This window comes from Pasteurella skyensis, from assembly GCF_013377295.1.
Taxonomy (GTDB): Bacteria; Pseudomonadota; Gammaproteobacteria; order Enterobacterales; family Pasteurellaceae; genus Phocoenobacter; species Phocoenobacter skyensis.
The window spans coordinates 1,730,147-1,960,832 of the sequence record NZ_CP016180.1 but is presented as its reverse complement, the minus strand read 5'-3'; the positions used below and the strand labels follow the sequence as shown (position 1 = coordinate 1,960,832).

Here is a 230,686-nt window from a genome sequence, read left to right as displayed (position 1 = left end):
TACTTCTTTGCAACAGTTGATCAATTATATTGAAGATCCGTATTTTACTGTTACTGTTGCGATAGGTCGTTATGTAGAGCAACACAATGCCATCCCTGATATTGCTACTTCTTACCAAACAGCTAAAGTAACATTACAGGTAGGAAAAATGCGATATCCAGATAAAAAAACACATATTTATCAAGATTTTATTCTTCCTATTTTATTTGAGAAATTAAAACAGAGCTGGGAGAAAGAAGAATTAGATTGTATTATGCAAAAATTACAAGAGGCAGATGAAAACGGCATACTAAGAAACACGTTGTTTACGTGGTTTGAAAATAATATGCAGTCGGTGAGTACAGCGAATATGTTAAATATTCATCGTAACTCTTTGGAATACAGATTAAACAAAATTGTTCAGATTACAGGGCTCAATTTATCAAATACAGCAGATAAAGTATTGCTTTATATTGCATTGTATTCGGTCTATTAGGTTAATATAAGCGGTATGATTGTGATAAAAATTTGCAAAAAATCATAAAAAAGTGACTGCTTACAAAAAATGTTTTTAATAATTATTTGAATATAAGGAGAATGTTATGCGAATTGGGATTGATTTAGGTGGTACAAAAATTGAAGTGATTGCTCTATCCGATCAAGGTGAGGAATTATTTAGAAAAAGAGTGGCAACGCCACAAGGTTCTTATCCAGATACTTTAAAAGCTATTAAAGGTCTAGTTGATGATGCTGAAGTAGCAACAGGGCAAACAGGTACAGTGGGAATGGGTATTCCGGGTACGATTTCGCCTTTTACGGGTAAAGTAAAAAATGCTAATTCTACGTGGTTAAATGGACAATATTTAGATAAAGATTTAGAGAATTTATTAGGACGTGAAATTCGTATCGCCAATGATGCTAACTGTATGGCAGTCTCAGAAGCAACGGATGGCGCTGGGGCAGGAAAAGATATTGTTCTCGCTTTAATTTTAGGTACAGGTTGTGGTTCTGGTATTGTAATCAATGGTAAACCTCACAATGGTGCAAACGGTATTGGGGGAGAGTGGGGGCATAATCCATTGCCTTGGGCAGATGAAGAAGAAAAAGCAGTGATGGAAAGTAGAGCTTGTCATTGTGGTAGAGCAGGGTGTATTGAGCAATTTATTTCAGGGACAGGTTTATGTGCAGATTATGAAGGACGCTCAGGAAATCTCTTGAAAGGTCATGAAATTGTTAAACTTTCTGAACAAGGTGATCCGATTGCGGAACAATCTCTACAAGCCTATGAAAGACGTTTAGCAAAATCATTGGCAGAATATATTAACGTATTAGATCCTGATGTTATCGTCTTTGCGGGTGGTGTGTGCAATATTGAACGTTTATATACCAACGTACCACGTTTAATGAATGATTATATCTTTGGTCGTGAATTTCAAACACCGATTAAAAAAGCAATACACGGTGACTCTAGCGGTGTGCGTGGTGCTGCTTGGTTATGGCCTTTAGAAAAATAGTGATTATTTAGCATAATAAAGTACCCCCAAAATTCTGTCCAACTTTGGGGGCACTTTTAAAATTTGCAAATTTTTAATGGAATCATACCGCTTATTTGAGTTCGTAATTAGTATAGTACTCGAGCTTTAATTGTACCATCAATTAACTTTAATTTAGCCAGTGTTTTTGAAACATCATTGGTTTCAACATCAATAACAACATAACCTGTTTGAGCATCTGTTTGGAGATATTGAGCGGCGATGTTCATATTTTCTTCAACAAATATTTTGTTGATCTCATTCATTATTCCAGGTTTATTTTCGTGAATATGTAGTAGTCGTTTTGTACCACTATGTTCAGGCAGAGAAACCTCAGGGAAGTTTACGGCAGAAAGTGTGGAACCATTATCTGAGTATTTAACAAATTTACTGGCAACTTCTGTTCCTATGTTTTGCTGAGCTTCTGCTGTAGAACCACCAATATGAGGTGTTAAAATGACGTTGTCAAACTGGCATAACGGTGATGTAAAGGGTTCATCTTTAGAGGCTGGTTCAATAGGGAAAACATCAATAGCTGCGCCTCGTAATTTACCACTAGCTAAAGCCTCTGTGAGGGCATCAATATCAACCACTGTACCACGTGCTGCATTAATGAGTATGGCATTTTGTTTAAACTGAGCAATGCGTCGAGCATTAATCATATTTTTGGTAGAGGCATTTTCAGGTACGTGAAGAGAAATAATATCACAGAATGAGAGTAATTCTTCTAAGCTACCCATTTGTTTTGCATTGCCTAGTGGCAATTTATTTTCAATATCATAAAAATAAACCTGCATACCAATAGATTCTGCAATAATGCTTAATTGTGAACCGATATGCCCATAACCGATAATGCCTAATTTTTTATTACGTACTTCGTTAGAACCTTCGGCTGATTTATTCCATAATCCACGATGTACTTCCATATTGGCTTGTGCGGCTTTACGTAGTAATAAAATAATTTCAGCCAATACTAACTCTGCTACAGAGCGAGTGTTTGAAAAAGGCGCATTAAAAATAGGAATACCCAATAATTTTGCAGCATTCATATCTACTTGATTTGTTCCAATACAAAAACAGCCGATGGCGACTAATTTAGTTGCTTTGGATAATACTTCTGCTGTTAATTGCGTTCGAGAGCGGATGCCTACAAAATGAGCATCTTTAATGACTTCAATTAATTCATCACCATCGAGCGCTTCTTTATAGTAGTGAATATTTTGATAGCCAGATGATGTTAATACATCAACAGCATTTTGGTGAACACCTTCAAGGAGTACAAATTTAATTTTTGATTTATCAAGAGAAGTAGTGGTTTGCATTATTTATATCCTGTTATTATTTTTTGAACTTCTGACCTTACCTTTTTCCTGTGTATGGAGAAAGGTAAGGAAAACAATTAATTATTCGACTATTTTAGCACCTTCTGGCGTACCCACAATAGTGATATTCGCAAATCGTTGAGCAAAAATACCATTGGTGACAACGCCTGCAATATTATTGATGGTGTGTTCCATTTTTAGTGGTTCAATAATGTTAAAATTATACACATCTAAAATGACATTTCCATTATCTGTTATGACACCTTCACGATATTCAGGTGAACCACCTAATGCAACTAATTGACGAGCTACATAAGAGCGAGCCATTGGAATTACTTCGACAGGTAAAGCAAAGGTTGAGCCTAATACATCAACCTGTTTTGATTTATCCACAATACAGATAAACCTTTTTGCTAATGAACTGACAATTTTTTCACGCGTCAATGCTGCTCCGCCACCTTTAATCATATAACCTTGAGGCGTAATTTCATCAGCACCATCAATATAAATATCGAGAGCTGACACTTGGTTAGCGTCAAACACTTCGATACCTAATGCTTGTAAGCGTTTTTCGGACTCTTTTGAAGCAGCCACTGCTCCTTCAATAGGAAAGTCGAGAGTACCTAGTGCTTCAATAAAGCAGTTTACGGTTGAACCGCTACCGACACCAATAATAGTATCTGGTTTGACATATTTTAATGCCGCCTCTGCGGCTTTTCTTTTCATTGAAAGTTGATCCATTTTATTTTTTAACCTCTAAAATAAAAAAGAAAAACGCTAAGAGTAGTCTTAGCGTTAGATGAGTTATTTAATTACGTTTTACTGCCTCTGCAATTTCTGTTGCACATTGGTGTGCTAAGTTTGCATCGATACATTCTACCATTACTCGAATTAATGGTTCAGTACCTGATTTTCGCAGTAATACTCGACCTTTACCTTCAAGGCGTTTTGTGACATCTTGAGTAATACTTTGTACTTCAGCCGTTTCCAATGGATTATGTTGACCACTGAATTTCACATTAATAAGTTCTTGTGGATACAGTGGAACTGCTTCTGCAAGGTCATTTAAGCTTAATTTGTGTGATACCATTGCTGCTAATACTTCCAGAGAGGCAACAATACCATCACCAGTTGTGTTTTTATCTAAAAGAATAATATGCCCTGAATTTTCCGCTCCAAGTTTCCAACCTTTTTCTTTTAGTTGTTCTAATACGTAGCGATCGCCCACATTAGCTCGTACAAAAGGGATAGAAAGTGTACGCAATGCGTTTTCTAGGCTCATATTACTCATTAATGTGCCAACGACTCCACCTTTTAATTTACCTGCACGTAAGGCTTCACGAGCAATAATAAAAATAATTTGGTCGCCATCAACTTTGTTTCCGAGGTGATCGACCATAATTAAACGATCCCCATCACCATCATAAGCTAAACCTACATCAGCATTGGTTTCAAGTACTGTCTGCTGGAGCTTTCTAATATCAGTAGCACCAACTTCTTTATTGATATTCATACCATTAGGTTTTGTACCAATTTCAATTACTTCAGCACCAAGTTCACGTATCACATTTGGGGCAATATGGTAGGTCGCTCCGTTAGCACAATCTACAACAATTTTATAACCAGTTAAACTTAATTCTGATGGAAAGGTACTCTTACAATATTCAATATAGCGTCCTGCGGCATCAGTAATTCTGCTTGCAATCCCCAGTTTTGATGATTCGACACAATCCATTGGTTCATCAAGCATTGCTTCAATGGCCTCTTCAACTTCATCAGGTAATTTTTCCCCATTTGATGAGAAAAATTTAATACCATTATCCTCATAAGGGTTATGAGAAGCAGAAATTACGACTCCTGCTTCTGCTCGGAAAGTACGGGTTAAATAAGCAATAGCGGGTGTTGGCATTGGCCCTGTAAATGCAACAGAAAGCCCTGCTGCAGATAACCCTGCTTCTAACGCCGCTTCAATCATATAGCCAGAAATACGAGTATCTTTACCAATTAATATTTTTCGAGAACCTTGTGTTGCAAGTACTTTACCAGCAGCCCAACCTAGTTTTAAAATAAATTTTGGCGTAATAGGTGATTGCCCCACTGTTCCTCGTATACCATCGGTACCGAAATATTTACGTTCAGCCATTATTACCTCTAATGTTTACAGCCGCAACCACAGCTACCCTTTTTACCTTTTTGTTTTTCTTTTTTATGATCACCACAACATTTGTGATCATCATCGTGATCGTGACCGCAACATTCGTGATCATCATCGTGATTATGTCCACAACAACCACCTTCTTGTTGATGGATGTGACCATGAGCAATTTCTTCATCTGTTGCAACACGTACTGCAACAACTTCAACACTGAATAATAACTCTTGACCTGCTAGCATATGGTTACCATCAACCACAACTTCTGTTTCATCTACTTCTGTGATCACAACAGGTAAAGGGCCAATATCAGTATCTGCAATAAAACGCATACCTACTTCTAATTCATCAACACCTTGAAACACTTCTTTAGGTACACGTTGTACCATATTTTCATTATATTCACCGTAGCCTTCTTCTGGTTTTACTCGAACTTCGAAAGTATCTCCCACAGCTTTACCTTGCAGTGCATTTTCTAAACCAACTACAAGGTTTTGATGACCATGTAAATAGTCTAAAGGCTGATTAGTTGGTGCTTCATCAACTAACACCCCTTCTTGAGTACGAACTTGATAGGCAATACTTGGTACAGAATTTTTAGTAATTTTCATTGAGAATCCTTTATATTAAATTTAAAAATCCGCCTATTGTAACGCTTTAAACAGCATTAGAGAATGGAAAAATATAAAAATATTGCTTTTTAAGCGGTCACTTCATATGAAAAATTTGCAAAATATTGAGGAAATGCGATTATTTTTTTGTTAAAGTGATGATTATTTTTTTATTAAGAATTAAGCAAATGAAAGAGTCTAATCAATATTTATCACAGCAAAGTCACAGCGATACATCGGAAACCACACACTTTGGGTTTAAAACTGTTGCAAAAGAAGAAAAACAGCAATTGGTCGCTAACGTTTTTCATAGTGTTGCAGGAAAGTATGATTTAATGAATGATCTACTTTCTTTTGGGATTCATCGAGTATGGAAACGCTTTACTATTGATTGTAGTGGTGTAAGAAGAGGGCAAAAAGTTCTTGATCTTGCTGGCGGAACAGGGGATTTTAGTGCTAAATTTTCTCGTTTGGTTGGAGAGTCAGGTGAAGTTGTATTGGCGGATATTAACAGCTCAATGTTAGAAGTTGGACGTGAGAAGCTACGCAATTTAGGTATTGTAGGTAACGTAAGTTATGTACAAGCTAATGCAGAAATGTTACCTTTTGCAGATAATACGTTTGACTGTATTGTTATTAGTTTTGGATTACGCAATGTCACAGATAAAGATAAAGCACTGCGTTCAATGTATCGAGTACTTAAACCTGGTGGGCGTTTATTAGTATTGGAGTTTTCAAAACCTATTTTTGACCCTCTTGGTCAAGCCTATAATTTCTATTCTTTTAATATTTTACCTCAAATTGGTGAGACGGTAGTGAATGATGGTGAAAGCTATCGCTACTTGGCTGAATCTATCCGAATGCATCCAAAACAGCAAGAATTAAAAGAGATGATGGAGCAAGCTGGCTTTGAGAGCGTTAACTATTATAACCTCAGTGCAGGTATTGTTGCTTTACACCGAGGTTATAAGTTTTAATTTATTGCTTTTAAATAAGAAAATTGCCATTTATTTTCTATAAATTAGAGGCCTCAATCAAATGTTGAGTATAGTGGTGCTGAGGATTATGGAAGATTTGTTGTGTGTCCCCACTTTCTACTACTTCACCTTGTTGCATTACCATTACGTGATTACTTAATGCTTTAACAACAGATAGATCGTGACTAATAAACAAATAGCTTAAGTCATATTTTTTCTGCAAGCTGTTTAATAACTCAATAACGGTTAATTGCGTTGAGCGATCGAGTGCTGAAGTTGGTTCATCAAGTAATACAAATTTTGGCTCTAAAATCATTGCACGTGCAATGGCAATACGCTGACGTTGTCCACCTGAGAATTCGTGTGGATAGCGATTAATCATCGAAGGAGATAAATTTACTTCTTCTAACATTTTCATCACTCGTTCACGGCGTTCTTGTTTACTCATTTTAGGAAAATGTACTAATAGACCTTCACCAATAATTTCACCTATAGTTAAACGAGGTGAAAGTGAATTAAAGGGGTCTTGGAAGACCATTTGCATATCTTTTTTCAACGCTTGACGATCTTCTTTTGAAAGGAGGGGAATGTCACGTTTATCAAAATAAATATCACCTGTATAATCTAAAATTTGCATAACCGCACGTCCCAGCGTTGATTTTCCTGAGCCTGATTCACCCACAATACCGAGTGTTTCACCTTTTTTTAAGTTAAGTGAAATATTTTTAACGGCATTAAATACTTTTTTAGGTTTTCCAAGCCACGAACGTGTTACTACATAATTCACATCAACATTTTCTAGTACAATGAGATCCTTTGCATCTTCATCTGGTGCTGGTTTTAAAGTGTCTGGAATAGGATTTAATAATTCTTGTGTATAAGAATGTTGAGGATGGTTAAATACGTCATCAGTATTACCTTTTTCAATAATTTTACCGTTTTGCATAACACAAACATCATTACTGTATTTATGTATAAGACGTAGATCGTGTGAAATTAAGATAATCGCCATCCCCATTTCTTTCTGAATGTCTAACATCAAATCTAAAATTTCAGCCTGAGTCGTCACATCAAGTGCTGTAGTAGGTTCATCTGCGATTAACAAATCAGGTTTATTGATAATCGCCATTGCAATCATAATTCTTTGAAGTTGACCACCTGAAAATTCGTGTGGATAGCAGGCCATTTTTTTTTCTGCATCTGGAATTTTTACAATATTTAAGGTATCTAGTGTTAATTGTTTTGCTTCTTTTTTAGATAAGTGAGGTTGGTGAGTGATGACTGACTCTATAATTTGAGTGCCAATTCGCATAAAAGGATTTAGTGAGGTCATTGGTTCTTGGAAAATCATACCAATACGCCCACCACGCAAATCTCGCATTTCTTTTTCTGAAAGCGTTAAAATAGATTGTTCTTCGAAAATAATTTCAGAATTATCTCCATAAGAGACGATATTTTCTGGAAGTAATTGCATAATGGACATTGAAGTAACAGATTTTCCTGAGCCAGATTCTCCTACAATGCCTAATGTTTGTCCCTTCTCTACATCAAAGGATATTCCTTGCACGGCATGTACAAGTGCATCGTCCGTTTTGAGGTAAACATTCAAATCTTTTACTTCGAGTAATTTCATTTTTATATCCTGTAAATTGGTAAAAAACTGCGTTTTCTTATTTGCTTTGACTGTAACATATGTTGCAACAGTTACTTTAAGATAACATTTCTACTACAAAATAATCACTTTGTAAATAATTAAATCAGAAGTAGGTTGATTTTTTTCTTGATGATATAGAAATAAGGTTATGCTGTGTTGATAATTATTTTTTAAGAAATTATTCTAGAGAAAAAACAAAAATATGGTCTTTATGAGAATATAAATGATAAAAGTATGATCTCGCTCATAAATTTAACTGGAAAAATAAGAGGTACTGACTTGTTTTTTATAATAAATTAAGATAATTTATGCGAATTTATAACTATATAATTATTTAGGAGGTTTAAATTATGTCGGAAGTGACTATTGACAATAAGATTAATCCTAAGGTGTTAAATCACCCAGCAGGATTGTTTGTTTTATTTTTCACTGAAATGTGGGAACGTTTTAGTTACTATGGAATGCGTGCGTTATTAGTACTTTTCCTAGTTTCTGCATTAGATGAAGGTGGTTGGGCTTGGTCTCGTGAAGATGCAGGTGTGTTATATGCGTGGTACAGTTCACTGGTTTATTTTACTCCGTTGATTGGGGGGTATATTGCTGACCGTTTAACAGGGGCGAGAGTTGCCATTGTTGCAGGTGCATTGTTAATGACAATGGGGCATTTATCTCTTGCAATAGAAATTGGTGAGTGGACATTCTATCTTGGATTAACTTTACTTGTATTGGGTAATGGGCTATTTAAGCCAAATATCTCTACAATGGTGGGTGATCTTTATAAAAAAGAATCGAAAAAAGACAGTGCTTATACCATTTTCTATATGGGGATTAACGCTGGTGCATTTTTAGGTATTATGCTTTGTGGTTATGTAGGTGAAACTGTGGGTTGGTCTTATGGCTTCGGTTTAGCGGGTATCTTTATGTTATTCGGTTTACTACAATTCTACTTCTCTAAAGCATTATTTGGAAAAATTGGTGCTCTACACAAAAAAGTTGAGGTTAAAGATACAGAAACGACAGAAGTAACAAAAGAAACCCTTACATTAAAAGAAAAAGATCGCTTAATTGCGGTGGGTGTCTTTGCTTTATTTACTATTGTTTTCTGGTGGGCATTTGAACAAGCGGGTTCATCAATGACTATCTTTGCAAAAGACTATACCCAACGTGTTTTAGTTGGTGAATGGGCTACACTTTTCGTATGGGTAAACTTCTTCTTAACAGTAGTGCCAGTTATTATTGTTACTTGGGTTCTAGGATTACTCGTAAAACAAACTTTCTCAAAAATTCCAGTATCTAACAGCTTCTTAATGGTAAGCTTTGTGATTATTTGGGGAATTGTTATTTGGAAATTATATGGTGAGTTCAGTTCAACAGATCAGATTGAAGTACCTTCGTCTTGGTTTGGTATCTTAAACTCATTCTTTATCATTGCTTGTGCACCGTTGGTATCTAAGATTTGGGAAACAAAATTTAATCCATCAGGTCCAGTAAAATTTGCGATTGCAATGGTATTATTAGGCGCAGGATTTGGTTTCTTATCTTATGGTTCAATGAGTATTAAATCAGGTGTTGATGCTGCATCAGTATCAATGTTCTGGCTAATTGCTGCTTACTTCTTACATACAATGGGTGAGTTGTGTTTATCACCAATTGGTTTATCTTATGTAAGTAAATTATCACCAAAACGTTTTGTTGGTTTAATGTTTGGTGTTTGGTTATTTGCAGCATTTATCGGTAATCTATTATCTGGTTATACAGCAAGTGCTATCGATTCACTTAATGAGTCAATGGGATTATCAGGCTTCTTCCTACTCTTTACTATTATTCCAGTAGGAGCAGCAGTGGTTATTCTAGCAATGTCTAAATTCTTGAAAAAACGTATGCACGGTGTACATTAATTAAAGCATTTGTAAAGCTAGTATAAAAGATATAAAAAACGGTTAAAAATATAATTATTTTAACCGTTTTTTTTCGTTTTAACGGTTTAAATTTCCTCCAATTTATTCAGGTATTTTGTAGATTTAATTTAGAATACTTTAATTAAAAATTTGCAAATTTTTTATCACATCTACCCGCTTTTTCAGAGCGAGATAGAGTTTAAAATTTAATAAAATCAATAAGTTGCTTTAACTTGATATTTATTAATATTCCCTTGCATTACGCAGAAAACCCTTCGACAAGCTCAGGGAGCAAAAGACAGCGGTTGCTGAGCCTGTCGAAGCATAAGCTTTTCTTAATAGTATCTATAATTAGTACAAATCAACACTTCTATTACATAATTACTATTAATTTATAAAAATCAATGGCTACACATTTATGGTTGTTCTACCCGCTTGTTAAGCAAAGTATGTATTGTTTTCATTCAAAGGTTGATTGAACCTTTTAATTGTTGGATAATGCTCCATTAATTTTAAATTTAGTGGGGTTTCTTATGAGCGAGATTAATGTTCCTCTTATCTTTACTGATGCAGCGGCGAATAAAGTAAAGAGTCTAATTGAGGGTGAGGACAATCCAAACCTCCGCTTGCGAGTTTATATTACAGGTGGAGGTTGTAGTGGCTTCCAGTATGGTTTTACTTTTGATGAAGCTGTCAACGATGGAGATTTAACCATTGAAAATCAAAATGTTGGGCTTGTTGTGGATCCAATGAGTTTACAATATTTAATTGGTGGAACAGTTGATTATATTGAAGGGTTAGAGGGTTCTCGCTTTGTGGTAAATAATCCTAATGCGAGTTCAACTTGTGGTTGTGGCTCCTCATTTACTATCTAATTACTACTGAATATAAAAAAACCGTATTGATATTTTGATATCATACGGTTTTTTATTGTAATGCTATAATTTAATAAGCTACGTAGGGACTACATTTTTTCAACTGTTTTAATACCTAACAGATCTAATCCTTGTTTCAAGGTTTTAGCCGTTAAATAAGCCAGTTTCAAACGACTTTGTTTTACATTTTCTTCAGCATTTAAAATTGGGCAAGCTTCATAAAATGTAGAGAAAGTACCTGCTAACTCATAAAGATATTGACAAAGAACGTGAGGAGTCCCTTCTTTTGTAACGATTGTGACTGACTCTTCAAATTGTAATAATTTTAATACCAGTGAACGCTCTTTATCTTCCAATAAAGCTAACGTTCCTTCAAGACTATCAGGATTAATATTTGCTTTGTTAAAAATTGAGCGAACTCGTGTATAGGCATATTGTATGTAAGGTGCTGTATTACCCTCAAAACTTAACATATTATCCCAGTCGAAAATATAGTCAGTTGTGCGGTTTTTCGATAAATCTGCATATTTCACAGAACCTACAGCAATTGCTTCTACTACTGCTTTTTTCTCATCTGATGTTAAATTCGGATTTTTTTCTGAAATAAGTTTATCTGCTCGTGTTTCTGCTTCATCAAGAAGATCCGCTAATCTAATTGTACCACCCGCACGTGTTTTAAATGGTTTACCATCTTTACCTAACATCATTCCAAAATAATGATGTTCAAGACTGAAACTATCTGGTACATAGCCTGCTTTACGTGTAATTAACCAAGCCTGTTGCATATGTTGAGCTTGACGAGAATCAGAAAAAACTAATGCTCTATCTGCTTTCAATGTGTGGCAACGATATTTTGCGGCAGCAATATCTGTTGTAGTATAGAGAAATCCGCCATCACGCTTTTGGACAATCACACCTAGTGGATCGCCATCTTTATTTTTAAATTCATCGAGGAAAACAACATAAGCACCTTTATCTTCTACCGCTAATCCTTGTGCTTTTAAATCTTCCATAATTTCAGGTAACATAGGATTATATAAACTTTCACCCATTACATCTTTTTCCGTAAGGGTAACGTTTAAACGATTATAATTTTGCTGATTGTGGAACATTGTAATATCAACCAGTTTACGCCACATCGTATGGCAGTATTCATCACCACGTTGTAGTTTCACCACATAGTTACGTGCTTTTTCTGCAAAAACTTCATCTTCATCATAATGTTTTTTTGCATCACGATAAAAGGCTTCTAAATCGCTTAATTCCATCGCTGTGGCATTCTCATTTTCCATTTTTTCAAGATAAGCGATCAGCATACCAAATTGTGTTCCCCAATCACCTACGTGATTAGCTCGAATAACATTATTACCTAAAAATTCTAATGAACGAACGACAGCATCACCAATAATCGTTGAACGCAAATGTCCTACGTGCATTTCTTTTGCTACATTTGGCGATGAATAATCCACCACAACTGTTTGTTGTTGATTTAACTCAATACCTAATTTTTTACTACTTAATGCTTTTTCAGCATTTTTTTCTAACCACTCTTTTTTCAAGAAAATATTGATAAATCCAGGACCTGCAATCTCCAATTTTTCAGCAATACCCTCTAAATTTACTTGTTCTAATACTTTTTGAGCAAAATCACGAGGGTTTAAACCTAATTTTTTTGCTGCCCCCATAATTCCATTGGCTTGATAATCACCAAATTGTGGTTTTCCAGATTGACGGATGACAGCTTTACAATCTTGTTCCGCACCAGCTAGAACCATTGCGGATTGAATTTTTTTTGATAAAATTTGTTGAATATTCATTGTTATAACCTATTAATTTTTAACTTGTCCAAATCGGATGATATGATACTAAAATTTGCAAATATTTTCGACAATCTTACCGCTTGTTTTGCAATAAAAAACTCAAATGAGTGATTATTGTCTTAATTAATGCAATAATGCACTGTTTATTACTAAAAGTGTATTTTAGTATTCATTTTAGGAGAAAATTAAATGAAAAAATTAGGTTTAACTTTTGCACTCATTACAAGTGTTGGTATCGTGGGCTGTGCAAATCAAGATGTGTACGGTGGTAATGTTTATACTGGCTCTCAAGCAAAAGAAGCACGTTCAATTAGTTATGGAAAAATTGTTGCTGTTCGTGATGTTTTAATTCAAGCTCGCAGTGAAGGAGTTGTTGGAGGCATTGGCGGTGGTGCATTAGGTGGCGTGCTTGGTTCGACTATTGGCGGTGGAAAAGGACGTGATGTTGCAGCCGCTGTAGGTGCTATTGCAGGAGCGGTTATTGGTACTAAAGCAGAACAAAAAATGAATCAAGTTGACTCTATGGAACTGGTTATCCGTAAAGATAATGGTAAAGAAATCGTTGTTGTTCAGAAAAAAGAAGCGGGTTTTGTAGCGGGTAAACGTGTAAGAATAGTGGGTTCATCATCCGATCTTAATGTTTCATTGCTTTAAACGTTTTTATTGTATTACCACTGGCTCTAAGCTTATTCTTATTGAGCCAGTGAGTTTTTGACTTAAGATTGTTACTTTTTAATAAAATAGAGATCCCACACATTATGACCTAAATTTTTACCTCGCTCTTCAAACTTGGTTAAAGGACGAAAATCAGGTCGAGGAATATAGTCATTGGTAGGAGATTGATTCACTAGCTTTGTTTGAAATTGTTGTAAAACCTCTAACATCCATTCCGCATAGTTTTCCCAATCAGTTGCAAAATGAATAAAACCAGAATCTGTTAGTTTTTCCAAAATTTGAGTAATAAATTCAGGTTGTACAATACGGCGTTTATGGTGTTTAGATTTATGCCAAGGATCAGGAAAATAAAGTTGTAGACCCTGTAATGAGGAGTTGGCAATACTATCACGTAGAATTTCGGTGGCATCGTGGCAAATAACTCGCAGATTTTTGACATTTTTCTCAACGGCATAAGCAATACACGCTCCGACTCCTGGTGTATGAACCTCTATCCCAATATAGTTTTTATCAGGATTTTGTTCTGCCATCTCTACCAGAGATTTTCCCATCCCAAAACCAATCTCTAAAATAACAGGATTATCATTACCAAAAATAGCATTAAAATCAAAAGGGGTCTGTTGATAATCCAATCCAAAGATTTTCCAATTATCATTCATCATTTTACGTTGTCGTTCACTTAAACGCCCTGTACGTAATACAAAACTGCGTACCTTACGTTTATAACGGCCATCTTCTGTAAATTCTGCTTGTTCAACGGTTTTACGCTTTTTATCTGCAAATGTTTTTTGTGTTGTCATTGTTTTAATTTGTTCTATTTAAAAACGAATCAGTGCTGATCCCCAAGTTAAACCGCCACCAAAGGCTTCTAATAATAAGATTTGTCCTCGCTGAATACGACCATCTCGAACAGCTTCATCCAAAGCAGCTGGAATAGAAGCGGCTGAAGTATTACCGTGACGCTCAAGAGTCAATACAACCTGATCCATTGCCATTTTTAATTTTTTAGCGGTAGCGGTAATAATACGTAAATTTGCTTGATGAGGTACAAGCCAATCAATCTCACTACGATCTAATTGATTATGAACTAACGCTTCCTCTACAACATTTGCTAATTCTCGCACCGCAATTTTAAATGTTTCATTACCTAGCATTTCTAAATAAGCAGGATCACAATGTGGTAAACGTGATGGGCATTCTAGCGTAAGCACATCGGCATTTTTTCCTGTTGCGTGTAAGTGAGTAGATAAAATACCTGTCTCTTCCGAGGTTTCTAAAATTACTGCTCCTGCACCATCACCGAACAAAATAACGGTAGTACGATCATTAGGGTCTAATACTTGTGAAAATATATCAGCACCAATCACTAAGGCTTTTTTTACCTGTCCTGTTTTAATAAACTGATCTGCAACACTTAATCCATACACAAAGCCAGAACAAGCTGCTGCTACATCAAACGAAATGGCATTTTCAATACCTAACATTTTTTGTACTTGGCAAGCAGAGCTAGGAAAAGAGTGACTTGATGTAGTGGTAGCAACAATGATTAAATCGATCTCATTAGGATCAATAGATGACATTTCAACACATTTCTTTGCGGCTTCATAACCCATTGTTGCAACGGTTTCATCACTCGCTGCAATCCTACGTTCTTTGATTCCTGTTCGCTGTGTAATCCACTCGTCTGATGTATCAACCATTTGTTCAAGATCGGCATTAGTACGAACTTGACTAGGTAAGTAACTACCTGTTGATAAAATTCTGCTATACATATTTTTCTCGAAATTTAAGAATATTAATTTTGTCTAATTCTAACAAGAATTAAATGCTGTTTCAGCAAATTTTAACTATTGTTTTTTAATTGTGTGCTTACTAAAACTAAAAACGAGGACATCTGTCCTCGTTTTTTCTCATTCTTATAAAGTGGATAAATTAATTACTTAATTTTACGACCTTTATAGAAACCATCTGCACTTACGTGATGACGTAAATGAGTTTCACCACGATCATCTACAGATACTGCAGCAGTTGTTAAAGCATCGTGTGAACGACGCATACCACGTTTTGAACGAGTCTTACGGTTTTGTTGAACAGCCATTGGCCATACTCCTATAATCTAGATTATTTTTTTAAGTTAGCTAATACAGCGAACGGGTTTGGTTTTTTTTCTTCCTCGTCAGGAATTTCTCCAAACACCATATCCGCCACGGACACTTCACAGTGTTCATCACTATGTTTCGGGACTAGAGGGATATTGAGTATCAATTCATCTACAATAGTATCTAGTAAATTTATTTCACCAAATTTATTTAATTCCACTGGTTCATAAATTTCGGGTAAATTGTCCGCCTGATCCATATTTGATACTGGACTGAAACTAAATGTACAGTCTAGTGTTTGTGAAAATGGATTACTACAACGCTGGCATTCTAATTCAACATCAACTTTTGCTGTACCTTTAAGTACAGTCAATCCTTGAGGATCTATGCTTAGCGAGAGTTTTATTTGTGCATCACTTAGCACATTACTAACAAGTTCACCCAATCGATTTAAGGAGGATTTTATAAAAATGCCTTCATAATCTAATCGATGCTGAGCATCTTTTTTAGGATTAATTGTTAAGGGTAGTTTTACCGTTTTCATAGGGTGCGAATATTACAGATAGAAAGCCAAATAGTCAAAGGGAAAATAATATTTTTTAGAACTTACTTGCAAAAGTTGTTATATCATAGACAATAATAGCAAATTTTATAACGAAAATTATAATGGAACGAGATTTTAATTACTTACAACGCTGTAAAGAATGTCATACGATGGTGAAAATGGTAAAAACCACTCACAATGATACCGCTTGTTGCCCAAATTGTAATGAAGTTCTTAAGCAAGGACAATATTGGAAGCTAAATCGCTGTGCTATTTTAGCTATTACAATCCTTATTTTACTTCCTTTTGCACTTATTTTCCCTTTAATGCATATTGATCTTCTCGGAATGCCTATTTACGCTTCTGTTTGGGGCGGGATTTGGAAAATGGCAACGTCTGGCTATTCTATTACTGCTTTTATGGTGTTGTTATGCTCAGTGATTATGCCTTGTTCCTTTGCTTTACTCGTTATAATTGTTGCCCTGCAACGTTTATTCAAACAACGTCCACGCTATACATTATTACTGCTGTCTAAAATTCAACAGTGGGTAATGTTAGACGTTTACTTAGTTGCTTTAGCGGTTGCTGCGTTTAAAGTGAGAGAATATGCTGATCTTTATTTTGATATTTATCTTTCTTCTTTTGTCATTACAACAATTTTAACTACGTTATTGTTTATCAAAATTAATCCTCATCAACTCTGGAAGGATTTTTACCCTGAATACCACGTTTTGCACTCAGAACAATGTGGTTCTATAACACTCTGTCCTGAGTGTGAATACACATTTGATGAAAATATTGTTGATTTAAAAGGACGATTACGTTGCCCTCGCTGTGAAAGTAACTTAACTATTTCTGATAGTATAAAATTACAACGAGTATGGGCAACGTTGATCGCAGGAATCATTATGCTTATCCCTGCCAATATTCTTCCTATATCCAGTGCTGCCTTTGCAGGTTCTACATCCTCTGATTCGCTTATATCGGGCGTTATCACTTTTATGGATATGGGAAGCTATACTGTAGCAGCCATAGTGTTTATTGCGAGTATCGCAGTTCCTTTTAGTAAAGTGGCGATTATTTTGTATCTATTATTAGCGATTCATTATCGTTGGGCTCACAATATTAATATTCAAATGAAATTATTACACTATGTGCATTTTGTGGGACGTTGGTCAATGTTGGATTTATTTGTATTAGCACTAATGATGTCACTAGTAGAGAGGGGACAAATTATTAGCTTTTCCGTAGGAAGTGCTGCGGTATTCTTTGGTGCAGCCGTCTTTTTGACTATGGTATCTTCATCAAATTTAGATGCCAGAATGCTATGGAAAATTCATCAAGATAAAAAAAGCAGTACGAATAATACAAACTAAAATTTGCAAATTTTTGTATTCATCGTACCGCTTAGTATGGTTAATTATTCAACCAATTATTTATTACTCAACGGTTACCGCTTTCGCTAAGTTACGAGGCTGATCGACATCTGTCCCTTTAATTAAGGCGATATGATAAGAAAGTAGCTGTAACGGTACGGTGTAAAAAATAGGAGCGGTAACTTTATCTACTTTTGGCATAACCACTGTTTTAAAGTTATCTACATTCACAAAACCTGCATCTTTATCAGCAAAAATATAAAGTTGTCCACCTCTGGCGCTGACTTCTTCAATATTAGATTTTACTTTTTCTAATAAATCATTTTCAGGCGCAACCACCACCACTGGCATATCGCTATCAATTAACGCTAATGGGCCGTGTTTTAGTTCGCCTGCTGCGTAAGCTTCTGCGTGAATATAAGAAATCTCTTTTAATTTTAATGCTGATTCCATTGCGATTGGGTAAAACTCGCCACGCCCTAAGAATAAGGTATGATGTTTTTCTGCGAAATCTTGTGATAATTTTTCAATTTCTTTATCAAAGACTAAGGCACTTTCAATTTGTGCAGGTAATCGTTGTAAAGATTGCACAATTTGTTTTTCTTGTTCTTCGCTTACAGTACCTTTTAAACGCCCGATTGCTGCCGTTAATAGTAATAAACAAGTTAATTGTGTAGTAAAAGCTTTGGTTGACGCAACACCAATTTCTATGCCTGCTTTTGTCATAAAGGCAAAGTCAGATTCACGCACTAATGATGAACTTGCTACGTTACAAATGGCCATTGAAGACATAAAACCTGATTGTTGCGCTAAACGTAATGCAGCTAAGGTATCTGCGGTTTCTCCTGATTGTGATAAAGTAATCAATAAACTATTTGGACGAGTCACAAATTTGCGATAACGGAATTCAGACGCAATTTCCACATCACAACTTACTCCCGCAATCGATTCAAACCAATAACGAGCCACCATTCCAGCGTTGTAAGAGGTACCACAAGCTACAATTTGAATATGTTCTACTTTTTCCAAGATTTTATCGACATTTTTCCCCATTGCGTCAATATTTACTTTACCATTGGTAATACGCCCTTCGAGGGTATTGATAATCGCAACAGGCTGCTCAAAAATTTCCTTCTGCATATAGTGGCGATATTGCCCCTTATCTGCTGCATCCTGTTCAAAATGAGATTCGTGAATTTCACGTACTACAGGATTATTTTCACTATCAAAAATATCCACTGTTTTACGTGTAATTTCAGCCACATCGCCTTCTTCTAAATAGATAAAACGGTGGGTAACGCTCAATAGTGCCAAAGGATCTGAACCAATAAAGTTTTCACCTACACCTAAACCAATGACTAATGGGCTACCTGAACGAGCAACAATCAAATGCTCTGGTTCATCTTGATTCATTACTACCGCACCATAAGCACCACGTAGCTGTTTAACTGTTTTCTTTACTGCCTCTAGTAAGGTTTCTGAAGAGCGTAATTCCCATTCTACTAAGTGAGCGATTACTTCGGTATCCGTTTGTGATAAAAACTCATAGCCTTTCGCTTTTAATGCTACACGTAGTTCTTCATAATTTTCAATAATACCATTATGTACCACAGTAATTTTACCGCTTTGATGTGGGTGAGCATTCATTTCACTTGGTTCACCGTGTGTTGCCCAACGAGTATGAGCAATTCCAGTTCCACCTGTTACCTCACTTTCAGCTACAGCATTTTCCAATTCTTTTACTTTACCGACTCGACGAACAACTTTTATTTCTTTAGTTGTTGCATTAAGTACGGCTACGCCTGCTGAATCATAACCACGATATTCTAAACGGTGTAACCCATCAACTAAAATATCTGCCACATCACGTTGTGCTACTGCACCGACTATTCCACACATAGTTTTACTTTTCCTTTATTTGTTATATTTAAAATTATTAAACTTGAGCAACCAAGACTTCAATCCCTTTTTGCTCAAGCTCTTTTTTTACTTGTACGTCAATTTGATTATCGGTAATGACACGATCAATCTGATCCCACACTAATTCTACATTTGGCATTTTTCTATCCATTTTCTGTGATTCAATCATCACATTGACTTCACGAGAAACCTCCGCCATTACCTGACTAAGTCCAACTAACTCATTAAAAGTTGTGGTGCCTCTTGTTAAATCTAAACCATCAGCACCAATAAAAAGTTGGTCAAAATCATAAGATCGCAACGCAGTTTCAGCGACTTTTCCTTGAAAAGATTCTGAGCGAGCATCCCATGTTCCGCCCGTCATCAATACAGTCGGTTCAATTTCTAATGCGGTTAATTCAGAAGCGAGAGTTAGGGAATTTGTCATCACAACTAGCCCCGCTTGATTCAAATAAGGAATTAACGCCCCAGTCGTACTACCGCTATCAATAATGATACGATTATGCTCACGAATACAACCTGCCGCCAATTTTGCAATTGCTTTCTTTTGTTTCGAAATATATTCAATATGTTGATCATCAATAAATTCAGAAGGGATTCTAATGGCACCACCATAACGACGCAACAATACACCACTTTCTTCAAGTGTCGTTAAATCCTTACGAATTGTGACTTCAGAGGTTTCAAACAGTTCCGATAATTGCTCAACACTTACTTCCCCTTGTTCTTGAACAAGAGTAGCAATTAAATGACGACGCTGTTGCGTATTTCGTTTTGACATAAAAAGTTTTATTTTGGTTTAATTAAGTTTTGTTTCGTAATTATATAATAAAAAAAGAATAAGCGGTAAGATTTTTTAGGAATGTGCAAAATGATATAAGTGTGAAAAATGTGTTTTTATTATATTTTCATCTTTAAGATTTTAAAGGGCTAATCTATATCAGCCTTTTATAAATGCCACTAAGCAGTAAGCTTTTTCTCAATTTTCGTAAAAAGTGAGTAATAACTTACCGCTATTATAAAGGGTTAGAGTGACTCATATAACCTAAAAGCCTGTCGATCAGACATACTGGCTAAATAATCACAAATAATACGAGGGCGTTTTGATTCTTCGGTATTTTTCCATTGTTGGCGGATATAGTAAGGTAGTAAACGTAATGGTTCACTACTGAGTATGTCAAATATATCCATTAAAATACGCTGTCCTTTATATTCTACTCGTTGCGTTTTTTCATCCATAATGACAAATTTCAATACAAATGTTTTTAGCACTTGTAATACTTCAAGAACATCACTCGGTAAAATAGCATTAAAGCGAAGTAAAGGCTCTTCAAATTCATCATTTAGATGCCATTGTACATTGGTAATAAAATAATTGACCAGTGAGCCGATCACATCTTTACGCTCATAGCGATGGTAGGAGAACAATTTTTCTCTCATTTGTGGAAGAAAGTCTTTAATCCATAGTGATTGGCATTGTTGAAATTTCTGCTCTGCATATTCCCAAAAACGGGGAGTGACCATACCGACTACTATGGCATCTTCTAAATCGTGAACAGCATAAGCAATATCATCAGCAAGCTCCATAATGCTACAATCTAATGATTTGTAAATGGGTTTACTCGGTTTAAAAGGATCTGCACTATAGTTAATTGAGCGAAAACGTTGTTTATCTGTTTCAGAAAGCGGTTGTAAGACCCAGTCAAACATCTTTTCATCATCTCGATAAACCCCTTTACTGGTTTTAAAATGATGTGCATTAATAAAACGGCTATCATTCACTTTGGTATATTGTTGTGGTTGAGTTTCATCTAAAAAAGCAGGATATTTTAGTACGCCTAATAATGCTCTGCGTGTTAAGTTCATTCCTGTATCTGGAGTGTAAGACTCTAAGTGAGTGACGATACGAAAGGTTTGAGCATTGCCTTCAAAACCGCCGTGGTTTCGCATTTTGTAATTTAATGCGGTTTCACCACCGTGTCCAAAGGGAGGGTGTCCAATATCATGCATATAGCAAATCGATTCGATTAGGCTACGAGAAGGCAATAAAGCGGTAAGATTATGTTGAAAATTTGCAAATTCTTGCGGTGATGTGACCGCTTGAAAGCTGTCTAAATCATTGAGTAGCTTTGCTCTTAGGCTATTGCCAATTTGTGCGACTTCTAAAGAGTGAGTCAGGCGAGTACGATAAAATTCATTTTCTCCTACTGCGTGAATTTGTGTTTTTGCTTGTAAACAACGAAATGCTTCTGAATGTAAGATTCTCCCACGATCACGCTGGTAAGGAGAGCGGTGATCTTTTTCACGTTTTTGACCTTCTAAAAACCGTTGGATCCAAATTTCTGAAATCATATTATACCCTTTTAAACTACTGCATTAATGAAATAATACATTATTTAAACGATGAAAGCGAAATATTGTGGAATGAAAAATGAGGGAGGAGTCAAAATAAAAAAACCTTGCTTTTAAGGCAAGGTTTTTGATGTTTTATTGGTAATAATGGCTAAAATTAACCCATACCATATTTTTTTAATTTTTTACGTAATGTTCCACGGTTAATACCGAGAATTGTTGCCGCTCTGGTTTGATTTCCACGTGTGAACTGCATTACCATATCTAACATAGGATGTTCAATTTCAGATAATACTAATTCATATAATTCTGTTGGATCTTGACCATCTAATTGAGAAAGGTAATTTTTTAGTGCTTGTTTTACATTGTCACGTAACGGTTTATTTACTTGTTGCGATTGAGCATTCAGCATTGCAACCGTTAAAGGATTTTGTTGTGGTTGTTGTTCTAGCATTATTTCTTATCCAAAATTAAATTTTTAATAAAACTTTCTAATGCATTAAGTTGTTCTTTTGTTGAACTTAATGTATTAAAAGTACGTTTAAAGCTAGAGTTAGGGCAAAGTTGTTCAACATACCAACCAACGTGCTTTCTGGCAATTCGATAACCTTTTTGTTCACCATAAAACTGATGAAGGCTTTCAATATGCTTTAGCATTGTTTGGTTTTTCTCATCTAATGAGAGTGTTGTAACTTGACCAAACTCTACAAAATCGGCTATTTCTTTAAATAACCAAGGACGACCAAAACTGCCCCTTCCAATCATTACTGCATCAGCACCTGTATAATCTAAAACAGATTTTGCTTGCTGTGCAGAGGTAATGTCTCCATTTGCAATAATAGGAATGGACACAGTTTGTTTCACTTTCTTTATATTGTCGTATTCTGCGTTTCCTTTAAAGAGACAGCTACGAGTTCTTCCATGAATTGTTAATGCAGATATATTCATTTGTTCAGCAATTTTAGCAATTTCTAAACAATTTTGATTCTCTAAATCCCACCCTGTTCTAATTTTCAATGTAACAGGGACATTCACTGCACTCACTACTGCCTCTAGAATACGAGCAACCTGACCAGGATCACGCAAAAGAGCAGAGCCTGCCATTTTTTTGTTTACCTTTTTTGCAGGACAACCCATATTAATGTCTATAATCTCAGCACCATACTCTACATTTATTTTTGCTGCTTGTGCCATTTCTGTTGCATCATACCCTGCAATTTGTACCGCATTTACGCCAATATCATTATGATGAGCAAGGCGTAGTTTAGATTTCTCTGTATGCCATACATCAGGATTGGTAGACATCATTTCTGAAAATGTCAAACCAGCACCAAATTGACTACATAATCGGCGAAATGGAAGGTCTGTAATTCCAGCCATCGGAGCGAGGAAAATACGATTTTTAAGTTCATATTGTCCAATTCGCATCACTAATTATCCTCAATTGAATGATATTTAAACAAATGTAGTTTTAATGTACTAAAAACAAAAAATACGGCATAAACCGTACTTTTATATAATTGTCTGTTATTTAGACACTCCTGATCTAGGAGGCGAATAATACACACTTTTTTATAATTTGGGAAGTATATTTTTTGCCCAAATCGTAAAAAATATGAAAATAATTTTATTTAAGATAAATTTCTATCAAAATTGCACATAAAAAACTCACACCAACATAGTTATTATTAAGAAAAGCACTGAAACAGGCTTCTCTTTTTCTTTTTTTTGTTAATTTACATTGATAGATGAATAAAAGTGTAGGAATAATAAGAATACTGTAATACATAATAGAGAATGATTTCAGTATTCCAAGTGCTATAAAGAGTAATAATGTAATCATTTGTAATGATGCAATGATTTTATTATCGTATTGAGCAAAGAGAATGGCAGTGGATTTTACACCTATACGTAAATCATCATCACGATCAACCATTGCATATTGGGTATCATAAGCGATTGTCCAAACTAAATTAGCGAAAAACAGAATCCAACATTCTAATGGTAATGTATGATTAACAGCACTGAATGCCATTGGAATTGACCATCCAAATGCGATTCCTAATATTAATTGAGGGAGATGGGTGTAACGTTTCATAAAGGGATAAATGATTGCGAGTCCAGCGGCAATAAAAGAAAGCAGTATCGTATAGCTATTAAGTAATAATACTAATGAAAACGCCAGTGTAAGAAGCGTGATAAATAATCCTTTGGCTTCTTGCTCTGTCACTAACCCCGTAATAAGGGGTCTTTGATGAGTTCTTTTAACGTTGCCATCAATATGGCGATCGGCATAATCATTAATAACACAGCCTGCCGCTCGCATTAGAATAACGCCTAGTACAAAAATAACTAAAATAGGGAAAGAGATAGCCCCATTTGAGGCTAAAAATAACGCCCATAATGTTGGATACAGAAGTAACAAAGTGCCAATAGGTCTATCTAATCGCATTAGTTGATAATAGCCTAAGCACTTATCTTGTGAAAAATGTGTTTTAAACCAATTACTCATAACAGAAATGAACTTTAACATTATTATTTTTTAGATGAGAGGTTGATTCATCCAAGTCTCGACGAATCGTTTGAGGACTCACTTTTAGTTTTGCAACTAACTCTTCAGTACTGATATAGCCTTGTTGATTGATAAGATCAATAATTTTATTATGACGGATAGATTGTTTCATTTCATTCTCCCGTAAGCATTCGAATTTTCCATTTTTTGTAAAAAGTAGTAATAATCTGACCGCTTATTTTAATGTGTAACGTTATTGCTGTGTATTTTCAACTTTTATCTATGATATTTCAACCAGTTTTCTTTTATTTTATGTTATAATAATGCTAATTTTTCGTATTATGTAATACGATATTTTTTATAAATTAGGATTAGGAAATTTCAATGAGCGAATTAGCCAAAGATACCATTCCCATTAGTATTGAAGATGAATTAAAAACATCTTATCTTGATTATGCAATGTCTGTGATTGTCGGACGTGCATTGCCTGATGTACGAGATGGTTTAAAGCCAGTACATCGTCGAGTACTATTTTCGATGGATCAGAGTGGTAATACATCAAATAAATCGTATGTAAAATCAGCCCGTGTGGTTGGGGATGTAATCGGTAAATATCACCCTCATGGTGACACTGCTGTTTATGACACTATTGTGCGTATGGCTCAGCCATTCTCATTACGCTATATGTTAGTGGATGGACAAGGTAACTTTGGTTCGATTGATGGCGACTCGCCTGCTGCAATGCGTTATACCGAAGTACGTATGCAGAAAATCACCCAACAATTATTAACGGATTTAGATAAAGAGACTGTGGACTTTTCGCCAAACTATGACGGCAAAGAGATGATCCCTGACGTTCTTCCAACCAAAATCCCTGCACTGTTAGTCAACGGTTCATCGGGTATTGCGGTCGGTATGGCAACCAATATTCCGCCACACAACTTAAATGAAGTGTTAGACGGCTGTTTAGCTTATATGGATAATGAAGAAATTACCATTGATGAGCTAATGCAACATATTCCAGGTCCTGACTTTCCTACTGCGGCAATTATTAACGGTCGAAAAGGGATTGAAGATGCTTATCGAACAGGGCGTGGTAAAGTTTATGTTCGAGCTAAAGCCGAAGTAGAAACCAATGCCAAAGGGCGTGAAATTATTGCGGTCACTGAATTACCTTATCAAGTAAACAAAGCCCGTTTAATTGAAAAAATTGCCGAATTAGTGCGTGATAAAAGGTTAGAGGGTATTAGTGGCGTCACGGATTTATCCAATAAAGACGGATTACGTGTTGAAATTGACGTAAAACGTGATTCTGTGGGCGAAATCGTATTAAACAACCTTTACGCTTTAACTCAAATGCAAGTCACATTTGGGATCAATATGGTTGCCCTTGATCACGGTCAGCCAAAATTATTTAACTTAAAACAAATTATTGAAGCCTTTGTTAAACATCGCCGTGAAGTGGTCACTCGTCGTACTATTTTTGAATTGCGTAAAGCACGTAGTAGAGCCCATATATTAGAAGGTTTAGCAATTGCTTTAGCCAATATCGAACCTGTGATTGAGTTAATTAGAGCGTCAAAAAGTAAAGCAGAAGCTCAAGCCGCCTTACTTTCTCGTTCGTGGGAATTGGGTAATGTAGCAGGAATGTTAGAGGCTGCAGGTGTTGATGCTTCTCGTCCTGAAGACTTACCAGAAGAATTTGGGGTGCGTGAAGGACAATACTATTTATCAGATACCCAAGCTCAAGCAATCTTAGAGCTTCAACTACACCGTTTAACAGGTTTAGAACATAATAAAATTGTTGATGAATATAGAGCTATTTTAGTTGAAATTGGTGAGTTATTATATATTTTAAATAGCCCAGAGCGTTTAATGGAAGTGATCCGTGAAGAATTAGAAGCGGTTAAAGAGCAATTTGGTGATGAACGCCGTACAGAAATTACCGCAAGTACAGCAGATATTAATTTAGAAGATTTAATTACGCCAGAAGATGTAGTTGTTACCCTTTCTCATACGGGTTATGTGAAATATCAACCGCTTTCAGACTACGAAGCACAACGTCGTGGTGGTAAAGGTAAATCAGCGACCAAAACCAAAGATGATGACTTCGTAGAACGTCTGTTAGTTGCAAATACCCACGATACGATTTTATGTTTTTCAAGTCGTGGACGTTTATATCAATTAAAAGTGTACCAATTACCACAAGCCAGTCGTGGAGCAAGAGGAACACCGATTGTGAATATCTTACCATTAGATAAAGAACAAAATGAGCGTATTACTGCAATTCTACCAATCCAAAACGGCGACTTCTCTGCAGAGAAATTTGTGGTGATGGCAACCGCAAGCGGAACAGTGAAAAAAGTCACCCTTGATGCGTTTAGTAAAGTCCGTTCAAACGGTTTAATTGCCTTAAACTTACGTGAAGGTGACGAGCTAATCGGTGTGGATATTACCGAAGGCGACAGCGAAATTATGTTGTTCTCAGCACAAGGTAAAGTGGTTCGCTTTGCAGAAACTGCCGTGCGTGCAATGGGACGTACTGCAACAGGTGTTCGTGGTATGAAGCTGGCATTATCTAATATAGAATTACCAGAGGACGATAATGAAACAGATGTTGAAGATGAAACATCAACGGTTGATTTAAAAGCAGATAAGATTGTTTCTTTAGTGATACCAAAAGAAGAAGGTGATATTTTAACTATCACTGAAAATGGTTATGGTAAACGTACTGTCTTAACAGAATATCCAATTAAATCACGTAATACTAAAGGTGTGTTATCCATTAAAGTAAATGAACGTAATGGTAAAGTGGTTTCTGCTGTTCAAGTAGAAGAAACCGATCAAATTATGTTGATTACTGATGCGGGTACACTGGTTCGTACACGTGTTCACGAAGTGAGTCTTGTGGGACGTAATACGCAAGGGGTTCGTATTATTCGAACTACAACCGATGAACGAGTAGTTGGACTAGAGAAAGTCTGTGAAATTGAAGAGGATGAAGCGGATACTGTCGAAACGGTTGAAGCAACAGAAGTTGAAGTAACAGAAACTACTCAAGAATAATACAGTTAAAACGGACGTATCAAAGCGTCCGTTTCATTCCCGATCCCTGAGCTTGTCGAAGGGCGAGGGAGTGAATAAAATTAGTTTAGTGCAAATAATCCGTTACTTCGACAAGCTCAGTAACCTAAAAATCTTACCGCTTATTTTCTTTCTAATCCTTTAAAAAGGAATATATAAAATGAATACTCAAAATCCAACCATTGCCCTTGTTGCTGGCGAAATTTCTGGCGATATTTTAGGGGCGGGTTTAATTAATGCGTTATGTTTACACTATCCTGATGCTAAATTTATTGGGGTCGCTGGTGAAAAAATGCAGCAGGCAGGTTGTGAAACCTTGTTTGATATGCAGGAGCTTTCTGTGATGGGGCTTACTGAAGTGATTAAACATTTACCTCGTTTATTAAAACGTCGTAAGCAAGTGATTAATACAATGCTGGAACTTAAACCTGATATTTTTATCGGTATTGACGCCCCTGATTTTAATTTATATGTTGAAAATAAATTAAAACAAAAAGGCATTAAAACCGTGCATTATGTTAGTCCTTCGGTTTGGGCGTGGCGACAAGGTCGAGTGCATAAAATTGCCAAAGCGACAAATCTCGTTTTAGCTTTATTGCCTTTTGAAAAGGCTTTTTACGATCGCTTTAACGTGCCTTGTAAATTTATCGGACACACAATGGCAGATGCAATTCCATTAAAACCCAATCGCAGTGAAGCTTGTGAAAAACTAGGCATTGATGAAAAAGGGCGTTATATGGCGATTTTAGCAGGTAGCCGTTGCAGTGAAATTGAATTTTTAGCAGAGCCTTTTTTAAAAACTGCTCAAATACTTAAAGAAAAACACCCTGATTTACAGTTTTTAGTTCCTTTAGTGAACGAAAAAACGCAGCAGTTATTTGAGCAAATCAAAGCAAAAGTTGCGCCTGAATTAGATCTTATTCCTTTAAAAGGTAATGCTCGCCAAGCAATGATTTGTGCAGAGGCGACATTATTAGCCTCTGGAACAGCTGCTCTTGAAGCAATGCTATGTAAATCACCAATGGTTGTTGGGTATAAAATGAAATCTCTTACTCATATGATTGCCAAAAAACTAGTGAAAACAGAGTATTACTCTTTACCTAATTTACTCGCAAATGCACCATTAGTACCAGAGCTTATTCAAAGCGAATGCAATCCTGAAAATTTAGTATGGCACTTGAATAATTATTTACTTCAAGATCCAGAAAGCTTGAAAGAGAAAAATGAATTAAAACAAATGTTTACTAAAATTCACAAAGATATTCAATGTGACGCAGATATGCAGGCTGCTTTGGCAGTAGGTGAGTTATTAGAGAGAGAAGAGCATTAATGTTGAGAGACGTTGTCCATTCAACGTCTCAAATAGCGTACTAGTTTTTAAGCCACTCTTTAACTAATTCTTCTGTAATTTCTTTGTGTCGCCACATTGTTTCAGGGTGAGGCTCTGGGAATTTGTTGTGGTTATATCCAACTAAGCCACAAAAATCGAAGCAGGCATGAGGATAATCATTCACTAATAAATATGCTTCATAGCCAGTCTCATCCCAACAGATTTGTAATTTTCGAGGTTGTGCTCTTTCTTGTGTTGCATCGACATTGTAGATATGTAATGCATCGACAACAGGTTGTGTGACATTGTTTAAATTCAATGCATAAAAATAACCTGTTTCGCCATCATCTTCAAAAATAACGACTAAATTTTCGTGTTGCGTTGAATGCACACCTACTTGTTTGGTTTGACCAACCAATAATTCATCTTCAAGTGCTAAATGTAACATTATTCTTCCTTTATTTACTTTGCATTGGGCGAGATTTTATCATACCCAAAGATAAGCGGTAACATTTATTTAAAAATTTGCAAAAATCTAAAATTATATTCGTTCCAGTTTTGCTACTCTTGCAATTAACCACTTAATCCCATTTTGCACAAAGGCGATTTGTAAGCGTGTTTGTTCACCAGAACCTTCTACATTAATAATGGTTCCTTGTCCAAATTTACTATGTTGAACTTTTTGACCCATTTGCCAACCGGTATCTTGCGATATTGGAGAGGTGGAAGCGGTTCGATGTTGTGAACTTTTTACAAAATTAGCAGGGCGATTAATTGTTCCTCGTAAACGAACAACCTGAATATGTTGTTCTGGTAATTCAGAAATAAAACGTGATGGGATATGACGTTCTTCTTTACCGTATAAACGGCGATTTTCAGCATAGCTTAAAGTGAGTTTTTTCTTGGCTCGAGTAATGCCCACATAAGCCAAACGGCGTTCTTCTTGCAAGCGATCTTCTTCAAAACTTCGTCCACTTGGGAAAATACCTTCTTCTACTCCTACAATAAATACACGAGGAAACTCAAGCCCTTTGGCGGAGTGTAACGTCATTAACTCAACGTAATCTTGATGAGGTGAGGCTTGAGATTCACCTGCTTCTAAAGAAGCGTGAGTAAGGAATGCGGTTAAATCCGTCATATCTTCTGCTTCATCGGGCTTAGTAAACTGACGTGTTGCTGTCACTAATTCCCCTAAGTTTTCTATACGAACCTCACCCTTCTCACCTTTCTCTTTTTGATACATATCTAATAAACCTGAGCGGTTGATGACAAATTCGGTTTGTTCAAAAAGAGGCATTTCCGTAGTTTCATTGTCTAAAGCATTAATTAATTCTATAAAACGTAATAGAGCATTAGCGGCACGCCCTGAAAGTTGCTCTTCTTGAATGGCGACTTGTACTGCCTGCCACAGTGTAATTTGACGAGTACGAGTCAGTTGTCGCAAAATATCTAGGGTACGATCCCCAATCCCTCTTGTCGGTGTATTAACGACACGTTCAAAAGCCGCATCATCTTGTCGATTGGAGATTAAACGTAAATAGGCTAGTGCATCTTTAATTTCTTGGCGTTCAAAAAATCGCATTCCACCATAAATACGATAAGGAATATCCGCTTGAATTAAGGCTTCTTCCATCACACGAGATTGGCTATTACTGCGATAAAGGATGGCACATTCATTTAATTCACCGTCATTTTTACACCATTGTTTTATTTGTGAAGCAACATAACGGGCTTCATCTAACTCATTAAAGGCTTCATAAACTTCAACAGGATCACCATTACCACTATCCGTCCATAAATCTTTTCCTAGTCGGTTTTTATTATTGGAAATCAAGGCATTCGCACTATTCAAAATATGTCCTGTGGAACGGTAATTCTGCTCAAGACGAATAGTTTGTGCATTAGGATAATCCTCTAAAAAGCGTTGAATATTTTCAACTTCAGCACCACGCCAGCCATAGATGGATTGATCATCATCACCAACCACAATGACATTGCCAGATTGTCCTGCTAATAGACGAATCCAAAGGTATTGGATTTGGTTAGTATCTTGAAACTCATCAATTAAAATATGTGGAAAGCGTTCTTGATAACGTTTTAAAATCAGTGGCTTGTCCTTAAATAATTCATACGCTCGAATTAATAATTCAGCAAAATCTAATAAACCTGCACGGTTACAGGCATCTTGATAAATTTGATAAATTTCGACCAGTTTTTTTTCATTGCTATCATTTTGATGATCGATTTGATATGGACGTAATCCTTTATCTTTTTTGCCATTGATATACCACATCACTTGTTTTGGAGGAAAGTTTTTCTCATCAATATGATGTAATTTGAGTAAACGTTTAATTAAGCGATGTTGATCTTCTGAATCCATAATCTGAAAATCTTGCGGAAGATTGGCATCAAGATAATGAGAACGTAATAAACGGTTTGCAATACTGTGAAATGTACCGACCCACATTCCAAATAAACGATGATTAGAGGATGAAAGCGTATGCTCAATACGATGACGCATTTCTGTGGCCGCCTTATTGGTAAAGGTCACTGCAAGAATATTGGATTCTGGAATATTTTCAACACCAATCAGCCACGCAATACGATGGGTTAAAACACGGGTTTTACCACTGCCTGCACCAGCAAGTACTAAATAGTTACCTACAGGAGCGGCAACTGCTTCACGTTGCTTTTCATTCAGCCCGTCTAATAATAATGAAAAATCCATCCTTTACCTCAAATTTTTTATATTTGTTATTTGATATCTGTTTTTTTATACAGTAATTGTTTGGCATTATAGATCAAAGCGGTAAGATGTTGCAAAAAATTTGCAATTATTTTTTTACTGAATTTTCATTATTTCTACTTTTTTTCCCTTTTTTTAGGCGTATAATATCCGTTCATTTTGTGATTAAATTTGTATTTTTTCAACCCTTTATAATTACTTGATAACGTTACTATTATGACTTCTTCATCTAAAAGCAATTTTTCAATTTCTAATTTATATACCAATATAATGGCAGCATTAGTTGTGAGTTTTGTTGCCTTGAGTTTAGGCGCCTCTTTTGGTTTATTATCGGGACGTGGCGCATTATCAGGTATGATCGCCGCTGGCGTCATTGCATTTGTAACTTCGTTATTTGGCGGAACAAGAATTCAATGTTCAGGGCCTACAGCACCAATGTCAGCAGTGGCAATCGCCGTATTAGTTTCAGCACAACAGTTAAGTGCTGATAGTCTTGCTGGAATGACAGTTAATCAGTTATTTAATTTTACGGTTATTTTAAGCGGTTTGATTTTGGGCTTTGCAGCGTTATTTCGAGCGGGGAATTTAATTAAGTGGATTCCAAACAGTGTTATTTCAGGTTTTATGTCAGGGATTGCATTATTAATTTGGATTGGACAAATTGAGCAACTATTTTTAGTCGATAATCAGTGGGTTTTTAATAAAACTGCTTGGCTTAATACTTTTGTTGCTCTATTTACTTTGGCAATGATCCTATTATTACCTAAAATTAAAAATGCTTTTTTACGTCGTATTTTAAGCTTTTTCCCAGCCACTTTAGTTGCAATTGTTACTAGTACATTATTGGTTCATTTATTAAACATTCCAATTGCTACGATTAATATTGATAGTAGTGTGCTTTCTGTGTCTATTGGTGAATGGATACAGGCTCAAATTCCAACACATATGTCTTTTGAGTTGTTTATATTTGCTCTCCCTTGGGCTTTTCAGTTAGCATTATTATGTTATTTAGATACCTTAATGACTGCTTTAGTGATGGATAAAATTAGCGGTGAAGATACTAAACGTAATAGAGAATTAGTGGCTCAAGGTCTTGCTAATAGTTTTGCAGCTCTACTTGGTGGATTACCTGGGGCCCAAGCAACGATTCGTTCAGTATTGATTCTTAAAGAGGGAGCAACTTCAAGATTGGCAGGGGTTTTAGTTGGTGTTTTTGTGATTGTGGAAATTTTTGTTTTCCTTGATTGGATCAGCTTGATTCCAAAAGCAGTATTTATTGGTGTGCTATTTAAAGTTGGCTATGATGTGTTAGACAGAGTCGTGATCAGAGAAATGGCTAAATTATTTATAGGCAGAAGAGGTTTATTAAATAGAAGAGATGTCCCAATTATCTTATTAACGATCATTGTTACTCTGTTTGTAAATTTGAGTGTTGCAGCCATTGGAGCGACTATTTTATTCTACATTATTCAAAAATTAACAAACAATAGATTGCCTGACTTAAATAGATTGTTAGTAAAACACGATTAATTAATAAGGCTCTAGACTGTTATTGTAGATAACATTAAATATTTACAAATTTTTGATTTAATGTTACCGCTATATTTAGTGTCTACAATAATACTAGACGCGGACTAGAGCCTTAATAGTAATTCCTTTTAAAACCCATTATTTTTTGCAACTTCAGCAAACCATTGTCCTGATTTTTTAATGGTTCTTTTACCAGTAGTGTAATCAAGTGCAATCAAACCATAGCGGTTTTTGTAGGTATTTAACCAAGACCAGCAATCAATACTTGTCCAAACTAAATAGCCTTGACAATTGGCTCCTCGCTCAATCGCTTTATGCAACCATTGTAAATGTTCACTAAAAAATTCAATACGATAGTCATCACAAATTTGACCATTTGTATCACAAAACTGCATTTCATTTGCTACACCCATTCCATTTTCTGCCACAATCCATTCAATATTACCGTAGTTCTTGCGTAAATTTTCAGCAATATCAAATAAACCTTTAGGGTAAATCTCCCAGCCTCGATGTGGGTTCACTCTTCGTGCAGGCATTGCATAGTGATCATAATAATAAGATGGCATAAAAGGAGCATTTGGATTTGGCATTTTAGCAGGTGCAGACACTCGCAAGGGTTGATAGTAGTTAATACCTAAAAAATCGACAGTATTCTCTTTGATAATGATGAGATCATCATCTGTGTAATCAGGGAGTAAATCGTGTTTTTTGATTAATTCTACTAATTCTGCTGGATAGCACCCTTTTACCGCAGGATCTAAAAATGATTGTGTTGCAAAAAGTTCTGCAATACGAGCAGCCTCAAGATCAGCTGGGTGTTGAGATCTTGGATAAGCAGGTGTTAAATTTAAAATAATTCCTATTTTCCCTCCCTGTGCCAATTCGTGATAGACTTTAACCACTTTCGCACTTGCTAGAGCCATATTAAAAGCAACCTGTACTGCTTTTTTAGGATCAACCTCTAGTGGATAATGATATTGTAGTAAGTAACCACATTCTACAGAGACAATAGGTTCATTGAATGAAAACCAATATTTGACAATATCGCCAAAAAGTTCAAAACAGGTTTGAGCGTATCGTACAAAAGCATCAACGGTTTCACGTCCTGCAAAGCCATCATATTTTTCTTGGATAACCAAAGGAATATCAAAATGTGATAAATTAACCATTGGTTCAATATCCGCTTCTTTAAGGGCAGTAAAATAAGTGCTGTAGAATGTTACGGCTTGTTCATTTATCTTTCCTTCGCCATCAGGGAACAGCCTTGCCCACGAAATACTGGTACGAAAGGCGTTGTGTCCTGTTTGTTTTAAAAGCGTAATATCATCTTTAAAATAGCGTAACACTTGAGAGGTATGTTCTGTACCAATACCATCAAAAAATTTATAAGGTTCTGTTTGAAAAAAATAATCCCAAGTTGTTTTGCTTTTGCCATCATTGGGAAGTCGTCCTTCACTTTGTTCAGCAGAAGTTGATGATCCCCAAAAAAAATTGGGTGGAAAGTGTATCATTTTTGCTCCTGTAAAATATATTGTTCAATTTGTTTAAATAAGCGACGTTTCTTACGTAAGAAGAACCATTGCCATAGCGAGCCAACAAGCCAATAATTCGTTTTATAGAGAAATTTATCAGTGTGATATTCTTCACTATAATGTACATTTACGCCATTTTGCTGAGGGGTAATATGATAATCTACGATATTTATACCTAAATTCGTATGATATTCTAATGTAAAGCGGTCATATTGTTGGCAATTTTTCACAATGACTCGATAAGACTGTTGCTCTTTTTTACCTATTTTTTGTGTAAATTCTTGTCCTGAAGTCACCGCTTGCACACCCATTTCTTTACAAAAATTTTGAATTAAAAAATGATGTAATTGTTGAGGTGAAACGGATAAATAGTAATCTGCTTGCATTATTTTTTCCTTAAAAAGAAGGCTATTGTTCCAATTCCTATTAGCCCACCACCAAAATATAGATTTCCCATAGAATGGGTTGCTGGGTAGGCGATAATAAGAATTGTACCAAGTGTTACAATAAATAAACTCCAAGATTTCATTTTTTGTCCTAATGTTGAATAAAAGGGGCTTGCACCCCTTTTAAATTATTCACTCTTAATTTTGTTTGCAATTAATACAAATGGTGTCCAAATGATGAAGGCAACAAATACATTAAATAAGCTGACTAAAGCTGCTGCAAATGAGCCTCCAGTAGCAAAAAATGCAAAGATTCCCGGTGGTAATACCCAAGGCACTTGTACAAAAACAGGTGGAACAATACCCATTACTGTTGCTGTATAACCAATAATTGCAGCTGCCATTGGTGCTAGAATAAATGGGATCACATAGAGTGGATTTAATACAATCGGCATTCCAAAAATAATAGGTTCATTGATATTAAACACCCCCATCGGAATACCTAATTTTACAACTGTACGACTATCTTCACGTTTGGAGAAAAGTAAAATAGAGATAATTAAACCAATAGTAATACCACTTCCTCCCATTTGTAAATACGCATCAAATGAGCCTCGAGTCCATAAGTAAGGTAGTGTGTCTACTGTTCCTCCCAATGCCATATGCTCAACATTAGCAAGAAGAGCTGGTTGATAAATACCATCAAAAATTGGAGCAAGGACATTATGTCCGTGTAAACCAAAGAACCAAAATAGTTGTGTTAAAAACGCAAGTACTAATACAGAGAATAATCCTTGTGATAAACCAAGAAGTGGCATTGCAATATAGGTGTTGATCACATCGTGTAATGATTGACCTGTATATTGTGTTACTCCATATGACACAATAGCACTAGCGTAAATAGCAATCGTTCCCGGAATAATCGCAGAGAAGGCTTTACTCACTGAAGGAGGGACAGAGTCAGGTAATTTAATCGTAATATTACGTAACATCAATTTACTATAAATAATAGTAGAAAAGAAGCCAATAACCATTGCTGGGAAAATCCCTTTTGCTCCCAAGTAATTTACCGCTAAGTAACCCCATTCGGAGATATTGTGTGCTGTTCCATCAATAGTAGTCGTAAAATTGGCACTTTGTGGTAAAAACATAATAAAAGATGCAAAGGCAACTAATCCACCTGCAATGGCATTCGTTTTGTAACTATTGGCTAAATTATAGCCTAATGCGAATACAAATACTAAACTTAGAATTGCAATAGATCCAAACCAAACAATGCCGTTGATGTTAATAAGTGGTGTCATTGCATCAGCAAATTCAGGGTAACCATAATTACGAGGTAAGTCACGGAAAAATACATTTAAAAGTACTGCGATTGAACCTACCATCGTAATAGGTAAAATATCAATAAAGCTATCACGAATGACAACTAAATGGCGTTGAGTAGAAATTTTGATTGCAAAAGGAACAAAATAACGCTCCATAAAATTAATGAATTTATTCATTTGAAACTCCTTAATTACATTATCGGTTAATTGAAGTAGCCATCATTTTTAGACTATGACGATTACCTCGAATAGTATCAGATAGAACCTGAATATTTTCAGGTGGTGCAATTCCTCCTACACCTGCATCACCAATATGGTATAAATCAAAACCAGCACTTTTAGAAGCCAGTGCAATCTGAGCAATAGTCGCTTGGTTTGCTGTTTCTTGGCTTGTACCAATAGTTGCCATTGCCATTTTTCCTTTTTTATGAATAAGACTAACTGCTTCTCTTGCACACTCAGGCGTTGAGGCTGGTACAGTGTAAGGTGCAGGTAACATTACAACATCTGTTCCTGCATCAAGTAGTTGTTCAATTCCTGAAGTATCATACAGATCTTCTATTTCCCCAGCTCCGTGCATTTTGCCTGCAAAAACCAGTCCTTGAAAATGTTGTTTGGCTACTTTCACTGCCTGAATAATACCTTCAAGACTGACACCTGTAGCAGGGTTTCCTGTGATGGATACAAAATCAAAACCTAATTGTTGAGCCAGCATAAAATTTTGAGAACTCGCCATTCTTCCTGCTTCAACCAATTCTGATGGTTCTAAATTCACACCAAAAGGACGTGGACAAAGTTTTTTTAAATCCGAAATAGGTGATGAAGATAAGGGTAAATTTTTCACCTTAGGATTTGTGACATCAAGTAAATTAAGTAACATTAGATCTGCTGCAAAAGCACGTGCAATTTCAGCATTAGTACAATCAGGAATCAAAGCGTGAGTGGCTAACATTTCACTCACCACAATACGTCCTTCACTTAACTTTAAAGATGTAAAAAGATCCTCTGGTGATAAATATGCCATTTGTTGAGGATCAAGACTTAAAAAACGTTTCATTTTTCCTCCAGTAGTGCTAATGCACTATCTAATACTTTTTCACCATTCATCATTCCATAATCAACCATATTGATAGGTGAAACAGGGGTTGGGTTAAACATTTCAGTCATTTTGGGTACAAGATATTTAATTTGTGGACCCAGCAATACAACATCAGCTTTTCCTACAAAGTCTTCAGCGGTTGATTCAGCAATCGCCTGAATTTGGATATCTAAATTACGAACCGTTACAGCTTTTTTCATTTTTTCAACCAATGCTGAAGTAGACATCCCAGCGGTACAAATTAGTAAAATATTAGTCATTTTTTTCCTCCAGTTTGTGATATAAATCTATCAATTCACGTGCAAAATCTTGTGTCATTAATGCCATTGTTAAATGATCTTGAGCGTGAACCATCATTAAAGGTACAATTAATTGCTTATTTTTTTCAGCCTGTTGAGCTTCAAGACGAATCAGTGCAGTTTGTGCTTTATGTGCTTCACAATAAAATTGACTTGCTGATTTTAAATGCTCGTTAGCAGTAGTAAAATTTTCTTGTTTTGCTGCCTGAATGGCTTCCATTGCACTGGATTTTGCTGCACCTGCATTAACAATAATTTCCATTGCTAATTCTGATAATTCTTCATATTGCATTGTTACTCCTAAATATTTTCAAAAGTTTCTAATAAATGAATGACATCTTCATAGTTATGTGTGGAACAGATTGCATCAATCATTGCTCGATCGTTGGTCAATTCCCCAAAAATCTTAAAAATTGGTTCGTTACTATTTTCTTCATTGTTTAACAATAGGAAAAAAATAATGCGTACCGCATTGTCATTCCATACGACAGGCTCTTTTAGCTGAACTAATGCTAATAAATTAACACCAGATAGAGGTTTCATTAAATGAGGAATGGCAATATCAGGGCAGAGTTCAGTCATTCCTAACTGTTCTCGTTCTAAAAACTTCTCTTTGATATTTTGTGGTACACCACAGTATTGACTCATTACTTGGCTCACACTCTCTATAATTTGTTCTTTTTTAATGGGCTTATCAAATGAAAAAAAGAGTTGCGGAGGTAAAATTTCACGCCAATTTATATTGCCGTAAACCCAAGAACGAATTTTCTCAATTTCTTTATTATCTAAAAAATAATTAATTTTATGCACCTTTTTACTTAAAGGTTGCTCTATTTCTACCAAAGAAAATACAGTATCTATTTCCGTTAAATCTCTTGTCAAAAGTTCCGCTACAGAGCAATGCTCAATAATGGCATTATCAAAAATATTATTAAATTGATGAGCTAAAAACTTGGAGAGAGAGCGTCCAGCAGGGCAAGCAATCAGTAAGCGTTTTGTAGTGACTTCTTGATGTGCCATTGATAAAATTACCGCTAGATAACCAATCTCCTCTTCACTTAACTTTTTACCATAATGACGCTCAATAATATTTGCACCCAAACGAGCAGCACCAAATTCTAGAGGTCTTTTTTGCTTAATTTCACCCAAGAATGGGTTATCTAATGGTAAATCAAAGCGTAAACGAATAATTAGACTAGATAAATGAACATATAAATTTTGATAAAGTTTCTCTTTATTACTTAATTTCAAAGGATAAGCGGTTTGTAAATAGTGTAGAATTTCCTCAATAAGCCATTCTATTTGTGGATTCTTTTCTAAATGAGCAAAGGACATTTCTTCCAAACTTAAAAAGTTTAAGGTGATAAAATCTAAATCTGCATCACTTAAATAAGCAGGAAAAAACTTTTCACACATTTTGACCATCAGCGTACGTTTTTGAGTAAAGAATGCAGACTTTTCTACTTCTATGGAATCTAAAGTGAAACCCGCAACACTACGTTTTAGACAGACTAAGATACTGGTAATCAGTTTAGAAAAACACCAATCAGAAATTTTAATACCTTGCTCTCTCATAAATTGAAAAATAGGTACAAGATCTGATTCAGGAAATAAAAAATCATCAAAACGCCGTAGAGGTAAATCACGTACCACCAAATCAATCATTAAATTACGGCGATCAAATTCTTTTCCTTGAATTTGAATACCGTGATGTGGACGGCGAACAAGTTTAAGATGATGTTGGTTAATTTGTTGCTCAATACTAGGGAGATAGCGAGAAAGTGTTTTTTCACTGACAAAAATTTGAGTTGCAAAATCCTCTAGTTTATAAAACCCTTCTGCACTTAATAGTAGAGCCAATAATTTAGCACGGCGATTTTCATTGATATTGAGTGATGAATTTAGTGTAGAAAACAGTAGAGATGGTTTAACCAAGTTTCCGTTTAAGCAATATCCTTTACGTGGTTTTGCAATAATTTCTAATGGATAGTTTTCTAAAATAGAGGCGAGATCTGCCATTTTATTACGAACACTACGATCACAAATGCCCAATTGAACTCCAATTTCCTTCGCACTGTGGTAATTTTTATCACTTAATATTTGATAAATTTCTTGTAAATATGCCATCGTCCACCTCTTATTCATGCTTTTATTATTAACAATAAAATAATAATTTCCACCACCTTTTTTTCCGCATTATTGTGATAAAAAGATTCCCTCAAATATCTAAATTTGAAAGATGCTTTTGTGTCGGATGAAAAGTGAGCCAGTACTAAGTATTTTTTATTTTATATCAAATAATTACAGCTTTATCTAATAAAGCTCACATAAGTCAGTTTGATTGTTTGAAAAACAGACTGCTTTGATAAATAAAGTACCACTAAAAACTTGAAAAAAAATTTAGACTTGTTAGAATTTCGACGCTTTTTATTTTTAAGATAAAAAGATGTTCGGTTGAAGGTAGCTGGAGAATGGTGAGAACACCATACCGAAGAGGAAAAATCTTTCAGGTGCTGTGCAAATGTTTAATAATATAATTGAATAAAAATTAGACCGCATAGTGAGGACAGCTATTGGACGAACCCTTGGAGAGATCCAATCTGCTAAATGCAGAAAATGGACGCCGAAGGCGAAAATATGACATTAAAAAATGTTATGTGAAACGCTCAGGCAAAAGGACAGGGGAGAAAAGTAACTCTTTCTATAGAGTGGTTTGTGGTCTTTATGTATTTTTGCAAATTTTTATAAAGATCATACCGCTTGCATTTCTACTTTTCTTTCCTTGTAAACTATTTTTTTACGAGGAATTTTCAATGTTAGATACAATTTTAAAAGCGATTGATAGTTTTATTTGGGGGCCTCCCCTGCTTATTTTATTAGCAGGCGTTGGGATTTACTTTACGTTCAAATTACAACTTATTCAGATTTTCCGCTTGCCACGAGCATTAAAATATATTTTTAAACCTGAAAAAGGTGAAAATCAAAAAGGAGATATTTCTGCTTTTGCATCTTTAGCAACCGCTTTAGCCGCTACTATTGGAACAGGGAATATTGTGGGCGTAGCCACCGCTATTCAAGCAGGTGGTCCAGGTGCTTTATTTTGGATGTGGATCATTGCTATTTTTGGAATGGCGACCAAATATGCAGAAGGGTTACTTGCAATTAAATTTCGTGGACGAGATAAAGATGGCTTTATTTCTGGTGGTCCAATGTATTACATTGAAATGGGAATGGGGCAAAAGTGGAAATGGCTTGCAAAGTTATTTGCATTATTTGGTGTAATGGTAGCCTTTTTTGGAATAGGTACGTTCCCTCAAATTAACGGTATTACCCACGCATTGCACGATACATTTAGTGTTCCTATTTTTATAAGTGGAATTATCTTAACGGCTTGTGTGGCTGCCATTATTTTAGGGGGTGTAAAACGAATCTCTAAAATTGCGAGTATTGTAGTACCTTTTATGGCATTCGCTTATATTTTAGTATCTGTTGTGATCTTGGTACTAAATGCTGATAAATTACCTGAAACTATTGTATTTATAGTGAAAATGGCATTTAATCCTGAATCAGCAGTAAGTGGAGCTTTAGGTTTTACTGTTATGCAAGCCATTCAGTCTGGAGTGGCTCGTGGTATTTTCTCAAATGAATCTGGTTTAGGATCTGCTCCGATTGCGGCAGCGGCAGCTCAAACCAATGAACCTGTTCGTCAAGGTTTAATCTCAATGACAGGGACATTTTTAGACACTATTATTGTGTGTACAATGACTGGTTTAGTGATTGTATTAACAGGCACTTGGCAGGGTGATGTAGAAGGTGCTGCTTTAACTAATCTTGCATTTTCAACAGGTTTATCAAATTCATTTGGATCAATTGTAGTGACCGTTGGATTAGTTTTCTTTGCTTTCACCACTATTTTAGGGTGGTGCTATTATGGAGAGCGCTGTTTTGTATATCTAACAGGAGGGCGTACTAAAGGCATTAAGTTTTATCGAATTGTCTTTATTGTATTGATTGCTGTCGCACCAATGATTAAATTACAAACTATTTGGACGATTGCAGATATCGTAAATGGGCTAATGGCATTCCCTAATCTAATTGCACTAATTGCACTACGTCACATTATTATTGATGAAACTAAAGGTTATTTTGAGCGAATGAAGCAACAGAATGGATAACTAAGTTAATTAAGCGGTAAGATGTTGATAAAAATTTGCAAATTTTTGTTCTCATCATACCGCTATGAACATTAATCTAATGTAATAGCCTGTTTAATTTTTTTCAGTGCGGCGGCTTCTAATTGACGTACTCTTTCCGCAGAAATACTATATTTATTAGCTAAGTCTTGTAATGTGGCTTTATTATCATCTAACCAGCGAGTTTTAATGATTTCTTGGCTTCTTTCATCTAAAGTCGCTAACGCATAGGCAAGTTTTGCGGTTGCTTGTCCACTATATTGTTCATCTTCAATATCATCGGCAAAGTTAGATTCATCATCTTCTAAATACATTGAAGGAACATAAGCATCATCACTGTCTTCGTTAGTAGGTAAATCAAATCCAAGATCTTGTCCTGTCATTCTGGATTCCATCTCCTTGACATCAGAAGGTAAAACGCCTAATTCATTAGCAACGTGATTGACTTCTTCTTCATTAAACCACGCTAAACGATGTTTATTTTTGCGAAGATTAAAAAACAATTTACGTTGTGCTTTTGTAGTGGCTACTTTTACAATTCGCCAGTTTTTCAGCACATATTCGTGAATTTCAGCCTTAACCCAATGCACGGCAAAAGAAACAAGACGAACACCCACTTCAGGATTAAAACGCTTTACTGCTTTCATTAACCCAATATTGCCTTCCTGAATTAAATCGGCTAAGGGTAAGCCATATCCCATATAACCACGAGCAATATGTACCACAAAGCGTAGATGAGAAAGAATTAACTGTTTCGCCGCCTCAATATCTTCATCATAATATAAACGCTCTGCTAATTCCTTTTCCTCTTCTGCGGTTAAAACGGGATATTGATTAGCCATACGAATATAGCTATCTAAATCACCTTGAGGAATTAGCATATTAGTTGCAAAATCATCACGTTTTGCAGGTAAATGTTTTTCTTTTGCTTCAAGTAATTTAGTTTCTTGGGTATCACTCATTCTATTTCCTTAATTTGCAATTAGGTTGCTATAGTAACATAGAAAACAAAATTGCAAAAAAGTTTACAGATCTTACCTCTTCTGATAGAATCTTTCTTCTTAGATTTTTTTAAGAATGGGGCTGATTCAGGATTCGACGGGATTAGCGAAGCCCAAAGTGCATGTCGAGGTGCGGTAGGCCTCGTAAACAAACCGCAAAAAAATAGTCGCAAACGACGAAAACTACGCACTAGCAGCTTAATAACCTGCATAGAGCCTTCTCTCCCTAGCTTTAGCTTGTAAGACGGGGATCAAGAGGAGTCAAAACCAAACAAGATCGTGTGGAAGCCGCAACTTGAGGATCGAAGCATTAAATTAAACCAAGTTCGCTTACTTATCGCGTGTCTATCCGCAGTGAGTAAGTTAAATTAAAGATTAGACTAAACATGTAGTACTGACGGTAGAGAAATTTCGGACGGGGGTTCAACTCCCCCCAGCTCCACCAATTTTCATACAACAGCGATACAACTAAGCGTTGCAAATCAAGCATTTATTTAAAATCACTCAATTTTAATACAACACAGATACAACTTAAAATGATCCGTCGGTGATCCGTGAGGTTTAGTTTTTTAAAGCTTCGTATTCTTTGAGAAATGAGCCATACACTCGAAGCAACATCTCAGGACCTTTATGTCCCATTTGTTTTGATAACCAGAAAAGGTTTGCTCCTAAACTGATATGACGTGTCGCAAAAGTGTGACGGGTTTGATAGGGGTTTCTATATCGAACTTCTGATTTTTTAAGAGTTGGTACCCACGCTTTTTTGCGTATTGCATCTGCGTTTTGCCAACCTTTTTTAGTTTTTGGATCATTAAATACAAAATCACTATCTTTAGTAAAACTAAGTTGATCTTTAACTGCGGATATTGCTACATCATCTAATTCTACTATTCGATTTCCTGATTTTGTTTTTGTACCTTTTACAACGCCTTTCGTTACTTTTGCTGTTTGTACGTGAGCCGTTTTATCTTCAAAATCTATATCAATCCAACGCAAAGCACATAATTCAGAACTGCGTAATCCAGTCCTAAACGCAAATTGAAATAAATTACGCCACTGTTCGTATTTACAACTTTCAAGAATAGCATTTATTTCGGTCGGTGAAAAAGGATCGACAATATAATCTTTTTTATTACTGTCTGTTTCTGTTGATTTATATCGAGCAACAGTTACAAGCGACACTGGATTTATTGTTATAACGCCATCGGTTACTGCTTCATCCAGTGCAGACTTTAAAAAAGACAATCGATTACGTATTGTCTTTGTTTTTGTTTCTTGTTGCTTAATCCAATTTTTAATCATCGCAGGTGTAAGTTGAGATACGGCAACATTATGAAAATGTTTTAATTGCCCCTTGATTTTTAAGTACCCGTCGATTGTGGATGGCGATAATTTCCTAGATTTACAGGTTTCTAGGTATTCATCTAAGTAAACAATTACAGTTACTCCCTCTACCATCTTGCCAAAAAGTTTTAATTTTCTGGAATTTGGAAAGTAATCGGCGTAGTTAAATGTATTTCTTTCGATTTTATTTAAAATTTCGCCGACTAAACGACCTGCATACTTAATGTTAGATTGGTTGACTGGAATGTTTAAAGGTTCTCTACAACGAATACCTTTATATGAAAAGCTGATATTGATAGTTTCGGTGGTCTTATGTTTCCTTATCGTTACACCACTTGGCATTTGTTTTGTCTTGCCCATTTGTCCACCTCTTCCAAGTCTATAATCCGCTCTTTACAACCCTCAACTTTTAAAACGTGAATGTTCTCTTGCCAAATACCTCGTTCCAATCTCCGATTGATTTGTGGTAAAGTCAAACCGAAAGTTTCACAGTATTTTGAAATCGGCATTGTTTTAGCTGGAATAATTACTATTGTTTCCATTTTCTACTCCTTCTCCTGCGATAGAATCAACGACAAGCGTTGCGTATCCTGCGATATCTAGCCAATTATCTTCATAATTAGGGTTGCCTATTGCAATGCGTGCGAGTTTTACGCAAATCATCTCTAGAGCCTCACGTTGTACATCTGTAAGCTTACCTCGGTTCCCTGCGTGTATTACTACGCTTTTTAGATCTTGCGATGTTTGTGCAACATCTTCAAAATTGCCATAGGTTTCACCACGCTTTTCTAGGGTTTCTTGTACAGTGTTATTTTTCATTTTGTTTTCCTCTACTTTTCAGATATAAAAAAAACCGCTCGTATAAGCGATTGTTTTTTTTTGTTTCACGGATTTGAATTATCTAAATATTTCAGGGTTCTCGTTGATATTACCGATAATTTTTGATTCGTAAGCTACATCCTCATTTAAACTAACAGCGTTATTAGTATCATAACCTTTGCCCGTAGTTAGTCTAAATTCACAGTCAATAAACACAACGTAGTAAATTTTATCGCGATAACGAATAATATCCCCTTTATAAATTTCTTTGCCGTTGCAATCTTCTACCCCAGTTGAAAACTCTAATAAGACCTCATCACTAGTTCGCCAAATGCTCTCTTTGTTGATAATAAAGTCTACTTTTTGGGGCGAAAAATCTATACTAGATATTGGAATGTATTGTTTATCAACCTTTGACCAACACCTAGTTTTTGTTATGTCTAACATTTTATTTTCCTCTTTGACTTGATTTATATTTTAATTGAGCCATTAAATAAACAGTCTCTTTGAGTTTGTTTGGATACTTTGAAAAATATCGATTAGCGATACATAATGCCCCTCGATTAATCTTCATTAGATTTTCTATATCGCAGTTGCTTTTGTCACCGTCTTTAAAAACAATTACTTCATTGTTCGCTATTTCTCCATAATGATTAGTCCAAATTTCCCTGTGCATTAAAGCCCACTTATTCGGCTCTGAGATTTTAATTTCATAATAGCCTTGAACAGACAATCTTGTTGAACCTACAGGAAGTGTCTTAGGCGGGATTTCACCTTTTTTAAAAGAAGTTCTATTTGGACCCGTTAAACCTTTCTTTCCTTTATTCCAGGAAACAGCACCTTTAACAAATTGTCCAGACAATCCATTTTTCCAGTTTCTCCGCTTACAAAGAGCGGAAAGATGAGCAACAGATAGCTTCCGATTAAACTTGCTGTTAAATTCTAGAGTTAAGTCTTTACGACTTTTACCTTTTTGATTTAACTCAATCCAAATTAACTCAGCTTTTGAATAATGAATTTTTTTCCCTTTCATTTTTTTTTACTTACTTAACAATTTAGGTATTTTTGCATTTTCAGTAAGCTGTCCATACTCGAGAACAATCTGTGCGTGTTGCAAAGAAGTATTAGCACTTTCAATAAGCTTTCCTGCAACACCAGTAATTGCTTTCGTCCTCTCAATTTCTGTTTTTAATTGCTCATCAGTCAAATCTTCATCACCAAGTCTTTCTAGTTGTGCAAACAAGTGATTGTTTAAATCTTCAATGTTATTTTTCATTTTTGATTTCTCCAATTAAAATTTTAATAAATTAAATGTGGGTTTTTCGGTGGCTTTTAAAGTTCTAAAATCTTGCTTCTCTAAATAGCCGTTATTTTGTAAAAACCGTATGCCAACTCTAACCAGTGGATACGATATAAAAAGCCGTTCCATTATTTCTGAATAGCTTAACTTAACGGTAGAATGCTTGGCTTTTTCTTTTATGAAGAATAAAAGAAGGCGAGCCGCACTTTTATTCTGTAAAACAACTTTTTCTACCATTTCAAACTGTTCAATTGTTAATTGGATGTTGGTATCCTTTTCCATTTTTTTTAATTTACGCATAGATTACCTCATAAAGAAAAAGCCTTTTTTAATTAAAAAAGGCTTATGTGACTTAAAAATAGTGGTTTTGTTAATTGAAAACTCTTATTATTTCGCGATAAATATCTCGAATAAGAGCAAGGGGGATATTAGACCTTGCATTGTATGTTTTTAAAACATTGCTTAATTTTACCCCTGAATAATAGTTCTCATATTTAAGAGAAAGAGGAATATTACTTTTAAATTTTGTTGGTTTTTTAACTGGATAATTGTAATTTCCGTAGTATGTTGGGTTGTCATACTCTATATGAAATCCCAAAACTTTTTCAATATAGTCCCACATTCTACTAGCATAAGGATTTTCAATAATGTAAATTTTAGGTTGATAACGTTTAATAATTTCAATTGTATTGAAAATACATAATTCGCCGTTCACTCTGTTTAAAAATGATTTTTCGTAGCGAAAGTGTACTCGTGGAACCTGTGGTATTTCATAATCTCTTCTATTGCGAATCACAAAGCGAGACCCATTTTTATCTTCTTGTTTCCAACAAGCATTTCCTCCCCGCATAGCGCTTGCTACGCTAAAACTTTCGCACGGTGGGCTTGCGATAATAACATCAGGTTTTGGTAATCTATCCAGTTTTTTAAATAGCTTATTTACTCCAAATAATCTTGAGTAGTCAGCTAAATTCAGCTTGATAAAATGCTTATTTTTATTTTCAATATCAATACCAATTGGATATATTTTAATATTCGAAAACGTTTTAGCGGCTTGTGAGTAGCACCCGTTTCCGCTGTCAAACAATGCCCAAATTACTATTTTCTTTTTTGCCATAATTTTTCCTCAGGTAATTATGGCGCTCTGGTATTCTGGATACTCAGACACTCAATTCTGTTAATTAAAAGTATTAATTTTCTTGCAACGTACACATTTAATTTCTAAGTACTGTACTTTTTTATATTTCGCAAGAAGTTTTCTACACTTTTTACAACGGATCTCTTTAATTTTTTGCATATTTTTTCCATATTACCAAAATTTTCTGTTAAAATCCGCCTACCCGATCGGGGGGATGGCGTATGGCTATATGCAGAAAATCCCTGCATAGCTGGCACTAGTAGTGTGGGTGCATTACTAGTGTCGCTATCCTTTACGGCTTTCTCTCTTAATATGTCGCTTTTTTACCTCCTATTCAGGTTTCATTGATTCTAATAAAATTTCTTGTACAGTTTTTTTACTATCTCGCCTTTCTATAACTGCTTGGTCTAATGTTCCCTTAGCGACAATGTGATATATAAATACAGGACGATTATGTCCTGCTTGTGCTTGTCTTGTAGGACCTATACGTTCCAAGATTTGTTGGTACTGTTCCAAATCCCACCAGTGAGAAAAGAAAGCGAGAATATTCCCACCATCTTGTAGGTTTAATCCGTGTCCCGCACTCGCTGGATGCGCGAATAAGATTGGGATTTTTCCTTTGTTCCAATCTCTTATTGTTTTTGGGTTTGCGTCTAACTCTTTTCCCTGGGGAAAATGTTTTTTTAATCGAGCTAAATCACTTTTAAAGTGATATGCGACTAGAACTGGCGTACCCGCAGCTTCTTCTACAATACTTTCTAATGCTTGTAGTTTTGCTTTGTGTACTTCAATCCATTCTCCGCTTTCGGTATAGACAGCCCCACTTGCAAGTTGTAAACACTTTTGTGTTTTAGCCGCAGCACTCATCGCCTCTATTTCTTCATTCGCTATTTCGATAAACATTTCTCTTTCAAAATCTTTGTAGAGCTTCATTACTTTTGGCGGTAAATCTACGTCTATTCGTGTTTGTATAGGTTTCTTTATATCAAAATAGTCTTCTGCTTGAATTGATAAGCAACAATCTTGGAGTGCGTTTTGGATTTCATCTTGTGCAAAGGGGTATGGCTCGGTTTTAAAAAATCCAGTTGTACCAATGGGGATAGACCTGAACCAACGATCTTTAAATCCAGTAAAGGTTACGCCTAATCGTTTTCCTTTATCTGTGAACCATTGCTGACCCCATAGGTCAATTAAGCCGTTTGGTGATGGGGTGCCTGTTAAATTTACCCATCTTGTAACTTTGCTGTGTGCTACTCTTGCAAGATATTTAGCTCTCTTTCCGCCTTTTCTCGCTCTGTAGTTTTTTAGTTTAGTACTTTCATCTGCGATTACAGTAGAGAATTGCCAATCATCTCCTAAAGTTTCTACTAACCAGGGGATGTTTTCATAGTTAATGGTGTAAATATCTGCGTTAGTCTGCAGCTTTAATAAACGCTCTTGAGGTTTGCCAACAAGCGCAACAACTCTCATATCTGATAAGTGCTGCCATTTTTCTACTTCATCAACCCACGTTGAGCTTGCTACCCTGAGCGGAGCAATAACAAGTACTGGGGGAGTAATAATACCGCTTAAAAAAAGTAAATCTATCGCTGTTAATGTTGATGATGTTTTACCGGTTCCCATCCCTGCCCAGATACTGCAACGGGGGTTATTGATGATATAATCAATGATTAAATGTTGATATGGGCGAGGTTTAAACTCTAATCTTGCCATAAATGATCTACCTCATAACTATCTATGATTTCAACTCGGTGACCTAACGCTCGCAATCGTTCAATCTCTCTGATTTGCCCTGCACGTGGTTTTTGCTTCGGTGCTTTACATTCAACGAAAATCAAACGACTATTTGGAAGTACGACTATTCTATCCGGAACATTCGCTCGCCCAGGGCTAACGAACTTATACGCAATCCCACCGCGGTTTTTAACTTCATCCACGAGATTTTTTTCAATGTCTCTTTCTCGAAGCATAAATCACCCAAACATTGAAATTTGGGGAACTTCTGGAATATTTTTTCCAAAAGTATCATTGTGATAACGAATAAATTTATTTAATGCCGTAATAGCGAGCTCTTTTGCACAAAAATTCGAGGTTTTATATATCTCTCTATTCTTTTCATTTTTTATTCGCCCAACCCACCCGCGATTATCAGGTAGTTCTTCAATTTCTGTTGTATATGCCATTGTTAATCCTTTTTATATCGATATGCTTCAAACCCACCGGCATTAAGTGGCAAGTCTGTTGCCCATTTTGGTTGAGTTGAAAGCAATTCGCTTAAATGTTGATGTGAATATTCAGTAGTATCTGGAGCTTCAGTAATCACTTCATCGTGAACCGTTAAAATAATAGAGTAGCCGTATTGATCTATCAATTGCATATTGACAGCCATTACATCCCGAGCCGTTGCTTGTGTTATGTTTTCAACCAGTTTTCCAGAGTACGTTGTTAAACGCTTCCATTTACGCGTATAAGTATCTATCCCCATATAAGTAATGCGATTGAGTTCGTCAATTTTAATCCCGGGATAACATAAATATCTCCCGGAGGGTAACTCAATCCTTAGCCAAGCCCCCTGGCGGAGAACTCTTAAACGTCCAACTGTATATATAGAATGTGGCTTTTGTATCGCACTGCGAACCGCATTATCTACCCCTTTCCAAAGACTACATATATTTGGATGTGCCTCTCGCCACATTCGTTTTATTGAGTCACATACAATAAAAATTTCTTTTGTTAAATCGTATGTTCGTTTTTGTTTAACAGCCCAATCCCACGCTCGAGTAGAGGCTTCTCTGATGTGTGGCGGAATCTTTGCTGATTTAGCGAGGTCATTTAAGTCTAAGCGATATGCACTCGCGAACGTTAAGAACGCACCTACTCCACCCTCATAACCTAATCCCAGTTCTTGCACTTTTCCGATTTGTCTTTGGTCTTTAGTGACTTTTTCAGGCTTTATACCGAAAGATTTTGCATAAGCGAGATTATAAAGGTCGTGGCCTTGCCCCCTATCAAAATCTGCAAAGGCTTGGATTTTCCAATCTTCACCTGCTAACCAAGCAAGCACTCTTCCCTCGATATTGGATAAGTCCGAAACTACAAGTTTTTTGCCCTTTGGCGCAACAATACAGCCCCGAAGTGCGGCACTTGCTAACTCGGTAACACTGTCATATACCAACTCCGCAACATCACTTTTTAACGCCTCAATACCTAAGTCAATATCGTGTTGTTTAAGTGTAGGGCGAGGCAAGTTTTGAGGTTGGAATGTTCGCCCTGCCCATCGACCTGTGCGTGTCGCACCACAGAATTGCAAGGTGCCTCGTAACCGACTGTCAGAGCTTACCGCTCCTAATAATTTTTTATATTTACTTGAACTCGTTGCGTTGGCAATTAATCTCGTAGATAACAATTCTTTTACTGCTTCTGGCAACTCTGGGTCTGATAAACGCCTTTCAATTGTACTCGCCGTTAAATCAGGAAGTGTTACGCCATAAGTTGATAGAAGATGGGATAGTAACGCATCCCTTTGTGTTGTTGATGACACCTCACCATCTGTTAGTGCTAACGTTCGTTTTGCTAACCCCTTTTTCTGCTTATCTATTGCTTTAATAGCAGATTGGGTTAGTTCAATATCAACTTCAAACCCTCTATCATTAATTTTTTGGTCTAAATACCAAAGTTGCTTTTCTTCCTGCGTAGCATTCCACATCGGCATTTTTGAGTGAAGCACTCGCATTGCTTTAATATCTAGTGTCGCGTATTGTTTAAAGCGTTCCCATTCCGCAGGGTGTGTTTCTCTGGTTGCTCGTCTTAGCTTGCTATTTTTAGGTCTTGGTTTGCAAAAAAGTTGAATAAGCTGTTTACCTGCTTTATCTTTTGCATCCCCTATATCCAAATTAAAAATTTCACTTAATTCACCCAAGCTACCCGGTAAACTATGCCAGTATGCTTGAACCATAGTATCAAACCATCTTTCTATGCCACCCGCTATAGCATTTGGCATAGTATGACTCAAAATAGTGCGGTCAAAGTGCGAGTTATGAAAGCATAAAGTAATAGTTGGGTCGGCTAAATACTCTTTTAAATCTTCTGGCATATCTTCCGCTGTACAATCCCATACTTGTACATCTTCACTTTCTAACGCATAAGCAAAAAGTAAGATTTCTGCTTGCTCTGCGTAAGCGTGAACACCATTTTTTATGGGTGTTGAGGAGTAAGTTTCTAAATCTGCATAAAGAGTTGTCATAGTTAAAGTGCCTCTGCTAAATTTTGAATAAGGGTGATGAATAATAAAAATAGCGTTGTGTAAAGGATATCTCTCGGGTCAATCACAATAGCCCCCTTTTCCTGTTTCGTGCCAAGTGCCTTGTTGCAGTTGGCAAGTATTTATGGCATTCGCCGTTTCATCATCTATATTCGTCGTGATACTTAATAAAAAGAAAGCAGATAAGATAATGCCAAAAAGGATTTGGTTAGTTCTGTCTAATAAGATGTCCATTTTTTCCACCTTTTTATTAAAAACCTAATGCGTAAGTTTCTTGCCATACATCACGGTGATAACTTTTAACCGTGCCATAATTGGCATCAAAAACATCTATAGGCGGTAAATTCATTTCGTTTGAGGTAGATTTTAATTCTCGCCAATTAAATTTTTGTCCGTGATAAAGCATTTCCATACGTTTTACTGTGGCGTATTCTTTTGATTTATCTAATTCAACTTGTAGCTTTTCAGCACGGCGTTTCTCTGTACTTGCCGTTGCCATTGCTGTCGCCTCTCTTCTTGAACCTATTTCAGCTTTGGTATGTTTAAGTTCTTCTACTTTTTCTACTTGGTCAGCGTAAGCCCGTAATGCTTGAGCATAATTTTTTGGAAGTATTACATTTTGTTTTGCCTGTTTTTCGCACTCAATAAAATACTGTCTAGCTTGTTTGCCTTTTTTACTGCGTTCAACCATTGAAAGCTCTTTTGCCATATCTAGACTGATATTGTATTCCATTAGGTATTTACTCCCTGAAACCTGCTCCATTTTTTTGTGGAGCAGGATATAATCTACATTTTCAGAAAAGTCATATTGTTTAATACGGTTTTTAATCCACGTTGAGAAATCTTGTTTACTTTCCAAAAACTGGTGTAATTCTCTGGCATTTATTGTTTGTACAATTTCATTATTTAAAATTTGATGTTCAATTGAGATAAGTGTTGTCATTGTCATTTTTTTCCACCTTTTCCTGAAATTTGGGTGCAACAATCCGCCGCTTATATTTCTACAAGCGGTCAGATTGTGTTAAGTTTTTGCAAATTTTGGGTTAAGAAAGCAAGCTAGTAATAAAGGTTTTACTTACTACCTTTATCGCTTCAAAAGAAATATCTATTCCTTTATTTTTTAATGTTGCTTTAATCTTATTCCACGCAGTATCGTGCCGAATTTGATTTAAAAACTCGTGTCCCTGCCACGTTAATTGTTTGGCGGAGAAATCTTCTTCAGATACCGTTGAGTTATCTATAATTTCAATTAGCCCTGCTTGGGATAAAAGTTTATAGTGATACGCTACAACGTCTGATGGATACTTTTTAAAGCAATCAGAATCCAAGTCTGAATCATCAACTTTCTCCTCGAGTTTTATCAGAATTTTACGAACTAATTCCCAGTCCCTTTTCATAATTACTCCTTACCTACAGGTTTTTAGGTTGTAATAGTGGTATGTCGAAGCGAGATGGACTGCATTCGCCACTTGCAATTTTCATTCTTTCCGCTAGCTCTTGCATTAATTTTGCCATCATTCGAGTTTCGCCTTTGAGTTGGTCGTAGAGTTCTGCCTCAACAATACTTTTTCCTTCTAGGTTCATAAGGGTAGTAATATTGCAATTGTCGTCGACATTCACAAACCAACGACCCGGATTTAATCCTATCGGCTTTTCTATTACCGTTGGGGATATTTGCACAGGTAAATCAGGTCGTTGGATAGGTAAATTTAGTTGCGGATTTTCTAAGGCTCTTTCCAGTCTTGCTAAGCCAAGTCTAAAGGTATTTCTTCTTGCTTTAGGGTTCATTTGAGCTTCAATTAATCGTAGGGCTTCAATACTAAAGGCATAACTTAAGGTTAGCGTTCGTTTGCCGACAAGATTGGTAACGTAGTGTTGAGCTGTTTGAACCATTCCCTCTTTAAATAGCCTTTTATACTCTCGGTATTTTCGTAATATTGCATCTGATTTTGTATATCCAAATGCACAAGCTAATTCTCTTGCAGTAAAATAGGCTTGCCCGTTAATTTTTATCGGGTGAACGATCACCCCTCCTACATTTAATTTTTTTGGAATATTAATCGGTTTTGTTTGGGTATGGGATTTTGGTTGTTGTATTGAATAGTTTCCCGTTTTTCTAATTGTTGGTAATACTTCTTCAAATACCCAATCTTGAAACTCTACAGCTTCTTTTTTGTTAGATCTGAAAATTACTCGGTATAAGTTTGCTTCGTTAATAAAAGTAATTTCATTCTTTCTATTAAGAGAATCGACACTATACATTTTATGTATACCGTCTTCTTTCATATTGAAACGACTAGGGTTTGCGTTACGTATTTCTAAAATATTAGCCACATCGGTTAAACAAAATAATGGTTGATTATTTTTAGTTTCTACACGAACTTGATTAGATTTGAAATTGAATTGAGTTAAATTTGACATTTTTTAATACCTTGCGTTTTAGTTAGTAATTCGATCACTTTAGTAGGGTGATCGGGCTTCAACTACCAACGCAAGCTGGCGGAACTTATTCCCCAAAGGGTATTTTATTAGGTTCTCTAAACCCGATCATAGATCGTTACTATGCTAAATTTTAGGCATAAAAAAACCGCTATGCTGTCGGGTGCGGATAACCGCTTGCGTTAAATAGTGCGGTTATAATAATCCGAAAGGGAGCGGTTTGTCAAATAAAAAAGCTCACTGAATTGTGAGCTTTTGTTTTAGGTATTACTTGCCAATAAAATCTAGAATTTGTGTTTCTAAAAGTCCTGTAGAGTTACACTCAACTGGGTAAGTCGCTCCATCACTCATACGAGCCTTTTTACTAAACTTGGCATTTACGGTAACCGTAATTGGCTGTGTTTTCTCAACAAAAGTATTTAATTTCCCCACTGAGGATGCATCAAGTGCAAAAGGGATCACCTTACACGAGGCTATGGTATGGTCAAAAGTACCCACATCCGCGACGATGATACCACTAGCTTTCTCAATACTTTTAATATCAATATTATTAAGTGCATAAAACTTTGTGATCTTAGTCCACACTTCATTAAATGACTGAGTATATTGTCTAGATTTATCAAACTGATATTCTTTAGGAGGTACTATACATCCTACCAATCCAAGACTTAATAAACCAACTGCTAATAATTTCTTCATAAAAAAACTCCTTTGGTAAAATAAAGCTCTATTCTACCGAGAAAATAGATTATTTTCTGTGATCTGTTTCACGGTTTTAGAGGTCAGTACGCTTAGATAATTCACTTAATCCCTTGTCTATTCTCTTTCCTACTCCGTCAATAATAGTTTCTAGTGGCGTGCTATTGATTTCTTTATCAAATACTTTTGTTGGTTTTGAACCTAAATTATCGACAGCGATTTGTAATAGTTCGTGTTGTAACTCAGGATCTTGTTCTTGGATTTGCTTTTTATACCCTTCAAATGCCATTGCTGATGAATATTTGTAGGCATAATCTTCACGCAATCTGAATAGGTAAGAGTATTCTTTTGCTTTTAGCCACGCAAGTACTAAAAGTGGTAATGATATCGCTGATTTTGCAAAAAAATGTATCCAGTTAAATGTATTTTCCGTTGGGTTGAAACTTGTTTCAAATCCCCAGCAGGAGATTCCCGCAGTAAGTAGTAGAGAACCTATTAAAACACCATTCGCCCATTGCATTTTTGCGTTAATATTGTCGGCTTGCTTTTTAAAAGAACCAGCCATACTTGCTCGATTTGCATCTTCAATAATTTCTTGAATATCATCTTTTTGTTTTTTAAATAGAGTAATCATTTCTTCGATCTCCTTTTTGTATTTTTCTATTTTAGGCTTGTCAGCTTCGGCTGATGATGCCATTGTTGCAATTAAGGATAATTTATGTTTTGCCGTTTGGTCATATTCTATAAAATCTTTATAGATAGGCTGTAATTCATCAAACCATTCTTGGATTGTTTCTGCTTGCTCTTCACTTTCTTCGTAGTTAGTTTGAAGTGTTTTAAGTGATTTTTTTAGGCTTTCAAAGGTTTCTTGATCTTGTTTTAATCGAGTTTCTAGCTTGGTATGTTGTTGAAGATTTTCCTTTATTTTTTCAAGGTCACTAGATAACGCACTCAATTCTTCTTCGCTTCTTAATTCTCCTTTAACTTCTAATAAATAGATTTGTTTTATTATTGCTTTTAGTTCAACAAGATAACGAATAAATCTAAGTTCAATAAAATCATTCCATTCACGTTGCTTAGCAAGTCTATTGAGCTTTTTAAGTAAATTCAATGATGTTCTCTTGGTATAAATAATTTCAAGAGTATTTTTACTTAATTCAATTTTTGCGAGTAGTGGATATAGTTCATTGATTTCTTTTTCAATCGCATTGAGAGAAAATGTTTCAAGGAAAAGATGATTATCTTGAAATTCGTTTTTAATATGATTTTTTAATTTGGTAAGTTCTGCTTTTACAGTTTTCATAATGATTTCCCATAATTTTGTGGATATATTATGATCTTAATTTTTAGCAAGGTATTGTCAATAATTAATTTTATTTTCATAAAAAGCCCTCGCGAGAGGGCATATACTATTTTAAATACTAATACTTCCAATATTAACTTTTATACCAGTTTCTTTTAACGCTTCTGTTAATTTATCGGCAAACTCTTGTGCAATAGCTTCGTTGATTTGCTCTTCTTTAGCTAAGCGAACCACGAGTGTTGGGCTATCGCCACCTGTTAATACAGACAAACGCAATACAAAATCACGAGCGTTTAAACTATTGTATGGGGTAGTGTGGAATACAAAGTATTTAGGAAGCTCCAATTTGCTTTTTGCTTCAACGCTTTCCATTGCTGATTTTTTCGCTGCGAAATCACTGACTTCGTGCTCTTCATTACGAGCATAATCTAACGTCATTTTTCGAATTGCTTGAACTGCTTTTGTAACCCCCATTGGCTTATCGTCTTCTGAGTATGCCTCCAAGTGTTCACTCCAGTCTTCCAGCCATTCTGAAAAATCCTTTTGGTTGTGCTTCACACCTGTGAAGTTACATATGGCTTGATATGCAGCTGTTTTTTGCATCACCAAAACCGCTCGGTTTTTAGCGTGTAATGGGTTAGCTGTATCACCAAAATCGAAAACAATCTCAGCACCTAAACGTTCCGCGTTAATAAAGCATTGTGCGTTTGCTGATGGCATTTGTTTAGCATAATTAATGCAGCTATGAAAATTCTCTGTTACAAATCTGGCACGGAATTGATTGCGGTGTAGGTTATGTTTTTCAAGCGAATGGATTTCCATATTGTTAGGTAAAATTGCGATAGGAAAATCGCTGTTTTCTACTTTAACACTTGATAAGGCTAAATCTTTAATTTGTTGAATACTTGTTTTTTCCATTTTTAATGCTCCTATTAATTTACTTTATAAACAACTGTTGGGTTTTCACTATCGCGTTGATATAGTGCATTATCCACTTTTTCAGGTGTAACGCTGAGCTTACCGCCTTTATGTACGTACATCGGTGTAGCCGTTGTATCTTCTTCTGAAGATTTACCGCGTTTGGTTGGTTTGGCGTACGTGAGTTTGTGTGAGATTTGAACCTGTGGGTTATCACTGTCCATTTTCTTCACTTTAAATTCAAGGGTGACCTTACCCTCTTTATTATGATTAACTACACCAAGTGCTACGTCAGAAAGAGCCGCTGCTATCTTTTGTTCAAAAATACCCGCATCAAGCTCCCCCATAAAATCGTAAATATTTGTTTTATCCATTTTTATTTCCTCTTAATTAGTTACACTAAATCAGTGTCGTTTTCATCGACACCTAAGTCCTCGAAATCATCTTCGCTAGCAACACCGCCACCGGCAAACGCATCGCCATCACGGAAGAATTGAACACCCATTAATGACGCATTAATACGTTTACCGTATTTATTATCTTGAGCCCAGATGTCGATAACGGCATTTACATAGCAACCGCCGTATGGCTTACCGTCTGCTTGGATAAGCTCTGTTTTGTCTCTATCCAAAATTTTAGGTTTTGCGGAGTTACTCGCCGAAACATACATCTTGCCATCGAAACCGTCGTACTCAGCTTTTTCAGCACCATCGTGCAAACAAACAGCGTTTCGCGTGCGAATACCTTTTAGTATCGCTTCCGCTTTATCAGCCCATTTGTCTTTTGCGACTTGATTAATAGCGTTTTCAATGGCTTTAGCATTAGCGCTATTTTTTTCTAATAGAAACGTAGCACTAAAACGTGGGTCTCCCTCGCCATTAATTGTTTTCGCTTGAAACAATGCAGGGAATGCTAAACGTACATCTTTTAATTTTACTTTCATTGGTTTTTCCTTTTATGGTTGGTTTAAATTGTCGAAGTCATCAGCGACTTCATTGATAACTAATGCAGGTCTTTTATCCGTTTCAGGAACAACTGAAGGAGAACCTTCGGCTTGCGTGATAAAGTCCTGTAGTCTTGCGATTTTTTTTGGTGCATTTTTAAAGAGTTTGTTTGCGACGGTTGGTGTGATAAGTTTTTTCGTGTAAATATCGCTAACTTTTGCAAGTTTTCGCAATTCTTGTTCAACACGTTCTTCGTCAGTCCACTTTCTTGCACCCTTACGTCCTGCAACGAGTTTGTACCCCGGTATATCGTTTCCACTTAATAATTCGGATGTTGCTCGAGTTCTTACCGCTTTTGTAAAACCGTCGATTAAATCTAACTGGGGGAGTAGTTTTGCAATGTGTGAGTTATCACAGGTTGCAAGCTTATTGATACCTGCACTTAAATCTATCTCTTCATCAAGATTAACAAAATCATCTGCAACTAAATCCGCTACGTGTTGTGCTAATGCTTTGCAATGTGCTTTAGCTTTGCAGAATTTGCAGGTTTTATCTTTTGGGTTGAAATCTTGCTCTTTTAATTCTCCTGAATCGTAAATAGCAATGACTTGCGCGGCTTTCTGTTTTGCTTTTTCTCCAAATTTAAGCAACTCTTCAATTGAGATAACCCATTCTGATATTGAATTAAGTCGTACCTGGTGTGTTACCATTCGAACTTGTTTAATATCAAAACCGAATTGATAGAGTGCATACGCTCCCAATGCGTACATTTGTAATTGCTCATTGTCTTTAGCATCTACTTTTACACCCATTCCGTATTTTAGGTCGTGGACTTGTATTTCATCATTTGAAATAATTAAAGCATCCACGGTTCCGAATACGTCTTTTTGCTCAATATAAGGCGAAATATCTACCTTTTCTTCTATATGTAAAATCGCCCCTTGTGCTGCAGACCTGATTTCTTGAATATAGGTTGAAATGTAATCCACCATATCCTGGTCTACTTCAACAAAGCCCTCTTCTATAATTTTCCCTAGAAAATCCGCAGGTGCTTTGTTTTCTGTTAAACATATTTCAGCTAACGCGTGGGCGGTTGTTCCCTCAACCGCAGCATCCGATGTGGTATTTTCAAATTGAGACTCAAGAAGTAACGAACCTTGGCAATTTAACCATCTATGCGCACCACTTGGAGAAAGTAGTGCGTGTTTAGTCGGCATTGGTTACCTCTTCTTTTAACTTCAGCAATTTATTAAAATACTGTTCAATATCAGAATCCGATACATCCGTTAGTTTTTTTACATTGAACTCCGCCAACAATGAAACAACGCTTTCTCGATTTATTTTAGCCACGCTAACAGTTAGCTCGGCGGCTTTTTGGCGGAGAGAAACTAAATCCACTTTATCGGTAGCTTGTGCCTTAGCTTCCTCCTTAGCTTGTGCCTTAACTTGTGCCTTAGCTTCTTTTTTTACTTTTTTCGGTATCTCAATACCTTTTTCAAATAGACTCTGCAGTATTTCACTCAGCTTATTTACTGCTGCAGTATTTTCTTGTAATGTTTGCTCCAACGACATTATTATTCTCCTGTTTTTTAGGTATAAAAAAGCCCGCGATTAAGCGGGCGGTGATTATGATGATTAAATTAAATCTCTATGACCACAACAACGTTTTTGTTTCGCAGTTGCGGTTGGAATATGTGCCTGTTTGTAGCTTTTCTTGGGTAGCGCTACGTCTCTGATAGCTTTTTTAGCGGATACCATCGAAAGTACACTATCCACTTTACTTGGTTTTTCTACCGCTTTTTGCCATACGTTTTCTATCTTACGAGATTTTTGGAACATTCTCGCTTTGCGACCCGCTTTACCTTTTAAGCGTATATCTTTTTTATTAGAAAACTTAGTAGCACTTCTTTTTATGATAACTTTTGCCATAGGTTTTTCTCCTAGTTAACTATTACCTTTATTCACTTATAAAAAATAAATAAGGGTAATAGCTTGATACGTGCTTGCCTCAGCCTCTCTCGTACACGTTTACGAACCTAACACGTAGGCTATAGAGAGTTATTCAGGTTTTTAAAGAGCAATTTGTTTTATGTGACAAATGATATCTTAAAGATATTATTTATGTCAATATCTTTTTGATATCTTTTTGAGCCTAAAATACTATTTTTTAGATACCATATTGATTTATAAAGAAATCTTTTTTTGCGAATTTTTGAAAATGTGAGTTAGATCACGTTTTTTAGATATATAAGCGGTAGCTTTGGGTGAGAAATTTGCAAAAAAAATAGCTACTAAGGGAATGTTAGTAGCTAATAATGAGATTTTTTAGTATCTTTAAGTTCTTGCAAAAAATATTATATTAAGCCTTTTTAGAGTCATTAAAAGTGTTAATAGCATCTGTAGTAGGAAGAAAATAATTACTGGAGTATAAAAGTATCTTACAAGATCAATACCATTACCGTTTATAGTTATTTTATAAGTAAACTGCTGTAATTCATTAACCTGTAAAAAATTCAGTATTAAGCAAAAAACAACCAAAATAATACCTGAAAGTATTGTATATGATATATTGCTAAATAATTCAGCAAGTACCTTTCTTTTGAGATTACTTATATTATCTTCATTCTTCTCTATATTGTCGTAAGTGCTATAAACAAGTATTAAAACACTGACAAGAAGTGAAACTATAATAGATGAAAAACTGATAATTAATGATGTAATATCTTTTGTCATTCCTATTTCATAAAAAGAAAAAGTTACTGATATGAATATTGGAAGTACAAAAAAAGTAAGAATATCTATTTTAGATAGCTTTCCCTTATTATCCGTCAAAGTACAAAAATGCTCTTTGATGATATATAGAATATTTATTTTTGCACTCATTTTTAATCTCCACTATTCCATAAGGAATATAAAATCTTTAATTAATTGTTTTGCTAATATTTGCATAGATTCGAATGTAGGCATATTCTTTTCCATTTCAATGTCATTGTCAATCTCTATTTCATAAGAGCGTCTTCCAGTTCCTTTTGGATGGTAAACTGAAAAAGTTCTATAATTCCCATTCATTTCTACTTCAACTTTAATCCCTTTTGTTTCTGGAGCAACTTCCTGAATTAAAGAATATTTTTGACTCTTCTTATCAAACAATTCTTTAAACTTACCCAAAGAACCGTTTCTCTGTGGTTTTATTGATAATTCAACCTCATTCCCTTCAGAAAGTGCTTTCAACGCATCCGCTGAATCAGAAAACTTTGATACTTGTTCATATCCTATTACTTTTAAATCCTTTACATTTGCATCTTGCCAAGCGTCTACCGCCTTTTTATGAGCAAATGGGAATATTTGGAGTGTCAGTTTCGTTCTATCTTTGAAAAATTTTTTAAATTCTGAATCAAATAGTGTTTTAGCTCCACCATAACGATAGTTATGAATAAACATTAATGCAGTCGTGGTATCTTTTGGAATATGAAAATGAATATAAAATTTATTAATTAAGGCATTTTGTTGTGTTTTTTGAAAACTAATTTTACCTGTATCAATGTCTATTATATCGTTTTCTGTACCATAATCACCAATCTCAATCCAACAGTACACGTCCGTTTCAGGCTCAGAGTTGATATTAGAAAACCTGTATACTTGTTTAGATTCTTTATATTTTTCGAAGTTTTGAGATCTACTATTAATAAATTCAATCAGAATATTATATAGACTATCATCTTTAATATTAGTTAATTTATGATACCCACCTGTTTTCTTCCTCTTTATTTGTTGTATATTTTTATCAAAACAACGTAATGCGTATGGTGAAATCGAATGCATATATTTTCCTTCTTTTCTAAATTACATTAAGCGGTACGATGTATCACTTTTTTTACAAATAACTTCTATGTTCAACGGCTACGCCGATGATTCTTATATCTTGTTTTAGTGAGCTCAACGTTGGAAAAACACTATTTAAAGGTACTAACTCAAAATGTGGATTACCACTTTCTGATAATTCCCCGAGTTGCTTATACATTTTGAATGTAGCTTCACCAGAACCGTTAACTGCGGCAACATAGTTACCTGGCTGAGGCACTCTTCCAGTATCAATTAATACTAAATCACCCTCGCTAAATTTAGTCTCCATAGAACGCCCTGAAATACGTAAGAAAAAGGACTCTCCTTTAGTAGCCGTTTCACTATCAAGCATTTCATAGCCCTCACTGTCTTGTAAATCGTAAGTACTTGTAAAAGCTCCTGCTTGAACTGCACTTATTAATGGGTAAGAAAATGATTTTTTAACACAATGTGCTTTTGCATTTACGTCATAGTCAGAGTGATCTTGATCTAACCAACCCTTTGGTTTATTCATTCCTTTTTCAAGTTTTGAGGCAATTTTATCTCCAATTCCCTTAGGTTTACCATTTTGAATTATATTTTTATTTTTTATCTGTCTTAAATAATTTGCAGTAACATTAGTTCGTTTTTCTAGCGTTGGCATTCCCCCCGCTTCTTCTATTAATAATAAAAGATTGTTGTAACGAATCTCTTTTATAGTTTTCATACCTTTTCTCCTCTACATTAAGCATTTTATTATCAAAATGATATCGAATAAAGAACATAAAAGATATTGATTTTTGATACTTAAAATGCTATCTTTTTGATATCAAAAAACAATTAAATAGGTATTTTTATGACTTTAAAAGATTATTTAAACAATAAAGGAAGAGGAAGTTTAGCGGGTTTCGCTAAAGCATTAAATGTTAAATCTTCTAATTTATCATTTTGGGTAAGCAATACTAGACAAGTCCCAGCTGAGTATTGCCCTGAAATCGAAAAATTAACAAAGGGTCAAGTGCGATGTGAAGAGCTTCGTCCTGATATTGATTGGTCTGTACTTCGTAATAGTAAATAAGGATTAATCTATGGCTGATAAAATTTATGGGGCATCATCTGAAGAATGGCAGCATTTTGTCGATCTCGGTTTAGGTCAAGATTTATTACCTGTCGTTTCTGATCCAAATATAAAAATATCTCCTAGAAGCAGAATTACTTCAAAGGGAAAATTACCTTCTACTATTAATAACAATGGTTTTATGGTGGGACTTACTAATTGGACGAATAGAACTATTACAGATTCAGATATCAAAGGGTGGAAAACAGATCATCGCTTAGGGATTTGTATTCGTTTAGGCAATGAATACTGTATAAATAAACATATTCGCGTAAGTGATGAAAAAACAAACGAAACAAGTTTAAAAAACGATCCTACCATAATATGTGAACAGCCACTCACATATTATGGTAATAGTTCAAATAATCCACTATTTGACAAAAGTACACAAAGATACCTCGTTGCATTAGATGTCGATAGTGAAAACCTAAAAGATGTTGAAAATGTAGCAAATACTTTACAATCTTATTTTGGCATTATCCCGCCAAAGCGTTTTCGTTCAAACTCTAATAAGTGCTTATTTATGTTTGCGATTGAAGATGAGCAATTACCGAAACGTATTATGCGATTAGCTGATGGCGGTATGATTGAGTTCTTAGCAAAAGGTCAGCAATTTGTTGCCGTAGGTACGCATCCAAGTGGTGTGCGATATGAATGGGAGGGAGGATTACCAACGAATATTCCTACCATTTCATTAAACGAATTCAATAACTTCTGGGAAACGCTACCCTTGATTCTTGATGTCGTTGATGAATCTTCACAATCACTTTCTAAAAACCGTGATTTGTCTCAAGGCGATAGCTTATCTTCTGATGAAGTCGCCGAGTTCTTAGACAATAACTGCGAAGTATTCGGTATTGGCAATCGCGGTGAGCGTTTTATTCGTTGTCCGTTTGAGAGTGAGCATTCTAGCGATAGCGGTAATGAAACCTCTACAGCTTACTTTCCTGCGGAAACGGGTGGTTTTGAAATGGGGCATTTCAAATGCCAACACGCGCATTGTGCTAGTCGTTCTGATAATGATTTTTTAGATGCAATAGGTTTCTATGATGATATGTTTGACGAAATCCCGGCAGATACAGAAAACCCCGCCAATGATTGGGTGGCGGAGTTCGTTCGGCGTTATGTTTATGTCGCAGAAAATGACCGTGTACTTGATTTAGAGCATCCGCACCATTCATATATGCCTAAGCTTTCTGAGTTCAAAAACTATACTGCTAATATAACAATTATGAAAGCGGTAAGCAAGAATAAGTTAGAGCCTGTTCCAGTCTGGAAAGAGTGGCTTTCAAACCATAAACGCCAATCGGTTATTAGTACTGTTTATCTTCCTGGCCAAGATATGTTTATTGAAGAACAAGGCGGTGCAAGATATTTCAATACATTCCATTTTCCAAAATTGAATAAAGTAAGTTCTAAAGATAAATTGCATTTCTTTTTAGAGCATATTGAGTATTTAATCCCTAACGCAGATGAACGTAAACATTTCTTACAATGGATGGCATCTCTTAGACAACATCCTGAACGCCGCAATAAAGTCACTAATATGTTGGTTTCAGTTCCCCACGGAACGGGGCGTGGTTGGGTTGTCGAGTTATTACAAATAGTATTGGGTAAATGGAATTGTACGAAATGCAAAATGGGTGATTTGGTCGATGGCCAATTCAACGGTTTTATGTATCGCTCTATTTTATGTTGTGTTGAAGAAGTAAAAGAGCGTAACGATCGCTTTGCGATTAGCGATAAAGTACGAGATACACTGACGGAGAAAGATTTGGAAGTAAATATAAAATACGGTGCAAAGAAAACCATTCCTGTTTATACAAATTTCTTTTTTATGACAAATCACAGGGATGCGTTAGTGCTTCGAGAAGAAGACAGGCGTATCAATGCCTTTGATGGACCCGATAAAGCTAAATCAAAGGACTATTATGATAATTTATATAACTTACTGGAAGATAGTACATTTATTGACGAGGTGTATTCTTACTTAATTACACTCGATTTATCAGACTATCGTTGGACACATTCCTTTGATACCCCGGCACGTCGCAATATGATTGAGTTCAATCGCTCTGATATCGAAGTCGCTTTTTTAGATTTCTTAGAAAAGCCTCCTGTTGGTGTGATGACTCTTAAGCAAATCACAGACTTTTTAAATAATTCTAATGATGATTTGTTTATTGATGAATCACAGTTAGTGAAGTTATTACAGCACCACGTGGGCGACCAAAGACGTTTAAAGTATAAGGGTAAAATGCTTCGTCCTTGGGTTTTGTGTGATGAGCTTAAAAATGTAGAAAATGATATTTATCGTTTACATATAGAAAAAGCGGAACACTTATTAGAAGGCGACAGCAACCTGTAACAACCATAAATCTCGTGTCGCCATTAATTTATATAAAAATCAACAAGTTATATGGTGCGAGGAGACACCAAGTAAAAACAAGTGTCGCCTTGTTAACTTTAATAAAATCAATATGTTATATGTATTTTAGTACTAAAGGAGACAGGAGACACTAAAAAAAGATTTATAAAAATATAGATTAGTTAAATAAATGAGTATTTATGTATTTTTATATTTTTCTATTTATATAGAAAGTTTTTAATGAAGGTGTCGCCGTCGCAAAATTTCATAAAAGCATTGCAAATACTGGGTTTAATGAGGAGACACGTAGGTGTCTCCCTGTCATAAGGATAAAAAATGAAAAAAGATGAATTGAAAGCCAGATTGATTAATTGGGGAAGATGGTCCAGAGAAGTAGAGATACACACTGGATATCCCAGTTTATCCGCTTTTTTGAATACTTCGGATATGTGCATACCCTCTAGTGTAACGGGTACCGAAAAAGAAATACTCGAAGTGGAAAAAGCCGTGTGCAAGCTGAAACAATTTGATGAACTAGGTTATGAAGTGATTAAAACTTATTACATAAATAATATCTCCTTGAATAAAATTTCTAAGGATATTAAACGCTCTAAAGGGTATGTTCATACTGTGTTTAGAGGTGCTGAGATGTTTATTCACGGTTTTTTATCATAAAAAAATTTGACAATGGGTAGCCCAGTAAGGTATATTTATCCCATAAGATGTCGAAAACACATCTTAAAGAAAAGTTAAAGAATTTTATAACCTCGAATGTAGCGATACATTTGAGGTTTTTTTGTATCTAAAATTTATGGGCTCACTTTTTAAGTGGGCTTTTTTTATGGAGAGATTATGGGATGTATAAAAACGTAGTGAAAGATATTCCAATCACATCTCAATTGTCTGCTTGGGCTACTGCCATATTTGGATATTTTACTCTCGGCGAATGGGCGGTTTTAATTGGGATGATTATAACCGTTGCTGGATATTTTAGAGAATCAAGATATAAAAAAAGAATGTTATATCTTGAAGAAATAAGAACGGGAGTAAGAGACAAACACGGGAGACTGATTAATGAAGATGAGAAGCCATAAGTTAGCTGCGGGGTGTAGTGTTCTTGCCGTTATTGGGATACTTGTATCTAAATATCCGGATGAGATCCGAACTACACAGCAAGGTCTTGAAATTATAGGACAAGCAGAGGGTTGTAGAAAATACCCTTATAAATGTCCTGCGGGAGTGCTTACTGTTGGGATTGGTTCAACAGAAGCCGGCGGAGATTTAATTAAACGTAAAGTTTACACACACGAAGAGATAGCGGACAGATGGGTAAAAGACATTCACAAAGCCGAAGAGTGTGTAAATAGATTTGCTAATGGTGATAATTTACCGCAGGGTGCTTTTGAAGCTGCGACATCAATCACGTTTAATGTTGGTTGTGGCACGATGAAGAAATCTACTCTATTTAAGTATGCTCGAGCTGGAAAAATCAAAGCTATGTGCAATGAGTTTACGAAATGGAAGTACAGCAATGGTCGAGTATTAAATGGCTTGGTTATTCGTCGAGAGAAAGAGAAACAACTATGTTTAGCAGGATACAGTTCACAATCAGGGCAGTAATCGCAGTGCTAGTTTTGGGATTGTGTAGTGGGTTATGGGTTCAATATCAGATGAATTTGAAATTAAGTGCCAAAGTCCAAGCTCAATCCCAGCTTATCATTAAGCAAGAAGAAGCAAATCAAGAGTTAGTTAGAAACTTAAAACTAGAAAGAGATGCTGTTACTAGCTATCAACAAGCTGTTACATCGTTAAGAGAAAAAGCAAATGAAACAAAAAAAAATATTAAGCAAACTCTTCAAAATGAAAAGTGTGCTAATACCTTTTTGCCTAGCGATATTTCTAAGCAGTTGCAGTCAATCAGTAGTAACTAAAGTAGAGAAAGTAAGAGTACCGATTGCTTATCTAGTTGAGTGTAAGCAAACAGTGTTTAATGGCAAGACTTATGGTGATGTTATTAGGTTTTTAATCACAGTGATTGAAGAGCGTGACATCTGTGCTAAACAGATTAATTTAATTAAAGAGTGGCAAGGAGAATCAGAATGATTGATTTAGAAATTGGAAAAACAGTAAAACTACGTAATGGTAAGTATGCTCAAGTTATTTTTCAAAGTAAATTTGGAAAGTGGTTATTGGCAGAAACAGGTGAAAATGCAGAAGAGCCTCCAGTTACTCACTGGCACAATAATGATGGTTCTTTTTACGCAGACATTGAGAGCGAATTAGATGTAACTGGAGTATAAGTTATGGCAAGACCTAAAAAAAAATTAGATGAAAAGCAAATAGCACAAGTAGAAGCTCTTGCTAGTGTTTTAACTTTAGAGCAAATAGCAGATTACTTCGGTATAGCTAGAAACACTTTTACTGCGATTTGCGAAAGACAGCCAGAAGTTTTTGAACATTATAAAAAAGGGAAAAATAAGGCTATTGCAAGTGTGGCTCATAATTTAATAAGACAAGCACAAGATGGCAATACTACTGCTGCAATATTTTATTTAAAAACACAAGCAGGCTGGAAAGAAAGTCAAGTTATCGATCACACTTCTAGCGATAATTCAATACGTAATCCAACAGTTATTAAATTAGTTGCTCCTGATTTTGAGGAAAAGAATGAATGATGAAACACTTATTAGACTTCCACCAAAATTAATACCTGTATTTGCCACGCCAAGCAGATATAAAGGGGCTTATGGCGGACGAGGTTCTGCTAAAACAAGATCGTTCGCAAAAATGACCGCTGTTTATGCTTATATGAGAGTACAAAGTGGCGATAGTGGTGTAATTCTCTGCGGTCGTGAGTTTATGAATTCACTAGAGGAAAGTTCATTAGAAGAGGTTAAAGAAGCGATAAGGTCAGAGCCTTTTTTAAATAACTTTTTTGAAATTGGCGATAAATACATCAAAACAAAGTGTGGTTCTGTTCGTTATGTGTTTGCAGGATTACGTCATAATTTAGACAGTATTAAGTCTAAAGCTAAAATACTACTTGCTTGGGTTGATGAAGCTGAGTCAGTAAGCGAGGTGGCTTGGTCTAAATTAATTCCGACAGTTCGTGAAAACAATTCTGAAATTTGGGTAACGTGGAATCCTGAGCAAAGAGAGTCTGCTACTGATAATAGATTTAGAGTTAATCCTCCTGATGACGCTCTAATCGTTGAAATGAATTACACAGATAACCCTTGGTTCCCTGATGTGTTAGAACAAGAGCGATTGTCTGATAAGAAACGTTTAGACGATGCTACATACAGATGGATTTGGGAAGGTGCTTATAGAGAGCATTCGGATGCTCAAATATTCAATGGCAAGTACCAAGAATTAGAGTTCACAGCAAAAGAAGATTTTGCTGGACCTTACCACGGTCTTGACTTTGGGTTTTCTCAAGATCCAACGGCTGGTATTAAGTGTTGGGTGTTTAATAATAATCTTTATATTGAATACGAGGGCGGAAAAGTGGGCTTAGAGCTGGACGATACGCCTAAATATCTAGTAGATAGAATACCTGATATTGAAAGGCATATCATTCGAGCTGATTCGGCACGTCCTGAAAGCATTAGTCATTTAAAACGCAAAGGATTAGCGAGAATTATAGGTGCTAAAAAATGGAAAGGTAGCGTTGAAGATGGTATTGAACATATCAAGTCATATAACAAAGTTTATATACACCCACGTTGTGTAGAGACATTAAAAGAATTTCGTTTATACAGTTATAAGACAGACCGTTTAACTGGTGATGTGCTACCGATAATAATTGATAAGCATAATCACTATATAGATGCTCTTCGTTACGCTCTAAATCCTTTAATTAAGAGAAAAGGAGGATTAACACAAGTTGAGTCTCCAATTTAAAATGAGGAATAAAAATGACTTCATCAGTTGCAAAAAAGACAAAAGAAATAACGTTGTTGCACGAACAAATTCAGATTATAGATGATTTGCTCGGCGGAACTCGAACAATGCGAGCGAAAGGCGAAACACATTTGCCGAAATTTAAGCGCGAAGAAGATGATGATTATAAAAAACGATTACAGAAAGCAACATTATATCCAACATTAGCTGAGACTATTAAACAAATGACAGGACGAGTATTTTTCGATCCTATTTCTACTGAAAACGTACAAGAAAAAATAAAAAGCGAGATATTGCCGAATATTGATTTGTTAGGCAATGATCTGAATGTATTTGCAATGGAATGGTTTAAATCAGCACTATCTTATGGCATTAGCTTTGTGTTGGTTGATTATCCTGTTAATGACAACGTTAAAACACGCTCGGACGAAAAGAAAAATGGGGTTAGACCTTATCTCGTACATATTCCACCTCACAATGTACTTGGCTTCAAAACAGCGGTTATAAACGGCGTTCTATCGCTTTCTCAGTTTAGATACAAAGAAATCTCAACTGTTGATAGTGATGAGTTTTCATCAGAAACAAAAGAACTGATTGTTGTTTATGAAATTGGAAGAGTTAGAAAATACGAAGATGTTGATGGTGAATATAAATTAGTTGACGAAATAACGCCAAAAGCAAGCGGCAAGTCATTAAATGCAATTCCTATAGTTCCTTTGATTACTAATAAAAAAGGTTTTATGAATGCAGAGCCACCATTGATGGAATTAGCTTATTTAAACATCAAGCACTGGCAATCACAATCAGATCAAGACAATATATTAAATACTGCTAGAGTTCCACTGTTGTGGGCTTCAGGTGTTACTGTTTCTGACGATGTCGAGATTGGGAAAAGTCTAATACTACTTCCTGAAAATGGAAAAATTGGTTACATAGAGCATTCTGGTGCAGCGATTTCATCAGGACAAGGAAGTCTAAAAGAGCTTGAAGAGCAGATGAAAGTTGCAGGTGCTAAGTTACTGACTAAAACAGCTTTAGCAATGACAGATAGTCAAGCTAAAGACGAGCAAGGAAAGGAAATTAGTCAGTTAAAAGCAATGGCTAACACTTTAGAAGATAGTTTAGACCAAGCATTAGATTTTGTCTCAATGTGGCTCAATATTCCGCAAGATAACGCTGTAGAAATAACGGGTAATATTGATGATGATTTAGATCCAAACGCTTCAATGGATACTGTAATTAAGTTACAAACAAGCGGTTCACTTTCAACACGCACGACTTTTGAAGAAGCCAAAAGACGTGGCTTGATTAGTGAAGAAAGAACTTGGGAAGATGAGCAAGAAAGGCTGAATAGCGAGGGTTTAAGTGATGGCTTCACAGAAGAGAACAATCGAGCAGAAGATAATTGAAGATCTTGTTGACCATCAAATTCTCCACTTCAGATATGATGCTCATCTTAGAAAAATGGCTCGTAAAAATTTAAACATTCTCCAAGACAATATCATTAAAAGATTGTTGCTCGCTGATGTTAAAAATCTGCGAAAAAGGGAGCTAAACAAGTTTATAAATGAAGTTAAAAAATTAATTAATGATAAATATCAAGAAATTAGAATAGAGCAAGAAACAGAGCTTTTAGAGTTCTTGCGTGTTGAACACAATAATCTTGTAGAAGTTTACAATAATTACATTGATGATGACTTATTAAAGCCAATGAGCGATGATAAGTTAAATTCGTTAGATGAGGCTCTCTTAATAAGTGGTGTTGCAATAGGCGATTGGTGGGTCAAACAAAGCAATGATTATTTTCGTAGATTTCAAGGGACACTAAGACAAGGAGCTTTTAACAACAGTGATATTGAAAGCATCATCAGTGATTTCAAATCATTAGCTAAGTCACAGCTTAGAAACGCAGAAACATTGATAGTCACATCTGTTGGCAAGGTGTCTGATGCAGCTCATTACGCACTAAAAGAAGTTGGTAAGAAAATATTTCTTGGTGAAGAACACGTGTCTGTATTAGATGGCAGAACATCAACATCTTGTCAGGTGAGAGATGGTAAACGTTGGGACTTGGATAAGAAACCAATAGGACATTCAGTGCCTTATGCTCGTCCTCCTCTTCATCCTCGTTGTCGCTCTAGATTGCGTTTAATATTTAAATGCAAATTGTTAAATGGTAACTCTAAAAGAATAACGTATGAGGATTGGCTAGAAGGTAAAACCAAATCTCAACAAGATGAGATTTTAGGCAAAGGAAAAGCTGATTTATGGCGTAGAAACGTCATTACTTTTAGTGATATGTTAGATCAGACAGGGCGACCTTTGACACTAACAGAATTAAAGCGTAAATTTAATCCGCATTTTATAGAGCCTGTTGTTGATACTAAAGCATTAAAAGGAGCAAGGTTTCAAAGTAGTCAATTAAAGCGCAAGTTTAATAAACACGCAAAACATTTGGGAATTGATACAACAAGAAATAATTCAGTAACACAAAAAGAGTTTCAGAATAAAATCGTTGATTTTATGAATAGTCCTAATATAATTCAGAAAGGAGTGTATAAAAACAGCAATAACAAAGTTTGGTATGATCCAAAAACAAAGGTAGTTGTTGTTTTTGGTAAAGATAATAGTTTTCTAACTGTGTTGCAGTTAGTAGAGGGAGAAACACAATATACCAAATATCTTAAAGAGGATTTTATATGGTAGTAACACCATTAATACAATTTGCGATTGATTTTGATAAAGGCAAAGTATCTGCATTTGATTTTTCTGATAAGTACCTTGATATGTGGGATAGCGATGATAGAGGGCTTGGTCAAAATGACAAAGATACGTGGGAAACTGCTGCCAAAATCAGAACAGCGTGCGATGATTATTATCCAGGTGATGATTATGAAATTAACGAAGATGAATTTAGACAGCTAGTTAGAGAATATCTAGCAGAAATCAATCATTAGAATTTAAACAATTTAAAATTAACCGACCGTTTACATAGAGATATGTAAGCGGTTTTTTTATGTCTGAAATCAGAAGGTTTTAGGCGAATGTTTGGAAAAACCAAAAGGAAACTAAAGTATGTGGAAATTAAAATTAGACGAAAACGGCAACGTAGTATTAGAAGACGGAAAGCCAGTTTATTTAAAAGAAGATGGAAGCGAGATTGCTTTCGATGCGTTTCGAGCCTCAGCAAAAATTGCTCAGTTGAATGGTGAAGCAAAAGGACATCGTGAGGCAAAAGATGCGTTAGAAAAACAACTCAAAGCGTTTGAAGGGATTACAGACCCTGAAAAGGCAAAAGAAGCGCTGCAGAAGTTAGGTGATTTAGATGCCAAAAAATTAATTGATTCAGGTGAGGTTGAAAAAGTTAAGGCTGAAATGGCTAAAACATATCAAACACAACTTGACGAAGCGAATGCAGAAGCAGAAAAACTTAAACAACAACTTTATGATGAGAAGATTGGCGGTTCGTTTGCTAGAAGTAAGTTTATTGCAGAAAACCTAGCAATTCCTACTGATGTAGCACAAGCATTCTTTGGTCGTCATTTTCAAATTAAAGATGGCAAAGTGGTTGCAACAGATGGTCAAGGTAATGAACTGTATTCACGCAAGCCTGAAACAGCAGGTAGCTTAGCCGACTTTGAAGAGTCACTGGCTATTTTAGTTGATAGCTATCCAAACAAAGACAGTATTTTAAAAAGCTCTGGAATGAGCGGTGCAGGTGCTAACCCTTCTGTTAGTGGTAATGGTGGAAGCCAAACGAATTTAAAACGTTCAAAAATGAGTGCAGAAGAAAAGCATAAGTTTGTTGAAGAAAACGGACACGCAGCTTTTCTAAAACTTGATAAATAATTTAAGGAGCTATAAATGGCAACAACAGTAAATAGTGATGTAATCATCTATAACCAAGATGTTCAAACTGGATATCTTGAGCAAATGCAAGATAATCTTGCAACTTTCAACAAAGCAAGTAATGGCGCGTTAGTCCTCGAAGATAAAAATATTCTAGGCGATTTTTCTCACGATGCTTTTTACAAAATTGGTGGTTCAATCAAACATCGTGACGTCAACTCTAATGCAGCAGCAGAAGGCAACAAGATTGATATGGGCGAAAAGGTAGGGGTTAAAGTGCCTTTTATGTATGGTCCATACGAAATGACCAAAGAAGCGATGAAGCGTCGCGGACGCAGCCCTGAAGAGTTTTCTCAGGTAGTTGGTCGTGATTATGCTGACGCTTTAATAGAAGGGTACTTTAACTACGCTACAGCCTCATTAGATGGTGCAATCGGGTCTAATAGCCAAATGCAAACTAGCGGTTCAATCAGTGTAGATGGTAAAAAAGTGATGACTAAAGGCTTTCGTGCTTTTGGTGATAAATTTAACCGAGTAGGTTTGTGGTTAATGGATAGTGAAACGTGGTTTGATTTTATTGATCAAGCTATTGCTGAAAAAATCTATGAAGAGGCAGGTGTGGTCATCTATGGCGGAATGCCAGGTACTTTAAACGTTCCTGTTTTAGTTACCGACCAAGCAAAACAAAGAACAATCTATGGCTTACAGCCTGGTGCAGTGAAAATCACCAATTCTCAACTGCCAGAAGTTGCTGCATACAACATCAACGACAGAACAAACTTATCTATTGGTGTTCGTGCTGAGGGGACATTCAACATTGATGTTCTTGGGTACTCTTACAATGACAAAGAAGCAGGTTCTAACCCTGATATAGAAACATTAGGAGCAACTGCATCTTGGAAGAAATATGCATCAAGCAATAAGAACACTGCTGGTGTAATTATCACATTAACTTAGGAGGAATGAATGCATTTAATTTATTCAAGTAATGGTCGCAAGATTGATGGTTTAGATGGGCACTATCGCAGTGCCTCTCACTTTGAGGAAGCTAGAAAAAATGCGAAAAAAGTCACGATTTATGGTGATTATCCTTTAATAGTTGAGGCTTATAAAAATCTTGGCATTGAAGCGGTCGTCATCAATAATTCTGAAACCAATGTTTTTAGCAAAATGAAAGTTGCAGAACTGAAAGCTCTCTTAGGTGAAAAAGGTATTGCATATGGCTCTGATGCTAAAAAAGATGAGTTAATTGCTTTGCTAGAAAATGCGGAGAACAACAATGACGGATCTAACGACTAGTTATTTTTGTTGTGTTAGTTGATTAATTGCCACCCCAAAAGACTTGGCGCTAAGGGGTGGTGTTATTAAATGTAGCTTAAAGAGGGGTTAAATGGATAATCTCAGTTTAATAGAATTGCTTGATTTATTATGCCCAGCAGTATCTAGTGTCGAAACTGATAAAAAGGAGCAAGCTCTTACTTTCGCTGTTAAAAAAGTGAAAGTCAATTTGTCGGAAGACGAAAAAAGAGAAGCGCAAGTTTATTATGCTGGGTATCTTCTAACTAATCAGAAGCGAACGCAATCAATAGATAGTATTCCTATTGGCGTTACAAGAGAAGAAGAGGGGGACTTATCTAGAAGTTATGGCGACAATGGCGTAGGAATCGATCTTTATGGATATTTAGCTGCTTATCAGAATATCATTGATTCAGCTAAACAAACCATCACAATGGTGCCTATGTCACGGAGCTAAACGAAATGAATAAGTTGAAGCAGATAGAGCGACAAATGCGGAATTTGTCTAAAGTTAAGATAAAGGTTGGTATTCTTCCAGAGTCTGGCGAGTACAGCAGTGGTATTAGTGTTGCTCAAGTTGCTATTTTTAATGAATTTGGCACATCAAAAGCGCCTCCTCGTCCCTTTATGCGACAAACCTTAGGAACATCTAAAGATAAATTAACAAAGTATCAGAGAAAAATGTTAAAACAACTTCAAAATGAAAGTTTAGACATTAACTCTATTACAGAAAACATTGGGCGAACATATGTTAGGTATGTGAAAAATGAGATTTCAGAAGGAAATTTTGTTGAAAACGCACCTGCAACAATACGTAAGAAAGGACACGGTAGACCTTTAATCGACACAAGAAAAATGTATCGTTCTATTAACTGGAGTAAGTTATGACTTTTAGAAAAAAGTATGTAGTTAAAAAGGCTAAAAAGAACGGCTCTTTTGTTGATGGCGTTTGGCAAGATATCGCTTCTGAAGAAAAAATTGAGGTAATGGCAAGCGTTCAGCCTGCAACGCAAAGCGATTACGATGCTATGGAGTTGCGTAGTGATGGTGCAGTTGTTGAGCGAGCGATCCGCATTTACACCAGAGAGAATTTAAAGCAAGCAGGAAATGATGGTTCTAACTCTGCTGATGGTGATGTGCTGATATATGATGATTGTGAATTTTTAATTCGTGATAAATCTAGTTGGCAGTCAGGCATTATTCCACATTATCGTTATTTGGCGGTTAAGATATGAAAAAATCACTTTATAAAGTATTAGAGGCAGCGACAAGCAAGCCTCTTTTTTTTGCGTATCAATCAGGAGTTAAACTCCCTCCTAAGCCTTATATAACTATTCACATTTTAAGTGCTGATACAAGTTTGCCAAGTCACAAGCAAGTATTAGGCGAAAATGGAGAGCGTTTAATTGAGTCGCATCGACAAGCAATTGTACAGATAGATTGTTATGGAAATGACAGCTATCAAATACTTGATGAATTTGTACAGCAATTACAAACAGAAGAAGTTCTTTCTATTTGTGAATCTTTAAACGTATCAATAAGTAATTTTGGTGGCATTCAGCAGATGCCAGAGACTATCAACAGCGTTGATTGGGAAAGCCGATCAACTTTAACAATTCACTTTAATTATGTGACAAGTGTGATGGAGACACTTCATATTATTGAGAAAGTGGAAATTAATCAGGAGTATAAAAATGGCTAATTTAGACCGTTTAGTAAGTGTTCAGATTAGTTTGAACACAACAGGAATTAGCGTTCCTAGTTTTAGTGACATAATTATTGTTGCGCCTCATTCGCTATCTAACACTCGTATGATGGCAATTACAGGAGCTGATCAGCTTTTAGATTTAGGATTGTCGTCTGACACTAAATTATATAAAGCAGCGGCATCTACATTCTCACAAATTCCTCACGTTGACAAAGTTTATATTGGTCGCCAAGCGGCAAATGAAACAGAAATCAAAGTGACTAGAGCAGTTACAGGTGATTATACAGTTACTGTTGGCGATGAATCAGTAACGCAGAACGCAACATCATCAAGCACGCTTAATTCAATTTCTACAGGATTAGCTACTAAATTAGCTGCACTTTCAAATGTTACAAGTGCTACAGCTAGCGATGGTGTAATAACTGTTCAGTGCGATAGCAAGATTGGAGTTAAAGGCAAGCTGTCGATTGGTGAAAGTACAAGCACAGAAAATTGGGCTGAGTGCTTAACTGCAATTAAAGATGAAGGCGGCTCTTGGTATGGTGTGGCAATCACTTCTCGTGAAAAATCAGATGTTATTGCAGTAGCTGAATGGGTTGAGGCTAATGGTAAGTTATTCGTAACAGCATCTAGCGACAAACATATTGTAGATGGTGGCAAGACGGATGATATCGGCTCTATTCTTAAAGATCGACAATTTTTCCGAACAGCCGTTCATTATGATCCGCAAGCAGATAGTGAATTTACTGATATTGCAGCAATGGCTAAATTATTTACATATTATCCAGGCTCTGCAACGTGGGCAAATAAGCGTTTGGCTGGAGTTACCGCAGACTATCTGAAAGAGGGTGAGGCGATTGTTGCGCACGGTAAAAATGTGAATACATTTGAAATGTTTAACGGTCAATTTGCCCTAACGCAATTAGGAAAAGTAGCAGCTGGTGAATGGATTGATATTATCCGCTTCCGTGATTGGTTAGAGGCGACAATGCAATCTGATGTGGCGTTTACGATTATTAATGCTGATGGAAAAGTCCCATACACAGATGCAGGGATTGAAATGATAGCTGCCTCAATGCAACAGTCATTAGACTTAGGTATAAGACGTGGTGGAATTGCTCCAGATGAGTTAGATGAAGAAGGCAAAGTTATTCCGTCTTATATCATTAACAAGCCACTTGCTTCATCAATTAGTTCTAACCGTAAAGCTAGTCGTTTCTTACAAAATATGACTTGGATTGCACGTTTAGCAGGTGCTATCCACTTAACTGAAATCAAAGGCTCGTTAGCATACGAACTATAAGGAGTAAAAAATGGGATTAAAAACATACGATCCAAGTAAGGTCATTATTACTTTTGGCGCTCACTCAGTAAAAGGTTACGCAGATGGCACTTTTGTGAACGTTGAGCAAATGTCAGATGGTGTTTCTTCTGAAGCAGGGGCTGACGGTGAAGTAGCTCGTGCTATGAGTACGGATAAGCGAATGAAAGTCACTTTGACTTTGCAACAAACATCTGAAAGTAATGCTGTTTTGTCAGATGCTTACGACCGAGACCAAATCTCTGGTGGCTCTTACATTATGCCAATTTCTATTACTGATAAGCGAGGTAAATCATTATTTGCATCCGCTCAGGCGTGGATTGTTAAAAAACCAAACAGTGAGTTTGGAAAAGAGTTATCTACTCGAGAATGGGAAATTCATACAGCAAATGCAATTTATACAGTAGGGGGTAACTAATGGCAAAAATTAAAGAAGTTAAGATAGGCGAAAAGTCTTTTTATATTCAAAGAATGAATGCTTTTGATGCTTTAAAAACGTTTGGTGATTTGCAGAAAGAAATATTGCCTGCGTTAAGTGGTGTTATGACTACTGACAGTCAGGTCGATATTAAAAGCGCTATAACAGCGTTATCAACTGCATTAGATGGAGCGAGTTTAGAGCATTGGTCATCTCGATTATTGTGTAATGGCTTAGTCACATTTGATGATGCAAATGATGATAATGTGGTACTTAAAAAAGCAAATTTTGATGAGGCTTTTGAGGACTTCACTGGCATTTTAGAGTTAATTGTTGAAGTTGCTATTGAGAACTTTAAAGACCCTTTAGTGCGTTTGCTCAACCGTTCTGGGTGGGACGGCTTGAGCAAGGGCAGTCTGTCGGAACTTATCGACAAGAACTCTTAGATGAGATGTTGATATGGCGACCAATAATTGCAAAAGTGACGACTCTTGCAGAAGTAAAAAACGGTACTTGTTCATTGCTTGACTTACTTAAGTTAAATGCTTTGCTAGATGGGCAAGCAGCCGCTGAAGCTGAAGCATATAAAAAATAAGATAGCCCTGTGTTTACAGGGCTTTTTAATTTAATTAAGTGGAGAAAATATGATAGCAAATGAATTAGTTACTGTGCTTGAGTACAGACTTAAAAATAACAAAGATATGCAGAAGTTTATCAAGTCTGTAGAAATAGCAAAAAAGAAAGTAGAGATTTTAAATAAGTCATTAAACAAAGCAGCAAAAACCTCAGGTTTGTCTGATTCTCTTAAAAAAACTCAAAAAGTAGTAGATGAGTTACAGAAAAAAGTAGACAAAGGAGCAGAAGCGTACAATAAAGCGAATAATGGAGCAACAAGGCTACACAATACACAGCGAAGAGTAACACGCTCAGCTAATAAAATGGCAAAGGCTTACTCTCGTTTAGGTGGTTACATTAGAATGGCTCTAGTTGCAATGGGCGGACTTAGTGTAACTAGATTAATGGACGAGTCAGCAAGTATAAAAGGACGTCTAGCGATTTCTGCTGATGAGGGTAATGCGGATTATGTTCGTAAGCAGGTTTATGAAAATTCGATTAACTCAGGTACAGATTTTGAAAGTAACATTGATTTATTTGGCTCTGTTGCGAGAAATAAGCAAGCATTAGGAATTTCAGATCAGGATGCTGTTAGACTTGCTGATATTGTTGGTAAGTCTGTTGCGATGACTGGAGGTAAAAATCCAGGAACAGATGCAGCGGCTATACAGCAGTTCTCACAATCATTATCAGCAGGAACGCTTAGAGGTGATGAGTTACGATCAATCTTAGAAAACTCAAACGGTTTAGCTAAAGCTATTGCAGATAGTTTTGGAATATCAGTAGGTGAGTTGAAAGAGATGGGAGAAAAAGGACTTTTATCATCTAAAAAAATGGTTAAAGGGCTACTTGCTCAAGGCGATAAAATAGATAAAAAGTTCTCACTAATACCCAAAAGATTTGGACAAGGATGGACGAACCTACACACCATTTTAGTTGAGAAAATAGCTAAGCCACTCAATGAAATGACACAATGGGGGCAGAAATTCTACGAACTAACAACATATATTTCTGATAACTTTCAAGAAATTGCAGCGAAAGTAGGCTCTGCTGGAATTCTTGGTTCGTTCTTAATGCTCAACTCAATGTTGAAAAGAACCAATAATAAAATTATCAAAATGTATAGACGTGTTGCCAAAATGAAAGGTCCAATTATAGCGATAGCAACCGCTTTTAAGAAAATGTTATTACCAATGCTAAAAGGATTTTTAAAAGCTTCATTGTTGATGTACGGAATGTACCTCATAGGTGAGGATATACTTGTATGGATGCAAGGTGGCAATAGCTTAATAGGTGACTGGGTTGGTAGTTTTGAGGAAGTTAGAAAATCTCTTGAGTGGATATTAGATCCGCTTTCTGAGTTTTTTGAGTATTTGGGAGGAGCAGGTCCAGCTATCGCCAACATTATAGCCATTGCATCTGTTCTTTCTGTTGTGCTTAGGGTTGTCTCATTATTAAAAACAGCTTTCGCACTGTTAGCTCCTCTTTTAGCGGGGCTTTCTCTTCCTGTTTTAGCTGTTTTAGCAGTTATTGCAGCTCTTGCTTATGCTGGATATTTAATATATGACAATTGGGAGGGTATTACAAAATGGTTTAAAGATATGTGGAGTTTGCTGAAAACCTATACGGTTGCTGGAATTTTAAAAATAGGCGCTGCAATTTTGGACTACTTTACTCCAATGTGGTGGTTTTACAAAATATTTGCTAAGGTGTTAAGTTGGTTTGGTGTTGATCTTCCTGACAATTTATCTGATGCGTTTAAAAACGCCCTTAATAATATAAAAAATATTATACTTTCTTTCAGTCCAATTAAATGGTTTAAGGATGTATTCTCTGGTGCGTTTGATTGGATTAGCAAAAAGATAGACAAAATTGTTGATAGTTTTAAACTTTTTGATTTCAGTGAAAGTAGTAAAAATATGCCTAGTGGTCTCAAAAACGCTTTAAAAGCAAACCAGAAAATAATGCAGACAGGAAAGGCAGGAATGTTCTCTATAGGAAATGTGAGTGTTCAGCCTCCTGGAGCGCAACACAATAAAAAAGTAATAACAACTAACCAAACAAACCATCAAACGGTAAATGTCACAACAGCAGCGACTGCAAAGGAAGTAGTTAATGTTATTACTAACGAGGGAAGAAATATGGTAAGCAAGACATTTTCTCCTAGTGTTGAAGTAAACTAGAAAACAAAGGAATTATAAACAGCCTCAACTAGAAATAGTTGGGGTTTTTTATTATCTAAATTCTTAAACTAGTTTAAAAGAAATATTGCATTTGTAGTGTGAAAATAATAATCACAAAATGAGAGTGCTGAACAGCTTCTTCTCTTAATAGATAATAAATATTGTGATAATTAAGTAACACAGTTAGTAGAAAAAAAGAAACCCTAGTAACTGGTAATTACTAGGGTTTTTATTTCCAAATAGTACAAGTATAAGGAAACAAATAATATATGAATGATAAACGATTTAAACTCAAAATTCTAGGAGTATTTATTATGGAGACCTTAAATTTTAATGGTAAAGAATTACGTAAAACAATATGGTCTGTTATTTTTGGAATTGCATTGATTAAGATTATTTCAATGCTTCCTGAGTTGATAGTTTTACTTATGCACTAAAGAGGTTCGTAAAATGTTAGAACTAATGGATAAATCAGAACAGGAGCATTAGTTATTTCTCAGGGCGTTGAAACATTTGATGAAGAAGTGGTTGTTGAATAAATATAAAGTTTATTTTATAAATACACTTTGTTATAATTTATCACGTAAAAGCAGTAAAGATTAGTGACAGTAATCTTTTTTAATTCAATTAAAAAGGAGCATACTATGAAAAGATTTATTGAGGGTTGGGACGGTAACGACTAGAAAAGAAATAACCTAAGCCTGCATAATGCAGGTTTTTTATTACCCTAAAAATTCACTAAGCCATAGTATTAAAGTTTCTGTTTCTTCTTCATTAGCATTAATGATATTAAATTCGTCATCAATCTTAGAAAGAATAGAATCAAGGTTATCGTTGATGAAAGTATCATTCTGATTAATTAGCCATTGTCTGAATTGTTGTTTCATAGTTTTCCTGTTTGCTCGCCAAATTTGTTGAGCAAAGATTACTACAAAATCACAAGTTAGAAAGCTGAATGATTAATTTTTTCGATCTAGATCGCAAAAATAGGAAATAAGTCTTGCTAAGAGTTAAATTAGTAATAACCTTCTTATAATATCATTAACTTAAGGAGGTTATTATGTGGGGCTGGATTGTCTTTGGTGTAGTTTTTTTTGTGTTTTATAAGTATGGAAAAAAAGGGGACAAGAAGGAATATGATAATAGAAAACAACAAGAACATTTGCCCACTACCACTTCTACTCAGTCATATTCGTCACACGATAAACTAAATAGAGACTTATCTGAGGTTGATAGAAAGATAAGGTTAGCGATTAATAAAAATGAAATGGATGCCGCTTGGGGGCTTTTAGACAACAAATCTAGAATTTTAGCAGAGGCTTTAAGCTCTAGAGCTATTTCATATAAAGAGTTTTTAAGCCTTGATGCAGAGAACTATTATCATAGTGCGATATTTCTTTCTTACGAAGGTAGAGACGAGGGCGCATTTCAATATATGTGTTGGTATGCTTTTTTGTCAGGAAAAGTTTTAGAGGATAAAACAGTGCTTCTATTAAAGAAATACTTCGACAAAGCAAACTTTGTAAATTTATACTTTGAACAAGTAATGAGTTTCCTTGCAAAACTACCAAGAACTCACAATAGCTTCTCAGATGTAAGTAATTTCTTAAGGAATTATATTCCTGAGTATTGGGCTGATGAAATCAAACAATATAAAAATGAACCACTTAAAAGACTCGGGTTAGCATATCAAAACTTACCTTTATCAGTAGCTTTTAAGGAAGCTAAAATTGCAGTTAGAGCATTAATAAGAGAAAAAAGAAAATATAAAACAGATTATGAAGCTGAACTAGAGATTCTTTATGGGCTAGCTGTCTTTGAATCAATGGCGATTCCTTATTCTACATATGCTGATACACCGGGGTATAATATAATGAATTTAGTATGGAAAAATACAAATGAATTCACAGATTTAACCTATGACTATCAACAAGTTGGATATAAAAAATTACGTTTAGGTGTTACAGATATCAAATGGATTGTAGCAAAATGGGGGGAACCTCAAACTCATAGTACATTAAATAAAGTTCATCACGATATTTGGTGTTATTATGAAAGAGAATTTGTTAAAAGAAGAAATGATTTTTGTGCTAATTTTGGAGTAGTAAAATACTAAATTTATCTAATAATGTGTTATTTTCTCGATCTAACTTGATAATTTAGTAAAAATATTTTACAAAACTTGAACTTGGTCACAGAGATTGATTGTAGTTTTGGATATAATTTGTTGAAATTAAATTAATTTTAACAATGGAGAAAATTATGGCATTTGCATCAATTATGTTTGAGAATAAAAATACAGACTCTGTTAAAGAAGCGCCTGTGGGTTTTTCTTGGACAACATTGTTTTTTTGGTTTTTCCCTGCTTTATTTAGAGGGGACTTTAAATATACAATAATTATGTTTGTTTTAGCTATTTTCACTGCTGGCATATCTATTTTAATATTCCCATTCATCTACAATAAGCTGTATATAAAAGATTTAATGGCCGCAGGATATAAAGCGATCTCAGTTGCAAAAGCTGAATTAGAATTTATAGAGTCAAAACTAGGCTTTGAGATACCAAAAAAAGATAAACAAAATGATCAATTAGAGAGCTTTTCGGTATCATCTGTAGCAAAAACAAATAATATTTGTGAAACATTTAATAACCAAAACATTAAAAAACACGCGAAAGGCGGTAAAAAAACAGCTAAACCAACAGCTAAAGATTGGATAGTTTCAATTATTTTTTTAATAATAGTGGGTGTTACTATTAGATCTTGTGCGTCAAGTAAAGATGATAAAGCTGTAAGTGAATCAGCCAAGCAAAAACAAGAAATAAACTTAGAAGATAAAATCAAAAAAGTTAATTTATCTCCTTATGATAAAAAGAGTTATCCTAAACTATTCAAAAAATATAAAAAACGAATAAAAGATATTGAAATTCATCGTAAAAAAGCAGCATTAAAAGCCGCTATGAGTGAAAAATGTGACAATGTTGTTATTTCAGAATTGAGTTCTAAGAGTACATTAAAAAATCTACGCTATTTTGTTGATTGTGAGAATGGTGAGCGTTTTGAACTGACAGAAAAAGATCTAAAAGATGTTAGTGATGATGGAATTGTCAAAACAGCACCAAAAGCAAATAGTGAAACAGAATACGACACGCTAGAAACGTGGAGGGCGTGTAAAGAGATGATTCAAGCAGAAGCATCACCATCTGAGGTTTTAACTTTCCACGAGGTGTTAGGAACAGCAACGAGGGTAAACAAGAATACTGGGAATTATGAAATTTATACTGATTTTGAATCTAAAAATGCGTTTGGTGTAGAATATGGATTCTCTGCTCGTTGTATTTTTGGAAAGGATGGAAGTGGTAGAATGAATTTTTGGAGACGAAATGACTAATAGATATTTATTTAACTTTTATTAGATTTTGATTTTCGACAAAAACCAGTCAAAAAGGCTGGTTTTTCTTTACATATTAAAAATAAAATTATATTATTCATCACAAGATGTGAAAACGTCTAAGGTGTCGAAACCTTTAAAAGAAGCGGCAAGTCCGCAGCCGAAACCCTATGCGGTTTTTTTGTATCAAAAATTCACTAAAAGTAGTGTCTATCAAATTTTTATGCAAAAAGGTGTATTTACAATCTATGATCGAGTGGGCGACTAATACAATACCCGAAAGGGGAATACGTCCAATCTGTTACTTCTCAGATTTTCGAACCACTCGATCACCTACTATGGTGATATGACCATAGTTAAAATTTCGAAAACTAAAAGAAGGAGACAGTTATGTCTAATCAAATCTCAACCCAAACAATTACATTCAACAATCAATCTTTAATTACTTTTGAAAAAGACGGTACACAATACACTGCAATGAAACCTATTTGTGAAAATATCGGCTTAGCGTGGGAAGCACAATTAGCTAGAATTAAACGTGATACAGTACTTTCACAAGGTATGATCGTTATGATCACACCTTCAAATGGTGGTGATCAACAAATGATTTGCTTACCCATAAACTATTCGATATATGGTACAAGAAAACAAATGTGATGAAGATACATTACAATTAGTAGCTAAACTGTATCATTTCTGCAATCAAGCACAAGAAATGAGAGCTGAAGCCATTAATAAAGGAATGTATAATAAAATCAGTGATGAATTAGGCGGTCATTACTTACATAATTTTGGAATGCCATTAAAATGTGTAATGAAAAAAGCAAAAGCCTATTTTGATAATGAAGTAAAGAAATTAGACCAAAATGAAACGGTTACAATAGACAGAGAAACGGCAAAAGTTATACTAAAATATATTGATATGTCTCAACAATTTGCTAAAAATATGGAGCAAACGCACCGAGATTTGTTTGAGGCACTAGGAATAACACGTCTTTCAGGTATTAGCAATAATATTGCTGCGACAGCTTATGACTTAAGCCACGAGTTTAATTTTTGGCTTGATGATTTTGCAGAGCAAGTTAGACCAAGATTGCTTTATGATTTTTAACTTGTAAAAACTTAATTAAATCATACCGCTTGTAGAAATACAGGCGGTTTTTTTATGGGAGAAATATATGGGTCTTATCAATTTGGTTTTCTCACCAAGACAAAAAACAACCATTGGTAGTTTAACTCTCGATGCGTTATTAACTGAGATAAACACTTACAACAGTGATGTTACAGAATATACAGTTGAAGAGGGTGCGCCAATTACTGATAACATCGGTCAAAAGTCCAGAACTCTATCAATAAAGGGTGTTGTAACAGGGGCTGGTGTTAGCTTGTTTGAGGGTGGAGGCAAAGTGAAAATGATTGCGGCTAAAGAAGTTATTAAACAAATACACGAGCAACAATTACCAGTAACTATAGTCACAGGAATGGAAATATATCGCAATTTTGGTATGGAAACCTGTACTGTAACTCGTTCAGATTCATTAGAAAAGTTAAATATTGAAGCAACATTTAAAAAGATCAAGCTAGCCACACCAAAAGAAACTGATTTACCTCCTGAAAAAGTTCGCAAAAAACCATCAAAAGCAGGTGGCAAGTCAGCACAAGGAAAAGCAGGTAAAACAAAGCAAAATGCAGGCACTTTGCAAAAAGAACAAAAACCTACTTCTACGATGAACACTACAAAAAGTGGGATTTCTGAGAGTGTTACAAAAATTTTAAGTAATGTAGATTTGGACGGTGTAGGACTATGGTAACAGTAATTACAGTACCAGACTTAAATGATAGTGTTGGTGAAATAGATATAAATGGAAGAACTTACTATCTCTCTTTTTCGTGGAACTCGGAAGGTGAATTTTGGGTTCTTGGTGTTCAAGACAGTGAGCAAGAAACTATTATTTCTGGCATAAAAATGGTTAGTAATATCGATTTATTTGCTAAATATCGCTATTTAGATATTCCAAAAGTAAGAATGATAGTGTCTATGTCTAATGGTCAAGGTAAACCTGATAGAGATAGCTTTAATAAAAGAGAGGCTGAGTTGATTTATGAAAGCGAAATTTAAAAGAGTTTACAAACTTAAAGTAGGAAAAGCGAACGGTAAGGGAATAGAAATCGCTCCACCTTTTCATATTGAGTTTGATGTAAGTAAGGATACAGACGAGAAACCAAATGTTCATTCTGTGAGAATTTATAACTTAAAGAAAGAAACAATGGATCAACTTTCTAAACCTGATCAATTTTGTGTTTTATATGCAGGTTATGAATTTGAAGATGGAGCTATCTTATTAGCAGCAGGAAATATTGAAGAAACATATATTAAGCGGACAGAAAAAGATGTTATTTTTAATATTGATTTTTTAGATGGTTGGGTAGCAATAAGAGACACGGCAGTTTCTTTAGGTTATGCAAACGGCATATCAGCTAAAGCGATCATTAAAGAAATAGCCAATCAAATGGGTCTATCATTAATGATGAATGAAAATTTGCCTGATAGAGTGTGGCGACACGGTTTTAGCTTTTATGGAGCCGCACATCAAGCACTACATAAAGTAGTGCGAGGAGCAGGTTTAGAATGGTCAATCCAAAATAACACTCTACAAATAATTAAAGAGGGTAGTACAACATCACGTAAAGCCGTTGTTTTTAACTCTGAGTCAGGAATGTTGGGTTCACCTGAAAGAATAAGAATATCAGCCAAAGAAAAGAAAAACAAAAACCAAAAAAAGGGTGGACGACAAGAAAAGAATGGTTGGAAAATACGCTCTTTGTTAACTCCTCAAGTAAATGCTGGAGATAGAATTAAAATAGAGTCCAAAGATGTGAGTGGCTTTTTTAGAGTTGATAACGTCAAACACTCAGGTAACTTTTCAGGCAATAGATGGGAAACAATTATGGAGGTAAGAGATGTTTGATATCCACACTAGTTTGCCTGGAAAAATAATTAGTTGGGATGGAAAGCTAGCAGTAGTTAAACCGTCATTACCAAAAAAATTAACAGATGGCAGCGAGCTTACTCCACCTCAAATAGTGAGCGTTCCTGTTCATTTTCCTGTTGGAATGGGTGGAAATGCAGTAATAAGCGTGCCGCTAAAAAAAGGCGATGCAGTAACTCTACATTTTTGTGAACGGTCATTAGAAAATTGGCTAAGTGGTAATGATGTTGCTCCAGACGACCCAAGAAGATTTGATTTATCGGACTGTTTTGCTACTCCTGTGTGTCGTCCTACACAAGCAAGTTGTGATACTGAAAATTTATCTCTTAGTTATGGAGGAGGGAGTTTTAAAATCGCTAAAAACGGCGAAATTACAATAAAAACACCAAAGTTTACTGTTAATGGAAAGACTATTCTTAACGGCGATACGGCAACAACAGGAAAACTTACCAACAATAAGAAAGACGTTGGTAGTGGTCACAAACATAATGGGATTGCCAAAGGCGTATCAAATACTGGAGAGCCAATATGAGTGTAGATATAGCATTAAGCAAAGGACACGATTTAGTTTTAGATGGTGATTTCAAATTTATATCAGGTGCTGAAAAAATAGCACAGCAAATCAAGGTTACATTACTAACATTTAAAGGCGAGTGGTTTTTAGATAATGAACACGGCGTGCCTTATTTTGATTATGTATTAGTTAAAAATCCAGCACGTGAGCAAGTTGAGGCTATATTGCGAAAAGCGATTAAAGATGTTCCTGATGTTTTGGGCGTGCAAAACTTGAAGCTATTTATTAATCACCCTGCAAGAAAACTAAAGGTTGAAGTGCAAGCAGAAACTAACGAGGGTATAGAAAAAATAGAGGTAATAGTATGACTTATGGAGTAACACTACAGGGATTTATTAAAAAAAGATTGCCAGATATTCGACAAGAGATTATTGGTGACCTTAAAAGCAAATTGTCAAAAGTAGGTATCACTGATGATATTGACACACGACCTGATAGTATTATCGGATTGCTTATAGATACATTCGCAGAGCGAGAGGCAGCAGTGTGGGAATTGCAAGAGGGTGTTTATTATGCAATGTATCCTGATTCAGCAAACGGAATTTCACTAGATAAAAGTGTTGGAACTGTTGGAATGGAGCGCTTTACTAATGAGAAAGCTAAAGGGTATGCTGTATTCTATGGCAGTGGAAATATCTCTAAAGGAACATTGATTAAAAATAAAAACACTGGTGATAAATGGCAAACTGCTAAAAATGGCGTTATTTCTCGTGATAATGTTGCAGATGTATTAATCAGACCTGAAGTTATTAATAATCACACATACACTATAACAATTGACGATACTGATTATAGTTACACTTCGACTTCTAACACTAAATTAAGTTTAATTTTGGCTGGTTTAGTTGCTGAATTGCCACAGCAAAGCGTTAGTGTATCAAGCAATGGCGCAGTTGTTCGTGTCACTGCACAAGAGAAATTAAATATTAATTTATCGCTGTCTGATAGGTTGCATATTGAAAAAATGGGAACACGAATAGCGGTAGAAAGCGTTGATTATATTGAACGAGGCGCTGAGGTTGGTGAGTTAAGTGAAATAGTGACACGTGTTGATGGATTAATTCAAGTTGATAATTTAGAAGTCGCAATTGCTGGAAGAAAAGCTGAAACAGATTCAGAATTAAGGTTGCGACATCAAGAAAAACAATTTGGCAATGGAAAATCAATTTTGCCAGCGTTTGATGTGGCTCTTAAAAGCGTGTTTGGCGTAGTTGAGTCTAGAACGTTCCAAAATAACACAAATGATGTTGATGATGTGGGTAGACCTCCTCATTGCGTACATTGTGTTGTTGATGGAGGGCTTCCTGAACAGATAGCAACAACTATCTATAATACTGTTGCAGGTGGCATTGGGACATATGGAAATATTAGTAGAGTGATTAATACTAGTGAAGGCGATCAATTAATTAGATTTGATAGACCAACATATAAGTATATTCACGCAAAAGCAGTTGTGACTAAACTACCGAGTGTAGAGGAAATGTTCACATCTGATGGTTTTAGTCACATTAAGCAAGCCATATTAAACACAGGAAATCTATTTAGTATCGGTGCTGATGTTGTCACTCAAAAATTCTATGGTGATATATATAAAACACAAGGAATTGCTAGTGTGGATTTAAAATTTGCAGTTACTGATAGTCCTAATGACATACCAATTAACTTTTCAGCAAATAACATAACTATCGCTGACTTTGAAAAAGCGGTATTTGATCTAAGTAGAATTGAGGTGATGTGATGGATTTAGCACAAAATCACGCAGAAATAGCGTGGAGTAATAATCTAGGTCAATTCGATAAGGCTCGCACAATGCGAGCTTTTTTTATGGCAATCCATAAGCCGTTTGAAGATATACAGAAATCAACTAAAGCTTTATTTGATGAAAGATGGCTTGATACTGCAAAAGGCAAGCAGTTAGATGGCATAGGTCAGATTCTACGGCAACCTCGTTTAGTCGATTTTCCTATTGCTATTCATTATTTCGGATTTAAAGGACAACCAAATATTGGTGGGTTTGGGATGTTTAAGTTTAAAAAACAAGATTATGGGTTGTTTGCTAGAAATATTGAGCGGCTTGATGATGATAATTACAGACGAGTTTTATATTGGAGAATTGCTGTAATTACTGGCTCAGGAACAATACCTGACATTCATAAAGCAATGAACCATATTTTTAATCTTCGTAATTTCAGTGCGAGAACGACAGAAAATGCGAATATTGATATTTCAATAACATTAAAAGACAGCAGAAATAAATTACTGCTAAATAAAATAGAACGATGGATTCCAGTAGCAGCTGGTGTTGGTGTTAATTTAACTATTAATGAATCTTAAAAGGATAATCGATTATGAGTGAAGAAAATAAATTTGAAAGAAAATGGGCTGAGGATAGCGATATTCAAACGCTTACAGATGAGCAGTATAAAGCTGGATGGGATTTTATTGGTGATGAACCGCCGACTGTTGAGCAATTTAATGCTGTTTTGAATGAGATTGATGACAAAGCACATATTGCTTATAACAAAGCAATTACTGCACAAGAAACTGTAGATACAAAGATTGATAACTCTCATAAATCAAGTTCTGTTACTTCAGATAGTGAAGACACAGTTGCAACTTCAAAAGCAGTTAAAACGGCTAATAGTGAAGCAGTGGAAGCAAAAGAATTAGCTGATAGCAAAGTGTCGAAAAACGGCGACACATTTTATGGAAACCTTATTTCAGTTCCTAAAAACAAATCGTTGTGCGGTTCTTATGACCCCACCAAAATAGACCAAATCTGGTCAATGGGAATAGATTATACGGTCTCTGGTGACGGCTCTAACTTCGGTAACTTATATGGGTTGGCATATAAATATAGTTCAACAGAAATGGCAATAGGACATCAGATCATCCTATGTCACGACGGTTCGCCAAGAGTTGCACTGGGTAAAAATATCTGGGCTAAAAACGGAGTCGACATAGAGGGAAACATAAAAAACAGCAAATTTGCAGGCTGGGGTGTATCAATCAATCTATCTGCGCCGACATCTCTCATCAGTAATGGAAAGGTAGGATTGGGGATTCATCAAAATGGAAATATGTATTTTGTTGATGAGAAAAACAAAAAATATTTAGGTTATTTTGATCAAGATGGCTTGACTATAACAGAGAAAATTAAAGCATCAGGCGGCACAATAACAGGTGATTTAACAATATCAAAAGCAAACCCAACAATTAATTTTAATCATAATTCTGATAATGCCGTTGATGTAAGTATTGGTTGCGAGGGTGAGCACTTTTATATTCGTGAACCAGAAGAGGGAGGGAAAGAGTGGTTTAGAATTATTGATGATCAAGGTGCTTACTTGTTCAATCATAAATTGCTAACAGAAAATGATTTCAATATTAAATATATCACAACTGAAAACTTAGACAATATTAAAGTAGCGGGGATATATGCACAAAGAGCAGACTCTCGTGCTACTAGCAGTGGAAACTATCCTGAACAGCAGGCTGGGACTCTTTTCGTAATGCCATCGGCTTACGGTTTTAGACAAGAATACAGAACTTATTCAAGCGGAAGGATATATTCAAGAAACAATAATGCAAGTGGAGGTTGGAAACCGTGGGACTTAATTTTAGGCGATGATTCGTCTAAAAAATCATTACAAAATAACGGTTGGTGCAAACTCGAAAACGGCTTAATTATGCAATGGGGTAAGGCTTTAAATAATAAAGAACACACTAGTGAAACGGTGCAATTTCCAATTCCTTTTAGAAGTGTGTTCTCTGTTACTTCATCAGCACAATTTCCAAACGGTTCTTGGTGGGGGAATATGTCAGCAGGTACGACAATACAAAATATAACTAATGAAAATTTTACTTTTCAAATGCACAGTGACTACGAAGGAAGCGGTGGAACACCCGCATATATAAATTGGATAGCAATAGGAAAATAAGGAAGCATTATGACAAAAGAAAAACAAACAGAACAGTATTATTTTGACAGTGTAAAGAGATTATTTTACCCACTTTCAATGTCTTCAAATTATGGAGATGAGGTTTTTTTTAAAGGAATGAAAATTATAAGTGAAGCAGATTATGTAGCTTTAATTAATAGTGATGGTTTTATCTCATCAGATGAAAACGGTTATCCGATTTTAATTCCTAAAAGACCATCGGAGTATCACGAGTTAATTGATAACAAGTGGATTTTAAATCAAGAAGCAAAAGCAAAAAAACTTAAGAAAGAGCAAAAACAAGCGTGGGAGAATATTAAAAAACACAGAGACAAGTTAAGTCAATCTGGTGTTAAAGTCGGTGATAAATGGTTTCATTCTGATGAAATCTCACATCTACGATTAATGACATTAAAACAGTTGCCCGCACTTCCTGAAAATCTACAGTGGAAAACGATGGACGGCTCTTTTGTGATAATGACGGAAGAACTACTATCTAATGTAATTAATGCTCGTCTCTTGACGGAAATTGCAAACTTCAAAAATGGAGAGCGACATAAAATGCTAATGTTGCAATCAGAAAATCCGCTCGAGTATGACTTTAGTAGTGGGTGGTGCGAAATTTATGAAGAGGTGGACGATGAATAAAATCTATATCGCATTCTACAAGGGTAAAGGAAACCTTATCGATCGCATTGTTCGACTTTTTACGAAAGGCAAATACTCGCACTGCGAACTTGTTGTTAAAAAAACCGAGTTTACAGGCGGTTCACATTATGAAAATGAAACTGTTTACGAATGTTATTCGTCTAGTCCCCGTGACAACGGTGTGCGACGTAAAAATATTAATATCAATTCTGAAAATTGGGATTTAGTACAGTTAGAAAACGTTACAGAACAACAAGTCATAAGTTACTTCCAACAAACGAAAGGTAAAAAATATGACTTACTAGGAGCAATAGGAGTTTGTCTTGGAATTAAAGATGAACGAGAAAAGTACTTTTGTTCTGAATGGTGTTTCAATGTAATTTTTGGAAGTGACGAGGGCTGGCGATTTAGTCCTAATCAACTTTCAGCGCTAGTTTAAGTGTTAAATTACATTGAAGATTGTGAAGCAAATAATCCGCATTTGTCACGTGGTGAAGCTGGAAAGTTTGAAAGCTAATATAAATCAACGTGTTAGTTACACGTTAGACTAGGGTTCAACTCCCCCCAGCTCCACCAGAATATCATTTTTTAACGTTCGCCAACGTTTCATAAAGTATCACAAAGCCAGTTATAACAAGGCTTTGTGCATTTCATAGAGTTTTATAGCGTTTCATTAAATTTCATTACAATCTGCCTTTAATGATCCCTCAAGTGATCCCTCACTTAGAAAAGGGAAAAAACGAGGGATCAATGTTATTTAGTAATAGTATCTAAGTGATTTGTTATTAGTATATTTTGCAAAAAAAGTGTGGAATGTGACCGCTTCAATTTAAGTTAGTATTGAGGATAAAAAATAATGGCCAAAATAGATTATCTTGACCATTATTTTATGTAGGTAAGTGATTATTTCAATAAGAAATTTGGTAAATCTTCTACTTTTTCACAGTTTAGCTGTTCCATTACTTGTTGGAATTCACGTTTTAAGATCCAAGCCGCTTGATCACCACCTTTTGTACCTAATGCACCTGTTCCATACATAAATGGACGACCTAAGAAACAGAAATCTGCACCACTTGCAAGAACACGAGCCATATCTGGGCCATTACGCATACCGCCGTCCATCATAATGGTAATTTTACCTTTGAATTTCTCAACGATAGGACCTAAGGTTGAGATTGAACTTGGACCTGCATCTAGTTGGCGACCACCGTGATTAGACACGATTACACCGTCTAAGCCTAAATCTACACAGGTTTGTACATCTTCAATACTTGCAACACCTTTAATCACGATTTTACCTGGCCAGATTTTTTGGATATCTTTAATACGTTCAACCGTTAATTTACCATCAAAGAAATCGTCCATAAAAATACCTAATTGGCCTAAATCCATACCACTTGGCATATATTTTTCGAGAGTTTTGAAACTTGGCATTCCACGATTTTCAATGCCATTTACTCTTAATGATTCTAACGCCCAAGTTGGGTGTAATGCCGCATTAATGATATTACGTAGCATCATTTTTGGTGGCATACCGAAACCATTGTAAATGTCTTTTGGACGATAGCCGAATGTTGGTACATCTGATAATAAGCAAAGTACACGACAGCCGTTATCCCAAGCACGTTTTAAAATATCTTCACGATATTCTTTGTTTTTTGGATAATAAAGTTGGAACCAGAAGTTACCATTTGTAATTTCAGCACATTCTTCAATAGACATTGTGGTTACTGTTGAAAGCATAAATGGAATATTAAAATCAACAGAAGTTTTCGCAAGAATTTGTGCTGTGTTTGGCCACATTAAAGATTGTAAACCAACAGCAGTAATACCAAATGGCACATCATAAGTTTGACCAAAAAGCTCTTTTTTCAAAGATACTTCTTTTAAATCAGTTAAGTAAGTTGGCATTAACTCGATATCACGAATTTCTTTGGTATTTTTATATACATTTAGATCTTCGTTACAACCTTCTGTTAAATATTCGTAGGCAAATTTTGGCATACGTTTTTTTGATTTAACACGAAGGTGTTCGATACTTGGATAATCTGGATTCATTTGAAAGCTCATAATATTTTCTCTCTTATAAATGAAGGTTGCTTACAATTTGTAAGCAAACCTTTTGTTTTAGTAAATAAAATTTGTAAATTTTTATGTAAATCTAACCGCTTGTTTATATGTTAAAGAGCTATTTATACGTTAAAGAACAGCGGAATAACAAACGAAGCACATAATGCGGCGATAATACCATAAACAACCATTGGAACGATGGTTTTCTTGATAATCACACCTTCTTGTTTATCAATATTCAATACTGAACTTACAGCGATGATGTTGTTAATACAAACCATATTACCCATTGCACCACCAACTGATTGTAATGCAAGCACTAAGGTTGCAGATAATCCAGTAATTTCAGCAGTTGATAATTGTACGCTACCGAAAGTTAAGTTAGATACGGTATTAGAGCCTGAGAAGAATGCACCCACAGCACCTAAATATGATGCGAATAATGTCCAGTATTCACCCGTTGCCGCAGCAAAGCTTTTACCGATAATTTTTACCATTGAACCATCGCCACCAACAAGCATTAATTTAACCATAATTAATGCACCCACTAGGGCTAAGAATGGGTTGCGAGTTTGTTTGAAGCTATCAACAAACACTGTTTTAGTTTTGCTGAAAGACATTGCAAACAGTGGTGCAACTAGTAATACAGTAATAATAAATGGAATAAATGATGGAACATAAAGTGCTTTGTAACCTGCACTAATTGAAGATCCAAAGATATTTTTTAAGCTAAGAATTAAACTTTGGCTAACTTCAAAGTGACCTAATGAGCCTAATTGTACACTAAACCATTCCGTAGAGCTTGTTAGCATTCCTTTGAATGGTAACTGTTTGATACGAGTAATAATTAAGATGAAAATCAACATTCCAGTTGGTAGTAACGCTTTCATTACTTCTGCTCTGGTTACCGCTTTATCATCTAAATTATCTTCTACTTTTTCAAGTCCGAACCCTTTGTGTGCCACGAATACAGAAACTAATAAACCAATTGCACCACCGACTAATGATGGGAACTCATAGTTTACTTGAGCAATTAAGAAGTAAGGGACGACACAAGCAAAAATACTGATATAGACAAATGCAATATTTTTACGGATTTCTTGCCAGCTAACAATCATACGCAATGCCATAATTGGGATAACCATCGCTGCGATTGCGTGAACAATAGACGTCATTGAACCAATTTCTAAGATTTGAGTATCACTTAAATTCATTGGGCCAAAACCAAACCAAGTTGGTGTACCTACTGCACCAAATGATACAGGTACAGAGTTCATCACTAATGCAAGCATTGCTACACGTAATGGAGGGAAACCTAAACCTACTAAGATAGGTGCTGCAATCGCTGCAGGTGTACCAAATCCACTTGCTCCTTCAATCATAAAGGCAAATGCCCAACCGATAATCATAAGTTGAGCAACTGGATTTGGGCTAATATTACCTAGCCATTTACGTAATGTATTGGTTACACCTGATTTTTCAGAGAAACGGTTAAATAAGATTGCTCCAAAAATAACGGTAATTGGTGTTTGAACAGAAATAAGTGCTGAAACAATATTTGCACTAATTGTTGTAATATCTGTTTCAAAGAAAATAAGTTGAATTATCAACACAACAGCAGCAATCCAAGGAAGTGCCACATATGAAGGTAGAGCATTGCGTTTTACCATAAGATAAATTAACAATACGATCGGAAAAATACTAAAGAAAAGAGCCATAAGCTACTCCATTAAAAATTAAGGACTAAATAAACGGTGGTTATTGTAGATTCTTTTGTAAAAAAAATGTAATGAAAAAGTTGGAATTGTGAGGTTGTTCACAAAAAAATAAACTGTTTGAGTAGAAATAGCACAAAGTAAATAAATTTTAAGCGGTAACATTATTGTGAAAATTTGTAAATAATCTTTTATTATTATTACAATTTGGTATATAGTAACCAGAAGTTTATGCAGATAGTGGTAAACAGCAAGATAACACTTCCAATTTTAAATAGGCAGATCAATCATATTTTTGATCATCGCTGTATCATTTTATATCTACAATAATCAATAATATTTCAATTATTCATATGTTGCTATGAGTAACTTAAAATTCCTATGTATAGTAAATTTTTATTATTTATTTTAAGTTATTTGTAAACAAAATATGTTTACTATTACTAAAAGGAACACCTATGCAAGACCCAAATTATCAACAAGAATCTGAAAAATACGATAATCCCGTACCCAGCCGAGAATTTATTTTAGACACCATTCGTCAATACGATGCTCCAATGAGCCGTGAAGAATTGCTTAATGCTTTTAATATCGATGATGAAGAACGAACGGAAGGTGTGCGTCGTCGCTTACGAGCAATGGAAAATTCAGGGCAACTGATTTTTACCAAACGTAAGCGTTATGCGTTACCTGAAAAAATGGATTTACTCAAAGGTACGGTAGTTGGACATCGAGATGGCTACGGTTTTTTAAACGTAGAAGGCGAAGACGATGACTGGTTTATTCCAAATGGACAAATGAGCCGAGTGCTGCACGGTGATTATGTATTAGCTCAACCGAATGGCAGAGATCGTCGTGGGCGTAAAGAAATTCGTATTGTGCGAGTGATTGAAGCACGTAAGAAACAGCTTGTAGGACGCTTTTTCCTAGAATCAGGTGTGGGCTTTGTCGTACCTGATGATAGCCGTATTACCCAAGATATTTTAATCCCAGATGAACACCGCTTAGGGGCGAGAATGGGGCAGATTGTGGTGGTGGAATTAAAAGAACGCACTGCCAGTTTTAAACGCCCAATCGGTGTGATTACTGAAATTTTAGGCGAAAACCTAGCACCGGGAATGGAAATTGAGATCGCCTTGCGAAATCACGATATTCCTTATGAATGGTCAAAAGAAGTTGAAAAACAGGTCGAAAAACTCAAAGAAGACGTGCCAGAAGAAGCAAAATTAGGGCGTGTTGATTTGCGAGAATTACCACTGGTTACTATTGATGGCGAAAGTGCCAGAGATTTTGATGATGCGGTATTCTGTCAAAAAGAAGGCAGCGGCTGGCGTTTGTGGGTGGCGATTGCCGACGTAAGTTATTATGTTCGTCCTAAAACTGCTCTTGATTTAGAGGCAATTCAGCGTGGTAACTCGGTTTACTTCCCAAATCGTGTTGTGCCAATGTTGCCAGAAGTGCTTTCAAATGGACTTTGTTCATTAAATCCACAGGTAGATCGTCTCTGTTTAGTGGCGGAAATGACGGTATCAGAAAAAGGGAAATTAACGGGTTATGAGTTTTATGAAGCCGTAATGAATTCTCACGCACGTTTAACCTATACCAAAGTATGGAAAATGCTACAAGGCGACGAAGACTTACGTGAACGCTACGCACCGCTAGTGCCACATTTAGAAGAATTAAATAATATGTTCAAAGTGCTAACAAAAGCACGTCAAAATCGTGGTGCAATAGAGTTTGATACCATAGAAAGTCAATTTATTTTTAACCCAGAAGGGCGTATTGAACGTATTGAACCGTTAATTCGCAATGACGCCCATAAAATTATCGAAGAGTGTATGATTTTAGCCAATGTTGCGTCGGCAAAATTTATCGAAAAAGCCAATGAACCGTCGTTATACCGTGTTCACGCGTTGCCAAGTGAAGAAAAACTGACAAGTTTTAGAACTTTCTTAAAAGAACACGGGTTATTATTAGATGGGGGTTTAAAGCCAACACCAAAACATTATGCCAAATTATTGGAAAAAGTGCGTAAACGTCCTGATGCTGAGTTAATTCAAACAATGCTGTTACGTTCTTTAAAACAAGCGGTTTATTCTGCGGATAACGTGGGGCATTTTGGATTAGCCTTAACGGAATACGCTCACTTTACTTCGCCAATTCGTCGTTACCCTGACTTATTATTACACCGTGCGATTAAATATTTGGTGGAAAAAGAGAAAGGTAATAAACGTTATTATACTGACGGTGGCGGTTATCATTATAAAATTGATGATATCGATCAATTCGGCGAAAAATGTTCAGCAACGGAACGTCGTGCTGATGATGCAACCCGTGAAGTGGCGGATTGGCTGAAATGCGAATATATGCAGGATCACATCGGTGAAGAGTTTGAAGGCGTGATTACTAGCGTAACTGGTTTTGGGTTATTCGTAAAAATTACCGAATTGATGATCGATGGTTTAGTACATATTTCCACCTTAGATAATGATTATTACCGTTATGATGCTGATCGTCAGCGTCTAGTTGGCGGAAGCGGAATTATTTATCGTTTAGGGGATCAAGTGAAAATCAAGGTCGCTGGTGTAAATTTGGATGATAAAAAAATTGATTTTGTCCTACTTGATTCAAAAGGTCGTTCATTGGGGGATGGCAAAGCTAAAAAGCCGACCAAGAAGAAACCAAAAAGTAAAACTAAAAAAGCTGTTTTCAAAGAAACTTCAACGGTAAAAACGAAGAAGAAAAAAACAAAGAAAATTGCAAAAAGTCGTAAGAAAAAGACCGCTTAAAAATAAGCTGTAGTCAAAAAAAGAGCAACTTAAGTTTGCTCTTTTTTATAGCGGTAGGGTTCTGATAAAAATTTACCAAATGTAGCCACTTAATAATGTTTTTTATTAATACGGTACTTGAAATTATGTCATTATTTAATTTTTTCTAGTCTTTCAATCAATTCATTTTCAGGGATTTGGTGAATTTTATATACTTGATAAAAAAGCAATATAGCAACCACTACAAGAGAAATACAAAATATAAACCAAAAGCCTTTTGCTGCCATTGGTTCAACAATCCAATCTGTACGAGAGAGAATATACCCAAAGGGTATGCCTATCCCCCAGTAACAAAACATTGTTATAAAAGTAATAGGTTTAGTGTATTTATAGCCTCTTAAAATACCATTACATACTGCTTGTACTGCATCAGGTAATTGAAAAATCGCTACAAAAATTAATAATGATGATGCTATCGTAATGGACACTTCATTTTGTGTAAAAATATGTGGAATAAAATGTCTAAACAAGATAAGAACAATCGCTGTAATAATCGCAAAAAATAGCACTGTACCGATGGCATAATAACTTAAATATTTTGCTTCTTTAACGTTTTTTTGTCCTAATGCTTGACCAATCATAATGCTTATGCCAATTCCCAAAGAAAGGGGAATCATAAATAGAAATGAACTTGTTTGCATAGCAACCTGATGGCTTGCAACAACTTGAGAGCCTAGTGGAGAAAGTAAAAGAGCTGAGATTGAGAAAAGCATTACTTCGATAAATGTTGCAAAACCAATAGGTAAGCCTAACCGAGTAATTTTACACAAAGTTTCTTTTTTGGGGCGTTCAAATACAGGATTGAAAAGCTCAATATCTTTTTGAGTTGTTGTCGTTTTACAATAAGATAGTAGCATTAAAAACATTGACCAGTTTATAATTGCCGTTGCGACACCACAACCTACGGCACCTAATTCAGGTAAACCAAATTTACCAAAAATAAAAATATAATTTAGAACAATATTTAGTAGTAGTCCAATGAACGTAATAAACATTGCTGGTTTGGTGGTGGATAACCCATCATTTAAACAACGTAAATTTACCATCAACAATGCAGGAATAATTCCCATCGCCATTATAGTTAAATATTGCTGGGATTTAAGTGAAAATTCAGCAGGTGCTTCCATAAAATCTAAAATCCAATGGCTATTGGTAAAAATTATGATTAGAGGGATACTTAATGTAAACACAATCCAATGACCTTGACGAACTTGATGTGCGATGAGTTCACGTTGTCCTGAGCCGTTCAGATATGAAACAATAGGTGTGATTGCATAAATTACGCCAATCACAAAAAGAAAAAGAGGGAAGTAGATGGAGTTACTCACCGCCAGTGCGGAAACATCATTATCACTCACTAATCCTGCCATAATAATATCAGACAATCCCATTCCAGACATTGAAAGCTGGGCGATAAAAATAGGGGTGGATAGTTTAAATAGTTTTTGGATATTTTCTAAATAATGTTGGCGATTAAAATTCATATTTGTCCTAATGTATTTGATTACTAGATTATACTCGACAAGCGGTCAGATATACTAAATTTTTTGCAAAATTTTAGATTTTAAAAATGGTAAATTAATTTGAAATACATTTTTGTGGTAATTTTTTAATTCTGATATAGTTATATTTAAAGATGAGGTTAGTTTAAGCGGTCACTTAGTGGAATAAATTTGCAAATTTTGATTACAATGTTACCGCTTAAAATGAGCGAAGGAGTAAATATGTTTGGAATTCAAGATATGATTGCAATAATAGTTTGTGGTATTTTAATTGCGATGTTATTAAGTTATTTTATAAAATATAAAATATAAAATATAAAATATAAAATATAAAAACAAATTAAAAAGTCTTAGTAACCCTGTTCGTACTCTTAATGAACAAGAGAAGAAACATATTACACCACAGTTAAAAGGTTATAGTTTATTCCTAGTTTCAGATAAGGTTTATCAGCTTAATGAAGATGAAGTGATTTTGACTATATTTAGTTCCTCAGAAGTAAAAGCAAGAACAATTAATGGATTAAATGTTATGTTTCCTGCTTCTATAGAGGATATTATCTTAAAAGAGGGAAATACTTTTGAATATATAGTGGCTCGTTTGGGATTTGTACTTTATGCCATTGTCATTACTGTTAATGGTCATTGTTTATTAAAACCTAATATGACCTTATGGGATTCTAAACCAGAAACCAAGATATGAAGGTACTCACAATAAAAGTAAGAGAAAAAAGGATAAATAAAAATGTATGAAATCCAAGCTGTTATTGCCATAGTTATCTGCTTTATTGCCCTTTCGGTGATTTTGTATTATTTCTTGGAAAATTTAAAAAGTCGTAACAGATTAAAAAATCTGAGTAATCCTATCCGTACGCTCAGTGATCAAGAGAAAAAATACCTTGCCCCTCATTTGAATATCAACAAGTTATCCTTAGTTTCCGATAACGTTTATCAGCTTGATAATGCAAAAGTAGCGTTCAGTGTATTAAAAATTCGAGGTGTTCCCTATATAACCTTAAAAGCAGATGATTTAACTATTGCTTTTCCTTATCCTTTGGAAGAGCTTTTAGAAGATGAAAATACTATCGAATTTGTTGTAACTAAGATCGGTTTTTCACTAAGTGCAATGGCAATTTCTGTTAATGAGGAAAGCTTTTTAGAACCCAATATGACCTTGTGGGATTCTCATCCTGAAGCCAAAATACAAGGTAGTCGTAATGAAAGCAAAACAGAATATCGTTATAGACATAGCGAAGTCTTTTATGGTTGGGGAGCAAGCTACTTTCTATTAGCATTGATCTTTTGTTTTGTGGCGACTTTTATGGAAGCTCCATTATGGTTTGCTCTTTTTATGTCGTTAAGTGGCATTGCAACACTATTAATGCTTTTTAAAGTAATGCAGCAAAAAATTAAACTATCATCAGTACGAGAAGTAAAAAGAATACGTGGGAAATTTATTTCATTACCTGCTCGAAGTCTTGCAAATGCAGGTATTTTTATTTTTGGCTTTTTTGTAGGAATAAATTATCCCATTACTATTATTAAAGAAAAATTAGCAGCCAAAAAGGATGATGAGTCTGATGAACTATCTGAAATATTTGGTGAAACCGTAGAGGCAGAAGTTATATTTAATGAGCAAAAGAAACGCTACACTGCTGTGACATTAGCAGATAAGGTTTCTATTGATGAAATCTATCAAGATCATACACCACGTCCCAAAGTTCGTTTGGTTTTATATAGTGTGATTGCGATCATTTTTGCCATCGCTTTAAATGTTCACACCTCTTCGTTATCTGAAAATATCGCTTATGTCGATCATCATTTTCTTAAGTTTAATCATAAAACAATTACTCAACCTGAAGAATTATTAAAAGAGCCAGTTCAAATGGGAAACATTATTCAATTTAAAGATGTGGATAACTTAGATGTGGAGTTAGAAAAAGTCGGTGAGTATGGTAGAGATAGAGTAAATGATGATGTTATTCGTTTACTTGCAAATGAGCGCTTACAATTACCAAAAGAATCTGAAGTGTTGAATACCTTAGCAAAAGAATATTTTTTCAAAACAGATCAGCGACGTCATTTTTTACGTAGTATTTATTTGGCAAGTAGAGAAGCTGCCGTTAATGATATAGAAAAGCAGAAAAAGAATAGAGAAGAAGATCGGGCGATACTTTTAAATTACACAGGTTCACCACTAGTGGTGAAAATTTTAAATGCAAATGAGTTTGTGTCATTACTTGATAAAGCGTGCCAAGAGTCAGTATCTATTTCTTGTGATAGGTTATACCGAGAATTAACTGAAATTTACGCCACTCCACAAAATCTCTTTTTTGCAGGGCTCTATCAACAATATAAAGATAAAAAGTTGCCTGTTGCAGAATTTAAAAAACAGCTACAGAGTGAGCGATTTTTAATAATGAAAGAGAGTGCGGCACGTTTAATTTCAAGAGTAAGAAACTGGGCTGAGTCGAATATTTCTAATAAACAAAGAGTGGATAATATTGAAAATTTACATAAAAATCGTGGTGGTGTGATTATTCAAAAGGTGGATATTTTAGATAAAATCGTACCACATAATTTTTACAACAGTGTTTTTGAAAATATTCAAAAAGCACAATCTGCCAAAGGTACTATTTCAGGGGTTGTGAGTAGTGTTTCTTCAACGGCAAAGGGTACATTAAAGATTAATCTTATTGAACCAAATGAAACGCAAAGCCGTATATCTTTGGCGGTTTTATTTGGTGATATATTGATTTTACTGGTCTTTTTAATGGTATTGATAAGTTATATTTTCCCAGTGAGATACCCAAAATCAAAACAAACAAGCGGTCAGTTAGTGAGTTAAATTTGCAAATTTTTTACTTGTGAAAAAAGAAATAATCCGTATAATATCGCCTTCAGTCACACTTTTATTTTTTTATCCTTGCTTTCGAAAGCGTTGTGACTGGGCTATCTCGAAGGCTGATTAACCCGTAAGGATCAATATGCGTCACTACGAAATCGTTTTTATGGTTCATCCGGACCAAAGCGAACAAGTACCAGGTATGATCGAACGTTATACTACTTCTATTAAAGAAGCAAATGGTCAAGTTCATCGCTTAGAAGATTGGGGTCGTCGTCAATTAGCGTACCCGATTAATAAACTACACAAAGCACACTACGTGTTAATGAATGTAGAAGCGCCTCAAACAGTAATCGACGAGCTAGAAACAAACTTCCGTTTTAATGATGCCGTTCTTCGTAACGTTGTCATTCGTACTAAGCACGCCGTAACAGAAGTATCTCCAATGGCTAAAGCGAAAGATGAGCGTAAGGCTCCTGATGCTAAAGCAGAAGAAGGTGCAGGCGAGTAAGTTGTTTATTGAGAATTGTTTAGTGCTCACTGGCAATGTTGCTACAGCAGTGAAACAAAACTTAAGTCCAGCAAAAATTCCGACTTACAGTTTTTATTTAGAACATCGTTCTAATCGAACAGAAGTTAATTTACAACGCCAAGTGTGGTGTAAAATAAAGGTGGTATTAGCTGGCGAACAATTTAGTACACAAACAAAACATATTACGGTCGGTTGTAAAGTGAGAATTAAAGGTTTTGTCCATACTCACAAAGACTATAACGGTTTAAACCAGTTAGTTTTACATACCGAGCAAATTGAATTTATAGATTAGGAGAAGCCAAAATGGCACGTTATTTCCGTCGTCGTAAGTTCTGCCGTTTTACAGCGGAAAATGTTGTTGAAATCGATTACAAAGATATCGCTACATTAAAGAACTACATTTCAGAAAGCGGCAAAATTGTACCAAGCCGCATCACTGGTACTCGTGCGAAGTATCAACGTCAACTAGCACGTGCAATCAAACGCGCACGTTACCTTGCGTTGTTACCATACACTGACAATCATCAGTAAGAAGAGGAATCAGTAAATGCAAGTTATTTTATTAGACAAAATTGCTCACCTCGGTGGCGTGGGCGATCAAGTAAATGTTAAATCAGGTTTTGCTCGTAACTACTTAATCCCTCAAGGTAAAGCAGTTATGGCAACCAAAGCAAACATTGAATATTTTGAAGCTCGTCGTGCAGAATTAGAAGCTAAAGCAGCTGCAGTATTAGCAGCAGCACAAGCTCGAGCAGATCAAATGAATGCATTAGAAGCAATTACAATTGCATCTAACGCTGGTGAAGATGGTCGTTTATTCGGTTCAATCGGTGCTCGTGATATTGCAGATGCAGTATCTAAAGCAGGTGTTGAATTAGCGAAAAGTGAAGTGCGTTTAGGCGCAGGTCCTCTTCGTGCTTTAGGCGAATACACTGTTAAAGTTCAACTTCACGCAGAAGTTGCTTCACAAGTCACTATCGTGGTTGTTGCAGAGTAAAATCATAATCTTTAACGATTAAATAAAACCGCTTAGCAAGAGTTAAGCGGTTTTTTGTTTTTATGTATTTCTTTGAGATAAAGGAAATGCTTTATATTTTATTTAATTCCATCATTGCCCAGCGTGGTTTAACCGTAATGCTTAAATCGCTTTGTTCTCCATTTTTAAGACGTAAAAATCCCGCATAAGCAATCATTGCTCCATTATCGGTACAAAAAGCAGGACGAGGATAAAAAACGTCACCTCTTTGTTTTTTCATCAATTCTGCAAGGTTATGACGAAGTTGCTTATTTGCACTCACTCCACCAGCAACCACCAAACGTTTATAACCAGTTTGTTTTAATGCTCGACGACACTTTATCATTAAAGTATCGACAACAGCATCTTGAAACGCATAAGCAATATCACAACGAGTTTGTTTATCTAATGTGTCTTGTTGAGCTATTTGTTTATTGATTTCATTAGCCGTAGCTGTTTTTAAGCCTGAAAAACTAAAATCTAATCCTGGTCTGTCGGTCATTGGGCGAGGAAATTTAAAGCGTTCAGGATTACCTTGTTCAGCTAATTTGGATAATGCCACACCAGCAGGGTAGTCTAACCCTAATAATTTTCCTGTTTTGTCAAAGGCTTCACCCGCAGCATCATCAATAGATTCTCCAAGTAACTCATAACTTCCCACATTCTCAACCTTGATCAGTTGAGTATGTCCACCAGAGACCAAGAGCGCAATAAATGGAAATTCAGGAGGAGTTTCTTCTAGCATTGGTGCAAGTAAATGCCCTTCCATATGGTGTACACCTAGAGCAGGGATATTCCATGCATAAGCGAGAGAACGAGCAATAGTTGAACCTACTAGCAATGCACCCACTAATCCTGGCCCTGCGGTATAAGCAATACCATCAATATCTTTTGCCGTCAGATGTGCTTCATTAAGAGCGGCTTGAATTAAGGGAAGTGTTTTACGAATATGATCTCGAGAAGCAAGCTCAGGTACAACACCACCATAATCTGCGTGCATCTCAATTTGGCTATAAAGTTGATTAGCAATTAAGCCGTTGTGTTCATCATAAATTGCGATGCCCGTTTCATCACAAGACGTTTCAATTCCTAAAATTCGCATTATTCTATTTATTCCTAAAAAATAAATCCCTTCCCTATATAAAAGGGAAGGGGAGAAGGGGAAAAATTTTTGTAAAAAAATGTAATGATCTTACCGCTTAAAATTGCTCACCATATTCTGGTTTTTTAACATTATCAAATTTTTGTTGCTGGGTTGCTCTGATCAAGTCTGCGGTTTTTTGAGCTGAATCGTGAATTCCCATTTTTTCAAAGGCTTTTTGTAAATAAGGTAACGCTTCTGACGTTGCTTTGCAATTTGGATAATAGCGAATCATTTCTTCAACTCTATTAACGATTGCAACGTAAGCATCTCTTTGGTCATAATATTTTACAATTTCAAATTCATGTTCTGCTAAGCGATTTTTTAAATATAGCATCCACTGTCTTGATTTTGCTACATATTTACTTTGAGGGAAGTTATCTGAAATAACTTTAAAGTTGCCATAGGCATTACGAATATTTTTTACTGCACGAGAGGCTCGATTTACTTTGAAGAAATCTTGAATAAAATTATCTCCTAAGCGTACATTCGATAAACCAACAAGATAATATACATAATCCATATTTACACTTTGTGGATTATTACGTACAAAACGTTCTGCAACAGCGATCACCTTATAGTATTCGCTTGTTTTATAATAAGAGTACATTAAATTTAATTGTATCTGCTCACTTTGAGAGCTGTGTTTGAAACGACCATCGATGGCTTCTAAATAACGAATGGCAGAGCTATAATCCTCTTCTTGCACATAAGTTTGTGCTTTGTTATAAAGATTTTGATAAGGAAGGGTTTCAATATCCTTTTTGGAACTAGAACAAGCAGTCAGTAGAATGGCTGCTAAGATAACAGAAACAAATGATTTTAATTGATGCATAATAAATTTTACCTAAAGTTTTAATGTATAATGTCGATTAGACTTGCTATTATTGGCTAAGTTCATTAGCCTATTTTATAGAACATCACTGAATAAGAAAACCATAAATTGGAAATTAATACTTAAATGGCTCAAGAAATTACCTTAAAAACAGAAATTTCAGCAGAACTTATCGGTTCTCGCTTAGATCAAGCACTTGCTCAAAGCTTTCCTGATTATTCACGCTCTCGTTTGAAAGTGTGGATTGATAATGATCGTGTGAAAGTAAACGGTAAAGTTGTCAATAAAGCACGTGAAAAAGTGTTGGGTGGTGAGGAAATAGAAATTCTTGCGGAACTCGAAGATGAAGTACGCTTTGAAGCACAAAATATTGCACTGGATATTGTTTATGAAGATGATGATATTTTAGTTATCAATAAACCTAAAGGTTTTGTTGTTCACCCAGGTGCAGGTAACCCAGATGGGACAGTTCTAAATGCGTTATTACATCATTATCCTGCCATTATTGAAGTGCCTCGTGCAGGTATTGTACATCGTTTAGATAAAGATACAACAGGGTTAATGGTGGTTGCGAAAACCATTCCTGCACAAACACATTTAGTCGCAGCATTACAGAAACGTCGAATTACACGTGAATATGAGGCAATTGCCAGTGGAGTAATGACTCAAGGGGGAAAAGTAGACGAACCAATGGCACGTCATCCAACCAAACGCATTGCAATGGCAGTCCATCCAATGGGAAAACCTGCTGTTACTCATTATCGGATTATGCAAAAATTCCGCAATCATACACGTTTACGTTTACGTTTAGAAACTGGTCGTACTCACCAAATTCGTGTGCATATGGCACATATTGCTCATCCATTACTGGGTGATCAAGTATATGGAGGTCGTCCACGTCCACCTAAAGGGGCAAGTGAAAAATTTTTGAATGTGCTACGTAATTTTCATCGACAAGCACTTCACGCTACTATGCTTCGGCTAGAGCACCCAATCACAAAAGAAATAATGGAGTGGCATGCTCCGTTGCCTGATGACTTTGTTGAATTGGTGGAGGTGTTAAAAGAGGATTATGAATTGTATAAAGAGGATTTGAATTATTAATTTTTCTCATTCCAGCCTACTGTTATAACGATAAAACAACGAACAGATAAAAACTCGTTAGATCTTTGAAATAAAGAATTAACGAGTTTTTTTATGCTTTATTTATGATGGAGCGGTACGATATTGACCAAAATTTGCAAATTTTATTTATACAATGATTGAAAAACAGTTTGACTTTTATAATCTGTCATTCTATGATTCATTAGATTGATAGAATAATTTAGCTTAAAATTAGGTAGTATATGACTAAAAGTAACATTACAAAACAGCCTGACTCACTCACGCTCGAACGAGCGGCAATGATGTTTAATGCTTTAGGCGATCCTGCTCGTCTTAATTTATTACTCCATTTAAGACAGGGAGAACGTTGTGTTAATGAACTTGCTGAGTTAGAAAACGCAAAAGTGGGTAGCATTTCCGCACGCTTGAAAACTTTATATCAATCTCATCTTGTTCAAAAGCGACGAGATGCAAAATATGTTTATTATTCACTTGCTGATCGTCATATTGCAGAGTTGTTAGACAATATGCTAAGTCATGCAAATGAATGTATTTATGCCACTATTCATCAATCCAAATAAGGGGAAGAGAATGAATACTCTTACACATTTTATACAAAATTTCTTTATGTTAGTTTTTGAATCTGCTCCGTGGTTATTGATGGGTTTTTTACTTTCAGGATTAATTAAAGTAATGGTTCCCTCTGATTTTTTACATAAACATTTAGGTAAAAAAACGACGGGATCAGTAGTGAAAGGAGCGTTAATTGGAGCACCGCTACCATTATGTTCTTGTAGTGTTATTCCTGTTGCACTTGGTATACGCCGAGCAGGAGCATCTAAAGCTTCAACTACTTCTTTTTTAATTGCAAGCCCAGAGACAGGGTTAGACTCTATTGCAATTACTTATGCTCTATTGGGACCTTTGATGACGGTTATACGTCCTATTGCTACGGTAACTACAGCTATCTTAACAGGTTTGATGGTTATGTTTGTAGAAAAGAAAGAGTCTGAAACAGAAAAAAGGGTAGCGGAGGAGCATCAGGATTCACACCAACACAGTGAGTCTCCTTGCTGTAGTCATAAAAAAGTCGAGACAACGGATTGTTGTAGTCATCAAGAAGCAGAGCAGCAAAAAAGTTGTTGCTCTTCTGAACATAAACAATCAGCGGTTTCACCGTCATTTTTATCCAAAGTATCTCGCTGGTTTCAGTTTAGTTTTATCGATTTAATCAATGATACTGCACTCTGGTTACTTGTAGGACTCATTATTTCTGCGGGAATTATCACGTGGATTCCAGCCGAATTTTTAGAAACTTGGGGATCTAGTTCTTATGCTTATCTTATTATGGCACTAATAGGTGTGCCAATGTATATCTGTGCTACATCCAGTACGCCGCTAGCTGTTGGATTATTATTTGCAGGCGTTTCTCCTGGCGCAATTTTAGTGTTCTTATTAGCGGGTCCTGCAACCAATATTGCGACACTGGCGATTGTAAAAAAAGAGTTAGGTAAAAAAGTCCTTGCTGTTTATTTAAGTTGCTTAATCTCACTTAGCTTTGTATTTGGCTGGATTACAGATTATTTAGCTGACTTTTTCCACGTAGGTTTAGAAAAACAAGGAATGCAAGCCCATTCAATGCAAATGACACCTCTATCTGTTGTGTGTGGTTTGGTTTTACTTCTTTTGATGTCCTATGTGCTATATTTTAGAAAATATTTAAAGAAAAAATCTTAATGACAGAGTGGATACCATAAGAAAATTTTAGCTATTATTTCTAATGGTATCTATAATATCTCAAGTAGAGATTGACATAATAAGTTGCTTTATTAGAGTTGTTAGAGTTAGTGTTAAGCTTGCTAAGTTGTAAATAATTAAATTTAAAAGAATATTAAACATGGGCGGACTAATAATATTCATCATGATGATGGTTACAAGAGCGCTATTTGATCTAGTTGCATTTCCTTTTCGTGCATTACAACGTTTTGCATATGAAAATCCTCTTCGTACGGCAAGAGTGGTGATAGGAATGATAGTGTCAGCTTTATTGGTGTTTTTATTTGAACTTCCATACTCAATTGAACTCACTTTGGGTAGTGGTTTTTTGTCACTATTACTGGGCGAGGTGATTTAAATTGGAAGTGATTTTACTTATATTTTTCATATACTTATTGATAACTACTGGAGCAACAGTGCTGCGTGTTACAGGGTATGTAATCTCCAACAATCCTCGCTTTGCTTTGAAAGCTGGAGGTAGCTCGTTAATAGCATCATTAGTTGGATATATTTTCAAGGGGTATGTTCCAATAGAAATTACTTTATTTGGAGTAACTGGCTTTCTAATTTATGTTCTGTACTTACTTCTTATTGAAAACTAAACAAGTTACATCAATGCCTAGCAAAACTGTTGAACTTAATACCACTTTGATAGTATTTTATTCGGACTCAAGAAACAAAATAGTAGATATAAGTAAAACTAATAAAATTTATCTGAAAACCATATAACTAGAATAATTATTGACTTTTTAACAAAATACTTCCAAAATTAGCATATATTTAATCTTCAGGGCAGGGTGAAATTCCCGATCGGTGGTGATAGTCCACGAGCGGAAGCGAAAGCGGATGCAGGAATAAGTGAAATTCTTATACCGACAGTTAAAGTCTGGATGGAAGAAGAAAAACAAATAGAAATTAATACACTTGAGTTCTCTCAAGTGTTTTTCTGTATGCTTTCTAATGCCTTGAGATCTTAGGATTTCAGGGCATTTTTATTTTTCTTAACTTTGTATCAATTGTTTTTAAAGCAATGGGTAAAAGCGAAGAAGAATAGTATCTGCTATCCCTAGCCCATAAACCGATTAAATTAAAAACTGACATTTTTAGGTTATGGTAAAAACCATAAAAAATTTATATCTTCATATAAGGAATAATTATGAAAAGCAGTAATTCTTTACTCGGCGGGCTATTTATGGTTCTAGCGGGTCTTCTTTTTGCTATCACAAATACCAGTGTGCAATATTTAAGCTCAACTATTGATCCCTCTGCCATCGCGTTTTTCCAATATGCGTTAGCCTTTATTTTTATTATTCCTTTTCTGGGAATAAGAGGAAGTAAAAAAGCCATAAACTCCAAGCACCGACTATTGCATTTTGTCCGAGTAGCATTTTCTGTCTTTGGGGTGCAACTTTGGACTTATGGACTGGCTTATGTACCAATTTGGCAAGCTATTGCGTTAGTAATGCTTTCACCTCTTTTTACTACTATTGGTTCTGGTTTATTCCTAAAAGAAGATGTAAGTAAAATCCGCTATATTGCAACGTTAATTGGTTTATTAGGTGGCTTTATTATTCTTTCACCTTGGTCTGATGATTTTAATATTTATGCGTTCTTACCTATTGCAGCAGCAGTATTCTGGTCATTTGCTTCACTTATTACTAAATATACCTCAAAAGATGATAACCCTATTACTATTGTTGCTTATTTATTGGTGTTATTACTACCAGTAAATTACCTATTTGGTTATTCTCATATTTTAATGCCGAGTGATTTATCAACTTGGGGTATTTTGATTTTATTAGGTGCTGTAACTGCAATGGCTCAATTTGCTATTGCGAAATCCTATAATCTTGCCGATGCTTCTTTTGTACAACCTTTTGATCATTTAAAACTGCCATTTAATGTATTAGCTGGTTGGTTAGTGTTTGGCTATCTTCCACCGGGAGAATTATGGATTGGTGCAGCATTAATTATCTTTGCTGTTACAATGGTTTCTCGTGTTGAAAAGTATAAAAAAGAGATAGATATATCAAACTAAGCGGTTAGATGTGCGTTAAAATTTGCAAAATCCCTCTTAAGGTAATCATTAAGAGGGATTTTGAATATTAAGGTCTATAAATAATTTCTACACCTTCATCATCTTCTTCTGTCCAATCGTCATCCCAATCATCTTCAGTAATTGGATTTTGAATGGCTTGGTTATGGTATTCTTCCCATTTGAACTCCACTTCCTCTTTGGCTTTTTCCTCTTCTTCAACTTCTCGAGGATTAGCTTCAATAAAGTCCATAATGCTGTTGGTTAATGTAGATACATTGTGACCTGTTGCTGCAGAGATAATGTAATAATCTCCTTCCCAACCAATTTGTTCAATAATCTCTTTCGCTCTTTGCTGTGCGTCTTCTTCGCCAATAACATCACATTTATTAAACACTAACCATTGAGGTTTATCTGCAACTTTTTCACTATATTGAAAAAGTTCTGATTCAATAATGGTAATATTATCTGCAGGATTTGTTTCATCAATTGGCACAATATCTACTAAATGAAGTAATATACGACAACGTTCTAAGTGCTTTAAGAAACGAATACCTAAGCCTGACCCTTCTGCAGCACCTTCGATCAATCCAGGAATATCTGCAACCACAAAACTACGATCACCGCTAACACGAGCCACACCTAAACTTGGAACAAGTGTTGTAAATGGATAATCGGCTACTTTAGGTTTGGCTGCTGAAATGGCACGAATAAAGGTTGATTTGCCCGCATTGGGTAAACCTAACATTCCAACATCAGCAAGTAACATCAATTCGAGCATTAAATCTCGTTTTTCACCCTCTGTACCATTAGTTTTTTGACGAGGAGCACGATTAACCGAAGATTTAAAACGTGCATTACCTAAACCGTGAAAACCACCTTTGGCAATCAATAATTTCATTCCGTGTTTGGTTAAGTCTCCAATCACTTCTTTAGTATCATTATCTATTGCACGAGTTCCAACAGGTACACGTAATGTAATATCTTTACCTCTTGCCCCCGTACAATTTGAGCTACGTCCATTCTCACCACGTTCTGCAGCAAAGCGTTTAGTAAAGCGGTAATCAACTAATGTATTTAAATTATCATCTGCAATCAAGTAAACATCACCACCATCACCACCATCACCACCATCAGGACCACCTTTTGGGATGTATTTTTCACGGCGGAAACTGACACAACCATTTCCACCATCTCCAGCTTCAATTCTTACTAGAGCTTCATCAATAAATTTCATTTTTACTCCTAAAATTATTTTATTCTATTCTTTTTGATTAACTTATGTCCAAGTACTGAGATAATTGTACCTGAAACTACAATAAATGCACCGATATAACTTAAAAAACTCATTTCAGGATTGGCAAATATGTCAGGAAAAGAATAATAACCTATATTTGAAAAAAACATTGTAAAAATTGGAATGAGTACCGTAATTGCACTGACTTTTGATGCATCCCAATTATTAAGTGCTTCCGCATAAGCACCATAACCAATTAAGGTATTTAAGCAACAAAAAATAAAACAACCTAATGTAAATCCACTTAACTCACTAAATTGGTTAGGTGTGGCAAAACCACTGAAGACAATTGCACACCCCATATAAATGATGAACAAAATTTGTTGCGAACTAAATCGTGCTAACAATAATTTTTGTGAGATTGCATATAATACCCAGATAGAAGATGCACCCACACCAAATAATATGCCTAATGCATAGTCGCCAAGTTGTAATATTTCTTCAAACTGTTGATGAAAAAAAGTAATTAATCCAATAATTAATAATATTGAACCAATTTTTTGGTGTAAACCAAAACTTTCTCGGAAAAGTAATACACTAACAATCATCATTATAAAGGGAGATAATTGACTTAAAACTTGTGTGGTTGTTGGGGAAATATATTGTAATGCTGAACTAAATAAGAAAAAATTGGCGGAAAGCCCAATAATACCAAATAAAATCCACTTATATTGCCTAAAAGATAAACTTGTTAATTTGGGTAATTTTTTAGTCAATCCCAATATAATAAATAAACCTAAGCCTGCAACTAAGAAACGATACCAAACTATAGTAGTAGGTGTCATTACAGCTAATACTTTTTGTACCGCAATAGGTACAGCTCCCCACATTGAGGTAGCAAGTAATGCCAATAAAAATCCAATTATGGGTCTTTGTTTCATATACTCTCTTTTCTTAAATCCTATAAAAAAACCCCGCATAAAGTGCGGGGTCATTTATTCTTTACTTTGAAAACTACTCAGCGTCAATGCTCACAAATTTGCGATTTTTGTCACCTTTCACTTCAAATTTAACTTTACCATCTGCTGTTGCAAATAATGTATGGTCACGTCCCATACCTACGTTTGTTCCAGCGTGGAATTTAGTACCACGTTGACGAACAATAATACTTCCCGCTAATACAGATTCACCACCGAAACGTTTAACACCAAGGCGTTTAGATTCAGAATCACGACCGTTACGAGTTGAACCACCTGCTTTTTTAGTTGCCATCTACTTGATCTCCTCTGAAATTATGCTGTAATCCCAGTGATTTTCACTTCTGTGAACCACTGACGATGACCTTGTTGTTTACGGCTATGTTTACGACGACGGAACTTAACGATTTTAATTTTATCGCCACGACCGTGTGAAACAACTTCTGCTACTACTTTGCTACCAGCAACTACTGGTGCACCAATTTGGATATCTTCACCATTAACGACCATTAACACTTTGTCAAACTCAACTGTTTCACCAGTTGCAACTTCAAGTTTTTCTAAACGAATTACTTGACCTTCGCTTACTCGGTGTTGTTTGCCGCCACTTTGGAAAACTGCGTACATATATACTCCGCTAAATTATGCGTTCGCATTCTGTTTCTAATTAACTTGCTACTAACATTTTTAAATCATTAAAATAGGTCGCCAATTCTACGCAAAAAAAGAGTTAAGAGCAAGATCGTTTTTAGATTATTTTGATAATTTATGAAAAATAATAGCTAAGCGGTCACTTACTCTTAATTTTTTGCAAATTCTTGCCTGTAAGTTACCGCTTACTTTTGAGAAGTTTAATTTTTTAACGTTAAATTTTGACGTACAATTTCAAAAAGACAAATCCCTGTCGCAACAGACACATTTAATGAAGAAACTGAGCCCGCCATTGGAATGCTGATCAGTTGATCGCAATGTTCTCGAGTTAAACGGCGCATTCCTTCCCCTTCTGCACCCATCACTAAAGCAACAGCACCCGTTAATTTGGCTTGATAAAGATTTTCAGTGGCTTCACCGGCTGTGCCAACGACCCAAATATGCTTTTCTTTAAGCTCTCTGAGTGTACGAGCCAAGTTGGTCACTCGAATTAATGGAACAGTTTCTGCCGCCCCACAAGCAACTTTACGAGCAACAGAAGTCAGCTGTGCTGATTTGTCTTTTGGTACAATCACCGCATCAACGCCAGTGGCATCAGCTGTTCGTAAACACGCACCAAGATTATGAGGGTCTGTGATACCATCAAGCACCAATAAAAAAGGTGGTGCTTTTTGTTCTAATAAATTTGCTAAATCTTGTTCATTAAGTTCTTTTGTTGGCACGACTCGAGCGATAATACCTTGATGTACTTCGCCTTGTGCTTTTTTGTCTAAGGTATTACGATTTAACCATTGAATCGAAATACCGTAATTATTTAATTGTTGCAATAATGGTTGTAGGCGTTTATCTTCACGCCCTTTTAAAACAAAGACCTCAATTAAACGCTCTGGGGTATTTTTTAAAAAGGATTCAACAGAATGAATGCCATAAATATGTTCGCTCACTATTTTTTATCATCCTCTTTTGGTAAGTTTTCTTCGCTATTTTTAGCTTCTTCTTTTTTATTAGGAGAAAAATATTCGTTATACATTTCTTCAATATGGTGTTTATAACGCTCTAAAATCACTTTACGACGTAATTTTAAGGTTGGCGTAATTTCTTCCATTTTGGCACTAAACTCTTCTGAAAGTAAGGTGAATTTTTTGACCTGTTCAAAATGGGCTAACTCTTTTTGTAATTCATTAATACGCGTTTCAAAAAATTGAATAATTTCAGAGTTTTTAATAAGTTCTAAACGATCTTGGTATTTAATATTAAGCTGTTCAGCTAAATCTTCTAATGCCTCAAAACTTGGTACTACTAAGGCGGATACATATTTTTTAGCATCAGCAACTACGGCTATTTGCTCAATAAATTTATCTTTTCCAATTTTGCCTTCAATATATTGAGGTGCAATATATTTACCATTTGAAGTTTTCATTAGTTCTTTAAGGCGATCGGTAATGTATAAATTGCCGTATTCATCAATTTCACCTGCATCACCTGTTTTTAAGAAGCCATCTTCAGTAAAACTTGCTGCTGTTTCTTCAGGTTTCTTGTAATAACCTTTCATTACAATACCACCTCGTACCAAAATTTCATTTTCCTCACCAATTTTGATCTCTACATTTGGCATTACTTTACCGATAGAGTTACTTTTAAACCCTTTTTGTTCCCAACAAGAAATCGTGGCAGTCGTTTCTGTCATTCCATAACCCGTAATGATATTAATTCCAATAGAATGAAAAAATTCCGCAATGGAAGGTTCTAATTTTGCACCACCACAAGGTAACATACGAACTCGCCCACCCAGTAACGATCTGAGTTTAGATAATACCAGTTTATCGGCTAATTTATAACGTACTTTTAACCATTTAGAATGGTGCTTACGTTGTAAACTTTTTTCTCCGATATTGATTGCCCAATTAAATAATTTTTTACGGTATTTTGGTGCTTTATCTACTTTATCCCAAATTGCTGAGTACATTTTTTCATATAAACGAGGAACCGCACACATTAAGGTTGGCTGTGTTTCAGCTAAAGCAGAACGTACTTCATTAGTATCTTCTAAATAACAAATGATGGCTCCTCTATGTAGCATATAGGCCGACCAAGCACGTTCATAAACGTGAGAGAATGGCAAGAAAGCCAAAGAAACATCATTATGATCAATAGGAAGTAACGCAAGATCGTGACTTTGAAATTGATGAGCCAAATTTGAATGCGTCAGCATTACACCTTTCGGTTCACCAGTGGTGCCAGAGGTATAAATCAGGGTAAACAGATCGTCTAAGTTTTTAGTTGCAATACGTTGTTCAAAGTCTTGTTTATTGGCATTTTCACCTAATGCAATAAAATCATTCCATTCTATAATTAAATCATTGGCTTGGTATTGTAATCCCTCTTTCATTAACACAATTTTTGTTAATGTCGTACAATTTTCCGCAACACTTAAAATCGCATCCAGTTGAGGTTGATCACCCACAAACAAGATTTCTACATCTGCATTATTGATAATATATTCTGCTTGCTTAGGCGTATTTGTTGCATAAATAGGTACCGTAATTGCACGTAATTGCAAGGTGGCAATATCAACAATTGTCCAATTTGGCATATTTTGTGCAAAAATCCCCACTTTATCCTGAATGCCAATATTTTGGCTCAGTAAGGCTAAAGAGAGTTGATCTAATTTTTGCTGAAACTCACCCCAAGAAATATCTTGCCAAGTTTCATTTTGTTTAAAACGTAGCACACTGCGTTCAGGGTGTTCTAAGGCTTGTTGACGGACACGGTTGATGATATGGAGATCTTGTAAGTTCATAGTATTATCTGTATTAAAAATCTAGCTTAAAAAACGTATGCAATATAACGTTTTCTTACAAAAAAAGCGAGTAAATGTTAACTTTAAATAAGATAATTTGCTGTTTTATGCTTTTTCATAAAATAGAATAACGGTTTTTATTATGAAAATTTGCAAATTTTTCAGTTAATGTACCCGCTTTGTATTTATATCAATCACAGAACAGTCCAAACACTGATCACTGAGCCTGTCGAAGTGTTAGGTGTTTTAGTTTTGCACTAAATTAGTTTATTGAGTGTTATTTTTCAATACTTCATCAGCAAAATAATTTCAAATTTCTGATAAAACTAAATACAAAAAACTTGCCAAATCGTTTTTTTTTTGTACATTTAGGTTGTCTTTTAACCTAAAAATAAGTGAGTATTATTATGAATATTAAAAAATTATCTGTTATTGGTATTTTAGCTTTTTTAAGTTTGAATGTTAGTTATGCTAGTAAAAGTGCAAATGTATGTATTGTTAGTGCTAAATTTGCTCAAATAGCAATGGCTGGCAGACAAGAGGGGGCTTCTAGAAAAGAAATCCAAAAAGAGATGGATAGAATTCTTAAAATAGTTAAACAATCAGGTTTAAGCAAAGAAGAAATAGGATTTTTAATAGAAATGGCGCCTGTTTATCCATTAGATGTATCACAAGTTAAAATTGGAAAAACAAAAAAAGAAAAAAGAAAAATAGTTGCAGATTATATGAAGCTAAGAGAGAAAGACTGTAATACTGCATTGAAAGAGATGTCTAAGTAATGAAATATATTGCTTCCATTATTATCGTTCCCCTTTTATCTCAAGTTGCTTTAGCAGAAGATGAATGTAAGTTGTTGGGTGAGGCTGCTGACAATGTTTTATATGAACGATTGTTTTATAAAAAAACACTAAAACAGCAAAAGAAACGTTTTCGTCAATTTTTCTCTGAAAGTAAAAAAGGTGAATACGATAGATTTTTTTCAAAACAAATTGAAAAAATGCTTGCTGATGCCTATCACATAAAAGGTAATGTTGATCTAAGTGAAATGGTTGATGTAATAGATAATTTTCGTCAAACTCAAGAAGCTCATTGTAGAAAAGCTAGAAAAGTATTTATCCAAAAACAAAATGAGAGAATAAAGTCTCAACCTGCGTATGTTGTTGATTGGGGTTATGATTTCTCAGGTGATAATCGACTTTGGGGAAGAAATTCAGTAAAACTCAATAATGGTAGGAGTGTTTATATGTGGCTAGAAAAACAATCCTATGGTATGAAATGCTATACCTTAAATATACAAGGTTCATTTTATGGTAGTGCTTCATTATGTGAAAATGAAATCAAGCCTTATAGTCATTGGTCTGCTTCTTGTGGTAATGGACAATTCTGGCTGAAAGGTAACCACGTTGATGTTGTTAAGCAAATTATTCGTAAATGTGGGAATAACTAAGAGAGTAACCGCTTATTTATCATAGATACGATAAGTAAGCGGTCACATATATAATAAAATTTGCAAATTTTTATTTTCTAATTAACCAAACACCACTTTCAATATGATCCGTATAAGGGAATTGATCGAACAGTGCACATCGCTCAATGCGATGGGTTGTGCAAAGTTGCTGTAAATTATCTACAAGAGTATGAGGGTTACAAGAGATATATAAAATACGCTCATAATTTTGTACTAAATTTAAGGTATCTTGATCTAATCCTGCTCGAGGTGGGTCAACTAAAATTGTATTACAGTTGTAATCTGAAAGTTGCACGTCTTTCAAGCGGTAAAAACCACGTACACCATTCAACGCTTGCGTAAATTCTTCCGCTGACATTCTGATAATTTGTAAGTTATCAATTTGATTTTGTTCAATATTATACTGTGCGGAGGCAACCGATGATTTAGAAATTTCCGTTGCTAATACTTTTCTAAATTGGCTGGCAAGTGCTATGGAGAAGTTGCCATTTCCACAATAAAGCTCTAATAAATCCCCTTCGCTATTTGCGGTACAACTTCTTGCCCACTCTAACATTTTTATATTTATTTTTGCATTAGGCTGAGTAAAACTATTTTCTACTTGGCGATAAATATATTCCTTATTATCAATGGTTAATTTTTCTTCGACATAATCACGATCAACCACAATTTTTTGCTTTGTGGCACGTCCCACCAATTGAACATCAAAACCCTGTTGAATTAAATTTTGTTTAAGTAATTTGGCTTGTGCTGTCCACTCATCATCTAATTTTTTATGGTACAACATTGATACCACAATTTGTCCACTTAATGACGTAAGGTAATCCACTTGAAATAAACGATGTCTTAATACGTCATTGGTGCGAATTTCATCTAATAATGCTGTCATCATTTGATTAATTAGCTGACTACCAATCGGAAATTGATCGACTCGATAGCGTTGTTTGGTTTGTTGATCAAACATTATGTGATAAAGATCGTCATCATTATGCCAAATGCGAAATTCTGCACGTAGACGGAAATGGCGTGTTTCAGATTCAAAAGCTTCGATACAAGGAGGATTAAAAGGAGCAAGTAAAGCGGTCAGATTTGCCACTTTTTTTGCAAATAATTGAGGATATTGTTCAATGGGTAATGTCATAAAATGTCTATCTCAGGCGGTTAATTATGTATAAAAAAGCGAAACATCCTTTTAGCTAATTTTAGGTTAGTCAGATAAATCTTCCGTATCACTGCCAAGATTATCTGCAAGTGTATATAAACGCTTCGAGAGGTTTATTTTGGTACGGTATTTTATCCATACTTTTTCTAAAGGCGTTTCTGCTTCACGTTCTTTTTTTATTACGGATACAAACTGTTTTTCCTCTGTTGTTTTTGCTTCTCGCTCGCCTAATTCTAAGGCTAAGCAGGCTTGACCGAATTGTTCTAAAAGTTGAGACTCAAAAATAGTATAATCACCTTGACGTGAAAAGCCTCTTGGATAATTTTTATCGTCAAAAAAACGACGAGTAACTTTAAAACTTTCTGCCATAACATTCCTCCTGATTGTATAATTTAACAAAAACAGGAGAATTAAAACAACTTTAGAAAATAAGTCAATTGTTTTCATACTTAGATCTGTTGTGTATGGCGATTATTTGAGTAATTTTTAGCTTTTTTTATAAAAACGAGACTTTCATCAAAAATCAACTATGGATCAACACAATACATAATGGTAGAATTACTGTGCTTTTTCGTTCAAACCGTGGGGCGAATTATTTTTATTAAACGGTGCGAGGAAAAGCGTAGCTGATTGGACTTCCTATGAAAAAAGTTGCAATCAGTTAAATTTTCTTTACACTATACATTTTCGCAGTTAGGCGAATTCATACATAGGAAACAAAAAATGAGCATTGAAGAACGCGTAAAAAATATCATTGTTGAACAACTTGGCGTTAAAGAAGAAGACGCAAAACCAGAAGCATCATTTATTGATGATTTAGGTGCAGATTCTTTAGATACTGTTGAGTTAGTAATGGCTTTAGAAGAAGAATTTGATATTGAAATTCCAGATGAAGAAGCTGAAAAAATTACTACTGTTCAATCTGCGATTGATTACGTTCAAAACAATCAATAAGATTACAACAAGGCGGTCAAATTGGCCGCCTTTGTTTTATTTAATTTACTTAAAAATTTTCCATTCTCATAAATTTGAATCAATCTTATCAGTGATTTAATTTTTCTCTTTAAATACCTTTTTTTATCCAATATTGATATGGCAGTGTTTCGGTTTGAGCCTCTAGCAATTGATGTTGCATAAATTCACAGAAACTAGGAATATCACGAGTTGTGGCAGGATCGTCGGCATCCACCAGTAAAATTTGCCCTTTTTGCATATTTCTAATGGTTTTGCGTACTAGCATAATAGGTTCTGGGCATCGCAGACCTAAGGTATTTAATGTTTGGTTACAAGTCAGTGTTTTCAATTTTTCTCTCTGTATAATTAATAGTGTGATAAAAATATGTTATCAATTTTTAAGTCAATAAGCGGTGCGATTGATCAAAAAATTTGTAAAAAATAATAAGGATTTTCATCATATTTTGAGGTATCATATGAGATCTTTTTAGATCGATTTTTATTATTTTTTTGGAGTAACTCGTGTCTTCTCTTTGGCGTGACAGTTTAGAACATTTGCAAACAAAAGTATCCTCATCGGAATTTAACACTTGGTTGCGCCCATTACAAGCAACATTAGAGAACAATGAACTGACATTATATGCTCAGAATCCATTTGTTGCCAATTGGGTGCAGGAAAAATTTATGTCTGACATTACAGAGTTAGTTCGTTTTTTATCTAAAAATGAGCAGCTTAATGTGGTGATTAAAATGGGGCTGAAACCAAAAGAGACGGAGATTATTAAGCAGAGCAATATACCCTCATCAGAAATGAAAGAGGGTAACCATTATTCGACCATAAAAACGGGGTTACAGGAAGGTTTAACCTTTGATAACTTTGTGCAGGGTAAATCAAATCAGATGGCAAAATCTATTGCTGAACTTGTGGTTGATAATGTTGGGGAAAGTCATTGTAATCCATTTTCGCTTTATGGTGGCACTGGTTTGGGTAAAACCCATCTTTTACACGCCATTGGTAATGAAATTCTTAAAAAGAATCCTAAAGCAAAAATTGTGTATATCCACTCTGAACGTTTTGTTCAGGAGATGGTGAAAGCATTAAAAAGTAATTCGATTGAGAAATTTAAGAATTTTTACCGTTCTCTTGATGTGTTGATGATTGATGATATTCAATTTTTTGCCAATAAAGAGGCTTCTCAAGAAGAGTTTTTTCATACGTTTAATACGTTATTTGAACGCAGTAAACAGATTATTGTTGCCTCAGATGTATTCCCTAAAAATATTCAAAATATTGAAGAGCGCATTCGTTCTCGTTTAAGTTGGGGAGTGAATGCCGCTATTGAACCACCTGAACTTGAAACCCGAGTCGCCATTTTAATGAAAAAAGCGGAAGAGCGAGGGGCGTCTTTAAGTGAAGATGTGGCTTTTTTCCTTGCTCAAAAGTTGCGTACTAATGTAAGGGAATTAGAAGGCGCATTAAATAGAGTGATTGCGTGGCGAAAATTTACTAAGCGTCCAATTACTATTGATGCAGTCCGTGAAGCATTAAAAGACTTAATTTCATCTTACGAGCATTTAGTGACTATTGAGAATATTCAAAAAATCGTCGCAGAACGTTATAATATAAAAATTTCAGATTTAAAATCTAAAAGTCGTAAGCAGATGTTTGCTCGACCTCGTCAAATAGCAATGGCATTGGCGAAAGAATTAACCAATCACAGCTTACCTGAGATTGGGCGTGAGTTTGGTGGTAAAGATCATACTACTGTGATGCACGCAATAAAAAGAGTTAATGAGTTAATGGATTCTGATAGCAGTCTTCGAGAAGATTACACTAATTTAACGCGGAAATTATCATCCTAAGGAATTGTTATGCAATTTACTATTACACGTGAAAAATTATTAAAACCATTACAACAGGTTTGTAGTGTTTTAAATAGTCGTCCAACTTTGCCTATAATTGGCAATGTTTTACTGGAAATTAAAGGTAATCAACTTTTTCTTACCTGTACAGATTTGGAGGTTGAATTAACAACCCAAGCTGAATTAACGGAGAGTTTACCTTCTGAGGCAAAATTCACTATTCCAGCAAGAAAATTTTTAGATATATGTAAAAGTTTACCAGAGGATAGTGTAATTGCTATTAAATTTGAAGAGGGGCGAGCGTTAATACAGGCCTCTCGTAGTAAGTTTAATTTAGCTACTTTACCTGCGAGTGATTATCCAAGTTTAATGGATTGGAATCCTGAGGTTGATTTTAATATAGCGCAAGCTACTTTAACTCGTTTAATTGAAGCAACGCAGTTTTCTATGGCAAACCAAGATGCACGTTATTTTTTAAATGGAATGAAGTTTGAAACGGAAGGAAATCTACTACGTACTGTTGCAACGGATGGACATCGTTTAGCGGTTTGTACAATGCCTTTAGAGCAGGAGTTACCAAGTCATTCCGTGATAGTACCTCGTAAGGCAGTGATTGAGCTTTCTCGTTTATTAATTTCAAGTGATGAGGCTGTGCGTCTTGAAATCGGTTCAAATCATATTCGTATTTCTATGAATAACATTGTATTTACGTCCAAATTGATTGATGGTCGTTTCCCTGATTATCGCCGAGTATTACCTCGTAATGCAGATCGCATTTTAGAATCGGATACAGAGGTGTTGAAACGTGCATTGGTTCGTGCTGCCATTCTTTCTAATGAGCGTTTCAGAGGTGTTCGTTTGGTATTGACTAATAATTTACTTAAAATTACAGCAAATAACCCAGAACAAGAAGAAGCAGAAGAAATTATTGACGTTGCTTACCAAAATATAGAAATGGAAGTAGGTTTTAATGTGAGTTATTTATTAGATGTACTGAATGCCTTGAAGTGTGAGCGTGTTCGTATTAATTTGGTGGATTCTGCATCAAGTTGCTTAATTGAAGATTGTGATAATAATACGGCAGAATATGTCATTATGCCAATGCGTTTGTAATCTTTAAACAATGTCTTTAAGTCGTCTTATTGTTCAGAACTTTAGAAATCTTAATACCGTGGATCTTGAATTGAGCCACGGTTTTAACTTTTTGGTGGGAGAAAATGGCAGTGGCAAAACAAGTTTGCTAGAGGCCATTTTTTATTTAGGACATGGGCGCTCATTTAAAAGTAATGTTAGTAATCGTATTATTAATTATGCGAGTGAGGATTTTGTTTTACACGGTAAGATAGAAGAAGCTAAGCACAGTTGGAGTGTTGGATTACAAAAAAAACGACAGGGTGACACTCTGCTGAAAATAAATGGTGAAGATGGTAATAAAATTGCTGATTTGGCTCATTTGTTACCAATGCAGATTATTATGCCTGAGGGTTTAACGTTATTAAATGGTGGGCCTAGCTACCGTCGGGCTTTTCTTGATTGGGGATTATTTCATTTATATGCTAACTTTTATTCTTATTGGACAAATTTAAAACGCTTGTTAAAGCAGCGAAATGCGTTGTTGGGGCAAGTTCACCACTATCAAGAACTTCATCATTGGGATACAGAATTAGTTAAACTTGCACAAATTGTGAGTGAAATGCGAGCAGACTATGCGGAAATGCTACGTCCTGAAATTGAAAAGACTTGTCACTTTTTTTTACCAGAGTTAGACATTTCAGTGGCTTTTTATCAAGGTTGGAATAAAGAGCAACAGTATGCAGATATTTTAGCACAAGGTTTTGAGCGAGATAAAGCCATTGGTTATACAATGATTGGACCTCAAAAAGCCGATTTTCGCTTTCGAGCCAATGGGTTACCTGTAGAAGATGTCCTTTCAAGAGGGCAGTTAAAATTATTGATGTGCGCATTACGTTTAGCTCAAGGGGAGCATTTAGTCAGACAAAAAGAGCGTCAATGTTTATTTTTAATTGATGATTTTGCTTCAGAATTAGATCCTAATAAAAGAGAATTGCTTACTCACCGCTTAAGAGAGAGCCAATCACAGGTTTTTATTACCGCAATTACGAAAGAACAGTTGCAATATATGGATTGGCATAACAATAGTGCTGATAAGTTATTTGCAGTTAAAGAGGGAAATCTTACTCTTTTAGATTCTCTTGGTTAATCGGTTTAAGCGGTCACTTGTTACTAAAAATTTGCAAATAATATTGAATTGATTAGAATTATCGTAACAATTAGATTTTATTTGGAAGAATCATTATGAGTATTCAGCATTCTCATCGTAAAAAACACTATTTTTTCTTATTTGGTGGTGTTTTTATTGAGCCAACAGCCATTGAAATACAAGCTTGTATTCGAGCAAAATTATTTAAAAAATATCTTAATATTACTCCCACTTTTATTACCCATGGTTACCATCCTGCATTGAAACAGAATCAAATGGAAGTAATGGAGCGTTTGCAAATTGAGGAAGATATCCCCATTTTTAGTTTATTTGATTTTTATTGTGATAAACAGCAACCTGCTGAAAAAGTTCGTCAATTTGTACTCTATGAAGATTCCAATTTACGCTATGAAAAAGATAAAAATGATGTAAATGCAAGTTGGGCATTTTTAGGCGAACAGTTGCAAATGTATATAGAGAATTATCCAAATACTCAGCAAATTCATTATATTAATTATGTGAATCATATATCTAATGATATTGAAGTAATGAAACGTGATACTTATGATCCACAGGGATATTTAGCTTCAACAGGTGTAGTAGAGCCAACCACAAAAGAAGAGATTGTGACTTATTTTTTAGATAGAGACGGGAATCAGCGAGTTACTCTCTATTTTACATTATCAGGTGTAGAGAAAAAAATTGTTAAAATATACATTTCAAATAAACAAGGAAGAGTAACACATATTTTTAATTCAAAAGAAGATCTGGTGGTGGATTTTATACAGAAATTAGCAGATTTATATCCTGATGATGAATTGTGTTTTGTTACAGAGCATCCTATTTATTATAAAGCCTTGAAAGTGCTACAACATCCAAATGTCAAAATTATTTCTGTTTTACACCTTACTCATACGATTGAACCCACAGTAGAGGATTCTCCTTTTAATAGGTATTTTTCTCCTCTTGTGGAAGAGCTTCATAATCCAAAATTTCAAACGGTGGTTTTGACGGAAGCACAGAAGCAAGATATTGAGGCAAGGGTGGGACGTTCAGAGAATCTACACTGCATACCTAATACGTTAAACTATCAGGTAAAACCTCAAGATTTTTCGCAACGAGATCGTTTTTTATTAACCGCATTTGCTCGATTGGAACCTCAAAAGCGACTTGATAAAATGATTGATATGTTTGCTTTAGTACATCAATCGATACCTCAAGCAAAATTAGAGATATATGGTGTTGGACGGCTACAGGAGCAGTTACAGGCACAGATTGATCGTTTATCGTTACAAAATGTGGTACACCTTAAAGGGTTTATCAATAATCCGTATTCGGTATTTGAACGAGCGGGTTTAGCATTGCTGACTAGTCATTATGAAGCATTACCCCTTGTGATTATGGAAAGCTTATCAGCAGGTTGTCCATTTATTAGCTTTGATATTAAATATGGCCCTTCAGAAATGATCATAGAAGGTGAAAATGGCTATTTAGTTCCAGAAAATGATATACAAATGATGGCAGAGAGAGTTATTCATTTATTAAGAGATCCTCAGTTACATCAACAGATGAGCGAAAATGCGTGTAAAGCAAATAAAGGGTTTTTAATGGAGGCTGTAGCAGAGCAATGGCGAAAACTATTAGCCACATAGCCACATCGTCTACTTTCATCGATAAAAAAACCTCTTTTTTTGAAAGAGGTTTCTGTTTTTATATCTGTGTTTTTATTATTTCAGTAAGACGTATAGCTCCCGAGCCAACAATAACTTGTAAACCATTGTGTCCCTCTTTTATATTACCTTTTGAGCCTAACTGAGTAAGTTTTGCTTTATTGACGAGGGATCTATCTTTCAGTATTACACGTAATCGAGTAAGACAGGCATCAATGGTTTCAATATTAGCGACTCCACCTAAGGCATCTATCAACTGTGAGGCTTTCTCTTCTTGAGTGAGTTGTACATTATTGTCTATTTTTGATTTTTTACTAAAAGGACATTTTAGATAGTTAAGAATACTCATATTTACTCCTTGTATTGGATTTTATTAAAAATGGGGAAATTTTGAACACAGTATTCTGCCACTTAATCATAGAAAAGGATAGTTAAGAACAGGAGAATAAAATTATTTTTTGATCTGGATCACAAAATAATTTTCATTCTCCATTTTGTTATTTTAGAGTAAAACCATCAACTTTTGCTGTATTTATAATTTATCTTTTAATTTATACAGAGCATCCAACGCTTGTCGTGGTGTAAGTTCATCAGGATTAATATTTTGTAGCATTTCTAATGCAGGAGGAGTATCCATAATGATGTTATTTGGTATTTCAAACAAACTTTCTTGTGGATTTTTATCTAAATCAACGGTTTGATGTGAAATTTGTTCTAAAGTTGCTAATTTTTGTTTAGCTAACTTAACCACTTGTTTAGGTACACCAGCCAAAGAAGCCACTGCTAAGCCGTAACTTTTACTCGCCGCCCCCTCTTGTACTGTGTGCATAAACACAATATTATCATTATGTTCACGGGCATCTAAATGCACATTTGCCACCCCTTTTAATTGTTCAGGTAAACTGGTCAATTCAAAATAATGGGTTGCAAATAAGGTTAAAGAACGTGTTTTTTGAGCCAACCATTCAGCACACGCCCACGCCAATGATAAACCGTCATAAGTAGATGTTCCTCGCCCTATTTCATCAATCAATACTAAGCTATTAGCGGTGGCTTGATGGAGAATATTTGCCATTTCTGTCATTTCCACCATAAAGGTTGAGCGACCAGAGGCAAGATCATCAGAGGCACCAATACGCGTAAAAATACGATCAATAGTGCCAATTTCGGCACTTTCTGCAGGTACAAAACTTCCGATATGAGCCATTAAAGTAATCAGAGCGATTTGTCGCATATAGGTACTTTTACCGCCCATATTGGGACCTGTTACCACTAACAAATGACGTTGTTCATTTAAGAAAACGGGATTGGCAATAAAAGGGGCTTTTAGTACATTTTCAACCACTGGGTGGCGACCTTGTTTAATGTTAATGGTGCGATTGGCGGTAAAAGTTGGTGCCACATAATCCAAACTTTCTGCTCGTTCGGCAAGATTAGTTAGCACGTCTAATTCACTTAAAATCATACTCGCTAACTGTAATTCACCTAAACGTGGTAGAAGCTGATCAAACAGTTCTTCATAAAGACGTTTTTCTAATGCGAGCGATGCCCCTTTTGCTTTCAATACTTTATCTTCATAGGTTTTTAATTCAGGGATAATATAACGCTCGGCATTTTTTAAGGTTTGACGACGTACATAATGAATTGGGGCATTATGGCTTTGTGCTTTACTGATTTGAATATAATAGCCGTGTACGGCATTAAAACCAATTTTTAAGGTATCAATACCCGTTGTTTCTCGTTCACGAATTTCTAAATCGTCAAGATATTGTGTTGCTCCATCAGCAAGGGAACGCCATTCGTCTAATTCGGCATTATAGCCTGTGGCAATTACACCCCCATCTCGCACTAATTGTGGCGGAACCTCAATAATCGCCCTTTCCAATAAAGAATGTAGATCGCTAAAATCAGCAATTTGATTGATATTGAGGGTTAAACTAGCGGTTAGATTTTGGGTAAAATTTACAATTTGTGGAATTTGAGCCAACGCAGTGCGTAAGCGAGTTAAATCTCGAGGACGTGCTGAACGCAGGGCAACACGTGCCAAAATTCGTTCCATATCACCCACTTGTTGTAGCAAGGGTTGTAATGTGTCGATTAAATGATGATCGAGCAAGGTTTGAATATTTTGCTGACGGTTTTTTAATTTTTCGACATCACGAATAGGTTGATGAATCCAGCGTTTTAATAAACGACTTCCCATTGAGGTAACACAATGATCCAATACGTGAGCAAGGGTGTTTTCTGTTCCCCCTGCTAAATTTTGGGTTAATTCTAAATTACGGCGAGTGGCGGCATCTAATAAAATTGTATCGCTATTTTGAATTAGATGAATGCTGTTAATATGAGGTAGTGCAGTGCGTTGTGTTTCTTTGGCATATTGTAATACACAGCCAGCAGCACACAGTGCAACAAGAGATTTTTCAACGCCAAAGCCTTTTAAATCTTGCGTACCAAATTGACGATTAAGTAAATTAATTGCGGTGACTAATTCAAATTCCCAAATCGGACGACGACGTAACCCTTTATAATGCTCAATCAAATCCATTTCAGAAAAGGTTTCAGGGTATAAAATTTCAGCAGGTTGAGCTCTCTGTAACTCCGCACTTAAGCTTTCACGATTAGGTAATTCATTGATTAAAAAACGCCCTGATGTCATATCCAATAACGCCAGTGCATAAATACCATTTTCTACATAAACACTCGCCACAAGGTTATCTTGGCGCTCTGGTAACAAGGCTTCATCACTTACTGTTCCCGGTGTGACAATTCGCACCACTTTACGCTCAACAGGCCCTTTACTTGTTGCAGGATCGCCCACTTGCTCACAAATCGCAACCGACTCACCAAGATGTACTAATTTTGCTAAATAGCCCTCAATCGCATGATAAGGTACGCCAGCCATAGGAATTGGTTCACCAGCTGATTTCCCTCTTTTCGTTAAAGAAATGTCCAGTAATCTTGCCGCTTTTTTCGCATCATCATAGAACAATTCATAAAAATCTCCCATACGATAAAACAACAAAACATCAGAATGCTCTGCTTTTAAAGTGAGATATTGCTTCATCATAGGGGTGTGATTTGTGAATTCTGTCATACTGTTTTACTCTGATTTTAATAAGTTTATGAATGAGATATATGTTTAAATATTCGTTAACTGTTGACGAATTTCATCAATTACAGCTTTATAATCAGGTTGATCAAAAATTGCTGAACCTGCGACAAACATATCTGCACCTGCTTTTGCGATTTCAGCAATATTATTAACTTTGACACCACCGTCTACTTCCAAACGAATATCGAAACCACTTTCATCAATCATTCTACGAGCTTGCTTTAATTTTTCCAAAGTCGCTGGAATAAAAGATTGTCCACCAAAACCTGGATTGACTGACATTAATAGAATTACATCCACTTTATCCATCACATAATCTAAATAGCTTAATGGTGTTGCAGGGTTAAAGACTAAGCCTGATTTACAGCCATTATCTCGAATCAGTTGTAGAGTACGATCAATGTGTATCGCAGCTTCTGGATGAAAAGTAATATAATCTGCTCCTGCGTGTGCAAATTCAGGAATTAAACGATCCACAGGGCTTGCCATTAAATGCACATCGATTGGAGCGGTTATGCCGTAATCTCTCAATGCTTTACAAATCGCAGGACCAAAAGTTAAGTTTGGTACAAAATGATTATCCATTACATCAAAGTGGATCACATCAGCCCCTGCATTTAATACATTTTTTACATCATCACCTAATCGAGCAAGATCAGCCGACAGAATGGAAGGGGCAATTAAAAAGGGTTTGTGGTTCATTTTTTTCTCCAAAATAATTAAACTGGGATTATAGATAAAAGAGTATTGTTCAATACTTACTTATACCAAATTTTATTTACATAAAGGGTAACTTTGCCAGATGGTGTTTCCACTTTTACTTCATCATCAACTTGTTTACCAATTAAGGCTCTTGCAACAGGAGAATCAATAGAAATCCAATGCTTAGCAGGATCAAATTCATCACAACCTACAATGCGGTATTGATTGATTTCACCTTCTTCATTTTCAAGTTCAACCCAAGCACCAAAAAAGATTTTACCTTCTTGAGAAGGAGAATAATCAACAATTTTTAAGACATCTAAGCGTTTACTTAAAAACCTTACTCGACGATCAATTTCACGTAAGCGACGTTTTCCATAAATATATTCCGCATTCTCACTACGATCTCCCAATGCCGCCGCATCAGATACAGCTTGAGTGACTTGAGGGCGCTCTATTTTCCATAAAAATTTCAGCTCTTTCTCTAAAGTATGCCATCCTTCACGAGTAATATAAGGAGATTTTGCCATTATAGATAGCCTTCCTCAATTTTTGTTTTTGGCTTTTGCTCTGGTTGTTTATCTGTTTCAAGTTGGTCTAAAAACTCTCCCAATTTATCCATATGTTTTTTTAATGGTTCAGTTACTTTATTGACATCAATTTCATTGATTTTATCGGCTAACTGCTCAGTCACTTGCTCCATTTTTGTTCCCATTACATCTGCTAACTTATTTGCCGCATCAAGGGTGGCAATTTTTGCTTCTTCCACTTTTTGATCATAGTTTTGAGTTTTGTTTTTATTAGTGGATTGATGTTCAGTGTTTTCGGCTTCATTTTTTGCAAATTTTTGATCAGATGTAACCGCTTGTTTTTCAAACTCTTCTTGAGTTTTCTCAATGTGTGGTTGTTCGATTTTTGTTATGGTTTTCTGTTCATCTTTACATCCAGTTAAAGCAAAACCTGAAAGTATTAGTACCATTAATATTTTTTTCATTATCTATTTCTCTTGTTGAAAGATACAGGATGCACTCTGTTTCTATGGTGTTGTATAAATTTTATTCATCATCACAATTAAAATCTTGATTCATTTCAAATGCAGGTTTTTGAGATTGTGAGTGACTAATTACTTTTGCAGGAACACCTGCTACAGTGGTATTTTCAGGCACTGCTCTTAATACTACAGAATTAGCGCCAATTTTAGCATATTTTCCAATTTCTATATTACCTAAAATTTTTGCCCCTGCTCCAATCATCACACCTTCTCGTATTTTAGGATGACGATCGCCTGTTTCCTTACCTGTTCCTCCTAGTGTCACACCTTGTAAAATAGAGACATCATTTTCTATTACAGAGGTTTCTCCCACAACAATTGCTGTGGCGTGATCGAGCATTATACCGTAACCAATTTGGGCAGCAGGGTGAATATCCACATCAAAGGCGACAGAGATTTCATTTTGTAAATAAATGGCTAAGGCATAGCGACCTTGTTGCCATAAATAATGGGTAACTCGATAACTTTGTAAGGCGTGAAAACCTTTTAAATAAAGTAATGGCGTACTTAATAATTTAACCGCAGGATCTCGTGTTTTTACCGCTAATAAATCTTGTGTTGCACTATCAGTAATTTGAGGATCGGCTTGATAAGCCTCTTCAATAATCTCTTTTAATGCAATAGCAGGCATAATTGAATTAGATAATTTATTGGCTAAAATATAACTTAATGCGTCACCTAAATTATTATGCTTTAAAATAGTAGAATGAAAAAAACTGGCGAGCATTGGCTCTTGCTCAGCAAGTGATTTCACTTCTTGGTGAATATTATTCCACAATTTTTCTGGTTGTTGTTTCATTACCATTTCACTTTTTTATTTGTTTAAATGATTCTACTTTACGTTCACGTCCAAGTAGCATTGCCACACCTTTTCTGATGTGTGCTTTGGTATCTTGACCACAAAATAGCATTTGATAAAGTTGCTCTACAATTGGCATTTCAATATTGTGTTTTTGTGCTAATAAATAGGCCTCTTTGGTATTATAGTATCCTTCCACCACTTGTCCTATTTCATTCATTGCTGCATCAACACTTTTTCCTTGTCCAACCATTAAACCAAAGCGACGATTACGAGACTGGTTATCGGTACAGGTAAGCATTAAATCACCAATCCCTGCCATTCCCATTAGACTGGTAGGATTGCCTCCTAATGCTACACATAATTGACTAATTTCTGCAATACCTCGTGTAATTAATGCTGTTCTTGCATTTGCTCCAAAACCTAAACCGTCAGAAAGACCTGCGCCAATAGCAATGACATTTTTAATGGCGCCGCCTAGTTGCACTGCGACCATATCATCATTGAGATAAACACGGAAGGCTTTCGAACAGTGAATACGTTGTTGCATTTCTTCTGCAAATTGGATATCCGTTGAGGCAAGGGAAATAGCGGTTGGTAAGCCTGCGGCTAATTCTTTTGCAAAAGTTGGACCAGATAGTACCGCTAGTGCGTGATCTTCACCTAAAATTTCATTTACGACACAATGCAATAATCGTCCTGTATTATGTTCTAAGCCTTTAGTTGCCCACATAATACGATGATCATCTTGAATAAAAGGCTTAATTTGTAAGAGCACATCATTAAATACGTGACTTGGCACAACAATCAAAATATCTTTTACGTTGTTTAATACTTTTTCTAAATTACTCTCTAATATTAAGTTATCAGGAAAAGGAATATCAGGTAAAAACTCTTGATTTTTTCTTTCGTGCTGCATTTTTTGTATTTTGTGTGGTGAATGTCCCCACAAATACGTTTTCTCACCTTGTTGAGAGAGGGCAATAGCTAATGATGTTCCATAAGAGCCAGCTCCTAAAACAGCAATAGGAGCAGTATAAAGTGATTTTTTCATTTGTTTGTCCATTATATGTCTAAAATATTGCTAAGTTTTGTACATTGAAAATTTGAATTGTGATATGTTACCATTAACGCGTTAAAATAAAAGTGGAGAATATTTATGATTTACCTGAATAATGATCTTTTTATTGCTCAAGGAAGTCGTCGTAAGTGCTATCAACACCCAGAAGATCCCAATATATGTATAAAAATTGAGTTAGAAGACAAAATACGTTGTGAAAATAGAAGAGAAAGTAGATACATAAATAAGTGGAGTGATCTTGATCTCATTCCAATCAGCCCTCCAATAAGATGGATAGAAACTAATTTAGGTAGAGGATTAGCCTTTCAACTGATTAGAGATTATTCTGGAGAAATTTCTAAAGGTATAATATCTTATTATAATCAATCAACTATCAACCACCAAGTATTAAATAATGATCTTAATATTTTTAAAGAAAAAATATTAAAGATGCCAATTCCTGTAAGAGATTTAGCACTAAGTAATGTAGTTTATCAAAGATTAACCCCAAATACTGGACGATTTATTATTATAGATGGTATCGGTAAACCTACATTTATTACTATAAAAAGTCATACCAGAAAGAAACTCTTAGAAAGTTTTAATAATCATTTCCCTGATTTTACTTAACCCATTTATCTTCATCTTGTTTACGCTCAAAATCAGCTTCAAAAGTGTCTGATTGTGAAAAACTTTGCGAATATTGGGTATTAAATTTTACTCGTGTTGAAAAATAGTTTAACAGATAAGTGGTAATTATAGTTCTAGTGAAAGGTAAAAGTAACAAAATAGCTAAAATATCACTTAAAAAACCAGGAATAACTAACAAAATACCTGCAATTGCATATTGAATAGAGGAAATAACGGCATCTTGTGGAATTTTCCCCTGTGCTAATTGTTGGCGAATTGAAAATAGTGTTGCAAGCCCTCTTAAACGAATTAACCATAAACCTGCCGCTGAAATAAAAATCATTAATAAAATTAAGAACAAGACACTTGTATTTGAGCCAATCGCTACTAATAATGAAATTTCGCAATAAATATATAAAAATAAAATAATGAGAAAGCGTAATCCAAACATAATTGATCCTTATTTGATAAACTTAATTACATAGATAGTGACATAAAATGGCTTTTCAAGGGCAATTATTTTTTTAGATTTAATATAAAAAATAACTTGACTAAAAATTTTTTATCTATACTATTTGCGTGATTTTTGATAAAGGAGGGTATAAATAATGAACATTTGTTTTTGGGTAGAGAAACTAATGTTTGATGATATACCATTAACTGCTCTTTTTTTAAAAATTAATTATTATTTCTTTTAAACCACCTATTTAAGGTGGTTTTTTTGTATTTATTCAATGAACTTTTTCAGCATTGTAAAGATAGAATTGAGTAAATGATATAACGTGCTTATAAGAACCGACAACATTATTTAATTATGAAGCTTATACTCTCATTAGATACTGGCGATGCTCAAAGAGCCTCTCTGGTTTTAGACCAAACAAAATCAATGATTTCTCACGTTAAACTTGGACATATTCCTTTTTCAATGGAACCAGATACTATTAAAGAAATGATTCAAGATATACCATTATTTTTAGATTTTAAACTACACGATATTCCAAGTACAATGGCTCGTGCCATTACAGGATATCGCAATACGTTTGAGAATCTTAAAATGATTACAGTATGGGGAACATCAAGTAGTGATGGGCTAAAAGCGGTGGTAGAAAGTTGTGATAATCAATGCCAACCCCTTTCTGTTATTTCGCTAACAAGCGATATTGGTGATGTAAATACATTCTTAAAAACAGTCGAACTTAACTTAAATTGTGGGATTAATGGCTTTATTACCCCAAGTTTTATGTTAAAGGAAATGCGGAAATATTTTGGACAAGATATAACCTTAGTCACACCTGGTGTTCGCTTTGAGAATAAAGATGATCATCAAAATTGTATTACGCCACAGCAAGCATTAAAACAAGGCTGTGATTATATGGTGGTGGGACGTCCGATTATGAATGCCCAAAATATTAAACAACAAACACAACTTTTTCATCAATTTTGTAAACCATAATTCAACTTATTACGAGGTAAACAATGACAAATCTTTTTATTCAGCAACGTTTTCAAATGCATTCAGGTGGTTTTTCTGATTTTAAAATTGAGTGTGATGCGTTAAGTCAATCAGATTTAGATACACTTGCTTTTTTAATTTCACGTAAATTCACCTTTGGTGGCGTTTATGGTATTCCACGTGGCGGTGTTGCATTACAAAAAGCCTTAGAAAAATATATCACACCTGAAAGTAAAACATTCTTACTTGTAGATGATGTGTTCACAACGGGTGGCTCAATGTTTGAGGCAAGAGATAAAATTTTAGATGACATTACTCAACAAGGTTTTAGTAAATTACAAGGGGTCGTACTTTTTGCAAGAGGCGAAACACCAGATTGGATTCAACCAGTATTACATTTAGAACCATTATTTTGGCAAAATGACTAAACCATAATCACAGGGGTTAATTTTAAGCAAAATTCTATTTATGGAGGTGTGTTTTCAGATGGTCTATATGTATCAATTAATATTTTATTTCTCACTTTACTGCATACACAGTAATAAAAAGTATTTATTTTTTAAATCAAAAAAGAGTTGAATGGCTTAGTCTTTCAACTCTTTTTTTTGAACATTCAAAACAAGGTTATGGAAACAAAACCTTTTCTTTTTAGATAATAACTTGAAGGAGTTTAAAAATGACAAAAAATAACGCATACGGTTGGAAGGCGGTTTTAGGTTCTGCCGTTGGATATGCTATGGATGGCTTTGATTTATTAATTCTAGGTTTTATGCTCTCAGCTATCTCACTTGATTTAGGTCTATCACCTACTCAGGCTGGCTCATTATTAACTTGGACATTAGCAGGTGCGGTTTTTGGTGGTTTCTTCTTTGGGGCATTAAGTGATCGTTTTGGGCGAGTTAGGGTGTTAAGTTGGACAATTATTCTTTTTGCGGTATTTACAGGATTCTGTGCTTTTGCTCAGGGATACTCGGATTTACTAGTATATCGTACTATTGCAGGCATTGGACTTGGTGGTGAGTTTGGAATAGGTATGGCATTAGCCGCAGAAAGTTGGCCAGCGAAACATCGTGCTAAAGCAACTTCTTATGTTGCTTTAGGTTGGCAAGTGGGTGTGTTGATGGCTGTTTTACTGACTCCGTTATTATTACCACATATTGGGTGGCGTGGAATGTTTTTAGTGGGTATTTTGCCTGCTTTTGTTGCGTGGTTTTTACGTCTTCGTTTACACGAACCAGAAATTTTTGTTCAAAACTCTTCTAAAGAAGTGAAGAAACTAGATGCATTTCGTTTATTGATAAAAGATAGATCAACAACAAAAATGAGTCTAGGTATTATTGTACTTACTTCTGTTCAAAATTTTGGTTATTACGGTATTATGATATGGCTACCTAATTTTCTCGCAAATAAATTAGGTTTTTCTTTAACAAAATCAGGTGTTTGGACAGCATTTACTGTAGGTGGGATGATGTTAGGAATTTGGATTTTTGGCTATTTTGCTGATAAAATTGGACGAAAACCAACCTTCTTATTTTTTCAACTAGGTGCTGCAATTACGGTGGTAACTTATTCACAATTAAATGACCCAAATATGATGCTTATTGCTGGTGTTTTCTTAGGAATGTTTGTTAATGGAATGATGGGGGGCTACGGTGCTTTAATGGCTGAGGCTTATCCAACAGCGGCAAGAGCAACTGCTCAAAATGTACTGTTCAATATTGGGCGTGCTGTTGGTGGATTAGGTCCTGTTGTAGTTGGTGCAATTATATCTACTTACTCTTTTTCAATTGCGATCGGTTTTCTTGCAACAATTTATATTATTGATATGATAGCAACATTATGGCTTATTCCTGAATTAAAAGGAAAAATATTAGAATAGAGTTATGATGATAATGACAGGAATTATAAACGGAAATACCTATTTGTGAAATTGATCACAAAATACGATCCATTTTTTGATAGATTGCTGTATTATATACAGGTTACGTTACATTTATATTCACAGGAGAATTTAAGAATGAGTCAATTAGACAATTTAAGAGAGATGACAGTTGTTGTTGCGGATACTGGCGATATCGAAGCAATTAAAACATATCAACCAGAAGATGCGACAACAAATCCATCATTAATTTTAAGTGCATCAGCACTCCCTCAATATGCATCATTAATTGATGAAGCAATAGCTTACGCAAAATCAAAAAGTAGTGATAAGAAACAGCAACTAATTGATGCTGAAGATAAATTAGCTGTAAATATTGGCTTAGAAATTTTAAAAGTGGTTAAAGGGCGTATTTCAACAGAAGTAGATGCTCGTCTTTCTTATGATACGGAAAAAACGATTGAAAAAGCACGTAAATTAATTCGTTTATACAATGAAGCTGGTATCAGTAATGATCGTATTTTAATTAAAGTTGCTTCAACTTGGCAAGGTATTAAAGCGGCAGAAGTCCTAGAAAAAGAAGGGATTAACTGTAATTTAACGTTACTTTTCTCACAAGCTCAGGCTCGTGCGTGTGCAGAAGCAGGTGCTTACTTAATCTCACCTTTCGTTGGTCGTATCTTAGATTGGTACAAAGCAAATTCAGATAAACAAGAATATGCACCAGCTGAAGATCCTGGCGTCATTTCAGTGACTTCAATCTACAATTATTATAAAGAACACGGCTATAACACTATTGTTATGGGCGCAAGTTTCCGTAATATCGGTGAAATTACAGAATTAGCGGGTTGTGATCGTTTAACTATCGCGCCTCCTCTATTAAAAGAGTTAAGCGAATCGAATGCAGAATTACCACGTAAATTGGCATTCACGGGTGAAGTGAAAGCTCGCCCAGAACCAATGACAGAAGCTGAATTCTATTGGGAGCATAATCAAGATCCAATGGCAGTTGAAAAATTGGCAGAAGGGATTCGTAAATTTGCGATAGATATTGAAAAATTAGAAGCAATGCTAGTTGAAAAACTTTAATTTGGAATTTGTTTAATTGAGAAAATGCGAACTTTAAAGGTTCGCATTTTTTATTTATAAAGAATTATATTAATCAATGAGATAGCGGATAGATATTAAGAAAAATTTGCAAAAAATAATTAAAATCTTACCGCTTATTTTAATAAATCTTTTAGATTTTGTTTCATTTTTGAAATTTGCTCAGTATAAATTTTCTTATTATCAGCTTCTTCAATTAAGTGTTCAATCGTTTGTGAGAGTGTCATTTCTAATTCTTTTGATTTTTTTGAAAGACGTAGCCAACTTGAAAACTCAAGATCGATAGATTTCTTTTTTGTTGTTTGTTTTTCTGAATTAAAAAAACGTTTTCTTTTCGCTCGAACGGATTGACGCATTTTTTTCCGTTGTTCAGGTGTCATTTCAGCTTTAATCCACTGCTCAATTTCTTCAGGGGAGTTTTGTAATGTAGTGAGAAGCTGGATTTTTAATTCAATTAGGCTGTGTTCCTGATGTTTTGTAATTGGTTCACCTAATTGATGTTTTTTTAGTAAATATTGCCATTTCCAGTTAGCTTCTTGGATCTCTAATCTTTGGTATCTCATTCATTTAATCCTTTATTGATAATTTATACGGCAGTATAGCGAAAATAACGTTATAATAAATCAAATTTTTATATTGAGGCAAATCTGTGAAAATTATACCACTTTCTTCAAAGTTACTCTCTTGTGAGCATCATTTTTCATTAAATAATGAAAAGGTAACTTTTTTGGATTTTCAACCTAATTTACAGCGAAGTTTATCCTTATTTCAACAGCAAAAATCAGGGGCTTTACTCGTGTTAAAAACCGATGTGTTACCTGAAATTACTGATGAGATTACTTTTTATTTTACACAAAAAAACCAGAAGCTAAAAGTGTGTAATGAACTAAACCGTAATCAACTATTTGGTTATCTTCATTACGTAGGTAAAGAGCAGAAGTTAGAAACCATTGAGAGTATATTATCTCAAGTCGAAAAGGGTGTTTTATTTTTAAATATACATTCATTACTGAAAGATTTATCTATTTGGGATAAATTAAAGCAGGCATTACTTTTTGGTTATTATTATTTGGAATCGGATAAACATATTCCTAGTATTCCCTCATTTAAGGCGGATTTTAAGCTTATTTTGGCAGGTTCTCGTCAAGATATTAGTGAACTAGTAAATTATGATGAAAGTTTACACCAATTTGCTAATTATGCAGAAGTTGAAACAACATTATCCTTAAATCAAAAATCATTAACGCTGTGGGGAAATTATGTTCAACATTTGGCTCAAAATTTAACAGCTAAGACGTTTTCAAATAGAGGGTTACAGCAATTATTGAATAGTTATATTCGAGAAAGTGAAAATCAACAGCTTATTTCAGTCTTCCCAACTCAAATCAAAAAAGATATTTTAGGTATTGCTCAGTTTTATGCTGATGAAAGTCAGTTTGACGATATCAGTCGTTATTTTGAATTTTTAGAACAACAGGCTTCGATATTAAGTGATTATACGCAATTAGAAATATTAAGTAATCAGGTTCATATTGAAACAGAAAAAGAAAAAATAGGACAGATAAACGGACTTTCTATTGTCGAATTTGAAGGCGTTCCTTATGCTTTTGGAGAGCCATTACGTATCAGTTGTAATACTCGTTTAGGTGATGGAGAAATTGTAGATATTGAACATAAAGTTGAATTAGGGGGAAATATACACGCTAAAGGCATTATGATTGCAGAATCTTGTTTATCTCAGTTATTAGAATTACCTACTCAATTACCCTTCTCTGCGTCTTTGGTATTTGAGCAGTCTTATGGTCATATTGATGGGGACAGTTCATCTTTAGCCATTTTTTGTGTGTTAGTGAGTAGCTTAGCTAAGTTGCCTTTACCACAATCAATAGCAGTAACAGGGGCAATTGATCAATCAGGGCGTATTTTGAGTGTAGGAGGCGTAAATCAAAAGATAGAAGGATTCTTTTCGTTATGTCAGAAAAGAGGCTTGACGGGACATCAGGGAGTTGTGATTCCTAAAAGTTGTGTGTCTCATTTAAGTTTAAAATCAGATGTTATTAGTGCAGTGGAGGAAGAAAACTTTTCTATTTGGGCTGTTTCAGATATTTATGAAGTAGTGGAATTATTATTTAATAAGTCTTTTTATAATGAACAAGAGCCAGAGCAGGCAATTTTTTCTATGATTAAAAATAATTTAGAACAGGAAGCAGAACAGGGTTTAAGCGGTACGATGTTTAGCAAAATTTGCAAAAAATGGATAAAATAGTTTAATGGTCAGACCATAAATGTATCTATCTTGAATGATGTTAAAATTTGGTATTATGTGTATTAGTTTAGAATACGCATTATAGTAGTTTATAAGGAATGAGAAATGAATATGGCATCAAATATTAAATCGAGCTATTGTTATGAGGATTTATTAGCTTCTGGACGTGGTGAGCTTTTTGGTAGAGAAGGTCCTCAACTGCCAGCGCCAACAATGTTAATGATAGATCGTATTAGCAAGATAACAGATCAAGGTGGTCTTTTTGGAAAAGGATATATTGAGGCAGAACTAGATGTTCAAGCGGATTTACCTTTTTTTAAATGTCATTTTATTGGCGATCCAGTGATGCCTGGTTGTTTAGGCTTAGATGCAATGTGGCAACTTGTTGGCTTTTTCTTAGGTTGGATTGGCGGCAAAGGAAAAGGGCGTGCTTTAGGTGTTGGAGAAGTGAAATTTACAGGGCAAATATTACCCACTGCAAAAAAAGTGATTTATCGTATTAATATAAAAAAGGTTATTAACCGAAAATTAGTGATGGGCGTTGCTGACGGTGAAGTAGAGGCTGATGGTAAGATTATTTATACTGCAACAGATTTAAAAGTTGGTTTATTTCAAGATACATCGTCATTTTAATATTGCGATTTGAACCCGATTTATATAAAAAGGCATAGTAGACAAAATAGTTGGTAAAAAATGGGTTAAAGCTTTATATTACTGTGCTTTAGCCCACTTTTTTGAAAATGAATAAAAAACTTGTCCTTTTTGTCATAAAACGAATATTCACAAATATGGTACCCAAAATAATGTTCAACGTTATAAATGCTCTATTTGTAATAAAACTTTTACCTTCAAAAAATCCTTAAATTCAAGCCAAATTTGGCTAGATTACACAGAAGGTAAACAAACCTATAAGCAACTAGCAATTAAATATAATTGCTCTGTTAGAACTATTCAAAGATATGTTTTAAAAGCCCCTAAAACGCCATTAAATATCCCACAAAATAATAAATTGAACTTAATGATGGATACCACTTTCTTTGGTCGAAATTTTGGTGTTCTCGTTTTTATGGACACTTTATCAAAGAAGGTAATTTATCATCAAATTGTGACAACAGAAAAAAATCTTTATTATCTATTAGCAATGAATAAATTAAGAGAAAAAGGCTATATTATTCAATCTATTACTTGTGATGGAAGACGAGGATTATTAAGAGATTTTTTAAATACGCCTGCACAACTTTGCCAATTTCATCAAATAGCAAATGTAATAAGGAAATTAACAAGGAACCCTAAATCTGAAGCGGGAAAAGAGCTAAAAATATTAGTTAAAACATTAAAAAATAGCTCTAAAAACGAGTTCTATATTAATTTACATTATTGGTATTTAAAACATAAAGAATATTTAAATGAACGCTCCGATAAAATAAATGAAAAGGGTAAATATCCTTTTAAACATCGTAATATAAGAAGTGCTTACAGGAGCTTAAAATATAATATGGATTATTTATTTACTTTTGAAAAATATCCTGAATTAAATATAGAAAAAACAACAAATAGGCTTGAAAGTTTATTTGGAGAACTTAAACGAAAACTATCTAATCATAATGGTTTAACCAAATACCATAAGATTATGTTTATAAAAGATTTTCTAAATAAAAGGAGTTGGTAATTATTTATAAAATAATAAAAACCAACTCATTTATCTACTATGGGCATAGCTCCTCAAAATTACCAACTATTTTGTCTACTATGCCTATAAAAAACGCCCTAAATATTAGGGCGTTTTTCAGTATTTCACTGTAAATATTATTCATCTAAGAAACTACGTAAAGTTTCAGAACGGCTTGGATGGCGAAGTTTACGCAGTGCTTTTGCTTCAATTTGACGGATACGCTCACGTGTTACATCAAATTGTTTTCCTACTTCTTCTAAAGTATGGTCGGTATTCATATCAATACCAAAACGCATACGTAATACTTTCGCTTCACGAGGCGTTAAGCCTTCTAATACTCCACCAGTAGCTAAACGTAAGCTTTCAGATGTTGCCGAGTCAAGAGGCTGAGCCAGTGCAGTATCTTCTATGAAATCGCCTAAATGTGAATCATCGTCATCACCTACAGGTGTTTCCATTGAAATTGGTTCTTTAGAGATTTTTAATACTTTACGTATTTTATCTTCAGGCATCCCCATTTTTTCAGCTAATTCTTCTGGTGTTGCATCACGTCCCATTTCTTGTAAGCACTGACGAGAGATTCGATTTAATTTATTAATGGTCTCAATCATATGTACAGGGATACGGATCGTACGAGCTTGATCGGCAATTGAGCGAGTAATAGCCTGACGAATCCACCAAGTTGCATAAGTTGAGAATTTATACCCACGACGATATTCAAACTTATCTACTGCTTTCATCAAACCAATATTACCTTCTTGAATTAAATCTAAGAATTGTAACCCTCGATTGGTGTATTTTTTAGCGATAGAAATAACAAGACGTAGGTTTGCTTCAATCATTTCTGTTTTTGCTCGACGAGCTTTTAACTCACCCTCAGAAATACGTCCACCAATAACTCGAATTTGTTTAATGGTTAATCCAGTTTGTTCTTCAATTTGTTTTAAATTCTCAATATTAACACGAATTTTATCCGCATAATTGGCAAGTTTTTCTGAATAATGTTTTTCTGCATTAATCGCTTTGACTAACCAAGCATCTGTGGTTTCATGTCCTTGAAATGCTTTTAAAAAGGCACCTTTAGGCATTTTTGAATATTCAACCACTAAACGTTGAATTTGACGTTCTTCTTTACGTACCTGTTTCATAATGGTACGCATTTGAGCAACAAGCAAATCAAATTGTTTTGGTACTAAGCGGAATTCACGGAAAATATCAGAAAGTATTTTTAATTGTTCTTTTGATTTTTTATTGGTTCTACCGTATTTTTGAACAGTTAAAATTGCTTTTTGATGCTGATCACGTAATGCATAGAATTTTTGACGTGCTAATTCAGGATCAATACCACCTTCATCATCAGCGCTATCATCATCCTCTTCTTCTTCTTCTTCATCGTCACTCTCATCAACATCAATATCATCAGGTGTTTCATCATCCTCTATTTCTAGAAAGACCTTATCTTCTTCACTTTCTTCAATATCAGGCTCAATAAATGCGGTAATAATATCCGTAATTCGCATTGTACCTTCTTCGACTTGCTCATAGCAGGCGATTAAGTTAGTTAATGCTTCAGGATATTCGGCAATTGCACATTGAACCTCATTGATACCTTCTTCAATACGTTTTGCGATATCAATTTCACCCTCACGAGTAAGTAGCTCAACAGTTCCCATTTCTCGCATATACATACGAACAGGATCTGTAGTACGTCCCAGTTCAGATTCAACAGTTGACAGTACTTTGGTTGCTTCTTCTACAATATCTTCATCGGTGATATTTTCAGATAGCATTAGATCATCTGTATCAGGCGCACTTTCAAGTACTTTTATCCCCATATCATTGATCATTTGGATAATATCTTCTATTTGCTCAGCATCTACCAAATCTTCAGGTAGGTGATCGTGCACTTCTGATAACGTTAAGTAACCTTGTTCACGACCTTGAGTAATAAGGAGTTCAAGTTGAGATTGTTTTTCCATTCTGATATCCACATTTACACTAGAAAAGAGTAGGTTATTATACCACTACTTTTAAAGCTATTGTTAATTCTAAATTATTGTTGATTAATTAATAACGCCAGTTCTTGTTTTTCTGCCGTATTTAATCCTGTTGTACGATCTTTTGCGATCAGCATTTCTATTTGTTTTTCAACAAGTTTACTATAAAAAAAGTCTAATGTTTCTAAAAAAGCATTTTCTACATTTTCCAACGCTATTAGATGGTTCCAATTTGCAAGAATTTCAAGGGTTCGAAATGATTTTTTATCACGGTAATATTCCAACACGCCTCCCATACTGATTCCTTGATGTGTTTTACACAACTCAACCAGTTCTTCAAAGAGATCTAATCCTGCAATATTGAGTATTCTAAGTGGTTGTAAATCAGGCACTAATTGTACTAAATGGGTATTTTGTAATAATAGTGCAACGAGCAAGCGCATTGGTGTTTGTTCCACTTTCATAGCAGATTCTTTTGCTGAAATATGCTGCTGTGTTGTAGGCAACATAGATTCTAATTGTGTTGGATCTAAAATACCTAATTTTTGTCCTAATATATTACGTAAATAAACACGTAATGTTTCTCCAGGAATCTGCTTAAGTATTGGTAACGCCAAGGACGCTAATTTTGATTTTCCTTCTTTAGTGGAAAGATCAACTTTTATTAGCAGTGAGTTAAATAAAAAATCACTCAAAGGTTGTGCATTAGCAATGTATTGTTCAAAGCCCTCTTTTCCTTGTTTTCTGACAAATGAATCTGGATCTTCACCATCAGGTAAGAAAATAAATTTTAACTGACGTCCATCTTCTAAATAGGGTAAAGCATTTTCTAATGCTCGCCATGCAGCATCTCTCCCTGCACGATCACCATCATAGCAACAAATCACTTGCTCCGTATGACGGAACATTAGCTGAATTTGCTCTCCTGTTGTCGCTGTACCAAGTGAAGCAACGGTATTTCTGACATCAAATTGTGCTAACGCTACGACGTCCATATAGCCTTCAACCACAACTAAAGATTGTGGTTTTTCATCGATTTGTAAGGCTTGGTATAAACCATAAAGCTCATTACCTTTATGATAAATAGTTGATTCTGGAGAGTTCAAATATTTGGGTTTTTCATCACCTAAAACACGTCCACCAAAAGCAATAACTCGTCCTCTGCGATCTCTAATGGGAAACATTATACGATTACGAAAACGATCGTAAACTCGACCTTGTTCACTTTGAGATAGCATTCCTGCATCAAGTAGTTTTTGGATATCTTCTTTGGTGCGACCAAATTTACCCAGTACACTGTCCATCGCATTTAATGAAAATCCAAGTTCAAACTGTTCAATCACTGTTTTAGAAAGTCCTCTGTTTTCAAGATAAGCGAGGCTATGAGGATTTGAAGCGGTGAGATCTTGATAAAATTTTGCAATTTCTTCCATTAATTGATAGAGATCACGCTTGGTTTTATAATTGGTAGAAGGAAACTGGCTAGCTGTGGCGTTTTCTCTTGGCACTTCTAAACCATATAATTGAGCAAGTTCTTCGATAGCTTCCACAAATTCCAATTTATCATATTCCATCAAAAAAGTGATGACATTACCACTTACGCCACAACCAAAGCAGTGATAAAATTGTTTGGATGGACTGACGGAAAAAGAAGGTGTTTTTTCATGATGAAAAGGACAACAGGCTTGATAGTTTCGTCCTGCTTTTTTTAGTTTTACACGAGAATCAATTAACTGCACAATATCTGTGCGAGCAATCAGATCATCAATAAATGAACGAGGGATAAGACCTTTCATTGATTCTCCTTATGGTAAAATTTGAATAGCAGTTAGAAACGCTAAAACCGTGAGCCTTAAAAGGATTCACGGTTTTAAAAACTTCGTTTGATTAATGAATCTAATTAATATAAACGATTGTTACGAGCATTTTCTCGCGCATTGCGTTTAGCGTGACGTTTAGCTAAAGATGCTTTTTCACGTTTACGAATACTTGTTGGTTTGTCGTAGAATTCACGAGCACGAGCTTCCGCTAAAATACCTGCTTTTTCGCAAGAGCGTTTAAAACGACGTAATGCAACGTCAAATGATTCATTTTCACGAACTTTAATTACTGGCATAAGCCATCACCTCAGAAAAATAATATGTTAAATAAAATGTCGCTTACTAAATGGCGACAATAGACTAAAAAAGGTGAGTTATTTTAGCCTAGGGGCAGGCAGATGTAAAGTAAGATTTTAAACTAATTTATCTAGCCTCTTCGACTTTTTTTACACATAAATGCAAAATCTCATCATACCCTTGAGAAATATAGTTGTTGTGTTTTACTTTATTGTTTTTTAGATCGTACATTGCATCATAAATTCCCTGAGTGATACTTTTAGGTTCAATCAGATTCCAACACTGATCATTTAAGTAGTTAAAATTTTGTTTTAATGAGGCTGCAAAAAGTATTCCACTATAATAAGCATAGATATTATGATCTAACATTTTATTTAAAGTATTTTCTCTTACTTGTTGAATAGATTGTGTGATTTTATTGCTATATAGATGATCTACACCACGAATAAAAGAGTCAATATCATAGGTTTCATTCACTCTATCTTTATAAGTTTGAGCGGCTGAACCATAGCCTGTAGCGTATGATTTTTGATCCAATTTATTTTTACTTAGGCGCTGAAAAGGTGACGAATTATTACACGCCGTGATGGTAAATAATAAAATAAAGGATAAGAATAGTTGGATAAATTGTTTCATTATTTTTCTCTTTTCTTGAAAATCTGCTACTATTCTATCTAAATAATGTTGTGAAGGAAATAATAAAATGAAACAGTATTTAGACTTATGCCAACGAATTGTTGATCAAGGAAAATGGGTTGAAAATAAAAGAACAGGAAAACGTTGTTTAACGGTAATCAACGCTGATTTAACCTATGATGTTGCTCAAGGAGAATTTCCATTAGTGACAACGCGTAAAAGTTTTTGGAAAGCAGCTATTGCTGAATTACTTGGTTATATTCGAGGCTACGATAGTGCGGCTGATTTTCGTCAGATAGGTTCAAAATCGTGGGATGCTAATGCTAACCAAAACGAGGAGTGGCTTGCTAATCCGCATCGTAAAGGTGAAGATGATATGGGATTAGTTTATGGTGCTGTTGGTCGCAACTTTCCTAAACCAGATGGTGGAAGTGTTGATTTGCTACGTCAAATTGTTGATGACTTGAAACAAGGTATTGATAATAGAGGCGAAATTTATACTTTTTATCATCCTGGTGCATTTCATTTAGGTTGTTTACGTCCTTGCTTACATAGTCATCATTTTTCATTACTTGATGGCACATTATATTTAAACAGTACTCAGCGCTCAGCAGATGTACCACTAGGTTTAAACTGGAATATGGTGCAATGCTACACTTTTCTTGCCTTGATGGCACAAATCACAGGACATAAAGCTGGGCAGGCTTATCACAAAATTGTAAATGCTCATATTTATGAAGATCAGCTTGAATTAATGCGAGATGTTCAATTAAAACGTACTCCATTAAAAGCACCTAAATTAAACATAAATCCTAATATTAAAACATTAGAAGATTTAGAAACGTGGGTGACTTTAGATGATTTTGAAGTTGAAGGATATGAAAGTTATGAACCGATTAAATATCCTTTTTCAGTTTAATTTATTGTAAGTCAATAAATACAAGCGGTCACATTAGATTAAAAATTTGCAAATTTTTGCTCTTATCGTACCGCTTGTTATATTAATTTGAGGTATCTAATTCAGGAAAAGATTTCACTAAATCATCAATTGCTTTCATTTGAGCAACAAAGGCTTCTAAAGCAGAGAGAGGTAATGCAGAAGGTCCATCACATTTTGCTTCATTTGGATTTGGATGGGCTTCTAAAAATAAACCCGCTAAGCCAATTGCCATTCCTGAACGTGCTAGTTCTGTAACTTGATCTCGACGACCGCCAGAAGCTGCACCAAAAGGATCACGACATTGTAATGAGTGGGTTACATCAAAAATCACAGGGCTACCTTGAGAGGCTTTTTTCATTACACCAAATCCAAGCATATCCACCACTAAATTATCATATCCAAAATTTGCGCCACGATCACATAAAATGACTTTATCATTTCCACATTCTGCAATTTTTTCAACAATATTTCCCATTTGCCCTGGACTTAAAAATTGAGGTTTTTTCACGTTGATAATTGCTCCAGTACGAGCCATCGCTTCGACTAAATCGGTTTGACGAGCAAGGAATGCAGGTAATTGAATAATATCAACGACATCAGCAACAGGTTGGCATTGGTAAATTTCGTGTACATCGGTAATGATTTTTACCCCAAAGGTCTCTTTTAGCTCTTGAAAAATTTTTAATCCGTCTTCCATACCAGGACCACGATAAGAGTGAATAGAAGAGCGATTTGCTTTATCAAAAGAGGCTTTAAACACATAAGGTACGTTGAGTTTATTGGTGACTTCAACATACTTTTCACAGACTGCCATTGCCATATCACGGCTTTCTAATACATTCATTCCACCAAAGAGGACAAAAGGTTTGTCATTAGCGATTTGAATATGATCGAGTTGAACTATTTTGTTTTTCATAAAAATTCCTTATAAATGTATTTTAAGGTTAATGCACCCTATGTATTTCTGTCTGTTTTAATAATGTTGGCATCTCAAGTTTTAACATTAATGCAGAAGGGTCATCTGGGCATTGTTCGATAAAATAATTGAGATCATCTACCGCTGCTTGATAGCAATCTAAACTGGCTAACACCATTCCTCTATCTCGGATTTCATAGGGGTCGTTAGGGGTAATAAAAAGGCGATATTCGATGAGTCTTAGTGCCTCTTCGTATTTACCTTCACGAGTTAAAGCCATTTTGGCAACGGTTTCTAAACGTTCTAACAACTCGTCACAATCGGCGATTTTGGTAAACTCCATTGACATTTCCGCTTCAAAGCCAATTTCACCTTCTAACCATTTTTCAAGTTGTTGGAAAGAGAGATCCTGTCCACTCCACGGATTGATAAAACGTGTAGTTTGACGATTTGCATCATTAATATAATCTGCTCGAATAATTAATTGCGTCGGAAAATTAACGGGGTAGAGAGGTAAATTTATAGCGGCTGCAAGGTATAGCACCACTGCACCTAATGACACTGGCATACCACGTCTTTGGCGTAGCACTTTATGTATCAATAAGTTTTCTGTATGAAAATATTCTTGATGGTGACAATGAAATCCCCATTCGTTGTAAACTAAGTCTAGCAATTGGTTGATTTTTAGCTCTGTTGTTTCACCGTTGACTTGATAACGTGCTTTTTTGACCAATGCTGACATTTGCCCAAATATTTGAGGTTCTGTTATTGTTCCATCAACCATCAAACTAATTCTTATTAATTCTTTATATAAAAATTGTTGAAGTTGTTTATTTAATTTTATTTGTTTGTCCATAATTACTTACTTTAAAATTGCCCAAGTAACACGATCGTTATGATTATAATCTTTTTCTGTTTGAGGTGCATACCATAACGATGTTGAAAATAATTGTTGTACCTGTTTTGCTTGTTGCCACCCATGTTCAAGGAATAACGCTCCTTGAGGTTTTAAATATAGTGGTGCGTGAGTAATGATTTTTTGTAAATCACTTAATCCTTGTTGTTCAGCAATAAGGGCTGAACGTGGTTCAAAACGAACGTCTCCCTGTTGCAAATTGACATCTTGTTTATCAATATAAGGCGGATTGCTCACAATAAGGTCAAATCTTTGCATATCTAAAGCCTCATACCAATCACTTTGCAAAAATCTCACTTGATTAAGTTTCAAGTTTTGACGATTCTGTTCTGCTAATTGTACTGCATTTAATGATTTATCAATACCTATAATTTGTACTTTTTTTCCTAATTCAGTAGCAAGAGCGAGTGCAATAGCCCCCGTTCCTGTTCCTAAATCTAAAATTTGCAAATTTTCCTTTTGATCTAACCGCTTCAACGCAAATTCAAGTGCAATTTCAACCAATCTTTCCGTATCAGGACGAGGAATTAAAGTTGAAGTGGCAACTTTCAAAGGAAGTGACCAAAATTCTTTTTCTCCCATAATATATGCCATTGGCTCACCTGTTAAACGGCGAGAGAGTAGTGCTGACAGTTGTTGTAATTCAGTTTCTGACAGTTCTGTTTCTGTAAAAGCAAACAGACTTGATTTAGATCGTCCTGTTACAACTTGTAATAACAAGTTTGCATCAGATTTAGGATTTAAGTAAGGATCTGTTGCTTTATTTTTTGATAATTGTATTGTGGCGTATTTCATCCATTGAGCATAGTTCATTATGATTTTACTGCTATATCTGGGATATTTTATTATAATTTAACCGTTGAAATAAGAAAGGAGAAAATTTAGTTTCCTAAATTTTCTCCTGTTTACTTAAGTTTTTTTGTTTTGATAGGTTGAAATTACCTAAGCTTTTATTTTACTTATAGCAAAACCAATCACACAACCAATAATAGCAACAGGAAGCCATTCCATTGAATAGGCTTTCAGTGGCAGGCTCGCAACAATTTCTGAACCCATTACAGACAGAATTGACACGATGGTTACTAATATAATTGGAACACCTTTGGCTAATTTTGATAAGGGCATCATTAAATTAACCAGCAGTAGTAACATTGCTGTCATAGAAATTGGATAAAGCACTAATAATACAGGAATCGACTTACTGATAACGGCATTTAGTCCTTGATTGGCTAAACCAAAACCAATTAACGTAAATAAGATAGTATAATTACGATAAGAGATTTTTGAAAAGATGCTATTAAAGTAAGAAGAGGTTGCGACTACCAAGCCAATTGATGTTGTTAAACAGGCTAAAGTTACAATTAAACCCAGTACACTTCTGCCTAATACACCAAAAGATTGTGTGGCAGCATCATTTAAGATAAAGACACCTAAGTTTTGACCTCTTTCAGCAACTTCTGACAATGTTTGTTGGGTTAAAAGCATATTATTACCAATCCAACCAATGGAAATATAAATAAATCCAAGTGCAACGGCTGCGATAACACTGGCAATCATTGCTTGTTTTGCCAAGCTGGTCTCTTTTGTATTTTTACTACGAATCGCATTCATCACGACTACAGAGAAAGCGAATGAAGCAAGGGCATCCATTGTTTGATAACCTTCTAAAAAGCCGTCAACTAAAGGCATTTTCATTGTAGTTGTGGTGTGAATATTTTCACTTCCGATTAAAATACCCGTCATTCGAAGTACTAATGCAATAATGGCAATTAAAAGTATAGGGGTAAGGATTGCACCAATACGATCAACCATTTTAGTTGGGTTTAAACTGACCCATAGGGTGATGCCAAAATAAATAGCAGTAAAGATAAATAGAGAAATAGGATCTGTTTCACCAATAAATGGAATGACCGCCATATCAAATGATGTTGCTGCAGTACGAGGAATGGCAAAGAATGGTCCAATGGTTAAATAGATAGCACCTAAAAGTAATAACGAAATCCAAGGATGAATATTTTCTAATGCTTTTTTATATCCCCCTTCATATTGTGTTGCAACGATAATACCTAAAAGAGGTAAACCAACGCCAGTAACCACAAAACCAATAATTGCAGGCCAAAACTCCACACCACTATCAAACCCTAATTTAGGTGGAAAAATTAAATTTCCTGCACCGAAAAAAATAGCAAACAGCATAAAGCCAACGACAAAGGTGTTTTTATTCATATAAAGCCCCAAATAAGATAAATGTTCAAATTAATAAAGTTGCGTACTTTCGCATAAAAAAGTAGCATTGTCTAGGGTTAAGGTCTTATTATTTGGTTACTATTCTTTGATATTATAAGTTTATACCTAAGCTAAATATGATATTCGTTATTAGCGCTAATCCTGCCATTTTACCGAGTTGTGGACGAAGCTGTTTTGGCTCTTTATACTGATAAACCGTTATGGCGTGTTTTAGCAATAAAGGCGTTGTTCCTAAAAAAAGGAAACTTTGCCAAGTGTGCTGCGTAAAAATTGCAAAAAGTAAGTAAGATGTGACCGCTAGAGTAAGCAAAATAAAATGATAAATACGTCCATTTTCTGCTCCAATTCTCACTACCACCGTGTTTTTACCTGCGCTTCTATCTTGCTCAATATCTCGTAGATTATTAATATTGAGTACAGCGACAGAAAGTAAACCACAGCCAAATGCAGGGAGTAATAACGTCAGGGAGAGATAATGGGTTTGTAAATAAAAGGTGCCTAATACGGCAAGGAAACCAAAGAACAGTAATACAGACATATCACCTAATCCTAAGTAACCATAAGGTTTATTACCGACGGTATAAGTAATTGCACTAATAATCGCTAAAAAACCGAGCAAAGAAAAAACAAACAGATCTTGCCACGATTGATAGGCGTAAATAAGTAATGTAAATCCACTGATTAATACTAAACTGATAAGAATATATATCGCTTTTTTCAGTTGTTCTTTTGTAATTTCACCTTGTTGAATAGCTCTTAATGGGCCAATACGCTCAGCGGTGTCAGAGCCTTGAATATGATCACCATAATCATTTGCAAAGTTAGAGAGAATTTGCAATAACAGGGTGGTTAAAAAAGCCAAAAATGTTGTAATACCATTAAATGCACCGACCGATGACGCTAATGCCGCTCCTACTAAAATAGAGGCTAAAGCTAAAGGCAAGGTTTTTGGACGTGCCGTTGTTATCCAAATTGAAAATGTTGATGGTTTATTCATAGTAGTATCGTTTATCATTATAGATCCTTATGATAAGCTATTTTATTATAAAATGACGTATTATTTTTTAATTTTTGATAGGAAATTGACGATATGATGGAACTTCAACCAATTACGTGCTATCCAGTGGGAATTATTCATACGCCTTACGGTGAAAAATTTTCTGTGCCACGTCAGCCAAATTTAGTGGCTGAGGGTAAGGGAATATTGCGTTTACTCCCTCCTTACAATACAGAAGAGAGTGTTCGAGGGCTAAGTGAATTTAGCCATTTATGGTTATTATTTCAATTTCATCATATTCCACAAGGTAAAGTACAAACCACAGTGCGACCTCCTCGTTTAGGGGGTAATCAACGTGTAGGAGTGTTTGCAAGTCGCTCTACTCATCGTCCTAATCCCATTGGCTTATCAAAAGTGGCATTAGAAAAAATCGAATATAACAATGGAGAAGTATTGCTCTATTTAGGCAGTGTGGATTTAGTTGACGGTACGCCAATTTTAGATATTAAACCTTATCTCGCCTATGCTGATAGCGAAGTCAATGCAAAATCTGGTTTTGCACAACATAAACCTACCCCAAAATTAACCGTCACCTTTACGCAAGAGGCGAAACAAGCGGTCACATCTTGTCAAAAATTTGCAAAATATCAGATCGATGATCCGATTGCATTTATCCGAGACGTTATCGCACAAGATCCACGCCCTGCTTATCAACAAGGTAAACTGACTGATCGAGTATATGGAATGTTACTGGCTGAGTGTAATATCCGTTGGAAAATCGATACAGAAAATCCTTATCAGGCAATAGTGGTTGAAATTAAAAACACCCAAAATTTCAAAAAATAACAGTAAAATAACAAAAAGAAACATATTTTTTATTAAATAATGGTATTTTTTTGTAGAAAAAGTGTGACATTGATCACATAATTACTAATGGGAAAATTCCGATCTATAATCAGTCAATCTTTTTATTTATTCTTTATAATCGAATAGGGAGAGACTATGCCTATCTTACTCACTCGTATAGACAATCGTTTAATTCACGGACAAGTTGGAATGACTTGGGTAATGACCCTTCAATCTAATCTTGTTGTAGTCGTTGATGACGATGTCGCAGAAGATCCACTTCAACAGCAACTTATGGCAAGTGTTTTGCAAACCTCAGGTGCTGGCGTGCGTTTTTTCAGTATTGAAAAAATGATTAACGTTATTCATAAAGCTTCAGATCGACAGAAAATTTTTATTGTTGTTCCAACTCCAGAAGTTGCTTGGAAGCTGATTGAAGGGGGTGTACCGATTGAAGAAGTGAATATTGGTAATATGCACTTTTCAAAAGGAAAAACACAATTAAGTAAAAAAGTCTATGTTGATGAAACAGACTTAGACTATTTACACAAAATCCGAGATTATGGCGTTGAGCTGTATATACAGGATGTTCCCGGAGATAGTAAGGAATTTATTAAATAATTTTAACTCATCAGATTAAGGAGAAAATTATGGAAATTACTTTGTTACAAGGAATTGGAATTGCCATAATGGCTTTAATTGTTGGTATTGATTTTTGGTTTGAGGCACTTTTTATTTTTAGACCAATTATCGTTGCCACTTTAACAGGTGCCATTTTAGGTGATTTACAAACAGGTTTAATGGTTGGTGGTTTAACTGAACTTGCTTTTGCAGGTTTAACACCAGCAGGAGGTGTGCAACCACCAAATCCTATTTTGGCAGGTGTAATGGGAACGGTACTCGCTTATACCACAGGATCAACCCCACAGGCTTCTATGGCTTTGGCTTTACCATTTAGCTTTTTAATGCAATATATCATTTTATTCTGCTACTCGGCATTTACTATTTTTATGGTTAAAGCTGATGAAGCGGCTGATAACGCAGATGTACAAAGTATTGCAAAAATAAATATAACCACTACTGCAATTATTGGATGTATTTATGCCATTGTTGTGTTCTTATGTGTTTATATTGCTCAAGAACCAATGAAAGTGTTTGTGAATAGTTTACCTCAATGGCTTACTCACGGATTTGAAGTAACAGGAGGAATTTTACCAGCAGTTGGTTTTGGTATGTTATTAAAAGTATTACTCAAACTGGAATATGTTCCTTACCTCATTATTGGATTTGTAATGGCGAGTTTCTTAACCTTCTCAAACTTACTTCCAGTAGCAGCAGTAGGGTTTGCTCTTGCAATGTTAATGTATAACATTGGTAAAGAGCGTAGTCAGATATTATCCAGTATTAGTACAATCACACGAAAAGTGGAGGACGAAGAAGATGGAATCTAATAAAGTTATTACCAAATCAGATATTACCAAACTTGCTATTCGTTCATCATTTTTGCAAGCAAGTTTTAACTATGAAAGAATGCAATCTTGTGGTTTTCTATACTCACAATTACCTTTGTTAAAGAAAATTCATAAAGATAAAAAAGATCTTTCTGATGCAATGAATGATAATTTGGAATTTATCAATACCCATCCAAACCTTGTTGGCTTTTTAATGGGATTACTTGTTTCATTAGAAGAAGCAAAAGAAAAACGAGCGACAATCAAAGGGCTGAAACTGGCATTATTTGCTCCTTTAGCAGGGATTGGTGATGCGATATTTTGGTTCACCTTGTTACCAATTATGGCAGGGGTATGTGCTTCTTTGGCAATGTCAGGTAGCGTACTTGGACCCATTTTATTTTTTGCGGTTTACCTTGCCATTTGGCTATTACGCATTCCTTTAACCCATCTTGGGTATAATTTAGGAATAAATGCTGTTGAACGCATTAAGAAAGAGTCCGATATTATCGCAAAAGGGGCAACTATTTTAGGGGTCACTGTAATCGGTGGTTTAATTGCGTCCTATGTCCATATTAATGTTATCAGTGAGATAGTGGTCAATGCTCAAAAAACCGTTTCTGTTCAAACAGACTTTTTTGATAAGATTTTTCCAAATATTTTAGGATTAGGCTATGTATTAAGTATGTATTATCTGCTTACTAAAAAACGTTTTAATCCTATTATGTTGATTGCCATTACATTTGGGCTTTCTATTCTATTATCCTTCTTGGGTATTTTATAATTAAGTTAAAGTAAGTTAGTAATTAACTTTCATCAAAGCAAATCCGATTTATAGGACAGTCTCCCCTATAAATCGGATTTTTATTTTTACTTGGGAGGTGAGCAATACAACTCTTTACTTTGTAACAGTAATTGAACTAATAACACAATAATTACTCTAACCGTTGTTATATTTACTTTTTAAGGAAAACAAATGAAATTGCAAAAATATTGGGTCATCTTACCGCTTATCACAGCGACATTCACAGCTTTGGCGGAAGAAAAAACGGATCAGAAGTATCAATCTACTTTCCATTTTTCAACTGAAGTGCGCCGTACAGTAGATAAAGATTTGATGTTTGCGTCTGTGTATAGTCGTAAAACAGGGGAGTCTTTGGCGAAGTTAAGAACCTTTGTCTCTAAAAATTTAAACGAAGTACTTGAGTTGGCAAAACAATATCCAACGATTGAAGTAGAAGCGACAGGGATTCAAAATTATCCACACTACAAAAAAGAAAAAGTGAAAGGGTGGGAAGCACAAGGGGATATTCGTTTTAAAAGTAAAGATTTTGAAGCGATGGAAAAATTACTTAATGGGCTAGGTGATGAGATTGCATTAAACTCCATTGATTTTAGTGTTTCTCCAGAGAAGATGGCCGTGTTAGAAGATGAAATGACGGCTGAAATGATTCAAAAATTACAACATAAAGCGGATATCATTAAAAAAGGGTTGAATGCAAAAAGTTATATTTTATCTAATATTCAATTAGATAGTGTTAATAATAGACCTAGACAACTTTATCGTGGTCAAATGGCACAAATGACTTATGCTTCAAAATCCAGTTTTCAAGATGAAGATAGCTTACCATTAGAAGCGGGTAAAGAGACGATTGTTACTCGAGCATCGGGTACGGTCAAATTTAAGCAATAATTCAAAATAAGTACTGTTGGAATGAAATAAACAAATCAATAGTGGTGTTTCGGTTGCTCCAAAAATAAAAGTATGAAACAATCTATACCATTCAAGATTATTTAAAATAAGGCGGTCAAATTGATCGATTCTGATGGATACCGCCCAAATGTTGGCATAGTTATTTGTAATAAAAGTGGACAAGTTCTATGGGCAAAACGGTTTGGACAAAACTCTTGGCAATTTCCTCAAGGGGGAGTGAAAGAGGGCGAAAGCATAGAAACAGCAATGTACCGTGAGCTTTATGAAGAAGTTGGTTTAACAAAGAATGATGTACGGTTAATTTGGGCATCTAAATATTGGTTAAAATATAAATTACCTAAACGTTTAATTCGCAATGAAGGCACTCGTCCCGTTTGTATTGGACAAAAACAGCGATGGTTTTTGTTGCAATTAGTCGCTGGTGAAAATGCGATAAAGCTTGATGCAATAAACAATCCCGAATTTGATGGTTGGCGTTGGGTCAGTTTTTGGTATCCCGTTCGTCAGGTTGTCTCTTTCAAACGAGATGTTTATCGTAAGGCAATGAAAGAGTTTGCTCAAGTGCTAAGTCAAAACAATCATCGATACTTTGATAATACAGAGCATTCCAAAGGCGAAAAAAGTCCTCGATCAAAGCATCATCGCAAATCATCGTGGAGAAAGCGTTAATGACAATAACGATTTTTATTGTTTTTTTGTGCTTAGGCGCGATTTCAGGGTTATTAGCAGGGCTATTTGGAATTGGCGGTGGAATGGTTATAGTGCCTGCATTGGTCTATTTATTTGCTCATATTGGTGTGCCCGATGAGTTGATAATGTCAATGGCATTGGGGACGTCGTTTTCTACCATTGTTGTAAATACCTTTTCTGCGGCTCAACATCATCATAAATTAGGTAATATAGAATTTTCAGTCATCAAATTTTTTGTGCCACCACTGATGATAATGGGGTTTGTAACAGCGGCTGTTGTAACAGGGCTACCTAAACATATTATTACAAAAGTGTTTGCGGTGTTGATGCTCTACCTATCACTCAAAATGTTTTTATCCATAAAAACACCTAAAAGACAGCTGAAGCAATTAACCACAAAATCTATGGTGATTGCAGGTGGTACAATTGGTGTATTGGCAAGTTTAGCAGGTATCGCAGGTGGTGGTTTTATTGTACCTTTCCTAGAAAGTCGAGGACTACCACTGAAACGAGCCATTGGCACATCTTCCTTGTGTGGCTGTTTACTAGGAATAACAGGGATGTGTAGCTTCGTTTTTTATGGTTATGATGCGCCTCACTTACCAGCTTACTCTTTAGGCTATGTCTATTTACCTGCATTATTGGGTATTGTATCGGTGTCTTTTTTTACCTCAAAGCTAGGCGCAAAATTAGCCACTATTTTATCGGTGGGTAGTTTAAAAAGAGCATTCTCATTATTATTGGTTGTGATTGCAATCAATATGTTTTTTAAATATTAGATTTCAAGTAAAAGAGTAAAAATGTACGACAATTATTTAATTTATCCAAATATCGATCCAATTATCTTTCAAATCGGCCCTGTTGCGTTACGATGGTATGGCTTAATGTATCTTATTGGTTTTGCCTTTGCTTATTGGTTGGGTACACGCAGAGCAAAAAAATCTAATGGCTTATGGACAGTTGAACAAGTCGATCAATTGCTTTATAACGGATTTTTCGGCGTTATATTAGGTGGTCGCATTGGGGATGTATTCTTCTATAGCTTTGATAAACTCCTTCAAGATCCTCTTTATCTGTTCCGTATTTGGGAAGGAGGAATGTCGTTTCACGGAGGTTTAATTGGGGTCATCATTGCAATGCTTTGGACAGCTCGTCGTCAAAAACATACATTTTGGGAAACCGCTGATTTTGCTGCACCACTGATCCCTTTTGGTTTAGGAATGGGACGATTAGGGAACTTTATTAATGGTGAACTATGGGGAAGAACTACTGATGTACCTTGGGCAATGATCTTCCCTCACGTTGATTATCAACCACGCCATCCATCGCAAATTTATGAATTTCTACTAGAAGGCGTGCTGTTATTTATCATTTTAAATGTATTTATTCGCAAACCTCGCCCACTTGGTGCTGTATCAGGGCTATTCTTACTGTGCTATGGTATTTTCCGCTTTATCGTTGAAAATTTCAGAGAACCAGATATGAGCCTTACTCTTGATTTAGGGATTATCACACGTGGACAAACATTGTCACTACCGATGATTGTTTTGGGAGTGTTAATTATGGTTATTGCTTATAAAAAGCGTAAAAGTTAATAATTGAAGCGGTCACATTTAATTAAAAATTTGCAAAATTAGAAATACAATTGGATGAGCGATATAATGAGTGATAAATTTTTATTTGAATTAGGGTGATAAATGAACAAGCCGCCTTTTGAAATAACCAATAAATCTCTGAATTTAATGGTACAAATATCAGAAAAAATTGGGCGTTTACAAGCGGATTATGAAAAGCAGCTACATTTGCGAAAAAATAACCGTTTACGTTCTATTCAGGCATCATTAGCGATTGAAAATAACTCAATGAGTCTTGAGCAGGTCACTGATATTATCAATGGAAAGCGGGTATTGGGTTCGCCAAAAGAAATTCAAGAAGTGAAAAATGCTTATGATGCCTATGAAAAAATACATCATTTTTCACCTTATTCTGTTAAAGATTTTTTAATGGCTCATCGTTTAATGATGCAAGGATTGACCAATGATGCAGGATCTTTTCGTACTGGTGATGTTGGGATTTTTAATCATCAAGGTGAAGTCATTCATATGGGGGCAAGACCTGAGTTTGTCCCTAAATTAGTAAAAGATTTATTTGATTGGGCAAAAAATGATGATACACCTGCTTTAATTAAAAGTTGTGTAATACATTATGAATTAGAGCTTATTCACCCTTTTGCTGATGGTAATGGACGAATGGGACGTTTATGGCAAAGTGTTTTATTAAGCAAAGAAAATCCAGTTTTTGAATGGTTACCGATTGAAACAATGGTATATGAACATCAGAATGAGTATTATGCAACATTAAGACAAGCGGATAAGACAAGTTCTGCGACAGTATTTATTGAATTTATTCTAGCTACTATTTTAGAAACAATTCAAACATATCCAGAAAAACAGATGAGCGATATAATGAGCGATATGGTGAGCGATAAATTTTCAACACTTGAAAAAGAAGCTTATTCTAAAATAAAGTATTATTTAGACAATCACGCTCAAATTAGTAACCAACAAGCTCAGCAATTATTGGCAAAATCAGCTCCAACGGTAAGGCGTTATTTGAATAAGTTTGTGGCTTATGGTCTATTGCAAGCAAGTGGTAAGAATAAAGCCAGAATTTATTTTAAATAAACAATAAGAAAACAAGCGGTAAGATCTTAACAAAAATTTACAAATTTTATATAAGGAAAGTAAATGAAAATTTTAATAAGTAATGATGATGGTATCCACGCAAAGGGTATCAATGTATTGGCTTCGACGTTACGTGAGGCAGGACATAATGTAACGATAGTTGCGCCAGATAGAAATAGAAGTGCGGCATCAAGTTGTTTAACTTTGGTTGACCCATTAAGAGTGAAAAAGCTATCAGAACAAAATTATACTGTTGTCGCAGGTACACCTGCAGACTGCGTACATTTAGCATTAAATGGCTTTCTTGAAGAAGAGTTTGATTTAGTTGTTTCTGGGATTAATCACGGAGCAAATTTGGGTGATGATGTGATTTATTCAGGAACCGTCGCTGCAGCAATTGAAGGTCGTCATTTACCATTACCTTCTATTGCAGTCTCTTTGGTTGAAAAAAATGACTCTACTTATCTTGTATCAGGTGAACATCATTTTGAAACAGCGGCTAAAGTTGTTCTCGATTTACTTCAAAAAATAGAAATAGATCTTCTGCCAAATAAACAAATTCTGAATGTAAATGTGCCAAATGTCCCTTATTCAAAGTTAGCTGGTATTGAAATTACTCGCTGTGGGAATCGTCTTGCAGATGCAAAAATCATTAAAGAGAAAGATCCAAGAGATGCGACTGTTTATTGGATTGGACCAAGTGGTACACCTATTGATGAGGGCGAAGGCACAGACTTTTTTGCAGTTAAACAAAATAAAGTGTCCATTACACCGATTCAAGCAGATATGACTGCTCATCAATCTATTGCAGGTTTAAAAGAAAAATTTTAAATGAAATTATTTGGCACGGTTTATGACAAGGTAATGGAGTGGTCATCACACCGCTTAGCGTGGTTATGGTTAAGTTTTATCAGCTTTATTGAGGCGATATTTTTCCCTATTCCACCTGATGTAATGCTTATTCCAATGTCGATGAGTAAGCCGAAATTGGCGACTCGTTATGCTATTTATACGACTATCGCATCAGTACTAGGTGGTGCAATAGGATATAGCATTGGTTATTTTGCTTTTGATTGGGTAAAAGACATTATTATAACTTGGGGCTATCAAACTAAATTTGAACAAACCATTACTTGGTTTGAACAATGGGGTGTTTTTGTGGTCTTTCTAGCAGGGTTCTCGCCAATTCCCTACAAAATATTTACGATTTGTGCTGGCGTAATGCAAATGTTATTCTTACCTTTTGTATTAACTGCCACAATATCTCGTTTCCTGCGTTTTTTGCTTGTAGCAAAATTATCTGCTTGGGGAGGAGAAAAATATGCAAATAAAATCCGTAAATCGATTGAAATTATTGGCTGGTCAGTTGTATTATTAGCAGTGATAGCTTATTTTCTCTATCAATTTTTTAAATAAATAGCAAGGAGAGACATAATGAAAAAATTATTTTTACTATTTCCAATGACGGCATTAACTTTAGCTGGCTGTTCAACATATAGCCCAGCAATGGAAGATGAAGATGTATTGCCACCGCCACCACCAGCAATTGAAACGACCAATGTGGGTTGGCAAAATACTGAAACTACAGTGTATACTCCTACTCAAGTTGAGAGTCCAATCTATCAAGAGGAAACAACACCAGCGACCTCAGTATCACAAAACACTCAAACTATTACCATTCCTAGAGATGCAGAAGGTCGTCCTGATTATAGTCAAATGACGAAAGGTTCTTATACTGGTAGTACTTATACAGTACAAAAAGGTGATACTCTATTTTTGATTTCTTATTTATCAGGACAAGATGTGAATACACTTGCACGTTTAAACAATTTAAATCAAACATATAGTTTAACAATTGGACAAGTGCTAAAACTTCGATAGTAAGTTTATTTAATAGAGATTGATATGATGAAAAAAACATTTTTACTGCTTCCTCTAGGGGCGGTGGTCTTAGCTTCTTGTAGCTCTCAGCGAGCGGCACCTGTTGGGTATGCTTCTAATGCAGATCTTTTTCCAGGCACTACTCGTCCTGTGAATCGTGCTGGAAAAGCAGGTTACCAGCATAATGCAAATATTCAAAAAACAAGAATGCCAACTTCAATGAATACCGCACCAAGAGCAGGGGCAAGTTCAGTGGTACCAGCAGTTCAACCAAAAGGAAATTCTGTTGTAAATACCAATGTTGCGCCTACAGTGACACAGCAACAGGTAGTTACAAATGTAACGCCAAAGACAATGGAAAAGCCAACTGTCGCAGAGGGAGCGATAAATATTCCTCGGGATGATGCGACTCATAAACCTATTTACAGTGAAATTGATAAAGGATTTTATGACAAAAACGTTTATACGGTTCGTCAAGGCGATACAATGTTCTTGATTGCCTATATTGCAGGTAAAGATGTCAGAGAGATTGCTGCGTTAAATGGTTTGGAAGAACCTTATCCATTAAAAATTGGACAAAAAATAAAACTAACAGGTAGTTATCCTAAAAAAGTTGTGAAGCAACAAGTGGTGAAACAGAAAATTGTTAAACCAAAAGTGATAACTAAAACTGTTGTTACAAAACCTAAACAAGTAGTCGTTAAGGCACAAGGAGAAATTGCAGATAAAGCGATTTCTACTGCAAAAACGGTTTCTAAAGTCACCTACAAAGCGACTAGAAATGGAACAGCATATGGTTCAGATGGTACGGTCAGAGGCCCTGTAAAAGCCACAACCAGCACAGAAAGAATGACAACTAAAGCAGTGAGAATGGCTGATTCGTCGTTAAAATGGAACTGGCCAACAGCAGGGCGTGTTGTATCTCGTTTTTCATCAGCAGATGGTGGAAACAAAGGTATTGATATTAAAGGTTCTAAGGGACAAGCTGTAAAAGCGACAGCGAGCGGTCGAATTGTATATGCAGGTAATGCTCTGCAAGGCTATGGTAATTTAATTATTATTAAGCACAATGATAATTATCTCAGTGCTTATGCTCACAATGATGAAATTTTAGTTGAAGAGCAAGACACCGTAAAAATTGGACAGCGTATTGCAACAATGGGTAATACAGGTACTAACACTACCAAATTACACTTTGAAATTCGTTATAAAGGTAAATCGGTTAATCCAATGGATTACTTACCTAGACGTTAATTTGCAAATTTTTGATAAGATCTTACCGCTTGCACTTTCTAGTGTTAGCGGTATTTTCATATTAGCGAATCATAAAAACTTAAGGATTAAAAAATGAATTTAGCCTATCTAAATGGTGAACCCAAACAAGCGGGTCGATTAAAAGCAGAATTTGCAGATTTTATTGTGAGAGAAGAATTGGGTTACGATCTTGCTAATGAAGGAGAATTTGTTGCGGTTAAAGTGCGTAAAACCAATGCCAACACCTTATTTGTAGGGGAAAAATTAGCAAAGTTTGCGGGTATTTCTGCAAAAAATATGAGTTATGCTGGCTTAAAAGATCGCAATGCCATCACAGAACAATGGTTTTGTTTACACTTAGCAGGTAAGGAAACACCAGATTTTAGCCAGTTTTCAGAAGAAGGTGTCGAGATTTTAGAGGTGACTCGCCATAATCGTAAAATTCGAGTAGGGGCGTTAGTGGGTAACCATTTTAAGCTTTTATTAAGAGATGTAAAACAAACGGATGATTTAGAACAACGCTTAACACAAATTCAAGCGGTTGGATTTCCTAACTATTTTACCGAACAACGCTTCGGACGAGATGGCAATAATTTAATTCAAGCTCAACGTTGGGCGAATGGTGAAATTAAGGTGAAAGATCGTAAAAAACGCAGTTTTTATCTTTCAGCCGCACGTAGTGATATATTCAATCAAGTGGTTTCAGCCCGTATTCAAGAAAACCTTATATCACGAGTTGTAAATAATGATTTACTACAACTTGCAGGCTCAAATAGTTTCTTTCAAGCGACAGAAAACGAGTTAACAGAATTACAACAACGTTTAACGGATAATGATTTATTGCTGACTGCTCCACTGTTCGGGGAAGATTCCTTAGACAAATCAGCCCCACAACCTGAGCAACAAATTATTGCACAACACCAATCTTTTATTGAATTGATGAAAGAGGTAAGAATGAAAGCTTCTCGCCGAGCAATGTTGTGTAAACCACAAAATTTTGAATGGCTATTTATTGATGAAGGACTAAAATTAAACTTCTTTTTAGAATCAGGGAGTTATGCAACTGCGTTAGTGAGAGAGTTGGTAGTGGTTGAGTAACAAATAATATTAAAGGAAGGATAGCAATGGATTCTTTTTTAATTATGATTAAAGATACTTTATTAAATGCACCATTTTGTCTTAATCATAGAAATGTAATCAATAAAATACCTGCATTAAAAAACTATGCTTGTTTTGCTATTCAAGCATATAGATGGTTTTTTCGTTGCGGTTTTTCTCTTTATTTAATGGTAATGTTCATTGATACGTCAAGTGATGATTTTGGTGGTTTAGTTAACACCTTATTTTCTTTTGTATTAGCCTTTTATATTTTTGCGATTGTTTTTGCCCAAGCAAGTATATTTATTATTTTAAATTTCTTGATTGGGTTAGTGGTAGGATTTAGGACAAAAGCAGTTTATTTATTGGCGTTGATTGTATCAGTTATCAGTGTTGTGATTTGGTGGCAGTGTTATCGTTGCGATGAATATGGCTGTTCATTATTAAGACGAGACATTGGCTGGACGTTATCTCTATTTTTTATTCCTTTAATTTCTGCTACGCTATATCATCTTGTATTCAAAATAGAAGAAACAGATTGGCAACCAAAGTACAGACGCTTTTTTATTATTGAAAGTTGTATTATTTTTATTGTACCTTTGAGTGGCGTTGATAATTTGGATATGCTGCCATTTTTTGTATTTTTTAGTATGCTTACGGCAGGGAGCAGAACCCTAACTTTTTACTGTGTCTATCGTAGTTTTTGTAGAGCAAAACAATATTTACCTTTGATTTTAATTATTTGTGCAATGGTAAATGCGAGTGCGATTGCAGGTAATATATTTAATTTTGAAATTTTTAATATTTTTTACATTTTGGGTGTTATTTTATTTTCATTATTTGAGATACTGATTGTATCTGTTGATGATAAAAAAATACGTTTTATAAACAAAAGAGGATAAAATGAACAATAAATTTAAACTTATCGGATTTGATTTAGATGGCACATTAGTGAATAGTCTGCCAGATTTAACCTTATCATTAAATTCTGTTTTTGCAGAAGTTGGATTACCACCAGCACCAGAGGAAACTGTGCTTACGTGGATCGGTAAAGGGGCAGATGTTTTATTTCAAAAAGGCTTAGAATGGTCAGGCAAGGCGGAGCAATTTAATGCTGAACAAATCGCACAACTTAAACAACGTTTTGATTATTTTTATGGTGAAAATGTGTGTAATAAAAGCGTATTATTTCCAAATGTAAAATCCACCTTAGAGACATTGCACCAAAAAGGCTATATTTTAGCAGTAGTAACCAATAAACCAACTAAGCACGTACAACCTGTATTAAAGGCGTTTGGAATAGATCATCTATTTTCAGAAACCTTAGGTGGGCAATCGCTACCTTTGGTTAAACCACATCCAGCACCATTATTTTATTTATTCGGTAAATTTGGATGCTATCCAAATGAAGTGTTATTTGTGGGGGATTCTAAAAATGATATTTTGGCGGCAAAAGTTGCTGGGTGTAAAAGTGTTGGTTTAACCTATGGTTACAATTACAATATCCCTATCAGTGAATCAGAACCTGATTTTGTGTGTGAAGACTTTGCAGAAATCTTAAAAATTGCATAAAATGATCTTGTAGGGGCATATTCTATAAGTCCAAATAATATAAAATACAGGAAGAAATAGGAAATTCAAATGACAACAAAAAAACCAATCGTATTTAGTGGTGTTCAACCATCAGGTGAGCTTACATTAGGAAATTATTTGGGGGCGTTACGTCAGTGGGTAAAAATGCAAGATGACTATGATTGTTTATATTGTATTGTGGATCTACACGCGATTACAGTTCGCCAAGATCCAGAAGCGTTACGTAAAGCCACTTTAGATGTTTTAGCCCTTTATCTTGCTTGTGGTATTGATCCTGAAAAAAGCACCATTTTTATTCAATCTCAGGTGCCTGAACATACCCAATTAGCGTGGACGTTAAATTGTTACACCTATTTTGGTGAAATGAACCGAATGACCCAATTTAAAGATAAATCAGCACGTTATGAAGAAAACGTGAATGTGGGGTTATTTACTTATCCTATTTTAATGGCATCAGATATTCTGTTATATCAAACCAACCAAGTGCCAGTGGGCGACGATCAACGTCAGCATTTAGAAATTACACGAGATATTGCCGATCGATTTAATGCCATTTATGGTGAAAAAGATACAGAGGGCAATGTCACTAAAGGGATTTTTGAAGTGCCAGAAGTCTTTATTGCAAAGCAAGGTGCAAGGGTAATGTCATTACTTGAACCAACCAAAAAAATGTCGAAATCGGATGATAACCGTAAAAATGTGATTGGCTTATTAGAAGATCCAAAAGCCGTAGCCAAAAAAATCAAACGTGCAATGACAGATGGTGATGAGCCACCAGTAGTGCGTTATGACGTGAAAAATAAAGCAGGGGTGTCTAACTTATTAGATATTTTATCGGCAATTACAGGTAAAACTATTGCACAGCTGGAAGAAGAGTTTGAAGGCAAAATGTATGGTCATTTAAAAACAGCGGTGGCTGATGAGGTTTCTACATTGCTGACTGATTTACAAGAGCGTTTCCATCATTTCCGTAATAATGAAGCATTATTAGAGCAAATCTATCGTGATGGTGCAAAAAAAGCGAGAGCAAAAGCACAACAAACCTTAAAAGAGGTGTATCAAGCGGTAGGATTTGTTGCATAATTTGCAAATTTTTATAAGTAAGTGACCGCTTATTAACCTATAACTTGGAATCATGAATGACAGAAAAAATAATCAGTGCCAAAGTGCAATTTGTAACCATTAGTGACGATGAAAGTGGGCAACGAATTGATAATTTCTTACTCGCAAAACTTAAAGGTGTACCGAAAAGTTTAATTTATCGTATTGTTCGCAAAGGCGAAGTGCGAGTAAATAAGGGACGAGTAAAACCTGAATATAAGCTACAGGCTGATGATGTGGTTCGCATTCCACCTGTGCGAGTATCTGAAAAAAACACTGCACCGATTTCAACAAAACTCAATAAAGTGGCGGAATTAGAAAGCCATATTTTATATGAAGATGAAGTACTAATCGTGGTTAATAAACCGTCAGGCATTGCGGTTCACGGTGGCAGTGGATTAAGTTTTGGGCTGATTGAAGCATTGCGAGCATTACGTCCACAAGCTCGTTTTTTGGAATTAGTCCACCGTATTGATCGTGATACATCAGGGATTTTATTAGTTGCCAAAAAACGCTCTGCGTTACGTAACTTACACGAACAGTTACGCGTTAAAACCGTGAAAAAAGACTATCTCGCCTTAGTGCGTGGGCAGTGGCAATCCCACGTAAAAGCCGTTAAAGCATCGTTAAAAAAGAATGAATTAGCCAGTGGCGAACGTATTGTGCGAGTCAGTGAAGAGGGTAAGCCATCGGATACTCGTTTTAGTATTGAAGAGCGTTATCAAAATGCAACTTTAGTGAAAGCCTCGCCAGTCACAGGACGCACTCATCAAATTCGAGTACATACTCAATATGCAGGACATCCTATTGCGTTAGACAGTAAATATGGCGACGCAGAATTTGATCAAAAAATGAAAAGTTTTGGGCTAAATCGTCTGTTTTTACACGCCTATTCAATTCGCTTTACCCACCCAAGAACCGAAGAAGAAATGGTGATTACCGCTCCACTTGATAGCAACTTAAAAGCAATTTTAAAAAGGCTTAGAGATGAAAATTAGTTACAAAAATTATCAAAAATGTGACCGCTTATTAGATTTAACTAATCCGAATATTATGGGGATTTTAAATTTTACCCCTGATTCATTCTCGGATAGCGGACGTTTTTTCTCGTTAGACAAAGCCCTTTTTCAAGTGGAAAAAATGCTTAATGAAGGAGCTGACATTATTGATATTGGCGGAGAGTCTACTCGCCCTAATGCTGAAATTATTAGCGAACAACAAGAGCTAGAACGTGTCGTTCCCTTAGTAGAAGCGGTTCGATCACGCTTTGATTGTTTAATTTCAGTGGATACCTCAAAAGCGGAAGTAATGAAAGAGTCGGCAAAAATGGGAATGGATATTATCAATGATATTCGTGCTTTAACCTTGCCTAATGCGTTGGACACCGCCGCTGAGGTAGGTTTGCCTGTTTGCCTAATGCATATGCAAGGCACACCTCAAACAATGCAACAAGCCCCTGAATATGATGATGTTATTGAAGAAGTAGCGACTTTTTTGAATCAACGAGCCTTTGCTTGTGTAACAGCAGGTATTCCTCCACAGCATATTATTTTAGATGTTGGTTTTGGTTTTGGTAAAACTGTTGAGCATAATTATCAATTATTAAAACATCTGCACATTTTTGCTGAATCTGGTTATCCAATTCTGGCAGGGCTTTCTCGTAAATCTATGATTGGGGCAGTGCTGGATAAACCTGTTGAAGAGCGTTTGGTTGGTAGTGTTGCAGGGGCATTATTGTGTGTACAAAATGGTGCTAAAATTGTACGTGTTCACGATGTAAAAGAAACAGCGGATGCGTTAAAGATTTGGAATGTGATGCAGGAAGTTGATTAAAGCAACAAAAATAAAATAGAGACAGGATGATTTTCCTGTCTCTATAATGAAGCGGTTACATTGCATTAAAAATTTGCAATTTTGCTTTGTCTCTAAATTTATAGCCAGAATAGATAAGCAACACTGGCAATAATAAAGATACACATAATATTTAACCAGAAACCAATTTTCAGCATTTCACGCTGTTTGATAACTCCTGTTCCAAATACAATGGCATTTGGCGGAGTGGCGACTGGCAACATAAATGCACAAGACGCACCTAAACCGATAATTAATGATAGCCCTACAACTGGCATATTTAATGCCTGTGCAATAGAAATAAAGAGCGGTACTAATAATGCGGCACTGGCGGTATTGGAAGCTACCTCAGTTAAGAAAATAATGAAAGCAGCAACAAGTAATCCAACTAAGAAGAAATGCCCGCCTTCCATCATAAATACCACACCATCAGCCAATACTTTACTTGCCCCAGTTTTACCTAAAACAGAACTTAATGTGATACCACCCCCAAAGAGCATTAATACGCCCCACTCGGTATTTTTTTGAATCTGCTCCCAAGTTGTGACTCGAGTAATACAAACCAATACTGCGGCAAAAAGTGCCACCATTCCATCAAATTTAGCAATTTTTCCTTCAATACCCAATAATCCTGAAAGTAATGGATTAAGATAACGACCAAATACCCAACATAGTGCAATCGCAACAAAAATAACTAAAATGGTAATACGTTGACGGTTTAATTTGATTTCTTCAAATTGGTGTTCAAAGGTCTTATTTAAATTTGGTTTTAATAACACATAAAGCACGCCCACCATTAATGGAAGTAACATTACTACCATTGGTAAGCCGTAGCCCATCCACTCAGAGAAAGACATTTTTAATTGAGAAACCACGATTGCATTTGGAGGACTACCCACAGGTGTTCCCATTCCTCCAATACTGGCACTATAGGCGATACCAAGCAATACAAAAACATAAGTACTATGATTTTGCTCTTTATCCATTTGGCTTAAAATACCCATTGCAAGAGGTAACATCATTGCCGTTGTTGCAGTATTACTGATCCACATTGAAAGAAAAGCCGTTACACCAAATAAGTATAAAACCGCAATCAATAAATTACCTCGTGCTAAGGTCATAATTTTATTGGCAATTAAGCGATCCAATTTTTGAATATGTAACGCAGTGGCCAATGCAAAACCCCCAAAGAAGAGGAAAATGGTTGGAGATGCAAAGCTTGCTAATGCTGCTTTTGACTGGACAACACCTAAGCCCACTGCCATTATAGGCACGAGTAAGGCTGTTACTGTTACGTGTAACGCTTCTGTTAGCCATAACACCGCAATAAAAGCCAATAGTGCTAACCCTTTATTCTCTGCTGCAGAAAATGGTAAAAAATTTAAAAGTGCAAAAAATAGTACAATATCTACTAATAAAATAATCGTATTTCGCCAAGACCTTGTAGTCTCAAAATGTAATTGTGTTTTAGGCATATAATTCCCCCCTTAAGATAAAAATGCATTACCAATATTAGTAAAAATTAGTTTAAATTAAAATGAGTTTGTTGCAAAAATGTGACGTCTGTCTAATTATTGTTTTATTTTTATTCCTAAATTATTAAATTTATTAAAATATTGCAAAATACAATCTATCATATTTTGATAAAATTTATAAAAAAACCCTTGAAACAATGACTATAATCCCCATTTACTTAATACCCAAGCGGTCACATTATTTTAATTTTTTGCAAAATTTTTCAAATATCAATTTAAGAGGATAACAATGAGTACTAATCAAGAAACTCGTGGCTTTCAGTCAGAAGTCAAACAACTACTACAATTAATGATTCACTCACTTTATTCAAATAAAGAAATATTTTTACGTGAGTTAATTTCAAACGCTTCGGACGCAGCGGATAAACTGCGTTTCAAAGCCCTTTCAGATACGTCACTTTATGAAAATGACGGCGAATTGCGTGTGCGTGTTAGCGTTGATGAAACTTTAAATACCATCACAATCAGCGATAACGGAATCGGTATGAGCCGTGAGCAAGTGATCGAACACTTAGGGACAATCGCAAAATCAGGTACTAAAGAATTTTTAAATTCACTCGGCACAGACCAAGCCAAAGATAGCCAACTTATCGGACAATTTGGGGTTGGGTTCTATTCTGCCTTTATCGTGGCAGATAAAGTGACCGTAAAAACTCGTGCTGCAGGCTTAACTGCTGAGCAAGGGGTGATTTGGGAATCGGCGGGCGAAGGCGATTACACCGTTGCAGATTTAGAAAAAGCAACACGTGGAACAGAAGTCATTTTACATCTACGTGAAGAAGAAAAAGAATTTTTAAACGAGTGGCGTTTGCGTAGCATTATCAGTAAATATTCAGATCACATCGGTTTACCTGTTGAAATTCAAGCCAAAGATTTTGACGATGAAGGCAATGAAAAAGGCACAAAATGGGAAAAAATCAACAAAGCCCAAGCCTTATGGGCACGAGCAAAAAGTGATGTTTCTGATGAAGAATATAAAGAATTTTACAAACATATCAGCCACGATTTTGCCGAGCCTTTAACGTGGTCACACAACAAAGTGGAAGGAAAACAAGAATATACTAGCTTGCTTTACGTACCTTCAAAAGCACCTTTTGACCTATTTCAACGAGATCAAAAACACGGCTTAAAACTTTATGTACAACGTGTCTTTATTATGGACGATGCCGAAGTCTTTATGCCAAATTACTTACGTTTTATGCGTGGTTTACTGGATTCTAACGACTTACCATTAAACGTGTCTCGTGAAATTTTACAAGATAATAAAACGACCTCCGCATTGCGTAATGCTTTAACAAAACGCACCTTGCAAATGCTTTCAAAATTAGCGAAAGACGATAAAGAGCAATATCAAACATTCTGGAATGAATTTGGTTTAGTGTTAAAAGAAGGCGTGGGCGAAGATCAAGCAAATAAAGAAAAAGTGGCGGAATTATTACGTTTCACTTCAACCCATTCAGACAGCAGCGTGCAAAATATCTCGCTTGCTGACTATATCGAGCGAATGAAAGAAGGACAAAAAGCGATTTACTTCTTAACTGCCGACAGCTACCAAGCGGCGAAAAACAGCCCACACTTAGAGCTATTTAACAAAAAAGGCATTGAAGTGTTACTGCTTTCCGATCGCATTGATGAATGGTTAATCAGCTACTTAACCGAGTTCCAAGACAAGCCATTACAAAGCATTACCAAATCTGATTTAGACTTAGGCGACTTAGCAGATAAAGAAGACGAAGCACAACAAAAAGCCCAACAAGAAGAGTTTGGTTCATTCTTAGAAAGAGCAAAAACCTACTTAGGCGATCGTGTAAAAGATGTGGTATTAACGCACCGCTTAACAGATACACCTGCGGTTGTTTCTACAACTTCAGATGAAATGAGTACCCAAATGGCAAAATTATTTGCTGCAATGGGACAACAAGCTCCTGAAGTAAAATATACTTTTGAGCTAAATCCTGACCATCAAATGGTGAAACATATTGCAGACATTGCCGACGAAACGCAATTTAATGAATGGATTGAGTTATTATTAGAGCAAGCCCTGTTTGCAGAACAAGGCACATTAGAAGATCCAACTTCATTTATTAAACGAATGAATAAATTGTTAAGTGTTTAATTTATAAGGATTTTCGTAGGGGCGGCATTAGCAAACGTAGTTTGCGTATATCCGCCCGTTATCGCTCCTGTTCTTTACTCAAGAATATTAACGGGAGGATATTCCATTCGCTTACGCTCATTAAATCCTCCCCTACAAAAAATAAATATAATTCAATAGGTTGTAAATTTTTGTTCGTGATAATAAACTCGTTTCGCTCAAAAAATATTTTTATCACTGAAAAATCTGCAAAATTTAGGCAATCTGTATAGTGGGAAATAAGTTAGATTTTCAATTTAAAAACCTTACTGGGATATATTTATACTATAGTAAATTAAATATAGAATAAGACTACCATATATGATTATTATCGCTCCCTAATCTTGTCGAAGGGGCTGTCGTTTAAGACGCACTTATGCTTCGACAAGCTCAGCAACCGTGCTTCAATAAATATTTAGTTCTCATTTTAATTTACTGTAAAACAAGCGATCACTTTCTTTCAAAAATTTGCAAAAAATTGGGAGAAAGTGGCCGCTTTGTTGTATTTTTTGGTACACTGAGACTCCTATAATTATCTTTTAATAAGGATTGGGATATGTTTACTAAGATCAAACACAATTATAAAAACTACTTATCTTTTAAAGAAAAGAATAAAGTCACACCCTTAAGTAAAATTTCTATTTTTTTACTTTTTATCTTAGATATTTTTGTGTTCGCTTCTCTTAATTTAGGTATGAACTTTCAAACGGAAGTGATTAATAATCCTTATACAAAATATTCTTATGAGTGTCGAGATTTAGTGAAAAATCCGACAGAAGTACAAGACTATAGGTCTGATATCTATTTATCTCATTCCAACAGAAATAATTATTATAATAAATACGAAAATATTAAAGCAACGGAATTAGATGCGAGATGTAAAAAAATAAATACTTATCTCAAAGAGATATCAGAAGATAAACTTATTTTAGATATTGTTCAAAAGATTAAACAAAATAAGGGAATACTGAATGAGATTGAAGAAAGATTAAGTTATATTCGAGATAACTATAATACGGCTCTTTTTGAAAAAATAGCCAATCAACAAGGCAGTATTTTAGAAATAGATTTGAATACAAAAAATGCCAAAGTAAAGTATGATAAGCTAAAAAAAGAGCAAGAGGTGACAGACAATATTTTACAAACGCATTTACAAATGTTTAAAGAAAATAAACGAGTGAATGAGTTATATAATTATGTCACTACAACTAAAGAAATTATTACTGATTATGAAAGTGAGAAAAAATTTTATTATATAAAACAATCTGTTATAAGTGTGTTATTTTTACTTCCGTTACTTCTCTTCTTTGCTTATAGAATGAAAGTAAATAACAATAGAAATAATTATAATAGATATATTATTACTAAAAATTTATTTATTGTGACATTAATTCCTTTTACTATTGAAAGTATGAGAATGGTGTGGAGCCTTATCCCTCACACTTTCTTTCAGAAATTGATTGAATTGTTATACAGTTTAAATATACCTTTTGTTGCTTATTATATTCTCATTGCTTTATTTGTGGTTATCCTTACTTTTGTGATAATTAAGGTTCAAAATAGAGTCAATCTCGCGAAGAAAGACAAGAAAAATCCACTCTATGTGATTAAATCATTCAATAAAAATAAGTGTATTTATTGCTCCAATAAAGTAGATTATATTACTATGAATTATTGCTCTTACTGTGGTAATCAGTTAAAAGAAACTTGTATTTCTTGTAACCAACTGACGTTCAAGGGGCTTAATTATTGTGTAAGTTGTGGAGAAGCGAGTACAGAAGAGTAGATTTTATTTTTAATATATTCGATGAACAGTATAAGCGGTCACTTTCTTTCAAAAATTTGCAAAAAATTAAAAGAAAGTGACCGCTATTATTTGTAATCTTGTTCAAAATTCCGCAAAATAAGCCTAATTCTCCATAAAAAGATTTTAACAATGACAATAGAACTACTTCGCTGTAACAATATCAGCAAAGATTATCAAGAAGGTAATCAAAAAACACAGGTATTAAATAATATTTCTTTCTCAATGAATTCAGAAGAGTTGGTTGCCATTGTAGGCAGTTCAGGCTCAGGGAAAAGTACTTTATTGCATATACTGGGCGGTCTTGACCAACCAAGTGTGGGAGAAGTGTTTATCAAACAGCAATCCTTGCAGAAATTAACAAGTAATAAATTGGCGCACTTACGTAACCAATACTTAGGTTTTGTATATCAATTTCATCATTTAATGGCAGATTTTAGTGCGATTGAAAATGTAATGATGCCAATGTTGATCGGTAAGCAGAATAAAACAGAAGCGAAGGATCGAGCTGAAAAGATGTTACAAGCAGTGGGGCTTGCACATCGTTTAAATAATCGACCATCCGCCCTTTCAGGAGGGGAGCGTCAAAGGGTTGCTATTGCAAGGGCGTTAGTTAATAACCCTGCGTTAGTACTCGCTGATGAGCCTACGGGGAATTTAGATCGCAAAACAACGGAAAGTATTTTTGAACTTATTAAACAGTTAAACGAAGAACAGCATATTGCTTTTTTATTAGTCACTCACGATCTTAATCTTGCTGCTAAACTGTCTCGCCGTTTGTGTATGCAGGATGGTATCCTGAAAGAGGAAGGATAATGAATACGCCCTTTTTTATCAGTTGGCGGTATCAACGCACACAACAAAAAAATCGTCTTGTGTCATTAATTGCGCTGTTTTCTAGTATTGGTATTGCATTAGGTGTGGCGGTGTTGATTGTTGGATTAAGTGCAATGAATGGCTTTGAAAAAGAGCTAAACCAACGGGTTTTATCTGTTGTTCCTCATGCAGAATTGACGTCTTACCAAAATGGACAACTTCAACCTATTGAGAAAGGCGATGAATTAGAAAATTTGGTAAAAAATGATCCTAATGTGACCGCTACCTTACCTTTTGTTAGCTTTACAGCCCTTATTGAAAAGGGTGTAAAACTGAAAATTGTGCAGGTCAAAGGTATTTCAGCAGAAAAGCAACAAAAAGCCAGTGCGTTACATCAGTTTATCGATCAGTCTGAATGGCAAGCTTTTAAAAAAGAAGGTGGGCTTATTTTGGGTGCGGGTATTGCTCGTGGTTTAGGGGTTCAAAAAGGTGATGATGTTACTTTGTTGCTACCTGAAACAAAAGGTGGTACTCAGTTAAAGCAACCGCAACGTTTTAATTTAACCGTAACAGGAATTTTACGTTTGGAAGGGCAACTCGATCACAGCTATGCACTGCTTCCTATTGAAACTGCACAACAATTTTTAGGGTATCAGCCACAACAATATTCTGGTATTGAATTTTCTGTTAAAGCCCCTTTTAATATTCAAAAGTTACGACTACCACAACTTCATCAATTCCCTCAGCCTCTTTATCAACAAACGTGGATCGATAAATTTGGGTATATGTATAACGATATCCATCTTATTCGTACTATTATGTATATCGCAATGGTATTAGTGATCGGCGTGGCGTGTTTTAATATTATTTCCACCCTTGTAATGACGGTAAAAGATAAACAGGGCGATATTGCGATTCAGCGTACTTTAGGGGCGAATAATCGATTTATTCAACAAATTTTCTTATGGTATGGGTTAATTTCAGGAATGAAAGGAGCGGTTGCTGGGATAATTTTAGGCTGTATTGTTTCTCTTAATTTGACGAGTATTATCAAAGGGATAGAAAGCTTAGTTGGGATACACTTTTTATCAGACGGTATTTATTTTATAAACTTTTTACCAAGTGAGTTACATTTATTGGATATAGTTTGGGTGTTGCTTGCAACCATTATTTTAAGCCTAATTGCCAGCTTATACCCTGCCATTAGAGCATCAAAATTACAGCCAGCGAAGGTGTTGAGTGGGCATTGATATTATTTTTATATCTATGTTTGTTCATATAAATAAATCAGTCAGTCATACTTTTAGGCATGATTGACCGGTTCAGTACATCATAGTTACCCACTTGTTTGTATAAAAATAATCATAAAGAAAAATAATATTCTTTAATCTTGTTAGCCATTAATTTTCGTCTTTTTATTAAGAAATCATTGAAATTTTCAGCTGTCATCTCTCTAATTTCATGGGGAATACAATTTGTTTTTAAGTTTTCTAATAATTCTTTTTCTGTTGAAACTCCACTAATTTGAATACTATTATCAATTAATGTTAAATATTCTTTGGGTGGTTTGTTTCCAATCTTTACATTTATTTCTGATTGCGTTAGTGCATAATTTGCAATTTGGTTATATTCTCCTCTACTATTAATGCCATTTTTCTTTAAATAGTCTTTTGGAAAAATATGATGAATATCCCCACGTAAAGAAATTAGTTCATTAACAGAAATATCTTTTGATAAAAAACCTTTATCATTAAATTTTACTTGTGATGCTAAATATACATTAAAATATGGGCTACTTGCTACGGAAGTATTTAAACTTTGAGGTAAAGATGAATTCCAATAGGCGTCAGAAAGGTCAGCGTCTTCTCTTTCTTTAAGAATTTGTGGAAATGGTTTTTCTGAGATTTGTTTTATATCAAAGTCAAATAAGCTTTCGGAAGAGCCAGAATAGCGTCCTGTTAAAATTGAATACACGAACCAACGTTTTACATAGCTCTCTATGTCAGCTGAATTTATATGTAATTCTTTTAATTTTAGATAAAGAATGTAAGCAAAATTGATTGAGTTTTGTGATCGAATAAGTTTTGGAGATATAAATCCAGCTGATTTTATAATCATTAAAAAACGTTTGAAGTTATTTTCGTTAATAAAATTTTCAACACCTGTTTTTAGGCTTTCAAATGATGTCTTAGCAATATTATATTCAAAAGTACGAGTTTCAAAATTTCGACCAGATAGTAGACTTACCAAGTCTGATAATCTTCCTCTATTAAATTGTGATGTAAATGCGACTCTAATTAAATCATTATAATCAGGATTATATAAATCTTCATTTTCAGATTTTAACCATTGCATTTTTTTACAATAATTGGTTCGGTAGAAATTAGGGTCATTGTCCACAATATGTTGATAAAATTCTGGTTTGATAGCTAAATGACAGAAATAATCAATAGCTTTTCTTAATTCATTTCCCCCATGATCAGTATCAGCTGCAATTTTACTCATTGCAAAATCTGCTTGACTTAACACAACCCCTTTTGAATTTATACGAATAAATATTTCTGTCACAGTTTCGATATCTAAATCATGAGCAAGTTCAATGAAACCAATCTGTTTTTTAGGAATATTAATAAGGTTTGCAAAAGCTTTTTGAACTTGTTTTTTATCTACTTCAGGATTGAGTTCAAAATATTTGTCTGCAATTTCAAATAAGTCTCCGTTTATGGCTTTGGAAATATCATGTATCCAAGTTTTATCTTTCAAAATTGCTGGGTTTTGTACTTCAAATCGTTCTTCAATAGGATTAAAAGATATTTTAATTTTTACTTTGTTATAATTTTTATTAATTACATATTGATCGAGTATAGTTGTAGTTAATGCTGTAATTCTTTGTTGACCATCAATTAATACTTTCTTCCCCTCGCTTAAGCTACCATCTTTTAATCTTATATTAGGGTTTCTCCATGCAATAATGTAGCCAATTGGATAACCTTTATATAGGCTATCCATCAAATCTCTAACTTTAGCACTATTCCAAACAAATGGTCGTTGGATTTCAGGGATTGCAATTTCATTTGATTTTACCCATGATAAAACAGTTTCTATTAGATATTGGTTTACTGAATATTTTTGCATCTATTTTCCTTATTTGAATATATATTTAAATTAAACCACCACTTGCACCAAAGCAGACACATCAGCAGGAAATTGCTTATTTTCGACCATTTTAACCATATCATTGTGGCTATATTTCGTTCTGTTATATAGTACAACAATGCTTTTATCATTAGGTTGTAAAAAGTGTGTTTCGCCAAATTCCGTGTAGCGTGTTGCTCCAATGCTAATAATGGTCTGAGCTGGGTAGTTTGCTTGCTTTAACAGATTTGCAATATTGTTCATTGGATCTTCATCAGGCTGATTATTCATTCTATCTATTATCCAGTCTAATAACTGCTGATGAAAATAGCTGTAGCCAATGGTTGGGCTATCTATGCCATATTCCGTTAGTACGTCATCACGTTGATGAAAACAGGCGATATTATAATTATCTAAATTGCTACCTTGTTTAAATTTATCCAGTTTAATCCAATTTTGAGAAATCCCTTTTGAGTTCGCTCCCCAATTTTTCTTTTCACAAATTTTATGCGCATTTGGGCGACGAATAGAGCAGTCGTTATAAGCAGCAAAGTGAGAGGGAATAATGTCTACAACTTTGTTATTCACGTAAACCAAATCACAAATTAAGGCAACTTCAGGTTCAATTTGGAGATTATCCGCATCCGTTAGGTGTGGAAAAGTTAAACTGTCGCTTGAGAGGGGATAGGTCGCAAGAAATTGTTCCGTTGGAGATAATGTGGCACTCGGAACATAAAAAGGAAAAATCGCTTTAGGTTGAATTGCATTTTCAGTTTTGACGTTTAAAAAGTCGGTGGCTTCACCCGCTTGCTCCAAATGACCCGCAAAATTACCTGCGACACCTAGTCCAATAAAATGGTTGTTTTGCATCATAGAATTATTCTCCCTATTTGTATTTAATGGTAGTGATCGTAACTCGGATAGTAATGAAAATCCAGATTTTTGTGATTGAAATAATCTCGTTTATTTGAGCGGTAGGCAATGTTTTTTATTCACAATAGATTGCTTTTTATTCTATCCTATACAATACTTGTTATACTTGTTTTGCAGAGACTCATTTTAAGAGAGATACAAATATGAATATATTATTGGCGTTATTGCCTATTTTAGGCGCTTTAGTTGTTGGTTACTTATTGGGGAAAGTCCTTCCCAATTCGATTAATAATAAATTAATAAAAGGTATTGCTCCGTTGGTTTGGGGTATGCTTTTTCTACTCGGTTTTGAATTTGGTGAGATTATTTTCTCTGCAAAAGCGATTGGAAAGGTTTTGACAGGTGCTATTGTTTTTTCTAGTTTAACAACCTTGATTCCAATGTTTCTTTTATTTGTGATATTGAGACCGAAAGCCCCAAAGATAGTGAGTCAACATAAAAAGCTAGATTGGAGAGCGGCATTACCTGCCATAAAAGAATCGAGTATTGCGTTATCAATGGTTTTCTTTGGTGCGATACTTTTTGTATTACAAAATAAGATGGGCTATGCACTTCGTTTATTTAGTAGTGGCGATTTATTATTGCTATTAATTTTATTGGTAGGGGTTGATTTTACTCAGGTGCAGTTAAGCAGAGAGTGGTTTTCTCGTGAAATTTTGATTGTACCTTTTATTGTTGTGATTGGTTCATTACTGGGGGCATTGCCAGCCGCTTGGTTAACGAATGAAGCGTTATCAACCTCCTTTGCACTTTCAACTGGATTTGGTTGGTTTACGTTATCGAGTGTACTTGTGGGTGAGGCTTACGGACATCAATATGGCACAATGGCATTATTGACAGATTTATTCCGTGAGTTGTTTGCAATTGTCGTTCTGTATGCAGTTGGTGAAAAATATCCTAAGGTGGGTATTGGGGCTGCGGCGGCAACGGCTTTAGATTCAACCTTGCCAATTGTTAAGCAAACGTGTTCATCAAAGCACATACCTTTGGCTTTGGTAAGTGGTTTTTTATTAACGGCATTAGCGCCTTTTTTTATTACAATATTCTTGCCTTAAAAAAGATTAATTGTAAAGGATTGTAAATTACATTGCCTTATAAATGATAATTGTTATCATTAAACCACTTAAAAAAATAATAGGTAATCACTCCAACTCTTTTGCACCTTATTCCCCCCACAAAATAAGGTGCTTTTTTTTCACTTTTTTTTAAATTCTCATTATGATACTCTAATTCCATATTTTATTCGTACTATTAAGGAAAGAGAATGTCCCTATCTATTGAAACTCAATTAGCAGAATTAAAACGTGGTGTAGAAGATATCTACTCCGAAAATGATTTAATTGAAAAATTAAAAGAAAATCGTCCATTACGCATTAAATTGGGGGCTGATCCAACCGCACCAGATATCCATTTAGGGCATACGGTCGTGTTAAATAAATTACGTCAATTTCAGCAGTTAGGTCACGAAGTGTATTTCTTAATTGGGGATTTCACGGGTATGGTTGGCGATCCATCAGGTAAAAATACAACTCGTCCACCTTTAACCAAAGAAGATGTGTTACGCAATGCGGAAACCTATAAATCTCAAATTTTTAAAATTTTAGATCCACAAAAAACCAAAGTGGTGTTTAACTCAGATTGGTTAAATCAATTAGGAACAGAAGGAATGATTCGCCTTGCGTCTAACTATACCGTTGCTCGTATGTTAGAACGTGATGATTTCAAAAAACGTATCACAAATAACCTCTCAATTGCTATTCACGAATTTATGTACCCATTATTAACAGGTTATGATTCAATAGCTTTAGAAGCAGACGTGGAATTAGGTGGAACAGATCAAACTTTCAATTTATTAGTAGGACGTGAATTACAAAAATCATATGGTCAAAAACCTCAGGTTGCAATGACGTTACCGTTGCTTGAAGGCTTAGACGGCGAGAAAAAAATGTCTAAATCATTAGGTAACTACATCGGTGTTTCTGACACGCCAAGCGAGATGTTTGGTAAAGTGATGTCAATTTCTGATGAGTTGATGTGGCGTTGGTACGACTTACTTTCATTCCGTTCATTAGACGAAATTGCAAAATTTAAAGAGGAAGTGACCGCTGGTCGCAATCCTCGTGATGTAAAAATTCTGTTAGCCAAAGAAATTATTGCTCGTTTCCATTCAGACGCTGACGCTGATGCGGCGGAACAAGAGTTTATCAACCGTTTCCAAAAAGGAGCAATGCCTGATGAAATGCCTGAATTTACCTTTGAAGGCGAAATGGGATTAGCTTCATTATTGAAAGAGGCGGGATTATCACCATCCACTTCAGAAGCAATGCGTTCTGTAAAAGGTGGCGGTGTGCGAATTGATGGCGAGAAAGTGGAAGATCCTCGCTTAACCATTCAAACTGGCACAACGGCTGTTTACCAAGTGGGTAAACGTAAATTCGCACGTGTAACCGTAAAATAAGCGGTCACATTTGTTCAATTTTTTGCAATATTAACCCCGTAGAGACGTAGCATTATGTTACGTCTCTACAATATTTATGTGTGTAATATAAATGATAGATTTCCGTCCTTTTTACCAACAATTAGCAACCAGTTCTCTTGCTCACTGGTTAGAAACTTTACCTTTACAAATGAAGCAGTGGCAAACCCAAGCACACGGTGATTTTGATAAATGGGAAAATGCTCTTAAACATTTACCTGTAAAAACCGCTTCAATCAATTTAAAGGATAAAGTGGAAGCCATTGAAAGTGAACCTTTTTTATCACAAGGGGAAAAACAGCGTTTTATCCATAATTTAAAATTACTCAAACCGTGGCGAAAAGGTCCTTATCATTTATATGATGTACATATCGATTGTGAATGGCGTTCAGATTTTAAATGGGATCGAGTCTTGCCTCATTTATCACCATTGCAAAATCGTACTATTTTAGATGTTGGCTGTGGCAGTGGCTATCATATGTGGCGAATGGTTGGCGAAGGGGCAAAATTGGTAGTCGGGATCGATCCAACAGACTTATTTTTATGCCAATTTGAAGCAGTGCGTAAGCTATTAAATAATAACCGTCAGGCTCATTTGATTCCGATGGGAATTGAAGAAATGCAACCACTGAAAGCTTTTGATACGGTATTTTCAATGGGAGTGCTTTATCATCGCAAATCACCTTTTGACCATTTTTTGCAGCTTAAAAACCAGTTACGTAAAGGGGGCGAGTTAGTACTTGAAACCTTAGTGATTGATGGTGGTGTAAACGATGTACTGGTACCGAGTGATCGCTACGCCAAAATGCGAAATGTCTATTTTATCCCTTCTGTACCAGCCTTGATTAGTTGGTTAGAAAAGGCAGGATTTAAAAATATACGCTGTGTTGATGAGGCTATGACGACTATTGAGGAACAACGTCGTACAGAATGGATTGAAACTGAGTCTCTCAAGGATTTTTTAGATCCTCAAGATCATTCCAAAACGATTGAAGGCTATCCTGCACCTAAGCGAGCAGTCATTATTGCAAATAGTTAGTATAAAGTGACCGCTATTAATGCTGTAATAGTGTTAATATTTGCTGATATTCAGCAGATTGATTCAGTAAAATTGTTGCCGCTTTTTTTAAATTATTGACCTCTGCTGTGGGTAAATAGAGCGAGGTACTGATATTTAATACATCATCCCTTAATTGAGAAGGTGGCAGATCTTTTAAATTCAAACTTGCAAAATGAATTTTGATGGTGTTTTTGGATTTTTTATTCCATTCATCGATCATATTTCTAAAACTTAATAGCGTATTGTGGCTATTGTTATCAATAGGCACTTTAATGACTGAGTTCACAATATCAACAGTACTGGGTATATCAGCAGATTTATCTACTTCATTTGATATCTGATTTTGAGCATTGATATTAATGACAATGATATTTTTTAAATGGGTTTGTTTTAAACGGTATTCAATCCCTTTTTCACCTAATAAATCATAAAGATCCAGTAAGCTACGTAAACCTAAATTATCCGTCAGTCCACCATCTACAAGATGAATAAAAGGTCTTTGTTGACTATTTTTATAAGGATCTATTTTAGATTTTAATATCGATTTATTTTTTAAGTGGCCGCCAAAATTAACCAACTGAGCAGAGGGATTATAGTGGCAATTACCGCCGTTATTGTTAAAAGTTAAAGGTGTAAAGATTAAAGGAACAGAACTGGATGCCGCAACTGCTTTGGCAATTTCCACTTTTTCTAAATTTAAACACAAATGATCGAAGTCTTCTTGTGTAAAGTTAATACGTTGTCCTATATTCATATCTGTAGCACTAATAACGGCAAAAGGACCTTTACGATAATGCAGTAAATCATTAAAGGTTTTGCCTTTGAAAAGGGCTAAATTTAATTGTTCCTTAAGTAAATCACCACGTCCAAATTGAGGAGAGCTTAGGCGCCACATATTTGAAAATGAGAAAACACGATTTACAATTTCCTTTTGGAAATTACGACTTAGAAATTTATTTTCAAACTTTGGAATAACATCTTTGCCTTCTAATGCAAAGTAGCTAGCCAGTACGGCACCACCAGATACACCATAGACGAGATCAATATTTTCCAATAAAGTATCACCTTTAGCGGTAGGATGTATTGGGGTTTTTGCAAATTGTTCTAAGACGCCATAACCCAATGAAGCCGCCCGATTTCCGCCACCTGAGAACATTAAAATAATCAGATTTTTACGTGTCTTATTTTTTGATAATACATCATAAACACGATAACCACTATTGATGTCCACTTGTTTGATGGTTTCAATGGGTTGGTATTTAATTGAACTACAAGCAGAAAGCAAGGAGACTGCAAATAGGGTTAACAGGGTTGCACGTTTCATAATATTGATATGATTCCTAAGCTAAAAATATAATAAATGATTAGACACTTTAAAGTGTAAAATGTTGTAAATATTTACTAACATCTTACCGCTTCATTTTAAAAGATCAAATTATTGCGTATCTTTTTTCTTTAAACTTTTTAGGCAAACTAAGGTTAATGCGATTATTCCTGAGGAGATTACATTGACGATAATATGTCCATATTGCATTAAATTTTGCATAAACATTAATCGTATTCCTAATATGCCGATAGTCAATATAATAAAGGCAAACCAAAATTCTAAAGATGGCTGGGTATATGATGATTTCGTGACTTTCATCATTAATAAATAACACAACATAAACAACGCTCCGCTAATGGTACTAAGGTGTTGTAGGAATTTGAAAATAGGTATATTTGAATGTCCTAGCATTTGGTCTAATGCGAAGTAATGTACAAAAAATGCATATTGATGTGTAAATGAATCCCATAATATATGTGAATAAGCACCAATGACAATAGAGATACTGACTATAATCCAATGATTTTTTAAATATAACAATCCATCCTCATTTTTAAACTGTGACAATCGATATTGAATAAATCGAGGGGAGTTTTCTAATAAAGGTTTTTTTATAATACGGTGAAAAATAATAAATAAAATTATACCTAGAGGTAAATTAAACCAAAGGGCACCAAGTAAAGTATGGCTGTATTCACTGTACATTCGCATTCTCAGAAAATACTCAAAGTCAGGTGTTAAGCTCCCAATAATTAATGCGGTGAGTGAGACCCATTTACCAAAAATAGGTTTTAACGGTAAAACAATGGCAGGGTGTGAAAAGGTAAATGGCATTGGGCGTTGTATTGGTTAAGGAGTTTATGTCAACAGTATAACAAAGAAAAAAGATAACAGATAAAAAATGTAAGATAAAATGAGTAAATTTTTATGATGATCGTACCGCTTCAAGAGAAGAGGCAGGGGTGTTCTTTGTGGAAAAATACAGGATAATAAATTTAATACTATTTACAAAAGTAGTAACTTATGACACCCTTGTGACATTCTTTTAGTTATTAATGAACAGGTTAATTTTTATGCAAATAATTATGTCTCTTTTACAAATTGTGGTGAGTTTTTTTAGTTTTGTTTTAATTTTACGGACTTGGTTCGAGTTTTGTCGAGTAGATCCTCGTTTACCTATTTCACAATCGCTTATTCGACTTACTCAACCTTTAGTCAATCCTGTGAGTAAAGTTATTCCAAATGTACGTAATATCAATATAGCAGCGATTTTGATTGCAATCGTTATTAGTGCGGTATTTTATTTTTTTATGACGGGCTTGTTCACAACAGCTGTGCTGATTGGTGTGTTAAGTGCGATAAAAATATTTGGACAGATTCTATTTTTTACGACGCTAATTAGAGCATTAATGAGCTGGATTTCGCAAGGTAACCATCCATTAGATTATACTGTGGCGCAAATTACCGAACCAGTTTTAGGATTGATTCGTCGTTTTCTTCCAAAAACAGGAATGCTTGATTTTTCTGTAATGGTATTAGCCTTTATTTTATTAGCATTAAATCAATTTTTGTACAGCAATTTAGGTGCGCTTTGGGCTATTGCATAAGTAAGGAAAATAACAAAACAAGTGGTAAGATTATGGAAAAAATTTGCAAAATCGAGTGGAAACTATCCACTTAATGGAAAATTCCACTAATTTTGTAAAAAAAAGGTTGATTAGATTTATAAAATCAGTATGATACTCCCTCGTTGAGTATCGATGGGGCATTAGCTCAGTTGGTAGAGCAGCGGACTTTTAATCCGTTTGTCGAAGGTTCGAATCCTTCATGCCCCACCACTTTACTGCAACTTTTTTGATGGGTCATTAGCTCAGTTGGTAGAGCAGTGGACTTTTAATCCATTGGTCGAAGGTTCGAATCCTTCATGACCCACCATTTACATTCCCTTTTGGGGCATTAGCTCAGTTGGTAGAGCAGCGGACTTTTAATCCGTTTGTCGAAGGTTCGAATCCTTCATGCCCCACCATTTATTTTTCTAATACATTCTTCCAAATTTATAAAAAATGATCAAAGTTGTAATTTTTGGTATAGTGACTGTAATTTCATTATTAGTTAATTTTCATTATGTTTAAAAAATTGTGTTTTATTCTTCTGTTAGTAATATTGACATTGTGTGCTGGAACTTATCATTATTTCCAAGTGATTGGTGCTCCAATTAACAAAACAGAACCGTTATTTGTCGTTAAAAAAGGAATGACGAGTAAACAGCTATCCTCTGCACTTATTCAAAACGGCGTTGTAGAGTCATCACCACTATTACCTTATATTATTCGTTTTAATCCTAAATTTAAGTATTTTAAAGCAGGGGTATATAGCTTAAAAAATATCAATACATTAACAGATTTATTGGTACATCTTAATAATGGTGCAGAAATACAGTTGAGTTTAAGTTTGATTGAAGGGAAAAGCTTTCAAGTGTGGCGACAAAAAATTGAGCAAGCGCCTTATTTATCTCACACTCTAAAAGATAAATCAGAAGCAGAGATTGCGAAATTATTAGGGATTCCTCATCAAAAATTGGAAGGGTGGTTTGCACCTAATACTTATCATTATGCTCCTCATTCTACGGATCTTGCACTTTTAAAACGTATTTATCAACAACAGCAGCAAATTTTAGAGCAGGCGTGGCAAAGTAGAGATAAAAAGTTGCCCCTTCGTTCTCCTTATGAAATGTTAATATTGGCTTCTATTGTTGAAAAAGAGACAGGAAAAGCAGCTGAGCGTCCTCAAGTGGCGTCTGTGTTTATCAATAGATTACGTTTAAAAATGAAATTACAAACGGATCCCACAGTGATTTATGGAATGGGAGATAAATATCAAGGTAATATTCGTAAGAAAGATTTACGTCAGGCAACGGCTTATAATACCTATGTCATAGATGGTTTGCCTCCAACACCTATTGCAATGCCAAGTGAATCAGCAATTAATGCAGTGGCTCATCCTGATAATACCCCTTATTTATATTTTGTTGCAGATGGAAGTGGTGGGCATAAGTTTAGTCGTACTCTTAAAGAACATAATCGAGCTGTAAGAAAATATGTAAAATGGCTCAGATCACAAAAAGGAAAATAAATGAAAGCGAAAGGAAAATTTATTGTTATAGAGGGATTAGAAGGGGCAGGAAAAAGTAATGCCCAAAATATTGTGATGGAGATATTACACGCACACCATATTGACTTTATTACGACTCGTGAACCTGGTGGTACACCTATTGCAGAAGCATTACGTACCCTTTGGAAAAAAGGCGTGGATGGTGAGCATACAACGGATAAGGCAGAATTATTGATGCTTTATGCGTCAAGAACGCAGTTAGTGGAAACTATTATTCAACCCGCTTTAGAGAAAGGCGTATGGGTAATAGGTGATCGTCATAATATGTCGACACAAGCTTATCAAGGTGGTGGACGTGGTTTAAGTGAGGTGTTGCTAGATCAAATCAAAACAGCAATTTTAGGTGATTTTGAACCTGCTCTAACCCTTTATTTAGATTTAGATCCTAAAGTAGGGTTGGAGCGAGCGAAAGGGCGAGGAGAATTAGATAGGATAGAACAGCAGCATATTGACTTTTTTCATCGCACCAGAGAACGCTATTTAGCCCTAGTAGCGCAAAATCCTAAAGCAATCAAAATCAATGCAGAACAAGATTTAGAGAGTGTTTCTAATGATATTAGACAGGCGATCGAAAACTGGTTGTCTCATTCTTAATATATTGCTCGTTTTACTATCACGATATGCTTGGTTTGTAGAATATCGTGATAGTGCGAAAAGTCTATATGGTGAAACGTTTACGTAAACCGACATCATATAATTCAGAATCTGCTTTTTTCAATAAGGTTGCTTTTTGTTTATGATCTAAGGTATATACAAGTTGATTGTTTAATGCACCGTATAATTTGAACAATAGCGTTTCTGCGACATCTATCCCTTTTTCTATCAGCCTAACAAAAACTTTCACAGCACCTAACTTGTATAATTGATGCACTGTTTTCACTCCATTTCTATATAATAACCGTTCTAGGTTAATATTCATATTAGGCAGATGACGGATGAGTTTTGGTTCTACAGCATTCTGTTTGGCAAGATTGAGTTCTTCTACTAAAGTGAGTAACCAATTATTCTTTTGGGAAAGTTGCTCCCATTTGTCTTCAGGAAATAAATAAAAATCTCCCATTAAGACTGAACGCAGATCAAGGAAGTTAGAAAGGTTATCTTTTTTACTGAAATTATTGGGAATTTTAAGAAAAAACTGGTTATTTTTATATAATCCAAACATTGTGTCATCTTTAAATAAACCGTAGTATGAAAAATAGGTTTTGACTATTAGTGAACCCACAAAAGGTTTTAAAAAACCTCTAATTTTTATAGTGTTATTTTGAACTTTATTCACTATTAACTCCTGTAGTACGTTTAAAAAATAAATATTAGCGATGAAAGTTAAATGTACTTTCAAAGCAGTACTATAAAATGAAAGGGGAGTAGGGATCAGTGTTTTAAGGAAGTTTTTCGATCTGGATCGCAAAACTGATATTATCCTATTGAAAAAAAGAGTGAATAATATTTAGACAACTGGTAGGAGGAGTAGAGACAGTCTGGGTAAAGGAATGAAGAAGACTTAAATTTTAGCGTTGATGAGCGCCACAAGGAGTTTAATATGGTCATCATTAGCGTTTAGAGCAGGAATATAGCGGTATGATTCTCCTCCATTTTTGCAAAAAATGTCTCGATTTTCATTTGTAATTTCCTCTAAGGTTTCGAGGCAATCAGATGAAAACCCTGGACAAATTATTGCAATATTTTTGATGCCTTGTTTAGGATAGAGGCTTAACACTTTATCCGTGTAAGGTTTTAACCACTCTTCTTTCCCAAAACGAGATTGAAAAGCCAGTGAAAATTGAGCTTGGGTTAAATTTAACTTTGATGCAACTAAAGATGTGGTCTCTTGACAGTGTTGAGGGTAAAAATCTCCCTCAAGTTCATAACGTTTGGGAATGCCGTGAAAAGAAAAAAGTAAGTGCTCTTTCTCATCTAATTGAATAGAATTGACCAATGCTTCTATATATAAAGGATGATCGTGATAACTATGAATAAATTCAAAAGGGACGATCTTTTTGTGCACCTTTAACGCCTGTGCGAAAGCATCAAAGACAGGAGCGGTCGTTGTGCTACTGTACTGTGGATAAAGAGGAAGTACGATAAGTTTTTTTATATTTTGTTGAAGTAAATTATTCACTGCATTTTTTATGGATGGATTACCATAGGTCATTGCCAATTCTACAATCACATTTTGATTTTGTGATATAAAGTAGTCTTGAATTTTTTGTTGTTGCTGATAGGAAATCGCTAAAAGAGGAGAACCTTGATCTGTCCATATCTCTTGATACAGTTTTGCAATTTTAGGGGATCTTCTTGGTATCACAATACCATTTAAAATAGCTAGCCATTGTAATCTTGGTAGATCTATCACTCGTGGGTCACTTAAAAATTGTTGTAAATAACGTTTCATTGCAGAAACGGTTGGCGCATCTGGTGTGCCTAAATTTACTAATAAAACACCAATTTTTGTTTGAGTCATTAAAATTTCCCACTTTAGCTAAATAATAATAGAAATTATGGCATATTTTGGGTAGAATCCTCCATTATTTTTTGAAAAAATTAAGCCGTTTATGAAAAAATGGATCGTTATTGCAATGCTAGCCGTCGTTAGCTTAACCGCTTGCGGTGTAAAAGGGGCTTTGTACTTCCCAACTGAACAGAGTGAACAGCAAACCAAATAGACTAAGCGATACGATGTTGTCACTTTTTTACCAAAATCACACTTTAACTTGTTGGTTATCTGTTTGATGAGTGAGTTTATTTTTTTAAGAAAAGTAGCGGATTCACCATAAATGATGATCAGCTTCACTCCCTTTAAAAAGAAGAATTTGCAAATCTTTGGCAATAAAAGTTGTTGTGACCTTATAAAACGTTATTTTTGTTAAAAAAGAATGAGTCAAAATGTGTTTTTTAACAAAACATTAACATACATAGCCCTATTTAGTTAATATCCTTTCTCGTTTCTTAAATTCATTTTGAATCAATGATAGTAAAGTATTATAATTCAACAAATCTTATAAACTTTCAAATTTTAGTTGAATTATGATGATGAACTCTCCTACAGAAATGGCAAAAATTGCACAAGATGGTGCAGTGTATAAAGCATTAAAAAAACCGTTATATGCTTTTATTTCTGCAATATTAGCAGGGGCTTTTATTGCAATTGCTTTTGTGTTTTATACTACAGTGAAAACAGGTGCGGGCAATATGCCGTGGGGAATTGCTAACCTTATTGGCGGTATAGTATTCTCTCTTGGTTTGATGCTTGTTGTGGTGTTTGGTACCGATCTTTTTACGTCCACTACACTGACTATTATTGCCAAAGCCAGCGGCAAAATTTCCCTTACTCAAATGCTTAAAAACTGGGGTGTTGTTTATTTTGGTAACTTTGTTGGTGGACTCGTGATTGTTGCGTTGATGTGGTTTGCAGGACAATATATGGCAGATCACGGGCAATGGGGATTAACTATTTTAAAAGTCTCACAGCATAAATTACATCATACTTGGGTAGAGGCGTTTAGTCTTGGTATTATGTGTAATGTGATGGTGTGTGCAGGAGTATGGATGTCCTATGCAGGTAAAAGTTTAACTGACCGTACTCTTATCTTAATTTTACCTATCGCGATGTTTGTTGCATCTGGTTTTGAACACTGTGTGGCAAATATGTTTATGGTTCCAATGGGAATTTTAATTCAACACTGTGCAAGCCCTGAATTTTGGAGTGCAATTAGTATTGATCCTGCACAATTTGCAGATTTAACAATTGGACATTTTATTAATAGCAACCTTATTCCAGTAACATTAGGAAATATTGTAGGCGGATCATTCTTTATCGGTTTGGTTCAATGGTTTTTATATATTCGAAAACACTAAATTTCAAATTAATAAGCGGGTAGATTTAGAACAAATTTTGCAAATTTTTTATAAAATGTAACCGCTTCAATTTTAACTTATCTTTAATAGAGAGGATTTTAACAATGGCTCAGATTACAGAAACTCAACAACAAGCGTGGCAAGGTTTTGCGGCTGGTGAGTGGCAAGAAAACGTAAATGTGCGTGATTTTATTCAAAAAAACTATACACCTTATGAAGGTGATGAATCTTTCTTAGCGGATGCAACAGAAGCAACAACAACGCTATGGGCAAAAGTAATGGAAGGCATCAAAGAAGAGAACCGTACTCACGAACCTCTTGATTTTGATACTGATATTCCTTCAACTATTACTTCACACCCAGCAGGTTATATTGAGAAAGATTTAGAGCAAATCGTAGGTTTACAAACGGATGCTCCATTAAAACGTGCCATTATTCCATTCGGTGGAATTAAAATGGTAGAAGGATCTTGTAAAGTTTATGGTCGTGAATTAGATCCACAAGTGAAAAAAATCTTTACTGAATACCGTAAAACTCACAATCAAGGGGTATTTGATGTTTATACTCCAGATATTCTACGTTGTCGTAAATCAGGTGTAATTACTGGTCTTCCAGATGCTTACGGTCGTGGTCGTATTATCGGTGACTACCGTCGTGTTGCATTATATGGTATTGATTTCTTAATGGCGGATAAATTTGCACAATTTACTTCATTACAAGAGCGCTTAGAAAGTGGTGAAGATTTAGAAGCAACTATCCGTTTACGTGAAGAAATTGCTGATCAGCATAAAGCATTAGCACAAATTAAACAAATGGCTGCAACTTATGGCTACGATATTTCAGGTCCAGCTAAAACCGCAAAAGAAGCAATCCAATGGTTATACTTCGGTTATCTTGCGGCGGTTAAATCACAAAATGGTGCGGCAATGTCATTCGGTCGTACTTCAACATTCTTAGATATTTATATCGAACGTGATTTAAAAGCAGGTATTATTACAGAACAACAAGCTCAAGAGTTAATGGATCACTTAGTAATGAAATTACGTATGGTTCGTTTCTTACGTACACCTGAATATGATCAATTATTCTCTGGTGACCCAATGTGGGCAACAGAAACTTTCGCTGGTATGGGCTTAGACGGTCGTACATTAGTAACGAAAAACAGCTTCCGTATGTTACATACTTTATACACAATGGGTCCATCACCAGAGCCAAACTTAACTATTCTTTGGTCTGAAAAATTACCAAAAGCATTTAAAGAGTATTGTGCAAAAGTGTCAATCGATACTTCTTCAGTTCAATATGAAAATGATGATTTAATGCGTTCAGACTTTAACAGTGATGACTATGCGATTGCGTGTTGTGTAAGTCCAATGGTTGTAGGTAAACAAATGCAATTCTTTGGCGCACGTGCAAACTTAGCGAAAACAATGCTTTATGCAATCAATGGTGGTATTGATGAAAAATCAAAAATGCAAGTTGGTCCTAAATTTGAACGCATTACTTCTGATGTATTAGACTTTGATGAAGTAATGAACCGTATGGATGAGTTTATGGATTGGTTAGCAAAACAATACGTCACTGCATTAAACATCATTCACTATATGCATGATAAATACAGCTATGAAGCGTCTTTAATGGCATTACACGATCGTGATGTATATCGTACAATGGCGTGTGGTATTGCAGGACTTTCAGTGGCGGCTGACTCGCTTTCAGCAATCAAATACGCAAAAGTTAAACCAATTCGTGATGAAGACGGTATCGCAGTAGACTTTGAAATCGAAGGTGAATACCCACAATTTGGTAACAACGATTCACGTGTAGATGACTTTGCTTGTGACTTAGTTGAACGTTTTATGAAGAAAATTCAAAAACTTAAAACTTATCGTAATGCTGTACCAACTCAGTCAGTATTAACGATCACATCTAACGTGGTTTATGGTAAGAAAACTGGTAATACCCCAGATGGTCGTCGTTCTGGTGCACCATTTGGCCCAGGTGCTAACCCAATGCATGGACGTGATCAAAAAGGTGCAGTGGCATCATTAACCTCTGTGGCAAAATTACCATTTGCTTATGCGAAAGACGGTATTTCATACACATTCTCTATCGTACCAAATGCGTTAGGTAAAGATGATGATTCACAAAAACGTAATCTTGCAGGTCTAATGGACGGTTACTTCCACCACGAAGCTAGTGTTGAAGGTGGTCAGCACTTAAACGTAAACGTAATGAACCGTGAAATGTTATTAGATGCAATGGAAAATCCTGAAAAATACCCACAATTAACGATTCGTGTATCAGGTTATGCTGTACGTTTTAACTCTTTAACTAAAGAGCAACAACAAGACGTTATTACTCGTACATTTACACAATCTATGTAATTAAATAGTACGAAGTAAGTTGAAATAAATAAAATCCCCAAACAATCTAGTTTGGGGATTTTTTATTAAAACCTCTTTTTTGTTATACTTAGAGCGTATTTAATAATCAATTAGATAAATGGTATTTTGTTAGTTATAATGTATAAGACTATTTTTTCAACAATTGATCATAATGAAGACTTCTTTTTTTCCTACGTTAGATATTGTTATACCTTGCTATCAAGCAAGTGGTACATTGGAAAGAGCTGTTACTAGCTGTTTACAACAAAATAATTATCAGCATATTATTTTAGTTGATGATGGTTCAACAGATAATACTTGGCAAATAATGCAAAGACTAAAAGCAGAGCATTCCCACATTATTACCTTAAAAATGCCAGAGAATAGCGGTGTAGCTTGTGCTAGAAATTGGGGGACATTGCATAGCCAAGCAGAGTTAGTTGCCTTTTTAGATGCTGATGATGCTTATCAGAAAGGAGCATTAGACTCTATCGCAGAGGTATTTCATCATTTACCAGAGTTGAGCTTAATTCGATTAAAATTTATACCTATTAATTTATCTCCTTTATTTTCAGAACATCCTAATTTTCCAATAGCTTGGGAAACGTTACAAATGACTGGTGCAGGAAATACAATTTTTAGTCGAAATACTTTATTGGCTTGTGGTGGTTTCCCTCAAGATGAATTATTTAAACGCTTAGGTGGTGAAGACGGTGCATTAGGTATTGCATTTGAAAAAACAGCAATGATAGGCACATTATTTGAAGAAAAATACCAAGGTGTTCAACTCTATTGTCGAGAAGGAATGCACGCAGAAAGATTATTACGTGCAGTACTGTTTGATGAACATTATCCCCTTATCAATGAGGATGCTATTATTTATGCTAATAATGTAACAAATGTAATTGTAAAACGTTTAAAACAATGCCAAATAGCATTACAAAGTAAAATAAAGGGAAGAACGTCAATTTCTATTACGTACGGTAAACCAAACAAATAAAATTCTGAAGATTTTGCACAATATGGCAGTTTTTATTATCTGAAAGTTGATATTGAGGAGAGGGCTTTGATGTATTTGAAAGTCTTAGTTTCATTATGTTGTAGCTATCTGACTAAAAATATTAACCAGATAGCTTGTTAAAAATGACTTAATCTCTAAAATTCTCAAACTGAAAAGGTTGTCCTAACTCGGCACCTTTTACAAGTTGAATCGCTTTTTGTAAATCATCACGGGATTTCCCTGTCACTCGAACTTGTTCACCCTGTATTTGGGTTTGCACTTTTAATTTTGCGTCTTTAATTAATTTAATAATTTTTTTCGCCATTTCCTTTTCAATCCCTTGCTTCAGAGTGACTTCCTTGCTGTACATTTTGCCGCTGTGTTCATAGTCATCAGGAATTTCTAATGATGAAGGTTCAATGTTACGTTTAATCATTGCATTGCGTAAAATATCAAGTAACTGTTCTACTTGGAAATCTGATTCAGTGGTCACTTTAATACTCTCTTTCCCTTCATTGAGTTCAATCGTCGCAGTAACATTACGAAAATCCCAACGGTTAGTTAATTCACGATTGGCATTTTCTACAGCGTTACGTACTTCGTGCATAGTAATTTCAGATACAATATCAAAAGATGGCATTTTATTTTCCTTCCATTTATAAAGATGATTGATTAAATAAGTGCTTTGCATTTAATAATAATGCAATGGCGGTTAAGTCCCCAAAGTTTACCACAAATTGTGCCTGTTCTTGAACCTTTGGTTTAGCGTGTAATGCAATACCTAAACTGGCAGTGTTGAGCATTGGTAAATCATTTGCACCATCACCTACTGCAGTCCATTGAGTTGGTGGAATATTAAATTCTTGTGCAAGACGTTGTAGGGTTTCTGCTTTATATTGAGCATCCACCACTTTACCTAATACTTTACCTGTTAATTTTCCATTTTGTATTTCAAGCTGATTAGAAACGGCATCATCAAGCTGGTATTTCTGTTTTAAGTAATCCGCAAAATAATCAAAGCCCCCAGAGGCAATAGCGATTTTCCAATGAGCTTGTTTTAATGTGCTGATCAGGGTTTCAAAACCATCCATAAGCGGTAACATTTGGCGAACTTTTTGCAAAATTTCTTCTGACGCATTTTCTAATGTAGCCACCCTTTGACGTAAACTTTGTTCAAAATCTAACTCGCCTCGCATTGCACTTGCGGTAATTGAAGAGACTAATTCCCCTGTACCAGCCAGTTTGGCAATTTCATCGATACATTCTATTTTGATGGCAGTGGAATCCATATCCATTACCAGTAATCCTTGTTGTGCTAAAGTTGGTGTAATATCTAGTGAACTAATATCACATTTAATTTGTGTCGCAAGTTGTTGTGAGGAAGCGGTAAGGTTTGCATTAAAAAATGCAATTTTATATTCTAAATACTCACATTGTTTAAGTAGTCTTAAATTAGCTTGTTGTTCAAATTGTTTTATAGCTTTAGCGCTTAAGTTTTTTGAATAAATAAAGATAATATTTTGCATAATAGCCCGTATTTTGGTTTTAAGTTTAATTGTTGTTTTATAATGATTGAAATTCACTCTTTAGAGAGTATAATAACGGAGTTTTATTATTTTATAAAGTCAATCAAAGAGGAATTAAATGGCTAAAGAAGATTGCATCGAAATGCAGGGTACGATTTTAGAAACCTTACCAAATACGATGTTTCGTGTTGAATTAGAAAATGGACACATTGTGACCGCTCATATTTCTGGTAAGATGCGTAAAAATTATATTCGTATTTTAACAGGTGATAAAGTTACCGTTGAAATGACTCCATACGATTTGAAAAAAGGTCGTATTACTTTCCGTGCAAGATAATCTATTCTAAATAGAAGAAACGGAAGCGAATTGCTTCCGTTTTTGATCTCTCACTTTCAATTTTGGAATAAAAAATGGATACAGTAGAATTTCATCAACGGGTTGAACAGACTTGGCACACCATTGAAGAGCAGCTGGAAGAGCAAGACTGTGACGTAGATTTTGAAATACACGGCGCAGTGATGGAAATTATATTTGCGGATGACTCACGCATTGTGATTAATAAACAAGAAGCAATGTCGGAACTTTGGTTGGCCAGTCAGTTGGGTGGCTTTCATTTCAAATATCAAAATAATGATTGGGTTGATCGTGATGGTTTAACCCTTTGGCATTATCTTGAGCAAGCAGTGGCAAAACACGGCGAAACAGTTTCTTTCCAATAATGGCAGATACATCTATTACCAAAGCCAAAAATATTTTACATAATGTTTTTGGCTACCAATCTTTTAGAACAGGGCAACAAGAAGTTATTGAGGCAGTATTATCTAATAAAGATTGTTTGGTTATTATTACTACAGGTGGTGGAAAGTCCCTGTGTTATCAAGTACCTGCATTATGTTTAGAGGGTATCACATTAGTGATTTCACCTTTAATTTCATTGATGAAAGATCAGGTAGATCAACTTTTAACAGATGGCATTGAAGCGGCTTACCTTAACTCAACTCAAGGCTTTGAAGAACAACAACAAGTTGAACAAAAAGCAATATCTGGAAGATTAAAATTACTTTATATTTCTCCAGAAAAAGTGATGACCAATAATTTTTATCACTTTATTTCTCATTGTAAAATTAATTTAATTGCCGTTGATGAAGCACACTGTATTTCACAGTGGGGACACGATTTTCGCCCTGAATATACCTTGCTGGGTGGTTTGCGAAAAACCTTTCCAAATATACCGCTTATGGCACTTACCGCAACGGCTGATCCAGCCACTCGTGCCGATATTATTACTAATTTACAGCTTAACGATCCTCATACTTATTTAGGAAGTTTTGATCGCCCTAATATTCGTTATACTATTCAAGAAAAATTTAAACCACTTAACCAGTTAACAAAGTTTTTAGATAAACAGCAGGGAAAGAGTGGTATTGTTTATTGTGGTAGTCGTAAGAAAGTAGAGAGCATTACGGAAAAATTAGCTTCTCGTGGCATTAAGGTAATGGGTTATCACGCTGGAATGTCAGTGCTTGAACGATCTACAGTACAAAATGCTTTTCAGCGAGATGATATTCAAGTGGTGGTGGCAACGGTTGCCTTTGGAATGGGGATTAATAAATCGAATGTGCGTTTTGTGGTACATTTTGATTTACCTCGTAGTATAGAGTCTTACTATCAAGAAACTGGGCGTGCAGGACGTGATGATTTACCCGCAGAGGCAATGCTATTTTACGATCCTGCAGATTATGGTTGGCTACAAAAAATCTTATTAGAAAAGCCTGAAAATGAACAGCGTAAGATTGAACAACATAAACTGAATACGATTAAAGACTTTGCTGAATCGCAAACCTGTCGACGTTTAGTGTTACTCAACTATTTTGGGGAATTACGTCAAGAACCTTGTAAAAACTGTGATATTTGTTTAGACCCACCTAAAAAATACGATGGTTTAGTGGATGCTCAAAAAGTGATGTCCGCAATTTATCGAACAGGTCAAGTATTTGGATTGCATCATATTGTTGGCGTATTACGAGGCTTGAATAATCAGAAAATTAAAGATCATAACCACGATAAGCTTTCGGTATTCGGCATTGGTAAAGAAAAAAATCAAGAATACTGGATCAGCGTCATTCGTCAGCTTATTCATTTAGGGTTAATTCAACAAAATATAATGGAGCATTCTTCATTACAATTAACTCAAAATGCACGTCCGTTTTTACGAGGTGAAGAGTCTCTTGAACTTGCAATGCCTCGCTTAGGTATTTCAAGTAGTACTATACTGTCAACGAAAGCAGCTAGCCGTCGTTATGATAAAGATCTGTTTGCCCGTTTACGTTTTTTACGTAAACAAATTGCCGATAAAGAAAATATTCCCCCTTATATTGTGTTTAACGATGCCACTTTACAAGAGATGGCAGAATTTACGCCTCAAACCCCTAATGAAATGTTAGCCATAAATGGGGTTGGAGAACGTAAATTAGAACGTTTTGGTGATGCTTTTATTCAACTAATTAAAGATCATTTAGAGCATCACGTTTGATTTTTTTCACACAATGCTAAAGTTGCTTCAATCAACTTTAATGCAATGGTTCCTTTTGGAGGTAATTGAGGTAATGGTTTATTATAATCAAACCACCTTGCATCAAAAATTTCCTCTTCTTGTAAGGTAATTTCGCCACTTTCATAATCCGCTAAAAAACCTAACATTAAGGAATCTGGAAACGCCCAAGGTTGGCTACCAAAATAACGGATATTTTTAATTTTTATTCCTGTTTCTTCAAACACTTCACGCTCAACCGTTTGCTCTAAGGTTTCTCCTGTTTCTACAAAACCTGCTAAATTGGTATAAATTGTGCCTTTATGACGAAAATGGTTTGCCAATAAGATTTGATTATTTCGCCTTATGGCAACAATAATAGAAGGGCTGATTTTAGGATAAACACGGCTACCACAAGCATCACAGTGTAATGCCATTTCATCACTTGCTTTATAAAAAGGTTCTCCACAGCTACCACAAAAACGATTTTTTGCAAAAAAATGATTTAAACTGACCGCTTTGTTTAATAAATAAAAATGCTGTTCTGGTTGAAACAGCTGTGACCGAAGAGTAACAAAATCATCATTTACTTCATTCTCTTGTGTAGGAATAAGCCATACTGAAAAACCATTGTATTGGGCAATCTCTATTCCTTGTTTTCCGTTTAGGCCACAGGATTGAGTTGTTCCAAAAGGTATTTCATTATTGGGTAAATAAAGTTGCGATTGGTAAACTTGTAACCAATAACATTGTTGATTTTGAGGTAATAATTTCATCTAACAATCCTTAATATCAGCAAATTTTGCATTTGTGAGTTGTGCTAAATCTTGTGGAATAAGCTCAATATCCAGCCCTCGTTTTCCACCTGAAACAAAAATAGTATTAAATTGCTGTGCTGAGCTATCAATAATGGTGGCTAGGCGTTTCTTTTGCCCTAATGGACTAATGCCTCCCAGCAAATAACCCGTCGTTTTTTGTGCGATGGTTTTATCCGCCATTTCCACTTTTTTGATTGCTAATGATTGTGCCACTTTCTTTAAATTAAGAGAGGAGGAGACAGGAACAATCATTACCGCTAATTTTTTCTGATCACCATTTTGAGCCACTAATAATGTTTTAAAGACTTGTTGTGGATTAAGTCCTAATTTATCTACGACTTCTTGTCCAAAGTCAGATGTATTAGGATCGTGATCATAAGGATGAAGCGTAAAGGGTATTTTATTCTTTTTAAGTAAATTGATGGCTGGTGTCATTGTTTTATTATCCTTAGAAATTGAATGAAGCGGTATGATTTTAATACTTTTTTGCAAAAAAGGTAAATTTTTAATTCAATCGTATCGCTTATTTTTATAATCAAATGTAGAATGAACTTTTATTATGAAACCTAATTATTTTAAAGAGAAGTATAATGTCAGATATTCAATTAGCGATTGTCAGTGATTTTCACACCGCTGAAAAATTATTGGAGTCACTAGAAAAAACTAGCCTTAGTTTTGATAAAGTTTGTGCCGTTGAGTTAGAACCATTTAATGAAGAGCAGGCGCTACGTTTTCATCATTCCAGCCTTGAACAGCTTAAATTAGCGGAAGTAAATTGGTCGCAGTTTAGTTATGTCCTTTTTGCAGGTAAGCCAAATAATGCCGAACTGTTAGCTGAAATGGCGCAAGCGGGTTGTGTGGTGCTGGATTTATATGGTTTAACGGCGTTAATTAGCGATGTGCCTGTTATTGTGCCTAGCGTGAATGATGAAGATTTAGTTAATTTACGTGAGCGTAATATTGTGGCATTAGCGAATCCTCAAATTAGCCAGTTGGCTTTAGCCTTAAAACCATTAAGGGATCAGCCGATTCAACAGGTTTTTGTGACTTCGCTACTTTCAAGTGCATATTTTGGTGAGAAAAAAGTACAACAATTAGCAGGACAAACGGCTCAATTATTAAATGGTGTTCCGTTAGATAGTGATATGTCACGAGTGGCTTTTGATACGGTACCAAGTAATGTGCAAGATGATGAGGCAATGTTACCTTTTTCTAAAGCTTTTGTATTACAACTTGCAAAAATTATGCCAAATCTTACCGCTTGTACCACTTTTCATAGTGTTCAAGTACCATTATTTTATGGTGCATCACAAATGGTTACGGTACAATCTGAATTTCCACTTGATGCAGTCGAATTAAGCGAGCAGTGGAAACAACAATCTTGGCTTACTTTTAATGAAGATGCTGTTATTACACCAGTAAAAAATGGTGAAGATGAAGAGATCAATACACTTCAAATCAGTCAATTAATTAGTAAAGATGAAAATGCCATTCAATTTTGGAGTGTCAACGATGAACAACGTTTTAGTGTGGCATTTTTAGGCATTCAATTATTAGAGCGAGTGTTAAAATATTAAGTTGTAATCACTACATCTTGAATCGTTTTTTCTATTATAGTAAATTAAATTGAAATGAGAACTAAATGTTTATTGAAGCACGGTTGCTGAGCTTGTTGAAGCATAAGTGCATCTTAAACGATAGCCCCTTCGACAGGCTCAGGGAGCGAGAATAATCATCTTATTCTATATTTAATTTACTATATTATCAAAGAGATAAAAAATAAAATCCAAACACCTTGTATAATTTGTAATACACTGTGTTTGGATTTTTAAGTTTTTTTACGCTTTATCGTCTTCTGCCATACTTACGGCTGTAGTGAAGAGTACATCTGTTGATGAATTAAGAGCGGTTTCAGCAGAATCTTGAATCACACCAATGATAAAGCCTACACCAATCACTTGTGCTGAAATATCAGCTGGAATATCAAATAAGCTACACGCGAGAGGGATAAGTAATAATGATCCTCCTGCAACACCTGAAGCACCACAAGCACAAACAGAAGCAACAAGGCTGAGTAGTAAGGCAGTACTAAAATCTGGTGTAATGCCTTGTGTATAAGCTGCTGCTAAAGTCAATACTGTTACTGTGATTGCAGCACCAGCCATATTAATAGTTGCACCAAGTGGAATAGAGACTGAATAAATACTTTCTTTTACGCCTAAACGTTTTGCAAGTCCCATATTTACTGGAATATTAGCGGCTGAACTACGAGTAAAGAAAGCGGTAATACCACTTTCACGTAAACAAGTGAAGACTAATGGATATGGATTACGGCGAATTTTCCAAAATACTAATAATGGGTTTAAAGCAAAAGCAACAATACCCATTGCGCCAAGTAATACGGCTAATAATTGAATGTAACCAAGGAATGCATCTGCACCATTCGTTGCGATAGTGTCTGCTACTAAACCAAAGATACCAATTGGCGCTAATGCAATAACAACACGAACCACAAATGATACAGCTTCTGATAAATCAACTAAGAATGTTTTAGTGCTTTGTGAAGCGTGGCGTAGTGGAATACCTAATCCGATAGCCCAAGCTAAAATACCGATGAAATTACCACTGGTTAAAGCATTAAATGGGTTATCAACCACATTAAAGATCAAGGTTTTTAGAATTTCGCCTACACCTTCTGGTGGCGCTAGGTTACTTGGACTTGCCACTAACTCTAGTTGAGTTGGAAATAGGAAACTTAATGTTACAGCAGTTAATGATGCTAAAAAAGTTCCTAATAAGTAAAGTACGATAACGGGTTTTAAATGGCTATCTGAACCTATATTTTTATTTGCAATAGCAGAAAGGACTAATACAAATACTAGGATTGGCGCGATAGATCTTAATGAGCGTACAAAGAATTGACCTAAAACACCGACATCTGTTGCTAAAGATGGACTGATAATGGCTAAAAGTACACCTAACACCAGACCAATAGCAATGCGCAATACTAGGTTGCCACCAAGTAATTTGGATGATATTGAATTACTCATAAATTTTTTATTCTCCCTGTAAATAAGTTAAGTTTGAAATAGAATGTTGTGTATTAAAATTTTTTACATTAATAAAATGTTAAACCTTTAGGATAGCGAAAAATAAAGAAAAATGGAATGGGGAGATAGTCTTTTTTTATAAAATAGTTAGATAAATGATATGGTTAAGTGAAAATTTGGGGGGGGGAAGAAAAAGAAAGAACCCGAAGTGCCGTTACTAGAGTAGTCCTGAACCATACGGTTCAAGGGAGTCTGTATAACCATCTTTAGGCTTCTCGAATGAACGAGCTTGCACACCAACAGCGAAAACTGGACTCAAAGAGTTTTAGATATCGGCTCAGGGACGTAACTAGCGCGCGTACACCTCAGGCATAAGTAAGATACTAACGGAATTTGAATAATATTCCTAGTCTTTATTGGATTAAATTATCAGTTTTTAGACATTTTACTCAATATTTAATCTAGATTTGAGTGGTGTTTTTAATTTTTCCAACGAAGCGTCTAATTTTTCTACACATAAAGCAAGTGTTTTTTGACTCTCTTCATTTTTTTGTTTTTCTTGGTCTAATTCAAATTGAAGATTTAATGCAATAATGGTTAACACTTTTTCAAGTTGCAGAATTTTAGATTGATCCTTTAATGAAGAGACTCTATCTTCTAATAGTGACGCTGATTTTAATAACGCATCTTGTTGATCTTCTGGGCAATATAATCGGATTATTTGCCCTAAAATTTGAATTTCAATATTATTCTTTGGCATAAGCCCTCACTTAATTCCAAATTTTTTGCTATTATGCCATTCTTTGAGTAAATAATAAATTATATGATATGGCAATTGTACAATTAAAAGAGTTTAAACAATTAATCAGTGAATTACAAATTGATTACAGTGTTGCAGAGTTTCACGGTTTTTTAAGTGGATTGGTCGTGGGTGGTATTCAAGATGAGTCTTGGAAAACACTTACTTATCAGATGACGAATGATGGGCATAGCTTCTCACAAATTCCGTTGCAAAAATTAGTGGAAGTTTATGCACAATTAACGCAAGGATTTAAGCACTCTGATACCTTTTTTTCATTGTGGTTACCTTCTGATAAAAAGGATGTATTTGCAATCGCAGACAGTATTGCAGAGTGGACAGGGCATTTTCTGTTAGGATTAGGATTAGCGCAACCACAGCTTCAAAAAGAAATTAATGAAGTGGGAGAAGCCATTGATGATCTTAATGAAATTTCTAAATTAGGTTATGATGAACAGGATAATCCTACAGAATTGTTAGAGGCAACAGAGGAAATAATTGAGTATTTAAGAGTAGTTTCACTCTTTTTATATAACCATTTTGTTTTATCGGTAAAACATACGGATAAAAAACAATTACATTAAATAAAATAAGTGGGTTGATTTTTGCAAATTTTTATAAAAATGTGACCGCTTAAAATAGGGAAAAAAATATGACAACAAAACATTGTAAATTATTAATTTTAGGATCTGGGCCAGCTGGCTATACTGCTGCTATTTATGCAGCACGTGCAAATTTAAACCCTGTGTTAGTGACAGGTTTACAACAAGGTGGACAGCTTACCACTACAGATGAAATAGAAAACTGGCCAGGGGAGTTTGAGCAGATTACTGGTACAGAGTTAATGAATAAAATGCTTTCACACGCTGAAAAATTTAATACCGAAGTGGTGTTTGATTATATTCATACTGTTGATTTATCAAAACGACCTTTTACTTTACAAGGGGATTCTCATACTTTCACTTGTGATGCTCTTATTATTGCGACAGGAGCATCAGCAAAATATTTAGGTTTAGAGTCAGAGGAAGCTTTTAAAGGGCGTGGTGTGTCTGCTTGTGCAACCTGTGATGGTTTTTTCTATCGTGGTAAACCTGTTGCCGTTGTAGGTGGTGGTAATGCGGCTGTAGAAGAAGCACTATATTTATCTAACCTTGCTTCTGAGGTACATTTAATTCATCGCCGTGATAGTTTTCGCAGTGAGAAAATTTTAGTGGATCGTTTAATGAAACGTGTTGAAGAGGGTAAAATTATTTTACATACGGATCGTACCCTTGAAGAAGTGTTAGGCGATGATATGGGGGTAACAGGTGTAAAAATTCAATCGACTAAAGAGCGTTTACAAGAAGAATTAACCGTTGATGGTGTTTTTATTGCAATTGGTCATACGCCAAATACACAAATATTTGAAGATCAATTAACGTTAAATAATGGGTATATTATTGTAAACTCAGGTTTAAATGGTAATGCGACAGCAACCAGTGTAGAAGGGGTTTTTGCTGCGGGTGATGTAATGGATCATCAATATCGTCAAGCCATTACTTCTGCTGGAACGGGCTGTATGGCAGCGCTTGATGCAGAAAGATTTTTAGATGCACAAGATACTAAATAACGATTTATCAGCAACAAGGAAAAACAATGAGAAACCCTATTCATAAACGTATTGAACGTTTTGAAACGTGGCAGTATTTAGTGTTTATGCTCTGTATTTGTGAGCGGATGTTACCTAATTTCCAACTATTTTGTGAGGTGAGTAAGCGGTCAGATGATGCGAAGATTTTGCAAAATATTTTAAATTTAGTTTGGGAGCATCTAACAATCAAAAGTGCAAAAATTAATTTTGAAAATCAACTGGAAAAGTTAGAAGAGATTATTCCTGATCCTAATGAATTTGAGTTTTATGGTGTCTTTCCAGCGGAAGATGCGTGTAGAGCGGTTGCAGAAATGCTACATAGTCTTATTGGTGGGGAATATCTTGAGCAGTCTATTATGGTAAGCCAAATCTCTCTTTCTACTGTTGTGATGTATTTAGAGATGCAAGAGGATCGAGAATTAAATGAGCAAGAATTAAAAAATTCACCTGAGATTGAAGAAGAATTAGATGTGCAATGGTGGATCTATCGTGAGTTAAATCAGTGTGAAAAACATGATGTCGCATTGATACTGAGCCTGAAGAATCAGCTTCGAAGCAGTGGAATTAGCAATATTGGGTTAAAATATAACCAGTAAACACGATATTTATCACATTTTTAGCATTATTTGCTTTGCTTATTTCTTCGTTTCTATTATCCTAAGCACTGCATTTATGCAGAAAATATTATCTCTTATCTTGAGAGACTCAGATTTCATTTTAAAATACATTGAAGAGGATACACAAATGAATAAAAGTGAATTGATCGATGCTATCGCTAAAGGTTCAGATTTAAATAAAAAACAAGCTAAAGCAGCCTTAGAAGCAACTTTAGATGCTATTTCTGGTAGCCTAAAAAAAGGTGAGCCAGTACAACTTATTGGTTTTGGTACTTTTAAAGTAAATCATCGTAAAGCACGCACCGGTCGTAATCCTAAAACTAAAGAAGCAATCCAAATTGCAGCAGCTAATGTACCAGCATTTACAGCAGGTAAAGCATTAAAAGCTTTAGTAAAATAATTACAACTAATTATTAAAAATAATTAAGCCTAAAGACAGTATTATTGTTTTTAGGTTTTTTTATATCCTTTTCTTATTTCATATAAAAAATTTTTGCTATCCAGTATTCTGAAAAGTCGTTATTATTTAGAGTATGTTATATAGTCGATTAAATTAAAAAAATGTTTATTGAAGCACGGTTGCTGAGCTTGTCGAAGCATAAGTGCGTATTAAACGACAGCCCCTTCGACAAGCTCAGGGAGCGATAATAATCATATATGATAGTCCTATTCTATATTTAACTTACTTATACAATGGAGTTAATAATGAAAATTTATGATGATAATTCACTCACCATCGGCAATACCCCTTTAATTCGTTTAAAGCACTTTGGTTATAATGGCAATATACTGGTTAAGGTTGAGTCACGAAATCCGAGTTTTAGTGTGAAATGTCGTATTGGAGCAAATATGGTATGGCAGGCTGAAAAAGACGGTATATTAACTTCAGATAAAGAAATTATTGATGCAACCAGTGGGAATACAGGTATTGCACTGGCTTATGTTGCCGCAGCAAGAGGGTATAAATTAACGTTAACAATGCCCGAAACAATGAGTCTTGAGCGTAAACGATTATTACGAGGGTTGGGAGTAAATTTAATCTTAACTGATGGTTCAACAGGAATGAAAGGGGCAATAACAAAAGCGGAAGAAATTTTAGCTCGCAATCCTGCACATTATGTAATGTTAAGACAATTTGATAATCCTGCTAACCCCGATATTCACCAAAAAACAACCGCCCCTGAAATTTGGGATGCCACACAAGGCAATGTTGATGTGATTGTAGCTGGCGTAGGAACAGGTGGCACAATTACTGGCATTTCTCGTTATTTCAAACAAGATAAACACAAACAGATTATAAGTGTTGCTGTTGAGCCAAAAGAATCCCCAGTCATTACACAAACTTTAAATCATCAAGAAATTAAACCTGCTCCGCATAAAATTCAAGGCATTGGTGCAGGGTTTATTCCTAAAAATTTAGATTTAACATTCATTGATCGAGTGGAGCAAGTAGACAGTGAAACTGCGATTGAAACTGCGCGTCAATTAATGGCAAAGGAAGGTCTATTGGTAGGTATTTCATCAGGTGCAGCGGTTGCTGTAGCGGAGCGTTTAGCAAAACTACCCGAATTTAAGGATAAGATAATAGTTGCTATTCTTCCTTCTGCTTCTGAGCGTTATTTAAGTACACCTCTTTTTGATGACGTGGATATTTAATTCAACAAAAAAGAAAGAGAGACAGAATATATTCTGTCTCTCTCGTGTCAATTAAATAATAATTATGCTGTAACTAATTTTGCTAATTCTTTATCAATGTAATATAGACCTTTACTGTCTTGACCTAATAAATTCAATTTATCTAAAATACCGCCAAATAAGGTTTCTTCTTCGTGCTGTTCGCTCACATACCATTGCAAGAAGTTAAATGATGCAAAATCTTTTTCTGCTAAGGTAATCTCTACTAATTCGTTGATTTTTTTAGTAATTAGTTTTTCGTGTTCAAAAGTAAGTTCTAATACTTCTTTCAATGATGAAAATTCTGATTTAGGTGCTTCAATTTCAGCAATGGTCGTATATGCCCCTGTTTCATTCAAGTAAGTAAATAGCTTTCTCATATGTACCATTTCTTCTGTTGCGTGTTCACGTAAGAAAATAGCCGCACCCTCATAACCTTTATTTGTACACCACGCACTCATCTGAAGATATAAATTTGATGAATAAAGCTCCAAGTTTAACTGTTCATTTAACATTGTAATAATTTTATTTGATAACATATTTTTTTCCTCTTTGTAAATGGATTAATGGTTTGCACCGAGTGTTGCTAATTCACGATCAATTAAGTAAAGACCTAATTTATCACCACCAATCATATTAAATTTATCGACAATACCATTGAATAAAGTTTCTTCTTCGTGCTGCTCACTTACATACCACTGTAAGAAATTGAATGCAGAATTATCTTTACTATCAAAAGTCACCTCGACTAATTCATTAATTTTACTCGTAACAAATTTTTCGTGTTCTAACGTAATTTCAAAGATTTGTTGTAATGATTCAAACTCGGTACGAGGTGCTTCAATTGTACCTAGCAATGGTAAACCACCCGTTTCGCTCACATAATCAAAAAGTTTTTGCATATGCTCAAGTTCTTCATCCGCATGACGTAATAAAAATTCAGCCGCTCCTTCATATCCGTGATAAGCACACCACGAACTCATTTGTAAGTAAATATTTGAAGATGCAAATTCTAAATTTATTTGCTCGTTTAATTTGTTGATAATTGATTGTTTTAACATTTTGGTTTCTCCATTTGTTCTATTCAATAGGTTGTAACATTGAATACATTGTAAACCAAATTCTCAATAACATCCACATTGTTGATAATCAAATAAGAACCATTATTACCTAACCCTTTGATTTATTACAATAAATGCAATCTATTCGCATTAGTATATGTTGATATATAAAGCATAAAGATAGGAAATAAAAGGCTTCAAACGAATAAAGGTTATCCTTAAAAAGACATTTTTGATAGGTTTTGATTATTGATTTAATAGTTAAATATAATGTAAATAATATTTTAAGAAGAAAACAAGCGGTATGATTTTGTCTATTTTTTGTAAAATTTTATAATTACTCCATTGATAGTAACGCAAGTTATTATATAATGAGTAACTAAATTATGACCAACAGGATTTATATTTTGAATAATAAATTTGATAAACAACTACAAAATATGCGAACGATGATCAATGAAAGTAATAAATATGCACCCGTTGATGAAATTGTGCTATCTCGATTAATGCTACATACCAATCAACTTTTTTTGGATAATCGTAATCGTTTATTAAAAGAATTTGGTTTAAACCATACGCAATTTTTAGCACTGGTCATTATTTATTACCAACCCAATCAGGAAATTCAGCCCTCTAAATTAAGTGCAATATTAGGTTCTTCTCGAACCAATATTACTCGTATTTCAGATGAGTTGGAGAAAAAAGATTGGCTATTTCGTCAATTGATAAAAGAAGATCGCCGCGCTTTCTCACTAAAATTAACAGAGTTAGGTAATCAATTTATGGCGGATTTTTTACCTAATCAATGGAAACTGATCAGTGAAACATTTTCTATTTTAAATGAACAAGAGCGGTCAGATTTAATGAAAATTTTGCAAAAATTGGCTATGCATATTGAAAATCAAGCAAAAGAGTAAGGATAAAAAAGATGTCAGAAACAGGATCAGATTTATCAAAGAAAAAGCAAAGAACAAAAACATTTAGTCTGTTCTTTGGGCTATTGTTTATTATCATCGTTATTGTTTCAATATGTTGGTTGTTCCTTTTTAAAGGCTATGAAACCACTGATGACGCTTATGTAGTCGGTAATCAAGTGATGATCACCCCTAAAGTCGCAGGTAATGTAGTACAAATTAATGTTGAAAATATGGATTTTGTACACAAAGGTGATGTTTTAGTGGTATTGGATAACAGTGATAAAGAACTGGCGTTAAAACAGGCAGAAACTGCATTGGCAAGTGCAGTACGCAATATTCAGCAACTCAACTACAGTGTAAAACAATTACAAGAAACGGTGAAAGGCAAACAAATCGCCCTTGCTCAAGCTAAAAGTGATTTGGCTCGTCGCCAAAAATTAGCCAAAACCCATTCTATCGATCAAGAAAGCGTACAACACGCTAAAGATAAAATGACAATGGCGTATGCGAATTTACAACTTGCCAAACTACAACTAGCCTCAAGCAAAGCCTTGTTACAACAAATGCCTTTAATCGAACAGCCAACTATTCAAAATGCTATCGCTTCTGTTAAACAGGCGTGGTTAAAATTAAAACGTACTCAAATTCTAAGCCCTGTGGAAGGATATGTTGCAAAACGCAATGTACAACTTGGAGCAAGTGTGGGAACAAACTCGCCATTAATGGCAATTATTCCGCCATATCAATTTTGGATTGATGCAAATTTTAAAGAAACACAATTAAAAAATATACGAATTGGACAGCCAGTTAAAATCACTGTTGATATGTATGGTGATGATGTTAAGTTTGACGGAAAAGTCACAGGTATTGCACTTGGTACTGGCAGTGCTTTTTCTCTATTGCCCGCTCAAAATGCCACTGGAAACTGGATTAAAATCACCCAGCGAGTGCCTGTAAGAATTGAATTAGATCCAAAACAGTTAGAAAAATATCCTCTGAGAATGGGCTTATCTGCCAGCGTAAAAATAGAGGTAACAAACAAAGATGGGGACGTATTATTGCAACAAAAACGTTCAACACCTCTTTATACAACAGATGCACTTGAATACGAGCAATCTGAAATTGAACAACGTATTTCACATATTATTAAACAGAATATAAATGAACACTAGTATGCTAAAAGGCGTAACATTAGTTATCCTCACCTTTGCATTAGGGTTTGCCACTTTTATGCAGGTGTTAGATTCTACTATTGCTAATGTGGCTATTCCCACTATTGTGGGTGATTTGGGTTCTTCAAGTTCACAAGGCACGTGGATCATCACCTCTTTTGGGGTCTCAAATGCTATTTCTATTCCGATTACAGGTTGGCTTGCAAAACGAGTGGGGGAAGTGAAATTATTTTTAATTTCGGTGTCACTTTTTACCCTTGCCTCTTGGTTATGCGGAATGTCAAACAGCTTAGAAATGCTATTAGTTTTTCGTGTTTTTCAAGGGCTGGTTTCAGGTCCATTAATTCCACTTTCTCAAAGTTTATTACTTAATAATTATCCCCCTGAAAAAAAATCAATGGCATTGGCGTTTTGGTCTATGATTTTAGTGATTGCCCCTGTTTTAGGTCCTATTTTAGGTGGTTGGATTAGTGATAATTTTCACTGGGGTTGGATTTTCTTTATCAATGTTCCTATTGGTATTTTTGTTGTTTTGACCTCAAAAACACTGCTTGCGAATAGGGAAACCAAAATTGTTCAGCAACCACTAGATACCATTGGTTTGGTGTTATTAGTGTTGGGTGTTAGTTGTTTTCAGTTAATGTTAGATCAAGGCAGAGAACAAGATTGGTTTAATTCAAATTTAATTATTTTATTAGCCGTTCTAGCGGTTACATTCTTTATTATTTTTGCAATTTGGGAATTTACCGAAAGCAATCCAATTATTGATATTACCCTATTTCGCTCACGTAATTTCACCATCGGCTGTTTAACCACCTGTATGGCGTATTTGCTCTATATTGGCTCAGTGGTACTTATGCCCATTTTACTGCAAACCGTCTATGGCTACTCCGCCACTTGGGCAGGTCTTGCCGCCTCTCCAATTGGACTATTACCTATTTTAGTCACCCCAATTATTGGAAAATTTGGTTATAAAATTGATATTCGCTACTTGGTGACATTTAGCTTTATTATGTACTCTTTTACATTTGGCTGGCGAGCCTTAACCTTTCAACCTGAAATGGATTTCAGCAATGTGGCATTTCCTCAATTTGTACAAGGTTTAGCCGTAGCCTGCTTTTTTATCTCACTCACCACCATCACCCTTTCAGGCTTACCCGCTGAAAAAATAGCCTCTGCCACCAGTTTATTTAATTTTCTGAGAACGCTAGCAGGCTCAATAGGAACCTCTATCAATATCACAATGTGGTATAACCGAGAAGCCCTACATCACGAACGTTTTGTTGAAGCAATCACACCCTACACCCCAAATGCACAGCAATACTATCAACAAATGGCTGAAATTGGGCTTAATGAAACAGCCGCCTCAGGGCAACTTTCAAGGGAAATTACTAAACAAGGATTAATTATTGCCGCCAATGAAGTCTTTTGGTTATCTGCGGTTATTTTCTTAGGATTAACCGTAATTATTTGGTTTGCAAAACCACCGTTTAGTTATAGAAGGTAATGTTGGGGAATTATAGCGGTACGATATTTATACTTTTTTGCAAGTTGGCAGATTTATTTCATAACTTCTACTTTCCATGATAAGGTATATAAAAATAAAAATTCATAAAAAGTTCTTTAAGTTTAGGAGAACCTCCTAAATACTGTACTTTTATAGTATATTCACCTGGTTCAAAATATTCAGATATTAAACTCACAGTTCTACCAAAACCTGCGACATTGCTTTCTGGGTTCTTAATTACTTTATTAACAATAATTTTACTTGTTTGTTTATTTATTATAAGGATATCTAGTTTTATATCTAATGGAGCTCGACGATAAGAACCATACTCTAAAAAATAACTACGCAATTTTTCATCATCTCCTTTTGCAGTAGAGCCCGTCCTTTTTGTAGCATAATACTCATTTAAATATACATCTAAAGCTAAAGTATGTTGATAATGAGATTTCTTTTTAACTTTAACATCAAAAGTAAAAACATCGCCTATTTTAGTAGGATTAAATATTCTATCTTTAGGAACTTCTCGAGGTAAGTTAATAGCAATCCAATACAGAATTGATAATAATATAGGAATAGCGAGCAATACTTTTAAAAGTAAATTGCATAATTTTCTTTTACTTTTCATTTTTTACCAAAGCTCCAATTTATTAATCTTTATCTGATAAAATGTATTGTTTAATTATAGCGGTACGATATTTATACTTTTTTGCAAGGTTTTTACGGATGAGAAATGTATCATTACTCATAGAGAATACTTCTATTCAGTTATAAACTATTTAAAATAGCTTGTTAACACTTTATTTATTAACAATAAATTACTACCATCATTTTTACATTCAACATCATTAAATCCTAATCCTATGTATGTTTTATAACGCCCCGTAATATAGGTAGAATGAAGTATGACTATATCGGTTTTAGTATCATAATATAGCCAATAACTTTCATTAAATAAATTATTTGCATTATCTGTATTTACATATTTAGCCAAAGAAATTTTAGGATTAAAACGCAATAACCGATATTTAGATCCTCTAAACATTATATATTTAAGATAACCTTTGATTTGATTACCACTACTATTAAAGTCTTCCTCTGTTGGAGAATACCAAGAGTCATTAATTTCTTTTAATGTGATTTTTGAAAAATCTAGATCTGGTCTACTTGACCGCCATTGTTCTTTAGAAAGATAAATTTCTACTCCTTTATCTCCTAACATTGCACACCTAATAGGAGTTGTAATTTCTGCTATGATCCACTCAAAACAAAATGGTAAAATACAAAGACTGCTAATAGTAAGAATTATTATACATTTTGGTGATACTTTCACTTTTGTTCTCCATTCGTTATTTATAGCGGTTAGATATTTATATTTTTTTGCAAAGTTTTTTAACTGAGTAGAGGCTATTAAGAAACGCTTATGCTTCGACAGGCTCAGCAACCGCTATCTTTTGATCCCTGAGCTTGTCGAAGGGTTTTTTTAATTGTATCTTGATACTTTCTAGTATTTAACGATTTAAGAAAGTTAATATATATTGTGTATATCTAAACGTTTAAACTGACTAAGCTGGAGGTTTATTATAAAAATCAACCAATTTACGATCTAATATCTCTGCTGTAAATTTACTATCTATAATCCAAATCTTACAAACATCAGTTGCTCTGCATACATCAGAGCTTTTTGAATCTCTCTTATGAATCTTTTTCTATTTTTACCATATAATAACTAACCATTTATATTTCATAAACAACCTCACTTTTATAATTAACTCACTAATTTGAAAATAGATAATATTACATATTCAATAATTGCAAAAAGTAATGCGGCAAAAAATAATGGGCATAAAAATAGAGCTAAAAACATTACAAAAATTGATATAACACCACCACTGAAATAAATTCTAGTACTATACCCTACTGTGTTCATAGCCATCATTAAATATATAATTCCTAAAGTATGAGAAAACACATAAACGACAACCCCTTGTAAAAAAGCTTTAGATGAAGAAAATTTTTCTCTATAGAAATCTCTATTTATTAAATAGAATATAAAAGTTAAGGGAAAGAATAAAAGATATCCTACAATAAAATAGGTTAATATTGATTTTGTTCTTAATGGATCTGTTGCTACTTTCTCAAAAAGTTCAAAAGATGGAGGAGTAAAACTTAAAGGAATATATTGAGAAAAATCTATCTTTAAAATAAAAATACTAATAAAAAAGAAAAGTATATAAAGGATCAGTAGGAATAATACAACTTTTCCAAAAATTCGATTATAGGGTAAATTATTTTGTTCAATTATATCAAGTTCTTCTTTCATTTTTACCCCAAATATAATTATTATAGCGGTTAGATATTTATACTTTTTTACAAATTTTTAGTTTTGAGAATGGATACTGGCAAATATAATATTTTAAGTTTTTTTATTTATCAATAGGGATTGTAAGGTTTTTTTAATGTAAAAAGAGTAGAGGTTACAAAAATAAAAATCATATTAACTTATTGTTTTAGAATAATTTATTAGTTTTTTATAAGGTGGTATTAAGAGGTGATAGCGGTATGATCTAATCAAAAATTTGCAAATTTCGATCAACATCGTACCGCTTGATTTTGTAAATTATTTCAATCCTGCTTCAAAACGTAAAATATCGGCTTTGTCAGTTTTTTCCCAAGGGAAATGCTCACGTCCAAAGTGTCCGTAAGCGGCAGTTTCACGGTAAATGGGTTTAATTAGATCTAACATTTGAATTAAGCCGTAAGGACGTAAATCAAAATGCTGACGCACTAAGCGAACTAACACTTCATTACTTACTTTACCTGTTCCAAAGGTTTCTACCATTATTGAGGTTGGATCTGCGACACCTATTGCATAAGAAAGCTGAATTTCACAACGATCTGCTAAACCAGCGGCTACAATATTTTTCGCCACATAACGAGCGGCATAAGCAGCACTGCGATCAACTTTTGATGGATCTTTACCAGAGAATGCACCGCCACCGTGACGAGCCGCACCACCGTAAGTATCAACAATAATTTTACGTCCTGTTAAGCCACAGTCACCCATTGGACCGCCAATAACAAAACGCCCTGTTGGATTAATAAAATATTTGGTATCTTTACTTAACCATTCACTTGGCAAAATAGGTTTGATAATTTCTTCCATTACCCCTTCGTGAAGATCTTTTTGAGAAACGGTGTCTGAGTGCTGAGTTGAAAGTACTACGGCATCAATGCCTTTAATTTTGTTATCTTCATAAATAAAGGTTATTTGGCTTTTTGCATCAGGACGTAACCAATTTAATTTACCACTTTTACGTACTTCTGCTTGTTTTTGCATTAATAAGTGAGCATAGGTAATTGGTGCTGGCATTAATACGTCAGTTTCATTGGTCGCATAGCCAAACATAATGCCTTGATCCCCCGCGCCTTGTTCAAAAGGATCAGTTCTATCAACACCTTGATTAATATCAGGAGATTGTTTACCAATTGCATTTAATACAGCACAAGAATGGGCATCAAAGCCCATATCAGAATGAGTATACCCAATATCGCAAATCACTTCTCGAGTTAGACTTTCAATATCGACCCAAGCCGTTGTGGTAATTTCACCGCCCACTAATGCCATACCTGTCTTTACATAAGTTTCACAAGCTACACGTGCTTTTGGATCTTGTTTTAATATTTCATCTAAAACTGCATCAGAGATTTGATCTGCAATTTTATCAGGGTGTCCTTCTGAAACAGATTCTGAAGTAAATAAATTTATCGCCATTAAGTTATTCCTTAGTTTTTCCTTAATATCAAGTAGGTTTACAAAATACCTAAGCGGTAACATTTTGCAAAATTTTTACAATATCTTACCGCTTATTTATAATTGTTCAGAGGTTTAAACATCTAGACGTCTATAATATATTTTTTAAGTAAAAATCGCAAATTATTTTTGAACACAACAGAGGAGTGTAGATTTTTATATAATTTTCACATAAGATAGGTTGTTTGGTTATTTGTAAAGCAATTGTTTAGCAGGTATCCTCAATACGATATTCTCACCTTTGGAGGTTCTATGAAACTAAGTTCAAAATTTTCTTTAATTGCTGCAACACTGTTGTTTACAGGTGTTGTTCAGGCAAAAGATAAAACATTTTTTTATTGTATAGATAAAGCACCAAAAGGTTTTAGCCCTATATTATTGATAGACGGTAAAACTTATAATGCAACATCTCAACAAATTTATAATCGTTTAATCGAATTTAAACGAGGAACAACGGATATTGAACCTGCTTTGGCGGAGAGCTGGGATATTAGTGATGATGGTTTAACCTATATTTTTCATTTACGTAAAGGGGTGAAGTTCCATTCGAGTAAACTCTTTAAACCAAGTCGTGACTTTAATGCTGATGATGTCATTTTTTCATTTCAACGTATGTTAGATGAAAATCATCCTTTCCATAATGTGTCAAATGGTACTTATCCTTACTTCAAAGGAATGGGTTTTCATAAGTTATTAAAATCAGTTAAAAAATTAGATGATAATACAGTTGAAATTCAATTAAGTAAGCCTGATGCGACTTTCTTAGCGAGTTTGGGAATGGATTTTACATCGATTCATTCTGCAGAGTATGCCGATAAAATGATGAAAGCAGGCAAGCCTGAAACCATTGATAAATTGCCTATTGGTACAGGGCCTTTTGTATTTGCAGGGTATAAAAAAGATCAAAAAATTCGTTATTTTGCGAATAAAGAATATTGGAAAGGGAAGGCTGATTTTGATCGTTTGATTATTGATATCGTTCCAGATGCGACTACGCGTTATGCAAAATTGATTAAACAAGAGTGTGATCTTATTGAATTTCCAAATCAAAATGATCTGAAAAAAATGGAGCAAAATCCTGATTTAAAATTATTAAGATACAAAGGAATGAATGTATCTTATATTGCGTTTAACAGTGAAAGTCCTATTTTGAGCAATCTTAAAGTTCGTCAGGCGTTAAATTATGCGGTAGACAGAAAAGCGATTATTGACATTGTTTATAAAGGTTTTGGCGTTCAAGCAAAAAATCCATTAGCACCGACAGTTTGGGGTTATAACGATGACATTGAGCCGTATAAGCAAGATCTTGCCAAAGCTAAGCAATTACTGGCAGAAGCAGGTTATCCTGATGGCTTTACAATGAAATTGTTAATGAATGATCAGAAAAAAGGGGCGTCATTGCCAGAACCAGGTAAGTTAGCGACATTAATTCAGTCTGACTGGGAGAAAATTGGGGTCAAAGTAGAGTTAATGAATGAAGTGCTTAAATATAGACAACGTGCGAGATTAGGTAATTTTGATGCAGTCATATCGGGTTGGTCTGGTGATAATGGTGATCCAGATAATTTCTTATCACCTCTTTTAAGTTGTGAGAGTATTGGTATTAATAACTATGGACATTTCTGTAATAAAGAATATGATGCGTTATTAACTAAGGCTAAAAGTACATCAAATAAAGAAGAGAGAGCAAAACTTTATAAACAAGCTCAAGTTATTGTTAGACAACAAATGCCTTGGGTAACCGTTGCTCACTCGACCATTGTTGTGCCAACAAGTAAGCGAGTGGTAGGCTATAAAACCAGTCCATTCGGTTATGTTTATTTATATGGTACTAAACTAGCAGATAAATAATAGTTTCATTATCAATGAGATGAAATATGAATACAGTATTTGTATTTCATCTCATTTCTTTTATTGTGACTTAATTGCGTCCTTTTCCATTTTCAATTTTTATTACTTCATCAAACAGATCTCGCACTTCATCAAGTTGATGGGTTACCATTAATAAGGTGATATTGTGCTGTTCACATAATTCTGCAACCAATTTTTGCAACTCTTGACGACGTGGTAGATCGAGGGCAGAGAAAGGTTCATCCAGTAATAAAATGGGTTTGTGTTGTAATAGTGTTCTGGCAAGTGCGACACGTTGTTTTTGTCCCCCTGAAAGGCTATTGCAACGACGTTCAAGTAATTCGGTTATGCCCATTTGAGAGGCAATGGTATTGACTTTTTGTTGTTGTGTTGGTGTCAGTTTTAAGCGAGGAACTAAACCTAATCCAATATTTTGTGATACGGTTAAATGGGGGAAAATATTGTTATCTTGAAATAGCATTGCAACAGGACGTTGTGCAACGGTTGTATTAAAGTAATTTTCTCCATTGAGCCATAATTCTCCAGTGCTAGCTTGTTCAAAGCCTGCAATTAAATTGAGTAGCGTACTTTTTCCTGCTCCACTTTCTCCTACAATGGCAATTTTTTGCCCTTTGGCAATGTTTAATTTGAATTGCATTGGCATTTGTAGATAATTGAATTTAAGGTTGAGCTTGATCATTTGTGGTTCTCTGTTGATTTTATAAAGGTATCTTGCCTAATACATAAAAAAGGCAATAAAGCACTTAGCATTAAAATTAACGCTGTTACTGCTGCATCTTCTGTATGATAACTGCCTAGTTGCTGGTAAAGCAAGTAGGGGAGTGAGCTAAAGTCTGGGCTACCAAAAAAAGCAATCACTGAAAAACTCCCTAAACTGGCAGACATAGCAAAGGAGAATGCATTAGTAAGTGGTTTAATGAGGTAGGGTTTTTCTACTATTTTCCAACGGTTAAAGCCAGTTAAATTCAAGCTACGAGCCAGTTTATCGTGGCGAACAAATGCGTAATACATTGGTGAAAAAATTAAGCGATAAATATAGGGTAACAGCACTAATCCATTACATATGCCGACAATAAGGAGTAATTGTAACATAGAAAGTTCCACTTCCATAAAGAGTAAAAATAATCCGACTGCCAGTAGAAACACCGGTAAAATAAGAGGGTAAGTGGTCACTCCAGAGAGAATACTTTGGGGTATTTTTTTGTGTAAAAAAGCGAGTTGGCGACTTTCTAATGCAATGATATAGGTAATTGAAATAACACTCACAGAGGCAATTAAACTAATGGCAATGGAATAGCTAAATGCAATCCAAAGAGAAGGGTTTAGCAATCTATGCATAAAATGAGAGACTGAAATGCCTTCCCATATTACATTTATAAGCGGTACGATGATCGCAAAAATTTGCAAAAATAGTATGCTTTGTAAAAAATATTTAGACCAACCAATAGGGGTAGGTTTCCAGAAGGGTATCTGTGCGCCTTTTATTTTTGAATGGAAGGCATATTTGGTTGAAATATCCATTGCAATTTGGAGGAATAATCCAATGAAAATCTGTATGCCAATTAAAATAATTGCTTTTGCAAAATCAAACTCAAAAGTGACCGCTTGATAAATGGCCACTTCTAAGGTGCTATATTTAGGGCTTCCTCCTAGCATTAATACGATAGGGAAACTGGTAAAACAAAGCAGAAAAACATTGGTAAAAGCGTAGGGTAGAATACCTTTTAAAGTGGGTAACTCTATTATTTTAAAATAGTGCCAGTTTTTTAATCCCAACTGTGCGGCCAGTTTATGCTGATTGGGCGAAATTAAGCTTAATCCTTCCATCGTGTATTTTGCGACTAATGGAATGTTTAAGAAAAGATGTGCAATCAAGATTCCAGTTAATCCATATAGCGAAAAAGACCATTCTATTCCTAACCAGTGACAAAGTTGTGATAACCAACCTGAATTTCCCCACACGCCAATAATGGCAAAAATAACCACTAGGGATGGCAGTGACCATACGAAAGTCACAAGTTTATAGAGCAGTGGTTTTGTTTTAAAATCTAAATAGAAAAAAGCACGCCCTAGTAACACACCAAGTAGCGTTGAAAGTAGCGTTGACAGAGTGGCTTGCCATAAACTGTATTTAACAATACGTAAGCTCTCTGATATATTCCAAAAAGTAGTTTGATTGGCATACGAGATTAGCGCATACAGACTTACGCCATATAAAGATATAATCAGTATATAGAGCAACCAAGCTGTGTATTTTGTGAGGTAACGTAACATAATTTAAAAATGTAAAATAAAACGGTTTGATCTTAACAGTTTTTTGTAGAATTATCTTAAAATGATACTGAAATTTTATTTTTGAGTATTACAAAATAGATACTTTTGATACAAAATATCTATTAAATTTGATTTAATTAAATAAAAATTCATTTTTTTGAATGTTTTTTTTATTGATTTGTAGTAAAGTTACAGAGATTTTGAAAGAAGAATCAAAAAACAAATTTTATTACTGTAGAAATTAAGAGGATTAATTTATGTATTCAAAAGATGTAGAGATCATTGCACCAAACGGCTTACACACGCGTCCAGCGGCTGAGTTTGTTAAAGCAGCAAAAGGGTTTACTTCAAGTATTACTGTAACGGTAGATGGTAAAAGTGCAAGCGCAAAAAGTTTGTTTAAATTACAAACTCTAGGCTTAACACAAGGAACTGTTATTTCAATCTCTGCAGAAGGGGAAGATGAACAGAAAGCTGTAGATTTTTTAGTGGATTTAATCCCTACTTTAGAGTAATTTTTCTACCACAAAACAACTTTCTTGCTACAGAAAGTTGTTTTGTTATATTCGTTATATAAAACAAGGATACATTATGATTTCTGGTATCACTGCCTCTCCAGGCGTAGTATTTGGTAAAGCGCTTGTCTTAAAAGAAGAACCTATTGTTCTTAATACTCATAAAATTTTACCTACCCAAGTTGAAGCGGAAAAAGCAAAGTTTTTTGAAGGTCGTGAAAAAGCAGCGGCTCAATTAACTGCGATAAAAGAAAAAGCAAGACGTACACTTGGCGAAGAAAAAGAAGCTATTTTTGAAGGTCATTTAATGATCTTAGAAGATGAAGAGCTTGAAGAAGAAATTTTAGCTTATATGGAAGAAAATCTTGTTACAGCGGATGTTGCAACAAGTAAAGTGATAAATATGCAAGTTTCAATGCTCGCTGATCTTGATGATGAATATTTAAAAGAGCGTGCGGGTGATATGAGTGATATTGGTAACCGTTTGTTACGCAATATTTTGGGTATGACAATTGTTGATTTAGGTGATATTCAAGAAGAAGTTATCCTTGTAGCTTATGATTTAACGCCATCAGAAACGGCGCAGTTAAACCTTGATAAAGTATTGGGTTTCATTACTGATATTGGCGGTCGTACTTCTCATACTTCCATTATGGCTCGTTCATTAGAATTACCAGCTATTGTGGGAACAAACAATATTACTTCTCTCGTTAATAGTGGAGATATGTTAATTCTTGATGCAGAAAATAATGCGGTGCATATTAATCCTGAAAAAGAGTTAATAGAACAATTTAAAGCATTAAAAGCGAAAGTTGAACAAGAAAAAGTAGAATTAGCAAAATTAAAAGATTTACCAGCAGAGACCCTAGACGGTCATCATATTGAAGTGGCATCAAATATTGGAACAATTCGTGATGTTGATGGTGCGTTACGTAACGGTTCCGAGGCTATTGGTTTATATCGTACAGAATTTTTATTTATGGATCGTTCTGCTCTTCCAACAGAAGAAGAGCAATTTGAAGCCTATAAAGAAATTGTACAAGCAATGGATGGTAAACGTGTTATTTTACGTACAATGGATATTGGTGGTGATAAAGAATTACCTTATATGGACTTCCCTAAAGAAATGAATCCATTTTTAGGCTGGCGTGCTGTTCGTATAGGTTTGACTGATGAATATAGCCATATTTTAAAAGATCAATTACGAGCAGTATTACGTGCTTCAGCATTTGGGAAACTTGCAGTAATGTTCCCAATGGTTATTTCAGTAGAAGAAATTCGTATGTTGAAAGGCTTAATTGAAGAGTTTAAAGCTGAATTACGTACTGAGAATGTGGCTTTTGATGAAAACCTTGAAATTGGTGTAATGGTTGAAACGCCATCTGCGGCAATCAATGCTCGTCATTTAGCGAAAGAAGTGGATTTCTTTAGTATTGGAACCAATGACTTAACCCAGTATCTCTTAGCAGTGGATCGTGGAAATGAATATATCGCTCATCTTTATAATCCATTAGCCCCGTCAGTTTTAAATGTAATCAAGCAAATTATTGATGCGTCACATAAAGAAGGTAAGTGGACAGGTATGTGTGGTGAGCTTGCTGGAGATGAACGTGCTGCAGCATTATTACTTGGTATGGGATTAGATGAATTTAGTATGAGTGCAATTTCAGTTCCTCGTATTAAAAAATTGGTACGTAATATGAATTATGCAGAGGCAAAAATATTAGCCGATAAAGCATTAGCTTGTCCAACAGCCCAAGAGATTGAACAACTAGTGGATAGTTTTTACGAAAAATTAAACTAAATACTTACAAATGGTCTATTTTTGTATAGAATATACTTAGTTTTTATATTTTAGATATTATTAAGTCCCAACATACAGGAGATTATTATGGGTTTTTTAGATAAGTTATTTGGTTCAAAAAAAACAGAAGCCAAAGAAGTAAAAATTTATGCACCACTTACTGGTGAAATCGTCAGTCTTGAAGATGTGCCTGATGTGGTTTTCTCTGAAAAAATAGTCGGTGACGGTGTTGCAGTTCGTCCAACAGGGGATACGTTAGTTGCACCAGTAAACGGTACCATTGGTAAAATTTTTGAAACTAATCACGCATTCTCTATTGAATCAGAAGATGGTGTTGAGTTGTTTGTCCATTTTGGTGTAGATACTGTTGAGTTAAAAAGTGAAGGTTTTACTCGTATTGCAGCGGAAGGTCAAAAAGTGAAAGTAGGTGATCCTATTATTAAATTTGATTTAGCACTACTTGAAGAAAAAGCAAAATCAGTATTAACACCAGTTGTGATTTCAAATATGGATGAAATCAGCAATTTAGTGAAAAAATCAGGTGATGTCGTTGAAGGTAAAACAGTTGTTTTAACGTTAACTAAATAATTTACCGATTATTTTAGGATAAACAAACCACGGTAAATACCGTGGTTTTTGTGTTTTAATCAGTAGGAGATAAAATGAATTACCAATCTTATCCAGCTCCAAGTTATTTACAAAAATTAAAAATTGCAGTGCATTATATATTGCCACAGCTTGCTTTAACCCAAGTTGCAGGTTGGTTTGCAGAAAAAAAATGGGGAGTGGTCACTCATACGATTATTAATGTATTTGCGAAATTTTATAAAGTGAATTTATCAGAAGCAGAAAAAGAAAAACCACAAGATTACGCTTCTTTTAACGAATTTTTTATTCGTCCACTGAAAGCAAATGCCCGCCCTATCGTTGAACAGAAAAACGCTCTTTGTTTCCCAGCTGACGGTAAAGTAAGCCAATTAGGGCAGATTAAAGATAATCAATTACTTCAAGCAAAAGGGCATAATTTTACGTTAGAAACCTTACTTGCGAATGATGATGAATTAGTTGAAAAATTCCGAAATGGACAATTTATTACCACCTATTTATCACCAACAGATTACCATCGTGTACATATGCCTTGTGACGGTGTATTACGTAAAATGATTTATGTACCGGGTGAGCTTTTTTCTGTTAATCCATTTTTAGCAAACCATATCCCTGATTTATTTGCTCGTAACGAACGTGTCATTTGTGAATTTGATACTGAATTTGGTTCAATGGTACAAATTTTGGTGGGAGCGACCATTACGGCGAGTATGAGTACCGTTTGGGCAGGTGTAATTAATCCACCTCGTTCAAAAGAGGTAAAAGTATGGGAATATTCAGCAGAAAGTGAAGAGGCTATTTCATTGAAAAAAGGACAAGAAATGGGTGCTTTCCGTTTAGGGTCTACGGTGATCAACTTATTCCCACAAAGTAAAATTGAATTAGATAGTTCACTTGTTGAAGGAAGTGGAACAAAAATGGGTGAGAAGCTCGGTATTCAATTATAATTTTACTGACAAGCGGTGGGATAATATAAATTTTTTGCAAAATTTATTGAAAATCATACCGCTTGTTTTAGATTTTTTTCACTATTAACTGGTTTGATGTCTTTTTATTTCATCACAAAATGACATTAGTTATTTTATAATAGCCAGTGAAATCAATAAGTAACAAAGGATATAAAATGACAAATTTTGCAATGATTTTTCCAGGTCAAGGTTCACAATCAATCGGTATGTTAAGTGAACTTGCAACTCAATTCCCAATCGTAGAAGAAACATTTAAAGAAGCGTCCCAAGTGTTAGGTTACGATTTATGGGATCTTGTTCAAAATGGTTCTGCAGAACAATTAAATGAAACCCATCGCACTCAACCCGCACTGTTAACGAGTTCTGTGGCGATTTATCGTGTATGGCAACAACAATATCCAGATTTGAAACCAAGTGTAATGGCAGGACATAGTTTAGGGGAATATTCCGCTTTAGTGTGTGCGGGCGTTATTCCTTTTCAAGATGCAGTAAAATTAGTGGAATTACGTGGTCAATTTATGCAACAAGCCGTGCCAGCAGGTACTGGGGCAATGTATGCAATTATTGGTTTAGATAATGAAACGATTATTAAAGCTTGTGAGCAGGCTCAAAGTCAAGCAAATGCAGGTGAAGTGGTATCTGCGGTAAACTTTAATTCTGTTGGACAAGTGGTGATTGCAGGTTCTAAAGATGCAGTAGAAAAAGCGGCTGAATTATGTAAAGAAGCAGGGGCAAAACGCACGTTACCTTTAGCCGTAAGCGTGCCCTCACATTGTGCATTGATGAAACCAGCAGCAGATAAACTGGCAGAAGAATTAGTTAAAATTGAATTTTCAGCTCCGCAAATTCCCGTTATCAATAATGTAAATGTGGCGGTTGAAACTAATGTGGCGAGTATTCGTTTAGCGTTAATTGAACAACTTTACAGTCCTGTTCGTTGGACGGAAACTGTGGAAAAAATGGCAGAGCAAGGTGTGGGAACACTTTATGAAATTGGTGCTGGCAAAGTATTGACAGGTTTAACCAAACGTATTGTGAAAACCTTAAATGCTCAAGCTGTGAATGATATTGCTTCATTAGAAGCAGTTAAAAAATAAGGAAATTAAAATGACAAAAAAAATTGCATTAGTCACAGGCGCGACTCGTGGTATTGGGCGAGCAATTGCACAAGAATTAGTGACCAAAGGGCATTTTGTTATTGGTACTGCTACTTCTGAAAATGGGGCAAAGACTATTTCTAACTATTTAGGTGAAAATGGTCAGGGTTTAGTATTAAATGTGGCTGATGAAACCTCTATTGAAACCGTGTTAAAACAAATTAAAACTGAATTTGGTGATATTGATGTATTAGTCAATAATGCAGGTATCACGCGTGATAATCTGTTGATGCGAATGAAAGAGGATGAGTGGTTTGATATTATGCAAACAAACTTAACGTCGGTATTCCGTTTATCAAAAGCTGTATTGCGAGCAATGATGAAAAAACGTTTTGGACGTATTATTACTATTGGTTCGGTAGTTGGTTCAATGGGAAATCCAGGTCAAACTAACTATTGTGCAGCAAAAGCAGGTTTAGTAGGTTTTTCAAAATCTTTAGCTAAAGAAGTGGCGGCTCGTGGCATTACGGTAAACGTCGTTGCACCGGGTTTTATTGCGACAGATATGACCGAAGAGCTAAATGAAGATCAGAAAAATGCTATTTTAAGCCAAATCCCAGCAGGTCAATTAGGGCAAGCAGAGGATATTGCTAAAGCGGTGGCGTTTTTGGCTTCTGAAGATGCCGCTTACATTACAGGGGAAACCTTGAATGTTAACGGTGGTTTATATATGAGCTAATAGATTTAGCATTGTAGGGGAGGATTGAATGGGCAACGCGAATGGAATATCCTCCCGTTAATTTATTCATAACAGTTCGGGAGCATATACGCAAACAAGTTTGCTAATACTCCCCTACATTTTGATTATACAATTTTTTTATAAAACAAAATGCTTCTTCAATTTCAAAAAAAATTACATAAACTTACCACACCATCACAGAAGCTACTCGTAGCATTAAGTGGCGGTGTGGATTCTGTTGTTTTGTTAGACTTGCTTTGCAAAACGCATTGTAAAACAAAATTGAGAGCCATTTATATACATCACGGTTTAAGCAAAAATGCAGATGATTGGGCAGACTTTTGTCAGCAATTTTGTGAGCAAAGACACATTGAATGTATTATTAAAAGAGTGATTTTTGATCCTACTAAAAATATTGAAAATAGTGCAAGAAAAGCACGTTATCAGGCATTTAGAGAAACTATTTTAAGTGATGAAATGCTAGTAACGGCACACCACTTAGATGACCAAGCGGAAACTTTTTTTCTTGCGTTAAAGCGTGGCAATGGTTTAAAAGGATTATCTGCAATGCAAGACATTAGCCATTCACATGGCTTTACACTATTGCGTCCATTACTTGCATTTTCTAAACACGATCTTACCGCTTATGCAAAACAAAATCAGTTAAATTGGGTTGAAGATGAAAGTAATTTTAATACTAATTATGATCGCAATTTTTTGCGCCAAGAAGTGTTGCCATTATTAAACCAACGCTGGAAGCAATTTCCTAAAATGGTTTCTCGTAGTGCAAAACATTGCGAAAATCAGCAATTATTGTTAGAAGAATTATTAAATGATGAATTATATAAAATTGCAAATTTTGCAAAAAAATCATTAAATGTGACCGCTTTCCCTCAATTCTCAATATTGAAACAACAACAATTATTGCGTTTATGGTTAGAAAAATGCAATGTTACAATGCCAAGTGTGGTTCAGTTGGAACAATTGATGAATTTTATTGATATTCCAGCAGATAAAAATCCACAATTAAAATTAGGGAAGCATATTGTTCGTCGTTATCAATCACAGCTTTTTGTTACTGATGAAGTGATAGCTATTTCTCCTTTTTCTGTAAACCTTTCTCTCAATCAAAATATCATATTACCTCATAGCTCTGCAGAGGTTACCCATTTAGGTGATCATCTTTTTTGCAAATTTTCACAACAAAGTAACCGCTTCAAATTACCTATAGAACTTATTAATCAAACATTAGAAATTAGATTAGGTTGTGTTGGGAAAGTAAAATTACATAATAAATCACAACGTGAAGAGATGAAAAAAATTTGGCAACAAAATCAAATTCCTACGTGGTTACGTTCTCAAACGCCAGTGGTATTTTTTGAAGATCAGTATGTGATGGTGTTGAAACAAGACTAATGTTGGTTGATTTGTGTGCAAAGTGCGTAATTGTTTACATTAAATTGGATTTAATGACAGAATAGTGTTGATCCTCGTTTATTTTTCACTACAATGGGGGTTTTATTAAAATTATTATAGTGGAGCAAACACAATGAATTCTCAGGATTTACAATCAATTGCACAAGAGTTTGGGCTACCCGTTTTTGTGTATGATGCGCATAAAATCACATCACAATATCAGCGATTAACAAGTGCATTCTCGAATGTGTCAAAATTAAAAATACACTATGCTGTGAAAGCACTTTCTAATATTTCGGTTTTAGCGCTACTTAAAAAATTAGGTAGTTGTGTTGATACTGTCTCCATTGGAGAGGTGCAAATGGCACTTAAAGCTGGTTTTGAACCTCATCAAATTATATTTACACCAAATGGCGTTTCACTGTTAGAAATTGAAACAGTTGCTGAGTATGGTGTGCAGATCAATATTGATAATTTAAGTACTCTTGAAGAATTTGGCGAAAAACATCCTGAAATTCCTGTTTGCGTTCGTATTAATCCACATATTATGGCTGGAGGAAACTCTAATATTTCTGTTGGTCATATTGATTCAAAGTTTGGTATTAGTATTCATCAGCTGCCTCTTATTTTACGTATTGTAGAAAATACAGGAATGGATATTAATGGCATACATATGCATACAGGTTCAGATATTTTAGATATTGAGGTTTTTTTACAAGCAGCTGAAATTTTATTTGATACCGCAATACAATTCCCCGATTTAGAATTTATTGATTTTGGTAGTGGTTTTAAAGTTCCGTATAAAAAAGATGATATTGAAACAGATATTGAGCTTTTAGGGGAAGAGCTTGGGGCTAGATTTAATAAGTTTTGTGCTGAATATGGACGAGAGTTAACCCTTGCGTTTGAACCTGGTAAGTTTTTGGTGAGTGAATCTGGGTATTTCTTAGCACAGGTAAATACAATTAAACAAACAACGTCTACGGTTTTTGCACAAATTGATAGTGGTTTTAACCACCTAATGCGTCCAATGCTTTATGGTGCATATCATCATATAACCAATATTTCGAACATAGATGGTAAGTTAAGATTTTATTCAGTCGTTGGCTATATTTGTGAGTCAGATACTTTTGCTTCTAATCGTCGTATTGCAGAAATTAAACAAGGAGATATTTTGTGTTTCCACAATGCGGGTGCATATTGTTTTATGATGTCTAATAATTATAACTCACGTTTACGCCCAGCAGAGGTTTTATGGCACAATGGTAAAGCTCATCTTATTCGTGAACAGGAAACCTTTGAAGATTTGATTGCACATCAGAAATTAGTAGAACTAGATGTTTAATTGATCTGCTATGTTTAGAACAAAAAATGCACTGAGTGATGATTATGTCCTCAGTGCATTTTTTATAGTACGATTTTAATAAGAATAATCTCTCAAATATTCGAACTGGATCACAAAATTAAGATAGTTTTAGTGATAAAATTATGGGGATATTAAGGTCTTGTTTAATTAATCATAAAAAAGGATAAACAAATATGAATAATAAATTACGTCAAGCAGCTCTTGATTTTCACGAGTTTCCAATTCCTGGAAAAATTGAAGTTACCCCAACTAAATCTCTTGCTACTCAAAGGGATCTTGCTCTTGCTTACTCTCCAGGTGTTGCAGAGCCTTGTTTAGAAATTGAAAAAGATCCGCTAACAGCTTATAAATATACGGCAAAAGGAAATTTAGTTGCAGTAATTTCTAATGGTACAGCGGTATTAGGTTTAGGTAATATCGGTGCATTGGCTGGTAAGCCTGTAATGGAAGGAAAAGGCGTATTATTCAAAAAATTTGCAGGGATTGATGTTTTTGATATTGAAGTGGCAGAACGTGATCCTGAAAAATTTGTAGATATTGTGGCAGCCTTAGAACCGACTTTTGGGGGAATTAACCTTGAAGATATAAAAGCACCAGAATGCTTTTATATTGAACAAAAACTACGTGAGCGTTTAAATATTCCAGTATTCCACGATGATCAACACGGTACAGCAATTATCAGTGCTGCAGCAGTAATTAATGCATTACGTATTGTAGACAAAAAAATTGAAGATGTGCGTTTAGTTGCTTCTGGTGCTGGGGCTGCGTCGATTGCCTGTTTAAATCTATTAGTTTCACTGGGGATGAAACGTGAAAATATCACGGTGTGTGATTCAAAAGGTGTGATTTATAAAGATCGTGATGATCGTATGGATGATACCAAAAAACATTATGCGATTGAAGATAACGGTTGGCGAACATTAGCAGATGCGATTCCAAATGCTGATGTGTTCTTGGGCTGTTCCGCGGCAGGAGCGTTGAAACCTGAAATGGTTAAACAAATGGCTGCACACCCTCTTATTTTAGCCCTTGCTAACCCTAATCCTGAAATTACGCCACCTGAAGCAAAAGCGGTACGCCCTGATGCAATTGTGTGTACAGGTCGTTCTGATTATCCGAACCAAGTTAATAATGTACTTTGCTTTCCATTTATTTTCCGTGGTGCATTAGATGTTGGGGCAACAGCGATTAATGAAGAGATGAAACGTGCTGCGGTTTATGCGATTGCGGATTTAGCTCTTGCTGAGCAAAGTGATGTGGTTGCTTCTGCTTATGGCGATGAGGCGGTGACCTTTGGGGCAGAATATATTATTCCTCGTCCATTTGATCCTCGTTTGATCACTCGCATTGCGCCTGCTGTTGCAAAAGCAGCAATGGATTCAGGTGTAGCGACTCGTCCTATTGAAGATTGGGATGCTTATAAAGAGAAATTATCGCAATTCGTGTATAAAACCAATCTCTTTATGAAACCAATTTTCAATAAAGCCAAAGCGAATACAAAACGTATTATTTTAGCTGAGGGTGAGGAAACCAAAGCCTTACAAGCCACACAGGAAATTGTCTCAATGAGGCTTGCTTATCCTGTGTTAATTGGTCGTGAAACCGTGATTTTAGAAAAAATCAAAAAATTAGGTTTACACTTAAAAATGGGACAAGATTTTGAACTTATTAATAATGAAAATAATAGCCACTATGAAGAGTGTTGGAAGCATTATTATAATAAGATGAAACGTAAAGGAATTACACCTGCTATTGCGAAAAGGGTAATGATTTCAAATACCACTGTGATTGCTTCAACACTGGTGGACTTAGGTTATGCTGATGGCTTGGTTTGTGGTTTATTTGGTTCATATAGTAAACATTTAGCTTCAATAAAAGAGGTATTAGGGCTCAAAGAAGGGGTTAAAGCACCTGCAGCATTGAACAGTTTAGTCTTGTCTTCAGGAAATGTATTTTTAACTGATACTTATGTTAATGCTAATCCAACAGCAGAAGAGTTGTCTGAAATTGCATTAATGGCAGCAGATGAGGTGCGTCGTTTTGGTATGGAGCCAAAAGTTGCCCTTATTTCGCATTCTAATTATGGAT

Annotated in this window: 240 protein-coding genes, 3 tRNA genes, 2 other RNA genes, 3 pseudogenes and 2 riboswitches (2 of these 250 cut by a window edge); of the genes and pseudogenes, 138 read left to right on the top strand and 110 right to left on the bottom strand. The window is 35.1% G+C overall.

Annotation, left to right across the window (positions count from 1 at the left end):
• Both A6B44_RS09460 and mak read left to right on the top strand, forming a co-directional pair.
• A protein-coding gene (locus tag A6B44_RS09460; protein ID WP_176673514.1) for a helix-turn-helix domain-containing protein crosses the window boundary here: on the top strand, window positions 1-475 show its 3' portion. Its footprint begins 308 nt before the window's first position; only the last 475 of its 783 coding nucleotides appear in the window; its start codon lies off the left edge, out of view; its stop codon occupies window positions 473-475.
• Between the two features lie 106 nt (window positions 476-581).
• Window positions 582-1,493 (top strand): fructokinase, encoded by a 912-nt coding sequence (gene mak, locus A6B44_RS09455; protein WP_090920727.1) that lies wholly within the window; start codon window positions 582-584, stop codon window positions 1,491-1,493.
• A gap of 107 nt (window positions 1,494-1,600) precedes the next feature.
• On the opposite strand, the gene serA is transcribed toward mak, so the two are convergent.
• From serA to slyD, 4 genes are all read right to left on the bottom strand, one after another.
• A complete protein-coding gene (serA, locus tag A6B44_RS09450) occupies window positions 1,601-2,833 on the bottom strand; it encodes a phosphoglycerate dehydrogenase (protein WP_090920724.1) in 1,233 nt (410 codons plus the stop codon).
• A gap of 81 nt (window positions 2,834-2,914) precedes the next feature.
• On the bottom strand, window positions 2,915-3,574 hold the full coding sequence (rpiA, locus tag A6B44_RS09445) for a ribose-5-phosphate isomerase RpiA (RefSeq protein ID WP_090920721.1): 660 nt from the start codon (window positions 3,572-3,574) through the stop codon (window positions 2,915-2,917).
• A gap of 67 nt (window positions 3,575-3,641) precedes the next feature.
• The gene (gene glmM, locus A6B44_RS09440) at window positions 3,642-4,976 is read right to left on the bottom strand and encodes a phosphoglucosamine mutase (RefSeq protein WP_090920718.1); all 1,335 of its coding nucleotides are present in this window, start codon (window positions 4,974-4,976) and stop codon (window positions 3,642-3,644) included.
• A gap of 8 nt (window positions 4,977-4,984) precedes the next feature.
• Window positions 4,985-5,596: a peptidylprolyl isomerase gene (gene slyD / locus A6B44_RS09435; RefSeq protein WP_090920716.1), complete on the bottom strand. Its 612-nt coding sequence runs from the start codon at window positions 5,594-5,596 to the stop codon at window positions 4,985-4,987.
• A gap of 188 nt (window positions 5,597-5,784) precedes the next feature.
• On the opposite strand from slyD, the gene ubiE reads away from it, so the two are divergent.
• Complete coding sequence (gene ubiE / locus A6B44_RS09430; RefSeq protein WP_090920802.1) at window positions 5,785-6,573, top strand: bifunctional demethylmenaquinone methyltransferase/2-methoxy-6-polyprenyl-1,4-benzoquinol methylase UbiE; 789 nt, start codon at window positions 5,785-5,787, stop codon at window positions 6,571-6,573.
• Between the two features lie 37 nt (window positions 6,574-6,610).
• Here ubiE and A6B44_RS09425 read toward each other — a convergent pair whose 3' ends face one another.
• Window positions 6,611-8,206, bottom strand: a complete 1,596-nt coding sequence (locus A6B44_RS09425; protein WP_176673513.1) for an ABC transporter ATP-binding protein — start codon at window positions 8,204-8,206, stop codon at window positions 6,611-6,613.
• Window positions 8,207-8,577: 371 nt separating this feature from the next.
• Between A6B44_RS09425 and A6B44_RS09420 the strand changes: the two genes are divergently transcribed.
• Window positions 8,578-10,125 (top strand): peptide MFS transporter, encoded by a 1,548-nt coding sequence (locus A6B44_RS09420; protein ID WP_090920712.1) that lies wholly within the window; start codon window positions 8,578-8,580, stop codon window positions 10,123-10,125.
• A 533-nt stretch (window positions 10,126-10,658) separates the two neighbouring features.
• Window positions 10,659-11,000, top strand: a complete 342-nt coding sequence (gene erpA, locus A6B44_RS09415) for an iron-sulfur cluster insertion protein ErpA (RefSeq protein WP_090920710.1) — start codon at window positions 10,659-10,661, stop codon at window positions 10,998-11,000.
• Window positions 11,001-11,089: 89 nt separating this feature from the next.
• Here the strand turns inward: erpA and argS are convergent, their stop codons facing one another.
• Complete coding sequence (gene argS, locus A6B44_RS09410; RefSeq protein ID WP_090920707.1) at window positions 11,090-12,817, bottom strand: arginine--tRNA ligase; 1,728 nt, start codon at window positions 12,815-12,817, stop codon at window positions 11,090-11,092.
• A gap of 192 nt (window positions 12,818-13,009) precedes the next feature.
• Between argS and A6B44_RS09405 the strand changes: the two genes are divergently transcribed.
• Entirely contained in the window at window positions 13,010-13,474 is a 465-nt protein-coding gene (locus A6B44_RS09405; protein ID WP_090920704.1) for an outer membrane lipoprotein, read from the top strand.
• Window positions 13,475-13,545: 71 nt separating this feature from the next.
• Here the strand turns inward: A6B44_RS09405 and trmB are convergent, their stop codons facing one another.
• The 4 genes from trmB to yceD all read right to left on the bottom strand — a co-directional run bounded on the left by trmB (window position 13,546) and on the right by yceD (window position 16,138).
• Complete coding sequence (trmB, locus tag A6B44_RS09400; RefSeq protein WP_090920701.1) at window positions 13,546-14,295, bottom strand: tRNA (guanosine(46)-N7)-methyltransferase TrmB; 750 nt, start codon at window positions 14,293-14,295, stop codon at window positions 13,546-13,548.
• 18 nt (window positions 14,296-14,313) lie between these two features.
• Complete coding sequence (locus tag A6B44_RS09395) at window positions 14,314-15,267, bottom strand: beta-ketoacyl-ACP synthase III (protein ID WP_090920698.1); 954 nt, start codon at window positions 15,265-15,267, stop codon at window positions 14,314-14,316.
• 164 nt (window positions 15,268-15,431) lie between these two features.
• A complete protein-coding gene (gene rpmF / locus A6B44_RS09390; protein ID WP_090920695.1) occupies window positions 15,432-15,593 on the bottom strand; it encodes a 50S ribosomal protein L32 in 162 nt (53 codons plus the stop codon).
• A 23-nt stretch (window positions 15,594-15,616) separates the two neighbouring features.
• Entirely contained in the window at window positions 15,617-16,138 is a 522-nt protein-coding gene (yceD, locus tag A6B44_RS09385) for a 23S rRNA accumulation protein YceD (protein WP_090920693.1), read from the bottom strand.
• 122 nt (window positions 16,139-16,260) lie between these two features.
• Here yceD and A6B44_RS09380 point away from each other — a divergent pair, with 122 nt between their 5' ends.
• Window positions 16,261-17,514 carry a paraquat-inducible protein A gene (locus A6B44_RS09380; protein ID WP_090920689.1) on the top strand — a complete coding sequence of 418 codons (1,254 nt, stop codon included), beginning with the start codon at window positions 16,261-16,263 and terminating at the stop codon, window positions 17,512-17,514.
• 63 nt (window positions 17,515-17,577) lie between these two features.
• Here A6B44_RS09380 and glmS read toward each other — a convergent pair whose 3' ends face one another.
• From glmS to A6B44_RS09345, 7 genes and pseudogenes are all read right to left on the bottom strand, one after another.
• The gene (gene glmS, locus A6B44_RS09375) at window positions 17,578-19,413 is read right to left on the bottom strand and encodes a glutamine--fructose-6-phosphate transaminase (isomerizing) (RefSeq protein ID WP_090920685.1); all 1,836 of its coding nucleotides are present in this window, start codon (window positions 19,411-19,413) and stop codon (window positions 17,578-17,580) included.
• 37 nt (window positions 19,414-19,450) lie between these two features.
• Window positions 19,451-20,215, bottom strand: coding sequence for a DeoR/GlpR family DNA-binding transcription regulator (locus A6B44_RS09370; protein WP_090920681.1), 765 nt, complete (start codon window positions 20,213-20,215; stop codon window positions 19,451-19,453).
• Between the two features lie 245 nt (window positions 20,216-20,460).
• Complete coding sequence (locus A6B44_RS09365; RefSeq protein WP_090920678.1) at window positions 20,461-21,786, bottom strand: anti-phage deoxyguanosine triphosphatase; 1,326 nt, start codon at window positions 21,784-21,786, stop codon at window positions 20,461-20,463.
• Between the two features lie 157 nt (window positions 21,787-21,943).
• Entirely contained in the window at window positions 21,944-22,240 is a 297-nt protein-coding gene (gene fis, locus A6B44_RS09360) for a DNA-binding transcriptional regulator Fis (protein ID WP_090920675.1), read from the bottom strand.
• Window positions 22,240-23,214 (bottom strand): tRNA dihydrouridine synthase DusB, encoded by a 975-nt coding sequence (dusB, locus tag A6B44_RS09355; RefSeq protein WP_090920672.1) that lies wholly within the window; start codon window positions 23,212-23,214, stop codon window positions 22,240-22,242. Before dusB ends, fis begins: the two co-directional genes overlap by 1 nt.
• 199 nt (window positions 23,215-23,413) lie before the next feature.
• On the bottom strand, window positions 23,414-24,298 hold the full coding sequence (gene ubiA / locus A6B44_RS09350) for a 4-hydroxybenzoate octaprenyltransferase (RefSeq protein ID WP_090920669.1): 885 nt from the start codon (window positions 24,296-24,298) through the stop codon (window positions 23,414-23,416).
• A gap of 46 nt (window positions 24,299-24,344) precedes the next feature.
• Window positions 24,345-24,470, bottom strand: a pseudogene (locus A6B44_RS09345) (DeoR family transcriptional regulator); the annotation flags it as partial.
• A gap of 212 nt (window positions 24,471-24,682) precedes the next feature.
• On the opposite strand from A6B44_RS09345, the gene gyrA reads away from it, so the two are divergent.
• Complete coding sequence (gene gyrA, locus A6B44_RS09340) at window positions 24,683-27,364, top strand: DNA topoisomerase (ATP-hydrolyzing) subunit A (RefSeq protein ID WP_090920666.1); 2,682 nt, start codon at window positions 24,683-24,685, stop codon at window positions 27,362-27,364.
• 178 nt (window positions 27,365-27,542) lie between these two features.
• A complete protein-coding gene (lpxB, locus tag A6B44_RS09335; RefSeq protein WP_090920662.1) occupies window positions 27,543-28,712 on the top strand; it encodes a lipid-A-disaccharide synthase in 1,170 nt (389 codons plus the stop codon).
• A 40-nt stretch (window positions 28,713-28,752) separates the two neighbouring features.
• Here the strand turns inward: lpxB and A6B44_RS09330 are convergent, their stop codons facing one another.
• Window positions 28,753-29,160: a DUF2251 domain-containing protein gene (locus A6B44_RS09330; protein ID WP_090920659.1), complete on the bottom strand. Its 408-nt coding sequence runs from the start codon at window positions 29,158-29,160 to the stop codon at window positions 28,753-28,755.
• Window positions 29,161-29,253: 93 nt separating this feature from the next.
• On the bottom strand, window positions 29,254-31,440 hold the full coding sequence (gene uvrD, locus A6B44_RS09325) for a DNA helicase II (protein WP_090920656.1): 2,187 nt from the start codon (window positions 31,438-31,440) through the stop codon (window positions 29,254-29,256).
• A gap of 234 nt (window positions 31,441-31,674) precedes the next feature.
• On the opposite strand from uvrD, the gene A6B44_RS09320 reads away from it, so the two are divergent.
• On the top strand, window positions 31,675-32,988 hold the full coding sequence (locus A6B44_RS09320; RefSeq protein WP_090920653.1) for a SulP family inorganic anion transporter: 1,314 nt from the start codon (window positions 31,675-31,677) through the stop codon (window positions 32,986-32,988).
• Between the two features lie 128 nt (window positions 32,989-33,116).
• Here the strand turns inward: A6B44_RS09320 and A6B44_RS09315 are convergent, their stop codons facing one another.
• From A6B44_RS09315 to A6B44_RS09280, 8 genes are read right to left on the bottom strand one after another with little or no spacing between them, the layout of a single operon-like run.
• Entirely contained in the window at window positions 33,117-34,499 is a 1,383-nt protein-coding gene (locus tag A6B44_RS09315) for a glycoside hydrolase family 1 protein (RefSeq protein ID WP_090920650.1), read from the bottom strand.
• Window positions 34,496-34,906, bottom strand: a complete 411-nt coding sequence (locus A6B44_RS09310; RefSeq protein WP_090920647.1) for a DUF3284 domain-containing protein — start codon at window positions 34,904-34,906, stop codon at window positions 34,496-34,498. Before A6B44_RS09310 ends, A6B44_RS09315 begins: the two co-directional genes overlap by 4 nt.
• Window positions 34,906-35,049: a hypothetical protein gene (locus A6B44_RS09305; protein WP_176673512.1), complete on the bottom strand. Its 144-nt coding sequence runs from the start codon at window positions 35,047-35,049 to the stop codon at window positions 34,906-34,908. The genes A6B44_RS09310 and A6B44_RS09305 overlap by 1 nt, the downstream gene beginning before the upstream one ends.
• Before the next feature lie 45 nt (window positions 35,050-35,094).
• Entirely contained in the window at window positions 35,095-36,411 is a 1,317-nt protein-coding gene (locus A6B44_RS09300; protein WP_090920644.1) for a PTS sugar transporter subunit IIC, read from the bottom strand.
• Window positions 36,412-36,430: 19 nt separating this feature from the next.
• Window positions 36,431-37,291, bottom strand: coding sequence for a DUF7916 family protein (locus A6B44_RS09295; RefSeq protein WP_090920641.1), 861 nt, complete (start codon window positions 37,289-37,291; stop codon window positions 36,431-36,433).
• Complete coding sequence (locus tag A6B44_RS09290) at window positions 37,288-37,593, bottom strand: PTS sugar transporter subunit IIB (protein WP_090920638.1); 306 nt, start codon at window positions 37,591-37,593, stop codon at window positions 37,288-37,290. Before A6B44_RS09290 ends, A6B44_RS09295 begins: the two co-directional genes overlap by 4 nt.
• Window positions 37,586-37,924, bottom strand: a complete 339-nt coding sequence (locus A6B44_RS09285) for a PTS lactose/cellobiose transporter subunit IIA (protein WP_090920635.1) — start codon at window positions 37,922-37,924, stop codon at window positions 37,586-37,588. Before A6B44_RS09285 ends, A6B44_RS09290 begins: the two co-directional genes overlap by 8 nt.
• Window positions 37,925-37,932: 8 nt before the next feature.
• Window positions 37,933-39,759, bottom strand: coding sequence for a BglG family transcription antiterminator (locus tag A6B44_RS09280; RefSeq protein WP_176673511.1), 1,827 nt, complete (start codon window positions 39,757-39,759; stop codon window positions 37,933-37,935).
• Window positions 39,760-40,207: 448 nt separating this feature from the next.
• Window positions 40,208-40,324, top strand: a riboswitch (glycine riboswitch).
• A gap of 121 nt (window positions 40,325-40,445) precedes the next feature.
• On the opposite strand from A6B44_RS09280, the gene A6B44_RS09275 reads away from it, so the two are divergent.
• Window positions 40,446-41,807: an alanine/glycine:cation symporter family protein gene (locus A6B44_RS09275; RefSeq protein WP_090920628.1), complete on the top strand. Its 1,362-nt coding sequence runs from the start codon at window positions 40,446-40,448 to the stop codon at window positions 41,805-41,807.
• Between the two features lie 71 nt (window positions 41,808-41,878).
• Here the strand turns inward: A6B44_RS09275 and rpoH are convergent, their stop codons facing one another.
• Entirely contained in the window at window positions 41,879-42,787 is a 909-nt protein-coding gene (rpoH, locus tag A6B44_RS09270) for an RNA polymerase sigma factor RpoH (protein ID WP_090920625.1), read from the bottom strand.
• Between the two features lie 117 nt (window positions 42,788-42,904).
• Between rpoH and ssrA the strand changes: the two genes are divergently transcribed.
• Window positions 42,905-43,271, top strand: a transfer-messenger RNA (tmRNA) gene (gene ssrA, locus A6B44_RS09265).
• A gap of 116 nt (window positions 43,272-43,387) precedes the next feature.
• Here the strand turns inward: ssrA and A6B44_RS09260 are convergent.
• The 27 genes from A6B44_RS09260 to A6B44_RS09125 all read right to left on the bottom strand — a co-directional run bounded on the left by A6B44_RS09260 (window position 43,388) and on the right by A6B44_RS09125 (window position 62,477).
• A complete protein-coding gene (locus A6B44_RS09260) occupies window positions 43,388-44,530 on the bottom strand; it encodes an Arm DNA-binding domain-containing protein (RefSeq protein WP_090920622.1) in 1,143 nt (380 codons plus the stop codon).
• Window positions 44,497-44,712, bottom strand: coding sequence for an excisionase (locus tag A6B44_RS09255; protein WP_090920619.1), 216 nt, complete (start codon window positions 44,710-44,712; stop codon window positions 44,497-44,499). The genes A6B44_RS09260 and A6B44_RS09255 overlap by 34 nt, the downstream gene beginning before the upstream one ends.
• The gene (locus A6B44_RS09250) at window positions 44,684-44,989 is read right to left on the bottom strand and encodes a DUF6378 domain-containing protein (RefSeq protein ID WP_176673510.1); all 306 of its coding nucleotides are present in this window, start codon (window positions 44,987-44,989) and stop codon (window positions 44,684-44,686) included. The genes A6B44_RS09255 and A6B44_RS09250 overlap by 29 nt, the downstream gene beginning before the upstream one ends.
• Window positions 44,990-45,067: 78 nt before the next feature.
• Window positions 45,068-45,436 carry a YopX family protein gene (locus A6B44_RS09245; RefSeq protein WP_090920615.1) on the bottom strand — a complete coding sequence of 123 codons (369 nt, stop codon included), beginning with the start codon at window positions 45,434-45,436 and terminating at the stop codon, window positions 45,068-45,070.
• Window position 45,437: 1 nt separating this feature from the next.
• Complete coding sequence (locus tag A6B44_RS09240; RefSeq protein ID WP_090920612.1) at window positions 45,438-46,022, bottom strand: HNH endonuclease signature motif containing protein; 585 nt, start codon at window positions 46,020-46,022, stop codon at window positions 45,438-45,440.
• A 6-nt stretch (window positions 46,023-46,028) separates the two neighbouring features.
• Window positions 46,029-46,265 carry a hypothetical protein gene (locus tag A6B44_RS09235; protein WP_090920609.1) on the bottom strand — a complete coding sequence of 79 codons (237 nt, stop codon included), beginning with the start codon at window positions 46,263-46,265 and terminating at the stop codon, window positions 46,029-46,031.
• A gap of 15 nt (window positions 46,266-46,280) precedes the next feature.
• Window positions 46,281-46,589, bottom strand: coding sequence for a hypothetical protein (locus A6B44_RS09230; RefSeq protein WP_090920605.1), 309 nt, complete (start codon window positions 46,587-46,589; stop codon window positions 46,281-46,283).
• Between the two features lie 70 nt (window positions 46,590-46,659).
• On the bottom strand, window positions 46,660-47,406 hold the full coding sequence (locus A6B44_RS09225; protein WP_176673509.1) for a DNA cytosine methyltransferase: 747 nt from the start codon (window positions 47,404-47,406) through the stop codon (window positions 46,660-46,662).
• Between the two features lie 60 nt (window positions 47,407-47,466).
• On the bottom strand, window positions 47,467-47,586 hold the full coding sequence (locus A6B44_RS10995) for a Com family DNA-binding transcriptional regulator (RefSeq protein ID WP_090920601.1): 120 nt from the start codon (window positions 47,584-47,586) through the stop codon (window positions 47,467-47,469).
• Window positions 47,587-47,757: 171 nt separating this feature from the next.
• A complete protein-coding gene (locus A6B44_RS09215) occupies window positions 47,758-49,140 on the bottom strand; it encodes a DEAD/DEAH box helicase (RefSeq protein WP_090920598.1) in 1,383 nt (460 codons plus the stop codon).
• Between the two features lie 260 nt (window positions 49,141-49,400).
• Window positions 49,401-49,610: a hypothetical protein gene (locus tag A6B44_RS09205; protein WP_090920592.1), complete on the bottom strand. Its 210-nt coding sequence runs from the start codon at window positions 49,608-49,610 to the stop codon at window positions 49,401-49,403.
• Window positions 49,611-49,612: 2 nt separating this feature from the next.
• On the bottom strand, window positions 49,613-51,670 hold the full coding sequence (locus tag A6B44_RS09200; RefSeq protein WP_090920589.1) for a DNA polymerase: 2,058 nt from the start codon (window positions 51,668-51,670) through the stop codon (window positions 49,613-49,615).
• 78 nt (window positions 51,671-51,748) lie between these two features.
• Window positions 51,749-51,922 carry a hypothetical protein gene (locus tag A6B44_RS09195; RefSeq protein WP_176673508.1) on the bottom strand — a complete coding sequence of 58 codons (174 nt, stop codon included), beginning with the start codon at window positions 51,920-51,922 and terminating at the stop codon, window positions 51,749-51,751.
• A gap of 16 nt (window positions 51,923-51,938) precedes the next feature.
• The gene (locus A6B44_RS09190) at window positions 51,939-52,637 is read right to left on the bottom strand and encodes an antA/AntB antirepressor family protein (RefSeq protein WP_218061370.1); all 699 of its coding nucleotides are present in this window, start codon (window positions 52,635-52,637) and stop codon (window positions 51,939-51,941) included.
• A 94-nt stretch (window positions 52,638-52,731) separates the two neighbouring features.
• Window positions 52,732-53,085, bottom strand: a complete 354-nt coding sequence (locus tag A6B44_RS09185; RefSeq protein WP_090920586.1) for a DUF2513 domain-containing protein — start codon at window positions 53,083-53,085, stop codon at window positions 52,732-52,734.
• Window positions 53,086-53,098: 13 nt separating this feature from the next.
• A complete protein-coding gene (locus A6B44_RS09180; RefSeq protein ID WP_090920583.1) occupies window positions 53,099-54,109 on the bottom strand; it encodes a BRO-N domain-containing protein in 1,011 nt (336 codons plus the stop codon).
• Window positions 54,110-54,394: 285 nt separating this feature from the next.
• On the bottom strand, window positions 54,395-54,826 hold the full coding sequence (locus A6B44_RS09175) for a hypothetical protein (RefSeq protein WP_090920580.1): 432 nt from the start codon (window positions 54,824-54,826) through the stop codon (window positions 54,395-54,397).
• A gap of 76 nt (window positions 54,827-54,902) precedes the next feature.
• Entirely contained in the window at window positions 54,903-56,129 is a 1,227-nt protein-coding gene (locus A6B44_RS09170; RefSeq protein WP_246253108.1) for a coiled-coil domain-containing protein, read from the bottom strand.
• Between the two features lie 111 nt (window positions 56,130-56,240).
• A complete protein-coding gene (locus A6B44_RS09165) occupies window positions 56,241-57,047 on the bottom strand; it encodes a DUF2303 family protein (protein ID WP_090920577.1) in 807 nt (268 codons plus the stop codon).
• Window positions 57,048-57,061: 14 nt separating this feature from the next.
• Window positions 57,062-57,421: a YfdP family phage-associated protein gene (locus A6B44_RS09160; RefSeq protein WP_090920574.1), complete on the bottom strand. Its 360-nt coding sequence runs from the start codon at window positions 57,419-57,421 to the stop codon at window positions 57,062-57,064.
• 20 nt (window positions 57,422-57,441) lie between these two features.
• Window positions 57,442-57,990, bottom strand: coding sequence for a DUF2815 family protein (locus A6B44_RS09155; protein ID WP_090920572.1), 549 nt, complete (start codon window positions 57,988-57,990; stop codon window positions 57,442-57,444).
• Between the two features lie 12 nt (window positions 57,991-58,002).
• Window positions 58,003-59,208: a DUF2800 domain-containing protein gene (locus A6B44_RS09150; RefSeq protein WP_090920569.1), complete on the bottom strand. Its 1,206-nt coding sequence runs from the start codon at window positions 59,206-59,208 to the stop codon at window positions 58,003-58,005.
• Complete coding sequence (locus A6B44_RS09145; RefSeq protein ID WP_090920565.1) at window positions 59,198-59,563, bottom strand: hypothetical protein; 366 nt, start codon at window positions 59,561-59,563, stop codon at window positions 59,198-59,200. Before A6B44_RS09145 ends, A6B44_RS09150 begins: the two co-directional genes overlap by 11 nt.
• 63 nt (window positions 59,564-59,626) lie before the next feature.
• Window positions 59,627-59,920: a hypothetical protein gene (locus A6B44_RS09140; RefSeq protein ID WP_090920562.1), complete on the bottom strand. Its 294-nt coding sequence runs from the start codon at window positions 59,918-59,920 to the stop codon at window positions 59,627-59,629.
• A 405-nt stretch (window positions 59,921-60,325) separates the two neighbouring features.
• Window positions 60,326-60,874, bottom strand: a complete 549-nt coding sequence (locus A6B44_RS09135) for a hypothetical protein (RefSeq protein ID WP_090920559.1) — start codon at window positions 60,872-60,874, stop codon at window positions 60,326-60,328.
• A 12-nt stretch (window positions 60,875-60,886) separates the two neighbouring features.
• Window positions 60,887-61,813, bottom strand: a complete 927-nt coding sequence (locus A6B44_RS09130) for a hypothetical protein (RefSeq protein WP_090920555.1) — start codon at window positions 61,811-61,813, stop codon at window positions 60,887-60,889.
• A gap of 52 nt (window positions 61,814-61,865) precedes the next feature.
• On the bottom strand, window positions 61,866-62,477 hold the full coding sequence (locus A6B44_RS09125; RefSeq protein WP_090920797.1) for a LexA family protein: 612 nt from the start codon (window positions 62,475-62,477) through the stop codon (window positions 61,866-61,868).
• 192 nt (window positions 62,478-62,669) lie between these two features.
• Between A6B44_RS09125 and A6B44_RS09120 the strand changes: the two genes are divergently transcribed.
• The 26 genes from A6B44_RS09120 (at window position 62,670) to A6B44_RS10930 (ending at window position 81,028) form a co-directional block, all read left to right on the top strand.
• Window positions 62,670-62,891 carry a transcriptional regulator gene (locus A6B44_RS09120; protein WP_090920552.1) on the top strand — a complete coding sequence of 74 codons (222 nt, stop codon included), beginning with the start codon at window positions 62,670-62,672 and terminating at the stop codon, window positions 62,889-62,891.
• 181 nt (window positions 62,892-63,072) lie between these two features.
• Window positions 63,073-65,298 carry a DUF5906 domain-containing protein gene (locus tag A6B44_RS09115; RefSeq protein WP_176673507.1) on the top strand — a complete coding sequence of 742 codons (2,226 nt, stop codon included), beginning with the start codon at window positions 63,073-63,075 and terminating at the stop codon, window positions 65,296-65,298.
• Between the two features lie 336 nt (window positions 65,299-65,634).
• Window positions 65,635-65,973, top strand: a complete 339-nt coding sequence (locus A6B44_RS09110; protein ID WP_090920546.1) for an antiterminator Q family protein — start codon at window positions 65,635-65,637, stop codon at window positions 65,971-65,973.
• 182 nt (window positions 65,974-66,155) lie between these two features.
• On the top strand, window positions 66,156-66,392 hold the full coding sequence (locus A6B44_RS09105; RefSeq protein ID WP_090920543.1) for an HP1 family phage holin: 237 nt from the start codon (window positions 66,156-66,158) through the stop codon (window positions 66,390-66,392).
• Entirely contained in the window at window positions 66,379-66,918 is a 540-nt protein-coding gene (locus A6B44_RS09100) for a lysozyme (protein WP_425515412.1), read from the top strand. The genes A6B44_RS09105 and A6B44_RS09100 overlap by 14 nt, the downstream gene beginning before the upstream one ends.
• Window positions 66,816-67,229, top strand: coding sequence for a DUF2570 family protein (locus A6B44_RS09095; RefSeq protein WP_090920537.1), 414 nt, complete (start codon window positions 66,816-66,818; stop codon window positions 67,227-67,229). The genes A6B44_RS09100 and A6B44_RS09095 overlap by 103 nt, the downstream gene beginning before the upstream one ends.
• Entirely contained in the window at window positions 67,123-67,401 is a 279-nt protein-coding gene (lysC, locus tag A6B44_RS10990; RefSeq protein ID WP_425515402.1) for an Rz1-like lysis system protein LysC, read from the top strand. The genes A6B44_RS09095 and lysC overlap by 107 nt, the downstream gene beginning before the upstream one ends.
• Window positions 67,398-67,598, top strand: coding sequence for a hypothetical protein (locus A6B44_RS09085; protein WP_090923529.1), 201 nt, complete (start codon window positions 67,398-67,400; stop codon window positions 67,596-67,598). The genes lysC and A6B44_RS09085 overlap by 4 nt, the downstream gene beginning before the upstream one ends.
• Before the next feature lie 3 nt (window positions 67,599-67,601).
• Entirely contained in the window at window positions 67,602-67,973 is a 372-nt protein-coding gene (locus tag A6B44_RS09080) for a hypothetical protein (RefSeq protein WP_090923532.1), read from the top strand.
• On the top strand, window positions 67,966-69,201 hold the full coding sequence (locus A6B44_RS09075; protein WP_090923534.1) for a PBSX family phage terminase large subunit: 1,236 nt from the start codon (window positions 67,966-67,968) through the stop codon (window positions 69,199-69,201). The genes A6B44_RS09080 and A6B44_RS09075 overlap by 8 nt, the downstream gene beginning before the upstream one ends.
• A 14-nt stretch (window positions 69,202-69,215) precedes the next feature.
• Entirely contained in the window at window positions 69,216-70,610 is a 1,395-nt protein-coding gene (locus A6B44_RS09070) for a DUF4055 domain-containing protein (protein ID WP_176673505.1), read from the top strand.
• A complete protein-coding gene (locus A6B44_RS09065) occupies window positions 70,570-71,907 on the top strand; it encodes a phage minor head protein (protein ID WP_090923525.1) in 1,338 nt (445 codons plus the stop codon). Before A6B44_RS09070 ends, A6B44_RS09065 begins: the two co-directional genes overlap by 41 nt.
• Window positions 71,901-72,158: a colicin immunity domain-containing protein gene (locus A6B44_RS09060; RefSeq protein ID WP_090923527.1), complete on the top strand. Its 258-nt coding sequence runs from the start codon at window positions 71,901-71,903 to the stop codon at window positions 72,156-72,158. Before A6B44_RS09065 ends, A6B44_RS09060 begins: the two co-directional genes overlap by 7 nt.
• A 118-nt stretch (window positions 72,159-72,276) precedes the next feature.
• The gene (locus tag A6B44_RS09055; protein WP_176673504.1) at window positions 72,277-73,050 is read left to right on the top strand and encodes a DUF6651 domain-containing protein; all 774 of its coding nucleotides are present in this window, start codon (window positions 72,277-72,279) and stop codon (window positions 73,048-73,050) included.
• Between the two features lie 15 nt (window positions 73,051-73,065).
• Window positions 73,066-74,007, top strand: coding sequence for a major capsid protein (locus A6B44_RS09050; protein WP_090923379.1), 942 nt, complete (start codon window positions 73,066-73,068; stop codon window positions 74,005-74,007).
• A 9-nt stretch (window positions 74,008-74,016) separates the two neighbouring features.
• Complete coding sequence (locus A6B44_RS09045; RefSeq protein WP_090923381.1) at window positions 74,017-74,349, top strand: HeH/LEM domain-containing protein; 333 nt, start codon at window positions 74,017-74,019, stop codon at window positions 74,347-74,349.
• 91 nt (window positions 74,350-74,440) lie between these two features.
• Window positions 74,441-74,803, top strand: a complete 363-nt coding sequence (locus A6B44_RS09040; protein ID WP_090923383.1) for a hypothetical protein — start codon at window positions 74,441-74,443, stop codon at window positions 74,801-74,803.
• A 5-nt stretch (window positions 74,804-74,808) separates the two neighbouring features.
• The gene (locus A6B44_RS09035) at window positions 74,809-75,234 is read left to right on the top strand and encodes an HK97-gp10 family putative phage morphogenesis protein (RefSeq protein ID WP_090923385.1); all 426 of its coding nucleotides are present in this window, start codon (window positions 74,809-74,811) and stop codon (window positions 75,232-75,234) included.
• The gene (locus A6B44_RS09030) at window positions 75,231-75,581 is read left to right on the top strand and encodes a hypothetical protein (protein WP_090923387.1); all 351 of its coding nucleotides are present in this window, start codon (window positions 75,231-75,233) and stop codon (window positions 75,579-75,581) included. The genes A6B44_RS09035 and A6B44_RS09030 overlap by 4 nt, the downstream gene beginning before the upstream one ends.
• Entirely contained in the window at window positions 75,578-76,048 is a 471-nt protein-coding gene (locus A6B44_RS09025) for a phage neck terminator protein (protein WP_090923395.1), read from the top strand. Before A6B44_RS09030 ends, A6B44_RS09025 begins: the two co-directional genes overlap by 4 nt.
• Window positions 76,041-77,357 carry a DUF3383 family protein gene (locus A6B44_RS09020; protein WP_090923397.1) on the top strand — a complete coding sequence of 439 codons (1,317 nt, stop codon included), beginning with the start codon at window positions 76,041-76,043 and terminating at the stop codon, window positions 77,355-77,357. The genes A6B44_RS09025 and A6B44_RS09020 overlap by 8 nt, the downstream gene beginning before the upstream one ends.
• Window positions 77,358-77,367: 10 nt before the next feature.
• Window positions 77,368-77,793: a phage structural protein gene (locus A6B44_RS09015; RefSeq protein WP_090923399.1), complete on the top strand. Its 426-nt coding sequence runs from the start codon at window positions 77,368-77,370 to the stop codon at window positions 77,791-77,793.
• Window positions 77,793-78,239 (top strand): phage tail assembly chaperone, encoded by a 447-nt coding sequence (locus tag A6B44_RS09010; protein ID WP_090923401.1) that lies wholly within the window; start codon window positions 77,793-77,795, stop codon window positions 78,237-78,239. Before A6B44_RS09015 ends, A6B44_RS09010 begins: the two co-directional genes overlap by 1 nt.
• A gap of 5 nt (window positions 78,240-78,244) precedes the next feature.
• Complete coding sequence (locus tag A6B44_RS09005) at window positions 78,245-78,388, top strand: hypothetical protein (RefSeq protein ID WP_176673426.1); 144 nt, start codon at window positions 78,245-78,247, stop codon at window positions 78,386-78,388.
• A gap of 49 nt (window positions 78,389-78,437) precedes the next feature.
• Window positions 78,438-80,591 carry a tape measure protein gene (locus tag A6B44_RS09000; protein WP_090923403.1) on the top strand — a complete coding sequence of 718 codons (2,154 nt, stop codon included), beginning with the start codon at window positions 78,438-78,440 and terminating at the stop codon, window positions 80,589-80,591.
• Window positions 80,592-80,905: 314 nt separating this feature from the next.
• The gene (locus A6B44_RS10930; protein ID WP_256211160.1) at window positions 80,906-81,028 is read left to right on the top strand and encodes a hypothetical protein; all 123 of its coding nucleotides are present in this window, start codon (window positions 80,906-80,908) and stop codon (window positions 81,026-81,028) included.
• Window positions 81,029-81,313: 285 nt separating this feature from the next.
• Here A6B44_RS10930 and A6B44_RS08990 read toward each other — a convergent pair whose 3' ends face one another.
• A complete protein-coding gene (locus tag A6B44_RS08990; RefSeq protein ID WP_176673503.1) occupies window positions 81,314-81,478 on the bottom strand; it encodes a hypothetical protein in 165 nt (54 codons plus the stop codon).
• A 173-nt stretch (window positions 81,479-81,651) separates the two neighbouring features.
• Here A6B44_RS08990 and A6B44_RS08985 point away from each other — a divergent pair, with 173 nt between their 5' ends.
• From A6B44_RS08985 to A6B44_RS08920, 14 genes are all read left to right on the top strand, one after another.
• A complete protein-coding gene (locus A6B44_RS08985) occupies window positions 81,652-82,707 on the top strand; it encodes a hypothetical protein (RefSeq protein WP_090923410.1) in 1,056 nt (351 codons plus the stop codon).
• 134 nt (window positions 82,708-82,841) lie between these two features.
• The gene (locus A6B44_RS10860) at window positions 82,842-83,981 is read left to right on the top strand and encodes a hypothetical protein (protein WP_218061369.1); all 1,140 of its coding nucleotides are present in this window, start codon (window positions 82,842-82,844) and stop codon (window positions 83,979-83,981) included.
• 390 nt (window positions 83,982-84,371) lie between these two features.
• A complete protein-coding gene (locus tag A6B44_RS08975) occupies window positions 84,372-84,638 on the top strand; it encodes a phage antirepressor N-terminal domain-containing protein (RefSeq protein WP_306400516.1) in 267 nt (88 codons plus the stop codon).
• Window positions 84,616-85,092: a hypothetical protein gene (locus tag A6B44_RS08970; protein ID WP_176673502.1), complete on the top strand. Its 477-nt coding sequence runs from the start codon at window positions 84,616-84,618 to the stop codon at window positions 85,090-85,092. The genes A6B44_RS08975 and A6B44_RS08970 overlap by 23 nt, the downstream gene beginning before the upstream one ends.
• Window positions 85,093-85,159: 67 nt before the next feature.
• The gene (locus A6B44_RS08965; protein WP_090922107.1) at window positions 85,160-85,792 is read left to right on the top strand and encodes a phage baseplate protein; all 633 of its coding nucleotides are present in this window, start codon (window positions 85,160-85,162) and stop codon (window positions 85,790-85,792) included.
• On the top strand, window positions 85,786-86,100 hold the full coding sequence (locus A6B44_RS08960) for a phage baseplate plug family protein (RefSeq protein WP_090922102.1): 315 nt from the start codon (window positions 85,786-85,788) through the stop codon (window positions 86,098-86,100). The genes A6B44_RS08965 and A6B44_RS08960 overlap by 7 nt, the downstream gene beginning before the upstream one ends.
• On the top strand, window positions 86,084-86,950 hold the full coding sequence (locus A6B44_RS08955; RefSeq protein ID WP_090922100.1) for a phage protein: 867 nt from the start codon (window positions 86,084-86,086) through the stop codon (window positions 86,948-86,950). Before A6B44_RS08960 ends, A6B44_RS08955 begins: the two co-directional genes overlap by 17 nt.
• Window positions 86,943-87,503 carry a Gp138 family membrane-puncturing spike protein gene (locus A6B44_RS08950; RefSeq protein WP_090922098.1) on the top strand — a complete coding sequence of 187 codons (561 nt, stop codon included), beginning with the start codon at window positions 86,943-86,945 and terminating at the stop codon, window positions 87,501-87,503. The genes A6B44_RS08955 and A6B44_RS08950 overlap by 8 nt, the downstream gene beginning before the upstream one ends.
• Complete coding sequence (locus A6B44_RS08945) at window positions 87,500-87,853, top strand: contractile injection system sheath initiator (protein ID WP_090922096.1); 354 nt, start codon at window positions 87,500-87,502, stop codon at window positions 87,851-87,853. The genes A6B44_RS08950 and A6B44_RS08945 overlap by 4 nt, the downstream gene beginning before the upstream one ends.
• On the top strand, window positions 87,850-89,283 hold the full coding sequence (locus A6B44_RS08940; RefSeq protein ID WP_090922094.1) for a hypothetical protein: 1,434 nt from the start codon (window positions 87,850-87,852) through the stop codon (window positions 89,281-89,283). The genes A6B44_RS08945 and A6B44_RS08940 overlap by 4 nt, the downstream gene beginning before the upstream one ends.
• Window positions 89,283-89,879 carry a baseplate wedge 1 family protein gene (locus A6B44_RS08935; RefSeq protein ID WP_090922092.1) on the top strand — a complete coding sequence of 199 codons (597 nt, stop codon included), beginning with the start codon at window positions 89,283-89,285 and terminating at the stop codon, window positions 89,877-89,879. The genes A6B44_RS08940 and A6B44_RS08935 overlap by 1 nt, the downstream gene beginning before the upstream one ends.
• A gap of 14 nt (window positions 89,880-89,893) precedes the next feature.
• On the top strand, window positions 89,894-91,486 hold the full coding sequence (locus A6B44_RS08930; protein WP_090922090.1) for a gp53-like domain-containing protein: 1,593 nt from the start codon (window positions 89,894-89,896) through the stop codon (window positions 91,484-91,486).
• 9 nt (window positions 91,487-91,495) lie between these two features.
• Complete coding sequence (locus A6B44_RS08925) at window positions 91,496-92,134, top strand: DUF4376 domain-containing protein (protein ID WP_090922088.1); 639 nt, start codon at window positions 91,496-91,498, stop codon at window positions 92,132-92,134.
• Window positions 92,127-92,573 carry an enoyl-CoA hydratase gene (locus A6B44_RS08920; RefSeq protein ID WP_090922086.1) on the top strand — a complete coding sequence of 149 codons (447 nt, stop codon included), beginning with the start codon at window positions 92,127-92,129 and terminating at the stop codon, window positions 92,571-92,573. Before A6B44_RS08925 ends, A6B44_RS08920 begins: the two co-directional genes overlap by 8 nt.
• Window positions 92,574-93,037: 464 nt before the next feature.
• Here the strand turns inward: A6B44_RS08920 and A6B44_RS08915 are convergent, their stop codons facing one another.
• Window positions 93,038-94,204, bottom strand: coding sequence for an alpha-hydroxy acid oxidase (locus A6B44_RS08915; protein ID WP_090922084.1), 1,167 nt, complete (start codon window positions 94,202-94,204; stop codon window positions 93,038-93,040).
• 122 nt (window positions 94,205-94,326) lie between these two features.
• On the bottom strand, window positions 94,327-95,922 hold the full coding sequence (locus A6B44_RS08910; RefSeq protein WP_090922082.1) for an L-lactate permease: 1,596 nt from the start codon (window positions 95,920-95,922) through the stop codon (window positions 94,327-94,329).
• A 455-nt stretch (window positions 95,923-96,377) separates the two neighbouring features.
• On the opposite strand from A6B44_RS08910, the gene rnr reads away from it, so the two are divergent.
• Window positions 96,378-98,708: a ribonuclease R gene (rnr, locus tag A6B44_RS08905; protein ID WP_090922080.1), complete on the top strand. Its 2,331-nt coding sequence runs from the start codon at window positions 96,378-96,380 to the stop codon at window positions 98,706-98,708.
• Between the two features lie 131 nt (window positions 98,709-98,839).
• On the opposite strand, the gene A6B44_RS08900 is transcribed toward rnr, so the two are convergent.
• Window positions 98,840-100,231, bottom strand: a complete 1,392-nt coding sequence (locus tag A6B44_RS08900) for an MATE family efflux transporter (RefSeq protein ID WP_090922078.1) — start codon at window positions 100,229-100,231, stop codon at window positions 98,840-98,842.
• A gap of 484 nt (window positions 100,232-100,715) precedes the next feature.
• Here A6B44_RS08900 and A6B44_RS08895 point away from each other — a divergent pair, with 484 nt between their 5' ends.
• From A6B44_RS08895 to rplI, 6 genes and pseudogenes are all read left to right on the top strand, one after another.
• Window positions 100,716-100,949 (top strand): hypothetical protein, encoded by a 234-nt coding sequence (locus A6B44_RS08895; RefSeq protein ID WP_143054818.1) that lies wholly within the window; start codon window positions 100,716-100,718, stop codon window positions 100,947-100,949.
• A gap of 42 nt (window positions 100,950-100,991) precedes the next feature.
• Window positions 100,992-103,094 carry a hypothetical protein gene (locus A6B44_RS08890; protein ID WP_090922076.1) on the top strand — a complete coding sequence of 701 codons (2,103 nt, stop codon included), beginning with the start codon at window positions 100,992-100,994 and terminating at the stop codon, window positions 103,092-103,094.
• Window positions 103,095-103,233: 139 nt separating this feature from the next.
• Window positions 103,234-103,602 carry a 30S ribosomal protein S6 gene (gene rpsF, locus A6B44_RS08885; protein ID WP_090922074.1) on the top strand — a complete coding sequence of 123 codons (369 nt, stop codon included), beginning with the start codon at window positions 103,234-103,236 and terminating at the stop codon, window positions 103,600-103,602.
• Window positions 103,571-103,952, top strand: a pseudogene (priB, locus tag A6B44_RS08880) (primosomal replication protein N). Before rpsF ends, priB begins: the two are co-directional and overlap by 32 nt.
• Window positions 103,927-104,154 (top strand): 30S ribosomal protein S18, encoded by a 228-nt coding sequence (gene rpsR / locus A6B44_RS08875; protein ID WP_005598105.1) that lies wholly within the window; start codon window positions 103,927-103,929, stop codon window positions 104,152-104,154. The pseudogene priB and the gene rpsR overlap by 26 nt, the downstream one beginning before the upstream one ends.
• Before the next feature lie 16 nt (window positions 104,155-104,170).
• Complete coding sequence (gene rplI, locus A6B44_RS08870) at window positions 104,171-104,620, top strand: 50S ribosomal protein L9 (protein WP_090922070.1); 450 nt, start codon at window positions 104,171-104,173, stop codon at window positions 104,618-104,620.
• Window positions 104,621-104,711: 91 nt separating this feature from the next.
• Here the strand turns inward: rplI and tsaD are convergent, their stop codons facing one another.
• Together tsaD and A6B44_RS08860 are read right to left on the bottom strand one after the other, a co-directional pair.
• A complete protein-coding gene (gene tsaD, locus A6B44_RS08865; RefSeq protein WP_090922068.1) occupies window positions 104,712-105,740 on the bottom strand; it encodes a tRNA (adenosine(37)-N6)-threonylcarbamoyltransferase complex transferase subunit TsaD in 1,029 nt (342 codons plus the stop codon).
• Between the two features lie 97 nt (window positions 105,741-105,837).
• A complete protein-coding gene (locus A6B44_RS08860) occupies window positions 105,838-106,614 on the bottom strand; it encodes an outer membrane protein assembly factor BamD (protein WP_090922066.1) in 777 nt (258 codons plus the stop codon).
• A gap of 126 nt (window positions 106,615-106,740) precedes the next feature.
• Between A6B44_RS08860 and rluD the strand changes: the two genes are divergently transcribed.
• From rluD to A6B44_RS08835, 5 genes are all read left to right on the top strand, one after another.
• On the top strand, window positions 106,741-107,718 hold the full coding sequence (gene rluD / locus A6B44_RS08855; RefSeq protein ID WP_090922064.1) for a 23S rRNA pseudouridine(1911/1915/1917) synthase RluD: 978 nt from the start codon (window positions 106,741-106,743) through the stop codon (window positions 107,716-107,718).
• 242 nt (window positions 107,719-107,960) lie between these two features.
• Entirely contained in the window at window positions 107,961-108,299 is a 339-nt protein-coding gene (locus A6B44_RS08850; RefSeq protein WP_218061368.1) for an ArsR/SmtB family transcription factor, read from the top strand.
• Window positions 108,300-108,309: 10 nt separating this feature from the next.
• Entirely contained in the window at window positions 108,310-109,455 is a 1,146-nt protein-coding gene (locus A6B44_RS08845; protein ID WP_090922062.1) for an SO_0444 family Cu/Zn efflux transporter, read from the top strand.
• Between the two features lie 184 nt (window positions 109,456-109,639).
• A complete protein-coding gene (locus A6B44_RS08840; RefSeq protein ID WP_090922060.1) occupies window positions 109,640-109,852 on the top strand; it encodes a hypothetical protein in 213 nt (70 codons plus the stop codon).
• A gap of 421 nt (window positions 109,853-110,273) precedes the next feature.
• A riboswitch (FMN riboswitch) is annotated at window positions 110,274-110,400 on the top strand.
• 250 nt (window positions 110,401-110,650) lie between these two features.
• Complete coding sequence (locus A6B44_RS08835) at window positions 110,651-111,532, top strand: DMT family transporter (RefSeq protein WP_218061367.1); 882 nt, start codon at window positions 110,651-110,653, stop codon at window positions 111,530-111,532.
• A gap of 67 nt (window positions 111,533-111,599) precedes the next feature.
• On the opposite strand, the gene cgtA is transcribed toward A6B44_RS08835, so the two are convergent.
• The 6 genes from cgtA to A6B44_RS08805 all read right to left on the bottom strand — a co-directional run bounded on the left by cgtA (window position 111,600) and on the right by A6B44_RS08805 (window position 117,194).
• Entirely contained in the window at window positions 111,600-112,766 is a 1,167-nt protein-coding gene (gene cgtA / locus A6B44_RS08830; protein WP_090922056.1) for an Obg family GTPase CgtA, read from the bottom strand.
• A 14-nt stretch (window positions 112,767-112,780) separates the two neighbouring features.
• Complete coding sequence (locus A6B44_RS08825) at window positions 112,781-113,707, bottom strand: DMT family transporter (RefSeq protein WP_090922054.1); 927 nt, start codon at window positions 113,705-113,707, stop codon at window positions 112,781-112,783.
• Window positions 113,708-113,780: 73 nt separating this feature from the next.
• The gene (gene rpmA / locus A6B44_RS08820) at window positions 113,781-114,038 is read right to left on the bottom strand and encodes a 50S ribosomal protein L27 (RefSeq protein ID WP_090922052.1); all 258 of its coding nucleotides are present in this window, start codon (window positions 114,036-114,038) and stop codon (window positions 113,781-113,783) included.
• A 20-nt stretch (window positions 114,039-114,058) separates the two neighbouring features.
• A complete protein-coding gene (gene rplU, locus A6B44_RS08815) occupies window positions 114,059-114,370 on the bottom strand; it encodes a 50S ribosomal protein L21 (RefSeq protein WP_090922050.1) in 312 nt (103 codons plus the stop codon).
• A gap of 224 nt (window positions 114,371-114,594) precedes the next feature.
• Window positions 114,595-115,338, bottom strand: a complete 744-nt coding sequence (gene rlmB, locus A6B44_RS08810) for a 23S rRNA (guanosine(2251)-2'-O)-methyltransferase RlmB (RefSeq protein ID WP_090922049.1) — start codon at window positions 115,336-115,338, stop codon at window positions 114,595-114,597.
• Window positions 115,338-117,194, bottom strand: a complete 1,857-nt coding sequence (locus A6B44_RS08805) for an AMP-dependent synthetase/ligase (protein WP_090922047.1) — start codon at window positions 117,192-117,194, stop codon at window positions 115,338-115,340. The genes rlmB and A6B44_RS08805 overlap by 1 nt, the downstream gene beginning before the upstream one ends.
• A gap of 407 nt (window positions 117,195-117,601) precedes the next feature.
• Here A6B44_RS08805 and A6B44_RS08800 point away from each other — a divergent pair, with 407 nt between their 5' ends.
• Window positions 117,602-117,973, top strand: coding sequence for a hypothetical protein (locus A6B44_RS08800; RefSeq protein ID WP_090922045.1), 372 nt, complete (start codon window positions 117,602-117,604; stop codon window positions 117,971-117,973).
• Complete coding sequence (locus A6B44_RS08795; RefSeq protein WP_090922043.1) at window positions 117,973-118,641, top strand: hypothetical protein; 669 nt, start codon at window positions 117,973-117,975, stop codon at window positions 118,639-118,641. The genes A6B44_RS08800 and A6B44_RS08795 overlap by 1 nt, the downstream gene beginning before the upstream one ends.
• Window positions 118,642-118,711: 70 nt before the next feature.
• On the opposite strand, the gene trmA is transcribed toward A6B44_RS08795, so the two are convergent.
• Both trmA and A6B44_RS08785 read right to left on the bottom strand, forming a co-directional pair.
• Entirely contained in the window at window positions 118,712-119,803 is a 1,092-nt protein-coding gene (gene trmA / locus A6B44_RS08790; RefSeq protein ID WP_090922041.1) for a tRNA (uridine(54)-C5)-methyltransferase TrmA, read from the bottom strand.
• A gap of 66 nt (window positions 119,804-119,869) precedes the next feature.
• On the bottom strand, window positions 119,870-120,193 hold the full coding sequence (locus tag A6B44_RS08785) for a MaoP family protein (protein ID WP_090922039.1): 324 nt from the start codon (window positions 120,191-120,193) through the stop codon (window positions 119,870-119,872).
• Between the two features lie 354 nt (window positions 120,194-120,547).
• On the opposite strand from A6B44_RS08785, the gene acpP reads away from it, so the two are divergent.
• On the top strand, window positions 120,548-120,778 hold the full coding sequence (gene acpP / locus A6B44_RS08780; protein WP_090922038.1) for an acyl carrier protein: 231 nt from the start codon (window positions 120,548-120,550) through the stop codon (window positions 120,776-120,778).
• Window positions 120,779-120,887: 109 nt separating this feature from the next.
• Here the strand turns inward: acpP and tusA are convergent, their stop codons facing one another.
• The gene (gene tusA / locus A6B44_RS08775) at window positions 120,888-121,127 is read right to left on the bottom strand and encodes a sulfurtransferase TusA (RefSeq protein ID WP_090922036.1); all 240 of its coding nucleotides are present in this window, start codon (window positions 121,125-121,127) and stop codon (window positions 120,888-120,890) included.
• A gap of 173 nt (window positions 121,128-121,300) precedes the next feature.
• On the opposite strand from tusA, the gene dnaA reads away from it, so the two are divergent.
• The 4 genes from dnaA to A6B44_RS08755 all read left to right on the top strand — a co-directional run bounded on the left by dnaA (window position 121,301) and on the right by A6B44_RS08755 (window position 126,514).
• Window positions 121,301-122,641, top strand: coding sequence for a chromosomal replication initiator protein DnaA (gene dnaA / locus A6B44_RS08770; RefSeq protein WP_090922034.1), 1,341 nt, complete (start codon window positions 121,301-121,303; stop codon window positions 122,639-122,641).
• A gap of 9 nt (window positions 122,642-122,650) precedes the next feature.
• Window positions 122,651-123,754, top strand: coding sequence for a DNA polymerase III subunit beta (dnaN, locus tag A6B44_RS08765; protein ID WP_090922032.1), 1,104 nt, complete (start codon window positions 122,651-122,653; stop codon window positions 123,752-123,754).
• 10 nt (window positions 123,755-123,764) lie between these two features.
• Window positions 123,765-124,862: a DNA replication/repair protein RecF gene (gene recF / locus A6B44_RS08760; protein ID WP_090922030.1), complete on the top strand. Its 1,098-nt coding sequence runs from the start codon at window positions 123,765-123,767 to the stop codon at window positions 124,860-124,862.
• A 95-nt stretch (window positions 124,863-124,957) separates the two neighbouring features.
• Window positions 124,958-126,514, top strand: coding sequence for a glycosyltransferase (locus tag A6B44_RS08755; RefSeq protein ID WP_090922028.1), 1,557 nt, complete (start codon window positions 124,958-124,960; stop codon window positions 126,512-126,514).
• Window positions 126,515-126,572: 58 nt separating this feature from the next.
• Here A6B44_RS08755 and A6B44_RS08750 read toward each other — a convergent pair whose 3' ends face one another.
• The 7 genes from A6B44_RS08750 to gpsA form a co-directional block, all read right to left on the bottom strand.
• Window positions 126,573-126,881 (bottom strand): PTS sugar transporter subunit IIB, encoded by a 309-nt coding sequence (locus A6B44_RS08750; protein ID WP_090922026.1) that lies wholly within the window; start codon window positions 126,879-126,881, stop codon window positions 126,573-126,575.
• Between the two features lie 183 nt (window positions 126,882-127,064).
• Complete coding sequence (gene mutS, locus A6B44_RS08745; RefSeq protein WP_176673501.1) at window positions 127,065-129,629, bottom strand: DNA mismatch repair protein MutS; 2,565 nt, start codon at window positions 129,627-129,629, stop codon at window positions 127,065-127,067.
• Between the two features lie 45 nt (window positions 129,630-129,674).
• Window positions 129,675-130,349, bottom strand: coding sequence for a ribulose-phosphate 3-epimerase (rpe, locus tag A6B44_RS08740; RefSeq protein ID WP_090922024.1), 675 nt, complete (start codon window positions 130,347-130,349; stop codon window positions 129,675-129,677).
• 56 nt (window positions 130,350-130,405) lie between these two features.
• Entirely contained in the window at window positions 130,406-130,879 is a 474-nt protein-coding gene (gene greB / locus A6B44_RS08735) for a transcription elongation factor GreB (RefSeq protein WP_090922022.1), read from the bottom strand.
• Window positions 130,879-131,343: a hypothetical protein gene (locus tag A6B44_RS08730; protein ID WP_090922020.1), complete on the bottom strand. Its 465-nt coding sequence runs from the start codon at window positions 131,341-131,343 to the stop codon at window positions 130,879-130,881. The genes greB and A6B44_RS08730 overlap by 1 nt, the downstream gene beginning before the upstream one ends.
• 61 nt (window positions 131,344-131,404) lie before the next feature.
• Window positions 131,405-132,199, bottom strand: a complete 795-nt coding sequence (gene cysE, locus A6B44_RS08725; RefSeq protein ID WP_176673500.1) for a serine O-acetyltransferase — start codon at window positions 132,197-132,199, stop codon at window positions 131,405-131,407.
• 7 nt (window positions 132,200-132,206) lie between these two features.
• The gene (gpsA, locus tag A6B44_RS08720; RefSeq protein ID WP_090922016.1) at window positions 132,207-133,253 is read right to left on the bottom strand and encodes an NAD(P)H-dependent glycerol-3-phosphate dehydrogenase; all 1,047 of its coding nucleotides are present in this window, start codon (window positions 133,251-133,253) and stop codon (window positions 132,207-132,209) included.
• Between the two features lie 105 nt (window positions 133,254-133,358).
• On the opposite strand from gpsA, the gene A6B44_RS08715 reads away from it, so the two are divergent.
• On the top strand, window positions 133,359-133,889 hold the full coding sequence (locus A6B44_RS08715; protein WP_090922014.1) for a YrbL family protein: 531 nt from the start codon (window positions 133,359-133,361) through the stop codon (window positions 133,887-133,889).
• On the opposite strand, the gene A6B44_RS08710 is transcribed toward A6B44_RS08715, so the two are convergent.
• On the bottom strand, window positions 133,882-134,340 hold the full coding sequence (locus tag A6B44_RS08710) for an FxsA family protein (protein WP_090922012.1): 459 nt from the start codon (window positions 134,338-134,340) through the stop codon (window positions 133,882-133,884). The genes A6B44_RS08715 and A6B44_RS08710 overlap by 8 nt on opposite strands.
• Before the next feature lie 363 nt (window positions 134,341-134,703).
• On the opposite strand from A6B44_RS08710, the gene pyrF reads away from it, so the two are divergent.
• The 4 genes from pyrF (at window position 134,704) to tal (ending at window position 138,310) form a co-directional block, all read left to right on the top strand.
• On the top strand, window positions 134,704-135,342 hold the full coding sequence (gene pyrF / locus A6B44_RS08705; protein WP_090922010.1) for an orotidine-5'-phosphate decarboxylase: 639 nt from the start codon (window positions 134,704-134,706) through the stop codon (window positions 135,340-135,342).
• A gap of 23 nt (window positions 135,343-135,365) precedes the next feature.
• Window positions 135,366-135,770 carry a phosphoribosyltransferase gene (locus A6B44_RS08700; RefSeq protein ID WP_090922008.1) on the top strand — a complete coding sequence of 135 codons (405 nt, stop codon included), beginning with the start codon at window positions 135,366-135,368 and terminating at the stop codon, window positions 135,768-135,770.
• Between the two features lie 248 nt (window positions 135,771-136,018).
• Complete coding sequence (locus A6B44_RS08695) at window positions 136,019-137,221, top strand: MFS transporter (protein ID WP_090922006.1); 1,203 nt, start codon at window positions 136,019-136,021, stop codon at window positions 137,219-137,221.
• A 138-nt stretch (window positions 137,222-137,359) separates the two neighbouring features.
• Window positions 137,360-138,310 (top strand): transaldolase, encoded by a 951-nt coding sequence (tal, locus tag A6B44_RS08690; protein ID WP_090922004.1) that lies wholly within the window; start codon window positions 137,360-137,362, stop codon window positions 138,308-138,310.
• Window positions 138,311-138,444: 134 nt separating this feature from the next.
• Here the strand turns inward: tal and matP are convergent, their stop codons facing one another.
• Window positions 138,445-138,891, bottom strand: coding sequence for a macrodomain Ter protein MatP (gene matP, locus A6B44_RS08685; protein WP_090922002.1), 447 nt, complete (start codon window positions 138,889-138,891; stop codon window positions 138,445-138,447).
• A gap of 86 nt (window positions 138,892-138,977) precedes the next feature.
• Between matP and A6B44_RS08680 the strand changes: the two genes are divergently transcribed.
• From A6B44_RS08680 to A6B44_RS08670, 3 genes and pseudogenes are all read left to right on the top strand, one after another.
• Window positions 138,978-140,594 carry a S16 family serine protease gene (locus tag A6B44_RS08680; protein WP_090922000.1) on the top strand — a complete coding sequence of 539 codons (1,617 nt, stop codon included), beginning with the start codon at window positions 138,978-138,980 and terminating at the stop codon, window positions 140,592-140,594.
• A 105-nt stretch (window positions 140,595-140,699) separates the two neighbouring features.
• Entirely contained in the window at window positions 140,700-141,227 is a 528-nt protein-coding gene (fabA, locus tag A6B44_RS08675) for a 3-hydroxyacyl-[acyl-carrier-protein] dehydratase FabA (protein WP_090921998.1), read from the top strand.
• Window positions 141,228-141,357: 130 nt separating this feature from the next.
• Window positions 141,358-142,263 (top strand): annotated as a pseudogene (locus A6B44_RS08670) (IS256 family transposase, variant Zn-binding type); the annotation flags it as partial.
• A 137-nt stretch (window positions 142,264-142,400) separates the two neighbouring features.
• Here the strand turns inward: A6B44_RS08670 and rpoD are convergent.
• From rpoD to A6B44_RS08650, 4 genes are all read right to left on the bottom strand, one after another.
• Complete coding sequence (rpoD, locus tag A6B44_RS08665; RefSeq protein WP_420801048.1) at window positions 142,401-144,245, bottom strand: RNA polymerase sigma factor RpoD; 1,845 nt, start codon at window positions 144,243-144,245, stop codon at window positions 142,401-142,403.
• 74 nt (window positions 144,246-144,319) lie between these two features.
• Entirely contained in the window at window positions 144,320-146,059 is a 1,740-nt protein-coding gene (dnaG, locus tag A6B44_RS08660; protein WP_090920518.1) for a DNA primase, read from the bottom strand.
• 104 nt (window positions 146,060-146,163) lie between these two features.
• The gene (gene rpsU / locus A6B44_RS08655) at window positions 146,164-146,379 is read right to left on the bottom strand and encodes a 30S ribosomal protein S21 (protein WP_090920514.1); all 216 of its coding nucleotides are present in this window, start codon (window positions 146,377-146,379) and stop codon (window positions 146,164-146,166) included.
• Between the two features lie 127 nt (window positions 146,380-146,506).
• Window positions 146,507-147,016, bottom strand: coding sequence for an HI_0449 family lipoprotein (locus A6B44_RS08650; protein ID WP_090920511.1), 510 nt, complete (start codon window positions 147,014-147,016; stop codon window positions 146,507-146,509).
• Between the two features lie 67 nt (window positions 147,017-147,083).
• Between A6B44_RS08650 and A6B44_RS08645 the strand changes: the two genes are divergently transcribed.
• The gene (locus A6B44_RS08645; protein ID WP_090920508.1) at window positions 147,084-147,935 is read left to right on the top strand and encodes a thymidylate synthase; all 852 of its coding nucleotides are present in this window, start codon (window positions 147,084-147,086) and stop codon (window positions 147,933-147,935) included.
• Window positions 147,936-148,017: 82 nt separating this feature from the next.
• Here A6B44_RS08645 and kdsA read toward each other — a convergent pair whose 3' ends face one another.
• The 5 genes from kdsA to A6B44_RS08620 form a co-directional block, all read right to left on the bottom strand.
• On the bottom strand, window positions 148,018-148,872 hold the full coding sequence (gene kdsA, locus A6B44_RS08640; RefSeq protein WP_090920505.1) for a 3-deoxy-8-phosphooctulonate synthase: 855 nt from the start codon (window positions 148,870-148,872) through the stop codon (window positions 148,018-148,020).
• Window positions 148,873-148,900: 28 nt separating this feature from the next.
• Window positions 148,901-149,728, bottom strand: a complete 828-nt coding sequence (locus tag A6B44_RS08635) for a SirB1 family protein (protein WP_090920502.1) — start codon at window positions 149,726-149,728, stop codon at window positions 148,901-148,903.
• Between the two features lie 6 nt (window positions 149,729-149,734).
• Window positions 149,735-150,601 carry a peptide chain release factor N(5)-glutamine methyltransferase gene (gene prmC / locus A6B44_RS08630; protein ID WP_090920499.1) on the bottom strand — a complete coding sequence of 289 codons (867 nt, stop codon included), beginning with the start codon at window positions 150,599-150,601 and terminating at the stop codon, window positions 149,735-149,737.
• Between the two features lie 129 nt (window positions 150,602-150,730).
• The gene (brnQ, locus tag A6B44_RS08625; protein ID WP_090920496.1) at window positions 150,731-152,014 is read right to left on the bottom strand and encodes a branched-chain amino acid transport system II carrier protein; all 1,284 of its coding nucleotides are present in this window, start codon (window positions 152,012-152,014) and stop codon (window positions 150,731-150,733) included.
• A gap of 112 nt (window positions 152,015-152,126) precedes the next feature.
• Entirely contained in the window at window positions 152,127-153,032 is a 906-nt protein-coding gene (locus A6B44_RS08620) for a 1,4-dihydroxy-2-naphthoate polyprenyltransferase (protein ID WP_090920534.1), read from the bottom strand.
• 93 nt (window positions 153,033-153,125) lie between these two features.
• Here A6B44_RS08620 and tsaA point away from each other — a divergent pair, with 93 nt between their 5' ends.
• The 19 genes from tsaA to folP all read left to right on the top strand — a co-directional run bounded on the left by tsaA (window position 153,126) and on the right by folP (window position 169,177).
• Window positions 153,126-153,878: a tRNA (N6-threonylcarbamoyladenosine(37)-N6)-methyltransferase TrmO gene (gene tsaA, locus A6B44_RS08615; protein ID WP_090920493.1), complete on the top strand. Its 753-nt coding sequence runs from the start codon at window positions 153,126-153,128 to the stop codon at window positions 153,876-153,878.
• A 156-nt stretch (window positions 153,879-154,034) separates the two neighbouring features.
• Window positions 154,035-154,499, top strand: coding sequence for a PTS galactosamine transporter subunit IIB (gene agaB / locus A6B44_RS08610; RefSeq protein WP_090920488.1), 465 nt, complete (start codon window positions 154,035-154,037; stop codon window positions 154,497-154,499).
• A 29-nt stretch (window positions 154,500-154,528) separates the two neighbouring features.
• On the top strand, window positions 154,529-155,329 hold the full coding sequence (agaC, locus tag A6B44_RS08605) for a PTS galactosamine transporter subunit IIC (RefSeq protein ID WP_218061366.1): 801 nt from the start codon (window positions 154,529-154,531) through the stop codon (window positions 155,327-155,329).
• On the top strand, window positions 155,319-156,113 hold the full coding sequence (gene agaD, locus A6B44_RS08600) for a PTS galactosamine transporter subunit IID (protein WP_090920479.1): 795 nt from the start codon (window positions 155,319-155,321) through the stop codon (window positions 156,111-156,113). Before agaC ends, agaD begins: the two co-directional genes overlap by 11 nt.
• Before the next feature lie 192 nt (window positions 156,114-156,305).
• Complete coding sequence (locus A6B44_RS08595) at window positions 156,306-157,022, top strand: SIMPL domain-containing protein (RefSeq protein ID WP_090920476.1); 717 nt, start codon at window positions 156,306-156,308, stop codon at window positions 157,020-157,022.
• Between the two features lie 120 nt (window positions 157,023-157,142).
• The gene (rppH, locus tag A6B44_RS08590) at window positions 157,143-157,712 is read left to right on the top strand and encodes an RNA pyrophosphohydrolase (protein WP_090920474.1); all 570 of its coding nucleotides are present in this window, start codon (window positions 157,143-157,145) and stop codon (window positions 157,710-157,712) included.
• Window positions 157,712-158,512, top strand: a complete 801-nt coding sequence (locus A6B44_RS08585) for a sulfite exporter TauE/SafE family protein (protein WP_090920471.1) — start codon at window positions 157,712-157,714, stop codon at window positions 158,510-158,512. The genes rppH and A6B44_RS08585 overlap by 1 nt, the downstream gene beginning before the upstream one ends.
• A gap of 21 nt (window positions 158,513-158,533) precedes the next feature.
• Window positions 158,534-159,328 carry a prolipoprotein diacylglyceryl transferase gene (lgt, locus tag A6B44_RS08580; protein ID WP_090920468.1) on the top strand — a complete coding sequence of 265 codons (795 nt, stop codon included), beginning with the start codon at window positions 158,534-158,536 and terminating at the stop codon, window positions 159,326-159,328.
• 102 nt (window positions 159,329-159,430) lie between these two features.
• A complete protein-coding gene (locus A6B44_RS08575) occupies window positions 159,431-160,417 on the top strand; it encodes a Fic family protein (RefSeq protein ID WP_090920467.1) in 987 nt (328 codons plus the stop codon).
• A gap of 63 nt (window positions 160,418-160,480) precedes the next feature.
• Window positions 160,481-161,248, top strand: coding sequence for a 5'/3'-nucleotidase SurE (surE, locus tag A6B44_RS08570; RefSeq protein WP_090920464.1), 768 nt, complete (start codon window positions 160,481-160,483; stop codon window positions 161,246-161,248).
• Window positions 161,249-161,833: a YqaA family protein gene (locus A6B44_RS08565; RefSeq protein ID WP_090920461.1), complete on the top strand. Its 585-nt coding sequence runs from the start codon at window positions 161,249-161,251 to the stop codon at window positions 161,831-161,833. It abuts the gene before it with no gap.
• Between the two features lie 18 nt (window positions 161,834-161,851).
• Window positions 161,852-162,298, top strand: coding sequence for a LysM peptidoglycan-binding domain-containing protein (locus A6B44_RS08560; protein ID WP_090920459.1), 447 nt, complete (start codon window positions 161,852-161,854; stop codon window positions 162,296-162,298).
• A 27-nt stretch (window positions 162,299-162,325) separates the two neighbouring features.
• Complete coding sequence (gene nlpD, locus A6B44_RS08555; protein ID WP_090920531.1) at window positions 162,326-163,552, top strand: murein hydrolase activator NlpD; 1,227 nt, start codon at window positions 162,326-162,328, stop codon at window positions 163,550-163,552.
• A 93-nt stretch (window positions 163,553-163,645) separates the two neighbouring features.
• The gene (gene truD / locus A6B44_RS08550; protein WP_090920456.1) at window positions 163,646-164,650 is read left to right on the top strand and encodes a tRNA pseudouridine(13) synthase TruD; all 1,005 of its coding nucleotides are present in this window, start codon (window positions 163,646-163,648) and stop codon (window positions 164,648-164,650) included.
• A 26-nt stretch (window positions 164,651-164,676) separates the two neighbouring features.
• Entirely contained in the window at window positions 164,677-165,552 is an 876-nt protein-coding gene (locus A6B44_RS08545) for a hypothetical protein (protein ID WP_090920453.1), read from the top strand.
• Window position 165,553: 1 nt separating this feature from the next.
• Entirely contained in the window at window positions 165,554-166,222 is a 669-nt protein-coding gene (locus tag A6B44_RS08540) for a phosphoglycolate phosphatase (RefSeq protein ID WP_090920450.1), read from the top strand.
• A 69-nt stretch (window positions 166,223-166,291) separates the two neighbouring features.
• Complete coding sequence (gene trpS, locus A6B44_RS08535) at window positions 166,292-167,326, top strand: tryptophan--tRNA ligase (protein ID WP_090920447.1); 1,035 nt, start codon at window positions 166,292-166,294, stop codon at window positions 167,324-167,326.
• Window positions 167,327-167,382: 56 nt separating this feature from the next.
• Window positions 167,383-168,342, top strand: a complete 960-nt coding sequence (gene rluC, locus A6B44_RS08530) for a 23S rRNA pseudouridine(955/2504/2580) synthase RluC (protein WP_090920445.1) — start codon at window positions 167,383-167,385, stop codon at window positions 168,340-168,342.
• Window positions 168,332-169,177, top strand: coding sequence for a dihydropteroate synthase (folP, locus tag A6B44_RS08525; protein ID WP_090920442.1), 846 nt, complete (start codon window positions 168,332-168,334; stop codon window positions 169,175-169,177). Before rluC ends, folP begins: the two co-directional genes overlap by 11 nt.
• Before the next feature lie 98 nt (window positions 169,178-169,275).
• Here folP and A6B44_RS08520 read toward each other — a convergent pair whose 3' ends face one another.
• Window positions 169,276-170,670, bottom strand: coding sequence for a DASS family sodium-coupled anion symporter (locus A6B44_RS08520; protein WP_090920439.1), 1,395 nt, complete (start codon window positions 170,668-170,670; stop codon window positions 169,276-169,278).
• Window positions 170,671-170,959: 289 nt separating this feature from the next.
• On the opposite strand from A6B44_RS08520, the gene htpG reads away from it, so the two are divergent.
• The 4 genes from htpG to lolE all read left to right on the top strand — a co-directional run bounded on the left by htpG (window position 170,960) and on the right by lolE (window position 176,734).
• On the top strand, window positions 170,960-172,846 hold the full coding sequence (gene htpG / locus A6B44_RS08515; RefSeq protein ID WP_090920433.1) for a molecular chaperone HtpG: 1,887 nt from the start codon (window positions 170,960-170,962) through the stop codon (window positions 172,844-172,846).
• 574 nt (window positions 172,847-173,420) lie between these two features.
• The gene (locus A6B44_RS08510; RefSeq protein WP_090920430.1) at window positions 173,421-174,650 is read left to right on the top strand and encodes a zinc ribbon domain-containing protein; all 1,230 of its coding nucleotides are present in this window, start codon (window positions 173,421-173,423) and stop codon (window positions 174,648-174,650) included.
• Window positions 174,651-174,800: 150 nt separating this feature from the next.
• Window positions 174,801-175,484 (top strand): lipoprotein-releasing ABC transporter ATP-binding protein LolD, encoded by a 684-nt coding sequence (gene lolD / locus A6B44_RS08505; protein WP_090920427.1) that lies wholly within the window; start codon window positions 174,801-174,803, stop codon window positions 175,482-175,484.
• The gene (gene lolE, locus A6B44_RS08500; protein ID WP_090920424.1) at window positions 175,484-176,734 is read left to right on the top strand and encodes a lipoprotein-releasing ABC transporter permease subunit LolE; all 1,251 of its coding nucleotides are present in this window, start codon (window positions 175,484-175,486) and stop codon (window positions 176,732-176,734) included. The genes lolD and lolE overlap by 1 nt, the downstream gene beginning before the upstream one ends.
• Window positions 176,735-176,846: 112 nt before the next feature.
• Here lolE and A6B44_RS08495 read toward each other — a convergent pair whose 3' ends face one another.
• Together A6B44_RS08495 and A6B44_RS08490 are read right to left on the bottom strand one after the other, a co-directional pair.
• Window positions 176,847-178,619: a GmrSD restriction endonuclease domain-containing protein gene (locus A6B44_RS08495; protein WP_090920421.1), complete on the bottom strand. Its 1,773-nt coding sequence runs from the start codon at window positions 178,617-178,619 to the stop codon at window positions 176,847-176,849.
• Between the two features lie 30 nt (window positions 178,620-178,649).
• The gene (locus A6B44_RS08490) at window positions 178,650-179,489 is read right to left on the bottom strand and encodes a DUF5718 family protein (RefSeq protein WP_090920528.1); all 840 of its coding nucleotides are present in this window, start codon (window positions 179,487-179,489) and stop codon (window positions 178,650-178,652) included.
• Window positions 179,490-179,695: 206 nt separating this feature from the next.
• Between A6B44_RS08490 and A6B44_RS08485 the strand changes: the two genes are divergently transcribed.
• The 3 genes from A6B44_RS08485 (at window position 179,696) to cmoB (ending at window position 183,067) form a co-directional block, all read left to right on the top strand.
• A complete protein-coding gene (locus A6B44_RS08485; RefSeq protein WP_090920418.1) occupies window positions 179,696-180,607 on the top strand; it encodes a LysO family transporter in 912 nt (303 codons plus the stop codon).
• A 209-nt stretch (window positions 180,608-180,816) separates the two neighbouring features.
• Window positions 180,817-182,010, top strand: coding sequence for a tyrosine--tRNA ligase (gene tyrS / locus A6B44_RS08480; protein WP_090920416.1), 1,194 nt, complete (start codon window positions 180,817-180,819; stop codon window positions 182,008-182,010).
• 91 nt (window positions 182,011-182,101) lie between these two features.
• The gene (gene cmoB, locus A6B44_RS08475) at window positions 182,102-183,067 is read left to right on the top strand and encodes a tRNA 5-methoxyuridine(34)/uridine 5-oxyacetic acid(34) synthase CmoB (RefSeq protein ID WP_090920413.1); all 966 of its coding nucleotides are present in this window, start codon (window positions 182,102-182,104) and stop codon (window positions 183,065-183,067) included.
• A 16-nt stretch (window positions 183,068-183,083) separates the two neighbouring features.
• Here cmoB and A6B44_RS08470 read toward each other — a convergent pair whose 3' ends face one another.
• Both A6B44_RS08470 and A6B44_RS08465 read right to left on the bottom strand, forming a co-directional pair.
• Entirely contained in the window at window positions 183,084-184,412 is a 1,329-nt protein-coding gene (locus A6B44_RS08470; RefSeq protein WP_090920410.1) for a patatin-like phospholipase family protein, read from the bottom strand.
• A 111-nt stretch (window positions 184,413-184,523) separates the two neighbouring features.
• Entirely contained in the window at window positions 184,524-185,249 is a 726-nt protein-coding gene (locus A6B44_RS08465) for a DUF4184 family protein (RefSeq protein ID WP_090920407.1), read from the bottom strand.
• A 239-nt stretch (window positions 185,250-185,488) separates the two neighbouring features.
• On the opposite strand from A6B44_RS08465, the gene A6B44_RS08460 reads away from it, so the two are divergent.
• The 6 genes from A6B44_RS08460 to tmk all read left to right on the top strand — a co-directional run bounded on the left by A6B44_RS08460 (window position 185,489) and on the right by tmk (window position 188,180).
• On the top strand, window positions 185,489-186,022 hold the full coding sequence (locus tag A6B44_RS08460; protein ID WP_090920404.1) for a YggT family protein: 534 nt from the start codon (window positions 185,489-185,491) through the stop codon (window positions 186,020-186,022).
• A 155-nt stretch (window positions 186,023-186,177) separates the two neighbouring features.
• Window positions 186,178-186,253 (top strand) — tRNA-Lys (locus A6B44_RS08455).
• 21 nt (window positions 186,254-186,274) lie between these two features.
• Window positions 186,275-186,350, top strand: a tRNA-Lys gene (locus tag A6B44_RS08450).
• A gap of 15 nt (window positions 186,351-186,365) precedes the next feature.
• A tRNA-Lys gene (locus A6B44_RS08445) sits at window positions 186,366-186,441 on the top strand.
• A gap of 98 nt (window positions 186,442-186,539) precedes the next feature.
• Window positions 186,540-187,547, top strand: coding sequence for an endolytic transglycosylase MltG (gene mltG / locus A6B44_RS08440; RefSeq protein ID WP_090920401.1), 1,008 nt, complete (start codon window positions 186,540-186,542; stop codon window positions 187,545-187,547).
• Window positions 187,548-188,180, top strand: a complete 633-nt coding sequence (gene tmk, locus A6B44_RS08435; protein ID WP_090920398.1) for a dTMP kinase — start codon at window positions 187,548-187,550, stop codon at window positions 188,178-188,180.
• Between the two features lie 64 nt (window positions 188,181-188,244).
• On the opposite strand, the gene A6B44_RS08430 is transcribed toward tmk, so the two are convergent.
• The gene (locus tag A6B44_RS08430) at window positions 188,245-188,862 is read right to left on the bottom strand and encodes a TfoX/Sxy family DNA transformation protein (RefSeq protein WP_143054807.1); all 618 of its coding nucleotides are present in this window, start codon (window positions 188,860-188,862) and stop codon (window positions 188,245-188,247) included.
• Window positions 188,863-189,087: 225 nt separating this feature from the next.
• Window positions 189,088-190,047 carry a ferrochelatase gene (gene hemH, locus A6B44_RS08425; RefSeq protein ID WP_090920392.1) on the bottom strand — a complete coding sequence of 320 codons (960 nt, stop codon included), beginning with the start codon at window positions 190,045-190,047 and terminating at the stop codon, window positions 189,088-189,090.
• 91 nt (window positions 190,048-190,138) lie between these two features.
• On the opposite strand from hemH, the gene lptM reads away from it, so the two are divergent.
• The 4 genes from lptM (at window position 190,139) to A6B44_RS08405 (ending at window position 194,828) form a co-directional block, all read left to right on the top strand.
• Entirely contained in the window at window positions 190,139-190,249 is a 111-nt protein-coding gene (gene lptM / locus A6B44_RS08420; RefSeq protein WP_090920386.1) for an LPS translocon maturation chaperone LptM, read from the top strand.
• A gap of 367 nt (window positions 190,250-190,616) precedes the next feature.
• A complete protein-coding gene (focA, locus tag A6B44_RS08415; protein ID WP_090920524.1) occupies window positions 190,617-191,441 on the top strand; it encodes a formate transporter FocA in 825 nt (274 codons plus the stop codon).
• 104 nt (window positions 191,442-191,545) lie between these two features.
• A complete protein-coding gene (gene pflB / locus A6B44_RS08410; RefSeq protein WP_090920383.1) occupies window positions 191,546-193,828 on the top strand; it encodes a formate C-acetyltransferase in 2,283 nt (760 codons plus the stop codon).
• Window positions 193,829-194,000: 172 nt separating this feature from the next.
• Window positions 194,001-194,828 carry a glycosyltransferase family 2 protein gene (locus tag A6B44_RS08405; RefSeq protein WP_090920380.1) on the top strand — a complete coding sequence of 276 codons (828 nt, stop codon included), beginning with the start codon at window positions 194,001-194,003 and terminating at the stop codon, window positions 194,826-194,828.
• Window positions 194,829-194,976: 148 nt separating this feature from the next.
• Here A6B44_RS08405 and A6B44_RS08400 read toward each other — a convergent pair whose 3' ends face one another.
• Window positions 194,977-195,468, bottom strand: a complete 492-nt coding sequence (locus A6B44_RS08400; protein WP_090920377.1) for a YajQ family cyclic di-GMP-binding protein — start codon at window positions 195,466-195,468, stop codon at window positions 194,977-194,979.
• Between the two features lie 16 nt (window positions 195,469-195,484).
• Window positions 195,485-196,354, bottom strand: coding sequence for a phosphoserine phosphatase SerB (gene serB / locus A6B44_RS08395; protein WP_090920374.1), 870 nt, complete (start codon window positions 196,352-196,354; stop codon window positions 195,485-195,487).
• 118 nt (window positions 196,355-196,472) lie between these two features.
• Here serB and infA point away from each other — a divergent pair, with 118 nt between their 5' ends.
• The 3 genes from infA to recQ all read left to right on the top strand — a co-directional run bounded on the left by infA (window position 196,473) and on the right by recQ (window position 198,888).
• A complete protein-coding gene (infA, locus tag A6B44_RS08390; RefSeq protein ID WP_090920371.1) occupies window positions 196,473-196,691 on the top strand; it encodes a translation initiation factor IF-1 in 219 nt (72 codons plus the stop codon).
• Between the two features lie 74 nt (window positions 196,692-196,765).
• On the top strand, window positions 196,766-197,074 hold the full coding sequence (gene cyaY / locus A6B44_RS08385; protein WP_090920368.1) for an iron donor protein CyaY: 309 nt from the start codon (window positions 196,766-196,768) through the stop codon (window positions 197,072-197,074).
• Window positions 197,074-198,888, top strand: a complete 1,815-nt coding sequence (gene recQ / locus A6B44_RS08380; RefSeq protein WP_090920365.1) for an ATP-dependent DNA helicase RecQ — start codon at window positions 197,074-197,076, stop codon at window positions 198,886-198,888. The genes cyaY and recQ overlap by 1 nt, the downstream gene beginning before the upstream one ends.
• Here the strand turns inward: recQ and nudC are convergent.
• Window positions 198,879-199,661: an NAD(+) diphosphatase gene (nudC, locus tag A6B44_RS08375; RefSeq protein WP_090920363.1), complete on the bottom strand. Its 783-nt coding sequence runs from the start codon at window positions 199,659-199,661 to the stop codon at window positions 198,879-198,881. The genes recQ and nudC overlap by 10 nt on opposite strands.
• The gene (gene ybaK, locus A6B44_RS08370; protein WP_090920361.1) at window positions 199,662-200,138 is read right to left on the bottom strand and encodes a Cys-tRNA(Pro)/Cys-tRNA(Cys) deacylase YbaK; all 477 of its coding nucleotides are present in this window, start codon (window positions 200,136-200,138) and stop codon (window positions 199,662-199,664) included.
• A 155-nt stretch (window positions 200,139-200,293) separates the two neighbouring features.
• On the opposite strand from ybaK, the gene A6B44_RS08365 reads away from it, so the two are divergent.
• The gene (locus tag A6B44_RS08365; RefSeq protein WP_090920358.1) at window positions 200,294-201,280 is read left to right on the top strand and encodes an oxidoreductase; all 987 of its coding nucleotides are present in this window, start codon (window positions 200,294-200,296) and stop codon (window positions 201,278-201,280) included.
• 261 nt (window positions 201,281-201,541) lie between these two features.
• Here A6B44_RS08365 and sstT read toward each other — a convergent pair whose 3' ends face one another.
• The 3 genes from sstT to A6B44_RS08350 all read right to left on the bottom strand — a co-directional run bounded on the left by sstT (window position 201,542) and on the right by A6B44_RS08350 (window position 203,513).
• Entirely contained in the window at window positions 201,542-202,753 is a 1,212-nt protein-coding gene (gene sstT, locus A6B44_RS08360) for a serine/threonine transporter SstT (protein WP_090920355.1), read from the bottom strand.
• 196 nt (window positions 202,754-202,949) lie between these two features.
• Window positions 202,950-203,128, bottom strand: a non-coding RNA gene (ssrS, locus tag A6B44_RS08355) — 6S RNA.
• A gap of 70 nt (window positions 203,129-203,198) precedes the next feature.
• Window positions 203,199-203,513: a cell division protein ZapA gene (locus A6B44_RS08350; RefSeq protein ID WP_090920352.1), complete on the bottom strand. Its 315-nt coding sequence runs from the start codon at window positions 203,511-203,513 to the stop codon at window positions 203,199-203,201.
• 68 nt (window positions 203,514-203,581) lie between these two features.
• Between A6B44_RS08350 and A6B44_RS08345 the strand changes: the two genes are divergently transcribed.
• The 5 genes from A6B44_RS08345 to cysK all read left to right on the top strand — a co-directional run bounded on the left by A6B44_RS08345 (window position 203,582) and on the right by cysK (window position 207,455).
• On the top strand, window positions 203,582-204,136 hold the full coding sequence (locus tag A6B44_RS08345) for a UPF0149 family protein (RefSeq protein WP_090920349.1): 555 nt from the start codon (window positions 203,582-203,584) through the stop codon (window positions 204,134-204,136).
• 68 nt (window positions 204,137-204,204) lie between these two features.
• Window positions 204,205-205,161 carry a thioredoxin-disulfide reductase gene (gene trxB / locus A6B44_RS08340; protein ID WP_090920347.1) on the top strand — a complete coding sequence of 319 codons (957 nt, stop codon included), beginning with the start codon at window positions 204,205-204,207 and terminating at the stop codon, window positions 205,159-205,161.
• Between the two features lie 26 nt (window positions 205,162-205,187).
• Window positions 205,188-205,778: a YjaG family protein gene (locus A6B44_RS08335; RefSeq protein WP_090920344.1), complete on the top strand. Its 591-nt coding sequence runs from the start codon at window positions 205,188-205,190 to the stop codon at window positions 205,776-205,778.
• A 148-nt stretch (window positions 205,779-205,926) separates the two neighbouring features.
• On the top strand, window positions 205,927-206,199 hold the full coding sequence (locus A6B44_RS08330) for an HU family DNA-binding protein (RefSeq protein ID WP_090920340.1): 273 nt from the start codon (window positions 205,927-205,929) through the stop codon (window positions 206,197-206,199).
• 305 nt (window positions 206,200-206,504) lie between these two features.
• Window positions 206,505-207,455: a cysteine synthase A gene (cysK, locus tag A6B44_RS08325; protein ID WP_090920337.1), complete on the top strand. Its 951-nt coding sequence runs from the start codon at window positions 206,505-206,507 to the stop codon at window positions 207,453-207,455.
• 62 nt (window positions 207,456-207,517) lie between these two features.
• Here cysK and ftnA (A6B44_RS08320) read toward each other — a convergent pair whose 3' ends face one another.
• Window positions 207,518-208,012, bottom strand: coding sequence for a non-heme ferritin (ftnA, locus tag A6B44_RS08320; RefSeq protein ID WP_090920334.1), 495 nt, complete (start codon window positions 208,010-208,012; stop codon window positions 207,518-207,520).
• 24 nt (window positions 208,013-208,036) lie between these two features.
• Entirely contained in the window at window positions 208,037-208,534 is a 498-nt protein-coding gene (ftnA, locus tag A6B44_RS08315) for a non-heme ferritin (RefSeq protein WP_090920331.1), read from the bottom strand.
• A 407-nt stretch (window positions 208,535-208,941) separates the two neighbouring features.
• On the opposite strand from ftnA (A6B44_RS08315), the gene A6B44_RS08310 reads away from it, so the two are divergent.
• The 3 genes from A6B44_RS08310 to A6B44_RS08300 are packed head-to-tail and all read left to right on the top strand — an operon-like array spanning window position 208,942 to window position 212,130.
• On the top strand, window positions 208,942-209,451 hold the full coding sequence (locus A6B44_RS08310; protein WP_176673499.1) for a MarR family transcriptional regulator: 510 nt from the start codon (window positions 208,942-208,944) through the stop codon (window positions 209,449-209,451).
• A gap of 11 nt (window positions 209,452-209,462) precedes the next feature.
• Window positions 209,463-210,623: an EmrA/EmrK family multidrug efflux transporter periplasmic adaptor subunit gene (locus A6B44_RS08305; RefSeq protein WP_090920326.1), complete on the top strand. Its 1,161-nt coding sequence runs from the start codon at window positions 209,463-209,465 to the stop codon at window positions 210,621-210,623.
• Window positions 210,613-212,130: a DHA2 family efflux MFS transporter permease subunit gene (locus A6B44_RS08300; protein WP_090920323.1), complete on the top strand. Its 1,518-nt coding sequence runs from the start codon at window positions 210,613-210,615 to the stop codon at window positions 212,128-212,130. Before A6B44_RS08305 ends, A6B44_RS08300 begins: the two co-directional genes overlap by 11 nt.
• 67 nt (window positions 212,131-212,197) lie before the next feature.
• On the opposite strand, the gene A6B44_RS08295 is transcribed toward A6B44_RS08300, so the two are convergent.
• The 4 genes from A6B44_RS08295 to metK form a co-directional block, all read right to left on the bottom strand.
• A complete protein-coding gene (locus A6B44_RS08295) occupies window positions 212,198-212,755 on the bottom strand; it encodes a DUF5625 family protein (protein ID WP_090920320.1) in 558 nt (185 codons plus the stop codon).
• Window positions 212,756-212,902: 147 nt separating this feature from the next.
• Window positions 212,903-213,460 carry a hypothetical protein gene (locus A6B44_RS08290; protein ID WP_143054806.1) on the bottom strand — a complete coding sequence of 186 codons (558 nt, stop codon included), beginning with the start codon at window positions 213,458-213,460 and terminating at the stop codon, window positions 212,903-212,905.
• 435 nt (window positions 213,461-213,895) lie between these two features.
• Window positions 213,896-214,450 (bottom strand): hypothetical protein, encoded by a 555-nt coding sequence (locus tag A6B44_RS08285; RefSeq protein WP_090920315.1) that lies wholly within the window; start codon window positions 214,448-214,450, stop codon window positions 213,896-213,898.
• Window positions 214,451-214,747: 297 nt separating this feature from the next.
• The gene (gene metK / locus A6B44_RS08280) at window positions 214,748-215,902 is read right to left on the bottom strand and encodes a methionine adenosyltransferase (RefSeq protein WP_090920312.1); all 1,155 of its coding nucleotides are present in this window, start codon (window positions 215,900-215,902) and stop codon (window positions 214,748-214,750) included.
• A 291-nt stretch (window positions 215,903-216,193) separates the two neighbouring features.
• Here metK and A6B44_RS08275 point away from each other — a divergent pair, with 291 nt between their 5' ends.
• Window positions 216,194-217,792: an ABC transporter substrate-binding protein gene (locus A6B44_RS08275; protein WP_090920309.1), complete on the top strand. Its 1,599-nt coding sequence runs from the start codon at window positions 216,194-216,196 to the stop codon at window positions 217,790-217,792.
• Window positions 217,793-217,862: 70 nt separating this feature from the next.
• Here the strand turns inward: A6B44_RS08275 and thiQ are convergent, their stop codons facing one another.
• Both thiQ and thiP read right to left on the bottom strand, forming a co-directional pair.
• Window positions 217,863-218,492, bottom strand: a complete 630-nt coding sequence (gene thiQ / locus A6B44_RS08270) for a thiamine ABC transporter ATP-binding protein (RefSeq protein WP_090920306.1) — start codon at window positions 218,490-218,492, stop codon at window positions 217,863-217,865.
• Entirely contained in the window at window positions 218,489-220,087 is a 1,599-nt protein-coding gene (thiP, locus tag A6B44_RS08265) for a thiamine/thiamine pyrophosphate ABC transporter permease ThiP (protein WP_090920303.1), read from the bottom strand. The genes thiQ and thiP overlap by 4 nt, the downstream gene beginning before the upstream one ends.
• Window positions 220,088-220,344: 257 nt before the next feature.
• Between thiP and A6B44_RS08260 the strand changes: the two genes are divergently transcribed.
• The 9 genes from A6B44_RS08260 to A6B44_RS08220 all read left to right on the top strand — a co-directional run.
• Window positions 220,345-220,602 carry an HPr family phosphocarrier protein gene (locus A6B44_RS08260; RefSeq protein WP_090920300.1) on the top strand — a complete coding sequence of 86 codons (258 nt, stop codon included), beginning with the start codon at window positions 220,345-220,347 and terminating at the stop codon, window positions 220,600-220,602.
• 76 nt (window positions 220,603-220,678) lie between these two features.
• On the top strand, window positions 220,679-222,406 hold the full coding sequence (gene ptsI / locus A6B44_RS08255; protein ID WP_090920297.1) for a phosphoenolpyruvate-protein phosphotransferase PtsI: 1,728 nt from the start codon (window positions 220,679-220,681) through the stop codon (window positions 222,404-222,406).
• Between the two features lie 87 nt (window positions 222,407-222,493).
• On the top strand, window positions 222,494-222,994 hold the full coding sequence (gene crr, locus A6B44_RS08250; protein WP_090920294.1) for a PTS glucose transporter subunit IIA: 501 nt from the start codon (window positions 222,494-222,496) through the stop codon (window positions 222,992-222,994).
• Window positions 222,995-223,068: 74 nt separating this feature from the next.
• Window positions 223,069-223,959: an archaetidylserine decarboxylase gene (gene asd, locus A6B44_RS08245; protein WP_090920290.1), complete on the top strand. Its 891-nt coding sequence runs from the start codon at window positions 223,069-223,071 to the stop codon at window positions 223,957-223,959.
• 176 nt (window positions 223,960-224,135) lie between these two features.
• Window positions 224,136-225,077 carry an ACP S-malonyltransferase gene (gene fabD / locus A6B44_RS08240; RefSeq protein ID WP_090920287.1) on the top strand — a complete coding sequence of 314 codons (942 nt, stop codon included), beginning with the start codon at window positions 224,136-224,138 and terminating at the stop codon, window positions 225,075-225,077.
• A 10-nt stretch (window positions 225,078-225,087) separates the two neighbouring features.
• Window positions 225,088-225,816 (top strand): 3-oxoacyl-ACP reductase FabG, encoded by a 729-nt coding sequence (gene fabG / locus A6B44_RS08235; protein WP_090920284.1) that lies wholly within the window; start codon window positions 225,088-225,090, stop codon window positions 225,814-225,816.
• A 150-nt stretch (window positions 225,817-225,966) separates the two neighbouring features.
• The gene (gene tilS / locus A6B44_RS08230) at window positions 225,967-227,232 is read left to right on the top strand and encodes a tRNA lysidine(34) synthetase TilS (RefSeq protein ID WP_090920281.1); all 1,266 of its coding nucleotides are present in this window, start codon (window positions 225,967-225,969) and stop codon (window positions 227,230-227,232) included.
• 133 nt (window positions 227,233-227,365) lie between these two features.
• Window positions 227,366-228,577, top strand: a complete 1,212-nt coding sequence (gene lysA, locus A6B44_RS08225) for a diaminopimelate decarboxylase (RefSeq protein ID WP_090920279.1) — start codon at window positions 227,366-227,368, stop codon at window positions 228,575-228,577.
• 194 nt (window positions 228,578-228,771) lie between these two features.
• Window positions 228,772-230,686, top strand: partial view of an NADP-dependent malic enzyme gene (locus tag A6B44_RS08220; RefSeq protein WP_090920276.1) — the 5' portion only. The gene runs 347 nt beyond the window's last position; only the first 1,915 of its 2,262 coding nucleotides appear in the window; it begins with the start codon at window positions 228,772-228,774; its stop codon lies off the right edge, out of view.

What these genes read in the sequence shown, in the direction of transcription:
- A6B44_RS09140 (WP_090920562.1), bottom strand. Translation starts at nt 59,920, where the DNA reads ATGGCAAAAGTTATCATAAAAAGAAGTGCTACTAAGTTTTCTAATAAA.
- A6B44_RS09110 (WP_090920546.1), top strand. Translation starts at nt 65,635, where the DNA reads ATGAAAAAAGATGAATTGAAAGCCAGATTGATTAATTGGGGAAGATGG.
- A6B44_RS08695 (WP_090922006.1), top strand. Translation starts at nt 136,019, where the DNA reads ATGACAAAAAATAACGCATACGGTTGGAAGGCGGTTTTAGGTTCTGCC.
- A6B44_RS09145 (WP_090920565.1), bottom strand. Translation starts at nt 59,563, where the DNA reads ATGTCGTTGGAGCAAACATTACAAGAAAATACTGCAGCAGTAAATAAG.
- A6B44_RS09060 (WP_090923527.1), top strand. Translation starts at nt 71,901, where the DNA reads ATGGTAGTAACACCATTAATACAATTTGCGATTGATTTTGATAAAGGC.
- A6B44_RS08900 (WP_090922078.1), bottom strand. Translation starts at nt 100,231, where the DNA reads ATGAATTTTAATCGCCAACATTATTTAGAAAATATCCAAAAACTATTT.
- A6B44_RS09035 (WP_090923385.1), top strand. Translation starts at nt 74,809, where the DNA reads ATGAATAAGTTGAAGCAGATAGAGCGACAAATGCGGAATTTGTCTAAA.
- A6B44_RS08330 (WP_090920340.1), top strand. Translation starts at nt 205,927, where the DNA reads ATGAATAAAAGTGAATTGATCGATGCTATCGCTAAAGGTTCAGATTTA.
- A6B44_RS08965 (WP_090922107.1), top strand. Translation starts at nt 85,160, where the DNA reads ATGGGTCTTATCAATTTGGTTTTCTCACCAAGACAAAAAACAACCATT.
- cgtA (WP_090922056.1), bottom strand. Translation starts at nt 112,766, where the DNA reads ATGAAATTTATTGATGAAGCTCTAGTAAGAATTGAAGCTGGAGATGGT.
- A6B44_RS08575 (WP_090920467.1), top strand. Translation starts at nt 159,431, where the DNA reads ATGAACAAGCCGCCTTTTGAAATAACCAATAAATCTCTGAATTTAATG.
- pyrF (WP_090922010.1), top strand. Translation starts at nt 134,704, where the DNA reads ATGAAGCTTATACTCTCATTAGATACTGGCGATGCTCAAAGAGCCTCT.
- A6B44_RS09155 (WP_090920572.1), bottom strand. Translation starts at nt 57,990, where the DNA reads ATGAAAGTAAAATTAAAAGATGTACGTTTAGCATTCCCTGCATTGTTT.
- truD (WP_090920456.1), top strand. Translation starts at nt 163,646, where the DNA reads ATGAATTTAGCCTATCTAAATGGTGAACCCAAACAAGCGGGTCGATTA.
- A6B44_RS09005 (WP_176673426.1), top strand. Translation starts at nt 78,245, where the DNA reads ATGTTGATATGGCGACCAATAATTGCAAAAGTGACGACTCTTGCAGAA.
- A6B44_RS08620 (WP_090920534.1), bottom strand. Translation starts at nt 153,032, where the DNA reads ATGAATAAACCATCAACATTTTCAATTTGGATAACAACGGCACGTCCA.
- crr (WP_090920294.1), top strand. Translation starts at nt 222,494, where the DNA reads ATGGGTTTTTTAGATAAGTTATTTGGTTCAAAAAAAACAGAAGCCAAA.
- A6B44_RS09215 (WP_090920598.1), bottom strand. Translation starts at nt 49,140, where the DNA reads ATGGCAAGATTAGAGTTTAAACCTCGCCCATATCAACATTTAATCATT.
- A6B44_RS09170 (WP_246253108.1), bottom strand. Translation starts at nt 56,129, where the DNA reads ATGAAAACTGTAAAAGCAGAACTTACCAAATTAAAAAATCATATTAAA.
- A6B44_RS09370 (WP_090920681.1), bottom strand. Translation starts at nt 20,215, where the DNA reads ATGTCAAAACGAAATACGCAACAGCGTCGTCATTTAATTGCTACTCTT.
- mltG (WP_090920401.1), top strand. Translation starts at nt 186,540, where the DNA reads ATGTTTAAAAAATTGTGTTTTATTCTTCTGTTAGTAATATTGACATTG.
- A6B44_RS08945 (WP_090922096.1), top strand. Translation starts at nt 87,500, where the DNA reads ATGAGTGTAGATATAGCATTAAGCAAAGGACACGATTTAGTTTTAGAT.
- agaD (WP_090920479.1), top strand. Translation starts at nt 155,319, where the DNA reads ATGGAATCTAATAAAGTTATTACCAAATCAGATATTACCAAACTTGCT.
- slyD (WP_090920716.1), bottom strand. Translation starts at nt 5,596, where the DNA reads ATGAAAATTACTAAAAATTCTGTACCAAGTATTGCCTATCAAGTTCGT.
- A6B44_RS09160 (WP_090920574.1), bottom strand. Translation starts at nt 57,421, where the DNA reads ATGGATAAAACAAATATTTACGATTTTATGGGGGAGCTTGATGCGGGT.
- ftnA (WP_090920331.1), bottom strand. Translation starts at nt 208,534, where the DNA reads ATGTTAAAACAATCAATTATCAACAAATTAAACGAGCAAATAAATTTA.
- A6B44_RS09020 (WP_090923397.1), top strand. Translation starts at nt 76,041, where the DNA reads ATGGCTAATTTAGACCGTTTAGTAAGTGTTCAGATTAGTTTGAACACA.
- A6B44_RS08510 (WP_090920430.1), top strand. Translation starts at nt 173,421, where the DNA reads ATGTTTACTAAGATCAAACACAATTATAAAAACTACTTATCTTTTAAA.
- lysA (WP_090920279.1), top strand. Translation starts at nt 227,366, where the DNA reads ATGAATTCTCAGGATTTACAATCAATTGCACAAGAGTTTGGGCTACCC.
- A6B44_RS08565 (WP_090920461.1), top strand. Translation starts at nt 161,249, where the DNA reads ATGAAATTATTTGGCACGGTTTATGACAAGGTAATGGAGTGGTCATCA.
- A6B44_RS09395 (WP_090920698.1), bottom strand. Translation starts at nt 15,267, where the DNA reads ATGTATAGCAGAATTTTATCAACAGGTAGTTACTTACCTAGTCAAGTT.
- A6B44_RS08935 (WP_090922092.1), top strand. Translation starts at nt 89,283, where the DNA reads ATGGATTTAGCACAAAATCACGCAGAAATAGCGTGGAGTAATAATCTA.
- A6B44_RS08990 (WP_176673503.1), bottom strand. Translation starts at nt 81,478, where the DNA reads ATGAAACAACAATTCAGACAATGGCTAATTAATCAGAATGATACTTTC.
- lolE (WP_090920424.1), top strand. Translation starts at nt 175,484, where the DNA reads ATGAATACGCCCTTTTTTATCAGTTGGCGGTATCAACGCACACAACAA.
- tyrS (WP_090920416.1), top strand. Translation starts at nt 180,817, where the DNA reads ATGTCCCTATCTATTGAAACTCAATTAGCAGAATTAAAACGTGGTGTA.
- A6B44_RS09100 (WP_425515412.1), top strand. Translation starts at nt 66,379, where the DNA reads ATGAGAAGCCATAAGTTAGCTGCGGGGTGTAGTGTTCTTGCCGTTATT.
- A6B44_RS09255 (WP_090920619.1), bottom strand. Translation starts at nt 44,712, where the DNA reads ATGGAAACAATAGTAATTATTCCAGCTAAAACAATGCCGATTTCAAAA.
- A6B44_RS08825 (WP_090922054.1), bottom strand. Translation starts at nt 113,707, where the DNA reads ATGAAACAAAGACCCATAATTGGATTTTTATTGGCATTACTTGCTACC.
- A6B44_RS08795 (WP_090922043.1), top strand. Translation starts at nt 117,973, where the DNA reads ATGAAATATATTGCTTCCATTATTATCGTTCCCCTTTTATCTCAAGTT.
- A6B44_RS09185 (WP_090920586.1), bottom strand. Translation starts at nt 53,085, where the DNA reads ATGAAAAGGGACTGGGAATTAGTTCGTAAAATTCTGATAAAACTCGAG.
- A6B44_RS08560 (WP_090920459.1), top strand. Translation starts at nt 161,852, where the DNA reads ATGAAAAAATTATTTTTACTATTTCCAATGACGGCATTAACTTTAGCT.
- nlpD (WP_090920531.1), top strand. Translation starts at nt 162,326, where the DNA reads ATGAAAAAAACATTTTTACTGCTTCCTCTAGGGGCGGTGGTCTTAGCT.
- A6B44_RS08595 (WP_090920476.1), top strand. Translation starts at nt 156,306, where the DNA reads ATGAAATTGCAAAAATATTGGGTCATCTTACCGCTTATCACAGCGACA.
- rluD (WP_090922064.1), top strand. Translation starts at nt 106,741, where the DNA reads ATGGCTCAAGAAATTACCTTAAAAACAGAAATTTCAGCAGAACTTATC.
- A6B44_RS08585 (WP_090920471.1), top strand. Translation starts at nt 157,712, where the DNA reads ATGACAATAACGATTTTTATTGTTTTTTTGTGCTTAGGCGCGATTTCA.
- serB (WP_090920374.1), bottom strand. Translation starts at nt 196,354, where the DNA reads ATGCAAAATATTATCTTTATTTATTCAAAAAACTTAAGCGCTAAAGCT.
- A6B44_RS08275 (WP_090920309.1), top strand. Translation starts at nt 216,194, where the DNA reads ATGAAACTAAGTTCAAAATTTTCTTTAATTGCTGCAACACTGTTGTTT.
- A6B44_RS08300 (WP_090920323.1), top strand. Translation starts at nt 210,613, where the DNA reads ATGAACACTAGTATGCTAAAAGGCGTAACATTAGTTATCCTCACCTTT.
- fabG (WP_090920284.1), top strand. Translation starts at nt 225,088, where the DNA reads ATGACAAAAAAAATTGCATTAGTCACAGGCGCGACTCGTGGTATTGGG.
- rpoH (WP_090920625.1), bottom strand. Translation starts at nt 42,787, where the DNA reads ATGAGTGATACCCAAGAAACTAAATTACTTGAAGCAAAAGAAAAACAT.
- A6B44_RS09175 (WP_090920580.1), bottom strand. Translation starts at nt 54,826, where the DNA reads ATGAAGAAATTATTAGCAGTTGGTTTATTAAGTCTTGGATTGGTAGGA.
- mak (WP_090920727.1), top strand. Translation starts at nt 582, where the DNA reads ATGCGAATTGGGATTGATTTAGGTGGTACAAAAATTGAAGTGATTGCT.
- rpsF (WP_090922074.1), top strand. Translation starts at nt 103,234, where the DNA reads ATGCGTCACTACGAAATCGTTTTTATGGTTCATCCGGACCAAAGCGAA.
- A6B44_RS09205 (WP_090920592.1), bottom strand. Translation starts at nt 49,610, where the DNA reads ATGGCATATACAACAGAAATTGAAGAACTACCTGATAATCGCGGGTGG.
- A6B44_RS08915 (WP_090922084.1), bottom strand. Translation starts at nt 94,204, where the DNA reads ATGAGCTTTCAAATGAATCCAGATTATCCAAGTATCGAACACCTTCGT.
- A6B44_RS08365 (WP_090920358.1), top strand. Translation starts at nt 200,294, where the DNA reads ATGTCAGATATTCAATTAGCGATTGTCAGTGATTTTCACACCGCTGAA.
- cmoB (WP_090920413.1), top strand. Translation starts at nt 182,102, where the DNA reads ATGATAGATTTCCGTCCTTTTTACCAACAATTAGCAACCAGTTCTCTT.
- A6B44_RS08490 (WP_090920528.1), bottom strand. Translation starts at nt 179,489, where the DNA reads ATGCAAAACAACCATTTTATTGGACTAGGTGTCGCAGGTAATTTTGCG.
- A6B44_RS08730 (WP_090922020.1), bottom strand. Translation starts at nt 131,343, where the DNA reads ATGAAAAAAATATTAATGGTACTAATACTTTCAGGTTTTGCTTTAACT.
- A6B44_RS09015 (WP_090923399.1), top strand. Translation starts at nt 77,368, where the DNA reads ATGGGATTAAAAACATACGATCCAAGTAAGGTCATTATTACTTTTGGC.
- gyrA (WP_090920666.1), top strand. Translation starts at nt 24,683, where the DNA reads ATGAGCGAATTAGCCAAAGATACCATTCCCATTAGTATTGAAGATGAA.
- A6B44_RS10860 (WP_218061369.1), top strand. Translation starts at nt 82,842, where the DNA reads ATGGAGAAAATTATGGCATTTGCATCAATTATGTTTGAGAATAAAAAT.
- A6B44_RS08635 (WP_090920502.1), bottom strand. Translation starts at nt 149,728, where the DNA reads ATGGACAAACAAATAAAATTAAATAAACAACTTCAACAATTTTTATAT.
- A6B44_RS08890 (WP_090922076.1), top strand. Translation starts at nt 100,992, where the DNA reads ATGTATGAAATCCAAGCTGTTATTGCCATAGTTATCTGCTTTATTGCC.
- ybaK (WP_090920361.1), bottom strand. Translation starts at nt 200,138, where the DNA reads ATGACACCAGCCATCAATTTACTTAAAAAGAATAAAATACCCTTTACG.
- rpe (WP_090922024.1), bottom strand. Translation starts at nt 130,349, where the DNA reads ATGAACCACAAACCCTTTTTAATTGCCCCTTCCATTCTGTCGGCTGAT.
- A6B44_RS09125 (WP_090920797.1), bottom strand. Translation starts at nt 62,477, where the DNA reads ATGCCAACGCTAGAAAAACGAACTAATGTTACTGCAAATTATTTAAGA.
- htpG (WP_090920433.1), top strand. Translation starts at nt 170,960, where the DNA reads ATGAGTACTAATCAAGAAACTCGTGGCTTTCAGTCAGAAGTCAAACAA.
- A6B44_RS08465 (WP_090920407.1), bottom strand. Translation starts at nt 185,249, where the DNA reads ATGCCATTTACCTTTTCACACCCTGCCATTGTTTTACCGTTAAAACCT.
- gpsA (WP_090922016.1), bottom strand. Translation starts at nt 133,253, where the DNA reads ATGAAAAAATCACTTTATACTGCTCCTATTGCTGTTTTAGGAGCTGGC.
- tmk (WP_090920398.1), top strand. Translation starts at nt 187,548, where the DNA reads ATGAAAGCGAAAGGAAAATTTATTGTTATAGAGGGATTAGAAGGGGCA.
- argS (WP_090920707.1), bottom strand. Translation starts at nt 12,817, where the DNA reads ATGAATATTCAACAAATTTTATCAAAAAAAATTCAATCCGCAATGGTT.
- A6B44_RS09010 (WP_090923401.1), top strand. Translation starts at nt 77,793, where the DNA reads ATGGCAAAAATTAAAGAAGTTAAGATAGGCGAAAAGTCTTTTTATATT.
- A6B44_RS09180 (WP_090920583.1), bottom strand. Translation starts at nt 54,109, where the DNA reads ATGTCAAATTTAACTCAATTCAATTTCAAATCTAATCAAGTTCGTGTA.
- A6B44_RS09165 (WP_090920577.1), bottom strand. Translation starts at nt 57,047, where the DNA reads ATGGAAAAAACAAGTATTCAACAAATTAAAGATTTAGCCTTATCAAGT.
- A6B44_RS08485 (WP_090920418.1), top strand. Translation starts at nt 179,696, where the DNA reads ATGAATATATTATTGGCGTTATTGCCTATTTTAGGCGCTTTAGTTGTT.
- thiP (WP_090920303.1), bottom strand. Translation starts at nt 220,087, where the DNA reads ATGTTACGTTACCTCACAAAATACACAGCTTGGTTGCTCTATATACTG.
- dusB (WP_090920672.1), bottom strand. Translation starts at nt 23,214, where the DNA reads ATGCGAATTGGACAATATGAACTTAAAAATCGTATTTTCCTCGCTCCG.
- A6B44_RS08835 (WP_218061367.1), top strand. Translation starts at nt 110,651, where the DNA reads ATGAAAAGCAGTAATTCTTTACTCGGCGGGCTATTTATGGTTCTAGCG.
- A6B44_RS08930 (WP_090922090.1), top strand. Translation starts at nt 89,894, where the DNA reads ATGAGTGAAGAAAATAAATTTGAAAGAAAATGGGCTGAGGATAGCGAT.
- A6B44_RS08700 (WP_090922008.1), top strand. Translation starts at nt 135,366, where the DNA reads ATGACAAATCTTTTTATTCAGCAACGTTTTCAAATGCATTCAGGTGGT.
- A6B44_RS09040 (WP_090923383.1), top strand. Translation starts at nt 74,441, where the DNA reads ATGGATAATCTCAGTTTAATAGAATTGCTTGATTTATTATGCCCAGCA.
- A6B44_RS08545 (WP_090920453.1), top strand. Translation starts at nt 164,677, where the DNA reads ATGGATTCTTTTTTAATTATGATTAAAGATACTTTATTAAATGCACCA.
- acpP (WP_090922038.1), top strand. Translation starts at nt 120,548, where the DNA reads ATGAGCATTGAAGAACGCGTAAAAAATATCATTGTTGAACAACTTGGC.
- A6B44_RS09025 (WP_090923395.1), top strand. Translation starts at nt 75,578, where the DNA reads ATGAAAAAATCACTTTATAAAGTATTAGAGGCAGCGACAAGCAAGCCT.
- A6B44_RS08345 (WP_090920349.1), top strand. Translation starts at nt 203,582, where the DNA reads ATGGCAATTGTACAATTAAAAGAGTTTAAACAATTAATCAGTGAATTA.
- surE (WP_090920464.1), top strand. Translation starts at nt 160,481, where the DNA reads ATGAAAATTTTAATAAGTAATGATGATGGTATCCACGCAAAGGGTATC.
- A6B44_RS09190 (WP_218061370.1), bottom strand. Translation starts at nt 52,637, where the DNA reads ATGACAATGACAACACTTATCTCAATTGAACATCAAATTTTAAATAAT.
- A6B44_RS08785 (WP_090922039.1), bottom strand. Translation starts at nt 120,193, where the DNA reads ATGGCAGAAAGTTTTAAAGTTACTCGTCGTTTTTTTGACGATAAAAAT.
- trmA (WP_090922041.1), bottom strand. Translation starts at nt 119,803, where the DNA reads ATGACATTACCCATTGAACAATATCCTCAATTATTTGCAAAAAAAGTG.
- trmB (WP_090920701.1), bottom strand. Translation starts at nt 14,295, where the DNA reads ATGACAACACAAAAAACATTTGCAGATAAAAAGCGTAAAACCGTTGAA.
- A6B44_RS08800 (WP_090922045.1), top strand. Translation starts at nt 117,602, where the DNA reads ATGAATATTAAAAAATTATCTGTTATTGGTATTTTAGCTTTTTTAAGT.
- A6B44_RS08805 (WP_090922047.1), bottom strand. Translation starts at nt 117,194, where the DNA reads ATGAACTTACAAGATCTCCATATCATCAACCGTGTCCGTCAACAAGCC.
- dnaN (WP_090922032.1), top strand. Translation starts at nt 122,651, where the DNA reads ATGCAATTTACTATTACACGTGAAAAATTATTAAAACCATTACAACAG.
- A6B44_RS09230 (WP_090920605.1), bottom strand. Translation starts at nt 46,589, where the DNA reads ATGCGTAAATTAAAAAAAATGGAAAAGGATACCAACATCCAATTAACA.
- A6B44_RS09085 (WP_090923529.1), top strand. Translation starts at nt 67,398, where the DNA reads ATGATTGATTTAGAAATTGGAAAAACAGTAAAACTACGTAATGGTAAG.
- glmM (WP_090920718.1), bottom strand. Translation starts at nt 4,976, where the DNA reads ATGGCTGAACGTAAATATTTCGGTACCGATGGTATACGAGGAACAGTG.
- focA (WP_090920524.1), top strand. Translation starts at nt 190,617, where the DNA reads ATGAACTCTCCTACAGAAATGGCAAAAATTGCACAAGATGGTGCAGTG.
- A6B44_RS08940 (WP_090922094.1), top strand. Translation starts at nt 87,850, where the DNA reads ATGACTTATGGAGTAACACTACAGGGATTTATTAAAAAAAGATTGCCA.
- A6B44_RS09150 (WP_090920569.1), bottom strand. Translation starts at nt 59,208, where the DNA reads ATGCCGACTAAACACGCACTACTTTCTCCAAGTGGTGCGCATAGATGG.
- A6B44_RS09055 (WP_176673504.1), top strand. Translation starts at nt 72,277, where the DNA reads ATGTGGAAATTAAAATTAGACGAAAACGGCAACGTAGTATTAGAAGAC.
- A6B44_RS09050 (WP_090923379.1), top strand. Translation starts at nt 73,066, where the DNA reads ATGGCAACAACAGTAAATAGTGATGTAATCATCTATAACCAAGATGTT.
- agaC (WP_218061366.1), top strand. Translation starts at nt 154,529, where the DNA reads ATGGAAATTACTTTGTTACAAGGAATTGGAATTGCCATAATGGCTTTA.
- A6B44_RS09080 (WP_090923532.1), top strand. Translation starts at nt 67,602, where the DNA reads ATGGCAAGACCTAAAAAAAAATTAGATGAAAAGCAAATAGCACAAGTA.
- rnr (WP_090922080.1), top strand. Translation starts at nt 96,378, where the DNA reads ATGCAAGACCCAAATTATCAACAAGAATCTGAAAAATACGATAATCCC.
- trxB (WP_090920347.1), top strand. Translation starts at nt 204,205, where the DNA reads ATGACAACAAAACATTGTAAATTATTAATTTTAGGATCTGGGCCAGCT.
- A6B44_RS08755 (WP_090922028.1), top strand. Translation starts at nt 124,958, where the DNA reads ATGAGTATTCAGCATTCTCATCGTAAAAAACACTATTTTTTCTTATTT.
- A6B44_RS09425 (WP_176673513.1), bottom strand. Translation starts at nt 8,206, where the DNA reads ATGAAATTACTCGAAGTAAAAGATTTGAATGTTTACCTCAAAACGGAC.
- A6B44_RS09365 (WP_090920678.1), bottom strand. Translation starts at nt 21,786, where the DNA reads ATGATTTCAGAAATTTGGATCCAACGGTTTTTAGAAGGTCAAAAACGT.
- fabA (WP_090921998.1), top strand. Translation starts at nt 140,700, where the DNA reads ATGAATATGGCATCAAATATTAAATCGAGCTATTGTTATGAGGATTTA.
- A6B44_RS09275 (WP_090920628.1), top strand. Translation starts at nt 40,446, where the DNA reads ATGTTAGATACAATTTTAAAAGCGATTGATAGTTTTATTTGGGGGCCT.
- folP (WP_090920442.1), top strand. Translation starts at nt 168,332, where the DNA reads ATGAAAATTAGTTACAAAAATTATCAAAAATGTGACCGCTTATTAGAT.
- glmS (WP_090920685.1), bottom strand. Translation starts at nt 19,413, where the DNA reads ATGTGTGGAATAGTCGGTGCAGTAGCACAACGTGATGTGGCAGATATT.
- ptsI (WP_090920297.1), top strand. Translation starts at nt 220,679, where the DNA reads ATGATTTCTGGTATCACTGCCTCTCCAGGCGTAGTATTTGGTAAAGCG.
- kdsA (WP_090920505.1), bottom strand. Translation starts at nt 148,872, where the DNA reads ATGAAAAACAAAATAGTTCAACTCGATCATATTCAAATCGCTAATGAC.
- infA (WP_090920371.1), top strand. Translation starts at nt 196,473, where the DNA reads ATGGCTAAAGAAGATTGCATCGAAATGCAGGGTACGATTTTAGAAACC.
- thiQ (WP_090920306.1), bottom strand. Translation starts at nt 218,492, where the DNA reads ATGATCAAGCTCAACCTTAAATTCAATTATCTACAAATGCCAATGCAA.
- A6B44_RS09070 (WP_176673505.1), top strand. Translation starts at nt 69,216, where the DNA reads ATGACTTCATCAGTTGCAAAAAAGACAAAAGAAATAACGTTGTTGCAC.
- A6B44_RS08520 (WP_090920439.1), bottom strand. Translation starts at nt 170,670, where the DNA reads ATGCCTAAAACACAATTACATTTTGAGACTACAAGGTCTTGGCGAAAT.
- cysE (WP_176673500.1), bottom strand. Translation starts at nt 132,199, where the DNA reads ATGAAACAACAACCAGAAAAATTGTGGAATAATATTCACCAAGAAGTG.
- lolD (WP_090920427.1), top strand. Translation starts at nt 174,801, where the DNA reads ATGACAATAGAACTACTTCGCTGTAACAATATCAGCAAAGATTATCAA.
- recQ (WP_090920365.1), top strand. Translation starts at nt 197,074, where the DNA reads ATGGCAGATACATCTATTACCAAAGCCAAAAATATTTTACATAATGTT.
- rluC (WP_090920445.1), top strand. Translation starts at nt 167,383, where the DNA reads ATGACAGAAAAAATAATCAGTGCCAAAGTGCAATTTGTAACCATTAGT.
- tal (WP_090922004.1), top strand. Translation starts at nt 137,360, where the DNA reads ATGAGTCAATTAGACAATTTAAGAGAGATGACAGTTGTTGTTGCGGAT.
- lysC (WP_425515402.1), top strand. Translation starts at nt 67,123, where the DNA reads ATGAAACAAAAAAAAATATTAAGCAAACTCTTCAAAATGAAAAGTGTG.
- A6B44_RS09200 (WP_090920589.1), bottom strand. Translation starts at nt 51,670, where the DNA reads ATGACAACTCTTTATGCAGATTTAGAAACTTACTCCTCAACACCCATA.
- A6B44_RS10930 (WP_256211160.1), top strand. Translation starts at nt 80,906, where the DNA reads ATGGAGACCTTAAATTTTAATGGTAAAGAATTACGTAAAACAATATGG.
- A6B44_RS08970 (WP_176673502.1), top strand. Translation starts at nt 84,616, where the DNA reads ATGGTACAAGAAAACAAATGTGATGAAGATACATTACAATTAGTAGCT.
- cysK (WP_090920337.1), top strand. Translation starts at nt 206,505, where the DNA reads ATGAAAATTTATGATGATAATTCACTCACCATCGGCAATACCCCTTTA.
- A6B44_RS08860 (WP_090922066.1), bottom strand. Translation starts at nt 106,614, where the DNA reads ATGCATCAATTAAAATCATTTGTTTCTGTTATCTTAGCAGCCATTCTA.
- A6B44_RS09135 (WP_090920559.1), bottom strand. Translation starts at nt 60,874, where the DNA reads ATGAGTGCAAAAATAAATATTCTATATATCATCAAAGAGCATTTTTGT.
- A6B44_RS09195 (WP_176673508.1), bottom strand. Translation starts at nt 51,922, where the DNA reads ATGGACATCTTATTAGACAGAACTAACCAAATCCTTTTTGGCATTATC.
- A6B44_RS09380 (WP_090920689.1), top strand. Translation starts at nt 16,261, where the DNA reads ATGGAACGAGATTTTAATTACTTACAACGCTGTAAAGAATGTCATACG.
- cyaY (WP_090920368.1), top strand. Translation starts at nt 196,766, where the DNA reads ATGGATACAGTAGAATTTCATCAACGGGTTGAACAGACTTGGCACACC.
- A6B44_RS10995 (WP_090920601.1), bottom strand. Translation starts at nt 47,586, where the DNA reads ATGCAAAAAATTAAAGAGATCCGTTGTAAAAAGTGTAGAAAACTTCTT.
- nudC (WP_090920363.1), bottom strand. Translation starts at nt 199,661, where the DNA reads ATGAAATTATTACCTCAAAATCAACAATGTTATTGGTTACAAGTTTAC.
- asd (WP_090920290.1), top strand. Translation starts at nt 223,069, where the DNA reads ATGAATTACCAATCTTATCCAGCTCCAAGTTATTTACAAAAATTAAAA.
- A6B44_RS09130 (WP_090920555.1), bottom strand. Translation starts at nt 61,813, where the DNA reads ATGCATTCGATTTCACCATACGCATTACGTTGTTTTGATAAAAATATA.
- ftnA (WP_090920334.1), bottom strand. Translation starts at nt 208,012, where the DNA reads ATGTTATCAAATAAAATTATTACAATGTTAAATGAACAGTTAAACTTG.
- A6B44_RS08285 (WP_090920315.1), bottom strand. Translation starts at nt 214,450, where the DNA reads ATGAAAGAAGAACTTGATATAATTGAACAAAATAATTTACCCTATAAT.
- rpmF (WP_090920695.1), bottom strand. Translation starts at nt 15,593, where the DNA reads ATGGCTGTTCAACAAAACCGTAAGACTCGTTCAAAACGTGGTATGCGT.
- rpsU (WP_090920514.1), bottom strand. Translation starts at nt 146,379, where the DNA reads ATGCCAGTAATTAAAGTTCGTGAAAATGAATCATTTGACGTTGCATTA.
- yceD (WP_090920693.1), bottom strand. Translation starts at nt 16,138, where the DNA reads ATGAAAACGGTAAAACTACCCTTAACAATTAATCCTAAAAAAGATGCT.
- A6B44_RS09405 (WP_090920704.1), top strand. Translation starts at nt 13,010, where the DNA reads ATGAAAAAATTAGGTTTAACTTTTGCACTCATTACAAGTGTTGGTATC.
- A6B44_RS08710 (WP_090922012.1), bottom strand. Translation starts at nt 134,340, where the DNA reads ATGTTTGGATTACGCTTTCTCATTATTTTATTTTTATATATTTATTGC.
- A6B44_RS09225 (WP_176673509.1), bottom strand. Translation starts at nt 47,406, where the DNA reads ATGGCAAAAAAGAAAATAGTAATTTGGGCATTGTTTGACAGCGGAAAC.
- A6B44_RS08400 (WP_090920377.1), bottom strand. Translation starts at nt 195,468, where the DNA reads ATGCCATCTTTTGATATTGTATCTGAAATTACTATGCACGAAGTACGT.
- A6B44_RS08495 (WP_090920421.1), bottom strand. Translation starts at nt 178,619, where the DNA reads ATGCAAAAATATTCAGTAAACCAATATCTAATAGAAACTGTTTTATCA.
- A6B44_RS08920 (WP_090922086.1), top strand. Translation starts at nt 92,127, where the DNA reads ATGAATAAAATCTATATCGCATTCTACAAGGGTAAAGGAAACCTTATC.
- A6B44_RS08975 (WP_306400516.1), top strand. Translation starts at nt 84,372, where the DNA reads ATGTCTAATCAAATCTCAACCCAAACAATTACATTCAACAATCAATCT.
- A6B44_RS08260 (WP_090920300.1), top strand. Translation starts at nt 220,345, where the DNA reads ATGTATTCAAAAGATGTAGAGATCATTGCACCAAACGGCTTACACACG.
- A6B44_RS08460 (WP_090920404.1), top strand. Translation starts at nt 185,489, where the DNA reads ATGCAAATAATTATGTCTCTTTTACAAATTGTGGTGAGTTTTTTTAGT.
- A6B44_RS08645 (WP_090920508.1), top strand. Translation starts at nt 147,084, where the DNA reads ATGAAACAGTATTTAGACTTATGCCAACGAATTGTTGATCAAGGAAAA.
- rplI (WP_090922070.1), top strand. Translation starts at nt 104,171, where the DNA reads ATGCAAGTTATTTTATTAGACAAAATTGCTCACCTCGGTGGCGTGGGC.
- fis (WP_090920675.1), bottom strand. Translation starts at nt 22,240, where the DNA reads ATGCTAGAACAACAACCACAACAAAATCCTTTAACGGTTGCAATGCTG.
- A6B44_RS09095 (WP_090920537.1), top strand. Translation starts at nt 66,816, where the DNA reads ATGGAAGTACAGCAATGGTCGAGTATTAAATGGCTTGGTTATTCGTCG.
- pflB (WP_090920383.1), top strand. Translation starts at nt 191,546, where the DNA reads ATGGCTCAGATTACAGAAACTCAACAACAAGCGTGGCAAGGTTTTGCG.
- rpsR (WP_005598105.1), top strand. Translation starts at nt 103,927, where the DNA reads ATGGCACGTTATTTCCGTCGTCGTAAGTTCTGCCGTTTTACAGCGGAA.
- ubiE (WP_090920802.1), top strand. Translation starts at nt 5,785, where the DNA reads ATGAAAGAGTCTAATCAATATTTATCACAGCAAAGTCACAGCGATACA.
- rpoD (WP_420801048.1), bottom strand. Translation starts at nt 144,245, where the DNA reads ATGGAAAAACAATCTCAACTTGAACTCCTTATTACTCAAGGTCGTGAA.
- lgt (WP_090920468.1), top strand. Translation starts at nt 158,534, where the DNA reads ATGTACGACAATTATTTAATTTATCCAAATATCGATCCAATTATCTTT.
- A6B44_RS09245 (WP_090920615.1), bottom strand. Translation starts at nt 45,436, where the DNA reads ATGTTAGACATAACAAAAACTAGGTGTTGGTCAAAGGTTGATAAACAA.
- A6B44_RS08540 (WP_090920450.1), top strand. Translation starts at nt 165,554, where the DNA reads ATGAACAATAAATTTAAACTTATCGGATTTGATTTAGATGGCACATTA.
- A6B44_RS08845 (WP_090922062.1), top strand. Translation starts at nt 108,310, where the DNA reads ATGAATACTCTTACACATTTTATACAAAATTTCTTTATGTTAGTTTTT.
- A6B44_RS09420 (WP_090920712.1), top strand. Translation starts at nt 8,578, where the DNA reads ATGTCGGAAGTGACTATTGACAATAAGATTAATCCTAAGGTGTTAAAT.
- hemH (WP_090920392.1), bottom strand. Translation starts at nt 190,047, where the DNA reads ATGACTCAAACAAAAATTGGTGTTTTATTAGTAAATTTAGGCACACCA.
- A6B44_RS09260 (WP_090920622.1), bottom strand. Translation starts at nt 44,530, where the DNA reads ATGGGCAAGACAAAACAAATGCCAAGTGGTGTAACGATAAGGAAACAT.
- A6B44_RS08960 (WP_090922102.1), top strand. Translation starts at nt 85,786, where the DNA reads ATGGTAACAGTAATTACAGTACCAGACTTAAATGATAGTGTTGGTGAA.
- A6B44_RS08405 (WP_090920380.1), top strand. Translation starts at nt 194,001, where the DNA reads ATGAAGACTTCTTTTTTTCCTACGTTAGATATTGTTATACCTTGCTAT.
- A6B44_RS08470 (WP_090920410.1), bottom strand. Translation starts at nt 184,412, where the DNA reads ATGAAACGTGCAACCCTGTTAACCCTATTTGCAGTCTCCTTGCTTTCT.
- A6B44_RS09235 (WP_090920609.1), bottom strand. Translation starts at nt 46,265, where the DNA reads ATGAAAAATAACATTGAAGATTTAAACAATCACTTGTTTGCACAACTA.
- A6B44_RS08295 (WP_090920320.1), bottom strand. Translation starts at nt 212,755, where the DNA reads ATGAAAAGTAAAAGAAAATTATGCAATTTACTTTTAAAAGTATTGCTC.
- sstT (WP_090920355.1), bottom strand. Translation starts at nt 202,753, where the DNA reads ATGAGTAATTCAATATCATCCAAATTACTTGGTGGCAACCTAGTATTG.
- A6B44_RS08850 (WP_218061368.1), top strand. Translation starts at nt 107,961, where the DNA reads ATGACTAAAAGTAACATTACAAAACAGCCTGACTCACTCACGCTCGAA.
- A6B44_RS09030 (WP_090923387.1), top strand. Translation starts at nt 75,231, where the DNA reads ATGACTTTTAGAAAAAAGTATGTAGTTAAAAAGGCTAAAAAGAACGGC.
- lpxB (WP_090920662.1), top strand. Translation starts at nt 27,543, where the DNA reads ATGAATACTCAAAATCCAACCATTGCCCTTGTTGCTGGCGAAATTTCT.
- A6B44_RS09250 (WP_176673510.1), bottom strand. Translation starts at nt 44,989, where the DNA reads ATGAAAAATAACACTGTACAAGAAACCCTAGAAAAGCGTGGTGAAACC.
- A6B44_RS08840 (WP_090922060.1), top strand. Translation starts at nt 109,640, where the DNA reads ATGATGATGGTTACAAGAGCGCTATTTGATCTAGTTGCATTTCCTTTT.
- A6B44_RS09315 (WP_090920650.1), bottom strand. Translation starts at nt 34,499, where the DNA reads ATGATACACTTTCCACCCAATTTTTTTTGGGGATCATCAACTTCTGCT.
- greB (WP_090922022.1), bottom strand. Translation starts at nt 130,879, where the DNA reads ATGGCAAAATCTCCTTATATTACTCGTGAAGGATGGCATACTTTAGAG.
- A6B44_RS09285 (WP_090920635.1), bottom strand. Translation starts at nt 37,924, where the DNA reads ATGCAATATGAAGAATTATCAGAATTAGCAATGGAAATTATTGTTAAT.
- lptM (WP_090920386.1), top strand. Translation starts at nt 190,139, where the DNA reads ATGAAAAAATGGATCGTTATTGCAATGCTAGCCGTCGTTAGCTTAACC.
- recF (WP_090922030.1), top strand. Translation starts at nt 123,765, where the DNA reads ATGTCTTTAAGTCGTCTTATTGTTCAGAACTTTAGAAATCTTAATACC.
- A6B44_RS08985 (WP_090923410.1), top strand. Translation starts at nt 81,652, where the DNA reads ATGTGGGGCTGGATTGTCTTTGGTGTAGTTTTTTTTGTGTTTTATAAG.
- A6B44_RS09065 (WP_090923525.1), top strand. Translation starts at nt 70,570, where the DNA reads ATGGCTTCACAGAAGAGAACAATCGAGCAGAAGATAATTGAAGATCTT.
- uvrD (WP_090920656.1), bottom strand. Translation starts at nt 31,440, where the DNA reads ATGGATTTTTCATTATTATTAGACGGGCTGAATGAAAAGCAACGTGAA.
- A6B44_RS08910 (WP_090922082.1), bottom strand. Translation starts at nt 95,922, where the DNA reads ATGGCTCTTTTCTTTAGTATTTTTCCGATCGTATTGTTAATTTATCTT.
- rpiA (WP_090920721.1), bottom strand. Translation starts at nt 3,574, where the DNA reads ATGGATCAACTTTCAATGAAAAGAAAAGCCGCAGAGGCGGCATTAAAA.
- A6B44_RS09310 (WP_090920647.1), bottom strand. Translation starts at nt 34,906, where the DNA reads ATGCAAGCAGATTACTATTTATCCGTTTCACCTCAACAATTACATCAT.
- fabD (WP_090920287.1), top strand. Translation starts at nt 224,136, where the DNA reads ATGACAAATTTTGCAATGATTTTTCCAGGTCAAGGTTCACAATCAATC.
- A6B44_RS08955 (WP_090922100.1), top strand. Translation starts at nt 86,084, where the DNA reads ATGAAAGCGAAATTTAAAAGAGTTTACAAACTTAAAGTAGGAAAAGCG.
- A6B44_RS09000 (WP_090923403.1), top strand. Translation starts at nt 78,438, where the DNA reads ATGATAGCAAATGAATTAGTTACTGTGCTTGAGTACAGACTTAAAAAT.
- A6B44_RS09120 (WP_090920552.1), top strand. Translation starts at nt 62,670, where the DNA reads ATGACTTTAAAAGATTATTTAAACAATAAAGGAAGAGGAAGTTTAGCG.
- dnaG (WP_090920518.1), bottom strand. Translation starts at nt 146,059, where the DNA reads ATGAAAGGTCTTATCCCTCGTTCATTTATTGATGATCTGATTGCTCGC.
- ubiA (WP_090920669.1), bottom strand. Translation starts at nt 24,298, where the DNA reads ATGAGTAATTGGTTTAAAACACATTTTTCACAAGATAAGTGCTTAGGC.
- A6B44_RS09045 (WP_090923381.1), top strand. Translation starts at nt 74,017, where the DNA reads ATGCATTTAATTTATTCAAGTAATGGTCGCAAGATTGATGGTTTAGAT.
- A6B44_RS08925 (WP_090922088.1), top strand. Translation starts at nt 91,496, where the DNA reads ATGACAAAAGAAAAACAAACAGAACAGTATTATTTTGACAGTGTAAAG.
- prmC (WP_090920499.1), bottom strand. Translation starts at nt 150,601, where the DNA reads ATGAACTATGCTCAATGGATGAAATACGCCACAATACAATTATCAAAA.
- A6B44_RS08650 (WP_090920511.1), bottom strand. Translation starts at nt 147,016, where the DNA reads ATGAAACAATTTATCCAACTATTCTTATCCTTTATTTTATTATTTACC.
- A6B44_RS08950 (WP_090922098.1), top strand. Translation starts at nt 86,943, where the DNA reads ATGTTTGATATCCACACTAGTTTGCCTGGAAAAATAATTAGTTGGGAT.
- tsaD (WP_090922068.1), bottom strand. Translation starts at nt 105,740, where the DNA reads ATGCGAATTTTAGGAATTGAAACGTCTTGTGATGAAACGGGCATCGCA.
- metK (WP_090920312.1), bottom strand. Translation starts at nt 215,902, where the DNA reads ATGGCGATAAATTTATTTACTTCAGAATCTGTTTCAGAAGGACACCCT.
- matP (WP_090922002.1), bottom strand. Translation starts at nt 138,891, where the DNA reads ATGAGATACCAAAGATTAGAGATCCAAGAAGCTAACTGGAAATGGCAA.
- A6B44_RS09290 (WP_090920638.1), bottom strand. Translation starts at nt 37,593, where the DNA reads ATGACTAATATTTTACTAATTTGTACCGCTGGGATGTCTACTTCAGCA.
- A6B44_RS09105 (WP_090920543.1), top strand. Translation starts at nt 66,156, where the DNA reads ATGTATAAAAACGTAGTGAAAGATATTCCAATCACATCTCAATTGTCT.
- A6B44_RS08305 (WP_090920326.1), top strand. Translation starts at nt 209,463, where the DNA reads ATGTCAGAAACAGGATCAGATTTATCAAAGAAAAAGCAAAGAACAAAA.
- trpS (WP_090920447.1), top strand. Translation starts at nt 166,292, where the DNA reads ATGACAACAAAAAAACCAATCGTATTTAGTGGTGTTCAACCATCAGGT.
- A6B44_RS09305 (WP_176673512.1), bottom strand. Translation starts at nt 35,049, where the DNA reads ATGAAATCTTGGAGTTTATTTATTGTAACACTTGGTACAATTCTTATT.
- A6B44_RS09320 (WP_090920653.1), top strand. Translation starts at nt 31,675, where the DNA reads ATGACTTCTTCATCTAAAAGCAATTTTTCAATTTCTAATTTATATACC.
- A6B44_RS08750 (WP_090922026.1), bottom strand. Translation starts at nt 126,881, where the DNA reads ATGAGTATTCTTAACTATCTAAAATGTCCTTTTAGTAAAAAATCAAAA.
- A6B44_RS09115 (WP_176673507.1), top strand. Translation starts at nt 63,073, where the DNA reads ATGGTGGGACTTACTAATTGGACGAATAGAACTATTACAGATTCAGAT.
- tilS (WP_090920281.1), top strand. Translation starts at nt 225,967, where the DNA reads ATGCTTCTTCAATTTCAAAAAAAATTACATAAACTTACCACACCATCA.
- rplU (WP_090922050.1), bottom strand. Translation starts at nt 114,370, where the DNA reads ATGTACGCAGTTTTCCAAAGTGGCGGCAAACAACACCGAGTAAGCGAA.
- erpA (WP_090920710.1), top strand. Translation starts at nt 10,659, where the DNA reads ATGAGCGAGATTAATGTTCCTCTTATCTTTACTGATGCAGCGGCGAAT.
- A6B44_RS09240 (WP_090920612.1), bottom strand. Translation starts at nt 46,022, where the DNA reads ATGAAAGGGAAAAAAATTCATTATTCAAAAGCTGAGTTAATTTGGATT.
- A6B44_RS09075 (WP_090923534.1), top strand. Translation starts at nt 67,966, where the DNA reads ATGAATGATGAAACACTTATTAGACTTCCACCAAAATTAATACCTGTA.
- mutS (WP_176673501.1), bottom strand. Translation starts at nt 129,629, where the DNA reads ATGACAGAATTCACAAATCACACCCCTATGATGAAGCAATATCTCACT.
- A6B44_RS08715 (WP_090922014.1), top strand. Translation starts at nt 133,359, where the DNA reads ATGATTTACCTGAATAATGATCTTTTTATTGCTCAAGGAAGTCGTCGT.
- A6B44_RS09280 (WP_176673511.1), bottom strand. Translation starts at nt 39,759, where the DNA reads ATGGCATATTTACAAGAAATTTATCAAATATTAAGTGATAAAAATTAC.
- serA (WP_090920724.1), bottom strand. Translation starts at nt 2,833, where the DNA reads ATGCAAACCACTACTTCTCTTGATAAATCAAAAATTAAATTTGTACTC.
- A6B44_RS09295 (WP_090920641.1), bottom strand. Translation starts at nt 37,291, where the DNA reads ATGAAACGTTTTTTAAGTCTTGATCCTCAACAAATGGCATATTTATCA.
- agaB (WP_090920488.1), top strand. Translation starts at nt 154,035, where the DNA reads ATGCCTATCTTACTCACTCGTATAGACAATCGTTTAATTCACGGACAA.
- A6B44_RS09300 (WP_090920644.1), bottom strand. Translation starts at nt 36,411, where the DNA reads ATGAATAAATTCATTAATTTTATGGAGCGTTATTTTGTTCCTTTTGCA.
- A6B44_RS08335 (WP_090920344.1), top strand. Translation starts at nt 205,188, where the DNA reads ATGAGAAACCCTATTCATAAACGTATTGAACGTTTTGAAACGTGGCAG.
- brnQ (WP_090920496.1), bottom strand. Translation starts at nt 152,014, where the DNA reads ATGAATAAAAACACCTTTGTCGTTGGCTTTATGCTGTTTGCTATTTTT.
- A6B44_RS09330 (WP_090920659.1), bottom strand. Translation starts at nt 29,160, where the DNA reads ATGTTACATTTAGCACTTGAAGATGAATTATTGGTTGGTCAAACCAAA.
- rpmA (WP_090922052.1), bottom strand. Translation starts at nt 114,038, where the DNA reads ATGGCAACTAAAAAAGCAGGTGGTTCAACTCGTAACGGTCGTGATTCT.
- A6B44_RS08350 (WP_090920352.1), bottom strand. Translation starts at nt 203,513, where the DNA reads ATGCCAAAGAATAATATTGAAATTCAAATTTTAGGGCAAATAATCCGA.
- tsaA (WP_090920493.1), top strand. Translation starts at nt 153,126, where the DNA reads ATGATGGAACTTCAACCAATTACGTGCTATCCAGTGGGAATTATTCAT.